The organism is Allobosea sp., assembly GCF_017308015.1.
Lineage (GTDB): Bacteria > Pseudomonadota > Alphaproteobacteria > Rhizobiales > Beijerinckiaceae > Allobosea.
In genome coordinates, this window is the sequence record NZ_JAFKFW010000005.1 from 1 (window position 1) to 227,529 (window position 227,529).

At 64.9% G+C, this 227,529-nt stretch carries 209 protein-coding genes and 3 pseudogenes (1 of these 212 only partly in view); 74 read left to right on the plus strand and 138 right to left on the minus strand.

Annotated features, from left to right (window positions below; genetic code table 11):
• The first annotated feature begins 432 nt into the window (after nucleotides 1-432).
• Together J0I42_RS05600 and J0I42_RS05605 are read left to right on the plus strand one after the other, a co-directional pair.
• On the plus strand, nucleotides 433-1,479 hold the full coding sequence (locus tag J0I42_RS05600) for a hypothetical protein (RefSeq protein WP_291653607.1): 1,047 nt from the start codon (nucleotides 433-435) through the stop codon (nucleotides 1,477-1,479).
• A gap of 89 nt (nucleotides 1,480-1,568) precedes the next feature.
• Nucleotides 1,569-1,874 (plus strand): hypothetical protein, encoded by a 306-nt coding sequence (locus J0I42_RS05605; protein WP_291653609.1) that lies wholly within the window; start codon nucleotides 1,569-1,571, stop codon nucleotides 1,872-1,874.
• 137 nt (nucleotides 1,875-2,011) lie between these two features.
• Here J0I42_RS05605 and J0I42_RS05610 read toward each other — a convergent pair whose 3' ends face one another.
• Nucleotides 2,012-4,411 (minus strand): transketolase-like TK C-terminal-containing protein, encoded by a 2,400-nt coding sequence (locus J0I42_RS05610; RefSeq protein WP_291653611.1) that lies wholly within the window; start codon nucleotides 4,409-4,411, stop codon nucleotides 2,012-2,014.
• A gap of 279 nt (nucleotides 4,412-4,690) precedes the next feature.
• On the opposite strand from J0I42_RS05610, the gene J0I42_RS05615 reads away from it, so the two are divergent.
• Nucleotides 4,691-6,112: an amidohydrolase gene (locus tag J0I42_RS05615; protein ID WP_291653613.1), complete on the plus strand. Its 1,422-nt coding sequence runs from the start codon at nucleotides 4,691-4,693 to the stop codon at nucleotides 6,110-6,112.
• Between the two features lie 76 nt (nucleotides 6,113-6,188).
• Here J0I42_RS05615 and J0I42_RS05620 read toward each other — a convergent pair whose 3' ends face one another.
• Nucleotides 6,189-6,467 carry a hypothetical protein gene (locus tag J0I42_RS05620; protein WP_291653614.1) on the minus strand — a complete coding sequence of 93 codons (279 nt, stop codon included), beginning with the start codon at nucleotides 6,465-6,467 and terminating at the stop codon, nucleotides 6,189-6,191.
• 274 nt (nucleotides 6,468-6,741) lie between these two features.
• Between J0I42_RS05620 and J0I42_RS05625 the strand changes: the two genes are divergently transcribed.
• Complete coding sequence (locus J0I42_RS05625) at nucleotides 6,742-7,851, plus strand: aminotransferase class I/II-fold pyridoxal phosphate-dependent enzyme (protein WP_291653616.1); 1,110 nt, start codon at nucleotides 6,742-6,744, stop codon at nucleotides 7,849-7,851.
• A 21-nt stretch (nucleotides 7,852-7,872) separates the two neighbouring features.
• Here J0I42_RS05625 and J0I42_RS05630 read toward each other — a convergent pair whose 3' ends face one another.
• From J0I42_RS05630 to J0I42_RS05640, 3 genes are read right to left on the minus strand one after another with little or no spacing between them, the layout of a single operon-like run.
• Nucleotides 7,873-8,838, minus strand: coding sequence for an ornithine cyclodeaminase family protein (locus J0I42_RS05630; RefSeq protein ID WP_291653619.1), 966 nt, complete (start codon nucleotides 8,836-8,838; stop codon nucleotides 7,873-7,875).
• Complete coding sequence (locus J0I42_RS05635; RefSeq protein ID WP_291653621.1) at nucleotides 8,831-9,448, minus strand: helix-turn-helix transcriptional regulator; 618 nt, start codon at nucleotides 9,446-9,448, stop codon at nucleotides 8,831-8,833. Before J0I42_RS05635 ends, J0I42_RS05630 begins: the two co-directional genes overlap by 8 nt.
• Before the next feature lie 10 nt (nucleotides 9,449-9,458).
• A complete protein-coding gene (locus J0I42_RS05640) occupies nucleotides 9,459-10,574 on the minus strand; it encodes an aminotransferase class I/II-fold pyridoxal phosphate-dependent enzyme (RefSeq protein ID WP_291653623.1) in 1,116 nt (371 codons plus the stop codon).
• A 150-nt stretch (nucleotides 10,575-10,724) separates the two neighbouring features.
• Between J0I42_RS05640 and argH the strand changes: the two genes are divergently transcribed.
• The 3 genes from argH (at nucleotide 10,725) to J0I42_RS05655 (ending at nucleotide 16,377) form a co-directional block, all read left to right on the plus strand.
• Nucleotides 10,725-12,143, plus strand: a complete 1,419-nt coding sequence (gene argH / locus J0I42_RS05645) for an argininosuccinate lyase (RefSeq protein ID WP_291653625.1) — start codon at nucleotides 10,725-10,727, stop codon at nucleotides 12,141-12,143.
• Between the two features lie 138 nt (nucleotides 12,144-12,281).
• Nucleotides 12,282-15,290 (plus strand): aminotransferase class III-fold pyridoxal phosphate-dependent enzyme, encoded by a 3,009-nt coding sequence (locus J0I42_RS05650; RefSeq protein ID WP_291653626.1) that lies wholly within the window; start codon nucleotides 12,282-12,284, stop codon nucleotides 15,288-15,290.
• A gap of 85 nt (nucleotides 15,291-15,375) precedes the next feature.
• Complete coding sequence (locus J0I42_RS05655; protein WP_291653628.1) at nucleotides 15,376-16,377, plus strand: LysR family transcriptional regulator; 1,002 nt, start codon at nucleotides 15,376-15,378, stop codon at nucleotides 16,375-16,377.
• A gap of 7 nt (nucleotides 16,378-16,384) precedes the next feature.
• On the opposite strand, the gene J0I42_RS05660 is transcribed toward J0I42_RS05655, so the two are convergent.
• The 11 genes and pseudogenes from J0I42_RS05660 to J0I42_RS05705 all read right to left on the minus strand — a co-directional run bounded on the left by J0I42_RS05660 (nucleotide 16,385) and on the right by J0I42_RS05705 (nucleotide 27,472).
• Nucleotides 16,385-17,395 carry a serine hydrolase domain-containing protein gene (locus J0I42_RS05660; RefSeq protein WP_291653630.1) on the minus strand — a complete coding sequence of 337 codons (1,011 nt, stop codon included), beginning with the start codon at nucleotides 17,393-17,395 and terminating at the stop codon, nucleotides 16,385-16,387.
• Nucleotides 17,396-17,436: 41 nt separating this feature from the next.
• Entirely contained in the window at nucleotides 17,437-18,231 is a 795-nt protein-coding gene (locus J0I42_RS05665; RefSeq protein WP_291653631.1) for an ABC transporter ATP-binding protein, read from the minus strand.
• A complete protein-coding gene (locus J0I42_RS24085) occupies nucleotides 18,228-18,413 on the minus strand; it encodes an ABC transporter ATP-binding protein (protein WP_465247647.1) in 186 nt (61 codons plus the stop codon). The genes J0I42_RS05665 and J0I42_RS24085 overlap by 4 nt, the downstream gene beginning before the upstream one ends.
• 144 nt (nucleotides 18,414-18,557) lie before the next feature.
• Nucleotides 18,558-19,016 (minus strand): annotated as a pseudogene (locus J0I42_RS24090) (ATP-binding cassette domain-containing protein); the annotation flags it as partial.
• A gap of 70 nt (nucleotides 19,017-19,086) precedes the next feature.
• Complete coding sequence (locus J0I42_RS05675; protein ID WP_291653636.1) at nucleotides 19,087-20,013, minus strand: ABC transporter permease; 927 nt, start codon at nucleotides 20,011-20,013, stop codon at nucleotides 19,087-19,089.
• A gap of 9 nt (nucleotides 20,014-20,022) precedes the next feature.
• Nucleotides 20,023-21,093 (minus strand): ABC transporter permease, encoded by a 1,071-nt coding sequence (locus J0I42_RS05680; RefSeq protein WP_291653638.1) that lies wholly within the window; start codon nucleotides 21,091-21,093, stop codon nucleotides 20,023-20,025.
• 10 nt (nucleotides 21,094-21,103) lie between these two features.
• Nucleotides 21,104-22,741, minus strand: a complete 1,638-nt coding sequence (locus J0I42_RS05685; RefSeq protein ID WP_291653640.1) for an ABC transporter substrate-binding protein — start codon at nucleotides 22,739-22,741, stop codon at nucleotides 21,104-21,106.
• Between the two features lie 89 nt (nucleotides 22,742-22,830).
• Nucleotides 22,831-24,258 (minus strand): M20 family metallopeptidase, encoded by a 1,428-nt coding sequence (locus J0I42_RS05690; protein ID WP_291653642.1) that lies wholly within the window; start codon nucleotides 24,256-24,258, stop codon nucleotides 22,831-22,833.
• 78 nt (nucleotides 24,259-24,336) lie between these two features.
• The gene (locus J0I42_RS05695; protein WP_291653644.1) at nucleotides 24,337-26,151 is read right to left on the minus strand and encodes a S9 family peptidase; all 1,815 of its coding nucleotides are present in this window, start codon (nucleotides 26,149-26,151) and stop codon (nucleotides 24,337-24,339) included.
• Nucleotides 26,152-26,161: 10 nt separating this feature from the next.
• Nucleotides 26,162-27,139: a prolyl aminopeptidase gene (pip, locus tag J0I42_RS05700; protein ID WP_291653645.1), complete on the minus strand. Its 978-nt coding sequence runs from the start codon at nucleotides 27,137-27,139 to the stop codon at nucleotides 26,162-26,164.
• Nucleotides 27,140-27,256: 117 nt separating this feature from the next.
• Nucleotides 27,257-27,472, minus strand: a complete 216-nt coding sequence (locus J0I42_RS05705) for a hypothetical protein (RefSeq protein ID WP_291653647.1) — start codon at nucleotides 27,470-27,472, stop codon at nucleotides 27,257-27,259.
• Nucleotides 27,473-27,735: 263 nt separating this feature from the next.
• On the opposite strand from J0I42_RS05705, the gene J0I42_RS05710 reads away from it, so the two are divergent.
• The gene (locus J0I42_RS05710; RefSeq protein WP_291653649.1) at nucleotides 27,736-28,287 is read left to right on the plus strand and encodes a phosphatase domain-containing protein; all 552 of its coding nucleotides are present in this window, start codon (nucleotides 27,736-27,738) and stop codon (nucleotides 28,285-28,287) included.
• 13 nt (nucleotides 28,288-28,300) lie between these two features.
• Here the strand turns inward: J0I42_RS05710 and J0I42_RS05715 are convergent, their stop codons facing one another.
• The 3 genes from J0I42_RS05715 to J0I42_RS05725 form a co-directional block, all read right to left on the minus strand.
• On the minus strand, nucleotides 28,301-28,621 hold the full coding sequence (locus J0I42_RS05715; protein WP_291653651.1) for a cupredoxin domain-containing protein: 321 nt from the start codon (nucleotides 28,619-28,621) through the stop codon (nucleotides 28,301-28,303).
• A gap of 10 nt (nucleotides 28,622-28,631) precedes the next feature.
• Nucleotides 28,632-29,156: a DUF4142 domain-containing protein gene (locus J0I42_RS05720; protein ID WP_291653653.1), complete on the minus strand. Its 525-nt coding sequence runs from the start codon at nucleotides 29,154-29,156 to the stop codon at nucleotides 28,632-28,634.
• A 94-nt stretch (nucleotides 29,157-29,250) separates the two neighbouring features.
• Nucleotides 29,251-29,949 (minus strand): RNA polymerase sigma factor, encoded by a 699-nt coding sequence (locus tag J0I42_RS05725; protein ID WP_291653656.1) that lies wholly within the window; start codon nucleotides 29,947-29,949, stop codon nucleotides 29,251-29,253.
• 253 nt (nucleotides 29,950-30,202) lie between these two features.
• On the opposite strand from J0I42_RS05725, the gene J0I42_RS05730 reads away from it, so the two are divergent.
• Nucleotides 30,203-30,607: an AtzH-like domain-containing protein gene (locus J0I42_RS05730; RefSeq protein ID WP_291653658.1), complete on the plus strand. Its 405-nt coding sequence runs from the start codon at nucleotides 30,203-30,205 to the stop codon at nucleotides 30,605-30,607.
• A 14-nt stretch (nucleotides 30,608-30,621) separates the two neighbouring features.
• Here J0I42_RS05730 and J0I42_RS05735 read toward each other — a convergent pair whose 3' ends face one another.
• The 4 genes from J0I42_RS05735 to aptA form a co-directional block, all read right to left on the minus strand.
• On the minus strand, nucleotides 30,622-30,921 hold the full coding sequence (locus J0I42_RS05735; RefSeq protein WP_291653659.1) for an alkylphosphonate utilization protein: 300 nt from the start codon (nucleotides 30,919-30,921) through the stop codon (nucleotides 30,622-30,624).
• An 86-nt stretch (nucleotides 30,922-31,007) separates the two neighbouring features.
• Nucleotides 31,008-31,553: a carboxymuconolactone decarboxylase family protein gene (locus J0I42_RS05740; RefSeq protein ID WP_291653661.1), complete on the minus strand. Its 546-nt coding sequence runs from the start codon at nucleotides 31,551-31,553 to the stop codon at nucleotides 31,008-31,010.
• A gap of 126 nt (nucleotides 31,554-31,679) precedes the next feature.
• The gene (locus J0I42_RS05745; protein WP_291653663.1) at nucleotides 31,680-33,005 is read right to left on the minus strand and encodes an aspartate aminotransferase family protein; all 1,326 of its coding nucleotides are present in this window, start codon (nucleotides 33,003-33,005) and stop codon (nucleotides 31,680-31,682) included.
• A gap of 234 nt (nucleotides 33,006-33,239) precedes the next feature.
• Nucleotides 33,240-34,589, minus strand: coding sequence for an omega-aminotransferase AptA (gene aptA, locus J0I42_RS05750; RefSeq protein ID WP_291653665.1), 1,350 nt, complete (start codon nucleotides 34,587-34,589; stop codon nucleotides 33,240-33,242).
• 140 nt (nucleotides 34,590-34,729) lie between these two features.
• Here aptA and J0I42_RS05755 point away from each other — a divergent pair, with 140 nt between their 5' ends.
• Nucleotides 34,730-35,278, plus strand: a complete 549-nt coding sequence (locus J0I42_RS05755; protein ID WP_265056348.1) for a cupin domain-containing protein — start codon at nucleotides 34,730-34,732, stop codon at nucleotides 35,276-35,278.
• 154 nt (nucleotides 35,279-35,432) lie between these two features.
• Nucleotides 35,433-36,632, plus strand: a complete 1,200-nt coding sequence (locus tag J0I42_RS05760) for an amidohydrolase family protein (protein WP_291653669.1) — start codon at nucleotides 35,433-35,435, stop codon at nucleotides 36,630-36,632.
• 68 nt (nucleotides 36,633-36,700) lie between these two features.
• Here J0I42_RS05760 and J0I42_RS05765 read toward each other — a convergent pair whose 3' ends face one another.
• Nucleotides 36,701-37,900: a tetratricopeptide repeat protein gene (locus tag J0I42_RS05765; protein ID WP_291653671.1), complete on the minus strand. Its 1,200-nt coding sequence runs from the start codon at nucleotides 37,898-37,900 to the stop codon at nucleotides 36,701-36,703.
• 396 nt (nucleotides 37,901-38,296) lie between these two features.
• On the opposite strand from J0I42_RS05765, the gene J0I42_RS05770 reads away from it, so the two are divergent.
• The gene (locus J0I42_RS05770; RefSeq protein ID WP_291653673.1) at nucleotides 38,297-38,533 is read left to right on the plus strand and encodes a helix-turn-helix domain-containing protein; all 237 of its coding nucleotides are present in this window, start codon (nucleotides 38,297-38,299) and stop codon (nucleotides 38,531-38,533) included.
• A gap of 78 nt (nucleotides 38,534-38,611) precedes the next feature.
• Nucleotides 38,612-39,079, plus strand: coding sequence for a hypothetical protein (locus J0I42_RS05775; protein ID WP_291653675.1), 468 nt, complete (start codon nucleotides 38,612-38,614; stop codon nucleotides 39,077-39,079).
• A gap of 1 nt (nucleotide 39,080) precedes the next feature.
• On the opposite strand, the gene J0I42_RS05780 is transcribed toward J0I42_RS05775, so the two are convergent.
• From J0I42_RS05780 to J0I42_RS05835, 12 genes are all read right to left on the minus strand, one after another.
• Nucleotides 39,081-40,973 carry a caspase family protein gene (locus J0I42_RS05780; protein ID WP_291653677.1) on the minus strand — a complete coding sequence of 631 codons (1,893 nt, stop codon included), beginning with the start codon at nucleotides 40,971-40,973 and terminating at the stop codon, nucleotides 39,081-39,083.
• Between the two features lie 181 nt (nucleotides 40,974-41,154).
• Nucleotides 41,155-42,129, minus strand: coding sequence for a carbohydrate kinase family protein (locus J0I42_RS05785; protein WP_291653679.1), 975 nt, complete (start codon nucleotides 42,127-42,129; stop codon nucleotides 41,155-41,157).
• Between the two features lie 105 nt (nucleotides 42,130-42,234).
• Nucleotides 42,235-42,840, minus strand: coding sequence for a histidine phosphatase family protein (locus J0I42_RS05790; protein WP_291653681.1), 606 nt, complete (start codon nucleotides 42,838-42,840; stop codon nucleotides 42,235-42,237).
• On the minus strand, nucleotides 42,837-43,940 hold the full coding sequence (locus tag J0I42_RS05795; protein ID WP_291653683.1) for an ABC transporter ATP-binding protein: 1,104 nt from the start codon (nucleotides 43,938-43,940) through the stop codon (nucleotides 42,837-42,839). The genes J0I42_RS05790 and J0I42_RS05795 overlap by 4 nt, the downstream gene beginning before the upstream one ends.
• The gene (locus J0I42_RS05800; RefSeq protein WP_291653686.1) at nucleotides 43,940-45,679 is read right to left on the minus strand and encodes an ABC transporter permease; all 1,740 of its coding nucleotides are present in this window, start codon (nucleotides 45,677-45,679) and stop codon (nucleotides 43,940-43,942) included. The genes J0I42_RS05795 and J0I42_RS05800 overlap by 1 nt, the downstream gene beginning before the upstream one ends.
• 62 nt (nucleotides 45,680-45,741) lie before the next feature.
• Entirely contained in the window at nucleotides 45,742-46,854 is a 1,113-nt protein-coding gene (locus tag J0I42_RS05805) for an ABC transporter substrate-binding protein (RefSeq protein WP_465247648.1), read from the minus strand.
• 42 nt (nucleotides 46,855-46,896) lie between these two features.
• Entirely contained in the window at nucleotides 46,897-47,733 is an 837-nt protein-coding gene (locus tag J0I42_RS05810) for a MurR/RpiR family transcriptional regulator (RefSeq protein WP_291653690.1), read from the minus strand.
• Nucleotides 47,734-48,069: 336 nt separating this feature from the next.
• A complete protein-coding gene (locus tag J0I42_RS05815; RefSeq protein ID WP_291653691.1) occupies nucleotides 48,070-49,074 on the minus strand; it encodes a dipeptide ABC transporter ATP-binding protein in 1,005 nt (334 codons plus the stop codon).
• On the minus strand, nucleotides 49,071-50,042 hold the full coding sequence (locus J0I42_RS05820; protein WP_291653693.1) for an ABC transporter ATP-binding protein: 972 nt from the start codon (nucleotides 50,040-50,042) through the stop codon (nucleotides 49,071-49,073). The genes J0I42_RS05815 and J0I42_RS05820 overlap by 4 nt, the downstream gene beginning before the upstream one ends.
• 8 nt (nucleotides 50,043-50,050) lie before the next feature.
• A complete protein-coding gene (locus tag J0I42_RS05825; protein WP_291653695.1) occupies nucleotides 50,051-50,959 on the minus strand; it encodes an ABC transporter permease subunit in 909 nt (302 codons plus the stop codon).
• A 2-nt stretch (nucleotides 50,960-50,961) separates the two neighbouring features.
• Nucleotides 50,962-51,972: an ABC transporter permease subunit gene (locus J0I42_RS05830; RefSeq protein WP_291653697.1), complete on the minus strand. Its 1,011-nt coding sequence runs from the start codon at nucleotides 51,970-51,972 to the stop codon at nucleotides 50,962-50,964.
• Between the two features lie 64 nt (nucleotides 51,973-52,036).
• Nucleotides 52,037-53,632, minus strand: a complete 1,596-nt coding sequence (locus tag J0I42_RS05835) for an ABC transporter substrate-binding protein (protein ID WP_291653699.1) — start codon at nucleotides 53,630-53,632, stop codon at nucleotides 52,037-52,039.
• 382 nt (nucleotides 53,633-54,014) lie between these two features.
• Between J0I42_RS05835 and gcvA the strand changes: the two genes are divergently transcribed.
• Entirely contained in the window at nucleotides 54,015-54,989 is a 975-nt protein-coding gene (gcvA, locus tag J0I42_RS05840; protein ID WP_291653702.1) for a transcriptional regulator GcvA, read from the plus strand.
• A gap of 29 nt (nucleotides 54,990-55,018) precedes the next feature.
• Here the strand turns inward: gcvA and J0I42_RS05845 are convergent, their stop codons facing one another.
• The 6 genes from J0I42_RS05845 to J0I42_RS05870 all read right to left on the minus strand — a co-directional run bounded on the left by J0I42_RS05845 (nucleotide 55,019) and on the right by J0I42_RS05870 (nucleotide 62,168).
• Nucleotides 55,019-55,624 carry a helix-turn-helix domain-containing protein gene (locus tag J0I42_RS05845; RefSeq protein ID WP_291653703.1) on the minus strand — a complete coding sequence of 202 codons (606 nt, stop codon included), beginning with the start codon at nucleotides 55,622-55,624 and terminating at the stop codon, nucleotides 55,019-55,021.
• 3 nt (nucleotides 55,625-55,627) lie between these two features.
• Nucleotides 55,628-57,280, minus strand: a complete 1,653-nt coding sequence (locus J0I42_RS05850; RefSeq protein WP_291654032.1) for an ABC transporter ATP-binding protein — start codon at nucleotides 57,278-57,280, stop codon at nucleotides 55,628-55,630.
• A gap of 11 nt (nucleotides 57,281-57,291) precedes the next feature.
• Nucleotides 57,292-58,131, minus strand: a complete 840-nt coding sequence (locus tag J0I42_RS05855; protein WP_465247642.1) for an ABC transporter permease — start codon at nucleotides 58,129-58,131, stop codon at nucleotides 57,292-57,294.
• Nucleotides 58,128-59,105 carry an ABC transporter permease gene (locus J0I42_RS05860; protein WP_291653705.1) on the minus strand — a complete coding sequence of 326 codons (978 nt, stop codon included), beginning with the start codon at nucleotides 59,103-59,105 and terminating at the stop codon, nucleotides 58,128-58,130. The genes J0I42_RS05855 and J0I42_RS05860 overlap by 4 nt, the downstream gene beginning before the upstream one ends.
• A gap of 65 nt (nucleotides 59,106-59,170) precedes the next feature.
• The gene (locus J0I42_RS05865) at nucleotides 59,171-60,775 is read right to left on the minus strand and encodes an ABC transporter substrate-binding protein (protein ID WP_291653708.1); all 1,605 of its coding nucleotides are present in this window, start codon (nucleotides 60,773-60,775) and stop codon (nucleotides 59,171-59,173) included.
• Between the two features lie 70 nt (nucleotides 60,776-60,845).
• Nucleotides 60,846-62,168, minus strand: a complete 1,323-nt coding sequence (locus J0I42_RS05870) for an aspartate aminotransferase family protein (protein ID WP_291653710.1) — start codon at nucleotides 62,166-62,168, stop codon at nucleotides 60,846-60,848.
• A 216-nt stretch (nucleotides 62,169-62,384) separates the two neighbouring features.
• Between J0I42_RS05870 and J0I42_RS05875 the strand changes: the two genes are divergently transcribed.
• Nucleotides 62,385-63,332, plus strand: a complete 948-nt coding sequence (locus J0I42_RS05875) for a histone deacetylase family protein (protein ID WP_291653712.1) — start codon at nucleotides 62,385-62,387, stop codon at nucleotides 63,330-63,332.
• Nucleotides 63,333-63,334: 2 nt separating this feature from the next.
• Complete coding sequence (locus tag J0I42_RS05880; RefSeq protein ID WP_291653714.1) at nucleotides 63,335-64,423, plus strand: hypothetical protein; 1,089 nt, start codon at nucleotides 63,335-63,337, stop codon at nucleotides 64,421-64,423.
• Nucleotides 64,424-64,523: 100 nt separating this feature from the next.
• Here J0I42_RS05880 and J0I42_RS05885 read toward each other — a convergent pair whose 3' ends face one another.
• The 7 genes from J0I42_RS05885 to J0I42_RS05915 form a co-directional block, all read right to left on the minus strand.
• Nucleotides 64,524-65,834: an NAD(P)/FAD-dependent oxidoreductase gene (locus J0I42_RS05885; RefSeq protein ID WP_291653715.1), complete on the minus strand. Its 1,311-nt coding sequence runs from the start codon at nucleotides 65,832-65,834 to the stop codon at nucleotides 64,524-64,526.
• Between the two features lie 224 nt (nucleotides 65,835-66,058).
• Nucleotides 66,059-66,412 (minus strand): cupin domain-containing protein, encoded by a 354-nt coding sequence (locus J0I42_RS05890; protein WP_465247643.1) that lies wholly within the window; start codon nucleotides 66,410-66,412, stop codon nucleotides 66,059-66,061.
• 63 nt (nucleotides 66,413-66,475) lie between these two features.
• Nucleotides 66,476-67,630 carry a pyridoxal-phosphate-dependent aminotransferase family protein gene (locus J0I42_RS05895; RefSeq protein ID WP_291653717.1) on the minus strand — a complete coding sequence of 385 codons (1,155 nt, stop codon included), beginning with the start codon at nucleotides 67,628-67,630 and terminating at the stop codon, nucleotides 66,476-66,478.
• A 402-nt stretch (nucleotides 67,631-68,032) separates the two neighbouring features.
• The gene (gene nagA, locus J0I42_RS05900; protein ID WP_291653719.1) at nucleotides 68,033-69,157 is read right to left on the minus strand and encodes an N-acetylglucosamine-6-phosphate deacetylase; all 1,125 of its coding nucleotides are present in this window, start codon (nucleotides 69,155-69,157) and stop codon (nucleotides 68,033-68,035) included.
• Nucleotides 69,157-70,188 (minus strand): SIS domain-containing protein, encoded by a 1,032-nt coding sequence (locus J0I42_RS05905; protein WP_366509800.1) that lies wholly within the window; start codon nucleotides 70,186-70,188, stop codon nucleotides 69,157-69,159. Before J0I42_RS05905 ends, nagA begins: the two co-directional genes overlap by 1 nt.
• The gene (locus tag J0I42_RS05910) at nucleotides 70,185-71,018 is read right to left on the minus strand and encodes a GntR family transcriptional regulator (protein ID WP_291653721.1); all 834 of its coding nucleotides are present in this window, start codon (nucleotides 71,016-71,018) and stop codon (nucleotides 70,185-70,187) included. Before J0I42_RS05910 ends, J0I42_RS05905 begins: the two co-directional genes overlap by 4 nt.
• On the minus strand, nucleotides 71,015-71,941 hold the full coding sequence (locus J0I42_RS05915; RefSeq protein WP_291653723.1) for an N-acetylmuramic acid 6-phosphate etherase: 927 nt from the start codon (nucleotides 71,939-71,941) through the stop codon (nucleotides 71,015-71,017). The genes J0I42_RS05910 and J0I42_RS05915 overlap by 4 nt, the downstream gene beginning before the upstream one ends.
• A gap of 74 nt (nucleotides 71,942-72,015) precedes the next feature.
• Between J0I42_RS05915 and J0I42_RS05920 the strand changes: the two genes are divergently transcribed.
• Nucleotides 72,016-72,915, plus strand: coding sequence for a DMT family transporter (locus J0I42_RS05920; RefSeq protein ID WP_291653724.1), 900 nt, complete (start codon nucleotides 72,016-72,018; stop codon nucleotides 72,913-72,915).
• Here the strand turns inward: J0I42_RS05920 and J0I42_RS05925 are convergent.
• Nucleotides 72,912-74,021: an anhydro-N-acetylmuramic acid kinase gene (locus J0I42_RS05925; protein ID WP_291653726.1), complete on the minus strand. Its 1,110-nt coding sequence runs from the start codon at nucleotides 74,019-74,021 to the stop codon at nucleotides 72,912-72,914. The genes J0I42_RS05920 and J0I42_RS05925 overlap by 4 nt on opposite strands.
• Before the next feature lie 158 nt (nucleotides 74,022-74,179).
• On the opposite strand from J0I42_RS05925, the gene J0I42_RS05930 reads away from it, so the two are divergent.
• From J0I42_RS05930 to J0I42_RS05955, 6 genes are read left to right on the plus strand one after another with little or no spacing between them, the layout of a single operon-like run.
• Nucleotides 74,180-75,709 (plus strand): ABC transporter substrate-binding protein, encoded by a 1,530-nt coding sequence (locus tag J0I42_RS05930; RefSeq protein ID WP_291653727.1) that lies wholly within the window; start codon nucleotides 74,180-74,182, stop codon nucleotides 75,707-75,709.
• 18 nt (nucleotides 75,710-75,727) lie between these two features.
• The gene (locus tag J0I42_RS05935; RefSeq protein ID WP_291653730.1) at nucleotides 75,728-76,681 is read left to right on the plus strand and encodes an ABC transporter permease; all 954 of its coding nucleotides are present in this window, start codon (nucleotides 75,728-75,730) and stop codon (nucleotides 76,679-76,681) included.
• Nucleotides 76,678-77,496: an ABC transporter permease gene (locus J0I42_RS05940; protein WP_291653732.1), complete on the plus strand. Its 819-nt coding sequence runs from the start codon at nucleotides 76,678-76,680 to the stop codon at nucleotides 77,494-77,496. Before J0I42_RS05935 ends, J0I42_RS05940 begins: the two co-directional genes overlap by 4 nt.
• On the plus strand, nucleotides 77,493-77,942 hold the full coding sequence (locus J0I42_RS05945; RefSeq protein ID WP_291653734.1) for a GNAT family N-acetyltransferase: 450 nt from the start codon (nucleotides 77,493-77,495) through the stop codon (nucleotides 77,940-77,942). Before J0I42_RS05940 ends, J0I42_RS05945 begins: the two co-directional genes overlap by 4 nt.
• Nucleotides 77,942-79,201, plus strand: coding sequence for a UDP-N-acetylglucosamine 1-carboxyvinyltransferase (gene murA / locus J0I42_RS05950; RefSeq protein ID WP_291653736.1), 1,260 nt, complete (start codon nucleotides 77,942-77,944; stop codon nucleotides 79,199-79,201). Before J0I42_RS05945 ends, murA begins: the two co-directional genes overlap by 1 nt.
• Entirely contained in the window at nucleotides 79,198-80,070 is an 873-nt protein-coding gene (locus tag J0I42_RS05955; RefSeq protein WP_291653738.1) for a glucosamine kinase nucleotide-binding domain-containing protein, read from the plus strand. Before murA ends, J0I42_RS05955 begins: the two co-directional genes overlap by 4 nt.
• On the opposite strand, the gene J0I42_RS05960 is transcribed toward J0I42_RS05955, so the two are convergent.
• The 7 genes from J0I42_RS05960 to J0I42_RS05990 all read right to left on the minus strand — a co-directional run bounded on the left by J0I42_RS05960 (nucleotide 80,067) and on the right by J0I42_RS05990 (nucleotide 86,404).
• On the minus strand, nucleotides 80,067-80,666 hold the full coding sequence (locus J0I42_RS05960; RefSeq protein WP_291653740.1) for a histidine phosphatase family protein: 600 nt from the start codon (nucleotides 80,664-80,666) through the stop codon (nucleotides 80,067-80,069). The two genes, J0I42_RS05955 and J0I42_RS05960, sit on opposite strands and share 4 nt — an antisense overlap.
• Before the next feature lie 7 nt (nucleotides 80,667-80,673).
• On the minus strand, nucleotides 80,674-81,612 hold the full coding sequence (locus J0I42_RS05965; protein ID WP_291653742.1) for an N-acetylglucosamine kinase: 939 nt from the start codon (nucleotides 81,610-81,612) through the stop codon (nucleotides 80,674-80,676).
• On the minus strand, nucleotides 81,599-82,282 hold the full coding sequence (locus tag J0I42_RS05970) for an N-acetylmannosamine-6-phosphate 2-epimerase (RefSeq protein ID WP_291653744.1): 684 nt from the start codon (nucleotides 82,280-82,282) through the stop codon (nucleotides 81,599-81,601). The genes J0I42_RS05965 and J0I42_RS05970 overlap by 14 nt, the downstream gene beginning before the upstream one ends.
• A complete protein-coding gene (locus tag J0I42_RS05975; protein ID WP_291653746.1) occupies nucleotides 82,279-83,136 on the minus strand; it encodes a carbohydrate ABC transporter permease in 858 nt (285 codons plus the stop codon). The genes J0I42_RS05970 and J0I42_RS05975 overlap by 4 nt, the downstream gene beginning before the upstream one ends.
• Nucleotides 83,133-84,065 (minus strand): carbohydrate ABC transporter permease, encoded by a 933-nt coding sequence (locus J0I42_RS05980; protein ID WP_291653749.1) that lies wholly within the window; start codon nucleotides 84,063-84,065, stop codon nucleotides 83,133-83,135. Before J0I42_RS05980 ends, J0I42_RS05975 begins: the two co-directional genes overlap by 4 nt.
• Before the next feature lie 114 nt (nucleotides 84,066-84,179).
• The gene (locus J0I42_RS05985; protein ID WP_291653751.1) at nucleotides 84,180-85,436 is read right to left on the minus strand and encodes an extracellular solute-binding protein; all 1,257 of its coding nucleotides are present in this window, start codon (nucleotides 85,434-85,436) and stop codon (nucleotides 84,180-84,182) included.
• Between the two features lie 44 nt (nucleotides 85,437-85,480).
• Nucleotides 85,481-86,404, minus strand: a complete 924-nt coding sequence (locus J0I42_RS05990) for a hypothetical protein (RefSeq protein ID WP_291653752.1) — start codon at nucleotides 86,402-86,404, stop codon at nucleotides 85,481-85,483.
• A 469-nt stretch (nucleotides 86,405-86,873) separates the two neighbouring features.
• On the opposite strand from J0I42_RS05990, the gene J0I42_RS05995 reads away from it, so the two are divergent.
• The 7 genes from J0I42_RS05995 (at nucleotide 86,874) to J0I42_RS06025 (ending at nucleotide 94,344) form a co-directional block, all read left to right on the plus strand.
• On the plus strand, nucleotides 86,874-87,266 hold the full coding sequence (locus J0I42_RS05995; protein ID WP_291653754.1) for a VOC family protein: 393 nt from the start codon (nucleotides 86,874-86,876) through the stop codon (nucleotides 87,264-87,266).
• A 47-nt stretch (nucleotides 87,267-87,313) separates the two neighbouring features.
• A complete protein-coding gene (locus J0I42_RS06000; RefSeq protein WP_291653756.1) occupies nucleotides 87,314-88,885 on the plus strand; it encodes an ABC transporter substrate-binding protein in 1,572 nt (523 codons plus the stop codon).
• Between the two features lie 100 nt (nucleotides 88,886-88,985).
• Nucleotides 88,986-89,951, plus strand: coding sequence for an ABC transporter permease (locus J0I42_RS06005; RefSeq protein WP_291653758.1), 966 nt, complete (start codon nucleotides 88,986-88,988; stop codon nucleotides 89,949-89,951).
• Between the two features lie 10 nt (nucleotides 89,952-89,961).
• Nucleotides 89,962-90,855 carry an ABC transporter permease gene (locus J0I42_RS06010; RefSeq protein WP_291653760.1) on the plus strand — a complete coding sequence of 298 codons (894 nt, stop codon included), beginning with the start codon at nucleotides 89,962-89,964 and terminating at the stop codon, nucleotides 90,853-90,855.
• Nucleotides 90,852-91,871 (plus strand): ABC transporter ATP-binding protein, encoded by a 1,020-nt coding sequence (locus J0I42_RS06015; RefSeq protein WP_291653761.1) that lies wholly within the window; start codon nucleotides 90,852-90,854, stop codon nucleotides 91,869-91,871. Before J0I42_RS06010 ends, J0I42_RS06015 begins: the two co-directional genes overlap by 4 nt.
• Nucleotides 91,868-92,902, plus strand: coding sequence for an ABC transporter ATP-binding protein (locus J0I42_RS06020; RefSeq protein ID WP_465247649.1), 1,035 nt, complete (start codon nucleotides 91,868-91,870; stop codon nucleotides 92,900-92,902). Before J0I42_RS06015 ends, J0I42_RS06020 begins: the two co-directional genes overlap by 4 nt.
• The gene (locus J0I42_RS06025; RefSeq protein ID WP_291653765.1) at nucleotides 92,899-94,344 is read left to right on the plus strand and encodes an ABC transporter substrate-binding protein; all 1,446 of its coding nucleotides are present in this window, start codon (nucleotides 92,899-92,901) and stop codon (nucleotides 94,342-94,344) included. The genes J0I42_RS06020 and J0I42_RS06025 overlap by 4 nt, the downstream gene beginning before the upstream one ends.
• A gap of 36 nt (nucleotides 94,345-94,380) precedes the next feature.
• Here J0I42_RS06025 and J0I42_RS06030 read toward each other — a convergent pair whose 3' ends face one another.
• Genes J0I42_RS06030 through J0I42_RS06045 form a run of 4 tightly spaced genes read right to left on the minus strand, consistent with a single transcriptional unit; the run spans nucleotide 94,381 to nucleotide 98,961 of the window.
• Nucleotides 94,381-95,310 carry a dihydrodipicolinate synthase family protein gene (locus tag J0I42_RS06030; protein ID WP_291653767.1) on the minus strand — a complete coding sequence of 310 codons (930 nt, stop codon included), beginning with the start codon at nucleotides 95,308-95,310 and terminating at the stop codon, nucleotides 94,381-94,383.
• 31 nt (nucleotides 95,311-95,341) lie between these two features.
• A complete protein-coding gene (locus J0I42_RS06035; protein WP_291653769.1) occupies nucleotides 95,342-96,004 on the minus strand; it encodes an aspartate/glutamate racemase family protein in 663 nt (220 codons plus the stop codon).
• Between the two features lie 17 nt (nucleotides 96,005-96,021).
• The gene (gene hydA / locus J0I42_RS06040) at nucleotides 96,022-97,485 is read right to left on the minus strand and encodes a dihydropyrimidinase (protein WP_291653770.1); all 1,464 of its coding nucleotides are present in this window, start codon (nucleotides 97,483-97,485) and stop codon (nucleotides 96,022-96,024) included.
• A 21-nt stretch (nucleotides 97,486-97,506) separates the two neighbouring features.
• Nucleotides 97,507-98,961 (minus strand): amidohydrolase family protein, encoded by a 1,455-nt coding sequence (locus J0I42_RS06045; protein WP_291653772.1) that lies wholly within the window; start codon nucleotides 98,959-98,961, stop codon nucleotides 97,507-97,509.
• A gap of 201 nt (nucleotides 98,962-99,162) precedes the next feature.
• Here J0I42_RS06045 and J0I42_RS06050 point away from each other — a divergent pair, with 201 nt between their 5' ends.
• The 13 genes from J0I42_RS06050 to J0I42_RS06110 all read left to right on the plus strand — a co-directional run bounded on the left by J0I42_RS06050 (nucleotide 99,163) and on the right by J0I42_RS06110 (nucleotide 112,865).
• Nucleotides 99,163-99,810: a GntR family transcriptional regulator gene (locus J0I42_RS06050; protein WP_291654040.1), complete on the plus strand. Its 648-nt coding sequence runs from the start codon at nucleotides 99,163-99,165 to the stop codon at nucleotides 99,808-99,810.
• Between the two features lie 537 nt (nucleotides 99,811-100,347).
• The gene (locus J0I42_RS06055) at nucleotides 100,348-101,064 is read left to right on the plus strand and encodes a GntR family transcriptional regulator (RefSeq protein ID WP_291653774.1); all 717 of its coding nucleotides are present in this window, start codon (nucleotides 100,348-100,350) and stop codon (nucleotides 101,062-101,064) included.
• Entirely contained in the window at nucleotides 101,061-102,143 is a 1,083-nt protein-coding gene (locus J0I42_RS06060; protein ID WP_291653777.1) for an ABC transporter ATP-binding protein, read from the plus strand. The genes J0I42_RS06055 and J0I42_RS06060 overlap by 4 nt, the downstream gene beginning before the upstream one ends.
• Nucleotides 102,143-103,015, plus strand: a complete 873-nt coding sequence (locus J0I42_RS06065) for an ABC transporter permease (RefSeq protein WP_291654041.1) — start codon at nucleotides 102,143-102,145, stop codon at nucleotides 103,013-103,015. Before J0I42_RS06060 ends, J0I42_RS06065 begins: the two co-directional genes overlap by 1 nt.
• Before the next feature lie 2 nt (nucleotides 103,016-103,017).
• Nucleotides 103,018-103,818 (plus strand): ABC transporter permease, encoded by an 801-nt coding sequence (locus tag J0I42_RS06070; protein ID WP_291653778.1) that lies wholly within the window; start codon nucleotides 103,018-103,020, stop codon nucleotides 103,816-103,818.
• A 62-nt stretch (nucleotides 103,819-103,880) separates the two neighbouring features.
• A complete protein-coding gene (locus J0I42_RS06075; protein ID WP_291653780.1) occupies nucleotides 103,881-104,936 on the plus strand; it encodes an ABC transporter substrate-binding protein in 1,056 nt (351 codons plus the stop codon).
• 113 nt (nucleotides 104,937-105,049) lie between these two features.
• Nucleotides 105,050-106,258, plus strand: a complete 1,209-nt coding sequence (locus J0I42_RS06080; protein ID WP_291653782.1) for a pyridoxal phosphate-dependent decarboxylase family protein — start codon at nucleotides 105,050-105,052, stop codon at nucleotides 106,256-106,258.
• Nucleotides 106,255-106,575 (plus strand): N,N-dimethylformamidase alpha subunit family protein, encoded by a 321-nt coding sequence (locus J0I42_RS06085; protein ID WP_291653784.1) that lies wholly within the window; start codon nucleotides 106,255-106,257, stop codon nucleotides 106,573-106,575. Before J0I42_RS06080 ends, J0I42_RS06085 begins: the two co-directional genes overlap by 4 nt.
• Entirely contained in the window at nucleotides 106,572-108,836 is a 2,265-nt protein-coding gene (locus tag J0I42_RS06090; protein ID WP_291653786.1) for a N,N-dimethylformamidase beta subunit family domain-containing protein, read from the plus strand. Before J0I42_RS06085 ends, J0I42_RS06090 begins: the two co-directional genes overlap by 4 nt.
• 24 nt (nucleotides 108,837-108,860) lie before the next feature.
• The gene (locus J0I42_RS06095) at nucleotides 108,861-109,868 is read left to right on the plus strand and encodes a dihydroxyacetone kinase subunit DhaK (protein ID WP_291653788.1); all 1,008 of its coding nucleotides are present in this window, start codon (nucleotides 108,861-108,863) and stop codon (nucleotides 109,866-109,868) included.
• Nucleotides 109,865-110,476: a dihydroxyacetone kinase subunit L gene (locus J0I42_RS06100; RefSeq protein WP_291653790.1), complete on the plus strand. Its 612-nt coding sequence runs from the start codon at nucleotides 109,865-109,867 to the stop codon at nucleotides 110,474-110,476. The genes J0I42_RS06095 and J0I42_RS06100 overlap by 4 nt, the downstream gene beginning before the upstream one ends.
• Before the next feature lie 25 nt (nucleotides 110,477-110,501).
• Nucleotides 110,502-111,524, plus strand: coding sequence for a phosphotransferase (locus J0I42_RS06105; RefSeq protein WP_291653792.1), 1,023 nt, complete (start codon nucleotides 110,502-110,504; stop codon nucleotides 111,522-111,524).
• A gap of 9 nt (nucleotides 111,525-111,533) precedes the next feature.
• Complete coding sequence (locus J0I42_RS06110; RefSeq protein ID WP_465247644.1) at nucleotides 111,534-112,865, plus strand: aspartate aminotransferase family protein; 1,332 nt, start codon at nucleotides 111,534-111,536, stop codon at nucleotides 112,863-112,865.
• A 200-nt stretch (nucleotides 112,866-113,065) separates the two neighbouring features.
• Here the strand turns inward: J0I42_RS06110 and J0I42_RS06115 are convergent, their stop codons facing one another.
• The 9 genes from J0I42_RS06115 to J0I42_RS06155 form a co-directional block, all read right to left on the minus strand.
• Nucleotides 113,066-113,509, minus strand: coding sequence for a GreA/GreB family elongation factor (locus J0I42_RS06115; RefSeq protein ID WP_291653794.1), 444 nt, complete (start codon nucleotides 113,507-113,509; stop codon nucleotides 113,066-113,068).
• A gap of 89 nt (nucleotides 113,510-113,598) precedes the next feature.
• Nucleotides 113,599-113,733, minus strand: a complete 135-nt coding sequence (locus J0I42_RS06120) for a hypothetical protein (RefSeq protein WP_291653796.1) — start codon at nucleotides 113,731-113,733, stop codon at nucleotides 113,599-113,601.
• Between the two features lie 909 nt (nucleotides 113,734-114,642).
• Nucleotides 114,643-115,941: a saccharopine dehydrogenase family protein gene (locus tag J0I42_RS06125; protein WP_291653798.1), complete on the minus strand. Its 1,299-nt coding sequence runs from the start codon at nucleotides 115,939-115,941 to the stop codon at nucleotides 114,643-114,645.
• A gap of 46 nt (nucleotides 115,942-115,987) precedes the next feature.
• The gene (gene nspC, locus J0I42_RS06130; protein ID WP_291653800.1) at nucleotides 115,988-117,085 is read right to left on the minus strand and encodes a carboxynorspermidine decarboxylase; all 1,098 of its coding nucleotides are present in this window, start codon (nucleotides 117,083-117,085) and stop codon (nucleotides 115,988-115,990) included.
• 650 nt (nucleotides 117,086-117,735) lie between these two features.
• Nucleotides 117,736-119,082 (minus strand): HlyD family type I secretion periplasmic adaptor subunit, encoded by a 1,347-nt coding sequence (locus J0I42_RS06135; protein WP_291653802.1) that lies wholly within the window; start codon nucleotides 119,080-119,082, stop codon nucleotides 117,736-117,738.
• A 43-nt stretch (nucleotides 119,083-119,125) separates the two neighbouring features.
• A complete protein-coding gene (locus tag J0I42_RS06140; protein ID WP_291653805.1) occupies nucleotides 119,126-121,249 on the minus strand; it encodes a cadherin-like domain-containing protein in 2,124 nt (707 codons plus the stop codon).
• Nucleotides 121,246-123,084 (minus strand): type I secretion system permease/ATPase, encoded by a 1,839-nt coding sequence (locus J0I42_RS06145; RefSeq protein ID WP_291653807.1) that lies wholly within the window; start codon nucleotides 123,082-123,084, stop codon nucleotides 121,246-121,248. The genes J0I42_RS06140 and J0I42_RS06145 overlap by 4 nt, the downstream gene beginning before the upstream one ends.
• A gap of 80 nt (nucleotides 123,085-123,164) precedes the next feature.
• Nucleotides 123,165-132,317 (minus strand): peroxidase family protein, encoded by a 9,153-nt coding sequence (locus J0I42_RS06150; protein WP_291653809.1) that lies wholly within the window; start codon nucleotides 132,315-132,317, stop codon nucleotides 123,165-123,167.
• A gap of 127 nt (nucleotides 132,318-132,444) precedes the next feature.
• Nucleotides 132,445-132,825 carry a hypothetical protein gene (locus tag J0I42_RS06155; protein WP_291653811.1) on the minus strand — a complete coding sequence of 127 codons (381 nt, stop codon included), beginning with the start codon at nucleotides 132,823-132,825 and terminating at the stop codon, nucleotides 132,445-132,447.
• Nucleotides 132,826-132,903: 78 nt separating this feature from the next.
• Here J0I42_RS06155 and J0I42_RS06160 point away from each other — a divergent pair, with 78 nt between their 5' ends.
• Complete coding sequence (locus J0I42_RS06160; protein WP_291653812.1) at nucleotides 132,904-133,995, plus strand: sensor histidine kinase; 1,092 nt, start codon at nucleotides 132,904-132,906, stop codon at nucleotides 133,993-133,995.
• Between the two features lie 24 nt (nucleotides 133,996-134,019).
• Here J0I42_RS06160 and J0I42_RS06165 read toward each other — a convergent pair whose 3' ends face one another.
• From J0I42_RS06165 to J0I42_RS06180, 4 genes are all read right to left on the minus strand, one after another.
• The gene (locus J0I42_RS06165; protein WP_291653814.1) at nucleotides 134,020-134,697 is read right to left on the minus strand and encodes a response regulator; all 678 of its coding nucleotides are present in this window, start codon (nucleotides 134,695-134,697) and stop codon (nucleotides 134,020-134,022) included.
• 346 nt (nucleotides 134,698-135,043) lie between these two features.
• Complete coding sequence (locus J0I42_RS06170) at nucleotides 135,044-135,823, minus strand: C40 family peptidase (protein WP_465247645.1); 780 nt, start codon at nucleotides 135,821-135,823, stop codon at nucleotides 135,044-135,046.
• 147 nt (nucleotides 135,824-135,970) lie between these two features.
• Entirely contained in the window at nucleotides 135,971-136,432 is a 462-nt protein-coding gene (locus J0I42_RS06175; protein WP_291653817.1) for a hypothetical protein, read from the minus strand.
• 58 nt (nucleotides 136,433-136,490) lie between these two features.
• Nucleotides 136,491-136,919 (minus strand): RrF2 family transcriptional regulator, encoded by a 429-nt coding sequence (locus tag J0I42_RS06180; RefSeq protein WP_291653819.1) that lies wholly within the window; start codon nucleotides 136,917-136,919, stop codon nucleotides 136,491-136,493.
• 461 nt (nucleotides 136,920-137,380) lie between these two features.
• Between J0I42_RS06180 and J0I42_RS06185 the strand changes: the two genes are divergently transcribed.
• The 4 genes from J0I42_RS06185 (at nucleotide 137,381) to J0I42_RS06200 (ending at nucleotide 140,149) form a co-directional block, all read left to right on the plus strand.
• A complete protein-coding gene (locus J0I42_RS06185; protein WP_291653820.1) occupies nucleotides 137,381-137,782 on the plus strand; it encodes a DUF6455 family protein in 402 nt (133 codons plus the stop codon).
• 112 nt (nucleotides 137,783-137,894) lie between these two features.
• On the plus strand, nucleotides 137,895-139,001 hold the full coding sequence (locus tag J0I42_RS06190; protein ID WP_291653822.1) for a PLP-dependent cysteine synthase family protein: 1,107 nt from the start codon (nucleotides 137,895-137,897) through the stop codon (nucleotides 138,999-139,001).
• 372 nt (nucleotides 139,002-139,373) lie between these two features.
• Nucleotides 139,374-139,583, plus strand: coding sequence for a hypervirulence associated TUDOR domain-containing protein (locus J0I42_RS06195; RefSeq protein WP_291653824.1), 210 nt, complete (start codon nucleotides 139,374-139,376; stop codon nucleotides 139,581-139,583).
• Nucleotides 139,583-140,149 carry a DUF488 domain-containing protein gene (locus tag J0I42_RS06200; protein WP_291653826.1) on the plus strand — a complete coding sequence of 189 codons (567 nt, stop codon included), beginning with the start codon at nucleotides 139,583-139,585 and terminating at the stop codon, nucleotides 140,147-140,149. Before J0I42_RS06195 ends, J0I42_RS06200 begins: the two co-directional genes overlap by 1 nt.
• A gap of 333 nt (nucleotides 140,150-140,482) precedes the next feature.
• Here J0I42_RS06200 and J0I42_RS06205 read toward each other — a convergent pair whose 3' ends face one another.
• Genes J0I42_RS06205 through J0I42_RS06215 form a run of 3 tightly spaced genes read right to left on the minus strand, consistent with a single transcriptional unit; the run spans nucleotide 140,483 to nucleotide 143,211 of the window.
• The gene (locus tag J0I42_RS06205; protein ID WP_291653828.1) at nucleotides 140,483-141,499 is read right to left on the minus strand and encodes an ABC transporter substrate-binding protein; all 1,017 of its coding nucleotides are present in this window, start codon (nucleotides 141,497-141,499) and stop codon (nucleotides 140,483-140,485) included.
• A 49-nt stretch (nucleotides 141,500-141,548) separates the two neighbouring features.
• Nucleotides 141,549-142,415 carry an ABC transporter permease gene (locus J0I42_RS06210; RefSeq protein WP_291653830.1) on the minus strand — a complete coding sequence of 289 codons (867 nt, stop codon included), beginning with the start codon at nucleotides 142,413-142,415 and terminating at the stop codon, nucleotides 141,549-141,551.
• Between the two features lie 16 nt (nucleotides 142,416-142,431).
• Nucleotides 142,432-143,211, minus strand: coding sequence for an ABC transporter ATP-binding protein (locus tag J0I42_RS06215; RefSeq protein WP_291653832.1), 780 nt, complete (start codon nucleotides 143,209-143,211; stop codon nucleotides 142,432-142,434).
• A gap of 105 nt (nucleotides 143,212-143,316) precedes the next feature.
• On the opposite strand from J0I42_RS06215, the gene J0I42_RS06220 reads away from it, so the two are divergent.
• Together J0I42_RS06220 and J0I42_RS06225 are read left to right on the plus strand one after the other, a co-directional pair.
• A complete protein-coding gene (locus tag J0I42_RS06220; protein WP_291653834.1) occupies nucleotides 143,317-143,982 on the plus strand; it encodes a response regulator transcription factor in 666 nt (221 codons plus the stop codon).
• Nucleotides 143,969-145,330: a sensor histidine kinase gene (locus J0I42_RS06225; protein ID WP_291653836.1), complete on the plus strand. Its 1,362-nt coding sequence runs from the start codon at nucleotides 143,969-143,971 to the stop codon at nucleotides 145,328-145,330. The genes J0I42_RS06220 and J0I42_RS06225 overlap by 14 nt, the downstream gene beginning before the upstream one ends.
• Nucleotides 145,331-145,525: 195 nt before the next feature.
• Here the strand turns inward: J0I42_RS06225 and J0I42_RS06230 are convergent.
• The 12 genes and pseudogenes from J0I42_RS06230 to J0I42_RS06285 form a co-directional block, all read right to left on the minus strand.
• Nucleotides 145,526-145,809 (minus strand): annotated as a pseudogene (locus J0I42_RS06230) (IS3 family transposase); the annotation flags it as partial.
• Between the two features lie 156 nt (nucleotides 145,810-145,965).
• Complete coding sequence (locus J0I42_RS06235) at nucleotides 145,966-146,778, minus strand: MipA/OmpV family protein (protein ID WP_291653838.1); 813 nt, start codon at nucleotides 146,776-146,778, stop codon at nucleotides 145,966-145,968.
• Nucleotides 146,779-146,871: 93 nt separating this feature from the next.
• The gene (locus J0I42_RS06240; RefSeq protein ID WP_291653840.1) at nucleotides 146,872-148,248 is read right to left on the minus strand and encodes a sigma-54-dependent transcriptional regulator; all 1,377 of its coding nucleotides are present in this window, start codon (nucleotides 148,246-148,248) and stop codon (nucleotides 146,872-146,874) included.
• Nucleotides 148,245-149,972 (minus strand): sensor histidine kinase, encoded by a 1,728-nt coding sequence (locus J0I42_RS06245; protein WP_291653842.1) that lies wholly within the window; start codon nucleotides 149,970-149,972, stop codon nucleotides 148,245-148,247. Before J0I42_RS06245 ends, J0I42_RS06240 begins: the two co-directional genes overlap by 4 nt.
• Before the next feature lie 61 nt (nucleotides 149,973-150,033).
• The gene (locus J0I42_RS06250; protein WP_291653844.1) at nucleotides 150,034-150,465 is read right to left on the minus strand and encodes a DUF2147 domain-containing protein; all 432 of its coding nucleotides are present in this window, start codon (nucleotides 150,463-150,465) and stop codon (nucleotides 150,034-150,036) included.
• Nucleotides 150,452-150,853 carry a DMT family transporter gene (locus J0I42_RS06255; RefSeq protein WP_291653845.1) on the minus strand — a complete coding sequence of 134 codons (402 nt, stop codon included), beginning with the start codon at nucleotides 150,851-150,853 and terminating at the stop codon, nucleotides 150,452-150,454. The genes J0I42_RS06250 and J0I42_RS06255 overlap by 14 nt, the downstream gene beginning before the upstream one ends.
• Nucleotides 150,850-152,010, minus strand: coding sequence for a GNAT family N-acetyltransferase (locus J0I42_RS06260; protein WP_291653846.1), 1,161 nt, complete (start codon nucleotides 152,008-152,010; stop codon nucleotides 150,850-150,852). Before J0I42_RS06260 ends, J0I42_RS06255 begins: the two co-directional genes overlap by 4 nt.
• Nucleotides 152,007-152,858 carry an alpha/beta hydrolase gene (locus J0I42_RS06265; RefSeq protein WP_291653847.1) on the minus strand — a complete coding sequence of 284 codons (852 nt, stop codon included), beginning with the start codon at nucleotides 152,856-152,858 and terminating at the stop codon, nucleotides 152,007-152,009. Before J0I42_RS06265 ends, J0I42_RS06260 begins: the two co-directional genes overlap by 4 nt.
• Before the next feature lie 15 nt (nucleotides 152,859-152,873).
• Nucleotides 152,874-153,236, minus strand: coding sequence for an EamA family transporter (locus J0I42_RS06270; RefSeq protein WP_291653849.1), 363 nt, complete (start codon nucleotides 153,234-153,236; stop codon nucleotides 152,874-152,876).
• Nucleotides 153,233-154,147 (minus strand): arginase family protein, encoded by a 915-nt coding sequence (locus J0I42_RS06275; protein WP_291653851.1) that lies wholly within the window; start codon nucleotides 154,145-154,147, stop codon nucleotides 153,233-153,235. Before J0I42_RS06275 ends, J0I42_RS06270 begins: the two co-directional genes overlap by 4 nt.
• A 20-nt stretch (nucleotides 154,148-154,167) precedes the next feature.
• On the minus strand, nucleotides 154,168-155,610 hold the full coding sequence (locus J0I42_RS06280) for an aspartate aminotransferase family protein (RefSeq protein WP_291653853.1): 1,443 nt from the start codon (nucleotides 155,608-155,610) through the stop codon (nucleotides 154,168-154,170).
• A complete protein-coding gene (locus J0I42_RS06285; protein ID WP_291653855.1) occupies nucleotides 155,603-156,295 on the minus strand; it encodes an MtnX-like HAD-IB family phosphatase in 693 nt (230 codons plus the stop codon). The genes J0I42_RS06280 and J0I42_RS06285 overlap by 8 nt, the downstream gene beginning before the upstream one ends.
• A gap of 573 nt (nucleotides 156,296-156,868) precedes the next feature.
• On the opposite strand from J0I42_RS06285, the gene J0I42_RS06290 reads away from it, so the two are divergent.
• Nucleotides 156,869-157,189, plus strand: a complete 321-nt coding sequence (locus J0I42_RS06290) for an acyl carrier protein (RefSeq protein WP_291653857.1) — start codon at nucleotides 156,869-156,871, stop codon at nucleotides 157,187-157,189.
• Nucleotides 157,186-158,415: a beta-ketoacyl-[acyl-carrier-protein] synthase family protein gene (locus J0I42_RS06295; protein ID WP_291653858.1), complete on the plus strand. Its 1,230-nt coding sequence runs from the start codon at nucleotides 157,186-157,188 to the stop codon at nucleotides 158,413-158,415. Before J0I42_RS06290 ends, J0I42_RS06295 begins: the two co-directional genes overlap by 4 nt.
• A gap of 528 nt (nucleotides 158,416-158,943) precedes the next feature.
• On the opposite strand, the gene J0I42_RS06300 is transcribed toward J0I42_RS06295, so the two are convergent.
• Genes J0I42_RS06300 through acnA form a run of 4 tightly spaced genes read right to left on the minus strand, consistent with a single transcriptional unit; the run spans nucleotide 158,944 to nucleotide 164,368 of the window.
• The gene (locus J0I42_RS06300) at nucleotides 158,944-159,624 is read right to left on the minus strand and encodes a transporter substrate-binding domain-containing protein (RefSeq protein ID WP_291653860.1); all 681 of its coding nucleotides are present in this window, start codon (nucleotides 159,622-159,624) and stop codon (nucleotides 158,944-158,946) included.
• 22 nt (nucleotides 159,625-159,646) lie between these two features.
• A complete protein-coding gene (locus J0I42_RS06305; RefSeq protein WP_291653862.1) occupies nucleotides 159,647-160,552 on the minus strand; it encodes a GntR family transcriptional regulator in 906 nt (301 codons plus the stop codon).
• A 1-nt stretch (nucleotide 160,553) separates the two neighbouring features.
• On the minus strand, nucleotides 160,554-161,702 hold the full coding sequence (locus tag J0I42_RS06310; protein ID WP_291653864.1) for a 2-methylaconitate cis-trans isomerase PrpF family protein: 1,149 nt from the start codon (nucleotides 161,700-161,702) through the stop codon (nucleotides 160,554-160,556).
• Nucleotides 161,699-164,368, minus strand: coding sequence for an aconitate hydratase AcnA (gene acnA, locus J0I42_RS06315; protein WP_291653866.1), 2,670 nt, complete (start codon nucleotides 164,366-164,368; stop codon nucleotides 161,699-161,701). Before acnA ends, J0I42_RS06310 begins: the two co-directional genes overlap by 4 nt.
• A gap of 112 nt (nucleotides 164,369-164,480) precedes the next feature.
• On the opposite strand from acnA, the gene J0I42_RS06320 reads away from it, so the two are divergent.
• Genes J0I42_RS06320 through J0I42_RS06330 form a run of 3 tightly spaced genes read left to right on the plus strand, consistent with a single transcriptional unit; the run spans nucleotide 164,481 to nucleotide 167,439 of the window.
• Complete coding sequence (locus J0I42_RS06320) at nucleotides 164,481-165,428, plus strand: Bug family tripartite tricarboxylate transporter substrate binding protein (protein WP_291653868.1); 948 nt, start codon at nucleotides 164,481-164,483, stop codon at nucleotides 165,426-165,428.
• The gene (locus J0I42_RS06325; RefSeq protein WP_291653871.1) at nucleotides 165,425-165,928 is read left to right on the plus strand and encodes a tripartite tricarboxylate transporter TctB family protein; all 504 of its coding nucleotides are present in this window, start codon (nucleotides 165,425-165,427) and stop codon (nucleotides 165,926-165,928) included. The genes J0I42_RS06320 and J0I42_RS06325 overlap by 4 nt, the downstream gene beginning before the upstream one ends.
• Nucleotides 165,928-167,439, plus strand: a complete 1,512-nt coding sequence (locus J0I42_RS06330) for a tripartite tricarboxylate transporter permease (protein ID WP_291653873.1) — start codon at nucleotides 165,928-165,930, stop codon at nucleotides 167,437-167,439. Before J0I42_RS06325 ends, J0I42_RS06330 begins: the two co-directional genes overlap by 1 nt.
• On the opposite strand, the gene J0I42_RS06335 is transcribed toward J0I42_RS06330, so the two are convergent.
• From J0I42_RS06335 to J0I42_RS06345, 3 genes are all read right to left on the minus strand, one after another.
• A complete protein-coding gene (locus J0I42_RS06335) occupies nucleotides 167,436-167,648 on the minus strand; it encodes a hypothetical protein (RefSeq protein ID WP_291653875.1) in 213 nt (70 codons plus the stop codon). The two genes, J0I42_RS06330 and J0I42_RS06335, sit on opposite strands and share 4 nt — an antisense overlap.
• Before the next feature lie 127 nt (nucleotides 167,649-167,775).
• On the minus strand, nucleotides 167,776-169,119 hold the full coding sequence (locus J0I42_RS06340) for an MFS transporter (RefSeq protein WP_291653877.1): 1,344 nt from the start codon (nucleotides 169,117-169,119) through the stop codon (nucleotides 167,776-167,778).
• A gap of 58 nt (nucleotides 169,120-169,177) precedes the next feature.
• A complete protein-coding gene (locus J0I42_RS06345; RefSeq protein WP_291653879.1) occupies nucleotides 169,178-169,837 on the minus strand; it encodes a flavin reductase family protein in 660 nt (219 codons plus the stop codon).
• Nucleotides 169,838-169,980: 143 nt separating this feature from the next.
• Here J0I42_RS06345 and J0I42_RS06350 point away from each other — a divergent pair, with 143 nt between their 5' ends.
• Entirely contained in the window at nucleotides 169,981-170,625 is a 645-nt protein-coding gene (locus J0I42_RS06350; protein WP_291653881.1) for a GntR family transcriptional regulator, read from the plus strand.
• 12 nt (nucleotides 170,626-170,637) lie between these two features.
• Here the strand turns inward: J0I42_RS06350 and J0I42_RS06355 are convergent, their stop codons facing one another.
• From J0I42_RS06355 to J0I42_RS06410, 12 genes are all read right to left on the minus strand, one after another.
• Entirely contained in the window at nucleotides 170,638-171,642 is a 1,005-nt protein-coding gene (locus tag J0I42_RS06355) for a 1-aminocyclopropane-1-carboxylate deaminase/D-cysteine desulfhydrase (protein WP_291653883.1), read from the minus strand.
• Nucleotides 171,643-171,678: 36 nt separating this feature from the next.
• Nucleotides 171,679-172,350, minus strand: a complete 672-nt coding sequence (locus tag J0I42_RS06360) for a helix-turn-helix domain-containing protein (protein ID WP_291653885.1) — start codon at nucleotides 172,348-172,350, stop codon at nucleotides 171,679-171,681.
• Nucleotides 172,347-173,051 (minus strand): amino acid ABC transporter permease, encoded by a 705-nt coding sequence (locus tag J0I42_RS06365; protein ID WP_291653887.1) that lies wholly within the window; start codon nucleotides 173,049-173,051, stop codon nucleotides 172,347-172,349. Before J0I42_RS06365 ends, J0I42_RS06360 begins: the two co-directional genes overlap by 4 nt.
• Nucleotides 173,051-173,764 carry an amino acid ABC transporter permease gene (locus J0I42_RS06370; RefSeq protein ID WP_291653890.1) on the minus strand — a complete coding sequence of 238 codons (714 nt, stop codon included), beginning with the start codon at nucleotides 173,762-173,764 and terminating at the stop codon, nucleotides 173,051-173,053. The genes J0I42_RS06365 and J0I42_RS06370 overlap by 1 nt, the downstream gene beginning before the upstream one ends.
• A 66-nt stretch (nucleotides 173,765-173,830) precedes the next feature.
• Entirely contained in the window at nucleotides 173,831-174,631 is an 801-nt protein-coding gene (locus tag J0I42_RS06375; protein WP_291653891.1) for an ABC transporter substrate-binding protein, read from the minus strand.
• A gap of 243 nt (nucleotides 174,632-174,874) precedes the next feature.
• Nucleotides 174,875-175,831, minus strand: a complete 957-nt coding sequence (locus J0I42_RS06380) for an ornithine cyclodeaminase (RefSeq protein WP_291654047.1) — start codon at nucleotides 175,829-175,831, stop codon at nucleotides 174,875-174,877.
• A 42-nt stretch (nucleotides 175,832-175,873) separates the two neighbouring features.
• Nucleotides 175,874-177,034, minus strand: coding sequence for a mandelate racemase/muconate lactonizing enzyme family protein (locus tag J0I42_RS06385; protein ID WP_291653893.1), 1,161 nt, complete (start codon nucleotides 177,032-177,034; stop codon nucleotides 175,874-175,876).
• Nucleotides 177,031-178,155, minus strand: a complete 1,125-nt coding sequence (locus J0I42_RS06390) for a M20 family metallopeptidase (RefSeq protein ID WP_465247650.1) — start codon at nucleotides 178,153-178,155, stop codon at nucleotides 177,031-177,033. Before J0I42_RS06390 ends, J0I42_RS06385 begins: the two co-directional genes overlap by 4 nt.
• Nucleotides 178,156-178,205: 50 nt before the next feature.
• Nucleotides 178,206-180,269 (minus strand): ABC transporter ATP-binding protein, encoded by a 2,064-nt coding sequence (locus J0I42_RS06395; protein WP_291653897.1) that lies wholly within the window; start codon nucleotides 180,267-180,269, stop codon nucleotides 178,206-178,208.
• Nucleotides 180,259-181,137, minus strand: coding sequence for an ABC transporter permease (locus tag J0I42_RS06400; RefSeq protein WP_291653899.1), 879 nt, complete (start codon nucleotides 181,135-181,137; stop codon nucleotides 180,259-180,261). Before J0I42_RS06400 ends, J0I42_RS06395 begins: the two co-directional genes overlap by 11 nt.
• Entirely contained in the window at nucleotides 181,134-182,147 is a 1,014-nt protein-coding gene (locus J0I42_RS06405; RefSeq protein ID WP_291653901.1) for an ABC transporter permease, read from the minus strand. The genes J0I42_RS06400 and J0I42_RS06405 overlap by 4 nt, the downstream gene beginning before the upstream one ends.
• A 119-nt stretch (nucleotides 182,148-182,266) precedes the next feature.
• Entirely contained in the window at nucleotides 182,267-183,943 is a 1,677-nt protein-coding gene (locus J0I42_RS06410) for an ABC transporter substrate-binding protein (protein ID WP_291653903.1), read from the minus strand.
• Nucleotides 183,944-184,148: 205 nt separating this feature from the next.
• Between J0I42_RS06410 and J0I42_RS06415 the strand changes: the two genes are divergently transcribed.
• On the plus strand, nucleotides 184,149-184,826 hold the full coding sequence (locus tag J0I42_RS06415) for a helix-turn-helix domain-containing protein (protein WP_291653905.1): 678 nt from the start codon (nucleotides 184,149-184,151) through the stop codon (nucleotides 184,824-184,826).
• Nucleotides 184,827-185,142: 316 nt separating this feature from the next.
• Here the strand turns inward: J0I42_RS06415 and J0I42_RS06420 are convergent, their stop codons facing one another.
• Complete coding sequence (locus tag J0I42_RS06420) at nucleotides 185,143-185,334, minus strand: hypothetical protein (protein ID WP_156407019.1); 192 nt, start codon at nucleotides 185,332-185,334, stop codon at nucleotides 185,143-185,145.
• Nucleotides 185,335-185,690: 356 nt separating this feature from the next.
• Here J0I42_RS06420 and ku (J0I42_RS06425) point away from each other — a divergent pair, with 356 nt between their 5' ends.
• Nucleotides 185,691-186,560 (plus strand): non-homologous end joining protein Ku, encoded by an 870-nt coding sequence (gene ku / locus J0I42_RS06425; RefSeq protein ID WP_291653909.1) that lies wholly within the window; start codon nucleotides 185,691-185,693, stop codon nucleotides 186,558-186,560.
• Here the strand turns inward: ku (J0I42_RS06425) and ku (J0I42_RS06430) are convergent, their stop codons facing one another.
• The 7 genes from ku (J0I42_RS06430) to J0I42_RS06460 all read right to left on the minus strand — a co-directional run bounded on the left by ku (J0I42_RS06430) (nucleotide 186,561) and on the right by J0I42_RS06460 (nucleotide 192,205).
• Nucleotides 186,561-187,346, minus strand: coding sequence for a non-homologous end joining protein Ku (gene ku, locus J0I42_RS06430; RefSeq protein WP_291653911.1), 786 nt, complete (start codon nucleotides 187,344-187,346; stop codon nucleotides 186,561-186,563).
• A gap of 66 nt (nucleotides 187,347-187,412) precedes the next feature.
• Nucleotides 187,413-190,034: a DNA ligase D gene (gene ligD, locus J0I42_RS06435; protein WP_291653913.1), complete on the minus strand. Its 2,622-nt coding sequence runs from the start codon at nucleotides 190,032-190,034 to the stop codon at nucleotides 187,413-187,415.
• Between the two features lie 27 nt (nucleotides 190,035-190,061).
• Nucleotides 190,062-190,919 carry an SDR family oxidoreductase gene (locus J0I42_RS06440; RefSeq protein ID WP_291653915.1) on the minus strand — a complete coding sequence of 286 codons (858 nt, stop codon included), beginning with the start codon at nucleotides 190,917-190,919 and terminating at the stop codon, nucleotides 190,062-190,064.
• 48 nt (nucleotides 190,920-190,967) lie between these two features.
• Nucleotides 190,968-191,156, minus strand: coding sequence for a DUF3008 family protein (locus J0I42_RS06445; RefSeq protein WP_291653917.1), 189 nt, complete (start codon nucleotides 191,154-191,156; stop codon nucleotides 190,968-190,970).
• Nucleotides 191,157-191,167: 11 nt separating this feature from the next.
• Nucleotides 191,168-191,545, minus strand: coding sequence for a VOC family protein (locus tag J0I42_RS06450; protein ID WP_291653919.1), 378 nt, complete (start codon nucleotides 191,543-191,545; stop codon nucleotides 191,168-191,170).
• On the minus strand, nucleotides 191,542-191,856 hold the full coding sequence (locus tag J0I42_RS06455) for a GNAT family N-acetyltransferase (RefSeq protein WP_291653921.1): 315 nt from the start codon (nucleotides 191,854-191,856) through the stop codon (nucleotides 191,542-191,544). Before J0I42_RS06455 ends, J0I42_RS06450 begins: the two co-directional genes overlap by 4 nt.
• A gap of 160 nt (nucleotides 191,857-192,016) precedes the next feature.
• Nucleotides 192,017-192,205: a hypothetical protein gene (locus tag J0I42_RS06460; RefSeq protein WP_291653923.1), complete on the minus strand. Its 189-nt coding sequence runs from the start codon at nucleotides 192,203-192,205 to the stop codon at nucleotides 192,017-192,019.
• A 255-nt stretch (nucleotides 192,206-192,460) separates the two neighbouring features.
• Between J0I42_RS06460 and J0I42_RS06465 the strand changes: the two genes are divergently transcribed.
• The gene (locus tag J0I42_RS06465) at nucleotides 192,461-193,324 is read left to right on the plus strand and encodes a hypothetical protein (RefSeq protein ID WP_291653925.1); all 864 of its coding nucleotides are present in this window, start codon (nucleotides 192,461-192,463) and stop codon (nucleotides 193,322-193,324) included.
• A gap of 378 nt (nucleotides 193,325-193,702) precedes the next feature.
• On the opposite strand, the gene J0I42_RS06470 is transcribed toward J0I42_RS06465, so the two are convergent.
• From J0I42_RS06470 to J0I42_RS06485, 4 genes are all read right to left on the minus strand, one after another.
• On the minus strand, nucleotides 193,703-193,933 hold the full coding sequence (locus J0I42_RS06470) for a DUF2171 domain-containing protein (protein ID WP_082617295.1): 231 nt from the start codon (nucleotides 193,931-193,933) through the stop codon (nucleotides 193,703-193,705).
• A gap of 101 nt (nucleotides 193,934-194,034) precedes the next feature.
• Nucleotides 194,035-194,697, minus strand: a complete 663-nt coding sequence (locus tag J0I42_RS06475) for a Crp/Fnr family transcriptional regulator (protein WP_082617294.1) — start codon at nucleotides 194,695-194,697, stop codon at nucleotides 194,035-194,037.
• Between the two features lie 140 nt (nucleotides 194,698-194,837).
• Complete coding sequence (locus J0I42_RS06480) at nucleotides 194,838-195,080, minus strand: DUF6894 family protein (RefSeq protein WP_061966372.1); 243 nt, start codon at nucleotides 195,078-195,080, stop codon at nucleotides 194,838-194,840.
• Nucleotides 195,081-195,108: 28 nt separating this feature from the next.
• Entirely contained in the window at nucleotides 195,109-195,786 is a 678-nt protein-coding gene (locus J0I42_RS06485) for a Crp/Fnr family transcriptional regulator (protein WP_291653933.1), read from the minus strand.
• 251 nt (nucleotides 195,787-196,037) lie between these two features.
• Between J0I42_RS06485 and J0I42_RS06490 the strand changes: the two genes are divergently transcribed.
• A complete protein-coding gene (locus J0I42_RS06490; RefSeq protein WP_291653935.1) occupies nucleotides 196,038-196,958 on the plus strand; it encodes a DUF72 domain-containing protein in 921 nt (306 codons plus the stop codon).
• Nucleotides 196,959-196,964: 6 nt separating this feature from the next.
• On the opposite strand, the gene J0I42_RS06495 is transcribed toward J0I42_RS06490, so the two are convergent.
• The 5 genes from J0I42_RS06495 to J0I42_RS06515 all read right to left on the minus strand — a co-directional run bounded on the left by J0I42_RS06495 (nucleotide 196,965) and on the right by J0I42_RS06515 (nucleotide 199,435).
• Nucleotides 196,965-197,528 (minus strand): CinA family protein, encoded by a 564-nt coding sequence (locus J0I42_RS06495; RefSeq protein ID WP_162260081.1) that lies wholly within the window; start codon nucleotides 197,526-197,528, stop codon nucleotides 196,965-196,967.
• A complete protein-coding gene (locus J0I42_RS06500; protein ID WP_061966368.1) occupies nucleotides 197,506-197,916 on the minus strand; it encodes a DUF6766 family protein in 411 nt (136 codons plus the stop codon). The genes J0I42_RS06495 and J0I42_RS06500 overlap by 23 nt, the downstream gene beginning before the upstream one ends.
• Nucleotides 197,917-198,032: 116 nt before the next feature.
• Nucleotides 198,033-198,527 (minus strand): YciE/YciF ferroxidase family protein, encoded by a 495-nt coding sequence (locus J0I42_RS06505; protein ID WP_061966400.1) that lies wholly within the window; start codon nucleotides 198,525-198,527, stop codon nucleotides 198,033-198,035.
• A gap of 66 nt (nucleotides 198,528-198,593) precedes the next feature.
• Entirely contained in the window at nucleotides 198,594-199,130 is a 537-nt protein-coding gene (locus J0I42_RS06510) for a hypothetical protein (RefSeq protein WP_291653944.1), read from the minus strand.
• 17 nt (nucleotides 199,131-199,147) lie between these two features.
• A complete protein-coding gene (locus J0I42_RS06515; RefSeq protein ID WP_306223182.1) occupies nucleotides 199,148-199,435 on the minus strand; it encodes a PepSY domain-containing protein in 288 nt (95 codons plus the stop codon).
• Between the two features lie 380 nt (nucleotides 199,436-199,815).
• Here J0I42_RS06515 and J0I42_RS06520 point away from each other — a divergent pair, with 380 nt between their 5' ends.
• Nucleotides 199,816-200,103, plus strand: a complete 288-nt coding sequence (locus J0I42_RS06520; protein WP_291653946.1) for a hypothetical protein — start codon at nucleotides 199,816-199,818, stop codon at nucleotides 200,101-200,103.
• A 121-nt stretch (nucleotides 200,104-200,224) separates the two neighbouring features.
• Nucleotides 200,225-200,638, plus strand: a complete 414-nt coding sequence (locus tag J0I42_RS06525; RefSeq protein ID WP_061966364.1) for a DUF1236 domain-containing protein — start codon at nucleotides 200,225-200,227, stop codon at nucleotides 200,636-200,638.
• A gap of 1,065 nt (nucleotides 200,639-201,703) precedes the next feature.
• Here the strand turns inward: J0I42_RS06525 and J0I42_RS24095 are convergent.
• From J0I42_RS24095 to J0I42_RS06545, 3 genes are all read right to left on the minus strand, one after another.
• On the minus strand, nucleotides 201,704-202,720 hold the full coding sequence (locus J0I42_RS24095) for a PAS domain-containing protein (RefSeq protein ID WP_465247646.1): 1,017 nt from the start codon (nucleotides 202,718-202,720) through the stop codon (nucleotides 201,704-201,706).
• Nucleotides 202,721-203,258: 538 nt separating this feature from the next.
• Nucleotides 203,259-203,471 carry a hypothetical protein gene (locus tag J0I42_RS06540; protein ID WP_291653948.1) on the minus strand — a complete coding sequence of 71 codons (213 nt, stop codon included), beginning with the start codon at nucleotides 203,469-203,471 and terminating at the stop codon, nucleotides 203,259-203,261.
• A 112-nt stretch (nucleotides 203,472-203,583) separates the two neighbouring features.
• Nucleotides 203,584-203,808 carry a hypothetical protein gene (locus tag J0I42_RS06545; protein ID WP_291653950.1) on the minus strand — a complete coding sequence of 75 codons (225 nt, stop codon included), beginning with the start codon at nucleotides 203,806-203,808 and terminating at the stop codon, nucleotides 203,584-203,586.
• Nucleotides 203,809-203,961: 153 nt separating this feature from the next.
• On the opposite strand from J0I42_RS06545, the gene J0I42_RS06550 reads away from it, so the two are divergent.
• From J0I42_RS06550 to J0I42_RS06560, 3 genes and pseudogenes are all read left to right on the plus strand, one after another.
• Entirely contained in the window at nucleotides 203,962-204,150 is a 189-nt protein-coding gene (locus J0I42_RS06550) for a hypothetical protein (protein WP_291653952.1), read from the plus strand.
• A gap of 432 nt (nucleotides 204,151-204,582) precedes the next feature.
• A pseudogene (locus J0I42_RS06555) lies at nucleotides 204,583-206,374 on the plus strand (thiamine pyrophosphate-requiring protein).
• Between the two features lie 55 nt (nucleotides 206,375-206,429).
• The gene (locus J0I42_RS06560) at nucleotides 206,430-207,029 is read left to right on the plus strand and encodes a flavodoxin family protein (protein WP_291653953.1); all 600 of its coding nucleotides are present in this window, start codon (nucleotides 206,430-206,432) and stop codon (nucleotides 207,027-207,029) included.
• Between the two features lie 17 nt (nucleotides 207,030-207,046).
• On the opposite strand, the gene J0I42_RS06565 is transcribed toward J0I42_RS06560, so the two are convergent.
• A complete protein-coding gene (locus tag J0I42_RS06565; protein ID WP_291653955.1) occupies nucleotides 207,047-207,991 on the minus strand; it encodes a cation diffusion facilitator family transporter in 945 nt (314 codons plus the stop codon).
• 64 nt (nucleotides 207,992-208,055) lie between these two features.
• On the minus strand, nucleotides 208,056-208,478 hold the full coding sequence (locus tag J0I42_RS06570; RefSeq protein ID WP_061966356.1) for a low affinity iron permease family protein: 423 nt from the start codon (nucleotides 208,476-208,478) through the stop codon (nucleotides 208,056-208,058).
• Nucleotides 208,479-208,635: 157 nt separating this feature from the next.
• Here J0I42_RS06570 and J0I42_RS06575 point away from each other — a divergent pair, with 157 nt between their 5' ends.
• Nucleotides 208,636-209,562, plus strand: a complete 927-nt coding sequence (locus tag J0I42_RS06575) for a hypothetical protein (RefSeq protein ID WP_291653958.1) — start codon at nucleotides 208,636-208,638, stop codon at nucleotides 209,560-209,562.
• Nucleotides 209,559-210,344: an exodeoxyribonuclease III gene (xth, locus tag J0I42_RS06580; protein ID WP_291653960.1), complete on the plus strand. Its 786-nt coding sequence runs from the start codon at nucleotides 209,559-209,561 to the stop codon at nucleotides 210,342-210,344. Before J0I42_RS06575 ends, xth begins: the two co-directional genes overlap by 4 nt.
• A 12-nt stretch (nucleotides 210,345-210,356) precedes the next feature.
• Here xth and J0I42_RS06585 read toward each other — a convergent pair whose 3' ends face one another.
• On the minus strand, nucleotides 210,357-211,637 hold the full coding sequence (locus J0I42_RS06585) for a DUF763 domain-containing protein (protein WP_291653962.1): 1,281 nt from the start codon (nucleotides 211,635-211,637) through the stop codon (nucleotides 210,357-210,359).
• Between the two features lie 209 nt (nucleotides 211,638-211,846).
• Here J0I42_RS06585 and J0I42_RS06590 point away from each other — a divergent pair, with 209 nt between their 5' ends.
• The 3 genes from J0I42_RS06590 to J0I42_RS06600 all read left to right on the plus strand — a co-directional run bounded on the left by J0I42_RS06590 (nucleotide 211,847) and on the right by J0I42_RS06600 (nucleotide 215,144).
• Nucleotides 211,847-212,032 carry a hypothetical protein gene (locus J0I42_RS06590; RefSeq protein WP_061966353.1) on the plus strand — a complete coding sequence of 62 codons (186 nt, stop codon included), beginning with the start codon at nucleotides 211,847-211,849 and terminating at the stop codon, nucleotides 212,030-212,032.
• 134 nt (nucleotides 212,033-212,166) lie between these two features.
• Nucleotides 212,167-214,530 carry a PAS domain S-box protein gene (locus J0I42_RS06595; protein WP_291653964.1) on the plus strand — a complete coding sequence of 788 codons (2,364 nt, stop codon included), beginning with the start codon at nucleotides 212,167-212,169 and terminating at the stop codon, nucleotides 214,528-214,530.
• A gap of 53 nt (nucleotides 214,531-214,583) precedes the next feature.
• The gene (locus J0I42_RS06600; RefSeq protein ID WP_291653966.1) at nucleotides 214,584-215,144 is read left to right on the plus strand and encodes a DNA-3-methyladenine glycosylase; all 561 of its coding nucleotides are present in this window, start codon (nucleotides 214,584-214,586) and stop codon (nucleotides 215,142-215,144) included.
• 2 nt (nucleotides 215,145-215,146) lie between these two features.
• Here the strand turns inward: J0I42_RS06600 and J0I42_RS06605 are convergent, their stop codons facing one another.
• From J0I42_RS06605 to J0I42_RS06625, 5 genes are all read right to left on the minus strand, one after another.
• Nucleotides 215,147-215,551 (minus strand): hypothetical protein, encoded by a 405-nt coding sequence (locus tag J0I42_RS06605; protein WP_291653967.1) that lies wholly within the window; start codon nucleotides 215,549-215,551, stop codon nucleotides 215,147-215,149.
• 755 nt (nucleotides 215,552-216,306) lie between these two features.
• A complete protein-coding gene (locus tag J0I42_RS06610) occupies nucleotides 216,307-216,558 on the minus strand; it encodes a hypothetical protein (RefSeq protein WP_156407016.1) in 252 nt (83 codons plus the stop codon).
• 148 nt (nucleotides 216,559-216,706) lie between these two features.
• A complete protein-coding gene (locus J0I42_RS06615; RefSeq protein WP_291653969.1) occupies nucleotides 216,707-217,021 on the minus strand; it encodes an acyl carrier protein in 315 nt (104 codons plus the stop codon).
• 11 nt (nucleotides 217,022-217,032) lie between these two features.
• On the minus strand, nucleotides 217,033-217,245 hold the full coding sequence (locus J0I42_RS06620) for a hypothetical protein (RefSeq protein WP_291653971.1): 213 nt from the start codon (nucleotides 217,243-217,245) through the stop codon (nucleotides 217,033-217,035).
• Nucleotides 217,246-217,334: 89 nt separating this feature from the next.
• Complete coding sequence (locus J0I42_RS06625) at nucleotides 217,335-217,460, minus strand: hypothetical protein (protein ID WP_291653973.1); 126 nt, start codon at nucleotides 217,458-217,460, stop codon at nucleotides 217,335-217,337.
• 221 nt (nucleotides 217,461-217,681) lie between these two features.
• Between J0I42_RS06625 and J0I42_RS06630 the strand changes: the two genes are divergently transcribed.
• Both J0I42_RS06630 and glgX (J0I42_RS06635) read left to right on the plus strand, forming a co-directional pair.
• Nucleotides 217,682-220,147: a glycogen/starch/alpha-glucan phosphorylase gene (locus J0I42_RS06630; protein ID WP_291653975.1), complete on the plus strand. Its 2,466-nt coding sequence runs from the start codon at nucleotides 217,682-217,684 to the stop codon at nucleotides 220,145-220,147.
• A gap of 25 nt (nucleotides 220,148-220,172) precedes the next feature.
• Nucleotides 220,173-222,116 carry a glycogen debranching protein GlgX gene (gene glgX / locus J0I42_RS06635; protein ID WP_465247651.1) on the plus strand — a complete coding sequence of 648 codons (1,944 nt, stop codon included), beginning with the start codon at nucleotides 220,173-220,175 and terminating at the stop codon, nucleotides 222,114-222,116.
• On the opposite strand, the gene glgX (J0I42_RS06640) is transcribed toward glgX (J0I42_RS06635), so the two are convergent.
• Nucleotides 222,117-224,189, minus strand: a complete 2,073-nt coding sequence (gene glgX, locus J0I42_RS06640; RefSeq protein ID WP_291653977.1) for a glycogen debranching protein GlgX — start codon at nucleotides 224,187-224,189, stop codon at nucleotides 222,117-222,119.
• 220 nt (nucleotides 224,190-224,409) lie between these two features.
• On the opposite strand from glgX (J0I42_RS06640), the gene glgA reads away from it, so the two are divergent.
• A complete protein-coding gene (gene glgA, locus J0I42_RS06645; RefSeq protein ID WP_291653979.1) occupies nucleotides 224,410-225,942 on the plus strand; it encodes a glycogen synthase GlgA in 1,533 nt (510 codons plus the stop codon).
• A gap of 53 nt (nucleotides 225,943-225,995) precedes the next feature.
• On the opposite strand, the gene J0I42_RS06650 is transcribed toward glgA, so the two are convergent.
• Nucleotides 225,996-226,259: a DUF2934 domain-containing protein gene (locus tag J0I42_RS06650; RefSeq protein WP_291653980.1), complete on the minus strand. Its 264-nt coding sequence runs from the start codon at nucleotides 226,257-226,259 to the stop codon at nucleotides 225,996-225,998.
• A gap of 186 nt (nucleotides 226,260-226,445) precedes the next feature.
• Between J0I42_RS06650 and glgB the strand changes: the two genes are divergently transcribed.
• Nucleotides 226,446-227,529, plus strand: the start of a protein-coding gene (glgB, locus tag J0I42_RS06655) for a 1,4-alpha-glucan branching protein GlgB (RefSeq protein ID WP_291653982.1). 1,127 nt of this gene lie beyond the right edge of the window; the window shows 1,084 of its 2,211 coding nt (coding positions 1-1,084); the start codon lies at nucleotides 226,446-226,448; the stop codon falls past the right edge of the window.

A 227,529-nucleotide genomic window follows, 5' to 3' on the forward strand; every position in this document is an offset into this window, starting at 1 on the left:
TCTCTCCCCGCCGGGGGGAGATGGACCCGGAACCGAGGCGAAGCGTCAGCGCGACAGGCCGGTTTTCCCGGTCGTCGTTTTGGTCGTGAGTTTCGTCGTCGTCAGACGGACAGTCACAGAGCCAATCCCGAAGGGCTGAAAACTTCGCTATGCGGCGCAACCTCGCGCCACGCCCTGTCAGAACACCGGGAACGGCGAAAAGTCAATCTCCTCCTCATAGCCGGGACCAGGCCGCACGTTAACCCTGCCCGTTGACCTCCCGTTCACGCTGCCAGCCGATTGGCCGGCGCCGGTAACCCGAAGGCTACCCGCGCGGTCCAGCCTGCCTTCCGGAATGAAGATGGCGCGGTCCTTATGCCGCGCGGGAGTACCGGGTTGCGTTTGCGTTCTAACGAGATGATGCAACGGCTTCAGCGCGAATTGCGGCACGGAGTGTCGTGCGCCCGCGCGCTGGGCGGCAGCGCCTGGACTCGGGCCGCAAAGATCGATCTCGTCCCGCTTCTCATCACCGGCGCCGACCGGATCGAAACGGGCTTCCAGATTGCCTGCCGCGTCGGCCGCGGCCTGATGTCGCGCGGCGGCTTAGGTCTGCCCGGCGCGCTTGCCTGGCGCATCGCCGCCGCGCTCGGCGGCGTCAGCCTGACAGCCGCCCTCGTCACCAGCCTTTCGGGAAATGGCGAAGGCCAGCCCCAGCTCGCCAGCCTTGCATCTCCGGTTGCGGCCGCCACCACCCAGACCACCGCCGTCAATCGTAAGCCGCTCCTCGCCTCCACGGAAGCCGACTGGATCGCGATCACCCGACCGATCGCGATCTTTAATCTGGAGGCGCCAGAACTCGGCCGCGAGGCTCCCGCAATCGAAGCTCGACGCAGCCGCGACGGCAGCCGGCGCGAGGACCTTCTGAGCTTTGGCACCTTTGCAGGCGGCGCTCCCCATCTCTCGCTGCGACTGCAAACGGGCGACGGCATCGCCGCCCAATCCGGCTCCTTCACGATCGCACTGGTTCATGCGGCGGCGCTCCGCACCCTCGCCGTCGAGCGTGCCAGCACGTCAGCGGTGATCGAGACGCGCTTCGGCTCGCTCGAAACCGCCGACATCGTCCTTGGTGACGGCACGGAGAGCCACGCCTGCCTCGCCTTCCGTATGGTCGGGCCCGACGCCCCCTTCGCGATGAGCGGCTGGTGGTGCGCCGGCGCCAGGCCCAGCGACCGCCGGCAACTCGCTTGTCTGATCGACAGGCTCGACCTCGCCAATGCCGGCGCCGAGCCTGAATTACGCGCGGCCTTCGCCCGCAGCGAGTTGCAGCGCCAGCCGGGTTGTGCGACGCCGCGCCTCTCGGCGGCAGGCCGCAAGCTCTCCTGGCTCGACGCGAACGGCGCAATGCCCGCCCTGCGCATGAAGACCGCAAATGCAGAGCCGGCGAAGTCGGCAGCGGAACCGCGTCAGCGCCGTACCAGGAAGCCCCGTCGCGAGCGCTAACAAAGTTGTTAACGACGCGATGCTAGTCTTTGCGCCGGTTTTTCCATGCTTACATCGAGTGGATCGGTCCGCTCCCGGAGATTGCCGTCATGATGTCGTTCAAGCGCGTTGCCGCCATCCTCGCCGTCGCTGTCACGGCCTCGACCATCATGGCCAGCATCGCCGAGGCGCAGAGCCGCCGCGGCCCGCTGCGCGTCACCGTGCAGAAGCGCAGCTATCTCGACGCCGGCAATATCGTTCCGGTGGGCTCGCTGAACCGCTATGCCAGCCAGCACATGTCGGCCTCGCCGGTCTATGCCGGCCAGGGCGATCTCTACGGCGAAGGCACCCTGCCCGGCCGCATCGGCGCGGGCACGAACCCGTTCGCGAACACGTTTGCGACACCGCGGTTCTGAGAGACGCTGTTAAGGCACCTTCTTGAAGGGCGCCATTTGAAAGGCACTTGTCATCCCGTGTCCGCGCAGCAGCACTACGTGCCGCAGCGCATGCGGGAAGACACACTTCATTGAAGCGCGCCCTTCATTGACGCTTCTTACTCCGGCAACGCCCTGAGATATCGCACCGGCCGCCCCGGCGCCGCGGCGTTGGCCGCATGCACGATCGCGTTCGCGTCGATGCCGAAGTGACGGTAGAGATCCGCGACCGTGCCGGTCTGGCCGAAATGCTCGACGCCGAGCGCTTTCTGCTTGTGGCCATGGACGCTACCGAGCCACGCTAGCGTCGCCGGATGCCCGTCCAGCACCGAGACGATGCCGCAATCGCGCGAGAGTTCGCCAAGCAAGCGCTCGACATGGCTCGTCGCCTCGTGATTGCCGCGTTGGCGCGCCCGCTCCGCCGCCTGCCAGCCGGCATTGAGTCGGTCCGCCGAGGTGATGGCGAGCAGGCCGACATCGCGCCGGTCTTCGGAGAGCAGTCCCACCGCCTCGATCGCCTCCGGCGCCACCGCGCCGGTATAGGCGATCACGACCGAGGCGTTCGGCCCCGGCTTCCGCAGCCAATAGGCGCCGTCGATGATGGCGCGCTCCAGCTCCGGGGTCATCACCCGGCTCGGCTGCTCGACCTGCCGGGTGGACAGGCGCAGATAGACCGAGCCGCCGGTCTCGTCGCGCAGCCAGGTGCGCTCGTCCGGGTCGCCCTCGCCATCGCGCTGCATGTAGTCGAACGACCAGCGCATCATCACCGCGAGCTCGTCGACGAAGGCCGGCTCGAAGGAGCAAAGCCCATCCTGGCTCATGCCGATCAATGGCGTCGCGATCGACTGGTGCGCCCCACCCTCCGGCGCCAGCGTCACGCCGGACGGCGTCGCCACGACCATGAAGCGCGCATCCTGGTAGCAGGCATAGTTCAGCGCATCGAGCCCGCGTGAGATGAAGGGGTCGTAGAGCGTGCCGATCGGGATCAATCGCTCGCCGAAGATGGAGTGCGACAGGCCCAGCGCCGACAAGTTGATGAACAGGTTCATCTCGGCGATGCCGAGCTCGACATGCTGCCCCTTCGGCGAGAATTCCCATTTCTGCATCGAGGGAATGCGCTCGTCCTTGAAGGTGTCGGCCATCGATGCCTTGGCGAAGAGCCCGCGTCGGTTCACCCAGGGCCCGAGATTGGTCGAGACGGTGACGTCCGGCGCCGTGGTGACGATGCGGTCGGCCAGCGGCCCGCCAGTCTTGGCGAGATCGTCCAGCACCTTGCCGAAGCCCATCTGGGTGGACATCGACGGCTGGATGCCGGCCTCCAGCTTCTCCGGAACCGGCAGCTTGACGGCCGAGAAGCGCCGGCGCCCTTCCGAGAAGAACGGCACCTTGTCGAGGAAGGCCCGCATCTCCCTCTCGGGAAGCCCGAGCCCCTCGAACAGGTCCCATTCATGGCCGGGGCGGACGCCGTTCGCCTTGCGGAAGCCGTCGAGCTGCTCCTTGGTCATCAGCCCGGCATGGTTATCCTTGTGCCCGGCGATCGGCAGGCCGAAGCCCTTCACCGTATAGGCGAGGAAGCAGACCGGCCGGTCATGGTCGATCGCCTCGAAGGCTTCGAGGATCGACGGCAGGTCATGGCCGCCGAGATTGCACATCAGCTTCGAGAGCTCGGCATCCGAGCGCTTCTCGATCAGCGTGGTCACCGGCCCCTGATCGCCGAGATCGTCCATCAGGCGCTTGCGCCAGGCCGCGCCGCCCTGGAAGGTCAGCGCCGAATAGAGCTGGTTCGGGCAGGAATCGATCCAGGCCTTAAGCCGTTCACCGCCCTTTTCCTTGAACGCCGCCTGCTGCAGCGAGCCGTATTTCAGCGTGACCACGTCCCAGCCGAAATTGCGGAACATCGTCTCGAAACGGTCGTAAAGCCCCTCGCGGATCACCGCGTCGAGCGACTGGCGATTATAGTCGATGATCCACCAGGTATTGCGCAGGCCGTGCTTCCAGCCCTCCATCAGGGCTTCGAAGATATTGCCCTCGTCGAGCTCGGCATCACCGATCAGCGAGACCATGCGGCCTTCCGGCCGGTCCTTGGCCCAGCCATGCGCCTTCACATAATCCTGCGTCAGCGACGAGAACAGCGTCTGCGCGACGCCGAGGCCGACCGAGCCGGTCGAGAAATCGACATCGTCGATATCCTTGGTGCGCGAGGGATAGCTCTGCGCGCCCTTGTAGCCACGGAAGTTCTCGAGCTTCTCGCGCGTCTGCAGGCCCATCAGGTAGTTGATGGCGTGGAAGATCGGCGAGGCATGCGGCTTCACCGCGACCCGGTCCTGCGGCTTGAGAGCCGCCATGTAGAGCGCGGTCATGATCGTGGCGAGCGAGGCCGAGGAGGCCTGGTGCCCGCCGACCTTCATCCCGTCCTCGTTCTGGCGGATATGGTTGGCGTGGTGGATCGTCCACGAGGCCAGCCAGAGGATCTTCTTCTCCAGCTCGGCGAGAAACGGCAGGCGCGGATCTGTTGTCATGAATGTGGCCCGAACTCCCAGTGCCGCCGATCATGCACGGAAGCACTGGCAGAACGAGCCAAATTTCCATGCATCACTGGCCGACTTTGGTGATTTCCGCCATGGCGTGCCGGCCGGACAGGCGAAATCACCAATCAGCCCTCCACATGCCTTGTTGCCGGCTCCTTGCCGGCTGGCGCGGCCCGGCTATGTCTGCGCCTCGCTTGTGAGCCGCCGTCGCACCATGCCAGAAACCCGCCACGGAATCGGGCCGAACGACCCGCGCAGGAGGAAGCTTCCATGAGCAACAGCAAGGATGTCTGGCGTCGGATCGACGACAAGGCCCCGGCCTATTTCGGGCTCTCCGACCGCATCTGGCACATGCCTGAGCTGAATTACCAGGAAGTTCGCTCCGCTGCCGAGCACCGCGCCATGCTGGAGAGCGAAGGCTTCCGTGTCACCACCGGCATCGCCGGCATTCCAACCGTCGTCATCGGCGAGGCTGGCGAAGGCGGCCCGGTCATCGCGATCATGGGCGAATTCGACGCACTTCCCGGCCTGAGCCAGGAAGCCGGCAATGCCACCGAAACGCCGATAGAGAAGGGTGGCAACGGCCATGGCTGCGGCCACAACATGCTGGGTTCGGCCTCGCTGCTCGCTGCAGCCGCGGTGAAGGACTATCTCGCGGCCAACAGGCTGAAAGGCCGCGTGCGCTACTATGGCTGCCCGGCGGAAGAAGGCGGCTCGGCCAAGGGCTTCATGGTGCGCGCCGGCGCCTTCGACGATGTCGATATCGCGCTGTGCTGGCACCCGGCCTCGTTCAACGGCGTCAACCGCGCCTTCTCGCTCGCCTGCGTCGAGATCGAGTTCACCTTTACCGGCCGCGCCTCGCATGCCGCCGCCGCGCCCCATCTCGGCCGCTCCGCGCTCGATGCGGTCGAACTGATGCATATCGGCGTGAACTACATGCGCGAGCATATGCCTTCGACGGCGCGCGTGCATTACGCGATCATCAATGCCGGCGGCATTGCCCCGAATGTCGTCCAGGCCACCGCGACGACGCGCCAGCTCATCCGCGCCGCGACTCTCGGTGAAATGTGGGAGCTCGTCGCCCGCGTGAAGAAGATCGCCGAGGGCGCCGCCCTGATGAGCGAGACCACCGTCGCGATCAGGCAGCTCTCGGGCGACGCCAATCTCGTCGGCAACCGCCCGCTGGAAGAAGCGATGCAGGCCAATCTGCAGGCACTGGGCGGCCCCGGCTTCGACGCCGCCGACCATGCCTTCGCCGCCAGGTTCCAGCAGACCCTGAGCCCGCAGGACATCGCCGCCGCCTATGGCCGCTTCGACCTGAAGCCGAAGGACGGCGAGGCGCTCAGCGACGAGATCTACCCGCTGGGCGCCGGCAACGACACCTCCGTCGGCTCGACCGATGTCGGCACGGTGAGCTGGGTCGTCCCGACCGTGCAGTGCCGCACCGCCTGCTACGCCATCGGCACACCCGGCCATTCCTGGCAGCTCGTCGCGCAGGGGCTCGCCCCGGCCGCACATAAGGGGCTGGCGCTTGCGGCCAAGGCGATGGCCGGCGTCGCCACCGACGTGCTGAACGATCCTGCCCTGCTCAAGGCGGCCAAGGACGAGTTCGCGGCCTTTCGCGCCAAAAACCCCTTCGCCAATCCGATCGCCGACGATGTCGAGCCGCCGCTCGACATGGCCGCGCACTGACCAGAACGCGGGTCATCCCGGGGCTCTCGGGTCGCCCGGAATGACCCGCATGTTTCGTTTTAGAATCGGAAAAGCGCTAGCTGCCCTGCGGCCCGGACAATTCGACACGGATCGTCGGCCGGGTTGCCTTGAACTCGGCCACGGCCGCCGAGGTGAGATCGGAAATCGAGTCGGACGCGTTCGACATCAGGCGCAGGATGATTCGCCCCAACCGGTCGCGCGCTTCGGTCTCCAGCTCGGTATCGAGCCTGTCGTCATGCCCGAGCACGGCCCAGGCTCTTGCCTGGACGGCTTCTGCGACGAGCAGTTCCTGGGAGTTCAGTACACCTGGAAAGCGAAAGTTAGAGATAGACATCGGCGATTCAAACATTGCTGGCCAACGGATATAGGGCGACCGCGGTTCCCGGCAAGGCGGAGAGAAAATTCGCAGTCGATTGGGCCGCGCTATCACCTTCGAAACTCCGTGTGACGAGCGCGCTACGAAGCCGGGCGCGGAACCCGGATAAACATAAAATCCAAATTGGACTTATTGTCCAAATTTGCCTTGACCCGCCCCTCCCGGCCTGCACAGATGGCCGCTATAGCCTTGCCGCCACGCGGCAGGTCAGACGCCCAAGGCGGAGGCTCACGTGAAATTCGACATTTTCCAGATGGAGCGGAACCAGACGCTCTTCGAGAACGACGTCGAGATCAACCTGACTGAAAGCGGCGTCCATCCCTGGTCAATCGAGGACATTCTGGGCGAACAGGCCGCCCGCGACCTGCTGAAGCAGCCGCTCGGCTATGGCTGGACCGACGGCCGGCCGGACCTGCGCGCCAACATCGCCTCCTGGTATCACGGCGCAACCGCGGCGAACGTGCTCGTGACCAACGGCTCTTCCGAGGCGACGATGATCGCGTTGATGGCGCTGTTCGAGCCCGGCGACGCGCTGGTCTTCGCCCTGCCGAATTTCATGCAGATTGATGGGCTGGGCCGTGCGCTCGGCTTCGACATCCGACGGCTCGAACTCTCCGGCAACACCGACTGGCAGATCGATCCCGCAGAACTCGACAAGGTCGTTGCCGGCGCCAAGGCGATCGCCGTGACCAACCCGGCCAATCCCACCGGCAGCGTGCTGTCGGCAGCAAGCCGCGCCGCCCTTATCGAAACTGCGAAACGCAACGACGCCTGGCTGCTGGTCGATGAGATCTATCGCGGCGGCGAGATCGACGGCGCCGAGACCGAGACGCTCTGGGGCAGCTATCCCAAGGTGGTCGTCACCTCCAGCCTGTCGAAATCCTTCGCCTGCCCCGGCCTGCGTTTAGGCTGGATCGTCGCACCGGAGGCGATCGTGGCCTCCGCCGCCGAGCGGCAGGACTACACCACGATCGGCAGCGGCATCCTCAGCCAGATCCTCGCCGAAGAGGTGATGCGCCCGGAAACACGCGGCCGCCTGCTTGCGCACGGCCGCGATTTGCTGCGCAGCAATGCCGATCTCGTGGCGCAATGGATGGCGCAACATAACGACTGGTCATGGCGGCGCCCGCAGGCCGGCGGCATGGCCTTCCTGCACTATCCGCACGACATGCCCTCCGAGATTTTCTCGCAGAAGCTGCGCGAGGAAGAGAGCGTCTTCGTCGTGGCCGGAAGCTGGTTCGGGATCGAGAACCATATCCGCATCGGCATCGGCGTACCGACCGAGGTACTGCGTGACGGACTGGCGCGGATGGATCGGTTCCTGGCGCGTCACAGAGGCTGAAGCGCGTTGGGAAGGGCGACGCTACGCGTCGCCCTGACGCCCGATTCCGTCCAGCACCACCCGCGCGATCGCGATATCCTGCACCGCGATCCCCGTGAGGTCGGCGATGGTGATATCGTCATCCGAACCGCGCGCCGGCGCGTCACCAGCCAGCACGGCCCCCAGCTCGACGCAGTCCCCAGCATCGATCAGCCCGACGGCTGCTGCTGCCGCGAACTCGCCATGGTCGAGGCTCTGCTCCAGCGAATCCGCGATCCGCGTATCGGCAAGCGCGACCAATGCCGTATCCAGCTCCTGCTTGCCCGGCGCATCGGCCCCGAGCGCAGTAATATGCGTGCCGGGCCTGATCCAGTCGCCGAGGATGATCGGCGCGGCGGCCGGCGTCACCGTGATCAGCGCATCCGACTGCGCGCAGAGTACCTCCAGCTCCGCCACCGGCTCGATGGTGATGCCCTCCCCTGCGAGATCACGCCGCAGCGCGTCCAACTTCTCCGATGAACGCGCCCATACTGCGAAGATCGGCTCGCGCTCGCGCAACAGATGCGCGGCGGCGCGGATCTGGAACCGCGCCTGCGTGCCCGCGCCGACGATCCCGACCCGGCGCGCATCGGCCCGCATCCCGGCCCGCGTCGCGATGGCACCGGCCAGCGCAGTCCTGAGATCGGTCAGCCAGCCCTCGTCGCGGAGGATGGCGACGACAGTGCCGGTCTCGGCCGAGAGCGCGATCATCATGCCGCTCGTCGTCGGCAGGCCCCTGGCGGGGTTGTCGTAGAACCCCGTCGCGATCTTCACGACGAAGATGGCATTGCCTGCGATATGGCCGAACTTGATATGGCAATCGCCGTTATGCGCGGGGAAGCCGAGATAGCCGACCGGCGGCATCTGCACCTTGCCGGCCGCAGCGGCCTTGAAGCCTTCTTCCAGCGCAATGAAGGCCCGGTCGAGATCGACGGCGGCCTCGATCTCCGCACGCGACAGGTCAAGCATCCGGGGTCTCGTTGGCTTGGTTGAGGTAGTTGTAGACGGTCGCACGGGCGAGCCCGAGAATGCGCGAGATATAGGCGGCGGCATTGCGCCCGCCGAAAGCTCCGTTGGCGGCAAGGTCCGCCACCAGCGCCCGCTTCTCGGCCCGGCTGAGGCTGGTCACGGCAAGCCCGCGGCTTTGCGTCCATTGCTGCACGAACTCGTTGATGCGCTCGTGCCAGTCTTCCTTGAACAGGGCCTGCGGCTTCTCCGTGCCAGCCGGCACCGTGGCGAAGGCCGAGAGCGTCTGCATCAGCGCATGGAACTGCGAGACATCGACATTGATGCAGAGCACACCGATGGCCTTGCTCCCGGCCGAGAGCACGATGCTGATCGATTTCAGCCGCCGCCCGTCCCAGTTCACCTTCTCATAGGGGCCGATGATCGTCTCGTTCGGATCGAAGCCGATCTCGTCGAGCAGGGAAGGTTCGCCCAGCACGCGCTGTGAGAAATTCCCGGCGATATGCACGACGCTCTGCGAGCCGAGATCGTGCAGCACGACCTCGGCATGCGGCCGGAACAGCAAAGCCACCGCATCGCAGACCGGCAGGTAGGGAGCGAGTTCCGGCGTCATGCGCGAGCCTTTAGCGCGGCTGTGACTTGAGATAATCGCTCAGGCGTTCCAGTCCCGCGGAGAGATGCTCGGCCGGCGCGCCGATGCCGATGCGGATATAGCCGTCCATCCCGTAGACATCGCCCGGCAACAGCATGATGCCACGCTCTTCGCGCAAGCGGTGCACGAGCTGCGTCGAGTTCATCGAGTGGCTGTACCTGATGAAGGCCATGCCGCCCGCCTTGGGCGGCACGAAGGAGAAGAACTCGTCGTTAGCCTCCACCCAGTTCGTCAGCAGCGCGAGGTTCTCCCGCAGGATAGTCTTGCTCCGCTGCAGGATTTCGGCGCGCTTGGCCGGCTGCACGACGATGCGGGCGATGTGCTCGCTCAGTGCGCTCGTCGTGATCGAGGTGTAGTCCTTGTTCTGCCAGGCCGTGTAGATGTCCTTGGCCGGCCCGACCAGCCAGCCGATGCGCAGCCCGGGCAGCGCCATCGCCTTGGAGAGCCCGCTGGTGATGATCGCCTTCTCGTAGAGATCAGCGAAGCTCGGAGGCTCGTCGGCCTCCAGCTCCGCGCCCTTGTAGACCTCGTCGGCATGCAGGTAGCAACCCTGTGCACGAGCGATCGCGACCAGAGCATCCATCGTCTCGCGCGAGAGCAGACTGCCGGTCGGGTTGTTCGGATTGCAGATCGTCATCAGCTTGGTGCGCGGCGTGATCGCCTGGCGGACCTCGTCGAGATCGGGCGTCCAGCCTAGTTCCTCTCGCAGCTTCACTTCCTTGACGGTGGCGCCGATGGCCCGCGCCCAGCCCCAGATCTGCAGGTAATTCGGTACGAAGACGACGATCTCGTCACCCGGCTCGATCAGCGACATGACCATCAGGAAATTGGCTTCGGCCGAGCCGTTCGTGACGATCACCTCATCCGAGGTCCGGTTGCGGTAGAGCTTGGCGATGTCCTCGCGCAACTCGACGGCGCCATTGGTCCAGCCATAGCCAAGCTCGACCCCCATCAGCTTCGCGCGCTCATCGGCGCTGAGCAGCTCGTTCAGCGAATAGGGATGGACGCCGCTATCGGAGAGATTGAACTCGACGGTGTTCTCGTAGAGCGACTGGATGCGCTCCAGTGTGAATTCTTCGATCTTCATGCTGCCCATCCCGCGGCGACCGATCCGCCGCACCTCCCGCGAGTATGATGGGCATAGATTGGACGTCAAGGTCGATTTTGGAATTTACAGTCCAAATCACGATTGCTATTCCTTGGCGACCACATCCCAGCCGCTCCCGGAGAGCCCATCATGTCCGACCAGAACCCCGGTGCCAACAAGATGTGGGGCGGCCGCTTCACCACCGCGCCGGCCGATGTGATGCGCAAGATCAATCCCTCGATCAGCTTCGACTATCGGCTCTACCGGCAGGACATCGCGGCATCCAAGACCCATGCCGCGATGCTGGCCCGCCAGGGCATCATCGCGAGCGCCGACAACGAGCGCATCCAGGCCGGGCTCGACCAGATCCGTGGCGAGATCGATCGCGGCGAACTCCAGTTCAGCATCGACCTCGAGGACATCCACATGAACGTGGAAGCGCGCCTCAAGGAGATCATCGGCGAGCCGGCCGGGCGTCTGCACACCGCCCGCAGCCGCAACGACCAGGCCGTCACCGATGTCCGCCTCTGGATGCGCGACGCCATCGATGCTCTCGACGGCACCATCCGCGACTTGCAGCAGGCCCTGATCGAGCGTGCCAGCGAGCATGCCGACACGATCATGCCGGGCTTCACCCATATGCAGGTCGCCCAGCCCGTGACCTTCGGCCACCATCTGATGGCCTATGTCGAGATGTTCGGCCGCGACCGCGAACGACTGGCCGGCGCCCGCCAGCGCACCAATGTCTCACCGCTCGGCGCCGCAGCGCTCGCCGGCACCGCCTTCCCGATCGACCGGCAGTTCACGGCAGCCAAGCTCGGCTTCGCCCGGCCGACCGAGAACTCGATGGATTCGGTCGGCGCGCGCGACCATATCTGCGAATTGCTGTTCTGCTGCTCGATGCTGGCCGTGCATCTCTCGCGCCTCAACGAAGAGATCACGCTCTGGTGCAGTGACGGCTTCCGCTTCATCGCGCTGTCCGACGCCTTCACCACCGGCTCCTCGATCATGCCGCAGAAGCGCAACCCCGACGCCGCCGAACTGGTGCGCGGCAAGACCGGCCGCGTCGTCGGCTCGCTCACCGCCATGCTGGTAATGGTCAAGGGCCTGCCCATGACCTTCATGAAGGACATGCAAGAGGACAAGGAGCCGATGTTCGACGCGCTGGAGACGGTCGAGCTCTGCGTCGCTGCCACCACGGGCATGGTCCGTGACCTGACCGTGCGCCCCGAAGGCATGCGCGCCTTCCTCGATCGCGGCTTCCCGACCGCGACCGACCTCGCCGACTGGCTGGTGCGCGAGGCCGGAATCCCCTTCCGCGACGCCCATCACATCACCGCCCGCATCGTCGCGCTGGCCGAGGCCAAGGGCTGCACCTTGCAGGCGCTCGATCTCGACGCGATGCGCTCGGTCGATGCGCGCATCAATGAAGCGGTCTTCGAGGTGCTGGCGCCGGAGCACTCCGTCCGCAGCCGCCGCAGCTATGGCGGCACAGCCCCAGACACCGTCCGCGAGGCGATCGAGCGGGCGAGGCAGCGCTGGCTGTCCGACAAGCCGATCCAGGGCTGAATTGTCATTCCGGGGCGCATCGCCAACTTTGCGGAAGCAAACTGACGGTCTTTCTGGCTATGGATGACGACGTCGCTTGATTCGAGCGAGCGTGAGGATCGAGCGCGGCGCCATGCAGCTCCGCAGCGGGGAGAGACGATGGAACACGTCTGGTTGCGCGGAGTGGCCGAGAAGTTCGGCATCGACGGCGGGCTGCGGCAGCTCGGCGGCGAATACGATCTTAACTTCCGCGGCCGGACCAGCGAAGGCGACGTCATCGTCAAGGCGATGCGCCCGCAGGGCGAGCCCGCGCTCGTCGACCAGCAATGCGCCGCGATCACCCACGCGCTCGCCGTCGATCCGACTTTGCCCTTGCCTCGCCTCCTCCCTGTCGAAGGCAATCGTTTCTGGCAGACCGTGGCCGACGCCCAGGGCCAGCAGCGCATGGTCTGGGTCCAGCGCGCCTTTACCGGCATTCCGATGGGCGAGGCCGGGCCGCAGCCACCTGTCGTCCTCGCCGAGCTCGGCGCGCTGACTGCGCGTCTCGACCTCGCGCTGCGCGATTTCAAGGTCACCGCTGCCCCGGACGCCGCGAAATGGGACCTGACCGAAGCCGGCTGGGTCAAGCCGCATCTCGACGTGCTGGAAGGCTCGCGCCGCAAGCTCGTGGCGGAGATCGTCGCTGGCTTCGAAGCGCTCAAGCCTGCGCTCGACAAGCTGCCGCGCCAGACCATCCATAACGACCTCAACGACTTCAACATCCTCGTCCAGCCCCGCCTCGGCGAGCCCGCACGGATCAGCGGCCTGATCGATTTCGGCGACATGACCCATGGCCCGCGCGTCTGCGAGATCGCCATCGCCGCTGCCTACGCCATCCTCGACCACGAGACGCCGGAAGCAGCGCTCGCCGCCTTCGTCGCCGGCTATCATGGCGTCTCGGCCCTGAGTGCCCAAGAGATCGGCCTGATCTGGCCGCTCGCCCGCATGCGTCTTGCGGTCAGCGTCGTGAACTCGACGATCGAAGCGAAGGGCCGCCCGAACGACCCCTACGTGACGATCTCGCAGGCACCCGCCTGGCGTCTCCTCGAAAACCCCGCCATCGATGGCGAACTGATGGGCGCGCGCCTGCGCAACGCCTGCGGCCTGCCCGTCACCGACGCCGCCGGCCGCATCGCGAATTGGATCGCCGGACAGCGCAGCAGCTTCGCGCCCGTGCTCGGCCGCGCGCTCGACGGCCTGCCCGTCGGCTCGCTCGGCGTGGCCGAGGCGACGATCCCTGCGAACCCGTTCGAACTGCGCGCCGACGAAGCCCGCAATCTCGGCACCGGGCTCGGCATCACATCCGAGTGGTGGCTCGGCCAGTATGGCGAGCCGCGGCTGGTCTATACCGACAAGGCTTTCCGCAAGGGCCGCTGGCTCGCCTCGAACCGCCGCACCATCCATATGGCCGTCGATATTTTTGCGCCGGCAGGGGAGCCGGTCTGCGCGCCGCTCGCCGGCAAGGTCGTGCTGGCGGAGAACCGCAAGGGCCATCTCGACTATGGCGGCGTCGTCATCCTTGAGCACCGCACGCCCGCAGGCGACGTCTTCCACACGCTCTACGGCCATCTCGCAGCGGACGGCGCAGCGAAGCTGAAACCAGGCCAGGAGATCGCGGCAGGTGAAACCTTCGCCAGGCTCGGTCCGGCCGAGGAGAATGGCGGCTGGGAGCCGCATCTGCATTTCCAGCTCGCGCTGACGCTGGACGGCATGGGCCATGACTGGCCGGGCGTCGCCGATCCCGACGACTGGGCGCTCTGGCAGGCGATCTGCCCGAACCCGGCCGCCCTGCTCAACCTGCCCGACGATGTCGTCGCCTATCGAGCAATCGACGAGGCCGCTCTGCTGGCCGAGCGCAAGGCCCGCTTCGGCGCCAACCTCAAGCTGAGCTACAGGAAGCCTGTCACCTTCCTGCGCGGCTGGCGCCACCATCTCTTCGACGCGATGGGCCGGCCCTATCTCGACGCCTATAACAACGTGCCGCATGTCGGCCACGCCCATCCTCGCATCCGCAAGGTGGCGATGGACCAATTGGCGCGGATGAACTCCAACACGCGTTATCTCCACCCGGCGCCGATGGCGCTGGCCGAGCGGCTGACCGCCAAACTTCCCAAGGAGCTGGAAGTCTGCTTCTTCGTCAATTCCGGCTCGGAGGCGAACGAGTTGGCGCTGCGCCTCGCCCGTGCGGCCAGCGGCGGCTATGACATCGTGACGCCCGATCACGGCTATCACGGCAACACCACCGGCGCGATCGACATCTCCGCCTATAAATTCAACAAGCCGAACATGGGCGGGCGCAAGCCTTGGGTGCAACTCGTCGACGTCGCCGACGATTATCGCGGCCGCTTCCGCCGCGATGACCCCGACCGGGCTCTCCACTACGCACAGCAGGTCGATGGTGCGCTGAAGGCGATCGCGGAACGCGGCGGCAAGGTCGCGGGCTTCATCGCCGAAACCTTCCCGAGTGTCGGCGGCCAGATCATCCCGCCACCGGGCTATCTCGCCGCGGTCTACGAGCGCATCCGCGCCGCCGGCGGCATCTGCATCGCCGACGAGGTGCAGACCGGCCTTGGGCGCCTCGGCGACTATTATTTCGGCTTCGAGCAGCAGAATGTGCGCCCGGATATCGTCGTGCTCGGCAAGCCTTTCGGTAACGGCCACCCGATCGGTGCTGTGATCACCACTCGCGCCATCGCCGAGCGCTTTGCTGAAGGTCCGGAATATTTCTCGACCTTCGGCGGCTCGAACCTGTCCTGCCGCATCGCTGCAGAGGTACTCGATATCGTCGAGGAGGAAGGGCTCGCGACCAATGCGAAGGTCATGGGCGAGAAGCTGCTCACGGGCATGCGAACGCTGATGGCGGATTACCCTTGTGTCGGCGACGTCCGCGGCATTGGCCTCTTCCTCGGCCTCGAACTGGTCACGGATCGCGAGACGCTGGAGCCCGCGACGGATGCGGCCTCCCATGTCATGAACCGTCTGCGCGACATGCGCATCCTCGTCGGGCGCGAGGGGCCGGCTGACAACATCCTCAAGATCCGCCCGCCTCTGACGATCGGCGCCGACGATGTCGAGATGATCCTCGACCGGCTCAGGATCTGCCTGCGCGAGGTCGAAGCGGCGCGATAGCACAGCCGGCAGCGCGTCCTCATCCGCCCGCTGCTGGTACCGCCGGCCCGGCCATGGCATCCTGTGCAGGTGCGGAGGATAGACGATGGAGTTGAAATGGCTGGAAGACGTCCTGAGCCTGTCGACCACGCTCAGCTTCTCGCGCGCGGCTCGTGAACGCAACGTCACGCAATCGGCCTTGAGCCGTCGGGTCAAGCAGCTCGAGGCTTCGCTTGGCTCACCGCTGTTCGACCGCAGCAGCTACCCGATTCGCCTGACGGAAGCGGGACGGACCTTCCTTCCGCGCGCGCAAGAGATCGTCCGGCAGATTCAGGCCGCGCGGCAGGAGCTGCGCCATCTGCACGAGGTCGCTTCCGAGACCCTGACCTTCTCCACGCTGAACACCCTGTCCCTGACCTATTTCCCCGGCCTCGTCCGCCGCATGGAAGAGAAGCTCGGCCCGCTGAAGACGCGGTTCTGCGAACAACGCTCGTCCTTCGACGGCAACGTCGGGCTTCTCGCCCATGGCGAATGCGATTTCCTGCTGACCTACGCGCATGAATGCGTGCTGCCGGATCTCGACCCAGAGCTTTTCATTTATCGCTGCCTCGGCACCGAGCGGGCGATTCCCGTCTCGATCCCCGACGGCAATGGCGAGCCGCTCCACGCCTTCCACTGCGGAGAAGCACCGGTACGCCTGCTGAGCTATGGCAGCTCGACCTTTTTCGCGCGGCGGCTTGCCCTGCTCTTCGCCGAGCGCCCGACCCCGCTCGTCACCGTCTACGAAAACCCGATGTCCGTGGGTCTCAAGGCGATGGTCCTGGCCGGGCGTGGCGTCGCCTGGGTGCCGGAGAGTCTGGTCGTGGAGGAACTGCGAAGCGGCCAGCTCGTGCCGGCCGCCGATACCTCCTGGTACATCTCTGCCGAAATCAGGCTCTATCGGGCGAGACAGCAGAGCCGCCCCCCCGTCGAGCAGTTCTGGGCCGCCACCGCGGAAGCCAGCCAGACGGCGCGCACCGAGGACCCTGGCCGCCCTGTCTTTCCCCGGCTCTGCTTTGCACGCCCAGCCTTCGACAACAGGGAGCCAGGTGTGCCGGCGGTCGTGTGATACGCGCTCAGCCCGGCTGGCGGGCTTCAAGGATCAGGCGCAGCAGGCGTCCGAAAGCGAAGCGGTTCACCTCCGTGCCCTTGATATCGGTGTTGACCCGATGGACGATCACGAGATCGAGCGACGGGATAACGAGGCAATACTGCCCGCCGACGCCCTGGGCGCTGTAGCTGCCGGCCGGCAGCACGACGCCGGGGAAGCCAGCGCCGGAGCGCTCGGTCCACCACATATAGCCGTAGCCGCCGCGCGGCCCGGCATCTGAAAGCGGCAGCACGCTGGTCGCGACCCAGTTGGCCGGCACGACCTGTTCATTCTGCCAGCGGCCCTGCCGCAGGAACAGCAGGCCGAAACGAGCGAGATCGCGCGTCGACATCCGGAACGGATAGGCGGGATGGGCAGAGCAATCATCCGGCTCCAGCCAGCCGTCACGGCGCTCGCCATCGAGGCGGAAATCCTCCAGGCCGAGCGGGCGGCCGATCCGTTCGAGGAAATCGTCATGGATTCCGGCGCCGGTGAGCGCAGTGAAGATCGTGCCCAGCGCATTGAAGTCCCAGTTGTTGTACAACCAGAAGGCGCCCGGCGGCTGCGAATGGCGCTGCGGCTTGATCGACTTCATCCAAGGCGATTCATAGCCTGCGGGATGGAAGATGCCGGAGCGCGCCGTCAGCAGATCGTAGATCGTCGCCGCCTTCTCGCGGTCGCTCAGTCCTTCCTTGTCGTCGATGCCGAGATCGGCGAGCGTACGGGACAGGTCGATCCGGCCTTCCTCCTCATGGATGCCGATCAGCGCGCTGAGGAAGCTCTTGCGGACGGAATGGCACTGGTAGCGATGGGCGAGGTCGCCGCGGCTCGCGATCACGCGTCCGCCCTGTACGATCATCACTGTCGCCGTCGAGATGGTGTCGGCATAGCGCCAGGCCCGGTCGAGCCCCTCGCGCGACCAGCCGGCCGCCTCCGGCGTCACCGCCTCCCAGCCATTTGCCGGCCAATGTTCTCCCGCCAGGGCCTTACCCGTCATGACTGCCTCTTCCATGTCCTGATCCGTCGAATCCCTGCCGCTCACGCGATCGGGCGATAGCCGACGCTCGCCTCGAGAAACTCGCGCGTATAGGGCTCGTGCGCCCGGCCGGCCCGAACATCCTCGGCGCTCATCTGTTCGAGGATGCGGCCTTCACTCATCATCGCGACGCGCTCGCACAGATGCGTCACCACCGCGAGGTCATGGCTCACCATCAGATAGGTGAGATCGCGATCGCGACGGAGCTGCTTCAGCAGGTTGAGGATCTCGGCCTGCACGGAGACGTCGAGCGCCGAAGTCGGCTCGTCCAGCAGCAGAAGCTCCGGCTCGATGATCAGCGCACGAGCGATCGCGACACGCTGGCGCTGTCCGCCCGAAAGCTCGTGCGGGAAGCGATAGCGGAAGGACGGCCCCAGACCGACGGCGGTCAGGATCTCGTCGATGCGTTCCTGCGGCCGGTCGAAGCCATGGATCTTCAGCGGCTCGGCCAGCACGTTCTGGACCATCTTGCGCGGATGCAGCGAGGCATAGGGGTCCTGGAACACCATCTGCACGCGCCGGAAGAAGGCCTTGTCGCGCTTGTGCGGCACCTCCCGGTCATGGAAGGCGATGGAGCCGCCATATTCGCTGTTGAGCCCGGCCAGCGCGCGCAGCACGGTCGACTTGCCGCAACCGGATTCGCCGATCAGGCCGAAGGCTTCGCCATGCCCGAGCGTGAAGGAGACATCGTCCACCGCCTTCAGAGCCGAGGCGCCACGGCCGAAGACGACCGAGAGATGGCTCACCGTCAGCGCGGCGGGGCGGTTCGACGCCGGGGTCTGGTTGATCGCGCTCATGCCCGGCTCCCGCTCTGCAAGGTCGGACCGTCCAGCCAGGCCGGATCGCGGCTCGGCACCTGCAGCATGTCGGCCTGCCGGTCTAGCCGCGGCAGGCTGTCGAGCAGCGCGCGCGTGTAGGGATGGCGCGCGTTGCGCAGCTCGCGCGCCGGGATGTCCTCCATGATCCGGCCGGCATACATCACCAGAACGCGATCGCAGAAATCCGCCACGAGATTGAGGTCGTGGCTGATGAAGATCAGCCCGGCGCCGCGCCGCGTCACCAGCTCGTCGAGAATGCTCAGAACCTGGCGCCGGATCGTGACGTCGAGCGCCGAAGTCGGCTCGTCCGCGATGATCAGGTCGGGCTCCGGGATCAGCATCATCGCGATCATGATGCGCTGGCCCATGCCGCCCGAGACCTCGTGCGGGAAGAGCCTGAAAACGCGGGCGGGATCGCGGATCTTTACGGCCTCCAGCATGGCGAGCGCCCGGGCTTCGGCCTCCTTGCCGCCGACCTTGTGGTGCAGCCGGTAGGCCTCTGTGATCTGCTCGCCGACCCGCATCAGAGGATTGAGCGAGAATTTCGGGTCCTGCAGGATCATCGAGATGCGGTTACCGCGGATCGTCCGCATCTGCCGTTCACCGGCGGCGAGCAGGTCGATCCCGTCGAAGGACAGCTTCTTGGCGGAGATCGTCGCCGCCTTCGGCGTCAGCTTCAGGATCGTGCGTCCGGTCAGCGACTTGCCGGAGCCGGATTCGCCGACGATGCCGACCTTCTCGCGGCCGACGCTGAACGAGATGCCGCGCACCGCCTGCACCGTGCGATGCGCGCTCTTGAAGGTGACGGAGAGGTCCTCGACCTCGAGCAGCGGCTTATCCATGGCGCGGATCCAGGATGTCGCGCAGGCCGTCGCCGAAAAGGTTGAAGGCCAGGCTGGTGACGAGGATGGCGAGGCCGGGAATCCCGGCGATCCAGCCATTGGTCAGGATGAACTCGCGACCTGAGGCCAGCATCGCCCCCCATTCCGGGCTCGGCGGTTGCGCGCCAAGGCCCAGGAAGCCAAGCCCCGCCGCGGTCAGGATGATCGACGCCATGCTGAGGGTAATGCGCACAACGACGGAGGGGATGCACATCGGCACGACATGGCCGAGGATGATCCGGAGCGGCGATGCGCCCTGCAGGCGCACCGCTGCAATGTAGTCGGACTTGCGGATCGACAGCGTCTCGGCCCGCGCCAGCCGCGCGATCGGCGGCCAGGCGGCGAGCGCGATCGCGATGATCGCATGGTCGATGCTGGGGCCCAGGGCCGCGACGAAGGCGAGCGCCAGCACCAGGCTCGGGAAGGCCAGGAAGATGTCGACGATGCGCATCAGCACGGTATCGACCCAGCCGCCGAGATAGCCGGAGGTGGTGCCGACGATCAGCCCGAGCGGCGCCGCGATCACTGCCGTCAGCATGGCTATGTAGAGCGTGATCCGCGCGCCGAAGACCAGCCGGCTGAAAATGTCGCGGCCGAGCTCGTCGGTGCCGAACCAATGCGCGGCCGAAGGCCGCTGCAACCGCTGCGTCAGGTCCTGCGCGTAGATGTCGTGGGTCGCGACCAGCGGCGCGAACAGCGCCGTCAGCGCGATCACCACGATGATGGCGAGGCCGAACATGGCGGCGGGATTGGCTCGCAGCCGCCACCATTTCAGCGACAACTGCTGCATCCGTGCCTGGAAGGGCGAGGATGGGACGGGTGCTGCGAGCCAGGCCTTGAGGCCCTGCCCGCCGGCCTGGTCGATGGGTTGTGGTGCCATGGCCATGCCTCAGCGGGTCCGCGGGTCGAAGACCCGGTAGAGCAGGTCGCACAACAGGTTGAGCGTGACGAAGATGACGCCGACCAGAAGCGTGCAGCCGACGACAGCATTCATGTCGCCTGCGAGCAGCGCATTGGTCAGGTAGCGGCCGAAGCCCGGCCAGGCGAAGACGGTCTCGGTCAGCACAGCGCCTTCGAGCAGAAAGGCATAGGACAGCGCCACCACCGTCAGCACCTGCACGGCGATGTTGCGGAAGGCATGGCCCCATACAGTGCGCGCCCACGACAGGCCCTTCACCCGCGCCGTCACCACATATTCCTGCCCGAGCTGCTCCATCATGAAGCTGCGGGTCATCCGGCTGATATAGGCAAGCGAGCTGAAGGCCAGGATCGAGGCCGGCAGAATGATATGTGACACCGCATTGCCGAACATCTCCCAGTTGCCGGCGAGCAGGCTGTCGATCAGCAGGAAGCCGGTGACGGGCTCGAGGTCGAACTCATAGGTGAAGTCGATGCGGCCCGGGCCGCCGACCCAGCCCAGCGTCGCGTAGAACAGCACGAGCCCCATCAGGCCGAGCCAGAAATTCGGCGCGGAATAGCCGATCAGCCCGATGACCCGGACGATCTGGTCGAGCCAGGAGCCGCGATACATCGCCGAGAGCACGCCGAGCGGAATACCGAGGCTGGTACCGATCACGATCGCCACGCTGGCGAGTTCGATCGTCGCCGGAAAGACGCGGGCGATATCCGCCATCACCGGCTTGCCGGTGGTCAGCGCCATCCCGAAATCGAGATGCAGCACGCCCCAGATATAGCGGCCGAACTGGACGTAGAGCGGCTGGTCGAGACCGAGCTGCTTGTACATCGCCTGATAGGCTTCCTGGGTCACGTTGTCGCCGAGCACGGCGACGACGGGATCGAGCGGCAGCAGGCGGCCGATGAAGAAGGTCAACGCCGCCAGCCCGAGCAGGGTGACGGCGAAGGAGGCTAGCGTTCGACCGGAGGCCTTGATCCAGGACGGAAGGATGGTCCGCCCTGGATCGGAGCTCTGGCCGGGTGCCGCGGTGGCGGTCCGGGACATTCAGATGACCTTACTTGGCGGTGCGCTCGTAATAGGTCCGGAAGCCGTTCCAGGTCCACGACTTCAAGTCCTTACGCACGCCGGCGACGCTGTTCATCTGGAACATGAAGGCCATCGGCCCCTTGGCCATCACTTCCTTCTGGATCGTGGCGTAGAGCGCGTCGCGCTTGGCCGCATCGGGCTCGAGCAGGGCTGCGTCGATCTGCTTGTTCAGCTCGAGGTCCTGATAGGCCGAGCGCCAGCTCGGATACTGGGTCTGCTTGGCTTCCAGCCGGTTGTCCGGGTTGAAGACGAGGCGCGAGGCATTGCCGTGAGCATCCGGCACGCCGGTCTGCCAAGCCAGCATCGCCGACTGATACTCACGCCCGCGTACCTTGCTGAAGAGCTGAGCATTGGCCATCCGCTCGAGCGAGAGCTTGACGCCGACCTTGGCCGCATTCTGCTGGACGCTTTGGGCGATCGGGTTCGCATGCGGCAGCGTTCCGAACAGCACGCTCGCCTCGAAGCCGTTGGGATAGCCGGCCTCCGTCAGAAGCTGCTTGGCCTTGTCGAGATCGAGCTTGAAAGGCTGCCCCTCCTTCTCGTCCAAGGCACCGACCGCGCCGAGCTGGGCGAAGCTGGCCCGCGGCACGCCAAGATGGGTCATCACCGTCTTGCCGAGGCCGTCATAGTCGATGAGGTAGCGCATCGCGAGGCGCACCTTCTCCTTGGAGAACGGACCGTCCGCGACGTTGAAGCCCCAGTAGAACAATTGCGGGCGCAGGACCTTCTCGATCGCGATGTCCTTCGAGCCTTCGAGGTCCCGCAGGTCCTCGGGGGTCAGGTCGCGCGCCACGTCGACATCGCCCTGGCTGAGCAGCAGGCGCTGGGTACCGGGCTCGGCGACATGGCGGATCAGCACGCGCTTCAGCGCCGGCGCCTTGCCCCAGTAGTTGTCGTTAGCTTCCAGCACGATCGACTCGCCGGCGTTCCAGCGCGTCAGCTTGTAGGGGCCGACGCAGGCCGTGCGGGTCGCGAGATACTTGTTGCCGAGATCGCTGCCCTGCTCGTTCGCCATCAAGGTCTTCTTGTCCATGACCATGGAGACCCGGTTGGCGGCGATCGCTTGCAGGACCAGCGTCGTCGGATAGGTCTTGTCGAGCTTGAGGGTGAGCGTGTCGCCGCTGCCGGCGACGATGGTCTGCTCGACATTGTCCTTGGTGAAGCCGTACTCGGTCAGCGTCGCGGCATTACCGAAGTTCAGCTTGACCACGCGGTGCAGCGACCAGGCGACGTCTTCCGCCGTGACAGGATTGCCGGACGGGAACTTCGCGCCCTTCTGCAGGTGGAAGGTGATCTCCTTGCGGTCCGGCGAGACCTCCCAGCGCGCGGCGAGGCTCGGCACGACCTTGCGCTCGTCGGCCGGATCGAAATCGACCAGCGTGTCGCAGGTATTCTGCAGGATTTCGTTGGTGACGACCTCGCCGACCTGGGCGGGATCGAAGGTGCTGATCGCGTCGATGTTCCAGGCCATCACCAGCGCGTTCTTCGGCGTGGCCGCGACGGCAGCTCCCGCCCCCGCGCAAAGGGCTGCAGCCGCAACCGCCGAAAGGAGCTTGCCACCGGCGAGGCGTCGCTTGGTTCCGGTCTCGTGGTTCTGGTTGGCCATGATCTCTGTCCCGCTCTCTGGTTTGTTGTTTGATTGAAAACGCGTCGGCCGCCGGGAGCAACCGCTAATGCTGCTCCTGGCGGAGATGTTCAGGCGGCCTGGGGCCGCGGCTTGATCGGCGGCTTCACATCGGCCGGGATCGGGCAGACATACGGCGTCTGCGTCACCCGCTCCTGATGGTCCTTCTTCGCGCGCGCCAGCAGCGTCTCGTCGCTGATCACGTCGACCGCCGTCGCAGCCATGATCTTGGCGGCATGGACCATGCCCTTGTGGGCGGCGGGAGCCTTGCCCTGCGCCGTGATCTGCCAGGAATGGCCGGGCGTGCCGATCGCATGGGTCGCGACCCTGGCCTGGATGGTCGGCACCTTCCAGCTCACGTCGGCGACATCCGTCGAGCCGATCATCGGCACGCCGCGTGTGCCCTGCGGCACGACGAAGTCGCAAAGCGGCGTATTCTCCCGCGGGGCGATGCCGGTCTTGCGATAGTCGTTGAGGATGTCGGCCGGACCGAGCGTCGCCTGGATCTTGGCCGCATAAGCCTTGTCGGCCGCATCGAAGGGCACGGGACCGAGCCGCTCGATGTTCCTGAACATCGCGTCTTCCAGCGGTGTGTTGCCGAGCATGTTGGAGACTGCACTCATGATCGAGATCGAGACCGTGGTCTCGGTCATCAACGCGGCGCCCTCGGCGATCTTCTTCACGCGCTCGTTGAGTTCCAGCATTCCGGCGAGGTCGCGCGCCCGGATGGCATAGCGCACCTTGGCGGAGGCCTGAACGACGTTCGGCGCGATGCCGCCGGCGTCGAGATAGGCATAATGGATGCGCGCGTCGGATGGCGCATGCTCGCGCATGTAGTTCACGCCGACATTCATCAGTTCGACCGCATCGAGCGCCGAGCGGCCGAGATGCGGGGCCGCCGCCGCATGCGAGGCGCGGCCGGTGAACTGGAAATCCATCCGGGTATTGGCCAGCGACATGGCGTCGTCGACCTTGGTCATCGAGGCCGGATGCCAGGATATCGCGACATCGACATCGTCGAAGGCGCCGGCCCGCACCATGAAGGCCTTGGCGGCGCCGCCCTCTTCCGCCGGACAGCCGAAATAGCGCACACGCCCCGGGCGGCCGGTCTTCGCGAGCCAATCCTTCACCGCAGTCGCCGCCAGCAGCGCGGCCGAGCCCAGCATGTTGTGGCCGCAGCCATGACCGTGGCCGCCGGCCTCGACCGGCTTCGGCTCGGCGATATTGGCCTCCTGGCTTAGGCCGGGCAGTGCGTCATATTCACCGAGGATGGCGATGACCGGACCGCCTTCGCCCGCCTCGCCCATCACCGCGGTCGGGATGCCCGCGACGTTCTCGGTGATGCGGAAGCCCTGCTCCTTGAGCATCGCGATATGCTCGCCGACCGAGCGATACTCGGTATAGGCGATCTCGGGCATGCCCCAGACGCGGTCGCTCAGCGCTTCGAAAGGCTGCCGCTTGGCATCGACCAGCTCCCAGACGATATCGGAATTCTGCATGGCTGGTTATCCCTTCCAGAGCACTTTCAAGCGAAGTGAGTACCGTTTCGCGTGAAGAAAATGCGATAAAACAAAGATCTACAGATGCTCGCGCAGGAAACGGGCCACGCCGCCGAAGACGGTGCGCCGGTTCTCGATGCGGGCGAAGCCATGGCCCTCATGCGGGATGCGCACATACTCGACCGGGCGGCCGAGTCCGCGCAACACCGAATAGACCATCTCGCTCTCGCCCGGCGGCACGCGGGGATCGTCGAAACCCTGCGCGACGAACAGCGGCACGCGGATCTGGTCGAGCTTGTGGATCGGCGAGAAGCGGATCAGGTTTTCGCGGTCCGCGACCGGATCGCCATATTCGACCGCGCGCAGATAACGCCGCCACGGCCCGGTCGTCTCCAGCAGCGTCAGGAAATTGGCAATGCCGTAGAACTCGATCCCGACCTTCCACAGCTCCGGCTGCTCGGTGAGCGCCGCCAGCACCATGAAGCCGCCATAGGAGCGCCCATAGACCGCGACGCGGTCGTCATTCACGTCGGATTGCTCGCGCAGCCAGAGCCTGACCGCCTTGAGATCGGCGACGCTGTCCATGCGCAGATGCTTGTCGTCGAGATGGTGGTAGCTGCGGCCATAGCCGGTCGAGCCGCGGACATTCGGCGCGATCACCATGATGCCCTGACTCAGGAAGAACTGCAGGTCGGCCCGGAAGATCGGGGTCCATTGCGCCTCCGGCCCGCCATGCACCACGACCACGGCCGGATAGCCGCCCTCAGGCGCCTTGCCGCGCGGACGATAGACGAAGAACGGCACCTCGAGCCCGTCGAAGCTTTTGGTGCTCGCGACCGTCGGCTCGACGAAGGTGGCCTGATCGAGCCCGGCTTTCGAGGCGTCGGTCAGGCGCTTCACCTGCTTCGAGGCGATGTCGAAGCGCCAGATATCCGGCGACGATGTCGAGCCGTCGACGGGGAAGACCAGGCCCGAACCATCCGGCAGCCAGGCGACGGAGCCGACCGAGCCGGCCGGAAAGCCTTGGACCTCGAATTCCGCTCCGTCAGCGATCTCGCGCACGAAGATGCGGTTCCAGCCGCGATCATTCGCGACATAGGCCAGGCGTTTCTGGTCCGGCGCCAGAGCTACCGCCTCGATATCCTGCCCCTCGCGCTCGACGATCCAGCTCAGCGCACCGTCCGCGGCTGAACGAAAGGCGACGCTGAGAAACTCCCGGCCCTGATCGGTGATGGTGAAGAAGCCGCTGCCGTCCTTCTTCATCCGGTTCGCGGCATAGCGGGCACGGCCCTCGTGCGGCAGCAGGGCCTCGCGCGCCCCGCTTTCGAGATCGAGCCGGAACAGGTCCTGGTCGTTCATCGCATGCGTGGCGTCGGCAACCAGCAACGAACGCCCGTCGGGGAAGAAGGCCACCGCCTCGCGATAGCCGTTGCCCTCGAAAACGCGCCGCGCCGCCCGCGTCGCCATGTCCATCACATAGATGTCCATATGCTCGCGGTCGCGCGCGTTCGAAGCGAAGGCGATGCGCTGTCCGTCCGGCGCCCAGCAGCCCCAGACATGCACGACGGTCGGATCGTCCGTCAGCGGCTGCGGCACGCCGGAGGCACCCGGCACGAGCCAGAGCTGGTGGCGTTCGTCGCCGCCGCAATCCATCGTGAACAGCAGGTCGCGGCTCTTCGGGTTGAAGGCGATCGCGCCGACAGGCTCCGGCATGTCGGTCAGGCGCCAGGGCGCCCCGCCGGCGAGCGGCCGGAGCCAGATCTGGTGCGTGCCGCTCTCGTCGCTGAGATAGGCGAGAAGTTCGCCATCCGGCGCCACCGCCGGGCTCTTGGCGCTGCGGATTTCGAGATAGGGCTCGATACCCAGACGGATCTGACTGGCGGCTTCGTACATGGTCATTCCTTCAGGCCGCGAGGGCCGGCATCGAGTCGCGCAGGCGGTCGGTAGCATCGCGCAGTGCCAGCGACAGGGCCGGCGCATTCGGCGTCGCCGCGTGATTGGCCTCGGTCACGATGGTGAAGCGCGCCTCGGGCCAGGCGGTCTTCAGGCGCCAGGCGGTGCACATCGGGGTCACGATATCGTAGCGCCCCTGCACGATCTCGGCCGGCAGGTGGCGGATACGCGAGACGTCGCGCACCAACTGGCCCGGCTGGAGGAAGGCGCCGTTGACGCAGTAATGCGTGAAGATGCGAGCCAGCGCGAGCGCGGCCTCAGGTTCGGTCAAGGCCGCGACATGCTCGGCATCGGGCAGGAAGGTCTGGGTTTTCCCCGAGAAGCTGCGCAGGGCGACAGCAGCCGCGATCTGCTGCTCGCGATCGGGCCCGGTGAGGCGACGGTAGTAAGCGCCGAGCAGGTCGCCGCGTTCCGCCTCCGGCACGAAATTGGCGAAGGTCTCCCAATGGTCCGGGAAGATCGTGCGCGAGCCGTGGAACCACCAGTCGATCTCGGCACTTTCGGCCATGAAGATGCCGTGCAGGCGGAAGCCGAGGCAGCGCTCGGGGTGGGCCTGTCCATAGGCCAGACCGAGGCAACTCCCCCAGGAGCCGCCTGTGACGAGCCAACGCTCGATGCCGAGATGCTCTCTGATGCGTTCGAGATCGGCGATCAGCGCCTGCGTGGTGTTGCCGGTGAGTTCCGCCGAGGGGGTGGAGCGCCCCGCACCGCGCTGGTCGAAAGTCACGATCCGGAAGGCGGACGGGTCGAAAGTCTTGCGCTGGGCCGGCTTGGTGCCGCCGCCGGGACCGCCATGCAGAAAGACGACGGGAATGCCGTTCGGGTTACCGCTGAGCTCGACATGGAGTTCATGGCCGTCGCCGACCGGCAGGCGCAGGGACTGATAGGGCTCAACCGCCTCGTAAAGGGCGCTGTAGTCGTCTGGCACGCCGGGCTCCGTCGAACCGGAGCGTCGTGACGCTCCCTTGATGCGGGCAGGATGGCACGCCCGAAGCACTGCTGGCCAATGCATTTGGAGCGCATTGTTATGATGATACGGAATAGATTAGTTTCCGCCGGCCTGCAGACCCTGGGCGCGACCTGAGAAGAACAGATCGGACGCCGACAGGCTTCGAATTGTCCCCGCGACCAGCAGCGCACGCATCGCCATAGACTCCTGCTTGCAACGGCAGAAGAAATCGACCTCCCTTCCGGCAGCCGCCCTGTCGGCCGCGACGTTCGGTGCGCCGGGCAGGCCGATCCCGAAGAGCACCAGACTCACAACCCGGCAGCCCGGGGCCTCCTTGCAGATGCACGCTGCGGCGACGCCCCCGGCGGCTCGAACGCGCCTGCGGCAAAGGTCTCGTCGTCCGGCGCGGAGCCGGCAGGGTCGCGTGTGGATCACATGACGGTATGGCTGTACACAGCCATACCGTCATGTCCATTGGCCGGCACCGAAGCATGGTCGAGCAACGCGGACGCTATAGCGCGCGAAGACGACGCGACAGGTGGAATACTCCACCATTCCGCCCGCTGGAGGATTGTTTGCACAAACCCGCCCCTTCCGTTTCCCGCCTCGTGCTGCCCGGCTTCGCCGGGGCACTCCTGCTCGGGCCTTGTCCCGGCCGGCGCCAGGATGCGCTCGATGAAGCTGCATCGCAGACGGCCCTGACGGAAGACCTGTCACGGCTTGCGGATATGGATGCCACCGGCCTGCTGAGTCTCGTGGAAACGAAGGAACTCCCGGGCGGTTTCGCCATGGCCGTCGACGCAGCCGGGCTGGAATGGGTCCATCTCCCGATTCCCGATTACGGCGTGCCCGATGCCGACTTCATGGCCGGCTGGCGCAAGCTCGATCTGGCGCGCCGGCTCCGCGAGGGCGAGAGCTGGGCGATCCATTGCCGCGCTGGCCTCGGCCGCACCGGAACGGTCGCCGCGTTGCTGCTGGTCGAGAACGGAGCAAAGGCAGCCGAGGCCATCGCACAGATCCGTGGCGGGCATGATGCTGCCGCTGTCGAGACCGAGGCCCAGGCCGCCTTCCTGGCCGCGCAGGAACAGAGTGCGCTTCGGCCTGCGTTCGCCCGAGGCACACCCTGAACCAGCATGGCCGTCACGGGGCAGAGACCGTGATGCGCCCCTTCATGTTCGGGTGGAAGCGACAGTAATAGTCGATCGCCTCCGCTTTCTGGAGCATCAGCCGGGCCGTCTTCTTGGCGGGAATCATCACCTCCGGACCACTCTTCACTGTGGCGGTATGGGCGAGGATGTCACGGTTGACCCATTCGATGGTGTCGCCGACCTTCGCGTTGACCTCCGCCGGCACGAAGACCAGCTTATCGACCATCACCTGAATGGTTTCCGCCCGGGCGGGAACGGCGGCCGTGGCCAACATCACGACCATGACAGCCGACAGAGCGCATGTCGCGTCCATCGTCCCGCCCTCAGTGCATCTCGGCAGCGACATGCACCGCATGCTGCTCATGCCCCTGGAAGATCTTGAGCCCGGTCTCCAGCAGCCCCTTGAGCTCGGGATTGCTGGCGGAGGGGATCAGCACGGACTGCAGTGCCCCGTTCACCTGCTGGTGGAAGGCGACCTCGTTGGCGACATAGGCCTTGTCGAAGGCCTTGCCGCGCAGCTTGGCGAGTGACGCCCTGGTCTTGCCGGCGGCATCGGTCAGGGCCCGGCTCGTCGCGTTGTCCTCCGGCTTGACCTTCAGCTTGGCGACGAGGTCGAGCGCCTGCTTGTTGACGGCCTGATGGTCGCGCAGCATGTCCTTGGCGAAGGACACGACCACCTTGTTCCGTGATTTCGCGATGGCCTGCTTCGCCGCCGCGACGTCGATCGCCCCGGCCGTATAGGCAATATGGGCGATCTGCGGGTCGGTCGGTTTGTCGGCGGCCTGCGCAACGGCCGCTGACCCCAGGAATGCCAGGACAAGCGCGAAGCTATACTTGCGAACGGACATGACGCCTCCTTGTTCCGGCCGCGGCAGCGGATCGGAACGCTTTGTTTCATCGACGCTTATTGGATGTCGGCGTGGCCGAAACGTTCCCGCAATTTCAGCCGGAAAACCCAAGTCTCTGCATCACGGCAGCGGTCAGGCGTTCGCAGCGCCGCCCCGCGAAGGGGAAAGCGTCGAGCAGCACCGGGCCGATCTGCTGCTCCAGTTCCTTGCGGATGAGGAGTCGCCCCCGATGCAGCCGGGTCTTGACCGTCTCCGGCCGGATGCCGAGGAGCTCCGCAGTTTCCTCGACGCTGCGCCCCTCGATCACCCGCGCCATGAACACACCCCGATAGACATCGGGGAGGTTGTCCGTCGCGCGCTCGACCAGTTGCAGGATCTGCCGCTGCGCCATCATTCGCTCCGGATCGTCGCCGCTGGTGCTGCCGGGAAAGGGGATGATCTGCGCGGGAACGCCCGGGTCCTCGGCGCGCAATGCCTTGTCCGCCCGCTTCTTGCGGCGCAGGCGGCCCAGCGCCTCGTTGAGGGTGATGCGCGACAGCCAGGTCGCAAGCGTCGCCTCGCCGCGAAAGCTGTCGAGATGGCTGAAGGCCCTGACATAGGCCTCCTGCACCACGTCCTCGGCCTCGCTGTCGTTGCGGATCACGGCCCGTGCGATGCGGTAGAGCGCCTGGTTATGCGTCGTCATGATCGTGCGGAAAGCCTGCGGGTCGCCTGCACTCGCACGGCGGGCGAGATCGAGATCGCCTGCCGAGGCGGAACCTGCATCGCGCACGACGGTCGGAATGGGTGGCATGATCTGTCCTCCTGCCCGCATCGGATGGCGCAGACCGTCAAAGGTTCCCGAGGATTGGCGACAGGACAAGCTATGGCAGGCTGGCGATTGCGGCGCCGGCGAACCTGCTGAAGCCGCTTCTGTCCTATCGCATTTTCTTCACGCGAACCGGTGCCCATTTCGCTCGAAAATGCTGCGGATCGCCGGCCGATCGACAGGCCGAACGCCGCCATGCCAGCATCATCTCCATCGCACGGACTATGGAGGCCGCATCATGACCGACTTGACCCCCAACATTCCGGAAGTCGTGGCCGAGATCGGCGCCCTGTTCGAGCGTTACGAGCAAGCCCTGATCGACAAGGATGTCGATGTCCTCGACGCCTCGTTCTGGAACAGCCCGCACACGATCCGCTACGCCCTGCACGAGAACGGCTACGGCTTCCACGAAATCCACGCACACCGCGTCGCGCGCCCGCCGGGCCCCGGGATCAAGGAGAAGCGGCTTCGGCTGGAGATCCTGACGCTGGGACGCGACATCGCCACCGTGAATCTCGAGTTCAAGGTACGCGGGCGCGATGTGGTCGGCCGGCAGAGCCAGAACTGGGTCCGCTTTCCCGGCCTGGGTTGGAAGGTGATCTCCGCCCATGTCTCGACGATGGAGGGGCCGCGTCTCTGGTAGGCGCGGCGCGGATCTCAGCGCTTGCGGACGAACTCCGTCCGCAGCACGAGCCCCCTGATCGTCTCGTGGCGGCAGTCGATCTCCTCGACATTCTCGGTCAGGCGGATCGAGCGGATGACGGTACCCTGCTTCAGGGTCTGGTTGGCGCCCTTCACCTTGAGGTCCTTGACCAGCACGACAGAATCGCCGTCGGCGAGCACGTTTCCGGCGGCGTCGCGCACCATCGGCACGGCGGCGGCCGCAGCCTGCTTCACTTCCGAGGCCGGGCGCCATTCCCCGGTGGCCTCGTCATAGATGTAATCGTCGTCGGACATGTCTTTCCCGTCTTGCGGCCGGGCGCTCGCCATCGGCCCGATCCGGCGGGGTTACACGATGCCCGGCAATTTCGCCAAATCGGTCGCTACACCGTACCCAACGGCCGTTCGGCCATTTCGATTGCGATGCCAGCGTCGATCGGCGTCTCGTAGGTCATCAGCATATAGCCGAGCACCGAGTAGAACCCGACCGTCGCCATCAGGTCGAACACCGCCTCGCGCCCGATCGCAGCAGCGAGCTCGGCCTCCTGCGCGGGCGACAGGCGCTTGTCGTCGAAGAGCGCATCGACGGCCCGCACGATCAGGCCGTCCTCGCCCTCCGGATCACCGCGCAGTGCGGCGATGCGGGCATCGCTCATGCCGAGCCCCCGCGCCCGGCTGACATGATGCTCCCATTCATAGGGCGAGCCCATGCGATGCGCGGCGCGCAGGATCACCACTTCCGAACGCACCGGCCCGAGCGCGCTGTCCTTGACAACATGCTGTCGCAAAGGCGCCCATGCCTTCAGCAACGCCGGGTGGTGCGCCATCGTCCGGTAGACATTGAGCGCACCGGCAAAGCCGGCCCTCATCTCGGCGATGGCCTCGGGCCAGTCGGCATCGCTGATCGGCGGGCAGGGAGAGGTCGTCATCTGGTGTCTCATGATGGTCGAAGGGGTCGATATCTGGCGCGGAGAACCATGCCGGAATGTCGGATCTTGCCAAGGCCGGCTGCAATCATGCGGTGGTTTCGAAGATGCGGATCGACATCCCTGCCGTCAGCCCCGGACCGCCGCGTCGATCGCGCCGCCGATCCGCTCCACGATCAGGTCGATCTCCTCCGGCGTGACGATATAGGGTGGCGCCAGCAGCACATGGTCGCCATGACGTCCGTCGATGGTGCCGCCCATCGGGTAGCTCAGAAGGCCCCGCGCCATCGCTTCCTTCTTGATCCGGGCATGGATCTTCAATGCGGGATCGAAGGGCGTCTTGCTCTCCTTGTCGGCCACGATCTCGATGCCGCGGAACAGGCCACGCCCACGGATATCGCCGACATGGGGGTGCTGCCCGAGCCCCGCGTCGAGCCCTGCCTGAAGGCGCTCGCCCATCGATCGCACATTCGCCAACATCTCCGGACGCGAGATCAGTTCGACGACCTTGTTCGCCGCCGCAGCAGCCACCGGATGGCAGATATAGGTATGACCATGCTGGAACAGGCCGGAGCCTTCCGCGAAGGAGCGATAGATCCTGTCGGAGAGCAGCACGGCGCCAATCGGCTGGTAGCCGCCGCCGAGCCCCTTGGCGATGGTGAGAAGATCGGGCGCAATTCCCTCCTGCTCGCAGGCGAACAGGGTGCCGGTACGACCCATGCCGCACATTACCTCGTCGAGGATCAGCAGCACGCCGTACGTGTCGCAGACACGCCGGATGCGGGCGAAATAGTCCGCGACCGGGCCGGCGGCGCCGAGCGTCGCGCCAACCACTGGCTCGGCGATGAAGGCGATGACCTCGTCCCCGCCGAGCTCCAATATCTTGGCCTCGAGCTCATCGGCGAGCCGGGCGGCATAGGCCTCAGGAGCTTCGCCGTCCGTCCGGTCGCGATAGGCGTAACAGGGCGAGACATGGTGGGTCTCGGGCAGGATCGGCTGGAACTGCGCCCGCCGCCAGGCATTCCCGCCGGCGGCCAGTGCCCCCAGCGTATTGCCGTGATAGCTCTGCCGGCGCGCGATGAAATGGCGGCGTTGCGGCTGGCCGATCTCGACGAAATATTGCCGCGCCATCTTCATGGCTGCCTCGACGGCCTCGGAACCGCCGGAGACGAGATAGACGTAGTCGAGCCCCTCCGGGGCAAGACCGACCAGCCGCTCGGCCAGTTCCTCGGCGACATCGGTGGTGAAGAAGGAGGTGTGGGCGTAGGCGATGCGGTCCATCTGCGCGCGCATCGCGGCCATCACCTCCGGGTGCCCATGACCGAGGCAGGAGACGGCGGCGCCGCCCGAACCGTCGATATAGCTGCGCCCGTCCGCATCGGTGATATAGACGCCCTGCCCTGCGACGGCTTGTGGCAAGCGGCCGCCGATCGAGCGATGGAGAATTCTGGTCATCTCGGCTTCCCGGATTGGCGCAGGCAGGCTGTCACGGCGGCCAGCCCCATCACCCGCTTCGCCGGGAACATGCCCGCCTCGACGGTCCGGGCGGCACGGTAGGCGACGAACCGATCAGGACACAAGCGACAGCGCCCTCGGCACCGCAACGGCCTGCGTCCCCGCCTCGAAGCGCTCACCCGAACATGACGGCCCTCCATCCTCGCCAGGACGGAGGGACTGCGCGCGAAACGCTCAGGCCACGCGCTTCAGCGCACCGCGCAGCGTCTCGACCATCTCGCCGATCTGGTCCTCCTCAACGATAAGCGGCGGCGACAGCGCGATGATGTCGCCGGTCACGCGGATCAGCAGCCCCTTCTCGAAGCAGTCGACGAAGACCTCATAGGCGCGGGCGCCAACCGCACCGTCGCGCGAGGCGAGCTCGATGCCGGCGACGAGGCCGAGATTGCGAATGTCGACGACATGCGGGGCATCGCGCAGCGAATGCATCGCGTTCTCCCAGGCCTGCGCCAGCGTCGCCGCCCGCGTCAGCAGCCCCTCGGACGCATAGATGTCGAGCGTGGCGAGGCCCGCCGCGCAGGCGACCGGATGGCCGGAATAGGTATAGCCGTGGAAGAGCTCGATCATGCCCTCCGGCCCGTGCATCAGACCGTCATGCACCTTGCGGCTGGCGAAGACCGCGCCCATCGGCACCGCGCCGTTGGTCAGGCCCTTGGCGGTGGTCATCAGGTCCGGCATCACCCCGAAATAATCGGCGGCGAAAGGCGTGCCGAGACGGCCGAACCCGGTGATGACCTCGTCGAAGATCAGCAGGATGCCGTGCTTCGTCGCGATCTCGCGCAGGCGCTGCAGATAGCCCTTCGGCGGCAGCAGCACGCCGGTGGAGCCGGCCATCGGTTCGACGATGACGGCCGCGATCGTCTCCGCGCCATGCAAAGCAACCAGCCGCTCGAGATCGTCGGCAAGCTCGGCGCCATGCTCGGGCAGGCCGCGGGTGAAGGCGTTGCGGGCGGGATCATGCGTGTGGCGCAGATGGTCGGCGCCCGGCAGCTGCGGGAAGACGCGGCGGTTATTGACGAGGCCACCGACCGAGATGCCGCCGAAGCCGACGCCGTGATAGCCGCGCTCGCGCCCGATCAGGCGGGTCCGCGTGCCCTGGCCGATGGCGCGCTGATAGGCGACCGCGATCTTGAGCGCGGTGTCGACCGATTCCGAACCCGAGCCGGTGAAGAACACGCGGTCGAGCTTATGCGCGCCCTCGCCCGGCGCGATGGCGGCGAGCCGCTCGGCGAAATCGAACACGATGGGGTGGCCCATCTGGAAGGCCGGCGCGAAATCGAGCTCGGCGATCTGGTGCGAGACGGCCTCGCTGATCTGCCGGCGGCCATGGCCGGCATTGCAGCACCACAGACCCGCCGTGCCGTCCATGACCTTCCGGCCATCCTCGGTGGCGTAGTGCATGCCGCTGGCGCTGGCGAGCAGGCGCGGCGCCTGCTTGAACTGCCGGTTCGCGGTGAACGGCATCCAGAAGGCATCGAGCGAACGGGCGTTCTGCAGCGTGGACGGCTTGGTGTTGACGGTCATGACGGCCTCCCTTTGTGGCCCGTCAGTGCTCATGTTTTCGTCATCGCAACAAGTCTGTTTCAAGGTAAACCTAATTCCTTGAAAAACTTGAACCGATCTGAATATCGTTGAGGATCGAGAACAGCAGGAACAGGCCCGCGATGAATATCGATGTTGGAGCCCGGCTCAGATATGTCCGGATGCAGCGCGGCCTGTCGCAGCGCGCGCTCGCCAAACAGGCCGGCGTGACCAATTCCTCGATCTCGTTGATCGAGGCGAATGAGGTGAACCCCTCGGTCGGCGTGCTCAAGCGCATCCTCGACGGCCTTCCGATCAGCCTCTCGGAATTCTTCGCCTTCGAGCCGGAGAAGCCGCGGCAGGTGTTCTATCAGGCCGAGGAACTGGTCGAGATCGGCAAGGGCGGCATCTCCTTCCGCCAGGTCGGCGAGAACCTGTTCGGCCGGGCACTCCAGATCATCAAGGAACGCTACGAGCCCGGCGCTGATACCGGCCGCGTGATGCTGACCCATGAGGGCGAGGAAGGCGGCGTCGTCATCAGCGGCCGCATGGAGCTCACCGTCGGGGAGGAGCGCCGCATCCTCGGCCCCGGCGACGCCTATTATTTCGAGAGCAACCGTCCACACCGTTTCCGCTGCGTCGGCCCGGTTCCCTGCGAGATGGTCAGCGCCTGCACGCCGCCGACATTCTAGCTTTTGACGCAGGCCAGCCACTGGGCTGGCTGGGAGCACGCCAAGGCCGAACATCGTTCAGTTTCTGCATAATGATGATCCGAGGATTTTACGGGCCAAGCCGCCCGGACGTCGGGAAGCCGGCATGTGCCGGTCTGGAAGAAGGAGATGCCTCATGTCCGATACCCTCTTGATCCGGAACGTCCGCCCGGCCGGCGGCACAGCGACAGACGTGCTGGTGCGTGACGGGCGCATCGCGGCAATCGGTCCCGGCGCCGCCGGGGCCGGAGCCGAAGTCACCTTCGATGCCGGTGGCCGATTATTGATCCCCGGTCTCGTCGAGGCCCACACCCATCTCGACAAAAGCTTCTGGGGCATGGGCTGGCAGCGCCATACTGCCGGCCCCACCCTGATCGACAAGATCGAGACCGAGCGTCGCAACCGCCGCGAGCTCGGCATCGATGCTGACCGCCAGTCGGGCCGGCTGGTCGCCCAGATGGTCAGGATGGGCACCACCCATATCCGCAGCCATGTCGATGTCGACACCGAAACCGGGCTTGCCGGCATCGAGGGCGTCATGGCCATGCGCGAGCGCCTCAAGAACGTGATCGACGTCGAGATCGTCGCCTTCGCGCAATCCGGGCTGCTGATCCGGCCGGGCACGCTCGACCTGGTCGACCGGGCGATGGCGATGGGCGCGGAGGTCGTCGGCGGCCTCGATCCCTGTGCGGTCGACCGCGACCCGAAGGGCCATCTCGATGCGATCTTCGGCCTTGCCCAGAAATACGGCCGCCCGCTCGACATCCACCTGCACGAGCGCGGCGAGATGGGCGCCTTCTCGATGGAGCTGACCCTGGAGCGCGTGCGCGCGCTCGGGATGCAGGGCAAGGTCGCGATCAGCCACGCCTTCTGTCTGGGGATGCCCGATGTCGACCATGCCCGCCGCCTCATCGATGAGTTGGCGGCGGAGCGCATTGCGCTGGTCACCACTGCGCCCGCCGCCTCGCCGGCCCCGTCGGTCACGGCCTGCCTCAAGGCGGGCGTCGTCATCGCCGGCGGCTCGGATGGCGTGCGCGACAGCTGGAACCCCTATGGCATGGGCGACATGCTGGAGCGGGCGACTCTCGTCGGCCTGCGTAATAATTTCCGTCGCGACGAAGAGATGGAGCTGGCGCTCGACGTCTGCACCTATCAGGGCGCCAAGGTGATGGGCATAGCGGATTATGGCCTCGATATCGGTTGCACGGCCGATCTCGTGATCCTGCCTGGCGAAACCCTGTGCGAGGCCATCGTCGAACGTCCGGGCGACCGCACGGTCGTCAAGCGCGGCAAGATCGTTGCCCGCCACGGCGAACTTGCCCAGCCGATCGCCTGACGAAGCCATCCGCATCACGAGCAGCGGCTCGAGATATAAAGTCTCGCGCCGCCGTTTTCGCGCGGTTCCTATGAATTGATGAGTTCGGCTTCCGCCTCGCGGCCGAGCAGTCTGAGCGACTGCGCCTTGTGCTGGCGGTAGAGCGGGTTTCCGGGATCGGATGCGATCGCGACCTCGATCGCCGCAATCGCCTCCTCATGCCGGCCGAGCGAACGCAGACTGTTGCCCTTGTGGAAGGCGAAGTCGTAGCGGCCGGGATCACGCGCTAGCAATTCATCCATCACCGCGACGGCGGCCTCATGGCGGCCGAGTTCGCGCAGATAGTTTGACTTGTGATAGCGCAGGAACTGTGCCGCCGGCTGCTTTGCGACGCCCGCATCGAAAGCCGCCAGTGCGGCTTCCGGCTGCCTCATCGCCCGATAGGCGTAGGCGACGTAGAAATGGAACTCGATGGCGTCAGGGCTCGCGGCCAGCATCGCCTCGAAAGCGTCGATCGCCCCTTCGTGGCGCCCGAGTTCGTGGAGATAATAGCCCTTGTAATAGCTGAGGTCGGCATCGCCGGGGTATCGCGCCAGCGCGGTTTCGACAGTGGCCAGCGCCTCCTCGTAGCGCTCTGCCTTCTCGGCCTGCTTCGCCTGCCGGATCACGGCTGCGCCCGGGCCGCCCGCGGCCCCCTCGCCGCGGAAGATCGCCAGCACGCGGTGCTGGCCACGCGCCTGTGCATGCTCCAGCGCGGACCTGCCATCGTGATCCCTGAGATGCTGATCGGCGCCCGCTTCGACAAGCGCCTCGACGACATCGCCATAGAGCCTTCCGCCGTCGCCCAGGATGACGGCTTCGAGCAGCGCCGACCAGCCGAGATCATTGGTGCGGTCCACCGGAATGCCTGCCGCCAGGCAGACCCGAACGGTACGCAGAAAACCCTTCTCGCTCGATGGCAGAAGCGGCGTACCGCCGAAGCGGTTGACACTGTTCGGATCGGCGCCCGAGGCGAGAGCCAGCTTCAGGATTTCGTTGAAGCCGTTCGCCCCGGCACAGAGATAGGGCGAGAGCATGGTGATGTCGCGGGCGTTGACGTCACCGCCTGCCGCGATCAGGCGCTGCACCACAGGCAGGTTGTTCTTCTGGGTCGCCACCAATAGCGCCGTCCGGCCGGCTGCGTCCTTGGCATCGACCTTGGCGCCCTCGGCGAGGAGGCGCCCGACGGCAACCATGTCCCCGTTTTCGGCGGCAGCAATCAGGGGCGGGCGGGCGAGCGGGGCGTTCATCGGGGCTTCCTGTCGACTGGCGGTGCAACGCCCGGTCCGGCGCTGCGGAGTGCTCGGGCGGCGGTCTTTACTGTACTGGCACGGCCGATCCCCCTCCGCATCACGCGGCCTTCCTCTCACGGGGCGAGGCGATGCTTGAACACCCCGGATCGTGCTCTCGCCAGATAGACAATCGATCCATCGCTCTTTCTCGAAGGCGCGCTCCGGTGGCAGGCCCCGGCATCCGAACGATCTTCTCTCGAGGGGCACCGAGCCGCCATTTTCATCGAATTCGGATAAAAGTGAACCTTCCTACCCGAATTCGCGAGCGAATTATCGCCTTTCACTCCTCCCGCGATGGCGCGCAGAAGCAGTCGGTCTTGAAGCAGGCCCGCCTGACCTAGGGGAAGGAAGACCTTGCCAATCTGTGTCGCCTGCAGCGGCGATACGCTGGAGATCTCGTGCCGCCTGGATGTCCACCGGAAGACGGTTCTCGACAGGCTCGGCGACATCCAGGCGGAAACCGGCATGGATTTCAGCGATGCAGAGCAGATGCTTTTGGTCCGGATCGGCCTCCGGATCCTGAAAATGGAGGAGGCAATCGACGCCGCCCAACGTTATTTCCCGTCACGCACGAAGGAGCCAGGACCGTAGCGCAAACATCGATTGACGCAGCGGCAGAACCCCGGAGATCATCGCACCCCGAACGCCACCAGCCCCGAAGGGAAACCGATGAGCCGCATTTCGGGATACCGTACGATCGCCCTTTCCGCCCTGGCCCTCGTCCTGAGCGGGTCTCTGGCGCTGCCTGCCGAGCCTGTCCGCCTGATCACGCCCGAGGAGGCGCGCCTGCCCTCCGTCGATCCGGGTGCGGCGCAGGAGCGCAACCTGACGCGCGGCCCCGGCATCGATGCGGTCGCGCCGCCCCCGATCGGGGTCAGCGGGACGTTCCGGCTGGCGGTGAGGTTCAAGCCGCGTAACAGTGTCGCGATCGATCCCGAGAGCGTGCGCGTCACCTATCGGCGTCAGCCCGAGATCGACCTGACCGCGCGCCTGAAGCCTTTCGTAACGGCAGGCGGCATCGAGGCGCCGGCCGTGATCGTGCCGCCCGGCAAGCATGTGATCGTCATCGAGGCGACCGACAAGGAAGGCCGGACCGGGCGTAGCCAGATGACGCTGACGGTCGCCGAAGCCAAATGAGCTAGCGAGCGGCCTTCTTCGGCAACAGCGCCACGGCCGGCGCCGCGCCGTAGGCTGCCGGCACCTGACGCCCCTCGGTCTTCTCGGAGACGAGGGCCGTTGTTTCCTGCACGACCGCATCCAGCGCCTTACCCGGCGACGAGAGCGTCTCCAGCAAGGCACGCACGAAGGGACTGTCGAGACCGTCGCCGTCGGAGGCAGTCTTGCCGGGCTGCGTCGAGTGCAAAACGACATTGTTGGGCGCGGGCTGCGGCACGGCCGCCAGCCCGCCATGGATGCGCTCCGGCAGCGCGGCGAGCGGCCGCCCGCCCGTCCCGCGCGACGCCGCCACGGCCTGCGCCTCTGCGAAGGGATCGTCCCGGCAGGCATCCACGATGACGAGCGCGCCGCGCCGGGCCCTGGCCGCAGCAGCCGTCAGATCGCGGAGCGCGAGCGCGTCGCTTTGCAGCGCCTTGTCGCTGTCGAGCGTCGCATCGGTGGGCACGAGATAGTTGACCCCGCCGGTCTCGACCCCGTGCCCGGCATAGAACACCAGCACGACATCGGCCTGCGCAGCCTGCTCGGCGACGACGGCAGGAATCCGGCGCAGATCGGCCTTCGCGACATTCTCCGCAATCTCGATCGCATCGAACCCCATATCGGCGAGCGCATTCGCCATGACGGCCGCATCGCGCCGTGCATTCGGCAGGCTCGACAACTCGGTATAGTCGCTGGAGCCGATTACGAAGGCGATGCGCTTCAGCCCGTCCGGTGAAGCCTTGGCCGGGGCGACGCCGGAATCGAAGCCGCTGCGGAACGGCCCCGTGCCGCGGAAGGCCGGCTGCGAGAGCTGCTTCAGCCGCCACGAAGCGAGGAGGCGCTCCAGCAGCTTCGGCGTGGACCGCGTTCCGGCCAGGATACGCTTGTAGATCGCCTCGGCCTTCGCCTTCTCGCCCTTGACCTCGGCGACCCGCGCCAGACCGAGCGCCACCGCCCAGTTCTTCGGCGCGAGCTTCTCCGCCTCGCGGTAGAGCTTGTCCGCCGTCTCGGGGTCCTTGAGCTTGTCGAGCGCGAGCGCGCCCGCCTGAACGAAGAGATCGGAGCTCGCCAGCGCGGCATCCGCCTTGGGCATGTCTCCGGTCTCGCGCGACGCCGCGATGAGATCGTCATAGGCGGCGCGCAAGTCGCCCGCGCGCAATTCGAGCTCCGACTTGCGCATCAGCGCCAGCCGCCGGAATGGCGGCCCCAATGCCGCCGCACCGTCCAGATCGGTCCGCGCTCGCCGCAGATAACCCAAACGTCGCAGCAGGTCGCCGCGTGCCGACAGGGCCGTTCCGGCTTTCGGATCGAGTTCGAGCGCCCGGTCGAGATCGATCATGGCGGCATTCACGTCGCCGTTGCGCTCATGTTCCAGCGCCCGCTGCACGAAAGGCGTTGCATCCTGCGGAGCGGCCTGCATCGCCTCCGCGACATCCGCCCGCGCTTCGGCGCTGCGTCCGATCGTCTGATTGATCGTAGCCCGCAGCGTCAACGCATCGCCCTTCATCGGCCCGTCCAGCCCGATCGCAGTCTCGACATCAACGAGCGCCGACCGGACCTGCGCCAGGGTAGGCGGCGCATAAGCCACCGAACCGTCCGCCTTCCCTGTCGACGCCATGCCCTTTTGCACGACTTGCAGGAAGCGCATCAGCCCACGGTAGAACGAAGCCTTCTGCTGCTCCACCGTCGGCGTACTGCCGGCGAGCACGCGGCTGCAGGCGGCCTCCGCCGCCGCCAGCTGAGCGGGCTGCAGCATCGCTGTCTTGACGCGATCGTCTGCGCAGGACGCCAGATCGGCAGGCGTCTGCGGCCACGCCGCGCAGGGCAGCGCCAGCGTCAACGCCAATGCGGCGGGCGCGAAACGAAGATGAGGCAAGGCGGATCTCCAGATTGACGCTCGGGAAGCATGCTACCGGGGAGCGTGAGCCCTGGATAGAATGCGCGTCTCATCCAACGGGAAATACCAGGATCTCCTTTCCCGGATCGGCCGGCCCGGGCCTCACGATCTCGAGCCATTGCCGCTCGTGGTCAGTTTCGACACGACGACGCCTTCCCGCTCATGCGCCGGCCGATCGGGCGGCTCTGGGGCTCCTCGCGGCAGCCTCGACCTCCACCGCCGTCGGCAGATCGGCGCCCCGGCGCGTCACCGTGATCGCCGCCGCCGCTGCGGCATAGGCGAGCAGATCGGCGAGAGCCTCGCGATCGAGCCCCGCGATCGCCTCCGGGCTGAGTCGACCGGTGAGGGCAAGCCGTGCGAGGAGCGCGGCGTGGAACGTATCACCGGCTCCGACCGTGTCCTTCACCTCGACCCTGTGGCCCGGCACGGAAACCTGGCCGGCCGCGGAAAAGCCGGTCGCACCCTGCTCGCCCAGCGTGACGACGACGAGACGGGCTCCCAGATCCAGCCAATGGAAAGCGGCTTCCGCAGGGGAGCGCCGCCCGTCCCAGGCGATCCGGATATCCTCTTCGCTGGCCTTGATGATGGTCGCGGCGCGATAGAAGCGTTCGGCCGCCCGATGCCAGACTGCCATGTCGCCGATCGCGGTCGGGCGCAGATTGGGATCGATGCTGATGACGCGCCGTCCTCGCTCCCGCTCGGCCAGCGCCGCGAAGGCCGAGCCGACCGGCTCCACCGCCATCGTATAGGAGCCAAAGGTCAGCGCCCGGATTGCGTCCGGCAGGACGGCCGGCAGATCGGCTGCGGTGAGCGAGCGATCAGCCGCACCCTCGCCGTGGAAAGCGTAACCGGGATGACCATCCCTGTCGGTCGTCACGACCGAGATCGTGCTGAGCCGCTCCGTCCGGACGAGATAGCGATCGTCCACGCCTTCGCGCGCCAGAAGTTCGGCGAGCAGGGTGCCGAAGCCGTCGCGCGAGATGCCGCCGAGGAAGGCCGACTCGATGCCGAGCCGCGCAAGGCCGATCGCAACATTGTAGGGCGAGCCGCCGGCCACGATCCGCGCGGGCATCTCTCCGCCTGTGCTGGTCTCGGCGAACAGATCGACCAACGCTTCGCCGCAGACCAGGATCATGATGACCGACCTTAGCTGTTCGCCCTCACGCGAGCATGTTTCGCGAGGCTATCGGACGAACGGGGCCGCTCCAACCCGAACTGGCGGAGCGGTGCGGGCAATTGCTCAATCCGCGACGGAGACGTCCGGCGCGACCGATCCGATATTGTAGCCTTCGAGCTGGGCTGCCGGCGCGTCGGCGGAGGCGAAGTTCAGGATCGTCGCGGTCCCCGGTGTCACGGGAATGACCCGGGACGGCGGCAGGCCGACGAACTCATGACAAGCCGCGCGGATGACGCCGCCATGGACGACCGCGAGCAGGTCGCCCTGCGCCTTATGCAGCCAGTCCCGGATTCCGGCCGCGACCCGGGCGCGAAAATCGCCCCAGCTTTCGCCTTTGTCCGGCGTGAACGTGCCGGCCCGCCAGGCGTGATAGCGCTCCGGCTGCTCGGCGATCAGGTCGCGCTTCCGGCGCCCCGTCCATTCGCCCATGTCGAGTTCGCGCAGGCGGGCGTCGGACGGCGCATCCGGGTAGCCGATCAGGCCGACCGTCTGGCGGGTGCGGCCGAGATCGGAGGAGACGACATGCGCTGGCAGCAGCGCCCTGACATAGGGCACGAACTCGCGCGCCTGCCGGATACCGCGCTCGGAGAGCTCGGAATTGTCGTGCCCCTGCAGCCGCTGCTCGACGTTCCACAGCGTCTCGCCATGGCGCATCAGGATAAGTCTCATGGATCGATCCTTTCGCCGTCCATCGTGAAGGCGGCATCGGGTGTGCTGGAGAACGACAGACCGACCTCGTCGCCCGGTGTCGCGGTGAAGAACCCCTCGGCCATGCCGGTGAGGCGCAGGTCTCCGACCATGACCGTGACCATCGACTGGCCGGCGATCGGGGCGGCCTCGGCGAAGCGCCCGACGAGCTGGTGCCCGTCATCGACCCGTCCGACGGCGACGTCCTGCGCCCGGTAGAGCAGTTGCACTCGCTCGTGCCCCGCAGCGAACGCGGCCGGAGCCAGCGCCACATCCGCGAAAGCGAACCGGTCCTGCACGCGGGTGACCGGCAGCAGATTGGCTGGCGGCGTGCCGAGGAAGGACGCGACGAAGGTCGTCGTCGGCCGGCGCAGCAGGTCGATCGGCGCGCCGAACTGCTCGACCCGGCCATGGTTGAGGACGGCGACATGGCTGGCCATCGTCATGGCCTCGACCTGATCATGCGTGACATAGACCGATGTCGCGCCCGTCGCCCGGTGGATGCGCATCAATTCGCTGCGCATCTCGATGCGCAGCTTGGCGTCGAGATTCGACAAGGGCTCGTCGAACAGCAGGATGCTCGGCTTCGGCGCGATGGTCCGTGCGATCGCGACGCGCTGCTGCTGGCCGCCCGAGATCTCGGCCGGGTAGCGATCGCGCAGCGCCGATATCCCGAGCAGGGACAGGACCTCGTCGACGCGGGCGTTGCGGTCGGCCTTGGACCAGCGCGCAACCTTGAGCGGCCAGGCGATATTGCCGGCGACCGTCATATGCGGCCACAGCGCATAGGACTGGAAGACCAGTCCCGCATCGCGCGCGCCGGCATCGGCGATGACGCCGCCTGTCCCGCTCGACACCGTGCGGCCGACGAAAGCGATCTCGCCCGCGCTCGGCGCTTCCAGCCCGGCGAGCATCCGGAGCAGCGTGGACTTGCCGCAGCCGGACGGGCCGACCAGTACCAGGAAGGCGCCTCGCGGCACCGAGATGTTCACGTCCTTGACGGCGGCGACGTCGCCGAAGCGCTTCACGAGCTGGCTGATGCGGATGGCGTCCTGCGCCGGGCCGATCGATGCGGGCGCCATCACTGCTTCCACTTCTGCACGCGGGTCTGGATGAGATGCGCCGCCAGCGAAGCCGCCAGGCAGATCACCAGGATCACCAGCGTGATCGCGTTGGCGAACTGCATGAAGCCCTCGGACGCATAGCGATAGGCGACCATGCTGAGCACCGGGGAGGTCGCGGTGAACAGCAGCACGACGAGCGACAGGTCCCTGACCATCTTGACGAAGACCAGGATCGCGCCGGCGAGCAGGCCCCGGATCGTCAGCGGGAAGATGATGAAGACGAGACGGGTGAGCAGCCCCGCACCGGTCAGGCGGGCGCTCTCCTCGATATCGTTGGAGATCTGGCCGAGGACCGAACGGCCCGACTGCACCGCATAGGGCAGGTTATGCGCGGTTGCCGCCAGCACCAGCAGCGCGAAGGTGCCGTAGAGCGACGGCAGCGGCCCGATCGGCGCGCCGAACAGCGCGATATAGGCCGCGGCGAAGGCGATGCTGGGGACCAGCAGCGGCAGGAACGCGAGCTGGCTGAGCACGGTCGCGAGCCACGTCCCCTTGTTGCGGACGATCGTATAGGCCAGCGCCAGCCCGAGCAGCATGGTCGTGAGCGCCACCGTCAGTCCGAGCTTGAGCGTGTTCCACAAGGCCTCGACGATCATCGGGTTGCGGAAGAGGCCGGCCTGCCCCTGGGCGAGGGCGCCGCCACCTTCCCCGATCCAGAAATGCAGCGTCCAGTTGGAGAACAGCACCCCGCCCTGCGGCGCGAGGCTCGACGCTGCCAATACCAGCACCGGCAGCACCGAGGTCGCGAGCCCGATGATGAGCGCGACCGCGAAGAGCGGCCAGCGCCAGGCTCCGAGCGGAAAGCGCTTGATGCGCCCGCCCTTGCCGGTGACGGTGGTGAAAGCCTTGCGGCCGGCGACGAGCCGGTCGCTGCAGAACAGCAGCGCCGCCGAGACCGCGATCAGCAGCAGCGCCAGCACGAAGCCGCGCTCGGTCTCGCCAGTCTCGATCATACCGAACAGCCGGGTCGAGAGCGTCTGCATTCGGACCGGCAGGCCGAGCAGGGCCGGCGCGGCGAAATTCGCCACCGCCCCCGCGAAGGTCAGCGAGGCCGCAGCGACCAGGGCCGGCGTAACGACCGGTAGGACGATGCCGAAGAAGATGCGTCCCCGCCGTGCGCCAGCCATCTGCCCTGCTTCGATCAGGTCGGCACCGACCGAGCTGAGCGCGGCGGCGATGATCGTGTAGGCGAGCGAGAAGTAATGCGCGATCAGGACGATCATGGTCGGTGCCAGCCCCCAGGCCAGCCAGTCCGGCACGTCGAAGCCATTCGCCTGGAACACGCCGGGCGAGCCGCCGAGCCGCTCGTTGCGGAACAGGGTGCCCCAGGCCAGCGCACCAGCGAAGCTCGGAATCATGAACGGCAGCGTCGAGAGCGTCGCTACGAGGCCGCGTCCCGGCAGGTCGGTCAGCGTCACAAGCCATGCGAGGAAGCCACCGAGCAGCAGGCAGCCGGCCGCCACGCCGAGACCGAGCAGCATCGTCGTCGAGAGCGGGCGCCACCAGAGATTGGCCGAGAGCGGGCTGGCGAGCACGGTCGTCCAGGCCTGGAGCCCGTCCGGTGTCAGCGTCGCCAGCAGGATCTTGACCAGTGGCGCCGCGACCAGAAGCGCAATTACCACGGAAAGAAAGAGCGGCAGGACACGGTTGGCGCGCAGCAGCGGCGCGCGCCCGGATACAAGCGCGAGTGAGGTCATGACAGCGTTTCCCGGAGCGAGACCGGCCTCTCCTGTGAGAGAGCCGGCTCGCGGCATCGGCGTTACTGGAGCGAGATGATGAGGTCGTTGATGCGCTTCCTTGCCGCGGCCGTCCGCGCCGGGTCGATGCGCCAGGCCTTCAGCTTGTCGAGCGGGACCGAGTCCGGATCATCCGCGATCGTCTTGCGCGTGGCGTAGTCGCCGGGAACGTTGAACGGCTCGAAGGCAGCGCCGCCGGTCGACGAATTGTCCCCGAACATGAAGTCGATCAGCAGGCGGGCGGCGGCCGGATGCGGCGCCTTGCTCGCGATCGTCAGCACGGCCGGGAACAGGATGCCGTTGGCCGGCTCGACATTATTCGCCACCTGCAGCGCCCAGCCTTCCTTCTTGTTGTCGCGCCGGTCGGAATAGGTGCTGAAGCCGACGGGCGGGTTCTTGCTGGTCTTGTCGCCGACCGCCTTGTTCACGAGGTCGCTGTTGGCGACCAGGATCAGGTCGTTCTTGAACAGGGCGCGGATGAACTGCTCGCCGGCGCCCTTCAGATCCTTGTCGATCGCGATGTCCTTGCCGAACTGGGCCTTGTAGGCCGCCGCCATCTCGTCCGGATGCAGGGCGATCTCGGTCATCAGGTCGAGCAGTTCACCGCGCTGCGCCGGGTCGACCATCAGCACCTTGCCGCGCCATTGCGGGGTGGTGAGCTGCCAGAGATTGGTGACCGGCGAGCCGTTGGGATGCGCGGCCTCGTTATACATCAGGACCTTGGTCGAGAGCCGGTGCACGAGCAGCGGCGCCTTATGCGCGGCGTCGATCTCGCCCGCGACACGCGGCGGCACATAGTTCTGGACCCGGCCGGCCTTGAGCAGCTTGTCGTAGACCACCGGAGTATCCGCCAGATACAGCACGTCCACGGCATTCACGCCCGCCTGCTGCTCAGCTTCCAGCCGCGCGATCTGCTTGACCGAGCTCATGTCGAGGCCGATCAGGTCGATGCCGGGATACGCGCTTTCGAAGGCTTTCTCGATGCGGGCGATCCGGCTCGACAGCGAGAAGATCGTCACGCTGCCTTCCTTAATCGCCTGGGCAACGAGCTGCTCGCGCGTCATCGTGTCGAGATTCTGGGCCGCCGTTCCGCCTGCCGCCAGCAGCATCGCCGGCAACAGCAGAGACCGCGCCAGTTTCGATAGGATCTGCATCCGTCCCTCCCGCTTATCGTTATGTCATTCGAATTCGGCGAACAGGTCCGCGAGCTTCTCCAGCCGGCTCATGATCGGATCCTGGTGTCGCCCCGCGATCGTCATCAGGATGGCGTTGACGATCGCGAAGGGAATGGTCGGCGTCTGGAATTCGCTGCCGGAGCGCCCGCGCGGCGCCGCCAGCAGGAGCTGCGCCTCCGGCTGCATCATCGGTCCGGCGAGGTCGGAGATCAGGAGCGTCGCGGCTCCCGCCTGCGCGGCATGCCGCATCAATGGCTCGTAGCTCGCGGGCTGCTTGCGGAACGCCAGCGTCAGGACGACATCGCCGGGCTTCAGGCTGACCACGCGCTCCGCGATGTCGCGCCCGCGCCCGGACAGGGCGATCGCCGTCATGCCGAAGCGATCCAGCCGCCGCTGCAGGAAACTCGCGACCGAGCGTGCATGGCCCTGGGCGAAGATGAAGACGCGCCCGGCCGCGAAGATCATGTCCGCCGCCTGGTCGATATCGGCCTGCGAGATGCAATGGCTGAGCTCGTTGAGCGCAGCGATCTCGGCACCGATCAGGTCGGCGAGGAAATGCCCGCCCTCGACCTTGGCCACCGAGCGGCGCATGCGGTTGGCCGCGTCCTGTCCTTCGAGAACCTCGCGCTGGAGCTGGTTGCGCAGCTCCGGATAGCCCTTGTAGCCGAGCTTCTGCGCCAGCCGTGTCGCCGTCGCCTCATGGACCTGCGCCCGTTCGGCGAGTTGCATCCCGTTCAGATAGGCCGCCTCCGCCCTGTTCTCGAGCAAGGTCGTGACGAGCCTGCGATCGGCGTCGGTCAGCTTCGCGGAATGCGACTTGATCCGCTCGATGATGCTCATGGCCTTCCCGCAATATTTTTTGCAGGATTAAGCTAGTTCACAATTTCTCCTGCCGTCAACTGGAATTGTAGATCCGAAAGCGATTGCAAAATTCCTTGCAGTGGCTTGCCGGAGCGACTTCACGGCCCGTTGAGCGACATGTTCCAATGGGAAACACTGCCGGCTCTGCGTCCGATTCGACCACGCATGGCGATGCAATGGCAGCTCGGCGCACCGGCATTCGCCTGTGTTTCGATCGAAATCCACCGGCCGAACTGTCAACCTTGCCCGGGGGCCTCGCTCTCGTCGGATGCAGCATCAAGCTCCTGCGGCATCGACCTTGGCGCAGCTTCCCGGTTAGGCCGGGCGAAGCGAAGGAGACGGGCTGTCGGCATGATGGCAGGCCACCAGCCTTTCATCGACGGTCCTGAGCGCCGGCCGCTCGCTCCGGCATCGGCCTGTCGCGGCGGGGCAGCGGCGCGCGAAGGCGCAGCCCTCGAAACGGTCGAACGGGGACGGCAATTCGCCGGCGATCTTCACATGCCGCGAGCGCGCGGCACCATCGATGGACGGCGTCGCGGCAAGCAGAGCCTGCGAATAGGGATGCAGCGGGCGGGCGAAGAAGCGCTCCTTCTCGCAATGCTCGACCACGGCGCCGAGATACATGACCATCACGCGGTCGGCGATGTGACGGACGACGCCGAGATCATGCGAGATGAACAGGTAGGAGGGCGACAGCTCCTCCTGCAGGTCCATCATCAGGTTGAGGACCTGGGCGCGGACGGAAACGTCGAGCGCGGAGACCGGTTCATCGGCGACGACGATCTTCGGGTTGAGGATGAGCGCGCGGGCGATCGCGACGCGCTGGCGTTGGCCGCCTGAGAACATATGCGGGTAGCGCACGGCATGTTCGGGCCGAAGCCCGACACGCTCCAGCATGGCGATGACCGCGTCATGCCGGGCATCCCGGTCGAGCCCGGTATTCACGGCCAGCGGTTCGTCCAGGATATCGCCGATGCGCTTGCGCGGATTGAGCGAGCCGAAAGGGTCCTGGAAGATCAGTTGAACCGAGGGGCGCATGGTCCGCAGCTCTTCCGGCGCCGCCGCCCCGACCTCGACTCCGCCGATATGCAACTGACCTGCCGTCGGCCGTTCGATCATCGTGACCAGGCGCGCCAGCGTCGATTTCCCGCAGCCGGATTCGCCGACCACCGCGAGCGTGCGCCCGGCCTCCAGCGAGAAGCTGACGCCGTTGACCGCCCGCAGCGTGCGGGGCTTCGACAGGAAGCCGGACGACACGAGGTAATCGCGCTGCAATTCGCGCGCTTCGAGCACGACCTCGGGAGCTTCCGTCATCGTCATCGCGGCTGCTCGCTGAGGGGATGATGGCACCGGACCTGGCCGGCATTCAGCCCGACCAGCGACGGCGGCACGTCGCGGCAGCGCGCATCGACGAACTGGCAGCGTGGCGAGAAGATGCAGCCGCTCGGCCTATCGGCGAGGCCGGGAACGGTGCCGGGGATGACGCTCAGGCGCCGCTTGCCGCGATTGCGCTCGGGCAGCGCCTCCAGGAGCGCCGCGGTATAGGGATGGCGCGGGCACTCGAAGAGCGCGCGCGTCGTCTGCAATTCGAATGGCTGGCTGGCATACATCACCATGACGCGGTCGACCGCCTCGGCCACCACACCCATGTCATGGGTGATCAGCACCATCGCCATCCCCTGCTCGCGCTGGAGCTCGGCGAGCAGGCCGAGGATTTCGGCCTGGATGGTGACGTCGAGCGCGGTCGTCGGCTCGTCGGCGATCAGGAGGCGCGGCCGGCAGGCGATCGCCATCGCGATCATCACCCGCTGGCACATCCCGCCCGACAACTGATGCGGGAACGCGTGGATACGGCGCTCCGGGTCAGGGACGCCGACCTTCTCCAGAAGCTCGACCGCCCGTCGGCGCAGGGCGATACGCGCCCCGCCCTCATGGGTCTTCAAGGCCTCGACCAGTTGGAAGCCGACGCTGAAGCACGGGTTCAGCGATGTCATCGGCTCCTGAAAGACCATGGCGATGTCCTTGCCCATGATCCGCTGGCGCCGCGAGGCGCGCAGGTTCCGCAGATCGATGCCGTCGAAGGACATCCGGTCGGCCCGCACCCTCGCCGGCCAGGGCAGGAGGCCCATCAGCGCGAGCATGGTCACGCTCTTGCCGGAGCCGGATTCGCCGACGATGCCCAGCACCTCGCCCCGGTCGAGATCGAGGTCGAGCCCGTCGACCGCCCGGAACGTACCGTCATCCGTGGGGAATTCGACGGTGAGATTGCGGATTTCGAGCAGGGGCATCGCGTCTCTCACCGCTTCAGTTTCGGATCCAGCGCATCGCGCAGGCCGTCGCCGAGAAGGTTGAAGGCGAGCACGGTGATCAGGATGGCGCAGCCGGGCAGCGTCACGACCCAGGGCGCGGCCTGGAGGAAGCTCAACGCCGATGCGAGCATCGTGCCCCATTCCGGCGTCGGCGGCTGGGCGCCGAGTCCGAGAAAGCCAAGCGCAGCGGCATCGAGGATCGCGGCCGAGAAGCTCAGCGTCGTCTGGACGATCAGCGGCGCCACGCAATTGGGCAGGATCGTATCGGTCATCAGGCGCCAGCGGCTGGCTCCCGCGACCCGCGAGGCGACGACATAGTCCCGCGCCGCCTCACTCAGCACCGAGGCGCGCATGAGTCGTGCGAAATGCGGCAGGAAGACCACCGCCACGGCGATCATCGCGTTGGTGAGGCCGGGTCCCAGGATCGCGACGATCACCAGCGCCAGCAGCAGGCTCGGCAGTGCCAGCAGGATATCCATCGCCCGCATGATCAGGAGATCGGCGGTTCCGCCGAAGAAGCCGGCCACCAGCCCGAGCAGACCGCCGCAGGTCAGAGAGAAGCTCACGACCAGGAAGCCGATCAGCAGCGACAGGCGCGAGCCGTGGATGAGCCGGGACAGCACGCAGCGCCCGAGATCGTCCGTCCCGAACGGGAACCGCCATGCCCCGCCCTCCGACCAGACGGGCGGCTGGAGCAGGTGGTCGCGAAACTGCTCCGCCGGGCCGTGCGGTGCGACGATGTCGGCGAAGACCGCGGTCAGCAACAGGAGCACGACGATGGCGAGCCCGCTCATCGCACCGCGGTTGCGGCGCAGCGAGCGCCAGGTCTCGGCCGTCAGGCTCTCGCGCCTGGCGCGTGATGACGGTTTCGTCGTTCCGGTTTCGAGCGCGGCCATGATCAGCGCCCGTGCCGGATTCGCGGGTTGAGCAACCCGTAGGCGACGTCGACGATCAGGTTCACCAGCATCACCAGCGAGGCGATGATGAGCACGCCGCCTTGCAGGACAGGGTAATCGCGCCGTGCGATGGCTTCGACCAGCCATTTCCCGATGCCGGGCCAGGAGAAGATCGTCTCGGTGATGATTGCCCCGCCGAGCAGCACGCCGATCTGCAGGCCGATGACGGTGACGATCGGGATCAGGGCATTGCGCAGCGCGTGGAGATTGACGACGCGCAGGGCTGACAGTCCCTTTGCGCGGGCGGTGCGGATATAATTCTCGCCGAGAACCTCGAGCATGGCCGACCGGGTCATGCGCGCGATCACCGCCAGCGGCAGCGTCGCCAGCACGATCGTCGGCAGCATGAGATGCATGATCGCCGAGCGGAAGGCGCCGCGTTCGTCCGACAGCAGGGCGTCGATGGTCATGAAGCCGGTGACGCTGTCGACGAAATAGGACAGGTCGATGCGGCCGGAGACCGGGGTCCAGTGCAGATTGACCGAGAAGGTCAGGATCAGCAGCAAACCCCACCAGAAAATCGGCATGGAATAGCCGGTGAGCGAAGCCGTCATCATCAGGTGGTCGTAGAGCGATCCGCGTTTCATTCCCGCCAGGATGCCGGCAGGGATTCCGATCAGAACGCCCAGCAGCACGGCGCAGAAGGTCAGCTCGATCGTCGCCGGGAACAGGCTCATGAATTCCCGCAGGACCGGCTGCTGCGTCGAGAACGAGACCCCGAGATCGCCGCGCAGGACGCCTGCGACATAGCCGAGGAACTGTTCCGCAAGCGGCTTGTCGAGCCCCATCTGCCTGAGCAGCGCGGCGTGCCGTTCCGGCTCGATGCCGCGTTCGCCGAGACGCACCTCCACGGGATCGCCCGGAACCAGGCGGATCAGGATGAAGGTTAGGAAGATGATGCCGAAAAACGTCGGGACGATCAGGCCGATCCGGGCCGCAAGATAACGGAGCATGAGCCTCGCCTGCATGGAAGGAGCGGCGGAAGCGCATCCGCTTCCGCCGCGGCGATGGCTGCTCTTACTCGTCGATATCGACGCCTTCGAAGATCGGCGTGCCCAGCGGATGGATCTGGTAGTTTTTCACCTTCTTGCTGGCGACGTGATAGACGATCCCGTGCGCGATCGGCAGCCACGGTGCCTCGGCATGGAAGACCTCCTGCGCCTTCCGGTAGAGTTCGGTCCGCTTCGCCGTATCGGTGATGAACTTGGCCTGCTCGACCAGATCCGAATACTCCTTGCTGCACCAGCGGGCGATGTTCTGGCCGCCCTGACGGGCGGTCGAGCACGACAGCAACACGTTCATGAAGTTGTCGGGATCGCCATTGTCGCCGATCCAGCCATATTGTCCGAGCGTATGCTCGCCGGCCTGGAGGCGCTTGCGGTACTCACCCCACTCGTAGCTCTTGATTTCGGCCTTGATGCCGACCTTGGCGAGGTCCGCCTGCATCATCTCGGCCATCTTCCGGGCGTCGGGGTTGTAAGGCCGCTGCACCGGCATGGCCCAGAGATCGACCGAGAGTTCGCCGACGCCTGCCTCCTTCAGCAGGGCCTTGGCCTTCTCGACATCGTAGGGATAGGGCTTCAGCGTCTCGTTATAGGCCCAGATCGTCGGCGGGATCGGATTGGCCGCAACGATGCCGGTGCCGCGGAAGACCGCCTTGACGATGGCATCGCGGTCGATGGCCATGCTGACAGCATGGCGGACCCGCTTGTCGTCGAACGGCTTCTTGCTGGTATTGAAGGCGAGGTAGCCGACATTGAGGCCTTCGCGCTCCATGACATTCAGCTTGGCGTCCCCTTTCAGCCGCGGCAGGTCGGCAGGGCTCGGATAGGGCGCGAGCAGGCACTCGCCTGCCTGGACCCTGGCCATGCGCACGGCGGCATCCGGCGTGATCGCGTAGACGAGCCGGTCGATCGGCTGCTTGCCGTTGAAATAATCCGGATTGACCGTGTAGCGGATCGTCGCGTCCTTCTTGTAGTCGACGAACATGAAGGGTCCGGTTCCGACCGGGACCTGGTCGACCTTCTCCGGGGTTCCCGCCTTCAGCATCGCATCCATGTATTCCTTCGAGTGGATGGAGGCGAAAGTCATCGCGAGGCTGGCGAGGAAGGTCGCATCAGGCTTGGTCAGTTCGACGCGCAAGGTGTTGTCGTCGACCTTGGTGATAGATTTCAGCAGCGTGTGAAATCCCATGTCGTTGAAGTAGTCGTAAGCTCCGCCCGAGACCTGATGGTAGGGGTGATCCTTGCGCCACATCCGGTCGAAGGTCGCGATCACGTCGTCGGCCGTGAAGCTGCGCGTCGGCTTGAAATCGTTGCGCGCATGGAACTTCGCGTTCTTGCGCAGACGGAAGGTATAGGTCAGCCCGTCGGCCGAGATCTCCCAGGATTCCGCCAGACCGGGCCTGAGCTTGGTCGAGTCGCGCTCGAACTCGACGAGCCGGTTGAAGACCGGGTGGGCTGCGCTGAGGCTCGGGCCCGTCGTGTTGATCTGAGGGTTGAAGTTCTCCGGGCTGCCCTCGGAGCAATAGGTCATCGTCTTTGCCAATGCACCGGACGTCATGGCCACTGCCAGCGCAGCCGCCGCGGCTGTCCTGAAGAATATCGCCTTCATGCTTTCCTCCCCGAGATCGTTGTTCCGCGCAGCCCGCGGCTTCTGCCGACTTGTGCTGCCGCTTCGATGTGTCGGCTGCCTGCAGCGCCGGCTTCACGAGCGCTCGGCCTTCGATGACGATCTGTGTCGCCACGATCGCGGGCCGCCGACCGGTTGCGCCTTGTCAGTCGCAGTCTGGCCGGCAGATCTCGCCGGCAATGCAGCCCTCCGTCCGTATCCTTCCGCTGCTGGCGAAAGATCCATCGAAGGTTAGGGAAGTCGATATCTGGGCGACAAATGATATGACTTCATCTCAAGCATTAGAAAAAATAACTCGTACACATCGAGATTATCCGCTCTGATCATACGATCTCGCGACCTCTCCGGCGCTCACGGCAGACCGATGCACGTCTCACTCAGTCATCTGAAAGCGCTCAAGGTTTTCGAGGCCGCGGCGCGGCTGGCCAGCTTCACCCGCGCAGCCGACGAACTCTGCGTCACGCAGGCCGCCGTCAGCCACCAGATCAAGGGATTGGAACAGAAGCTCGGCTTCTCCCTGTTCCACCGGCAGATCCGCAAGGTCGCGCTCACCACCGCTGGCGAAAACCTGTTCCGCATCCTCACCAGCGCGTTTCAGGACATCGAGGCCACCATCCGGGACCTGCGCGCCCATGCCGCCCAGAGCGCAAGCCTGAACATCTCGCTGACCCCATCCCTCAGCTCGAAATGGCTCCTCCCGCGGCTTGCCTCTTTCACCGCGGAGTTTCCCAATATCGAGCTGCACCTCTATCACTCGATTTCGAGCCGCGACCTGATCAAGACCGAAATCGATCTCGCGATCAGATGGGGCGACGGAAAATGGTCGGGCTTCTGTGCCGAACAGCTCTGCCGCAGCCATCTGATCCCCGTCTGCGCACCCGACTATCTGCGGGACGACCTGCCCCTGAACAAGCCGGACGACCTGCGGCACTACACCTTGCTGCATGAAGACAACCACGCCGAATGGGGGCAATGGCTGCGGGCGGCGGGCGCGCGCCGGGTCAACTCCAATCGCGGCCTGATCATCGACGACAGCAACACGCTGCTGCTCGCCGCGATGAATGGCCAGGGGATCGCGCTCGGTCGCACGCCGCTCATCTTCGCGGACATCAAGGCGGGTCGGCTCGTCTGCCCGTTCGATGTCTCAATTCCGTGCGAGCAGTCCTATTACGTCCTTTATGCGCCGGCCAAGGAAGGCCACCCGGCCATCCGCTCGTTTCGTGCTTTTCTCGCCAAACAGGTGATGGACGAAGCCTCGATGACGCCCGCCTCCCGGCTGCCTTCGTCCCGCGCCGGAAAGGGACGCGCGGCTCCCGCAGCGCCCTCCCCGGAAGGGTGAGCTCCCTGCCGCCCCTATGAGGAGGCGCCTCAGCCGGTCTCGCACCAGACCCAGAGCAGGGTCGCGTCGACATCGCCGATCGTATAGCAGAGATGGGTCAGCCGGCTGTCGAAATAGAGGCTGTCACCGTGCTTCAGCCTGATCTCGTCATAGGTACCGCTGACGAAGGCGACCTCCCCCGCCAGCACGTAGAGGAACTCCTCGCCCTTGTGCGAGGCCGGCTTCTCGAACTGATGCGCGGCGCGTGCCTTGACGGTGGTCACGAAGGGCACCATCCGTCGGTCCTTCAGCCCGGTGCAGAGATATTCGTGGACGTAGTTCGCTTCCTCGCTGCGCCGGCCTTCACCGGCGGGCGTCGTCGTCAGGCGGCCGGGCTGGCCCGCCCCCTGTTCCGAGAGCAGGCTGACCAGCGTGACGCCGAGGCCGGCGGCGACCAGTTCCAGGACCTCGAAGGTCGGCGATGCCCGGCCGTTCTCGATCTTCGACAGTGCCGATTTCGAGACGCCGCCGCGGCGGCTGACCTCGTCCAGCGTCAGTCCCTGTTCGGTGCGCGACGCCCGGATCCGCTCTCCGATCCTCATCTGAGGGCGCACCGAACCGGTATCCGGCACGGGAGGCGTGGCGATATCCGGCATGCGTCAACGACCTTTCACTTCATCGGCGCCCATGGCGCCTTCCCGTTGCGACGCCCCGCGAGGCGCCCCCGGCACGGCTGCGAGCAGCTCCCGTGTGTAGGCATGTTCTGGGTCAGCAAATACCGCTTCTGTCGCACCGATTTCAACGATCCTGCCGCGCTGCATGATCGCGACCCGGTCACAGATCTGGGCCGCAACCCGCAGATCATGGGTGATGAACACCAGCGACAGCGCCATCTTCTGCTTCAGCTCGGCGAGAAGCGCGAGCACCTGCGCCTGCACGGAGACATCGAGCGCCGAAACCGCCTCGTCGGCGACGATGACCTCGGGTTCGAGCGCGAGCGCCCGGGCGATGCCGATGCGCTGGCGCTGGCCGCCGGAGAATTCGTGCGGATAGCGTTTCAGGCTGTCGGCATTGAGCCCGACGAGTTCCATCAGTTCGCCGGCCCGACGCTCGGCCACTTGCCGCGCGACGCCGTGCGCGATCGGCCCGTCGGTGATGATCCGGCTAACCGTCTTGCGCGGATTGAGCGAGGCATAGGGATCCTGGAAGATCATCTGCACCTTGCGGCGGGCAGCCCGCAGGGACTCGCCGCGCAGGGCGAGGAAATCGGTATCTCCCAACCGGATCGCGCCCGCATCCGGCACCAGCAGGCGCACCAGACACTTGCCCACCGTCGACTTGCCCGAACCGGATTCGCCGATCAGGCCGAGCGTCTCGCCGCGCCGCAGATTGAAGCTGACATCGTCGGCCGCGGCGACCTTGCGCGGCGCCCTGAACAGGCTCGCCCGGCTGACATAAGTCTTGCGCAGGCGCTCGACGCTGAGCGCAATCGGCTGCCCGCCGAGCGAAGCTGCCGGCGGGGGCGTCAGAGAGGGCACCGCGGCGAGCAGCGTCTTGGTATAGGCATGTTGCGGGTGCTGAAGAACATCGGCCGCCGTACCGCTCTCGACGACGCGGCCCTGATGCATCACCACGACCCGGTCGGCAATCTCGGCGACAACGCCGAAATCATGGGTGATCAACAGCACGCTCATCCCGCGCTCGCGCTGGAGCCGGGCGATCAGCTTCAGGATCTGCCCCTGCGTGGTCACGTCGAGCGCCGTCGTCGGCTCGTCGGCGATCAGGAGATGCGGCTCCAGCGCCACCGCCATCGCGATCATCACGCGCTGGCGCTGGCCGCCGGAAAGCTGATGCGGGAAGGCACGCAGCAACGTCTCCGGCTCTGGCAGACCGACTTCGGTCAGCAGCGCCAGGGCCTTCGCACGGCGCTCGCCCGGACTCAGCGCGCCATGGGCCTTGAAGACCTCGACGATCTGATCGCCGATCCGCTGTACCGGATTGAGCGAGGTCATCGGCTCCTGGAAGATCATTCCGATGGAGCGGCCGCGAATGGCGCGCCATTCGCGATCGGAGCAAGCGGTCAGTACCTTCCCGGCCAGCTTGATCTCGCCGGCTCCCACCTTGAGGCCTTGCGGCAGAAGTCCCATCACGGCATGAGCCGTCATCGACTTGCCGGAGCCGGATTCACCGACGATGCAGAGCGTCTCGCCGCGCCGGACCTCGAAGCCGACATTGCGGATCGCGTGGGCGCGGTCGCCGCCGCCCGGCAAGGCAACGGCGAGGTCGCGGATGGACAGGACCGGCTCCATCATCGAGGCCCCGCTCATGTGCGCCTCCCGCGCAGGGTCGGGTTGAAGGCGTCGTTCAGGCCCTCGCCGATGAGGTTCAGCGCCAGCACGGTGACGAAGATCGCCGAGCCTGGAATGAAGCTGATCCACCACTGGTCGAGCACGCGGCTGCGACCCGAGCCGACCATGTAGCCCCAGCTCATCACATTGGGGTCGCCGAGCCCGAGGAAGGAGAGCGAGCTTTCCAGCAGGATCGCCGTCGCGGTCATCAGCGAGGCCAGCACGATCACCGGCGAGATCACATTGGGCAGCACCTCTCCCAGGATGATCTTGCGGACCGGCAGACCGGTGACCACCGCCGCCTGGACATAGTCGCGGGTGCGGATGCTCAAAACCTCACCGCGCACCAGCCGCGCCACCGGTGGCCAGCTCACGATCGCGATGGCGAGCACGATCGAGGCGACCGAGGGTTGCAGGATCGAGACGATGACGATGGCGAGCGCGAAGGAGGGGATGGTCTGGAAGAACTCGGTCACCCGCATCAGCGCGGCATCGACCCAACCGCCGAAATACCCGGAAACGGCGCCGAGCGGCACGCCGACCAGCAGCGCGACCAGGGTCGAGACCAGTCCGATCAGGAGTGAGACGCGCGCGCCATGGACCAGCCCGGCGAGGATGTCCCGCCCGACCGTGTCCGAGCCGAGCGGTGCCCGGTCCAGAACGAAGGGCGCGAGGAACGGCCGGTGCACCATCCGCCAGGGCGAGCCGGGGTAGAGCAGCGGGGCGAGGACCGCGACAATGATGACGACCGCGAGGATGCATAATCCGATCACCGCGCCGCGATTGCGCGCGAAGGTCCGCATGAAGGAGCTCACGAGACCGCCTCGATGCGCGGATCGACGAACCGGTACATCAGGTCCGTCAGGATGTTGAACACGATGACCATGGCCGAGCAGGTGAAGAACACCCCGAGCAGCACCTGATAGTCACGCTGCAGCAAGGCGTCGAAGAGCAGCCGGCCGATGCCCGGCCAGGCGAAGACGGTCTCGACCAGGAGCGAGCCGCCGACGAGTTGCCCGGCCTGCAGGCCCGCCAGCGTCACCACCGGCAGGATCGCGTTGGGAACCATGTGGTGGCGGACGACCGCGCCCGGCGCCAGCCCCTTGGCATAGGCCGTCTTGACGTAGTCGAAGCGCGAAACCTCCAGCATCGAGGAGCGCATCATCCGGGCGTAGACGGCGGTGAAGAACAGGCCGAGCGTCATCGCGGGCATAATGAGATGCCGGCCGATATCGAGCGCGCGCCTTGCCCCGGTGAAGCCCGACCCCATGCTTTCGTAACCGACATTCGGCAGCCATCCCAGATATTTGGAGAAGACGATCTGGGCGATGATCGCCAGCCAGAACAGCGGCATGGCGTAGAACACCAGCGAGCCCGTCATGATCGCGCTGTCGGAAGCACGCCCGACCCGTCGCGCCGCAATGACGCCGAACAGCACCCCTGCGACGAGGGAGATCAGCAGCGCGGAACCCGTCAGGAGCAGCGTCGCCGGCAGACGCTCTGTGATCAGATCGAGCACCGGACGCTGCTGGCGATAGCTGAAACCCAGATCGAGGCTGAGGATGCCTTTGAGATAGATCCAGAACTGCTCGGCCAGCGACCGGTCGAGGCCGAAGCGCTCGCGCAACTGCTGCATGAAGACGGCGTCGCCCGCGCCGGCTTCGCCGGCCATGACCTGGGCCGGGTCACCCGGCGCCAGGCGCAGCAGGAAGAAGTTCAGGGTGGCGATGGCGACCAGGATCACGGCCGCTCCCAGCGCCTTTCGAAGCAGAAACAATGCGAACGTCACGCGTTCCTCCACGCTCCCGACGGCAGCGAGGGAAAAGCGATCCCCCGCGCCATCGGCGGCCTGCCTCAGGCCTTCCAGGCGTCCTGGAAGGCGTCGTTCATGCCGGTCGCGGTCTTGATCAGGTTGCTGAAATTGCTTCGGTAGATCGTCGGGAACTCGAGCTCCAGCATCCAGGCAACCGGCAGGTCGTCAACCAGGATTTGCTGAACCTTGGTGTAGAGTTCCTGCCGCGCCGCATCACCATTCGCGACAGCAGCCTCCGCGAACAGCCGGTCGACCTCCGGGTTGGAATAGCCGGCGACATTGTTCCAGGGCGAGCCCTTGGCGATGTTGCTGGAAACATAGGTCCGCGCCACGCCCAGCGCCGGATCGCCGAACTGCGACAGCCAGGTGAAGGCGAGATCGAAATCCCAGTCCGACAGACGCTGGCCATAGCCGGCGACATCGGTGGTCACGAGCTGGACGTTCATGCCGATATCGGCAAGATTCTGCTTCACCGCTTCCGCCCAGCGCGTCCAGGCCTCGCCATAGGGCAGCGCCAGCAGGCGGATCGGCTCGCCCTTGTAGCCGGATTCCTTGAGCAGCGTCTTGGCCTTGGCAGGGTCGAAGCCGTAAGCCGTGACCTTGTCGCTGTAGAAGCGGGTCTTCGAGTTGACCGGCCCCGTGGCCAGCCGCGCCAGCCCGTTCCAGATCACGTCCTTGGCGAATTCCCGGTCCATGCCGTACATCACCGCCTGGCGGAAGGACTTCTTCGCCATCAGGCCCTGACGATGGTTGAACCAGAGCCAGGACTGGGGCGCGATCATCTCCCAGCCCTTGCCGGTGACCGCGGTGTTCGGCTGCTTCGAGAGCTTGGCGACGTCGAAATTCTCGACCGTGCCGCCGGTCAGGATGTCGACCGCGCCGGTTTCGTAGGCGACGACGCGCGCCGCGGCGTCCGGGATGATCTGCCAGTAGATTTCGTCGAGATAGGGCAGTCCCTGCACATGGTAGTCGGGATTGCGGGTCAGCTTGATATGCGAGCCGCGCGTCCATTCCGCCAGCTTGAACGGGCCGGTGCCGATCGGCGTGTTGTTATTGGGATTGGTCTTGTAGTCGGTGCCGGCATAGAGGTGCTTCGGCACGATCGGCGTGGTGCTCAGCTCGAACATCAGGATGAACGGGCCGAAGGGGTTCTTCAACTGGTAGCGCACGGTGAAGTCGTCGAGTTTCTCGATACGCTCGACATGGGTGGTGGCGACCGGGCGCCAACGCGGGTGCAATTCGCGCAGGAAGACGTCGGTCGAGAAGACCACGTCATCGGCGGTGAAGGGCTTGCCGTCATGCCATTTGACGTTGCGCTTGAGATGGAAGGTATAGGCCTTACCGTCTTCCGATATCTCCCAGCGCTCGGCGAGCGAGGGAATCGGCTTCAGATCATGGCCATATTTCAGCAGGCTCTCGTAGATGCTGCCGGCGACCATCTGCGTCGGCGTGTTCTGGACGAGGCCCAGCATCAGGCTCGACGGCTCCGGATGAACCACTGCCCGCGCGACACCCCCGCGCTTGGCCGTCTGTGCCAGCGCCGTGATCGATCCGCTGGCCAGCGGGCTCAGCCCGAAGAACACTTCACCCGCCGCAAGGCCGGCGGCGCCGGCCTTGAGCAGTTCACGTTTGTTGAAGCCCGTCATGATCGTTTCCCCTTGTTCTGATTGTGTTGAATCTGGCGAGGCCGGGCGGTCTTGGCGCCGCCCGTTCCTCTCACAACGTGGCGAGCGTGCGTGCCACCGCTTCGGCCGTCGCCTTGATCTCGACCTCGCCATGCGCGAGCGAGCTCAGACTGTGCAGGGTGTTTGCAGGTGACATGTAGACCCCCTCCTGCATCAGGGTATTGGCGAAAGCCTTGAACTTGGCGCGGTCGACATGCGTGCAGAATTCGCGATAGTCCGTGATTTCATCGCGGTCGGTGAAATAGATCTGGAAGACCGATCCGACGTTCTGGACGATCGCGCGGTGGCGTTTCTGGGCGCCGATCACCTCCCGCAGCGCGTTCGCCATTGCGGTTCCGGAGGCTTGCAATTGCGCGAAGCCGGCCGCCTTGTCCGCGGTCATCACCTCCAGCATGGTCTTGGTGGCGTAGAGCCCGAGCCGCGGCGCATTATGGCTGCCGTAATGGAGGATCTTCCCCCACTCCAGACCTTCCATGATGTGGTCGGGGCCGCAGATCGCCGCGATCGGGAAGCCCTGGCCGAGCGCCTTGCCATAGGTGACGATGTCCGGAGAAAGCCCGTAGCGCTCGACGCAGCCGCCGGCGCCCAGGCGGAAACCAGTCACCGTTTCATCCAGGTAGAATAGCGCGCCATGGGCCTTGCAGATCGACTGGATGAACTGGAGATAGCCCTCCTTCGGCGGAATCACGCCCATATTGGTCATGACGCCTTCGGTGACGACGCAGGCGATATCGCGGCCATGCGCTTCCATAACCCGGGTCAGCGCTGCCTCGTCATTCCACGGCACGACGAGCGTGTCGGCCCAGGAGCCCGCCGTCAGGCCCGAGCTGTCGGGGATGCGGATCGGGTCGTTGGGATGCCCCAGCGAGGTCGGCAATTGCGGATTGCTGTTCAGCAGCACCGCATCGTACCAACCATGGTAGTGCCCCTCGAACTTGAGGATCTTGGAGCGCCCGGTGAGGCCCCGCGCCAGGCGGAACGCGGCCATGCAGGCCTCGGTGCCGGTATTGGCGAAGCGGATCTTCTGTGCGTGCGGCAGCAGACCGACCAGCATCTCGGCGACCTCGACCTCGACCTCCAGAGCCGTGGCGAAATGGGTGCCGTGCACAACCTCGCGCTGGACCGCCTCCACGATCGCCGGATGCGCGTGGCCGAGCGGCAGAGCGCCGAAGGACATCATCCAGTCGATATATTCGTTGCCGTCGACATCACGAAGGCGAGCGCCGGAACCGCTGCGCATATAGGGCGGATAAGGGGCATAATTGGTCGGCCCGCGTGAAGCCGAGCTCACCCCCTCCACCAGCACCTTCATGCCCCGCTCGAAGAGCTGACCCGAAGCCGTATTCCGCAGCATGTCTCGCCTTCCTCACCTTGCAGCCGGCACCGCGCCATCACGCGGTTCGCCTTGACCCTTGTTCTCTACTGTGCTCATTTGTTGACTATAGGAAACAAGCTGATTTGCGTTGTCAAGGCGCCGCGTCGACCGAAAGCGAGAAACGGAATGCAGGTTGTTTGGTCGGCTCAGCAATTGGTGCATCACGGCACGCGGTTCATTCGGTCAGGCCAGATCGTGTCCAGCCCTGAGACCGCCGAACGGGCGACCTTCATCCGCGACGCCGTGGTTCGGCGAGGGCATGAGCTGATCGGGCCGCGCGATCTCGGGCTCGCTCCGATCCTGGCCGTGCATGACGCGGATTTCGTCGCGTTCCTGCAAGCGGCACGCAACGACTGGACCGCGTTCGCGGGAGCGGAGGCTGCGGCCATGCCGAATGTGCACCCGCGCGGCCCAACGGCGCGCCGCCCTTCCGGCCCTGTCGGGCAGCTCGGCTGGTACACCGGCGACATGGCCTGCGAGATTACCGACGGAACCTGGCCGGCCGCCTATGCCGCCGCCCAGGGCGCGGCGACGGCGGCGCAGCTGGTGATCGAGGGCAATGCCACCGTCTACGCCCTGTGTCGGCCACCGGGCCACCATGCCGGCGGCGATCGTGCCATGGGCTTCTGCTATCTCAACAATGCGGCGGTCGCTGCCGAGGAGCTGCGCAGGCACTTCGCGCGCGTCGCCATCCTCGATGTCGACGTTCATCATGGCAACGGCACGCAGGAGATCTTCTACGAGCGTGGCGATGTCTATTTTGCCTCGATCCACGGCGATCCCGACCAATATTATCCGTTCTACTGGGGCTATGCGGATCAGTGCGGCGAAGGCGGGGGCAAAGGCGCGACCCTCAACGTCCCCTTTCCCGTCGGATCGGGCGATGGACCCTTCCTCGAAGCTCTCGCGGCGGCGCTGGATGGCATCCAGGCTTTTGCCCCGCAGGCGCTCGTTCTCTCGCTCGGCGTCGATGCCTCGGTCCATGATCCGCATGGACGACACAAGGTCAGCGATGCCGGCTTCCGGCGCATGGCCGAGATGATCGCACGGCTGAATCTGCCGATGGCGATCGTGCAGGAAGGCGGCTACGCATCCGCCGCGCTCGGCGAGACTGTTGCCGATATTCTCGACATCCTGGGGTGACCATGTCTGCCACGCTTCTCATCGTCTCGCTCGGCGAGCTCGGCACCAATGTGCTCGAAGCGGCGGGACGCAGCGGCCTGTTCGAGCGGATCGTGGTGGCGAGCCGCTCGGTCGAGAAGGCGCGCGCCCGCATCAACAACGCCCTGCTCGGCTGCGGCATCGACGGCTTCTTCCCGCGCTTCGAGGCCGTCGGCTTCGATTTCAACGAGCCGGCCAGCGTCGCGGCCTTGCGCAGCATCGCGCCGGACATCGTCTTCTGCGCGCCGACGCTCCTGCCCTGGTGGAAAGTCGGGGGACTCGATGGCGCGGCGGAGACGCCCGCCGAGAAGGTGCCGTTCGGCGGCTATGTCAGCCTTCAGCTCGCACCGATGGCGATGTTCCGCTCCCGCCTCGCCGAAGCCGGCATCGACACGCACTGGATCGCGGCCTCCTTCCCCGATGTCGTCAATCCCAGCCTCGCACGCAGCGGCCTCGGGCCGTGTTGCGGCATCGGCAATGTCCGCGAGCCCGTCGCCAAGATCCAGGCCCTGCTCGGCGGCAGGCTCGGCGTCGCGCCGGCGCAGGTCGAGGTCCGGCTGGTCGCGCAGCACGCTTTCGAATATGCCGTGTTCCAGGCTGAGCCGGCTGCTGAGTTGCCGCCCTATCTCCTGGAGGTCGTGGTCGACGGCAAGGATTGCACCGCGATGGGCCGCGAGGCCCTGCGCACGCCGTTCCCGTTTCCCTTCGATCTGCATTTCAACCGTATCACCGCCTCCGCAGCTATTGATGCCATGCGGGCATTGCTTCACCCGGCACCGGTGCGCACGCATCTTCCCGGTGTGCTCGGGCTGGTCGGCGGCTATCCCGTGCGCGTCGCGAACGGGCAGATCGACCTCGATCTCGCCGCGCACTGGAGCAAGGCACAGGCCATCGCCATCAACGAGAGCTCGCTGCGCTGGGACGGCGTCGAGTGTATCGAAGCCGACGGGACGATCGTCTTTACCGATGAGACGACCAGGGCGCTGCATATCCTGACAGGCGCCACTATCGCGCAGGTCCACCCCGACAACGCGGCGGAACAGGCGCGGTTCATCATGCGGTTCCTTGTCTGAGCGCCGGTGCCGGATCGCCTGATCCAGCCCGACCGCAGCAGAAACGAAGAAGCGGCCCGGAGGCCGCTTCGTCATCTTTGCGAAAACGGGCAGGCCCGAGCTATGCCGCCCTGTCCGTCAGCCGATTCCAGCCGTCGCGGATCTTGTAGGCGTTGCCGACCACCGGAAGAAACCAGGGACGACCATCATAGGTCGGCAGGGTCCGGAATGGCACGCGGTCGAGCCCCTTGATCACCCCGGGCTGGCCCATAGCCCTGAGCGCTGCCGCATGGCCGAGATAGCTCAACATCATCACGCCGCTGCCGTTGCAGCCGCAGGCATAGTGCACGCCCTCGTGCACGCCGACATGTGGCAGCCAGTCGAAGGCCAGCGCGAAATTGCCGTACCAGGCATGGCTCAGCTTCGTCTTGGCCAACTCGGGAAAGACGTTCGTCATGAAGCCGTGCAGGCGCATCGCGGCCGTGCGGGCGCCATCGTCGCTGAAGCTGGCGCGGCCGCCGAACAGAATCCGCTGCCGGTCCGGCGAGGTGCGGAAGTAATATAGGATGCGCTTGGTGTCGGCGACGGGTCTCCCGCCCGGGATCAGGGCCTCGGCGAGGCCGGGCGCCAGAGGCTCGGTCGCGATCATGTAGCTGCGCGCCGGAATCAGACGGCGCCTGATCCAGGTCGCAGCCTGATCGGTATAGCCGTTGGTGGCGAGGATGACCTGCCGCGCCCTGATATCCGCCCCCGGGAACCGGACGAGGAAGCCGGCGCCGTCACGGATGATCGCCTGCACGGGCAGGCGCGAGAACAGTTTGGCCCCGGCGGAAACCGCGGCCCGGCGCAAGCCGGCATGATAGCGCGCCGGATGCAGTTGCCCGCCGTCGAAATAGAGATAGCCGCCATGGTAGAGTGAGGTCTTCACTTCGCTCGCCAGTTCCGATGGCGGAACCACGGCTCCGATCACCCGGCCGGCGGCCTTGGCCTTCTCGTGCCGGAGCTGCTGGGCCAGATGGTCGCGCCGGGTATGAGCGCCAAAGAAGAAACCAGTCCATTGATAGTCGCAATCGATCCCCAGCGCGGCGATGCGTTCCGCAAGGAAAGTCCGGCCCGCGGTAAAATCAGCGAGAACCCCGCGTGCCACGTCTTCGCCGAAGCGCCTGCTGAGCTCGCTGGTCGCGACCTTGCTTTCCGCCCGGATCTGGCCGCCATTGCGGGTGCTCGCAGCCTCGCCGATCAGGCGCGCATCGACGACGGCCACATCGCAGCCGGCACCGGCCAGCGTGATCGCGGCGTTCAACCCTGTCAGACCGGCACCGATGACTAGGAAGTCGACATCCCGCAGCTCGGAATGCGGACGCCCCTCCTCCGGCGCCGCCGCCTCCCACCAATAGGGCGTCTCGACAAATCCATCACTGAAGACCGTCATCCTTCGCCAGCCTCTCGCGAGGCCCTCCTGAAACGGCGCACCTCCGCGACGCCGCGGGAAGCGGCAACGACCGAGGCGCAAGCCGGTGGCACGTGTAAGAAGATCGGATATCCCGTCGCGGCACCCGCATGAGAAAGGCTATCGAGCGCATGCGATGAGCGGCAAATGATATTGTCTCATTCGATGGATGAGCACCCACGCCGGCATCTCGCGCAGCCCAAGACTCAGGCCCGGTGGATCACGAAGGACTTGCGGGTGGTCTCGACCACCTGCCAGAGCCCACTGAAGCCGGGGCGGATGATGAAAGCATCACCCGCCCGCACGGTACGCGCGGCACCGCCATCCTCGGTGACGACCGAGAGACCGGAGAGGATGGAGCAGAATTCCCATTTGTCGTAGGTGACGCGCCAGGTGCCCGGCGTCGCCTCCCAGACGCCGGAGGTAAGGCTGCCGCCCGCATGCCTTTCCATCATCCAGGCTCTCGCCTTCGGCGCGCCCTCGACGACGCGTTCCCTGGAGATCTCGATTGCAACCGGCTCAACGCCGGCAATGTCGATCGGCAAGAACAAGGGCATCATGTCGGTGATCTCCCGGTAAGGACGCCCCCTGCTTCGATGGCGTCTCCAGTGTTCGTCTGGCGATCAGGCCGGCACCGCCACGGGCCTGGGGGTCTTCGGCGCCCCCGGCGGGCTGCCCGACGAGGCCAGGCTTTCAATCGCGGCCGGCAGGCCGTCCCGGCCGCAGCGCAAGCCGAGATCGCGCAAGGTCAGCTCGACCGCAGCTAGGCAGCCCAGGATCATCGGCTCGTTGAGATCGCCGAGATGGCCGATACGGAATGCACGGCCGGCGAGCGCACCGAGGCCGCCACCCAACGCCACGCCGCGGCACTCCCTCGCGTGCTCGCGAATCCGTCCGCTGTCGAACCCGCTCGGCGTCAAGATCGTGGTGACTGAGGTCGAGCGCTCGTCCGGCCGGAGGGCGTTCACGCAGAGATCGCCCGCCACCCCCCAGGCCTCGACCGCGCGCCAGACGGCACGCGCGAGTCGGGCATGGCGATGCTGCACCGCGACAAGCCCCTCCTCGCGCAACATGTTCAGGGCGGCCTGCAAGGCGAACAGGCCATGCTCCGGCGCCGTACCGCAAAAGCGGCGATATCCTTCCACGCCCGCCCGATACTCCCAATCCCAATAATGACGTGGTCGAGAGACGCTCACGGCAGCCGCCCGCGCACGCGGATTGGCGGCGATGAAGGCCAGGCCTGGTGGCCCCATCAAGGCCTTCTGCGAAGCCCCGATCGCCACGTCGACGCCCCATTCGTCCATGCGGAACGGCGCAGCCCCCAGCGAAGCCACGACATCCGCCACGAGCAGGGCCGGGTGCCGCGCGGCATCGATAGCGGCCCGCAGGGCACGAATGTCGCTGGCGACGCCGGTCGCGGTGTCGGCGTGAACGACGAGAACGGCCTTGATCCGACCGGCACCGTCACCCCGCAACGTGGCTTCGAGCCGATCCGGATCGATGGCACGCCTGATATCGCCGGGCATGATCTGCGTATCGATGCCGAGCATGCGGGCGTGAGAGGCCCAGCTTTCGGAGAAATATCCCGTCTCCGGGACAAGTGCAGTCTCTCCGGGCGCGAAGATGTTGCTCAACGCGGCTTCCCAGCCGCCATGTCCGTTGGCCGCATAGATGAACACGTCGCCGGCGGTAGCGAAAGCCAGCTTGAGATCGTCGAGGCAGGACTGGACGATCTCCGCGAGTTGCGGATCGCTCAGATCGAGGGGTTGCCGGTGCATGGCATTCAGCACGCGGTCAGGAATTGCGCTCGGCCCCGGTGTATGCAGGAACTGCCGGCCTGGCTGATGCATGACAAACTCGCGATCGAATGAATGCGTTTGGCGAGTTAGAATTCATCCGGACAGCGGCAACAAATTATATTTTCTCAGGCGTTGAATGAATTTATAGAATTCATGAAATCTACGAAAGAATTCATCATAGATTCATCAATTACTTCAAAAATCATCTTCCATACGGCTTATCGTCAATGGAATTCATATCTCTTGGTGACGCGTCACTCTGCCCAGCGCGCCGGACGCGGTCAGGCCTACCGCTTGCGCCCTCGGCCAGAGGAGACCGGCCTTCGCAACATCGCGCGGCAAGCGGATGTGCGGCAGAATCGGCTATAGGGAGCTTGGCGGTTACGAGGGCAAGCGGAAGGCTGTCCGCAGCACGGAAAAGATGGCCTTCCGGCCCGGCGTGATCCGGCCATGACTGTCGGATAGGCCGAGATAAGCGGCCGGCACGGTGCTGGCCATCGCGAGCGCCTCAGCCAGGGTCGCGCCGCCATGACGATGCGCATTTAGGATCGCCGTGTTCATGTCGAGATGAGCCCCCGCGAGCCGCCCCTCGGCATTGACCAGACGCCCTTCTCTAGCGCGGATGGTCTCGCCGAACAGCACGAAGGCGTCGCGCCTCGCGCCGATCGTCGCCATCGCATCGGTGACCAGCATCATCCGCTGCGGCCCGATAGCGCGGAAAGCCGCCTGAAAGGAGGGCCAGGCGACGTGGTGGCCATCGGCGATGATACCAGCAGACAACCCTGGATCGGACATCGCGGCGCCGACCATGCCCGGCTCGCGCGAGCCGAGCTGCGACATCGCGTTGAACAGGTGAGTGACGCCCGAGAGGCCTTCGGCTCGGGCGCGCGTCATATCCTCGGCGCTCGCATTGCTGTGGCCCGCACAGACCCTGACGCCGCGCTCGACCAGCGCGCGGATGAAGCCGGGCGGAACGACTTCAGGAGCCAATGTCACCAGGGTCACGCCAGTCGGCCCGAGCGACGCCAGCAGATCGATATCCGCGGGTTCCGGACGCAGCAGATTGCCCAGCGGGTGCGCCCCGTTGCGCGCGGGATTGATGAAAGGACCTTCGATATGCACGCCGAGGACACCGGGCACGCCCTGCGCGATTGCCTCCCGCGCCGCAGCGATCGCCCGGGCGATATCGGCGCGGCTGGCACTGATCAGCGTCGGCAGCAGGAAGCGCGTGCCAAACCGGGCATGGGCAGCGCAGATCGTGGCGATGCCTTCGGCCGAGAGGCTGTCGTTCAGCATCACACCGCCACCACCATTGACCTGGATGTCGATGAAGCCGGGCGCCAGCACGGCATCGTCCGGCAGGTCCTCGACCGCGCAATCGGCTGTGGCATCGGCCGGAAGCATCGCGCTGACGACACCGTCCTCGGCGACGACGAGCCGATCGTTCAGGATTTCAGCGCCATCGAACAGGCGTTTCGCGCGCCAGGCTTGCCGGGCGGCCGCCATCAGAGCGTCTCCGTAACCTTGAGCAGCCCTGGCGGGCGATCGACGTCGCGGCCGAGCCGGGCCGCCTCCGCTTCCAGCGCGCGATAGACCGGCACCAAGAGCGCGATCGCGTCGAGCGCCGGTTCGCCCGGTCCGAGACCCCGCAGGCTCGGCTGTGGCCCGGAACCCGAGAAGACCGGGCTGCCTCCCTGGCCAAGCGTCCCCAGCGCCTCCTCGATGCTGTCGGACACCTCGCCCCCGGCATTGAGGCCGAGCACCGGGTGCTCGGCGCGGATCGCCGCCCTGGGACCATGCAGCACTTCCGCGGAGCTATAGGCCAACACCGGCACGCCCAATACTTCCGCAGCCTTGAGCGCCGCCTCCCGGGCCGGGCCAAGACTGAGCCCGCGCCCGATCACGAAGCCGGCAGGCGCGCCGGACAGGCGTCGTGCCCAGGGCGACCAGTCGAGGGTAAGCGCCTGCGCCAGTCGCTCGGGCGCAGCTTCCGCCGCGGTGACGAGCGCCTGGTCTTCAGCAAGTGCCGCGACCAGCAGCAGACCTGCGAGCATGGTGTTCACCACCGTCTTCGTCGCCGCGACCGCGAGTTCCGGCCCTGCGGCGATCGGAATGACATGGCGGCAGGCACGAGCGGCGGGCGAAGCCGCATCGTTGACGATGGCGATGGTCTGCGCTCCGGCCGCGGTCGCCTGCTCGGCCGCAGCGACAAGGTCCGGGCTGCGGCCGGATTGCGAGATCAGGATGTAGAGCGCTCCCCCGAGGCGCGGACTTGCACCGTAACGGGTCACCACCGAGGGAGCCGCGGGCGCAGCACTCAGACCGAGGCGGGTTTCGATCAGGTAACGCAGATAGGTGCCGGCATGGCCGGAGCTGCCGCGGCCGCTGACCACCGCATGGCTGACGCTCGTCAGGTCGATCGCCGCTGCGACCTGCGCGATCGCCTGCCGTCCATCTCGCGACAGACGTGCCGCGGCCTGTGGAATCTCCGCCACCTCGGCCGACATGAGTGACACGGCGCGATCGGAATGGCTCACGATTGTGGTCCCATGGCTTCGCCCTTGAGGGTCGCGACGAAATCATAGCGATCGCCGCGATAGGCGGAGACCGTGAACTCGACCGGCTTGCCATTGGCGAGGAAAGCGCGCCGCTCGATCCTGAGCAGGGCACTGCCGGCCGGGACACCGAGATGCCGGGCCTCCTCGACAGTGGCGAGGCCGGCATGGATGCGTTGGACACCGTGCGCCGGCACCGCACCACGCTGGGCGAGAGCCGCGTAGAGCGACATCTCGACCAGATCGGGAGACGGCAGGATGCTGGCGGGCACGACCGCGCATTCGATCGCGAGTGGCTCGCCATCGGCGGTCCTGACGCGGCTGAGGCGCACGACGCCATCGCCCGGGCCGAGACCGAGCGCCATCGATTCCTGCGGCTTGGGGCGAGTCAATTCGCGCGATAGCCAGATCGAACCGGGCCGGCCGCCGCGATTCTCGATATCGGTCGAGAAGCTCGCCAGAACCGAGAGCGGCTGCTCGATGCGCGAAGCGACGAAAGTGCCCGAGCCGTGGCGGCGTGACAGGGCGCCGCTGCGGATGAGCTCGTCGATGGCGTTGCGCACGGTGACCCGTGCATAGCCGGTGAGTTGCGCCAGATCGCGCTCGGAGGGCACGGCATCGCCCGGCTGGAAGACATCGCTTTCGATCAGCCGCGCCAGCGCGCCGGCAAGCCTGAGATAGCGCGGTGTCGGGTCGTCACCGGCCAGCGCCTGCAGGATCGCCTGCTGCTTGGCCGGCATTGCCTCGGTCGCAGCCCCCGCCGCGGCCTCGCGCGGAGGCCGCGAGCCACGTCCGGGAGAGGCCTCGCTCACGGCGCCGCCTTGGAAGCGGTCGTGGCCTTGCCCGTCGCCCCTGAGCCAAGCTCGACGAGGGCGTGCCGCAGATTGCCGTGATGACGGCCGAGCAGGGTTTCGGCGAGAACGGCATCGGCGCCGCTGGCCAGCAGCACCGCGCGCTTGACGTCGCCACGGGCGCGGTCGAGGTGACGAGTCGCTGCTTCCATGCCGCAGCCTGTGATCATGTCGACCATCTCGGCAGCGCGGTGCCTGAGCTTGGCATTGGTCGCGCGCATGTGGACCATCAGCCCGCGATAGACACGGCCCAACCGGATCATCAGCAGGGTTGAGAACAGGTTGAGCACGATCTTTTGCGCCGTGCCGGCCTTCATCCGCGTCGACCCGGCGACGACCTCCTCGCCGGTCTCGATGAGGATGCCGAGATCGGCGGTGCGCAGCAGCGCCGAGCCGCGGTTGTTGGCGACGCCGAGCGTCAGCGCACCGCGCGCCTTGGCCTCGCCGATCGCCGCGAGCGTATACGGCGTGCGGCCGCTGGCGGCGAGACCGATGACGACGTCATTTGCGCCGATATCGGCGCGGCGCATCGCCTCCGTGCCGTCATCGACCGAATCTTCGGCATTCTCGACCGCATGCAGGATCGCCTCGTCGCCACCGGCGATGGCGAAGCCCAGGCGCTCTTCCGGCCAGTCGAAGGTCGGGGTCAGTTCGGCGCCGTCCTGCACGCCGATGCGCCCGGAGGTGCCCGCGCCGGCATAGATCAGGCGCCCGCCGGCCTCGAGCCGCGGCACGGCTGCGGCGACGGCTTCCGCGATCGCCGGCAGCGAGGTCGCGATCGCGGCCACCGCCGCCAGCTGCCCCTCGTAGAGCGCCTTCAGAATATCGAGATCGCCCCAGGCATCGAGATCCTGAAAGCGTGCGCTGACATCTTCCGTCGCCATGAACCGCCTCTTGTGACCAGACCAAATTAAGTCCACTTTAGCCCAGTAGCAAGCCGGAAGCGGACAGGGAAGCCATGTCGCAGCCAGAACCGCAGATTTCCCTCCCGGCCCGCGCCGCTCGCCTCACGGCCGCTGCCCCGCCCTTCCTGCTCGGTCTCGCCGGCATTGCCCTGCTGACGGCCATGGACGGCGTCGTGAAGGAACTTTCGCCGCGCTACAGCGCCCCGCATCTCACCTTCCTGCGCTTCGGCGTGACGGCGGCGCTGGGCGCCCTGCTGTTCCTTGCGCTGCGCGCGCCGCTGCCGGATCGCGGTGTCATCACCGGCAACCTGCTGCGTGGCGTCATGGTCGCGCTGTCGACGCTCGGCTTCTTCTACGGGCTCGCCGTGCTGCCGCTGGCGGAGGTTTTCATCATCTCCTTCATCGCGCCGCTGCTGGTCGCACTGATCGCCATTCCGCTGCTTGGCGAACGGCCGAAGCCGATGGTCTATCTCGCCTTGGCGCTCGGCCTCGCCGGCGTGATGGTCACGGCCGGCGGCTTCAGCCTCAGGGCGATCGCACCGGAGCGCGCGCTTGGGATCGCGGCCGTGCTCGGTTGCGCCGTGGCCTATGCGCTTTCCGTCGTGCTGCTGCGCCAGCGGGCCAAGCGCGGCGATCCGCCTTTGACGATTGCGCTGTTCCAGTCGGCGATCCCGGCTGCGATCCTCGCCTTGCCGGCGGCTTTATTCTGGGCGCCGGTCGCATCGGCCGATTGGCCGGCCTTCATCCTGATTGGCGCGCTGGGCCTCGCCGGCCATGTCGCGCTGGCGCTCGCCTTCGCCCGCGGCGAGGCGAGCCGGCTGGTCGCGGTCGAATATACCGGGCTGATCTGGGCGATCCTGATTGGGCTCGTCTTCTTCGCAGAGATGCCGACGCCGCAGGCCATGCTCGGCGCCGCCTTGATCATCGGCGCCTGCTGGCTGCTCAGGCGTTAAGTCGGGAGATTGAGGCGTCCGCCGGTCAGCGGCTGCGGCACGCCGGTCGTGCCGGGCAGGCTAAGGGGCAGGCCTTTCACCGAGCGAATCGCGAGATAGCCGAAGGTCTGCGCCTCGATGACGTCGCCGGCCCAGTTCGCCGCCTCGACCGGCTCGACGGGCACGCCGAGACGCTCGCGCAGGCGGCGCATGAAATGACCGTTCAGGCGTCCGCCGCCGGTCACCAGCCAGCGCCGCGGCGCCTTCGGCACATGCCGGAGCGCATCGACCACGCTTTCCACCGTGAAGGCCGCGAGCGTCGCGGCTCCATCGGCATCGGAGAGCGCTTCGACCACCTGTGCGCGGCGGTGGAAATCGTTGCGGTCCAGCGACTTGGGCGCCGGACGGTCGAAATAGGGGTTGACCATGAAGTCGGCGACGAGATCCTCACGGACCTTGCCGCTGGCCGCAAGCGTGCCGTCGGCGTCATAGGTCTTGCCGAGGCGGCGCAGGACGAAATCGTCGAGGATGGCGCTGGCCGGGCCGGTATCGAAGGCGATCACCTCGTCGCCGTCGATATAGGTGACATTGCCGACGCCGCCGAGATTCAACACCATTACCGGCTGCTCCAGCCCCTGGGCCAGCGCGCGATGATAGAGCGGCGCGAAGGGCGCGCCTTCGCCGCCGGCCTCGACATCGGCATGGCGGAAGCGGTCGACCGTCGGGATGCCGAGCGCCTGTGCCACCGCTGGCCCGTCGATGAGCTGGCGCGTGAAGCGGATCTCGGGGCGGTGATAGACGGTCTGGCCGTGCAGGCCGACGAGATCGACGCTCTCCGGCTCGATGTTCTGCTCGGCCATGAAACGCTTGATTGCGTCGAGATGGGCGGCGGTAACGGCGGCTTCGAGTTCGACCAGCGGCTCGGTGACGGCGCGCTCGGCCTCGGCGACGAGCGCCTGCAACTGTCGGCGGGTCTCGGGCGGGTAGGGGTAGCCGGCACCGGCGCCGAAGCGGAGCTGTCCACGCCCGTCGCTTTCGACGATCGAGACGTCGATCGCGTCCATCGAGGTTCCGCTGATCACGCCGATCGCGGTCAATACGGGCTTGTCGAGGTCACGCATCGTCATTCCGCCCCTGCAAACCCCCGAAGTCGCTGCTTCGAGGCTTGCACCGGCTCTAGGCGATCGGCTAAGCCTTGTCCAGATTGGTCCCTAAGTGGTCCATATGCGATCCAATTCATGCGAGCGCCGGAACAGGCGCCGCTGTCACATCAGGAGGGGTTGTCATGCTTCGTGTCGTGAAACAGGGTTCCAGGCTCCGCCGCAGCTTGCGCTGCAGCGTCGCCGCGGCTGCCTTCGCGCTGCTCGCGGGCACGGCTTCGGCGCAGGTGCTGGAGGTTGCCGTCGAAGCGTCGCCCGCCGGCCTCGACCCGCATATCGTCACGGCCTTCGCCTCCTCCCAGATCGTGCTCGGCCCGATCTACGAGGGCCTCACCGCGCTCGACAAGGACCTCAACATCATTCCGGGGCTCGCCCAGTCCTGGACCGCCTCGGCCGACGGCAAGACGGTGACCTTCAAGCTGCGTTCCGGCGTCACCTTCCATGACGGCAAGCCGATGGAGGCGGAAGACGTCGCCTCGTCGCTGCGCCGTGTCCTGTCGAAGGATGTCGGCTCGCCGCTCGCCAGCCGCCTTTCCGCCATGGAAAGCGCGACCGCCGTCGATGCGACCACGCTGGAACTGAAGCTCAAGGAGCCCTCGGCGCCGCTGCTCGCCTCGCTCACCGGCATCGCCATCGTGCCGCGCGGCCTCGAGGGCAACAAGGACGCACTGCAGCGCGCGCCTGTCGGCACCGGCCCGTTCAAGTTCGAGGAATGGCAGCCGAACGGCTTCATCCGCCTGGCCAAGCATGCCGGCTACTGGAATGCCGCGGAGGTCAAGCTCGCGGGCGTGAAGTTCAATTTCGTGCCGGAAGCCGCAACGCGACAGGTCGGCATCGGCAACGGCCAGTTCGCGCTGCTGCCGCATATCGATGCGGCGACCGCGCTCCAGCTCAGGGGCAAGCCGAACATCGCGATGCAGGAGACGACCGAGCTCGCCTACACGCTGATCGGTATGAACACCTCGAAGCCGCCCTTCGACAATGTGAAGGTGCGCGAGGCGCTGAACTACGCGCTGAACCGCAAGGAGATCATCGACGCGGCGTTGTTCGGCAGCGGTACCCCGGCGGCGCCGCTCCCGGCCGTGCTGAAGGACTGGGCCGTCGATGTGAAGGACCTGCCCTGCTACGCTTATGATCCGGCCAAGGCGCAGGCGCTGCTGAAGGAGGCCGGCGTCGCGACCCCGGTCACGGTCAGCATGACCGTGCTGCCGCGCCAGGACATCCGCGACATCGCGCAGGTCGTGCAGCAGCAGCTCGGCAAGGCCGGCTTCAAGGTCGAGCTGAAGAATCCCGAGCTCGGCCAGTTCGTGCAGGACTGGCGCAACTCGAATTTCGACCTCTTCGCCTCGACCAATGCCGGCAGCATCGAGCCGGACGATTATTTCTACCGCGCCTTCCGCACCGGCGGCTCGACCAACGTGTTCAAGTACAGCAATCCCGAGCTCGACACGCTGCTCGACAAGGGCCGCGCGACGCTGGACAAGCCGGCGCGCCAGGCCGCCTATCGCGACGCGCAGAAGATCCTGGGCTGCACCGGGCCGGCGGCGCACATCGCCTACCCCACGCTGTTCAGCGCGGTGCGCAGCAACCTGCAAGGCTACGACATCTACGCCAACCGCTCGCTGGTCTCTCTCGGCCGCGCCAGCCTGCGCTGACCTGATAAAGGTCGAGGCATGCTCCGTCACTTGCTGCAGCGCAGCCTCGACCTCCTGATCGTGCTGTTCGGGATCTCCGTGATCGTCTTCCTGATGATCCGGCTGATCCCGGGCGACGCGGTGGCGATCATGCTCGGCGCCAATACCGAGGTGACGCCGGAGCGCATCGCAGCGATGCGCGGCGCGCTCGGGCTCGACCGGCCCTTGCTGGAGCAATACTGGGTCTGGCTCAGCCATGCCCTGCGCGGCGATTTCGGGACGTCGATCTGGACCGGCCGTCCGGTGATGCAGGAGATCGCGGCGCAGATCTGGCCGACGTTTCAGCTGACCTTGTTCTCGCTCGTGCTCGGCGCCGGGCTTGCGATCCCGGTCGGCTGCCTGATGGCGCATTGGCGCGGCGGGCGGGCCGATCTCGTGCTGCGCGTCGGCGCCATCGCCGGGCTCACCATCCCCTCCTTCTGGCTCGGCATCGTCATGCTGATCACGGTCGCGACGCTGGCGCCGAGCTTCGCCTCGCTCGGCTATGTGCCCTTCAGCGAAGATCCGCTCGGCAATCTCCAGCGGCTCCTGCTGCCGGCGATCGCGCTGGCGCTGCCCATCCTGGCGAACCTCTCACGACTGGTGCGCACCGCGATGCTCGATGCGCTCGGCCAGGACTATATCCGCACCGCCCGCGCCAAGGGGCTGGGAGAACGGGCCGTGCTCTACCGGCATGCCCTGCGCAACGCGCTGATCCCCTTCGTCACCAGCGTTGGCATAATGACCGGCTATCTGCTCGGCGGCGCAATCGTGGTCGAGCAGGTCTTCTCGATCCCCGGCCTCGGCCGCCTGATCCTTGGCGCCATCGCCGAGCGCAACTATCCGCTGGTCCAGGCCACGATCCTCGTCGTCACCGTCGGCTTCGTGCTGGTCAACGCGCTGGTCGATTTCGCCTATGCACTGATCGACCCAAGGCTCAGGACCGCGTCATGAGCCAGAGCCGCCGCATCGCCATCGTCGCCGGCATCTTCGTCGTCCTGCAGATCGCGCTCGCGCTAGGTGCGCCGCTGATCGCGCCCTATGACCCGCTGGCGCAGGACATCGTCGCCCGGATGAAGGGTCCGAGCGTCGCGCATTGGCTCGGCACCGACCATCTCGGTCGCGATATCCTCTCGCGCATCCTCTACGGCTACCGCACGGCTTTGATCGCCTGCGGCATCGCGGTCGGGCTCGCGCTCGTGATCGGGGGCAGCCTCGGCCTGCTCGCCGCCTTCTATCGGGGCTGGTGGGACCGCATCATCATGCGGGCGATGGACATCCTCTTCGCCTTTCCGGTGATGCTGCTGGCGATCGGTATCATCGCCGTGCTCGGCCCGCGCACGGAAAGCGCCGCGATCGCCATCGCCGTGGTCTATGTGCCGATCTTCGCGCGGCTGATCCGCGGACCCGCCATGGTGCTGGTCGAGAGCGATTTTGTCGCCGGCATCCGCTCGATCGGCGCGACCGATCTCAGGATCATGCTGCGCCATATCCTGCCCAATCTCGCCTCGGTCATCCTGGTGCAGAGCTCGCTCCTGCTCTCGGCCGCGATCCTGGTCGAGGCCTCGCTCTCCTTCCTCGGCCTCGGCACCCAGCCGCCGACGCCCTCGCTCGGCCTGATGCTGGCGGAAGGGCGCAATTTCGTGCTGCTCTCGCCCTGGAACGCGATTTTCGCCGGGCTCGGCATCCTCCTGCTCTCGCTCGGCTTCAACCTGCTCGGCGACGCCCTGCGCGACGAGCTCGACCCGCGGCTCCGGGGCCAGTCGTGATCATCCGCAGCGCGGTCGCGAACGATATCGCGCCGGCCGCCGCGCTGATGGCCCAGGCCTATGCCACGCATTTCCACCTGATCATCGGCGATGCCGCACTCGATTTCGACCAGGCGCATTTCGAGGCGCGCTTTGCCCACGAGCTTGCGGAGCTGATCGTCCTCGACTCAGACGGCATCCGCGGCGTGCTGCTGGTCAAGGAAGGGCATATCGCCATGCTCTTCGCCGCCGAGACCGGTCAAGGCCATGGCGCCGCGCTGCTGGCCCATGCTGAGGCGAATGGCGCCCGTTCGCTCGAAGTCTTCGCCGCGAATGAAGGCGCGCGGCGCTTCTATGAGAGGACCGGCTGGCAGGTAGCTGATGACTACGAGCGCGAGTTCGCCGGCGCGCGGCATCGCTTCCTGCGCTATGAGAAGCCGATGATTCCGGCACGGAGACAGGGCTGATGGACAAACTCCTGATCCGCGGCGGCCAGAGGCTGTCCGGCACGGTCGAGATCCGCGGTGCCAAGAATGCGGCCCTGCCGGCTTTCGCCGCGGCACTGCTCTCGGACAAGCCATTGACCCTGCGCAATCTGCCGGACGTCGTCGACGTCAGAACGATGCAGGCTTTGCTCGAAGGCTACGGCGTCGCCTTTTCTGGCCGGGGCGCCGATGCGCTGACGCTCGACGCCGCCAAGGCCGGGCCGCGCGAGACGAGCTACGACATCGTCCGCAAGATGCGCGCGACAATCCTCGTGCTCGGGCCGCTGGTGGCACGCTTCGGCGAGGCGCGCGTCTCGCTGCCGGGCGGCTGCGCGATCGGCGCCCGGCCGGTCGACCTGCATATCAAGGCGCTCGAAACGCTCGGCGCCGAGATCAACGTGGCCGGCGGCTATATCGAAGCGAAGGCGCCGCGCGGCTTGAGCGGCGCGCGGATCGTCTTCCCGTTCTCCTCGGTCGGCGCGACCGAGACGGCGCTTCTGGCGGCGAGTCTCGCCAGGGGCGAGACCGAGATCGTCAACGCCGCCAAGGAGCCGGAGGTGCTTGACCTCGCGCGCTGCCTCACGGCGATGGGCGTCAGGATCGAGGGCATCGGCAGTCACCGCCTGCTGGTCCAGGGCGCGCAGAGCCTGTCGCCTGCGACCCATGAGATCGTCGCCGACCGGATCGAAGCCGGCACCTATGCGGTCGCTGCTGCGATCACGGGCGGCGAGCTCGAGCTGGTTGGCGCAAGGCTCGAACATCTCGCAGCGGTCGGCGAGGCGCTTGAAGCAGCCGGTGTCAGGCTCTGGCCGAGCGATCGCGGTCTGATGGTGACGCGCCCAGGCCGCCTCACCGGCATCGACATCATGACCCAGGCCTATCCGGGCTTCTCGACCGACCTGCAGGCACAGTTCATGGCGCTGATGAGCGTGGCGGACGGCACCTCGCTGATCCGCGAGACGGTGTTCGAGAACCGCTTCATGCATGTGCCGGAGCTGGTCCGGCTCGGCGCCGACATCACCTTGAAAGGCACCAGCGCGACCGTGCTCCGCGTCGCCAGGCTAAAGGCGGCACCGGTGATGGCGACGGACCTGCGTGCCTCGGTCAGCCTCGTGCTGGCCGGGCTCGTCGCCGAGGGCGAGACCGTGGTCAGCCGCATCTACCATCTCGACCGAGGTTATGAGGCGCTCGACCGCAAGCTCAAGCGCTGCGGCGCCGATATCGAGCGGGTCCCGGCATGAGCGCGCCTGCCGATCTCTATCTCGGGGTCGATGGCGGCGGCACCGGCTGCCGCTGCCGCCTTGAGACGGCTGCCGGCGAGGTGCTGGGCTCCGGCATCGCCGGGCCGGCCTCGCTCCGGCTCGGGCTCGAAACCTCGCTTGCTGCCGTGATGCAGGCGGCCCGTGGCGCGATCACTGAGGCCGGCCTCACAGAGGCTGATTTCGCGCGCGTCCATGCCGGTATCTGCCTCGCCGGCATCGGGCGCAAGGGCATGCAGGAGGCGCTCGCCGCCTGGAAAACTCCCTTCGCAAAAACGGTCTTCGAGAGCGACGGCCTGGCCGCCTGTCTCGGCGCTCATGGCGGCGAGGATGGCGGCATCGTCATCATCGGCACCGGCTCGATCGGGCTCGCCCGGGTGAACGGCGAGGAACTTCGCATCGGCGGCTATGGCTTTCCGATCGGCGACGAGGGCAGCGGCGCCGATCTCGGCCTCGCCGCCATCCGCGTCTCGCTGCGCGCCTATGACGGGCGTGAGCCGGCAACGCGCTTCACCCAGGATGTGCTGGCGCGCTTCGAGGCCGATCCCTTCGAGGTCATCGCCTGGATGGACAAGGCCCATGCCACCGAATACGCGACGCTGGCACCGCTGGTGCTGCGCCATGCCGATCTCGGCGATTCCCATGCCCGCATGATCATGCAGAACGCCGCCGCGATGATCGACGCGATGGTGCGCACGCTGTTCGACCGGGCCGTGCCGCGCGTGGCCCTGATCGGCGGCCTGTCCACGGCGATGGAAGCCTGGCTTGCGCCCGATGTCCGGCGCCGACTGTCGCATGTGAAGAGCGACGCCATCACCGGGGCGCTGTCGCTGGTGCGGCCGAAGGTCTAGGGCGCAGTGCCGGCCGCTTCAGGAACGATATCGCGCCAGCCGTGATGCAGGGCGCGGCTCTCCATGTCGAAGGCAAAGTAGCAGCCTCCGCCCGCGATAGGCTGGCCGTGCCGGCGCGAGATCGCCTCGCCGCGAAGGTCACTGAGCAGCAATGTGCCGACACCGCCATGAGCGAAGATCACGAGGTCGCCCGTGCTGCGCCGTGCTGCCATGCAGGCCGCGACTCCGGCCTTGATCCGCGCCTGCGCAGCCCGCGCCGTCTCCCAGCCGAGAATACTGGTATCCGGCTGCCGGAAGAACTGGTCGACGATCTCCCAGAAGCGCGGCGGTGCGACATAGCCGGTGGCCGAACGGTCGTTCTCGCGTAGATCTTCGCGCGCCGTGAAAGGCAGACCGCGAGCGCGTTGCAAGGCTGCGGCGCAATCCTTTGCCTTGCGCTCGTCGCTGGTGAAGACGTCGGTCACGCCAGCCAGCTCCGGCCGCTGGCAGAAGGCTTCGATGCGCTCCCAGCCGATCGGCGACAGGCCCCAATCCGGCACCGGGACCTGCGGGTCGACGACGACTTCCGGGTGGGTAACGAAATAGACGATCGGCATGCTGCTCCTAAAATCGCTTCTCATTTGCGTTAGAAAGCTCGCAAGCTAGGTTTGCCGCGCAGCCGGGCACATCGACCTGCACCTCGTCCAGCGCGACCGGCGGCGTCACGAGCGCACCGAAACGCTGCGCGATCAGCGGCGAGAGCGTTGCAGCACGACCGCAGAGAGCTACCGGTTTGACCCCGACGCGCGCCCTCAAAGCCAAGGCGAGTCGTGCCAATTCCTCGCCGGCTTGCGTAAAAATCTCGGCTGCCACGACATCCCCTGCCTCCGCTGCCGCCGCAACCGATCGCGCCAGCAGGCCGAGGCTGCCGCGATCGCCGCCATAGACATGGGTGCGCACAGCATCCCATGAGGCCCCGCCCAGCGCCTGCGCGAGGGCATGACCGAGTACGCTGCCCCAACCGGAACCCGGAGCCTCGTCCTCGCGGCGCAACAAACCGCGCACGGCCCTAGCCGCGATCCAGGCGGCGGAACCGCCATCGTCGATGAGCACGCCGCGTCCGCCGGCACGGATGATCTCGCCATCGGCACCAAGGTGGTAGCCGATCGAGCCCGTGCCGGAATAGACGATGATACCTTCGCCGGGCTGGAAGCGAGCGCGATAACCCAGCCACATGTCGTCGACGACGAGGATTTTGTCCTCGGGGCTCCCGAAGGCGGTCGCCAGGATTTCGGAAAAGACAGCCCGGACGGCACTTTCCGGCCCGAGGCCCGTGACACCCGCGACGATTGCCGCCGGCCGACCCATGCCATGAAGCTCGCTGGCCAATCGCGCGAAGATGCCCGCGACCCGCTCACGCTCGGCCTGCGTGAAGACGTGGCCGGTCATCGGCTCCATCTCGCCACGCGCCAGGATCGCGCCCGAGGGGGCGGACAGGCACCAGCGCGAGCCGGTGCCCCCTGTCTCGATGCCGAGGCCGAGCCCTTCGTCAGGCGCCGGCATGGCGGGCGAAGCGGCGAGTGATCTCGCGGGGATTGGTGATCGCCGAGCCGACGACCACGGCATGCGCGCCGGCAGCGAAGGCCGTCTCCAGTTGCTCCGGCTGCTCGAAGCGTCCTTCAGCGATGATGGGCACGGAAACCGCCTTGGCGAGGGCCTCGATGAGGGCAATGTCGGGGCCGAGCGCCTTCCTTGCCTCGGTCTCGGGCGTATAGCCGGAGAGGGTCGTCGCGATGTAGTTCGCACCGAGGGCGGCGGCCCGGACGCCATCCTCCAGCGTCGCACAATCGGCGAAGACCGGCTTGCCCAGTTCGTCACGGATGCGCGCGATCAGGCGATCCAGCGGCTCGCCGTCGCGCGGCCGGTCGGTCGCGTCCAAGGCGATGATGTCGGCGCCGGCCTCGGCGATCGCTTCAGCGTTGGCGAAATCCGGCGTGATATAGACCGGGAAGCGATCGTCCCAGCGCTTGAGGATGCCGATGATCGGCAGGCGGGTGACGGCGCGGATCGCGGCGATATCGGCCGAGCCATTGGCCCGCAGCGCCAGCGCGCCGCCCTGCTCCGCCGCCCGCGCCATCGCCGCCATGAAGGCCGGTCCGTGCAGGGGGTTGTCCGCCCGCGCCTGGCAGGAGACAGCGAGGCTGCGATACGGGATCAGGGGCTCGGCTGTCACTTCACCGCTCCGGCGGTCATGCCGCGGATGAACTGTCTGGACATCAGGATGTAGACGAGTGTCAGCGGCAGCGCCGCGATGGTGAGGCCGGCGAAGAGCATGCCCCAGTCGGTGGTGTATTCGCCCATGAAGACCGAAAGACCCTGCGGCAGGGTCTTGCGGGCATCGGTCTGGATGAAGACCAGCGGGAAGAAGAAGTCGTTCCAGGTCGGCACCGCGTTCTGGATCGCGGCGATCACCATCGGTGGGATCGAGAGCGGCAGCATGATCGAAAGCATGATGCGCGGCTCCGAGGCGCCATCGATGCGGGCGGCCTCCTCCAGCTCGACCGGCAATGTGCGCAGGAAGCCGGTCATGATGAAGATCGTCGAGGGCAGGCCCATCGCGGTGTAGATCAGGATCAGGCCGAGCCGGGTGTCGAGCAAACCGAAATCGCGCATCTGCAGGAAGAGCGGGATGACCGCGAGCTTCAGCGGCAGCATCAACCCGGCGAGGAAGAACATGAAGATCGCCGAGTTCCCGGGGAATGAATAACGCGCGAGGCCATAGGCGCCCATCGTGCCCAGCATCAGCGTCAGCAGGATCGAGGTGCCGGTGATGACGACCGAGTTGACGAAATAGCCAGGCAGGCTGGTCTCGCCCCAGATCCGTGCGAAATTCTCGACATAGGTGAAGTCCGGCAAGGCGAAGGGCGCGTCGAAGATCTCCGCCGTCGTCTTGAAGGCCGAGAAGACCATGATGACGATCGGGTAGAGCATAAGCACGGAATTGCCGATCAGGAGCGCGGCGGCGATCAGACTCCCAGCGCTGCTGCGCGGGAAGAGCGGATCGGCGGTTGCAGCGTGGGAGGTCACAGCGCGATCTCCCGCTTGCGCAGATACTGGGTGATGACAGTGGCGACCGCCGCGATGAATAGGAACATCAGCACGGCCAGCGCATTGCCGTGGCCGAAATCCTGCAGGCCCGCAGTCTGGTTGCCGAAGGCGGTGCGGTAGAAATACAGCCCGAGGACGTCGGTCGAACCATAGGGCGAGCCGTCCAGCCCCGCCATGATGTAGGGCAGCTCGAACCAGTTGAAGGCCCCGATGAAGAGCAGAGTCAGCGTGATCGTGGTCGAGGGCGTGACCAGCGGCCAGACCACGCGGGTCAGCATCTGCCAGCCATTGCAGCCATCGAGCTTGGCAGCTTCGAGGATCTCGCGCGGGATGCGCTGCATGCCGGCGAGATAGACCAGCGCGGGAAAGCCGACCCAGTGCCAGGCATTGGCAAGCACGAGCGCCGGAAGCGCGGTCGTCTCCTGGCCGAGCCAGGGCTGGCGCAGTTGGCCGAGCCCGATCATCTCGAGCAGCTGGTTCACCAGCCCGAAATTCGGGTCGAGAAACAGCTTCCACAGGAAGCCGACCAGCACGGTCGAGAGGATCACCGGCATGAAGATCGCGATGCGATGGAAGCGGAAGCCGAAGGGCTCGCGATAGATGAACCAGGCAAGCAGGAAGCCGACGCTGTTCTGCACCACGAAGAGCGCGAAGAAGACGAAGAGATTGTGACGGAAGGCGCGCCATGTCAGCGCCGCGAAGTGATCGCCGAACAGCACATCGGCGAAATTCTTGAGGCCCACGAACTCGCCCTGCGCCATGCCTTCCCAACGATAGAAGGCGGCACTCAGGGCCGATAGCAGCGGCCAGACCACGAAGGTCAGCATGATTGCGAGCGGCGGCAGGATCAGGAAGGCGATCCACGCCGCGCGCCTGCGCCTCTCGCGGTTTCGATAGTCCGTCTGCATCGGCTCCGGTCCTCGGGATGCGCCGGGGCGGCGAGCAGTGGCTGCACGAAGCCAGCGCTCACGGCCGCTGGCAGACCGGCCGTGAGCGTCTGGCGAGCGCCGCCGCTGTCGCGCTTACTTCTTGAAGGGCGCGTAGTAGGTCGCGATTCCCTTGGTGATCTCGGCGCCGACCTCGGCCGGCGTCGCCTTGCCGGCGAGCATCTTCTGCACACCTGACTGCAACAGCACCGAGCCCGTCGGCTCCTGATAGCGGAAATTGACCAGCATGATGTAGGACATCGCGCTCTGGTTCAGGGTCGCGACCTCCTTGAGCAGCGGGTTTTCGAAGTTGACGCCCTTGATCGGCGAGATGTTCTGCAGATCGTTCGAGAAAGCCGTGCCGAATTCCGGCGTACCGATGAAGCGCAGGAACTTCAGGGCTGCCTCTCGCTTCTTCGACGCCGCATTGATCGCGTAGCCGCCATCGTAATAGAGCGCGACCAGCTTGGGATCACCCGCCTTGGCCACGGGCGACGGGAAGAGGCCGAGCTTCAACTTGGGATTCTGGCGCAGGAAATTGGCGATCTCGAAGGAGCCGCCGGCGAACATCGCTGCCCGGCCTGCAGCGAAGAGCTGCTGCGACGCTGCATAATCGACGCCTGAGAAATTCGGCGCGAAATAATCCTTGATCTCGTTGAGCCTGGTCAGCGCGCCGACGAAGCGGGCATCGGTGAAATCGGCTTTGCCGGCGAGCACATCCTGCTCGAACTGCGCTCCGATCTGGGAGGAGAGCAGTGCTCCCACGATGGTCTCGTTCTGCCAGGCCGTCGCCGTGCCGTTGCCGAAGGGATTGATCCCCTTCTCCTTCAGCGTCTTGGAGACGGTGACCAGTTCGTCCCAGGTGTTCGGCGGCGTCACGCCGGCTTTCTCGAACAGCTCCTTGTTGTAGATGATCAGCATGGTCTGCGAGGCCAACGGCACGGCATAGAGCTTGCCGTCGGCCCGCATCGTCTCGGCCGCAATCGCCGAATCCGGGAAATTGGCGAACTCGGGCACCATCGTCTTGTCGAGTGGCACGAGATAGTCGGGCTTGCCGACGCCGAGCGTGCCATAGGCGCGCACCTGCACGACGTCAGGACCAGTGCCGCCGGCCAGCGCCGTTGACAGAACCGTGTTGTAGTTCGCCGCCTCGAAGGCCTCGAACTTTACGTTGATGTCGGGGTGGTGCTTGCGGAAGGCGGCGATGAGCTTGGCATAGGCCGCCTTGTCCTCCTGGCGCCAGCTCCACATCGTGATGTCTTCCGCCTGCGCCGGAGCGGCAAGGGCCGTCGCGGCGACGAACATCGTCAACGCCAATTTTCCGATTGTCCGCCTCACGATGGATTTGGTCATGTTTCCCGCCAACATCTTCGTTCTCCCTGGTTGTTCTGGTCGTCTTATGAACGGTTTTCGACTTGATTGTCGCGCGGTTCCGGCGTCACCAGCAGCGCGGTGGCATCGTCATGGATCTTCACGCGCCTGAAGCGTTCGGCCAGCGGGTCCGCGCTTTCGAGCCGGCGTAGCTCGGCGATGGCACCTGCGGTACCGAGGCGCGCGACGGCATCCATCAGCCCGTCCTCGTCACAATGCGCGATCACGTCGACGAGACGCATGAAGCCGTCGGACGCGAGCAGGGCGATCGCTCCCGGCGAAACCGTGGCCGCGAACAGGCGCAGACCCGCCCGCCAGCTCAGTCCCGGATTGATTGCCCAGTAACCGCCCTGCCGGTTGAGCGAGCGCCGGTTGCGCAGGATCTGCGCCATCGCCTTGGGGGAAATCACCTCGCCAGGAAGATGACCGTCCTCCGTCGCTGCCGCGATGGTCCGAGCCTCGAAGGGGTTGCTCGACGGGTCGGTCCAGCGCTCGATCCGGTCGCCGTTCCGAATCAGGATCGAGACGTCGCCGATCACCGCGCCTTCGATGCGGCAGGCATCTCCGTCGCGCCGCAGGCGAATGAGGCCGAGCACGGCGGAAGGCCCCTCGCCCGCCTCGCGCTCAGGATGGCCCTCGCCGAGCGCCGCGTAGTCCTGCCGCAACTGCCGCTCGAGTCCTTCGGCCCAGGTCGGGAAGGCCAGATCCTCAGGCGGGTTCGCGCGCAGGATCGCGTCGATTCGCCGGACGAGCCAGGCTCCCTCCGATTCCCCGATGGTCCGGGCGGCGCCGGAGAAGAATGCCGAGCCGTCGATGATCCAGGCACAGGAGCCGGCTGTACCCGAGATGTCCTCGTTATGGGCGGCGCTCCCCTTCTCGCTGGCCTGCGAGATCACGCGCCAGCCCGGAACGGCCCCGCCGGCAGCCGGCGCGGAGCGGTCGATCGACACCGAAACGAACCCCTCGCCTTGCACTGGCCCGGACGCTCCCATCTGCCGCGCCTTACATGAGTCACGGTCGCAACATAGACCAATATAGAACCAGTTTTACCGACACAAGTCGAAATCTGGCACGCGACCCGGCCGATCTGTGTCGCTCAGGCGCTCCCCGCACCACTTGTCTGCAACGGGAGCGCCTCCGCGACGGCACCTGGATGTCAGGTCGGGGAAGATGCGGCTCTGCATCACCGGGAGGAAGGCGCAACGCCGCTCTCGATGCATCTGCGATACGCGCTCGCCTGGCCGCCTGGCTTCCGGGCAAGAGGCTCGTTCGCCAGTCGCCTGAATTCATGACGCGCGAGCCAGGAAGGATGTCTTGACACGAAATACGCCTGGTATACCGTTGGGATAACGACAGCGTTCCGGCGCGCCAACTTGCCAGGCGGCCGAGCGCGAAGAAGCGTAGCGAGGGATTCACGCGATGAGCGCACCTGTGCGGCCGGTCCATGCGGCGACTGAGAAGCTCATCACGTTCCTGTATTACCGCGACCTGCCGGCCGCGATGCGGTTCTACGAGGACGTTATCGGGCTCGCTCTGGAAATCGATCAGGGTTGGTCGAAGATCTACCGCGTCACACCCAACGGCTATGTCGGGCTGGTCGACGAGCGCCGCGGCAGCCACCGCGCCAACGACATCAAGCCGGTACAGATCTGCATGCGCGTCGCCGATGTCGATGCCTGGTACGCCTACATCCGCGAAATCGGTCCTGCCGGGCTGCGCGAGCCGCGGAGCAATGCCGAACTCAAGATCCGCGCCTTCGTCTTCAACGACCCTGAAGGCTACCAGATCGAGATTCAATCGGCGCTCGACTGAGCGCACGATCTTTGTTCACCGCCGGATCAGGCGCAGGGAGCGATCAGATGATCAAAAACGGCCTCGCAAGCTTCTCGCGCCGTGGCGCGCTGGCGCTGGCACTATTGGGCGGCGCGGCACTTTCGGGCATTGCGCACGCGCAGGAAAAGTCCCTGACGGTCGCGCTGACGGCGGATGCGGTAATCCTGGATCCGCACGCAGCCAACGAGCTGACCGGCAACATCATGTTCTATCACTTCTATGATGCGCTGGTCGCGCGCACGCCGGAACTGGGCTTCGAACCGGGTCTCGCGGAAAGTTGGCAGGTGGTCGACGACACGACCTGGATCTTCAAGCTCCGCAAAGGCGTGAAGTTCCACAACGGCGACGAACTCAAGGCTTCCGACGTCGTCTTTACCTTCGAGCGCCTGAAGAAGGCGCTGATGTCGAACCTCGTCGCCAACATCGCCTCTTCCCGCGCGATCGACGACTACACCGTCGAGATCAAAACCCCCAAGCCCTACGCCGTGCTGCATATGGCGCTGGCGGAGGTGCTGATCGTCAGCGAGAAGTACACCAAGGCCACCGGTGACGAGCAGATGGGCCTCAAGCCGATGGGCACGGGCCCTTACAAGCTCGCCGAATGGGTCAAGGAAGATCGCATCGTGATGGCGGCCCATGCCGATTACTGGCGCGGCAAGCCGAAGATCGACAAGGTCACCTTCAAGCCTATCACCAATCCGGCGACACGCACCGCGGCCCTGCTCACCGGCGGCGTCGACGTGATCCAGGATCTGTCGGTGCGGGACGTGGCCGGCGTCAAGGCGAACGCCGGCTTCGAGGTGATCACCCGGCCGAGCCTCCTGAACATGGTGATTGCGATCGACACGCGCGAAAAATCGCCGACCATCGACCTGCCGACCAATCCGATGCGCGACCGGCGCGTGCGCGAGGCGCTGGTGCGCGCCATCAATGTCGAGGCGATCAGGACCGTGGTGATGAACGGCTTCGCCACGCCGAGCGAGCAATACGTTCCGTCCTCGCATCTGGGCTACGTGCCGGGGCTCGATTTTCGCAAGACATATTCCTTCGACCTGGAGAAGGCGCGGGCTCTGATGAAGGAGGCGGGCTTCGAGAAAGGGTTCGCCATGACCCTCGACACGACAAACAACCGCTACGTCAACGATGGTGCGATCGCGCAGGCGCTGGCCGGCATGTTCGCGCGTATCAATGTCAAGCTGAACCTGAACCTGATGCCGCGTTCCAACTTCTTCGGCTACATCCGCGCGCCGTCCGACAAGTCGAGCTTCATCATGAGCGGCTGGGATACACCCTCCGGCGACGCCGGCAACATGTATTCGACGCTGCTGTACAGCCGCGGCAAGAAGCCGGGCTTCGGCCAGGCCAATCGCGGTGCGTTCAGTAACGAGGAATTCGACGGCTGGATCGACAAGGCCGACGCCACTGCGGACATCAAGCAGCGCCATGCCTTCCTGCAGGAGGCGACCAAGGTCGCGACTCGCGAGATTCCGATGATCCCGCTGCACTACGAGCAGGACATCTACGCGGCCAAGAAGGGCATCAAGGTGGTGCCGCGCATGGACAAGTTCATCTGGGCCTATGAGATGGACGTCAACTGACGTTCGCCAGCACCCGCTCCCGACATGCCGGCCGGCCCGCCACGGCCGGTCCCTCATGGCGGCCGCGCCCGTGGCTCGCCGCGCCTGAAGGTTCGCCCTCGTGCTAGGCTATCTGCTCAAGCGACTGATCCAGATGATCGTGGTCCTCTGGGCCGTGTCCGTGCTCGTGTTCGTGATGATGAGCTTCACGGGCGACCCGACCTACATGATGGTTCCGCTCGACGCGACCGAGGAGCAGATCGAGCAGGCGCGAAGGCTGCTCGGGCTCCACGACAGCCATCTCGTCCAGTACTGGCGCTTCCTGTCGAGCCTGGCGCAAGGCGATTTCGGCCGCTCCTTCGTATTTCGGCAACCTGCGATGCAGCTCATCCTCGAGCGCCTGCCGGCGACTCTCGAGATCGTCTCCCTCGCCATGGCGTTCGCTCTCGTGCTGGCGATCCCGCTCGGCGTCTACGCCGGCGCCAACCCGCAGCGCGCCGGCAGCCGCGCCGTGATGGCGGGCTCGCTCGTCGGTATCTCGCTGCCGGGCTTCTGGCTCGGGATGGTACTGATCTTCGTCTTCGCAGTGAAGCTCCAGTTCTTCCCCTCGTCCGGGCGTGGACCGACGCAGGAATGGCTCGGCCTGCGGGTCAGCTTCCTCAGCTGGGAGGGCCTGCGCCATCTCATCCTGCCCGCGCTGACGCTTTCGGTCGGCACGCTCGCCATCCTGATGCGCATTATCCGCGCGGAGATGATGGAGGTGATGAAGCAGGACTTCATCAAGTTCGCCCGCGCCAAGGGCACCGACAGGCGGGGCGTGCTCTTCAAGCACGGGCTCAAGAATGCCCTTATCCCGCTCATAACCGTATTCGGCCTGATGCTGGGCGATCTCATCGCCTTCGCGACGCTGACCGAGACGATCTTCGCCTGGCCCGGCATCGGAAAGCTCCTGGTCGACTCGATCTATCGCGGCGATCGGCCGGTGATCGTCGTCTATCTGATGTTCGTCGCCTTCATGTTCGTCGTCGTGAACTTCATCGTCGACATGCTCTATGCGCTCGTCGATCCGCGCATCAAGATCAAGTGAAGCCTCCCGGATGAACGCGGTCTCATCTTCCGTCTCACGTTTCGCTGCCTCGGAATTCTTCCACAACTTCCGGCGCAACAGCTCCGCCATCCTGGGGAGCGTGATCGTTGCAATGTTCATGGCGATGATCACGATCGGCCCCTGGCTCGTCGCCCAGGACCCCTATGACGTCGCCCAGCTCGAGCTGATGGATTCGTTCAAACCGCCCGCCTGGCTCGACGGCGGAAGCTCGCAATACGTTCTGGGCACGGACGGACAGGGGCGGGACGTTCTCGCCAGCATCGTCTACGGCAGCCGCATCTCGCTGTTCATCGGGCTCGCAGCAATGCTGGGCTCCTGCCTGCTCGGCACCACCCTCGGACTTCTCGCGGGCTTCTACGGCGGCAGGCTCGACAGCCTCATCATGCGGATCGCCGATATCCAGCTCTCGTTTCCCTCGGTGCTCACTGCTCTCTTCCTGATGTCGGCCTTCGGCACCGGCGTCGACAAGGTGCTGATCGCGCTCATCTCGGTGGGCTGGGTCGTCTACGCACGGATCGTACGCGGCTCGACGCTCCGGGAAGCGCAGAAGGAATACGTCCAGGCCGCGCGGGTGTCGGGCTTGCCGAACCGCAAGATCATCCTGCGCCATGTCCTGCCCAATGTGCTGACGCCGCTGATCGTGGTGGCGACGATCCAGGTCGGCACGTTCATCCTGATCGAGGCGTCGCTCTCCTTCCTCGGTGTGGGCGTGCCCATCACGGAGCCGTCGCTGGGGCTGCTCATCAAGAACGGGTTCGACGTGCTGTTCTCGGGACTCTGGTGGATTTCGGTATTTCCCGGGCTTTTCATCATGCTGATCGTCTTCGGTATCAATCTGCTCGGCGACTTCCTGCGCGACGAGCTCAACCCGCGCCTGAAATGACCCTGCCCCCGTCCCGCCCCGGCACCGCCCGAACCGACGCCCCCTCGCCGCTGCTTTCTGTCCGCGGGCTGAAGACGCATTTTCACACCTTCGGAGGGGTGGTGAAGGCGGTCGACGGAGTCGATTTCGACCTGGCACCGGGCGAGATCCTGGGTCTTGTCGGAGAATCCGGCGGCGGCAAGTCGATGATCGGCTTTTCGATCATGGGTCTGATCGACGCTCCGGGGCGGATCGAAGCCGGCGAAATCCGCTTCGAGGGCCAGGATCTGCTGACGCTCGACGAAGCCGGCATGCGCAAGGTGCGCGGCAAGCGTATCGGCATGATCTTCCAGGACCCGATGACGGCGCTCAACCCGCTCTACACGATCGGCAACCAGCTCGAAGAGATGCTGCGCCTCCACACCGGCCTGCCGGCCGCCGCGCGCCGGGCGCGCTGCATAGAGATGCTGCGCGACGTGGGTATCTCCCAGCCGGAGGAGCGGCTCGGCAACTACCCTCACCAGTTTTCGGGCGGGATGCGCCAGCGCGTCGTGATCGCGATCGCGATGATCGCCGGCCCCCGCCTGCTGATCGCCGACGAGCCGACGACGGCGCTCGACGTGACCATCCAGGCCCAGCTGTTGCGGCTGATGAAGCGGCAGGTCGAGCAGACCCGCGCCTCGCTGATCCTCATCACCCACGATCTCGCCGCGGTTTCGCAGATGGCCGACAGGGTGGTCGTGCTCTATTGCGGCCGTATCGTCGAGCGGGGGCCGACATCACAGCTCATCCGCGGCCCGGCCCATCACTACACGCGCGGACTGCTCGACTCGATCCCCCACGAGGATCGCTCGCAACGTCGGCTGCACCAGATTCCCGGCTCTGTGCCGAACATCCGCAAGCTGCCCCCCGGCTGCGCGTTTGCGCCGCGCTGCCGCGCGGCTCAGCCGCTGTGCCGCGAGGTGGAGCCGGTGCTGACGGAGTTCGCGCCAGGCCAGGCCGCCGCCTGCCATTTCCCGCTGGAGGCGAAGCTCTGATGGCGCCACTGCTGCAGGTTTCCGATCTCGAACAGCGCTTCGACGCGAGCGGCGGTTTCTTCGACCGCCTGCGCCTGCGCAACGGCCGGATCACGGCGCCGCGGCGCATCGTGCACGCGGTCAACGGCGTGAGTCTGACCATCGAACGCGGCGAAGTACTCGGCATCGTCGGCGAGAGCGGCTGCGGGAAGTCGACGCTCGCCAAGACGGTGATCAAGCTCCATGAGCCGACGGCGGGAGCCATCGTGCTCGACGGCGAGGACATCACCCGCCACGACTTCACCCGCATGCGGCCGATCCGCAGCAAGATGCAGATGATCTTCCAGGATCCCTATGCCTCGCTGAACCCGCGCCAGCGCGTGGCGGACATCGTGATGGAGCCCTATCTCGAGAACGCGCCGGGCAGGACGCGCGACGTCCGTGAGCGGGCCCTCGCGCTGCTGGCCAAGGTCGGCCTCGGCCCCGAGCACGCCGACCGCTATCCGCATCAGTTCTCCGGTGGTCAGCGCCAGCGCATCGGGATCGCGCGTGCGCTGTCGGTCGAGCCACAGCTCATCATCGCCGATGAACCGGTTTCGGCGCTCGATGTCTCGATCCAGGCCCAGATCCTCAACCTGATGATGGATCTCAAGGACGAGATGGGTTTCTCCTATCTCTTCATCACCCATGACCTCTCGGTCGTGCGCCATATCAGCGATCGGATCGGCGTGATGTATCTCGGCTTCATGGTCGAGACCGGCCCCACCGAGGCGATATTCGAAAACCCGAAACATCCCTATACCCGCGCACTGCTGGCCGCGGCGCCGGTTCTTGGCGAGCCGCTCGCGGCCGCTGCCGAGGAGATCAAGGGAGAGGTGCCAAGCGCGCTCAACCTGCCCACGGGCTGCTGCTTTCGCACCCGCTGCCCCCTCGCCTTCGACCGCTGCGCGCTGGAACGGCCGATCCTGCGGTCGCAGGTGGGCGGGCAGTCCGTCGCCTGCCATCTCCACGACGCCACGGCGCTCGCCGCCTCCACGGATACCCATCCATGACCACGGTCACGATCAGCCAGTCCCGGATCGCCCTCGACGATCCCCACGCCTGCACCGACGCCAACGACGTTCTGACCGTCTTCGGTGCCTTGTTCGACACGCTGGTGCGGCGCATGCCAGGGGGTGGTTACGGGCCGTCGCTGGCCACGCGCTGGTCGATGTCGGAGGATGCTCGGCGCTTCACGTTCCGCCTGCGCGAGGGCGTGACCTTCCACGATGGCGAGCCTTGCGATGCGAACGCGGTGCGTTATGCGCTGCTGAGGATGGCGCGGCCGGACATGGGCGCGACGCTCGGGGCGCCGGGCGTCTATGCGCAATATCTCGCCGGGATGACGGTCGAGGTGCTCGGGTGTCACGAGATCGCGCTGACGTTGGCTGAACCGCTCGCCGATCTGTTCGACATTCTCGCCTACGGGCACATCGTCTCTCCCGCCGCAATCGAGGCAGCCGGCGAGGATCTCGTAAAACGGGCAGTGGGAACCGGTCCCTACAGGCTCGAGCGCTACGTTCCCGGCGAGCGGATCGAAGCCGTCGCCAATCCGGATCATTTCGACGGCGCCCCCACTTTCAGGCGCATCGCCTGGGTCAAGGGCGAGACGGCACCGGCCCGCGCCGAGGCGCTGCTGGACGGCTCTGCCGATATCGCCAACGGACTGCCCCACTCTGCGCAATCGGCGCTCTCCGCGCCCGCCTTCACGATACAGGACTACCTGGCGCCGACGGCGCTGATCATGATGTTCAACGCCGCCGGGGGGCCTGCGAGCGATCCGCGCGTACGGCTGGCGCTCAATCTCGCAATCGACCGGGAGGCGCTCGTTTCCGGCGTGCTCGGGGGAGCCGGTCAGTCATTGCACGGCTTCGTCAGCCCCGTGCATTACGGGGCCGACCCCGAGGCGCAGCCCTTCGCGCGCGACGTGGCAAGGGCGAGGCGGCTCCTGCGCGAGGCCGGCCACGGCGAGGGCTTCACGCTTCAGCTCTACTGCCCGACGCGGTTGCCGGACGAGGCAGAGGCGCTTGCCGGCGCGGTCGCGACGCAGCTTGCGGAGATCGGGGTGCGCTTCGAGCGCCACACGGAGCCCGACCGCGTCCACTACGCCAATCAGGTCCGCCGGAAGGCCATCCACGACCTCTGCATCTTCGACTCGAGCCCGATGAGCGTCTTCCGCGTTCTGCACGAGAAGATCGATTCCCGTGTCCGTGGCTCATGGTGGGAAGGCTACGCCAACCCGGCCGTCGAACGCCTGATCGACCAGGCGCGCGCGACGGTGTCACCCGAAGCGCGTCAGGAGCTCTACCGGCAGTGTTACCGGCTGCTGCTGCAGGACCCGCCCTGGCTCTATCTCTACAACCATCGCCGGGTGATCGGCCTGCGCGGCGACCATCCTGGCTGGCGGATGCACACCGACGGCGTGCTCGACGTTCGCACCCTTCCGCCGCTCTGAGCCTGCGCCCGGAGCGGCGGAGCGGCACTCCCCGATCTACGCGAGAGCCGCCAGGCGCCGCTCCTGGCGCACGATCAGCCGGTCGATGTCGGCGAGGTCTCCGGGCGAAAGCCTGCCAGCCGGCGCGCGCAGCGCCGCCGAGGCGATGACCCCGCGCCGTGCCAGAATGTGCTTCCTGATCTGCAGACCGAAGCCGGGCTGGAGTTCGTAGCGGGCCAGCGGCAGATAAGCGTCGAAGAGATCGTGCGCGCGCTCGACATCGCCCGCCGCATGAGCCTTGCAGACATCGACCATCATCTCGGGATAGGCGAAGCCGGTCATGGCTCCGTCGGCCCCGCGGCTGAGTTCTTCAGGCAGGAAAACTCCGCCATTGCCGCACAGGATGGAAATACGGCGGCCTCCGTCACGATCGCTCGCCACGCGCAGGGCGCCGATCTTGTTGAGCCCCGGCCAGTCTTCGTGCTTGAGCATGACGCAGCTCGGCAAGGCTTTGACGATGCGCAGGATCAGCGAGGCCGAGATCTGCACGCCTGTCGCCAGCGGATAGTCTTGCAGCACGAAGGGAGTATCGCCGAGCATCGCGGCGGCCGTCTCGAAATAGGCGTAGATCTGGTCGTCCGTCCTGAGGGCTGACGGGGGAGCGATCATGACTCCCGAGGCGCCGGCGTCCATGACCTGGTCGCTCAGCTCCTTCATCGGCGCAAAGCCCGGGGCGGAAACGCCGACCACGACCGGCACCCGGCCAGAAACCCGCGCCAGCACCTGCTTGACGACGGCAAGCGATTCGGCGGCGGTGAGCTTGGGCGCCTCGCCCATCATGCCGAGCAGCGTAAGACCCGCCGCGCCCTTGTCGAGATAAAAATCGACCATTGAATCGAGGCTGGCGGAATCGATCGCGCCCTGGTCGGTGAACGGGGTGACCGCGATGACGTAGACGCCGGACGCGGCTTCATTGATGAGTGCCATGGAGGTGAGATCTTTCGGGTAGGGAGGAGTGTCAGAGATCGGCGAGCAGCACGCGGCCGAGCGCCATCGCGGTCGCGGCCTGGGTCGGCTCGACCACCGGGATGCCGAGTTCGCCCTGGAGGCGCCGGCGGTAGCGGGCCATGCCCGCGCAGCCCATGACGATGACGTCCGCACCATGGCCGTCCCGTAACGACCGGCCGGTCGCGAGCATTCGCTCATAGGTTCGCGCCTCGTCGGCGAGTTCGGTCACGCCGAGGCCGATCGAGAGATCGCCCGCGAAGCGCGCCATCACGCCCATCGCGCCGAAATAGCGCAGGTGGCGGGGAATCGAGGTCGGCAGGATCGCGATGACGCCGAAACGCTGGCCAAGGGTCAGCGCGGTCAGGACGCCCGCCTCCGCGATACCGAAGACCGGGCGCCGGCTCTGCTCGCGCAGGGCATGCAGGCCAGGATCACTGAAACACGCGACGACGAAGGCCGAAGCGTCTTCCTCGAGCTCCTTCGCCCGGCTCAGGAGAGGGCCGATGACCCCGTCGACATCGCGCTGGCTCTGTATGCCCGCAGGCCCCTCCGGCAGCGTCAGGCAGGCGATCTGTGGCCCCTGCGCGGTGCGCAACGGCTCGACGGCCTGATTGATGGCCTCGGTTACCGACGTCGAGGAATTGGGATTTATGACAAAGATTGTGCGGCTCATGCGGAACGCTCCCCGGCTCAGTAGAGATCCGCGCCGAAATTTCGGCTGGGATCGAACTCGGGAGAGAGCCGCCCGGTCGGCATCGTGGCTTCGCCGGCAGGGCGCAGGAGCAGCCGGCCGGTCCCCGGCCTGGCGGTGACCGCACCTTCACGGACGATGACCTCGCCGCGCCGGAGCACGGTTTCAGGCCAGCCGGTGACCGTGCGTCCCGCGAACGGATTGTAGCCGGCGTTGTCGTGGAGTTCTTCGGGCAGCTCGACGCAGCGTTCGGGATTCCAGATGGCGATGTCGGCATCCGCTCCGATCGCCAGCGACCCCTTGCCGGTCAGGTCGTAGATGCGGGCGGGGGCGGTCGCGGTGAGCTCGACGAATTTGGACAGCCCCATCCGGCCTTTAGAGACCATGGCGTCGAACAGCAGGGGAAGACGCATCTCGAGACCGGGCATGCCGTTGGCGATCAGCTTGAAACTGGGGTTGTCGCCGGCGCTCAGCTTGCCGCTGGCGTCGAACCGGTAGGGAGCATGATCGGATGACAGGATCTGAAGATCGCCGAGGGACAGCGCCCGCCAGAGAGCCTCCTGATCGGCCGGTGTCCGCTGCGGCGGCGAGCAGATCCATTTCGCGCCCTCCAGCCCCGGCCGGTCGAGGTCACCGGCCGTCATCAGCAGGTAGTGCGGACAGGTCTCGGCAAAGACCTTGACCCCGCGCCCGCGCGCTTCGCGGATCACGGCCGCGCCTTCCGCCGTCGAGACGTGGAAGATCACGATCGGCTGGTCGAGCAGCTCGGAAAACGCGATCAGGCGGTGGAAGGCCTCGACCTCGGCAGCGCGCGGATGGCTGACCGCGTGGAATTTCGGCGCGACGTAACCGCGGCCGACGAGCCTCTCGCCCATCCATTTCAGCAGCCCATGATTTTCGGCGTGGACACAGACCAGGGCGCCTTCCGCACGCGCGGCGGCCATCACGTCGAGCAGTTGCTCGTCGTTCACCTGCACGGCATCGTAGGTCATGAAGACCTTGACCGAGCGATGCCCGGCCCGGATCAGCGCCGGCAGGTCGCGCGAGATGGTCGCCTCGTCGGGATTGGCGACCATCAGGTGGAAGGCATAGTCGACCATCGCCCCTCGTCGGGCCAGTGCCGCATAGTCCTCGACCGTTGCCGCGAGATCGGCGCCGCGGTGCTGGGCAGCGAAGGAGACGACGGTGGTCGTACCGCCGAAGGCAGCCGAGCGCGTCGCGCTCTCGAAGGTGTCGGCGTTCATGAGGCCGCCGCCCGACAACTGCTCGATATGGCAATGGGTATCGACACCGCCGGGCAGCACAAGCATGCCAGAGGCGTCGATCTCGCGCCCTCCTGCCGGCAAGCTATGGCCGATCGCCGCGATCTTTTCGCCCACGATCGCCAGGTCTGCCGCGAAGACGTCGGTCGCGGTGGCGATCGTACCGTTGCGGATGACCGTGTCGTACTGGAAGGCTGCCATCGCTGTCTCCGGTAATGAGCGTCAGTTGGCGTCGTTCGCGCGGGTGTGACCGAAGAAGTCTTCCGGCATCGCGAGCAGGTGGCTCAGCCCGGTGCGCTCCAGCATCAGCTCGCATTCGTGCTGTGCCGCCTCGATCACCGCCTCCTCCGAGACGCTCAGCACATGGCGAGCCTGCATGAGCACGCGACCATCGACGATCACGGTGTCCACGTCGTTTCCGTTGGCGAAGCAGACGACGCGGAAAGCGGGCATGTTCATCGGCGCCAGATGCGGCCGGGCGAGGTCGACCAGGATGATATCGGCCCTCTTGCCGGCCTCGAGCGACCCGATCTCCGCTTCGAGCCCGAGCGCACGAGCCCCGTCGATCGTCGCCATCTCGAGTACGCGCCCCGCCGGAAGCACCGCGGGATCGCGGAAATGCGTGCGGTGATAGTGCATGCATTGTTGCATGTGGCGGAACATGTCGGCCGAGCGATCCGGGGCCGTCGCGTCCGAGCCGAGGCAGACGGTGACGCCCGCATCCAGAAGCTCCGTTGCCGGGCAGCGACCGAGGATCGAAGCAACCGCACTCGGATTATGCGCGATACGGGTATCCGTTTCCGCGCAGATCGCGATCTCGCGCTCGGTCAGGTTCGTGGCATGCGACAACAGCGCATCAGGTCCCAGCAGACCCATCGCATGGGCGTAGGCGACACTGTTTCGCGTATGGCCGTCCTGGGTGAAAAGCGTTCCGGTGTCGCGAGACAGGGCGCGGGCGGCGAGCGTCTGGCGCCTTGCTTCTTCGAGCGTCGCGGAATCGAGGCCGTCGACATGTTCGTCGCGCAGCGTCGGCGTCAACATGGCTATGCGGATGCGGTTCCCGACGGCCCCGTGCCAGCGCGCGATCACATCCCGACAGGTCCGCATCTGACGGTCGAAGTCGACCTGAAGGTCTCTGCGCCGCTCGCCGTCCCAATGTGCATAGGTCCGCGGAAACGGCGGCCGCGTCGGGCCGATCGCGACGAGCGAGCGGGTCCCCACCGCGCCGACTCCCTCACAGTGAGCCGCCGCATAGCCCGGATCATCCGTGCGCATGATGCTGTCGCCGCCACCGAGCAGGGAAACGCCGGTCGTCACTCCGAAGCGAAGCCGCTCGAGCGCGGCCAGTTGCGCCTCGGCATGCCAGAAGGCTTCGGACGAGCCCAGCGTGTAGGCCTTTTCACACGCGTCATACCAGAGGTCACCGCGGCCGCCGCCCATCGTCTTGATCAATCCGTGCCCGGCATGGGCGTGCCCGTCGACCAGGCCAGGCATGATCGCCTTTCGCCGGGCATCGATCACATGCGGGGCACCGTGACGACGGGCGATCTCCTCGCTTGGACCGACATCGACGATCCGGTTGCCTGTGACCGCGACAGCCCCGTCTTCAAGGATGCGACGCGACGCATCCATGGTGATGACGGCGCCACCAGTGACGATAAGATCGGCCAAGCTCATCTCTCCTCTGGCATCGCCGGAGCATCGCCCGGGCGCCGCGTGACCTCAACATACCAATGGTATACACATGGAATGGCAGACCGTGAACCCTCAGAATTCAACGTCCGACGCAGGTCTGCCGACGATGCGTTGGGCGGGCACCGTTGCGTCCGGAAGGGAAATGCTGCAGCTCCAAGCCGCACGAATGAAGGGACCCCTGCGTTGACCGCCGACCAAGCCTCGACACTCGGCCACTCCACTTACGAGCGGCTACGCGACATGATCCTCAATGGCGAACTCCCCGCGGGCACCTCGCTGCAGGAGAAGAAACTCGCCGAGCGCCTCGGCGTCTCGCGGACACCCGTGCGCGAAGCGACGATGCGCCTGATGATGGAAGGGCTGGTGCTTCGCACGGCGGGGCTGACCCCGGTGGTGCGCCGTCTGTCCACCGACGATTTCATCGAGATTCTGCATATCAGGCGACTGCTCGAGGTCGAGGCCGCGGGACGCGCCGCCGAAACCGGCGGGTCGGCAGAGCTCCAGGCGGTCGCGGCCCGCATCGCCGCATTTCGCGACGGGGTGGAGCCGACCGCGGAGGAGCATGTGACGGTCGACGACCGGCTCCACCAGATTATCGCCGGTCTCGCCGGATCTCGCTTGCTGGCGGAAATGATCGCCGATCTCCGGAAAAAAACGAAGATCTTCGACATGGGACGGTTGCCTGAGCGCTTCGAGCCAGGAGTGCGCGAGCACCTCGAGATCATCGAAGCAATCACCGCGCGGGACGTGACGCGCGCCCAGAATGCGATGCGCACCCATATCGACAATGTCCGATCCAGCGTCATGGATCACTTGCGACGACTGTTCTGACCCGCGCCACGAGCCGGGATTCGAAAACCACCGGACAGGGGAAATTCACCTCTCCGCGCCAGGCAGCGAGATGTATCCGACATACCTGCCCGGAAACAGGCGGCGGCGCGCATATCGTGATGCATCTGCCCCTTGTCTGCTGCCTTCAGCCTGCCTTGCACCCGCGGCATCCGAAGCGGCTCGCACCACATCGGATGCTTCCCACCCAGGCTCGGGACTCGTTGAGCCTTAGGATGAACCGGCGGCGATAGCGAAAACCGGCAAGAACATGTTGGCGCATTGCTCGTAGCATGCAGCGATGCACCGCCAATCCCTCGGGCGGGCGGGCATGATCTCGAGGCAGATCCCGCAGCGCTGGAATATGCGGCGACGCGGCCGCATCGACGGGGCACCCGAAAAGCGACGATCCTGACGCAGAAAGTACGGCGCACCGTGCTGATGTCGACACCGAGATATCACAACGAAAAATCTGTGATCACAGATATTGACATCTCAGTGACAGCGCCGCTTACTGCAGGGGTCAACGGATCGATGTGAATGTCCCTCAACGACCTTGCCTTCCTCACGCCTGTCGCGCGGCGCAATCTCAAGGAGCTGGCCTATGAGCAGCTCCGTACGGGGCTCATCCGCGGCCGGTTTTCCCCGGGATACCCGCTGACGGTCCGCGGCGTCGCTGAGGCGCTCGGTATCAGCCCGATGCCGGTGCGCGCCGCGCTGGACAGGCTGGAGGCGGAGGGCGCTCTGGTCGCTCGCGACGGCAACCGCACACTGGCGGTGCCGGAACTGACGATCGAGGCTTATCGCGAACTGCGCGAGATCCGCATCATGCTGGAAGGTCTAGCGGCCCAAAAGGCGGCCGAGGCCATCGTCCCTCATGAGCTCGAGGTGATCGAGCAGGCGGTATCAGCCATGCAGGCCGCGGTGGATGCCGGCGATGTGGACGGCTATCTCAGCACGAACTGGCAGTTCCATTTCGGCGTTTACCGCTCCTCGCGCATGCCTGCGCTCGTCAGCATGATCGAAAGCCTGTGGCTGCGGGTCGGAGCCTATGTGCGCTGGATGATGCCTGATTCCGCAGCTCTTGAGCGCTCCATGCCCAATCACTGGCTCATCGCCGACGCACTGAAGCAGCGCGACGCCGTGGCGGCACGGCGCGCAATCGAGGCCGACATCCTGGAATCGTCCGATCATCTGCTCAGCATGCTCGGTGCGAGTTCGACATCACGCGTGGCAGCGGAGGACATCCCGACATGAGCGGCGCGGTTTCCTTTGTCGGCGTCCGGAAATTCTACGGCACCGTGGAAGCGGTGAAAAACGTGGACTTGGCCATCAAGGCCGGAGAATTCGTTTCCCTGCTCGGCCCATCGGGTTCCGGAAAGTCCACGCTCCTGATGATGCTCGCGGGCCTGGAGCATCCCAGCGCCGGGGACCTGCTCGTCGATGGGCGCAGCATCGTCAAAGTGCCTGCCAACAAGCGCAATCTTGGCATGGTCTTCCAGAAATACACCTTGTTTCCGCATATGACGGTGGCGCAGAACATCGCCTTCCCGCTCACGGTCCGCGGGGTCAGTGTGCAGGAGCAGCGCCGCAAGATAGCCGATGCGCTGCGGGTGGTGCGCCTGCAGGATTTCGGGGATCGACTGCCTGGACAGCTATCCGGCGGCCAGCAGCAGCGCATCGCCCTTGCTCGCGCCCTCGTCTACGATCCGCCGGTCCTGCTCATGGACGAGCCCTTCGCCGCTCTGGATCGCAAGCTTCGTTTGGAGATGCAGGACGAAATCCGCCGCATCCAGCAAGAGCTGAATCTCACCATCGTCTTCGTCACCCACGACCAGGAAGAGGCGCTTCGCATTTCCCACCGCGTCGCGGTGCTGGCGGAAGGCAAGATGCAGCAGATCGGGACGCCGAAGGAAATCTACGAGGAGCCCGCCAACGGATTCGTCGCGCAGTTCATCGGCAACGTGAATTTCCTCTCAGCGCGTCTCGACGGATGGGACGACAAGGTCCTCGTCGCCCTTTTGCCCGACGGGCGCCGCATCCGCGTCAACCCGCAGGCGCTCCGTCCTTCTGCCGCGCCGCCGGGTACGCCCCTGCGGATCGCGATACGGCCCGAGAACCTGGCCATCTGCGAAAACAGCGACAACGCCCTTGGCTCCGGCACCGTACTCGAATGCGTATACCTCGGTGAAAAGACGACCTGCGTCCTGCGCACTGCAACAGGCGCCGACGTGACGGTCGTTATCGGGGCCCATGACCCGAAACCCCAGCCGGGCAGCCATGTCGCCTTCGATCTGAGGGTCGATACGGTCCCCGTTTTCGCCGAGGCGGCGTGATGGGCACGGTCCACCACCGGCCCGATATCGCGGCGGATTCCCCGCGTGATCTCAGCCGCCTGGTCGGGTTGCTGCTGATCCTGCCGGCGGTAGCGCTGATCGCGTCCCTATTCGTCGGGCCGGTGATCACCTTCCTCCTGCGCAGCTTCGAGGGCGACGCATCGCCTTTCGAGCAATACACCCGGCTGTTCGGCAGCGATATCTATCTGCGGGTTCTGATCCGCACGCTCGTCATTTCGTTCCTGGTCACGCTGACCTGTCTGGTGCTGGGATACCCTGTCGCCTGGCTCCTGTCGCGCCTGCGCGGCTGGAAGCTCGCGCTCCTGGCCTTGTTCGTCCTGTTGCCGCTCTGGACCTCGGTACTCGTGCGCACCTATGCATGGACCGTGCTCCTGCAGCGCAACGGTATCGTCAATAGCGTGCTGACGGGCCTCGGTCTCACCGATGCGCCATTGCGGCTTCTCTACACCGACGGCGCTGTCGTCATCGCCATGGCGCATGTGCTCCTGCCGTTCCTCATCCTGCCGCTCTGGGGCAGCCTGCGGCAGATTCCGCCGGAGTTCCGCAGTGCCGCCCTCGTGCTCGGCGCGTCGGAATTCAGCATCTTCCGCCGCATCACCGCACCGCTGAGCGCAGCCGGAGTCGGCGCAGGCTGCCTCTTCGTCTTCCTGATCAGCCTCGGCTTTTTCGTGACGCCCGCTCTCGTCGGCGGCCCGCGCTCCATGATGATCGGCACACTGGTCTCGCAACAGGCGCTGGATGCGCTCAACTGGCCTTTCGCCGCGGCGCTCTCGGCCGTGATCACCGCCGTTGTCCTGATGGCAATGCCCTTTTGCCGGCGCCTCTTCCTCGTCACGCGAGCGGAGGGCTAGAGATGGAGACGACCCCCGCTCGCATGCTGTCCGGCTTCGAATGGCTGATGCTGGCCCTTGCGATAGCCGTCGCAGCCTTCCTCATCCTGCCCACGCTGATCATCGTGCCCATGTCCTTCGGCACAGACGGCTATCTCAACTTTCCGCCGCGCGGCTTCACCTTCCGCTGGTATGGCGAGTTCTTCAACGATGGCGACTGGCTGCGCGCCGCGTGGTTCAGCCTCAAGGTCGGCGTGCTGACCACGGTGGTCTCCGTCGTGCTGGGCACCGCGGCAGCCCTCGCTCTCACCCGTTCGCGGGTGCCCTTCGGGGGCCTGATGCAGCTCGTGATCATCATGCCGATGATCCTGCCGCAGATCGTCGTCGCCATCGCGCTGCTGCTCTTTTACCAGCAACTCGGCATGGTCGGCTCCATCGCCGCCTTCGTCGCGTCGCACGCCTGTCTCGCCATCCCCTTCGTTCTGTTCAGCGTCTCCGCCATCCTCAAGCGTTATGACGTCGATCTGGATGCCGCCGCCTATGTCTGCGGCGCGGACAGGTTCACGATCTTCCGCCGCATCACCCTGCCGATCATCTGGCCGGGCATCGCGTCCGGAGCGCTGTTCTCCTTTCTGATTTCCTTCGACGAGGCCGTGATCTCGTTCTTCCTGTCGGGTGTCAGCGACAAGGCCATCGCCCGCAAGTTCTTCGAGGATGTCGAGCTCAATGTGACGCCGGTGCTCGCTGCCGTCGCCACCCTGCTGACCCTTGCGACCATCCTCGTGCTCGCCGCGACGGCGTTCCTCAAATCCGATCGCAAGTGAGCGCGAATTTTCACCGGCGAAGCCACGCCAACGTTCAACCAAGCAATAACAGAGGGAATGCCATGAAATTTGCCACTGCCTCGTCTCTGATCTTCTCCTGCGCGCTTGCGCTGGCAGCCGGCTCCGCCGCCCGCGCTGCGGATCCGGAGGTCGTCATATCCTCGACCGGCGGTGCTTTCGCGAAGGCACTGCAGGAGAATTTCTACGAACCGTTCACTGCCGCGACGAAGATCAAGGTTGTACGGGTCGATACCGAGCTTCCGGCCCAGTTCGCCAGGCTGCAGGCGGAACTGAAGACCGGCTCCTCCGCATTCGACATCATCACCGCCGGCCCCGCCGATCTCATCGAGAAGCGCGATCTGCTTCAGCCGATCGATTGCGCCAAGCTGCCAAACCTCGCCAAGGAGGGGATCGAAGGCGCCTGCACCGGCTGGGGCATCATCCGCACGCTCGGCGGCATGGTCGTGACCTTCAACAAGGAAGCCTTCCCCAAGGAGAAACCCTCCAAATGGGCTGACTTCTGGGACGTGAAGACCTTCCCGGGCCCGCGCGGCCTGCCCGATACGGGCGACCGCGAATGGTGGGTGCCCACCATGGCGCTCCTTGCGGACGGCGTCCCCGCCGACAAGCTGTTCCCGCTCGATCTCGACCGCGCCTACAAGAAGCTCGATCAGCTCAAGCCGCATGTGGCGGTCTGGTACAAGAGCAACGATCAGGCCCAGCAGGCGCTGCGCAAGGGTGATGTCGTTCTCGCCATGGTCGTGTCCGGTCGCGCCGTCGGCGTGATGAAGGAAGGCCATCCCATCGATCTGAACTGGAACCAGTCGATCCGCGACGTCGGCCTGTGGGCGGTGGCGAAAGGCACCCGGCATCCTGAAGCCGCGATGAAGTTCCTCGACTTCTTCCTCGGCGGCGCCAAGGCTCACCTCGCCTTCGCGAATGTCGTCAACTACGACACCGGCAACCGGTCCTCGCTGGAACTCGTCCCCGAGGCCGAGCGCTCCCGCCGCATCGCCTATCCCGAAAACCTGAAGTCCCAGATCGTGCCGGACTACAAGTGGGTCGCCGAGAACCGCGACAAGCTGCGCGAGCGCTGGAACGAGTGGCTGTTGAAGTAAGCCCTCACCATATCCGGCTAGGAGTTAAGACGATGACCGATTGGGCGGGGCACCATCCCCTCGACAATTCAAGGCGCCGGTTTCCGCCCGACGGGATCTCTCATCAAGAGATCATGGCAAAGCTCGACAAGGCCCAGGCTGCGGACGTGGATGTCCATGACCCCAGGAGCTTTCGCCCGAGCTATTTCGTCGGCCGCGAGGTGATCGATCTCATCTGCGAGGTGCAGACGCGGGTCGTGGAACAGAACGTGCTCTATGCCGGCTCCTCCTTTCCGAGTCTTCGAGAGATCGAGCGAGACGTCATCGACTTCTCCCTCGATCTGCTGAACGCCCCCTCCGGGGCCATCGGCACCGTCACGATCGGCGGGTCCGAAAGCAACTTCATGGCACTGAAGACGGCGCGGGATGCCGCGCGGGCGAAAGGCCGCGTCGCGGAGCCCTTCGATGTGGTGCTCGCACACACCGCCCATCCCTCGCTGGAAAAGGCGGCGCATATGCTCGGCATGCGCACCCGCCGTGCCACGAGCAGCATCGACTTCCAGGCGGACGTGTCCCAGATGGCCTCGCTCATCGGGCCGCAGACCATCATGATCGTCGGCTCCGCGCCGCCGGCCGCCTATGCCACCGTCGATCCCATTCCGGAGATCGGCGCGCTCGCCGAGAAGCATGATCTCTGGTTCCATGTGGACTGCTGCATGGGCGGCTTCTTCGTGCCTTTCGCGGAGGCGCTCGGCCAGGCCGTCCCCACCTTCGATTTCCGCGTGCCGAGCGTGCGCTCCATGTCCGCGGACCTGCACAAGTTCGGCTATGCGCCCAAGGGCGTCTCCGTCCTCCTGCTGCGCGAAGCCGCCCTGTTCGAGCATCAGGACTATCGCTTCGAGGATTGGCCGTTCGGGCACTATGCCACATCCGGGGTCGCCGGCTCGCGCCCGGCCGGTCCGCTGGTCGCTGCCTGGGCGGTGATGCAGAAACTGGGCCGGCAAGGCTATCTCGATATCGCCCGCCGCGTCATCGCCCTGCGCCAGCGGCTGGAGCACGGCATCGCCGCGATCCCTGGCCTCAAGGTCATCGGCAGGCCGGCCGCCGCCCACCTCTTCCTTGCGTCCGACGAGATCGACGTCTTTGCCGTTGACGAGATGCTCGAAGCGAAGGGCTACAGCACCGCGCGGGCCTGGCATCCGGATTCGGTCCAGCTCTGGGTGAGCCTCAACCACGACGAGGCGGCTATCGACGCCCTTCTGACCGACCTGTCCCAGGCCGCCGACGCGGCGCACCGGGACGCACTGCGCGCCCGGAACCGAGAGGCTGTGTATTCGCGATGACCATCAAATCCATCGATCCGGTCGCAGATCTTCCCTACGCCAAGGAATTCATGGAGATGCCGGTCGGCCGGCATAGCCCCAATCTGCAGCGCATCCTGCGTTTCATGCGGAGCGAGGCGGCCACGGAGAAGCCGTGCCTGCTCATCCTGGAGCCAGGCCGCAAATGGGCGCTGGTGCGCCTCGGCGGACCGGGCGAGGAGCACGTCGTCTCCATGAACAGGATCTATACCGACGAATTCGAGGCCGAGCGCGACGTCTTCGCACGCCGTTGGCTGAAGCTTACCGGCCAGGATCTGCACGAGGCGCTTTCCAAATGAACGAACTGCCCAAGCTCAACATCATCGGATATGCCGACCATCAGTCGGTGGCCCCGGGCGATGTGGTGAAGTTCATGGTGAGCGAGGAGGGCAAGGCGCCCTCCTACCGTGCCCGCCTCTTGCGCATGCACAGCATGGACAGCCATGCCGGCGGCTGCGGGCTCATCGAGGAAGCGGTGGCCGCAGATTTCGCAGGCGAATATCCCGCCCGTCACCAGAGCATCGTCACCGGCTCGTATATCCGCTTCCCTGCCGATCGGCAGCCGGAAGCGATCGGCAGCTTCACCGTACAGGCCTATATCTGGCCGACGCTTCCCGGCGAAGGCGGCCGCCAGACTCTGATGGCCTGCTGGAACGCGGCGGAGGATGCAGGCTTCCGCTTCGAGCTCGACGAGAAGGGCGCCCTTTCGCTGACCCTTGCGGGCGCGGGCGGCAAGCCCGTCACCGTTTCGACAGGCCGGCCGCTTCTGACGCGCGAATGGTACCTCGCTTCCGCAACCTTCGACCTTGAAACGGGGCAGGTGCGCGTGTCGCAGCAGCCCTTGCGGCCCTACCCCTTCATCAACGAGCCGGCGAGCGCGGACGGCTCGGTCTCCGTCCCGGGTCCCTGGACTGGCGGCACCCTGTCAATGGCCGCCCATGCGGCCGGCGGACCGGCCGAGCCCTATGCCGGCTTCTACAACGGGAAGATCGACCGGCCTCGTCTGGCGCGCCGCGCTCTCGACGATGGCGAGATCGCGGTTCTCGCGGGTGATCGCCTGCCCGCGGAACTGTCCGCCGACGTGCTCGGCTGCTGGGACTTCTCGCTCGACCAGGGTACGACGACGGTGCGCGACCTGTCCCTGTCGCTGCGCCACGGCGAGGCGGTAAACCTGCCCGCCCGCGCCATGACCGGCTTCAACTGGACGGGCGGCAACAACGACTTCAAGGTCGTGCCGCATGAATACGGCGCCATTCACTTCCATGACGACGATCTCTACGACGCCGAATGGGAAGCCGATTTCGAATGGACCGTGCCAGAGGACATGCCGAGCGGCTGCTATGCGGTGCAGCTCGATGACGGCGGCATGCCGGGCTACATCATGTTCTTCGTGCGCCCGCCCCGCCGCTTGCCGGGCCAGCCAGCTGGCAAGCGGCCGAAGATCGTGTTCATCGCGCCCACGGCCCACTATCTCGCCTATGCCAACTACCGGCTCACCGAGCGCGACCCCATGTCGGAAGCCTATCGCGGCCGGCTGTGGCAGTTCGGTCCGGAAGACGTGCTGCTCGAGCAGCGCACCGATCTCGGCAACTCGCTCTACGAGCGCCACACGGACGGCAGCGGCGTCTGCTATTCGTCCTATCTGCGCCCTGTGCTCAACATGCGGCCCAATACGCGCCTGTCGAGCCTTGCCGGCGACGGCTATGTCCTCGCCTTCCTCCGCCATCACGGCTTCGACTATGACGTGATCACCGACGAGGATCTCGATCGCGAGGGCCGCGATCTTCTCGATCCCTACAACGTCATCCTAACCGGCGGGCACCCGGAATATACCTCCGCCCGGATGTGGGACGGGCTCGTCGGCTTCCTGCAGCGTGGCGGACGGCTCATGTATCTCGGCGGCAACGGCTTCTATTGGCGCGTCGCCTTCCACGATACGCTCCCCGGCGTGCTCGAGGTGAGGCGCGGCGAAGACGGCACCCGCCCATGGGTCGCCGAGCCCGGCGAATACTACATGAGCTTCACCGGCGAATATGGCGGCCTCTGGCGTCGCAACGGCCGCGCTCCGAACACGCTCGTCGGCGTCGGCTTCACGGCACAGGGCTTCGACATAGCAACCCACTATCGCCGCAATGCCGATGCGAATGATCCACGGGCGAAGTTCATCTTCGACGGCGTCGACGACGAGATCATCGGTGATTTCGGTGTCGGCTTCGGCGGCGCCGCGGGGCAGGAGATCGACCGCTACGACCGCAATCTGGGCTCCCCGCCTCACGCGCTCGTGCTCGCCACCTCCGAGGGTCATACCGACAACATGCTTCTCGCCAACGAGGATCTCGATGCCACGCATCTGCGGGTCGGCGGCGTCGAGAACGAATTGGTTCGCGCCGACATGGTGTTCTTCGAGACGGGCCATGGCGGAGCAGTGTTCTCCTCCGGCTCCATCTCCTGGGTCGCGGCAATGCCCTGGCAGAACTTCGACAACAACGTCGCGCAGATCACGCTCAACGTCCTGAAGCGGTTCGTCGACGACGCGCCGTTCCCGAAGATCGGCGGCTAAGCCGCCAACCTTGAGACGGGTATCATGAAGAAGATCATCAATTCCTCCGTCGACTTCGTCGACGAGATGCTGGACGGTCTGTGCTCCGCCCATCCCGAATACTATGCCCAGCCGGAGCGTCGCGTGCTGGTGCGCTCGGTTCCGGCCCGGGATGGCAAGGTGGGCATCGTTACAGGCGGCGGCTCCGGCCATTTGCCGATTTTCGCCGGCTATGTCGGTCCCGGCCTGCTCGACGGCGCCGCCATCGGCGATGTCTTCGCCTCGCCCTCCTCGGACCAGATCCGCAAGGCGATCAAGCATGCGGAACGCGGCGCCGGTGTATTGTGCCTCTACGGCAATTATGGCGGCGACGTCATGAACTTCGACATGGCCTGCGAGATGCTGGAGCTCGAAGGCCTGCGCACCGAAACGGTGCTCGTCGCGGACGACGTGGCATCCGCGCCGCTGGCCGAAGCCGCCAAACGCCGCGGCGTCGCCGGCATGGTCTATGCCTTCAAGATCGCAGGAGCCGCGGCCGACGCCGGCGGCGACCTCACTGCCGTCACCGCTGCCGCCCGCAAGGCGGCAGAGTCCTGCCGCTCCATCGGCGTCGCCCTCTCGCCCTGCATCGTACCGCAGGCGGGCAAGCCGAGTTTCACCCTCGGCGAGGACGAGATCGAGATGGGCATGGGTATCCACGGCGAACGCGGCATCTGGCGCAACCGCCTGCGTTCCGCCGACGAGATCGTCGACGAAATGGTAGCGCGCCTGCGCGAGGACATGCCTCTCGCTTCCGGTCAGCGCGTGTCGGTTCTCGTCAATTCCCTTGGCGCGACTCCGCCGGAAGAGCTCTACGTGGCCTTCCGCCGCGTGCGGCAGATCCTGGAAGCCGACGGCATCAGGATCGTGATGCCCCTCGTCGGACGCTACGCCACGTCCATGGAGATGGCGGGCATGTCGCTCACCGTCATGGCCCTCGACGACGAGCTGGAAACCTGGCTGAAGGCCCCCGCAGCCTGCGCCTTCTGGCAGGTAGCAGGGGATAGGGCATGATTGCCTCGTCCTTCACGGTCGACGAACTGATCCGCGCAGTCGACCGGCTCGCCGCCGCGGCACAGACTTTCGCAGCGGAGCTCAACGAGGCCGACGGTAGGCTCGGCGACGGCGACCTCGGCATCACCCTGTCCAACGGCTGGCGCACAGCGACCCAGAAGCTCGCCGGGGCGAGGCCCGCCGACATCGCCGGCGTCTTCCTCACCTGCGCCGTGGCGTTCCAGGAAAGCTCCGCCTCCTCCTTCGGCACGCTCACCGCGACGGGCCTCATGGCTGCGGCCAAGGCGTCCTCCGGCCGGACCGAGATGAAGCCTGCGGAGATTTCGGGCCTCCTGCGCGCCGCGATGGACGCCATGGCGCGGCGCGGCAAGGCCGAGCCCGGCGACAAGACGGTGCTCGATTCGCTCGCTGCCATGGCCGCTGCCACGGCGTCTGACGGCACTGCGGACGACCTGCGCAAGGTCTGTGTCCGCGCGGCTTCCGAAGCAGCCGAGCTGTTCCGCAGCAAGGCGAACCGCATCGGCCGGGCGCGCATGTTCGGTGAGGATTCCATCGGCATCGTCGATCCCGGTATGCTCGCCGCACTGCGCATGGCTGAGAGCGTCTGACGACATGCAAGGGTCGACGCTGGCCATGATCTCGACGCTGGAATCGGCGCCCCCGCATCTGTCGGAAGCCGAGGCGCGGGATATCGCAGCCGCATATTTCGGGCTCGACGGCCAGGCCAGGCGGCTGGTGAGCGAGCGGGATGCCAATTTCCGCATCGAGCAGGCGGACGGGCAATGCTTCGTCCTCAAGGTGACCAACCCGGCCGAGCCGAGCAGCCTCACCGATCTGCAGACCAAGGCCCTGCTGCATATCGAGGCGGCCGATCCCGGCCTTCCGGTACCGCGCCTCGTGCCGACGAGGGATGGCGACCACGAACTTGCTCTCGCCCTGGATGGGGCGACCTGCATCGCGCGCGTCCTCACCTATCTGCCAGGGCAACCGCTGCACCTTCTGGACGGCACGTCGCGCCAGCGCCGCAACATCGGCGCGTGCCTTGCCCGGCTCGGCCTGGCGTTGAAGGATTTTTCGCATCCGGAAGGGGACCACGATCTTCTCTGGGATATCAGGCACGCCTCGCGCCTGCGCCAGTTCACCACCTACATCGACGACACCTGCCGCCGAGCGCTGGTGGAGAGCTTCCTTGAGCGCTTCGCCACCGAAGTCGAGCCCCATTTTCCCGCGCTGCGTGCGCAGCTTGTGCACAACGACTTCAATCCGCACAATATTCTGATCGGGCACGATGAGGCTGTATCGGGCATCATAGACTTCGGCGACATGGTCCTGACGCCCCTCGTCAACGACCTCGCCATCGCGACCGCCTATCACGTGTGCGCCGAGGGCCACCCGCTGGACGGCATCGCCGAAATGGTCGGCGCCTATAACGATGTCACGCCGCTCCTTCCGCTGGAAATCGACCTGCTGTTCGACCTCATCGCCGCGCGCTTCGCGACCACGGTGGTCATCACCCATTGGCGTGCACAGTGCCACCCGGCGAACAGCGCCTACATCCTTCGCAACAATCCGCGCGCCTGGCTGGGCCTGGAGCGCTTTGCCAGGCTGTCCCGCGGCGAAGCCCGCGCGGTCTTCGCAGCCGCCTGCGCACTCTAGGAGACGACGATGATCGTGGACCGCTCCATGGTAAACGCCTTCGTTCCCGGCGCCGCCGTCCTTAGCGAGCATGAGAACGCTCTCGTGTCGAGGCGCCAGCGTGTGCTGGGGCCCGCCTATCGCCTGTTCTACGAGCGGCCGGTGCATCTGGTGCGCGGGCAAGGCGTCTGGCTCTACGACGAAGCGGGGCAGGCCTATCTCGACGTCTACAACAACGTCGCCTCGCTCGGCCACTGCCATCCGAAGGTGGTCGAGGCGATTTCGCGCCAGGCGGGCCTCCTCGCCACCCACACCCGCTACCTGCACGAAGACATTCTCGCCTACGCGGAACGTCTCCTCGCGACCCTGCCCGACAGCATCGGGCAGATGATGTTCACCTGCACCGGCAGTGAAGCGAACGATCTCGCCCTTCGCATCGCGCGCGGCGTCACAGGCGGAGAGGGCGTCATCGTGACGGCCTGCGCCTACCACGGAGTGACGGGTACGGTAGCCGCGATCTCGCCCTCCCTGGGTGAGCATGTACCGCTCGCGCGCACGACCCGCACCGTGGCGGCGCCGGACGCCTACCGGACCGGCGAAGCGGATGTCGGCGCCGCCTTCGAGGCAGACGTGCGCCGTGCCATCGCGGACATGCGCCGGCACGGCATCCGTCCGGCCGCGCTCATTGCGGATTCCGTTTTCTCGAGCGACGGCATCTACCCCCATCCGGCTGGCGTCTTGCAGGGCGCAGCGGCCGCGATCCGCGAGGCTGGCGGCCTCTTCATCGCCGACGAGGTTCAGTCCGGCTTCGGGCGCACCGGTGAGAACATGTGGGGCTTTGCGCGCCACGGCGTGCTGCCGGATCTCGTCACTTTCGGCAAACCCATGGGCAACGGCTACCCCGTAGCAGGCCTCGCCGCAAATCCGCAGACGCTTCGGGAATTCGGCGAGCGGTCACGCTATTTCAACACCTTCGGCGGCAACGCCGTCGGCATCGCTGCGGCAACCGCAGTCCTCGACGTCATCGAGGAGGAGGGTCTCCTCGAAAACGCACACAAAACCGGAGCTTACTTCCGGGAGAGGCTGGAAGCGCTCGCCGCATCCTGCGAAGCCATCGGCGATGTGCGTCAGGTCGGGCTTTTTATCGGTGTCGAGATCGTCAAGGACCGAACCGGCAGGGAGCCGGACGCCGCTCTTACCACCACCATCGTCAATGGCCTGCGCGAGCGTGGCGTGCTCATCAGCGCGACCGGACCGCGGGCCAATGTCCTGAAAATCCGCCCACCGCTGAATTTCGAAACATCCCACGTCGACTTTTTCATGGAGCGCATGAGCGAAGTACTATCGCTCCAAAAAACTTGATCTAACACGCATTACTGAAAATTGGATTTCGCCAAATAACACGGGTATAAAATTAAATTCCACATGCAAACTACTTAGATTTAACTTAAATTATTCCGCGCTGAAATTCATCTGCGTGTGAATTTTCCCGGCTGGTAGGCACGATAGACTAGAGGCGCGAAGTCATATGTCGTGCCTCCGCTTCGATGTCTGCTGCCGGCTCAGATCCGCTGAGCTAAACCGCAGCCGTTGTCTCGCGCGGTCAGGCTGGCAGCTCGACGACTGACGTTGAGGAGGCGGATCACACGCGGCTTCCCACGCGGGTCGAGCCAGCTGATGGCCTGGCCTTCCGACAGACCGATGAGCGCGGTACCCAGTCGGCTGAGCACCGAGACCAGCCCGACGGAAGCACGTCCCCGGCCCGGGACCAGAACCACGTCGCGCACCGCGCCGCTGCGTTCTTCCAGGTAGCGCCCCTCCAGATGCAGGGTGAGACAGCCTTCAGGAGCGTGCGCTGTCGGCACGATTCGCGCCCGGTGCAGTTCGTTGCCCAAGCGGGACGCGACCGCGTAGCGGCCTTCCGCGACGGCCTCCCGCATGACACGCGTCAGGACATCGAGATCCTCATGGGTGATCGTGATCTCCGGCAGTTCCACTTTCGGCATTCCGTCCGGCTCGGGGCGCGAATAATCTTCAGGATGTCGCTGGCGGGCGCCAGCCCGCCAGCCTGTCTCAGGGGCTCCCGGGCCCGCTGCTATTTCCCGTCTTTCTTCTTCGGTGTGTTCTGCAGCTTGCTGAGTTCGGCGATGGAGGTCGCAGTCTGCATCGGGAGCTTGGGCTTCTTCGGCTTCTTCGGCTCTCGATTTCCGTTGCGGTTCTTCTTGCCCATGGTCAGGTCTTTCAGATGCGAAGCCGCTGATATGCCGCATATTTCCGCGCGCCAGGGCTCATGGCCCCAGCTTTCGAGCAGCTTCCAATCGACTTGAACGCCCCGGCTCTCCTGCGCTCGCGAAACAAGTTCGCGAGAAGCACGGTGCATCGCGTCACGAGAATGCTGGGGCAGCGAGTTTACCCTGGCTCGAACGCGTCGGATGCCTTCAGGCGGCGTCGAACCAGGGCTACTGCCGTGCGAGCTGGCAGGCGGTGCAGAGAACACCGGCCGGAAGAAGAACTCCAGTCATAACGTAGGCATCTTCGGACACAGGAAAAATAAAGTCAAATTACCGTCCGACCAAATAAAGTTATTTTTCTCCGACAGATTGAATATCCGCATGCTGGATTTATGTACGGAATATGCCCAGGCAAATTCAAAATATAGAGTCGAAAGCGACCCGGAAAGCAGATGTCTTTACCCGGAGAGGTCTCGCGGCATTCTGAAAATGCTGCCTTCGATCCTTTCCGGGCCCTGACCAAGATCAGATCGTAGGGTTCGCGCCATCCGCCGGCGCAGAGGAGTTGGAGCCGTGACTTTTCGTTCCAGATTGGTCTGTGCGAGTTGCAATCGCAGCGTTCCGCGGGCAGCCGCCCGCTGTCCGTGGTGTTCGAGTCCCGTCGATCCGTTCGGGCATGGCGGGCTCGCCGGGGGACAGCGCCCCGTCGGGGACAACGGCGACATCCAGCCATCAGCCGCCACGCCGGAGAGACGGCAGCCTGAGCGCTCATGAGGCAGCGCTGCCGGGCCGCCAACGCCGCCCGGCAGCTTCACAAGGCGACGAGCTATTCCACGCTGACCTGACACACGGGTACCGGGGCCGCCTTCTCGACGGCCCCGGGCTCGCAGTGTGTCTGCCGGTTGCGCTCAGGCGGCCGGCGCCGGAACCGGCGCCTCGGAGCGCCTCGGAGCGCGGACGGGCTCCGCGCCGAAGCTCAAGGGCCGATCACCATCGGCGTCCCTGATGCGGGCGGGCAGGCCCATGCGGTCGAGCAGCGCGAGGAAAGGCCTCGGCGCCAGCTCCTCGACATTGACCATCTTCCGCACGTCCCAATCACCCTTGGCGATGAGCAGCGCCGCCGCAGCAGCCGGAACGCCCGCCGTATAGGAGATCGCCTGGCTGCCGACTTCCGCAAAGGCTTCGGCATGGTCGGCGACGTTGTAGATGAACACCTCCCGCGGCTTGCCGTCTTTCATGCCCTTCACCACGTCGCCGATGCAGGTCTTGCCCGCATAGTCCGGTGCGAGCGAGGACGGGTCCGGCAGAACGGCCTTGACCACCTTGAGCGGAATCACCTCCTGGCCCTCCGCGGTCCTGACCGGCTGTTCGGAGAGCAGACCGAGATTCTTCAGGACGTTGAACACCGTGATGTAGCGCTCGCCGAAACCCATCCAGAACCGGACATTGGGCACGCCGAGATGCTTCGACAGCGAGTGGATCTCGTCATGTCCGGTCAGATAGGCGGTGCGCCTGCCGACGACCGGCAGATCCCATTCCTTGCTGACCTCGAACATCCTGTTCGATGTCCACCGGCCTTGCTGCCAGGACCAGACCTGCCCGGTGAATTCGCGGAAATTGATCTCGGGATCGAAATTGGTCGCGAAATAGCGCCCGTGGTCGCCGGCATTGATGTCGACGATGTCGATCGAGTCGATCCTGTCGAAATACTCGTCCTGCGCCAGCCGGGCATAGGCGTTAACGACGCCCGGGTCGAAACCGGCGCCGAGGATGGCGGTGACGCCGGCACCTGCGCATTCGGCCAGCCGCTTCCATTCATAGTTGCCGTACCACGGCGGCGTCTCGCAGACCTTGCGGGGGTCCTCGTGGATCGCCGTGTCGATATAGGCGGCGCCGGTCGCGAGGCAGGCCGAGAGCACCGCCATGTTGAGGAAGGCCGAGCCGACATTGATGACGATCGCGCTGTTGGTCTGCCTGATGAGGTTGGCCGTCTGCTCGATGTCGAGGGCGTCGAGCTCATGCGCAAGTAGCCTCCCGCCCGTCTTCAGACTGCCCTTCGCGTGAACCGACGCGATGATGGCCTCGCCTTTGGCCTTCGTCCGCGACGCGATGTGAATATCGCCCAGGACATCGTTGTTCTGAGCGCATTTGTGGGCAACGACGTGGCCTACGCCGCCGGCACCGATGATCAGGATGTTTCTCTTCATTTTGGCTGGGGCCTCCTTTCAGTTTTCGGATGCTTCGGGGAAAGTCTCAGGACAGACTCGAGCGGTAGTCCTGATATGAGAAGGCACGGACGAGACGCTGGCTGCCGTCGAGTTCGCGCAGGACGATCGAAGGCATCTGCACGCCGTTGAACCAGTTCTTCTTCACCATCGTGTAGCCCGCCGCGTCCTGTATCGAGATGCGGTCCCCGGGCGCCAGTTCGCGGTCGAAGGCGAACTCACCGAAAATATCGCCGGCGAGGCACGACTTGCCGCAGATCATGTAGTGATGTTCGCCGCTGTCGGGTGCGATCTTCGCGCTCTGCCGGTAGATCAGCAGATCCAGCATATGAGCTTCGACCGAGCTGTCGACGATGGCGAGATGCTTGCCGTTGAAGAGCGTATCGAGCACCGTGACTTCGAGCGTCGTGCTCCTTGTGATCGCGGCTTCGCCAGGCTCGAGATAGACTTGCACGCCGTGGCGCTGCGAGAATGCCTTGAGCCGCTCGCAGAACGCCTCGAGCGGATAGCCGTCTCCGGTGAAGTGGATGCCGCCGCCCAGGCTGATCCACCCGACCTTCGGGAACAGCGCTCCGAACCTCTCTTCGACCTGGTCGAGCATACGCTCGAACAGGCTGAAGTCGGCGTTCTCGCAGTTGTTGTGGATCATGAAGCCGTCGACCCGGTCGACGACATCGGCGATACGTGCTGCGTCCCACTCGCCGAGGCGGCTGAAGGGTCGGGCGGGATCCGCAAGATCGAAACTCGACGAACTGATACCGGGATTGAGGCGCAGGCCCCGGCTCAGCGACCCGGTCCGGTCGGCGAAGCGGTCGAGCTGGCGAATCGAATTGAAGATGATCTTGTCAGCATTGGCCACGACCTCGTCGATCTCATGATCTGCGAAGGCCACGCTATAGGCATGCGTCTCGCCGCCGAATTCCTCACGGCCGAGCTTGACCTCGTAGAGCGACGACGATGTCGTGCCATCGATGGAGCCGCGCATGAGATCGAAGACGGCCCAGGTCGCGAAGCACTTCAGCGCCAGCACGACCTTTGCCCCGGAATGCTTCCGGATATACTCGATCGTCTGCAGGTTGCGCAGCAGCTTGCTCTTGTCGATCAGGTAGTAGGGGGTCTCGATCATCGGAACCTTGTGCCGTACGCGGGAATGATTGCGACTGCCGTCCCAGGGGGGCGAGCGTGCCGAACGACGTTGCGGATGAGCATGCCGGGCGGTGCTTCAGCAGCCGGCGTGCCTGGACGGGAGGTATAGGGGGGCGCCGCCGGCGAGGCGGTTGGCTCAGGCTACGGGGCGAAGGATTCTTGTCGCCTCGCGGAGTGCGAGCGCTTTCGCGCTGTTTCCCCTCCGCATAATCCGCCAGCGAAACCCATTGGCGGGCGCGCACAGCAACGCGCGCCGGCTCAAGCTGTCCCTGGCGATGGCCTCCGCGCGCTGGTTCAGCGTGCGCGCAACAAAAGTTTCTTCCGTTTGGGAGGCATTCAGTAGAACTGAGCCCATCCCCAATTGGAAGAGGGCGTCGTGAGACATGCCGTCCTCCCCAACCAGCAGATGTAGCCTGCATCAGGCGATAAGGTTGTTCATAACATCAAGCGATCTGAATTTCAATCGGCGATGCCAGAACGCGAGATTATCGCAAATCTGCAACCTGATATTTCACAACAAGTTCGTGCATTTGGAATTCTACGATCGAATCCACTTCGCTCGAAAATGCTCTAGCCGTTACCGGCAACCGGATATTCGCGGGCCGTGCCTTCCCGCCAGCCCCGTTACGATTAGCGTTCGCGAAAGACGCGTTCGGCATGATCCATGAGCGGCTTGAGGAGATAGGACAGCGCGGTCCGGTCTTCGGTGGCGATGAAGACCTCGACGGGCATGCCCGGCAGCAGGCGGCGGACGCCGAGGGCGATCTCCGCATCCTCGACCTGGACTTCCCCGACATAGAAGCTCTGGCCGTTCACCGGATCCTTTGTCGTTGCCGGCGAGATATGGGCAAGCTTGCCGGAGACCTCCGGGGTGGTATTGCGATTAAAGGCGGAGAAGCGCATCCGCGCGGTCTGTCCGACATGAACCTGGTCGATATCGTTGGGCGCGATACGAACTTCCACCGTCAGTCTCGCACTCTGCGGCACGATCGTCGCCAGCCGCGCCGCCGGAGTAATCACGCCGCCGACGGTAAAGATCATCAATTCATTGATCGTGCCGGCGATCGGGGCCCGGATATCCATCCGCGCCAACCGATCCTCATTGGCGATGCGACGGTCGCTCAGCTCGGACAGCTTGGCTTCGACCTGACGCAGCTCGCGCTGCGCTTCAGTGCGGGCCGTCTCGTCGATCGCGATAATCTGGAGGCGAGCATCGCTGATGCGCAGCTTGGCACGGGCAAGCGTCGCATCGATCTCGCCCCGCTCGCCCAGGAGCCTCGCCCATTCGCGGTTGATGTTGAAGACCTTGACGCCGTCGATGAAGCCTTTCTCGAAGAGGTTGAGATACTTGCCGCGCTCCAGCTCGACGAGCCTGACTTCCTCGATCTTCGCGACCTGCCGCGCCTCGAGACCGCGGATCTCCTCGCCGGACTGAACGATCGAGATCTCCAACTGCTCCTTGCGGCTGTCGCGATTGGCCTTGTTGCCGGTGAAGAGACGGGTCTCGCCCTCACGGATATGATCGGCATCGTCTGAAAGCGCCGCAATCTCCGGCGGATAACTGACGACCGGCAGATTGTCGCGCTCGGCAACGAGCCTTGCCTTGCGGCCCAGATTCTCCGCGAGCTGGGACCGGATGATCGACAGCTCGGTTCGGGTCTGGACATCATCGAGCCGGAAGAGAACCTGATCTTGCTCGACACGGTCGCCCTGTCGAACCGCGATCGACTGGACGATGCCGCCGTCCCGGTGCTGCACTTCCTTGAGGTTCTGGTCGATCTTGACCGCGCCCTGCGTGACGACGGCGCCATTCAGCGCGGCGCTAGCGGCCCAGCCGCCGCAACCCAGAACAAGCAGCAGCGCAAGCGCCGAGCCGACGATGACATGGCCGCGCAGCCCGAAGCTCTGGCGACCGGCCCGCTGCCTCTCGCCGGTTCGCGCGGAGGCTGCGCCAAAATCATGATTAAGGGCGTTCATCGGCATTTCCCCTTGCCGGCCGTCGGGGCGGCCGGTCCTGGCCTCAGACGTAGTAGAGCTTGTGGTTGCCGTAGATCTCGATCGAGAAGTCCTTGGCGTCGCTCTCCCCGACATAGACGTCGACATAGGTGCGCTCGTTCTCGCCGATCTTCTCGATGCGGAAGCGGAAGGGGCGATCGTCCCCGCCATCGCCATAGGCCTGATCGAAGCGGTCGCCGTCTCGATCGGGCGTATCGTCTTCGTCATCGCCGCCCGAGCCGAGCTGGTACTGCTTGATCACGATGCGGTCTCCGGCCTCGAGATCGAGAATCTGGTGCACGAGGTTGTCGCTCCGGGGCGCGTCATCGCCCACCGCGAAGACGAAGCGGTCATCACCATCTCCGCCGGCAAGCGTCGTGGCCTTCTCTGCGACGATGAGGCAGTCATCGCCGCTGCCGCCGACGATGGCTTCGAAATCGATCACCGTGTCCCTACCGATCTCGACGCCGATGGCCGTGCCGCGCTTCAGGTCGACGATGACGCCCTTTCCGGTCGCCGAAAGGTCGAGCGTGTCCTTTCCTTCGCCGCCCTCGTAGCAGTCATCCGCGGCATCGCTCGTCGCCACGATCCAGTCGTTGCCGTCTCCGCCAAGGACGCGATCGCTGTCGGCACCGCCGTCGAGCACGTCGTCGCCGGCCTCGCCGTACAGATCGTCGCAGCCCGCACCGCCGAAGACACGATCGGCTCCCGCGCCGGCCTTGACTTGGTCATTGCCTTCTCCGGCGTGGACGACATCGTTGCCTGCGCCCAACCTCACATGGTCGTTGCCATAGCCAGCGAACACGATGTTGTTGCCGTCACCGGCCGTCACGACATCATTGCCGGCGCCGGAATCGATGATGTTGTCGCCGCTGCCACCATCGACGATGTCGTCGCCCGTGCTGGCGTCGATCACGTCATTGCCAGCCTCGCCCGCGATCACATCGTCCCCAGCGCCGCCATAAATAATGTCGTCGCCGTCGCCGCCATACAATCTGTCATGACCTGCGCCGCCGCGAATGACGTCGTTGTCGGCTCCGCCGAAGACGATATCGTTGCCCGCACCGGCGTCGATCTGATCGTTGCCGGCGCCGCCGACGATGTGATCCGCCCCGTCCCCCGTCACAACGATGTCGTGGCCACCGCGCGCATCGATCACATCGTCGCCGCCGAGGCCGGTGACCCGATCGGCGCATTCACTGCCGAGCAGAATATCGTCGCCGGGAGTGCCGGTCACATCGAGAAATTCCAGCACGCGCAGCGTCGCCGTCTGGCGCACGAGAGCATCGCCATCGCTAATCCAGTACGTCAGGGCCACCGTGCCGTACCAGCCGCTCGGCGGCTTGAAGACCCAACCACCCTCGGTCGCGTTGAGTTGGCCATGGGATGCGTGAATCCCGACGATGGAGAGCGGGTCGGCATCGGCATCCGTCGCTCCGGCGAGCAAGGCGAGGCTCGCGATCATCAACGTCTGGCAACCGCCGATGTCGGTGAGCTGGACCGGACCGGAGACGCGCGGGGCGCGGTTGCGCGCCTCTTGCGGCGTCTCCTCGTCGCCGGGCTCGGGATCCTCAGCGTCCCCGGGAGCGGGATTGGAGCGGGTTGGCTGGCCCCCACCCTCGCCTCCCCCGCCCTGGATCGCCGTAAACGCAAAGCCGCGGCCACCATTGTCGTTATTGGCCGAGAAGCCCGACCCGGCCTCGAAGATCGGCGACGGATAGCGCGGTAACGGCAATTGATCGTAATCGATCAGCCGCGAGTCGATGTTGAGGAAATCCGGCAGTCCCGGCACGCCGGGGCCGGCCCCTCCCGAGCCAAGCGTCTTGGCCGCCGACTCCCTGTTCACCGAACCGGTTTCGTCGACATCCTTCTCAGCCTCCGGGCGTTGCTCCTCGCCTTCGGCAAGGCTCGACTTGCGGTGTGCTTCCCCGGACCTGGCGGTTTCCTCCGCGGCGGGGGGCGCCGACGCATCGGTATTCGCCTGGCCGGGGAACAGGCTTTTGAGATAGATCACCACCGCCGTGACAACGAGTGCGAACACGCCCGGCCAACGTGGCGTCGAGGCGGGTTGGTCCTGCGCCTTCCGATAGATCTGGGTGGCATCGGGGAGCTGCGGCTCGGCAGGTTTGGCTGCCTTGATCGTGATCATGCCGGCACCCTTCCGTGAAGCGCGCTCGGAGGCTCGCCGAGCCCGATCGCCCGCGGCATGGAAACGCCGCGTTCGCCCCTGGGGGATGGCGAAGCCGCGGCCCGGGCCGCTGTATCGGGCTCAGCCGGGGTCCCGCCGCGCTGCTGGACCGGCGCAAGGATCTTGTCGCGCGGACCGAAGGCGACGAGCTTGCCGCCCTGGACCAGCCCGACATCATCGACCGCCTGCAGCGCGCTGGGGCGATGTGCGACGATGAGCACGATGCCGCCGCGTGCCTTGACCTGCTCGATCGCGGCCGTGAGCGCGGCCTCTCCCTCGCCGTCGAGATTGGAGTTCGGTTCGTCCATGACGAGGAGGAACGGATTGTCGTAGAGCGCCCGTGCCAGCCCGATCCGCTGGCGCTGGCCGGCGGAAAGGGCCGTCCCCTGCGGGCCGAGCTGGGTCTTGTAGCCCAGCGGCAGGCGCAGGATCATCTCGTGAATGCCGGCGGCGGTGGCCGCCTCGACGACCTTGGCGGGGGCAGCCGTCTCGGTCAGGCGGGAGATGTTCTCCTCGACGGTGGCGTCGAGCAGCGCGACCTCCTGTGGCAGATAGCCGAGATGGCGGCCGATCGTCTCCTCCGGCCATTGCTCCAGCTCCGCGCCATCGAGCCGCACGGCGCCCCGCAGGATCGGCCAGATGCCGGTAATAGCCCGGACGAGTGTCGTCTTGCCGCCGCCGCTCGGCCCGATGATGCCGACCGCCCTACCCGCCAGGACATCGAAACTCGCATCGCTCAGCAGCACCTGGCCGCTGCCCGGCGCGGCGACGGTGATCTTGTCGATCTTCAGCGACTGGCGCGGCGCCGGCAGTTCCATCGGCTCGACCGCCTTGCTCAGCGCCGTCATCGTCTCGCGCAGCCGCTGGAAGGCCATGCGCGCCGCGACGAAGGGCTTCCAGTTGGCAATAGCCTGATCGACCGGCGCCAGCGCACGGGAAGAGGCTACGGAAGCCGCGATGATCGCTCCGGCGGAGAGCTCGCCCTTGATGGTGAGATAGGCACCGAGCCCCAGGGTCGCCGATTGCAGGACCATGCGCAGCACGCGCGAGATCGCGCCGAAGGTGCCGCCGAGATCGCTCGACCGCGTCTGAAGGGTAAGGTGCTCGCGATTGACCTCGTCGAAGCGCGCGACGGCCCGCGGCGCGAACCCCATCGCCTTCAATACTTCGGCGTTGCGGGCGTTGCTGTCGGCGATGGCACCGCGCGCAACCGCCGCCTGCCGCGTCTCGCTGTTGATGCGGCGGGTCAGGACCTCGCTGAGCAGCGTCAGCAGGGTCAGGACGACTGCGCCGGCGAGCGTCAACCCGCCGAGCCACGGATGCAGGAAGTAGACGAAGGCGAGATAGAGCGGAATCCAGGGCAGGTCGAACAGCGCACCAGGCCCCTGGCCGCCGAGGAAGCTCCGAACTGTGTCGACGTCGCGGCCGCGTTCCATCGCCTCCGCCGTCGAAAACCCCAAGCGCGGCATGTCGATGGTGACGCGATGCGCGATCGGCGCGATCTCGTTGTCGAAGCGAGCGCCCACACGCACCAGCACCTGCGAGCGGATGACATCGAAGCAACCCTGGAAGAGATAGAGACCGATGGCGAGCGTAGAGAGCGCCGCCAGCGTCTGGATGCTGCCGCTCGTCAGCGCCCGATCATAGACCTGCATCATATAGAAGGAGCCGGTCAGGGCGAGCAGGTTGATCAGGCCGGAAACAGCGAACAGGAAGATGGCGATGCCGCGCAAGCCGCGCGTCAGCCGGGCGGCGTCGCGCTTGCGGACGGATGAGAGCGTCTTGGACGGTGCCATTCTGGCCCCCGTGAAATGCTGGTGATGAAGATGGATCGGGTGGGCGGCCCCCTCGGTCCGCCCACCCGCCGCCGGTTCGATCAGACGATGAAGCTGCTGGCCGTCAGGTTGTGACTGCCCTTCAGGTTGATCTGGAACTCGGCGTCCGTCGCAGCGTCGACGTTGCCCTTGACGATGGTGTACTCGCCATCCGCCCGGGTCTCGTAGGTGACCGTGAGCTGGCCCGCCGTGGTGAAGCTTCCGCCATTGGCCAGGGTGAAGCTCTGGTTCCCAGCCTGGCCGGCGTCCGCGTCGATGGCGCTGAGATCGAGGCGATCGCCCGGCTGGAAGTCGAGGATGGTGTCGCCATCCGCTCCAACGGCACTCAGGAAGCGGAAGGTATCGTTGCCGGTACCGCCTTCCATCACGTTCACCGCGTCGCTCGCCGTGATCACGTCGCTGCCGGAGCCGGTCGCGACATTCTCGATGCTCCACAACGTGTCGCTGCCGCTTTGGCTGCTCGCCGCGCTGCCACGCCCGCCGAGGCCGTTGCCGAGGTCGACGGTGAGGTTCGCCGTGATCGCTGAGAAATCGAGCGTATCGATGCCGTTACCGCCGTCGATCTCGTCACCGAAATAGGTGTCGTCACCGTCGCCGACCGCCGCGACGATGAGATCGTCGCCGCCACCCGCCACCACCGTGTCGTTGCCGGTGCCGGCATCGATCAGATCGTTGCCCGCCCCGCCGAATATCCGGTCGTTGCCGGCCTCGCCATAGAGCATGTCGGCACCGCCGCCGCCGAAGACCTGGTCGTCGCCCGCTCCGGCGAAGACGACGTCGCGCCCGTCGCCGGCATCGATGAAGTCTGCTCCCTCACCCGCCGAGATCGCGTCGGCACCGGCACCGCCGATCAGCGTGTCGTCGCCGGCCAGGCCGATGAGATTGTCGGCATTGGCCGTGCCGATCAGGACATCCGCCGCCGCCGTGCCGTTGCGCAGGGCACCACCGGTCGATGGGTTCGGATTGGGCGCGGGCGTGCCCGGGCCGTCATCGTCGTCGCAACCGCAGGACGGATCATCATCGTCCTCGTCCTCGTCATCATCCTCGTCTTCGTCGTCATCGCCGGGATTGGTCGGCGTGTCGTCGTCATCCTCGTCGTCCTCATCGTCATCCTCGCCGCCGTTGCCGGCGTCATCCTCGTCATCCACCTCGAAGATGTGCTCGGCCAGATCGGTCAGGCCGGTATTGCGGGCGACGATGTCGGAGAACTCCTGGCCGTCGATGAAGGCGTCGTAGAAGTCGAAGGCTTCGAGACGATCCTTGTAGTAGAAGCGATCGGCTTCCTGCAGGCGGTCGAACTGCTCGTGCAGGACGACCCAGAAAGTCTGGCCCACGATGCCGCCATTGACGTGCTTCTCGGCGAGGCCGCCCAGCCAGAAATCGACCCGGTCGATGCCCTTCACGGTGTTGCCGTTGACGAGCTGGATGTCGGGGTTCGCGGCGACGAAGGCCGCGAGCTTCGCCGGCGTGTCGAGCACGAGGTCGGGATAGGCCTGCTTGAACTGCGCGATCACCGCGTCGCTCAGGCCGTTGCGTTGCTGGAAGTCTTCCCAGGACTGATAGGCAGACATGTTGCCGGCGAACCCGACCGCTTCCCTGACATAGGAATTCGTCGAGGCCGCGAGATCGTTGCGGATCTGGTTCAGCGTTCCCAGGCCGACATCGCGGCCGCGAGCCAGGTTGAAGGAGAACAGGTCCGCCTGGATGCGGACGAGGTCGTTGCGGACCGCGTCGACGATGTTGAAATCGACATTCTCGGCCGGCTGCGCCGCGACACCCTGCAGGATCGCCCCGACACCATACTGCGCGTAGCCGGGCTGCGGGACGTAGCCGGGAGGCAGCGGGTTCGGGAAGGCCGAGGCGTCGTTGGTCGGGTTCAGGAAGACGTCGACGAGGCTGACCTGCTTGGGCTGGCCGTTCGCGTCGATCACCGTCACGGTCTGCCCGATCAGCGAGTGGCCGAAGCGGAAGGCCGCCGCCGCGAACTCGTGGCTGACGCCGGCATCGGCTGCGGCATTGTAGCCGTCATGGCCGTGGTCGCCGCCGCTGCCGTCGCGGGAGCGTAATCCGCCGAGCAGGGTGTCGGCGTATTCGTTGAACACCACGCGCTGGTACTCGGCCTCGTTGATGATCTTGGCCGCGTCGAACAGCTCCTGCTCGGTGCCGACAAAGCCCGCAGCCTCGAGCTGGTCGGCATGGAAATTGTGGTTCCGTGCCCAGATCGTATGCATCGAGGTCAGCGCGAAGTTCTCGTTGGTACGGCCGTCGCCGGCGACGTAGTGGTCGAGCAGGCTGATGAACGGATTGCTGTCGAGCAGCAGGGCCTGGCCTGAGCCCATGAAATTATTGGCAAGCTTCGAATAGACCTGCGGATCGAACCCGCCGGTCGCATCGACCAGATCGCCGGTGACGCCTTCCGAGACCGGATAGTTGCTGTAGTAGTCGCGGAATGCGATCTGGCCGCCGGGCAGCGACGGGTCGTGGAAGACCGTGTTGTTCGCCCAGTGATGCTGGATCGCCTCGCGCAGCGTCGGCAGCAGGTTGAAGGACGGGTTCGACGGATCCGACGCTCCCTTCAGCAGGTGGGAGGTCAGACCGCCAAGACCATCGCCTTCGCGCAGGAACTGCGTGACAAGGTTGTGCGAGCCATAGGCCTGATTCTGGTCGACATAGGCCGAGGTCTTGTTGAGGTGCTGCGGGATGCCATCCCGCATGGCATGCACCTCGCCGCGGGTCAGATCGGCGGGGTTGCCCTGACCGGGAGCCCCGGTGCCGGGCGCGCCGATCTGCACCGTGCCGTTGACGGCGTTCTTCGGCAGGAAATCGAGACCATGGTCGACATATTGGCCGAAGGCCATGAAGAAGATGTTCGCGTCGTTGCCGGCCTTCGGCAGCCCGGCCTCCTGGGCTCCGAGGATGTTCGAGATCGCCCGCGGGTCGAGCCCGTCATAGATCGGGTTGAGCCCGAGATTCCCGATCGCGGCATCGGCCTCGCCATAGCGCGCCTCGGTCAGGCGAATGAATGGCGTGTCGGCCTGACCGGAGGACTGATTGCCTTCGTTGTTGCCATGGCCGGAAACCTCGCGCGGTCCGAGCCCGCCCTCGGCATCGTCGTCGTCGGGGAAGGGCAACTGGCCGTTGACCAGTTTCTTGAGACCTTCAAGGTCTCGCGGGCTGATCTCGAAGGCGCCTCGTGGCGGATCGGCCTCTTCGCGGATCACCGGCGTCCCGCCCGAGGCGTAGGTGATCGAGTGCGTACCGTTGGAGAGTGTCGTGGTGCCGTTCGGGTTCACCGTCGAGACGTAATCGGCAAGGCTGGTACCGGCCGGGACCTCGATCACGTCCTGTGACCGCAGGGTGCCGACAAGCGTGTCGTTGCCTCCGTTCGAGCGGAATACGATGCGATGGGCCGAGGTCAGCGTCGAGATATCGACGGTGTCGTTGCCGTTCTCGCCGTTGATCGTGATCGTGCTGAAGTTGAGGCTGGTGCCGGTGAAATCGCCGACCACCTGGATGGTATCACCGCCGTTGCCCCCGGTGTTGAGGCCACCGCCATCATTGGCCGTGACATTCAGCGTATTGACGACGATTTCCTCGACGTTATCGAGTTCGGCGATGGCCGTTTCGATGCCGCCGACCGTGCGCGTCACGACGATCTCGGTTGCCGCGGCGAAACTCGTCCCGAGCGCCGTAGCAAGCCCGGCGTTCTGCCCGCCGGTCATCGCATAGAGGCGGAATATCTCGGCCGCCGCGGTGCCGGTCAGGGTGTAGGTGTCGGTCCCTGCCCCACCATCGATCAGGTCGCGCCCGTCGGTGCTGGTCTGCCTGATCGAGTCGTTGCCGGCCCCCCCGTTGATGGTATCGTTGCCCGCGCCACCGTCGATCGTATCGTTGCCGCCGTTGCCACGCAGGATGTCGTTGCCGCCGGCACCGTTCAGCGTGTCATTTCCGCCGCCAAGGAAGATGACGGAGTTCACGCCATCGGCGATGTCGTCCCCGGCCGTGCCATTGAAGGTGTTGTTTGTGCCCGGAACGCCATCCCAATCGACGCCAACCGGCAGGGTCGGAGCTGAGAACACCGTTTCGAGTGTCCCGCCGCCATCTGTGAAGCTGACCGCCACGCGCAGATGGCGCCCCGCCTGATCGCCGAAGATGACCAGAAGGTTGTTGTCCGGAGTGAAAGTGCCTGCCGTCGCGCCGGCAATATTTGTCCAGGTCACGCCGTCGGGCGACGACTGCCACTGGTAGCTGAACGCGCCAAGCCCGTTCGCGTCGGCGATGCCCGCCGTGTTGACGGTCAAGACCTGCCCCTCGGTCGGGGAGCCGCCATTGGCGTCGACGATGATCGGTGCACCCGTCGCCGGGGCATTGTTGTCCACGACCGGGGCCGTGGCCTGCGAGACGACCTGCTCTGCGCCGCCGAGTCCGTCGGTGAAACTCACGACAACGCGCAACTGCTGGCCGACCTGCGCCTGCTGCGCAGCGAACGTGGCGCTGGTCGCACCGGGAATGTTCGTCCAGGCCAACCCGTTCGGCGAGACCTGCCACTGGAACGCGAAGATGCCCAACCCGTTGGGATCCGCGATTTGGCTCGTATCGGCAGTCAGAATCTGCCCCTCGTCGGGCGTCGTGTCGCTGATGACCGGAACCCCGCTTGCCGGCGTCGGAACCAGAGCACCGACGTCGAAGAGGCCATCGGCAAACTGCAGCTTCTCGATGTTCCAGAGCTTGTCGCGACCGTCGGAGACGAAGTTGGTCCCCGCCGGCCGGTTTGCCGGATCGAAGCCGGTGTGCTCCACGACAAGGGCCCCATCGGCACCGCGGCTGACGGTGTAGTTCTCGGAGGCATCCCAGAAGACCGCGGTATCCACATCCACGTCGGCGGTGGCGGAATCCGTGTGATCCAGAATCTCCCGCACGATGTTGAGCTGGACCGGCTTGATCGCGCCGCTCACCATGAGTTCGCTCAGCGCCTTGCCGTGCCACTGGCTGTAGAACTGGTGCGTTGTCGGCAGGTCGAGAACCTGCTTCAGGCTGTCGACGGTGGCGAGCTCGGTCCCGGTCGTATCCCTGATGCTGATGCGGACATTGAGCCAGGCGTCACCGTCGATGACGTCGTCGCCGCCGCGGCCTTCGATCACGTCGCTGCCCTTGCCGCCGAGCAGGATGTTGCCGCGGTCGAAGGCGACGCCCCCTTCGAAAGCGGTGGCGACGGTAGGACCGGCGAAGTCGCCGATGATCGGACGCAGGTTCGTGATCCGGTCGACGCCGCCATGAGTGAGCTCATGACCGGTCATGGTGTTCTCGGCGCCGGCAAGGGCGGGAACGGCCTCGATCTCGCCCGCTGTGACGTCGCCGCGATTGTCGCCCCACAGCCGGTCGTTCTTGTCCCAGCCCGAGAGCGCCTCGACGGCATCGAAGCGATCACGCAGGATATCCTGCTGGTCGGTGGTGAAGATCGGCGTGAGCAGATCCGAATCCGCGGCCTGCGGATTGCCCTTGTGGATCGCCCAGTCGAAGCCGAGCATGCCCTCGTTGCGCATCACGCTCTCGCCCTGAACCATGATGTCGTCGCCGGATTCGGCGTCGAAATCATGCTCGTCAGTGCCCGCGAACATCACGTCGTGGCCGAGAATGGTCGAGTTGAAGAACAGTTCGGAATTGTCGCCGGCCGTCGTATCGAAGCCGCCGCCACCCTCGATCCAGTCGCTGCCTTCGTTACCGAGGAGGAAGTCGCCGCCCTCGCCGCCGAGGATGAAGTCGTCATCGAGGCCGCCGAAGGCTTCCTTGCCATCCGGCCCGGTGATCAGGACGTCCTTCCCTTCGTTGCCGAAGATCAGCGCCAGGCCGCTGCCGCCATGGATGACGTCGTTGCCCGCCTCGCCATGCAGCATGTCGACTTCACCGATGTCGGTGCCGCTATTGGTGATGATGTCGTCGCCGTCGCCGCCATGGATCTTGTCGACGCCGTAGCCGGCCTCGATCCGGTCGTCGCCTCCGCGGCCCCAGACGGAATCGTCGCCGCCGCCGGAAACGATGATGTCGTTGCCCATCGTGCCCTGGATCAGGACGTGGTCGGCGGTGTTGACGCGCACCGAGCGCGCGATCTGCCCGGTGCCGAGGCTGCCGGCGGCGAGCAGCACGTTCCCCGTCGCGGGGTCCCTGATGAAGGTGCCGTCGTTGTTGCGCTGGTATTCGATCAGGTCGCCGTTGGCATCGCGGCGCTCCACGAAGGCCGAGAGCGCCTGGAGGAACGGGTCCTCGTGGACAGCTTCCGGCACCCCGAATTTCGCCTGGTCGCGTGCGTCCATGTAGATGACGTGGTCGGGAACCGAGAAGATGTCGCCGGGCAGGGCATAGCCCGTTTCGCCGAGATCGGTGTTGTTCAGCACCATCTTGGCAAAGGAATTGTTCTCGAGTTCGTTGAGGAAGTTCAGGCCCTGGACCCGTGACAGGTAATAGAAGCGGTCGCCGTTCTGCAGGTTCTCGAGCTGCAGCTCGAACACGAATGAGAAGGTCGAGCCGAGCATCCCTCCGAAGGGCATCTTCTTCTCGGCGAGGCCACCGACCCAGAGGTCGACATTGTTGAGGCCGCCGAGATCGTCGGCGTTCGGGCCGGCACCGTCGACGGCATAGGCGCCCTTCGCGTTGAGGAAGGCCAGGCGGTCGGCGTCGAAGTCGGCAGCGGCCTGCCCCGTGAGGGCGCTGTTGCCGAAAACAAGGTTCATCGCCGCGTCGCGCTTCGCCTCGGAGGTCGTCGCGCTCGTGATCGTCTCATGCGTGCCGTAAGCCGCGATGAAGTTCACGACCGAGGCCGGATTCTTCATGTTGAGGGCGAAATCGGTCCAGCTCGTGTAGGGGTCGAGCTGACTGTCGCCGTTGGCAATCGCCTTGAACTGCGCGCGCGCCTCGTTGAGTGCGGGGATGCCGGCATCGCGGCCGCGCGCGATGTTGAGCGCGGCGAGGTCGAGGGGGATGCCGACCAACTGATTGCGCAGGACATGCGTGACGAACTCGTCGATCTCGTTGCCGACCTGGCTCGTCATGCCGCGCACGATTGCGCCGGCGGCCTGGTCGTGATCGAGCAGGATCTGCTGGCCGTCGGCGCCGAGGATGGGGGTTCCGTTCGCCGCGCGCTGCACCCCGCCGAAGGCGAGCGGATTGAGGAACGCGCTGAACAAGGCGAGGTCGCCGCCGGTGCCGTCGGCGTAGGTCTGAGCGACGTCCTCACGCAGCATGGAGTGGCCGAAGCGATAGATGACGTGGGCGAACTCGGCGAAAATCGCCGGGTTGATGTCGGTCGACGGATTGAAGACGAAGGCATCGACGTCCGGCTGAACCTTGCGCGCGAACTCTTCGAAGACAAGGTGCTGGTACTGCATCTCGGTCGTGAAGCGGGCGGCCTGGAACAGGCGTTCGCCATCCCATGCGAGGCTGGAGGGATCAAGCGCGCTGACCTGCGCGGCGCTCAGCCCGGCGGGAACGTCATCGAGGAGCCACTCGTTCAGGAAGGCGGCGTCACCTGACTCGAGCGCCCGCTGCTTGACCTGCTCGACCATGCGGTTGTGCTCCGAATGGAACACATGATGCACGGCGGAGAGGCCGATATTCTCGTTGCCGCGGCCATCGCCCGTGACGTAGTGCGCATTGAGCAACTCATCGTCATAGGTGAGGGCCACGCCGGCGGCATTGAGCGGAATTGGGTTGCCGGCGACGATGTCGTCGTCGGGTTGCTGCATCACCGAATTACTCGTACTCGGGTTGCGGTCGGGATCGACGAGCCCCTTGAACACCGCATTATGGGCAATATCGTCGATGAAGGCGTGCCCCGTGCGGACGGCGGAAACAGTTTCGCCCTCGGCGATCGTCCTGGGATTGAGCGGGTCGGAGGTAGCGACGATCGTCCCGACAGGGAGCTGAATCGCCGAGACGTCGACGCGATTGACGGTGTCGCCAGATACGAGGATCGGGGAGCCGTCGGGCCTCAGACCGGCGATCACCTGCGGCAGGCCGTTGGCCCCGCGGATGAACTCGCCGTATTCGTCCATCGCGAACATCGGGATATTGCCGACATCGGCGTCTGTGAGTTGAAAGCCGAGCTTGAGCGCCTGCGCCTTGACGTCGGCCCAGGTGGCCAGTCCGCCCTGCGCCCCGGTGAGCAATTTGCCTGTCGCGAGCGGCATGCCGGTCGAGAAATCGTACTCCCGCATGAAAAGCTGCTTCGACGCCGTCGAGCCGTAGGTCTGGTTCTGATCGACGAATGGCGTCGTGAGATTGTTCGCGTCGGGGATCGAGCGCGTCAGGACCATGAAATTCGTCTCGGGCCGAGCGGGATCGTAGAGCGGATCGTCCGGGCTCAAGGGGATGTAGACTGAGCCACCCTGCTTCGCGACCAGGTCGAGACCGTGATCGAAGAACTGCCCGAACAGCGTGAACCACGAATTGAAGGACGCCGACAGGCCCTCGTCCGGGGCGACATTCGGCAGGATGATGGTGTGGGTCGTCTGCTCCATCTCGATGCCGTAGCCCTCGGCAAGGGAGATCGTCGCAGCCAGGGCGGCCGGCGCGCCTGCCTCAAGAACCGCGGCGGCGCTGTCGAGGGCGGCCCAGCTGGGCAGCGGCTGGCCCGTGGCGTCGAAATGCTCGGGCGCATTAGCCAGGGCGCGCGCCGCGGCCGCCTCCTTGACCGGGGCATAGGCGTCATTGATGGCGTTCAGCGCGGTCCACAGCGCGGCGCCGGAGAAGCCCGCATGGCTGAGCGCCGCGTAGACGGCAGCCGGATTGCCGAGCGTCTGGTCGACGATGAGGTTCGAGATCAGGCGCGGATCCGCATCGACGACAGACCCGTTGGCGGCGTAGTTGTTGTTCGTGAAGAGCGGTCCTTCGCCGAGCGAGATGCTGTCGTCCCGCTCGTTTCGGTAGGCCAGTTCGGCCAGATGGATGAAGGGATTGTCCGCGGCGCCCCATTGGTCGCGGCCCGCCACCATGTTGTTGAAGCTGCCGTCGACGGTCCGCAGTCCGTAGGGCGCGAGCGGATGGCTGATGGCCAGCACGGCACCGGAAGAGCCCTGGGCCACGACATCGCCGGCAGCGTTGACATAGATCCGGTCGAGCGCCGTTCCACCCGAATGCGCCTCGGCGATCTTGATCTGACGCAGAATGAACTCGAGATCGTGCCTGACGATATTGACCATAGTCGTGATCCTCAAAATCGACGCACAAAAACCGGCCGCGGAAACCATTTCCCGCAGCGATGTCTTGGAGACAATCGGCAAAATACACTGTATAAATGCGTCTTAGACGCCACCTAGCCTTGCGTAATCAATGCGCAATGACGACGACGCCTCCCCGCTTTAACCATTCATTAATCATCAGAATGCCTGAGCGATGCCAAGCGCGGTAGATGGAAAGGTCGAGAAAGAAGCAGCGGCCAAAGACGGAGCCGCCCCCTCGACCTTGGGTCCATCCGGATACGGACCAAAGTCGGCATCGCTCCTCGATGGCCTGCGGCGACGCTGGGCTGCGCAGAGCCTGGAACGTCGCTTCACCATAGCCGCGGCGCTCGTCGTCGGGTTGTCGATGGTCATGCTGGGCTATTGGGTCGAACGCCGCATCCGCACGGGTTGGGAGCAGGGCATGGCGGAGATCGGTGCCCATTATCTCCAGGCTTTCCTGGCTCCTTACGTCCTCGATCTCGAGCATACCGGCACGTTGTCGGAAGGCAGCAAGGACCGGATCAAGGCACAGGTAATGGAGAGCCCCCTCGGACAGCGCGTCACGATGATCAAGATCTGGAGTCGAACGGGCAAATTGATCTACAGCACTGGCAAGGCCAAGGAGGACGCGCAGCTCCAGCCTTCACAGATCGACCGGTTGCTGAGAGGGCAGGTCGTCGTATCCCCGCATAACGGCGACAGCCATGGCGATGAAGAATCCGGTCAGCGCTCGCTGGAAACCTATGCTCCGATCTACAAGCCGGGCACGAACACGATTCTCGGCTTCGGCGAATTCTACGAGGTAAGCTTTTCGCTTGATCGTGAGATTCAGCAGTTGCGCTATGCGACCTGGTTCCTGATCCTGAATGTCGCGATCCTCATCGGCTTTCTGCTCTATCTGACGATTCGCCACGCCAGCCACATCATCAGTTCCCAGCAATCGCAATTGGAGGCCAATCTCGCGCGCGCATCGGCTCTCGCGAAACGGAACAATATGCTGCGACGCGCGGCGGACCAGGCGCGGCTCAATGCAGCCGTTTCGAACGAGAGCTATCTCGCGCGCATCGGCGCCGACCTGCATGACGGTCCGATCCAGATGCTGAGCCTGCTGATCTTGCGGCTGCCTGACGAGCCACCCGAACTCAAAGCGCAACTGGAACAGTTGCTCCAGCAGACTCTCGCCGAATTGCGCGACCTGTCGGCGGGGCTCGTTCTACCCGAAATCCGGGACCTCTCGCCCTCCGACACGATCGAAGCCGCGATCAAACGACACGAACAGCAAACCGGCACCATCGTCGCTCGCGCTCTTGTCGACTTGCCGGACCAGATGCCCGAAGCGATCCGCCTCTGCGCGTTTCGCGTCGTGCAGGAGGCGCTGATGAATGCCTACAAGCATGCTCATGGACACAACCAGCGCGTCGAAACCCGCTTTTCCGCCGAAACGCTGGATATCATGATCTCGGATAGCGGGCCGGTCGGTGATGCTCCGCAGTCCGGCGCTTCGCAGCAGCGCTCTCCGCTGGGCCTGAAAGGACTGGAGTCTCGCGTGAAAGCCTTGCGCGGCAGCCTGACCGTCATGGCACAGCCACAGGGTGGGCTTCTCCTCAAAGTGCTCCTGCCCGTGCGCCGGCGCTCCCTGAGGACGAGGGTGGAATGAGTCGCGACGGCAGCGAGCTCGAATTCAGCGGCCGGCCGAAGAGAAGTCGGCCGGCTTCAATTTCTGGGCTGCGATCACGACCTCGAGACGGTTTCGCGCGTGAAGCTTGGCCATCAGATTGGTCATATAGCTCTTGACCGTCTTCTCGCTGAGATCGAGCGAACGGGCGATCTCCCGGTTCTGCTTGCCGCAGAGCAGCAGGCGAACGATCTGCTCTTCGCGAACGCTCAGTTTCGTACTGACCTGAGCCTGCCTTTCCGCAGTCTTGTGGTTCAAGGCACCAATAACCTTCGCGGCAAAGGAAGGCGTGATGTAAACCTCGCCGCGCAACGCCGCCTCGACCGCATCGAGCAGTTCCGTGGCGCTGCTTCCCTTCAGGATATAGCCCGCCGCGCCGGCGCCCAGCGCCTTGACCGCATGCTCTGTCTCGGTGGAGGCCGTGAACACGACGACCCGGCAGGCCGGAGCATTATCGTGCAGTTCGGCGATCGCGCTGAAGACGTCGCCAGGCATATTCAAGTCGACGATCAGGATGTCGCATGGCTGCCGGCTGGGGATTCCTACGATATCCTCGGCTCTGGAGCCAATTTCAATCACAACGCATTTTTTGCTGCGCGCCAGAACCGCCGCAATCCCTTCCGCCAGAAGGGGATGATCATCGACGATCCCAACCGAAACTAGAGAACTGGACCCACCACGCATCGCTTACCATCGGTCAGATTAGATTTTCCGTAAAGAGGCAAATTGAGGCGCGGTTAATACCGGCGGCCTCTGGCAGGCCGTCGTGCGACGCTGGGCGGCGTCTTGCCGCGAGCTGTTCACTGAGCTCCCTGCGCTTGAACTCGACCCGTGGGCGCGATGGCCAATTACGGACTTTCATCCCGTGCAAGCCCGGTTTCCCGGTCCACTTGTCGTCGTCACACTGGCGGTCCTCACAGGACGCGGTTCAGAGACAGGTGATCAGACTTGGCTATTGCCTCCGAGTTTTTCGTCACTGACGGCGGCACGTCACGGTGATGTCGTACGCCTCCCACGACACCCAACTCCGTCAAAGGTCATGCTCGCCCCAAGCCAGGCTCCGGTAGTCGAAACCGCTCTCGATGGCCGGCTTGATGATCTGGAAATACGGTGAAATATCGAAGTCACGCGGGGCGTAGAGGCTATGGTGCCGGATATGCAGGATCTCGCGGCGGGCATGATCGCTGCCGGCCCGCTCATGGCTGGGCAAGTGATCGATCAGCGGCAGGATGGGGTAGTGCACGGCCTGAAAGGCCTCGGCGATCAGGGTCGAGCAGATCGCCCGGGACGGTTCGCCGCTGCCGAGCGCGATCATCCGCCGCCGCCAGCGGACAGGCAGAAACGGAATGGGATGGAGGTAGCGCGCGAGGTCTAGGACATTGCGCATGTCGTAGCGGAAGCCTAGCCGCGCGATCATGAAAGCAACGACCTTGTGCCGGTCCTCGGCAGTCAAGCCGACCGGGCGGCAAATGCGGGTGGTGTACTGCGTGTATTTGGTCAGCGGCACGGCGATGCAGCCCGCCGACAGATCGACCTCGACCAGCATGGCGTCGTCGTCCGTTTCTCCGCGCGAAGCCAGGGTATCGCCGACGAAGAGCGTGGCATGGGACCAGGTCGATTGCGTCATGTACTTGATGACGGTCGACACGCGCTGGTTTCCTTCGATCAGCAAGACGTCCGCCGGTTGCAGGTTTCGCCGCAGCGCTACGGGATCGGAGGGCGTGAACGGTTCGTAGGCTCTGGAGGGCTTGGCGATCACCTGCATGATGGCCTGGCCGGCGAGGTCGCGGATCCGTTCCCGAACGCTCATCTTCCGTCTCCAGCGCGGCTGGCGGGAGGGTCATTGAGGCCGCGCCCTGCCGAAGGTGATCATGAGCGTTGCGGGATTTCGCGACAATATGCCTCGGAACGATGAAAAGCCGCGTTTCGCTCCGGCGAAATCGTTGAGAGTGCCTGGCTACCCAAGGCACGCACCGACCCGCAGGGTTTCCTCCGCCTCGCCAATCCGCAACCGAAGAGGCAGCTCTCCTTCCTGTCCGGCCTGCGGGCACAGAGCACGCAAGGCCAGATCGCAGACGCTGTCGGCAAGGTCCGAGAGGGACGCAGCCGCATGAAGCGGCAGGACCGCCAGGGCGGACTCGACGAAGACATCGCGCGCATCGGCGACGTGCTCCGGCGCCAGTTCCGGAAACGCCTCGAACAGCGCCGCCAGGCCGCCGCCATGATCGCCGGTCCGCGCGCCGAGAGCCGTGATGAAATGCGTGAGGCCGCGCTCGAATTCGGACCAGCCGTTGCCCACGGCACGATCGAGCGGACGACGCAAGCGGGGATGCGCCCGCAGCCGCTCGCTCAACGTGACGACGACGTCATGCAGGCTGTCCTCGTCGAGACCGAAGGCTTGATCGAATACCAGCCGCATTTTCGGCTTCTCCTTCCGGTCGCCCGTTAACCCCGGCGCGCTGTCGCGATGAAGCGCGTCAAGCCGCCGGCGCGAGGCCGAAATCCGCCGGGTTCAGCAGCAGATCGGCCAGAGTGTAGCGATCGATCGTTACGAGGAAGGCGGCAAGCGCCTCGTGAAGGACACCCTGAAGCCGGCACCGCGGCGCAATCACGCAGCCATCGCCGCCGCCGAAGCACTCAACCAGTGTGAAATCCGGCTCCGTCAGACGCAGAACCTCACCGATCCCGATTTCCGACGGCGCCTTGGCCAGGACAAGACCGCCGGAGCGGCCGCGGACCGCCCGAAGGAAGCCGGCCTTGGTGAGTTGATGGCAGACTTTCATCAGATGCGTCCGCGAGATCCGGTACGTCGCCGCAGTCTCCTCAATCGTGATCAGACGCTCCCCGTGGGTTGCCGCATACATGAGAACCCTGAGCGAATAATCGGAAAATCGGGTCAGTCGCATGAGGGATTCCGTCTGTTCCAGCCCACCAAGCCGGAAGGTCGCTCCTCCCGGCGCGACACACCCGACATGGCTTAGTTGTAGCAGCCCTGCCGTGCCACGCGGCCCCGCGCTGCTTGCAGCGGCCGGCGCATTCGGCTCCGCAGGACGTCCGTCCTCGGAAGCCGTGCGGGCGCTACGCGAAAACCATCACGACCACCATCCCGACAACGACCAGGATAAGCCCCCATATCAGCATCGGCACCAACGTGCTTCCGGTGTCGGCAGCGCCCGGCGGTCGCCTCATGACAGGCCTCCATAAAGATCTATTTCATATCAATCTTTATGGCGAAAAAGATGCATTGTAAATCTATGTTACATGGAGACAGCGCTTCCCCCGACGATCTGTGCGGGAGGATTGAGCTATCGCAAAGAATGCCATGGCCGACGGGTCGATACTCGCCCTTGGGAGTATGGAGGTTGCCATGCAGATCGTCGAAGCAGTTCGCCGGTGGTGGCGGGTTCAATCCTTCCTGACCACGCTCGAGGCGCTCGGTCCGGCCGCTACGGCAGCGCTGGCCAGAGACAATGGCGTTGCCGAAGCCGATCTTCATAGGCTTGCGTCCTGCAGCGACACCGGTTCATCGCTGCTTCGCCGGCTGCTTCAGCGCCTCGACATCGACTTCGAGCAGTTGGCCCGCAGCCAAGCGGGCGTCGTCCGCGATATGGCCGTCATTTGCGCGGGATGCGCAATGACGCGGCGCTGCCGAAGTGACCTCGCCCAGCAGGACGCCCCGCTGCGTCATGGGCGATACTGCTCGAACATCGGGACCATCAGGGCGCTACGCCAGGGTTCCGCTGCGACATCGGGACCGGGCGGATGTTGACCACCGCTGAACCGGCAGTCCTCATGACCGGCCTTATGCAGGCGCAGAACGGCCGTCGTATTCCGCAACCGATCTGTCCGGGACCGAGTGGATTGCTCGAATGGAGAACGGATTGAACGGGGATAACGCGAGATCGACCCGCCTCTGGGTCGACCAGGCGATAGCGGCAATCGAGGCGGATCAGCGCCGTTCTGCCGACACGCATCTGTGGGCGCTGGACGTGCCGGGGCTCACCGGGATCGAACTTTATCTGAAGGATGAATCAACGCATCCGACCGGCAGCCTGAAGCATCGGCTGGCGCGCTCGCTCTTCCTCTATGCGCTTTGCAACGGCTTCATCCGGGAAGGCACGGCGGTGATCGAGGCCTCGTCCGGCTCGACGGCGGTGTCGGAGGCTTATTTCGCTCGCATGATCGGCGTTCCGTTCTACGCCGTCATGCCGCGCTCCACGTCCCCGGAGAAGATCGCGGCCATCGAGCATTATGGCGGACGCAGCCATTTCATCGACGACGGCGAACGGATTTATGCCGAGTCCGCCGAACTGGCGGCGCGCTTGTCCGGCCATTTCATGGATCAGTTCACCCATGCAGAGCGGGCGACGGATTGGCGCGGCAACAACAACATCGCCGAGTCGATCTTCCAGCAATTGGCAAGCGAACGCCATCCGATCCCGTCCTGGATCGTAATGAGCGCGGGGACCGGCGGCACCACCGCGACGATCGGGCGATACATCCGCTACAAGCGCCACGCGACGCGGCTGTCCGTGGCCGATGTCGAGCGCTCCGCCTTTTTCGAGGGCTTCTCCACGCGCAATCCCGGATATCGCTGCGATCGCCCTTCGCGTATCGAAGGCATCGGCAGGCCGCGGGTGGAACCCTCCTTCGTACCGGGGGTGATCGACACCATGCTGCGCGTGCCGGATGCCGTCTCGCTGGCGGCGATGCGTGTGCTATCGCGGCGGCTCGGGCGGCGCGTCGGCGGCTCGACAGGCACCAACTTAGCCGCGATGTGCTTCCATGCGGCGCGCATGGCGAGCGCAGGCGAGGCGGGATCGCTGGTGACCCTGATCTGCGATGCCGGCGACCGCTATTCCAACAGCTATTACGATGACGCCTGGCTGGAAGCGAACAGGCTCGATCCCTCGCCATTCGAGCCCGCTTTCGAGGCCTTCCTGCAAAGCGGCAGGCTCGATCTCGATCTGGACGAGTGCCACCACTGAGCCAGTGCGCCACGCGCGTCCTTTTCGTTGCAGCTTCTGCCTCGGCATCGCCCCGGCGCGATTGAGGCGAATGGTCCAGGGCATGCGAAATCGCCAGAGTGGAGATCGATCTTTCCATGCGCTGTGCCAGCGAGATTGCGCGGGCCATGCTCCGCACCTCGATCACCTGGTCGATCGCGATGACCTGATGCTGGTCCGGGGAGCCGAACTGGAATGGTGGCTCCGGTCCGGGGACGAGCAACCGCTCCCGCGCCTGTTGACTGCGCAATCCATCCCAAATCGATCGGCCCGCTCATGCAGATCCGCATTCGCCAGCAGATCGGCATCGAACAATCCCGCCGATTGTGCATTTCTCTCCGTAGGGAGATCATCATGGACAAATTCAAGATTGGCGATCACGTCCGATGGAACTCCGAGGCCGGGATGGTCAGCGGCAGGATCATCAAGGTCCATCACGCCGATTTCGACTACAAGGGCCACCGTCATCGCGCCTCGCAGGAAGAGCCGCAATATGAGATCAGGAGCGACCGGACTGAGCATGTCGCGGCCCACAAGGACGCCGCTCTGACGAAGATCGGCTGATGGTCGCCCGGTTCACCACGATCGGCCACTCCAACCGCTCCCTTACCAAATTGATCACGATGCTGCAGGAGGCCGGCATCGATCTTCTGATCGACGTCCGCGCGTTTCCACGCTCGCGAACCAAACCAGAGTTCAATATCGACAGGCTGCCCGGCGCTCTGGAACCCTTCCACATCGGCTACTGCCACCTCCCGGAGCTTGGAGGACGTCGCTCGAAGCAAAGCGGCGTGGATGAGCGGCTCAATGCAATGTGGCGGAATCGAAGCTTTCACAACTACGCCGACTACGCGCTCGGCGACGCTTTCAACGAGGCTCTCCAGAAGGTGCTACGCTTCGGAATCGATCATCGTGTGTCGCTGATGTGTTCAGAGGCCGTGTGGTGGCGATGTCATCGCCGGATCATTACCGACTACCTTGTCCTGAACGGCCATCCGGTCGATCACTTGATGAGCCCGGGACACATCGAGCATGCCGTACCGACGCCGGGAGCCCGGAGGAACGGCGCTGGCAAGGTAGTCTACTCAGAGAATTCCCTCGAAGTGCCGGGTGCCCCACCTCCATCTTGAGCCAGCCCGAGCGTCGCCATCAGATCACGGGTAAGGGCAAAGCTGGTGCGAATGGGTGCGCCGCCTCAGACGGCGTGACAGGCAGCGCCCTCTCGCTGATCATCGGCCTTCGTCGAGCGCCGCCCCCTTCGCGCACAGGGCGCAGACGGCAGGGGGACGACAGTGGCGCGATACGGAACCGCTAGCCCGCCATCACGCATAAGGTGACGCGAGAGCCCCGGATTTTTTGCATGGCTTCTTGAAATCTGCCGCAACCGATCGAAGGCGGCGGCTGGAAAGCAAGACGCCGCCACAGGTGGCGTGGCGGCGTAGGGTTTCTCGCGCTTGGACGTCTCAGCTTCCGGACCGGCCGGCCAACTGCGGCACGAACATGTCGCTCCACTTGGCGGGTTTCACCTTGATCGAGCCAGCCTTGTGCATGAACTCGGCGAACTTCATCACGCCCTCGGGCGTGGCGGTGAAGCGGGCATCCTTGTCCTCGATCATCTGCTGGACCTCGGCGGCGTCGATCTTCACCTTCGAGCCCTTGGCGAAGATCTCGGCGGCGAGCTTCTTGTCCTTCTCGATCAGGGCGTTGGCGTCATCCATCGCGTCGATGAAGGCCTGGGTCATCTTCGGATTGGCGTCGACGAACTTCTTCGGCGCGAAGGTGACGTCCAGCGTCAGGTTGCCGAGATAGTCGACCGAGTTGAGCACACGGTGGATGCCGGGGCTCTTGGCCTCGATATACTGGAAGGGCGGCGAGGTGAAATGCGCCTTGATCTCGGTCTTGCCGCCCACGAGTGCGGCGAGTGCCTCCGGATGCGGCAGGCTCACCGTCATCGGGTCCATCTTGGCGTAGTTCGCCTCACCGAACTCCTTGGCGGCGATCATCTGCAGCACGACGGCGGCGAGCGAGGTCTTGATGCCCGGCAGCGCGATCTTGTCGGTCGCGGTGAAGTCCTTCAGCGATTTCAGCTCCGGCTTGTTCGACATCATCCAGAGCGAGGTCGAGCTCATGCCGGAGACACCGACGACCTCGACGCCCGGAATGCCCTTGGCCTTGGCCCAGAGCGTGACGAAGCCCGGCGCGCCGGTGCCGGCGAAATCGAGCGTGCCGGCCATCATCGCGTCGTTGATGACGTTGCCGCCGTCGAGCATCAGCCAGGTCACCTTGATGTCGCCGAGTCCGGCGGCCTTGGCGCGCTTCTCCAGGAACTGCTGATCCTGCATCACGAAGAGCGGCAGGTAGAGGATGCCGAACCCCTTGGAAATGCGGACCTCGCTGACCTCGGCGCGGGCCGGGGCGGCGAGCGCCGCGCCGAGCGCCGCGACGGTGAAGGCTGTGCGCAGGAAAGTCTTGAATGCCATGGGTATTTCCCTCCGAGTGACGGCCGTTCGGCCTTGTGAAGTTTCGATATCAGTGCTGCATGCCCCAGCGGCGGATTGTCTTGCGCTCGATGGCAGCGAAGATGACGTTCTCGACGAAGAGGCCGATCAGGATCACGGTGAACAGGCCGGCGAAGACATTCGCCGTCTCGAGCTGGTTGCGGTTCTCGAAGATGAACCAGCCGAGGCCGCCAGAACCCGAGGAGACGCCGAAGACGAGCTCGGCCGCGATCAAGGTACGCCAGGCGAAGGCCCAGCCGACCTTGAGGCCGGTCAGGATCGCCGGGAAGGCGGCGGGGATCAGGATGAGCCGCACCAGCTTCAGGCCGCGCAAGCCGTAGTTCTGGCCGACCATGCGCAGCGTGTTCGAAACCGAGCGGAAGCCGGCATGGGTGTTGAGCGCGATCGCCCAGAGCACCGAATGCACGAGCACGAAGATCACGCTGCCAGTGCCGAGGCCGAACCAGATCAGCGCCAGCGGCAGAAGCGCGATCGCCGGCAGCGGGTTGAACATCGAAGTCAGGGTTTCCAGCAGATCGGCGCCGATGCGCGACCCAATCGCCAGCGTGGTCAGCAGGGCGGCGAGCACGATGCCGATGCTGTAGCCGATGACGAGGGTCTGGAGCGAAACCAGCATGCGCTGCGGGATGACGCCGTTGGCGATGTTTTCAACGAAGGCCTGCACCGTCTGGCCGAAGGTCGGAAACAGCAGGGGATTGCCGAGCCAGCGGCCATAGGCCTCCCAGGCGAGGGCGAGAACCGCGAGGATCAGGCCCTTGCGGACGAAGCCGAGACGATAGATCCGCTCGGCCCAGCCGATGGTCTTGGCGACGACGGGAGCGTCGCTGGAATTGACGTCGCGGATGATTTCCGGACGGAAGCTGACGAGATCGGTCATGGCGGTCACCTCCGGCTCAATGATGCGCGAACAGCATGTCGTTGATGCGGGTTTCGAGCGCGGCCTGCTTGCCGGTGCCCATCTCTTCGGGCGGCACGCTGTTGAGCTCGGCCTTGACCTCGCCCGGATGCGGTGAGAGCAGCAGGATGCGGGTGCCGATCCGGATCGCCTCCTCGATCGAGTGAGTGACGAAGAGCACGGTGAACTTGGTGTCGTCCCAGAGCCGCAGCAGCTCGTCCTGCATCTTGCGGCGCGTGAGGGCGTCGAGCGCGGCGAAAGGCTCGTCCATCAGCAGCACGTCGGGCTCCATCGCCATGCCGCGTGCGATGGCGACGCGCTGCTTCATGCCGCCGGACAGCATATGCGGGTAGCTGTCGATGAACTTGGAGAGGCCGACCTTGTCGATATAGGAGCGGGCACGCTCCTCGGCTTCAGCCTGGCTGGCGCGGCCCGAAGCCGTCAGCGCGAAGACGACGTTCTCGCGCACCGTCTTCCAGGGCAGGAGCTGGTCGAACTCCTGGAACACCATCATCCGGTCCGGCCCGGGACCGGCGACCTTGCGGCCCTTCAGACTGATCTGGCCCTCGACGGGCGTCAGGTAGCCGCCGATCGCCTTGAGCAGGGTCGACTTGCCGCAGCCGGACGGGCCGAGCAGGACGAAGCGGTCGGACGGATAGACGTCGAAGGAGACGCGCCGCGTTGCAGTGACCACGACATCGGGCGTCTTGTATTGCAGCGTCACGCCCTCCACCGAGAGAAGCGGAGTCGCAGTTGCAGCGTCGAACGGGGCCAGCATGCACCCTCCCTTGTTTCGTTTCCTTACGCACTTATGGGCGCTTGCCGAGGGTGATAATCTGCGAGACTGACTCCAGCCTGACTCGGAGCCGGGAGGGAGATCCGCTTGCGTGTGCTGGTCGTCGAAGACACCGCCGATATCGCCGAGGCCGTGGTGATGCGGCTGGAGAAGATCGGCCACGCCGTCGACTGGGAGCAGGACGGTCTCACGGCCTCCGAGCTGCTGGCCGTGCAATCCTATGACCTCGTGGTGCTCGATCTCAGCCTGCCCGGCCAGGACGGTCTGGCGGTACTTCGGCAAATGCGGGCGCGCCGGCTGAAGACGCCGGTGCTGGTGCTGACGGCGCGCTCGGCCGTGGACGAGCGCATCGGCGCGCTCGATCTCGGCGCCGACGACTACCTGATCAAGCCGTTCGACTATGGCGAACTCGAAGCTCGTGCCCGCGCGCTGCTGCGCCGTAGTGCCGGGCAATCCGACAATCTCCTGCGCTTCGGGCCGCTGGTCATCGACCGGGCCGGGCGCGTCGCGAGCATCAACGACCGGCCGCTCAACCTGACACGACGCGAGCTCACCGTCCTCGAAATCCTCGCCGCCCGCCCCGACCGGATCGTGCCGAAGGAGGAACTGGTCGAGCAGCTCTTCAATTTCGACCAGGAGGCGAGCCCCAACGCGGTCGAACAGTTCGTCGCGCGCCTGCGCCGCAAGCTCGCGGACGCCTCGGTCGAGATCAGGACCCTCCGCGGATTGGGGTATCAGCTTGCAGTTGTCTGAGTTGCGCCTGTCGCTGCGCTTCCGCATCATCGCTGTGCTGGCGGCGGTGCTGGCGGCGGGGGCGGTCGTGCTGGGCGCCGCCGCCTGGCATTCCTCCTCGCTGGCCGCCCAACATGCCTATGACCGGCTCCTGCGCGGCGGGGCGGTGCAGATCGCGGAGAATGTCTATGTCCAGGGCGGTGTGGTCACCGTCGATCCGCCGGTCTCGACCATCGCCACGCTCGCCGACTATGATCTCGTCTTCTACAAGGTGGTCGATCCCCGCGGCATCGTGGTCGCCGGCTATGAGGATCTCGCTTCGGGCGCCGACCCCGTTGACATCAAGGCGGGCGTCGTCCTCGAAGACGGAACCTATCAGGGCCAGCCGGTGCGCATCGCTACGCTGGCGCGGCAGATTGACCTCCCCGGAACCAACAACTGGGCGACGATCGTCGTCGCCCAGACGACCGAGGCGCGCAGAGCTCTGGCGCGCGACCTGACGCTCAAGGCGCTCGGCGTCATCGTCGTGATGAGCGTGCTCGCGTTGCTGGCGGCGGCCTATGCCGTGACGCTGGCGTTGAAGCCGCTGACCCGCATCGAGCGCGAGATCGCCGCGCGCCGCCCCGACGATCTCCGCCCGATCGAGGCCGAGCCGCCGCTGGAAATCCGCAATCTCGTCGAGGCTATCGACGATTTCATGCGCCGCCTCTCCGAGCGGATGGCGATCATGCAGCGTTTTATCGCCGATGCCGCGCACCAGATCCGCACGCCGCTCGCAGCGCTCGACGCCCAGGTCGAGATCCTGATCGGTACGCCGGCCTCCCGGCGCAAGGCGGACACCGTCAGGCGCATCCATGAACGCACGGCGGAACTCGGCCGTCTCACCGGGCAACTGCTCGACCATGCGATGGTGATCCATCGCCGGGACGCGGCAACGACTATACCCGTCGATCTGAACGAGATGGCGAAATCCGTCCTCGCTAAGGCGGTACCGTTTTCGCTGCCCCGCGAGATCGACATCGCCTTCATGCCTGACGAGACAACGCCGATGGTGAAAGGCGATGTCGTGAGCCTGCGCGAAGCGCTCAGCAATCTCATTGACAATGCCCTGAAGCACGGCGCGCACAGCCGCCTCCTCGTTGCGGTCGGTGCTGATGAAGCCAGCGCCTGGATCGAGGTCGAGGACGATGGCGACGGCTTTTCCTCTTCGCCGGCCGTATTGATGCAGCCTTTCGTCAAGGGCACTGCCTCTCCGGGCTCCGGTCTCGGTCTCGCGATCGTGGCAGAGGTCGCAACGGCCCACGGAGGCGAGCTTGCCATCGTGCGTGAAAGCGGCACTACCCGGGCCCGGCTCGTTCTCGCACGCTGAGCAGGCTGCTGCCGTCTCCTTGAATGGTAGCTCCCAGCAGAGATCCCAATGGCCGCTCGGGACCGATACCAGTGAAAATCCGAGGTGGATCGGGCCGGCGTCTCGTTCCGATCTGATCGATTGATCCTCGGCCTGTCAGAGCGGCACCGGCTCCGTTCGGCAGAAACTTGGCGAGCTTCCTGAAGCCTGAGGCGGTCGGTGCGGGACCCGGAAGTTTCCCCGAGCGGCTTCCGCGAGGATCGGCTTCTCGAGCGCCAGGTTCGAGACCGCCTTGCGCACCCGCTCGATCTCCTTCTCGACGTTCTTCGATCGCTTCACCTGCTCGCCTTCAAACCGCCGAACGCCTCGCGCCAACGATAACAGGTGAAGGCCGCCCCTCCGATCGGGCGGGTCGCCCCGGCAACCAGCCGGCCTTGCGACAACAACACACCGGCCTGTCGCAGCTTCGCGACGATCTCGTCAGGCTTACGACTCTTCAGCGCCTTGGCGGCCTCGCCAGGGCTCGAAAGCCAACATCACGGAGGACCATTGTCCGGTTGGCAGGCCGGCAGCTTTAGAACGGCAATCGCGAGGCTACTGGCACCTCATGGAATGCCCACCCCAGACGGGGCACCTTCCGTGGGATCGAAACCGCCCTAGTTGCCGATCTGGAACGAGTAGTTGGCGCCGACGCCGACCGAGAACTGATCGCGCTGGCCGATCGTGCGCACCAGAGGCGAGTTCGAGGCCTCCTTCGCCAGCCGGTCATAGCGCGCGAAAAGCGTCGTCGACCATCGCTCCGACCACGTATATTCGAGCGCCGAGGCAAGACCGACGCTCTTGAGGCCGCCGGAGGGGCGGTAGGTGGCGAGATAGCCGTTCACCATCGATTCCGCCGGTGTGATCCCGAAATTTCGGCGCATATATGAGGCCGTCCCGAGCGACAGGCGCGGCCCGCCCGAGACGGTGAAGCGACCGAAGCGCTCGACCCAGTCGGCCGAGAGGTCGGCGATGACGCCGTGATGCCCGTGGAAACCTTGGCGGATCTCCGCGCGCGTTCGCAGGCGCTCGAGAATCGGCCAGTATTCGGCAAAAATACCGGCCTCGATTGTCCAGGGCACGTCCCGCAGGCCGAAGAGGCGATTGTTCGAGCTGGAGTATCGGCCGCTTTTGAGGCCACCTGCCAGGCCGATGCTGAAGCGGTCTGTCTCGTAGAGCGCGAAGTCCAGGCTGTCGTCCGGCGCACTGAAGCCGGCAGGCTCGCCGACGCGCCGCCAGCTCAGCGAGGGCATGAAGGACGGGCCGGCCGAGTTGGCCCCGTCAAATTTCGGGCCGAGCTGGAGCGAGCCGCCGAGCGTGATGATCCAGCCCTTCGCGGGGGTGGGGTCGATCAGGGCCGGCGCAGCCTCCTGGGCGCTCGCCGTGGTCGCGAGGAGAAGGCCCAGGCAGGAGACACTCAAGGTACGCATAGAAATCTCCGGCAGCGCCGCAGTCGGCGCGCAGCATCTATCAGACTTCGCGCCTGCGATCACCCCGGCGCGCCGCTGAATTGCACCCGCCGGTCATTCCGTCACCGTCCGGCCGAGCTTGATGCCGAGCTTCTTGATGCGATGCCATAGGCTCCGTTCGGCGATCCCCAGAAGGCGCGCCGCCTTGACCTGCACGCCGTCGCTGCGGCGTAGGGCTTCCAGGATGAATTCGCGTTCCATTCGCTCCAGCTCGGCATCGAGGTCGCGCGGCAGTGCGTCGCGACCATTGCGACGCGGGTTGTCGAACAGGTCGCGCGGTAGGTCAGGTATGTCGATCGTCGCACTTTTGGCGACGATCACGGCGCGCTCGATGCAGTTGTGCAGTTCGCGGATGTTACCCGGCCAGTTATGTCCCACCATCGCTGCGAGCGCGGCCGGTGAGAAGCCCGTGACGTGCTTGCCGATGGCATCGGATAGCTCATCCAGGAAATGGCTCGCCAGCAGCGGTATATCCTCCGGTCGTTCGCGCAAAGCGGGCAGCTGGATCGGGAATACGTTGAGACGATAGAACAGGTCTTCACGGAAGCGCCCTTCCGCCACGGCCTGCCGCATGTCCTTGTGGGTCGCTGCAATCAGCCGGACATCGACATTCTGGCTACGGTCGGCGCCGATCGCTTCGAAGCTGCGTTCCTGGACCGCGCGCAGGAGCTTTGCCTGGATCGCGACAGGCATGTCGCCGATCTCGTCGAGGAACAAGGTGCCACCATCGGCTGCGGCAAAGCGGCCGATGCGGGCGGAGACCGCACCGGTGAAGGCTCCCTTTACATGCCCGAAGAGCTCGCTTTCGAGCAGCGCTTCGGGAATGGCGGCGCAGTTGACGGCAACAAAGGGCCTGTTGCGGCGCGGGCTGTTGAAGTGGATCGCGCGGGCGACGAGTTCCTTGCCGGTGCCGCTCTCGCCATTCAGCATCACGGTGGCGCGCGTCTCGCAGACCTCCGTCACCTGCTCGATCACGCGGCGGAAGGCTGGACTGTTACCGATCAACGTATCGAAGCTGTAGCGCCCTTCCAGTTCGCGGCGCAGGCGCTCATTGTCGCGCACCACATCGGCGAGGCGCAGCGCACGCCGGATCGTAGTCGCGACATCCTCCATCTCGAAGGGCTTGGCGATATAGTCGAAGGCGCCTTCCTTCACGAGCTCGACGGCGTCGCGGACGGTAGCGAAGGCAGTCAGCACGACGACGGGCTTCTCCGGCCAGCGACTGCGCACCTCGCGCAGCAGGGCCCGCCCGTCCATGACGGGCAAGCGCAGATCCGTCAGCACCAGATCGAAATGGGCTTGGCCGAGCTCGAGCAGAGCGGCTTGCGAGCTCGTCACCGCCGTAGCGCGATAGCCAAGATCCTCCAATGCCAGTGCCAGCACGTCGGCCAAGCGTTCCTCGTCATCGACGACCAAGATGTTCTGGGTCATGGCGCCCTACCGGGCTGCACACGGGGAAACGTCATCGTGAAGGCGGCGCCCTGTCCCTCCTGGCTGTCGCAAACAGCCCGGCCGCCATGAGCCTCGGCCACGCCCTGGACCTTGGCAAGCCCCAGACCGGTGCCCTTCGCCTTGGTGGTAAAGAACGGATTGAATATCTCCGCGCGGATGGCCTCGGGCACGCCAGCTCCCTGATCGCGAATGATCAGCGAAACGGTCGCCTCATCGCCAGTCACGGTCGCGGTGACGACGCCGCCCGCGGGCATGGCGTCCATGGCGTTCAGAACCAGATTGAGGCAGGCCTGATGGAGCTGGTCGGCGTCCCCCTCGATCATGGCGCCAGCCGTCCCGTCCTCCACCACCAGCGACAGTTTGCGCATGGCCAGCTCCGGCGCCGCGAGGGCGGCGACGCGATCAATCACGTTGCGCAGCGGGAAGACATTCATCACGGGCGCTTTCGGCTGCGCGAAGTCGAGAAAGTCGCGGATCAGCGTCTCGATGCGTCGGACCTCGTCGATGACATAGCCCAGCATCTTGCTCTCGGCGGCGCCGAGCTTGGCACGGTTGCGCACCACTTCCGTCGAGGTCTTGATGATGCCCAGCGGGTTGCGCACCTCGTGCGCGATGACCATCGCGGCCTGGCCCAGCGTCGAAAGGCGATCGCGGCGGCGTAGCTCGTGCTCCAGTTCCTGCAGCTTGCCGAGTTGCTCGGCCATGCCGTTGAACCCCGTCGCAAGTTGCGCAATCTCGCGCCCGCCACTGGCCGGAACGCGCTGGCCGAAATCGCCGGCGGCGATTGCCTGCACGCCGCGGGTCAGGGCACGCAACGGTCGTACCAGAATTGCCGACATGAAGATGCCGACGAGGATCGAAATGATGCTGCCGAGCAGGAATATCCCGAGAAACAGGCGTCCCTGACGAAGTTGCTCGAAGAAGCCGGCCTCGCTGCGCAACCCGATGAAGCTGATGGCCGCGAGCTTGCCGTCGATACCGCGGAAGCTCCCGTAGACAGCGCGATAGTTGCCGCCATCGGCCGCCGGCTCGAAAATCTGCTCTGCCCCGGACGCAAGGCGCGCGCGGATTTCATCGGGCACCGGGTTAAGCCGATCAGGATGAGTTTGCAGCACGGGCTCGAGCTGCCCGCCGAAATCGGCGAACAGGCGCACGTCGAGCGAGGTCACGACCTTGATGCCGCCGAGATAGCTCTCGTCGAGCCAGGTCCCGACCAGGATATTGGTCTGCCGGCCATTGATTTGAAAGGTCTGCACGGCGCCCGCCATGATCCAGCGCCGGCCCTCTGCCTCGATCCGGAAAAGCCCCTGGCCGGTCTCGGCCGGAAGCGGGCCGATGCTGGTGAAATCACGGGTCTTGAACAGCGTCGTTCCATCGGGCCGATAGATCGCGATCAGGTCGTAGCCGACGGAGTTCAGCACCGCGAATTCGCGCGCGGCGACATGCTGCATCTTCTGGTCGTCGGGCGCCTGCTCCAGCCGGTGGCCGATGACGCTCGCGACGCGCAGCGCCTCCTGCTGGGCCTCGGCGATCTCGAGCGAGAAGAAGCGCGAGGTCTCACCGAGCCACTGCTCGACGTTGTCCTCGAACGTATTCGAGATCAGCCGGGCGGCGATATAGGCCGAGGCCAGCATCGCCGGAACGCTGACCAGCATGAAGCCGATCACCAGCCTGAGCCTGAGCGTGGTCATCCTCAAGGACATGCCGACTTCTTGTACCCTCTCTTCCGATGGCGGGTCATTCGCCGCGCATGGCTGCCCCGTCTCAGGGTTGCCGTGACCAGGTGTCGTCGTCGCAGATCAGCCCGCCGAGGACGCAACCGCGGACGACCAGGCTTTGCGGCGACGTCAGCGCGAGCGTCGTACGATAGACCTTGCCGTCGCTCGGATTATAGCCGTCGCCGGCAAGCGCACCTCCTGCATCGGGCTTGAAGCCCATCAGGACCTGGAGACCGAGCAGAGAGCGCGTGCGCAGCTTCGCATCTGGATTGTAGATGTCGAAGCGCTCCTGCTTCAGCCAGACGATCTTACCGCACAGAGCGGCTCCGCAGCGGCTGATCGCGATCTCCGACTCGCCGTCGGAATCCCGCCAGCGACCGATGATGTCGCTCATCGTGTCGGAGCGACCGGGCAAGGGAGCGGCCAGATTTGCGACGAGCCCCAATACCAGGACAAAGCCAGTCCTACGCATCGTCATTGCCGCCTCCGAGCAGGACGACGCCTGCGATGATCAGTGCGATGCCACCTGCACGAATGGGATCGACCCGTTCGCCGAAGACGATCCAGGCCAGCAACGGCACCGTGATATAGACCAGCCCCGTCATCGGGAAGGCGCGGCTGAGCGGCATGTCGCGCAGGATCGCCATCCAGGCGACGAAGATGCCGACATAGCCGAGAATGGCGAGCCAGACGCCGGGGTGCGCGACCGCACGCGCCAGCATGGCCGGGCCGAAATCCAGATCGCCCAGACTGTCAGCGCCCCATTTGAAGGCGAGCTGCGTGCCGGTGTCGAGCGCGATGAAGGCGATCCAGATCAGGGCCTGCCGCATGCGCGAGACGGGCGTGACTGCGGGGACGTCGCTCATGCGGCATTCTTTCGGGCAAGCCCGGCGAGATCGGGGTCAAAGCGTTCGAAGCCAAGCCAGGGGCTGAGCGAGCGCAAGGCCCATTGCAGTGGCGTGAGGCGATGGCGGACATGCAGGGTCGAGGGTACGAGCCGGCTGCCGAAACGCAGCTTGGCGGCATAGGCGGTCTGGCCACTCTGGAGCTGCCCGATTCGGCGCTCCAGGCAGAAGCGGACATTCGCCATCCAGCTCACCGCATAGAGATTGTGCTGCCGCGCCAACGGATAACGCATGCCGAGGAACTTATCGATGACACGGTCGGCCTCGACGAGCAGCAGATTGAAGGCGGCGAGCTCGGTCCCCACCCAGTAGAGCGCGAACACCGCCCGCTCGCCGAGCGCCCGCGAGATTGCGGCGAAATAGCCCGGCGGCAGCAGTTCGAGGTCGCCATAGTCGAGCCCGCTCTGCGTGCGCGTCTCCTCATAGAGACCGGCAATCTCCTGCTCCAGCCCGGAGATGTCGCTGCGAAACTCGACTCGGACCTGCCCCGCCCTGGCGAGCTTTCGCCGGATGTCCTTGCGGGTTGCCGCCGAGAGCGAGGCGAGATAGGCGGCTTCATCGGCGAAGGGTAGGTCCAGAATCGCGATCGGCAGGCTGCCAAGCCGCGCGAAGCCGGCGCCGTTCAGCGCTGCGCCGAAACCGCTTTCCTCCACCGGTGCGAGATCCTTCCAGACGACGAGATGGACACCCTCTGCCACGGCCTGCCGATCGATCGTCGCCGCAAGCGCTTCGAACGCCGCGCGGCGGCCGGCCGCGTCCAGCCGGGGTGCAAAGCCGAGATGGCAGCGCTCTGCGTAGGGCGAACCGATGCAGAGCGCCTTCAACGTGACCAGGCCCGGCATGCGGCGAAACAGGGCATCTCCTATCGCACGCATGCGCCCCTGCAAGGGGGTGTCCAGTCGGTAGTTCAGCCGGAAGAAGGGCGCGACGGCCAGAACCCCGGCCGCATCGGCGACGCAAGCGGCCGCCATACGCAGGCCGACCCCGGTCTCCGCCGCCGCGGCCTCACAGGCACGATAATAGGCATGGCATTCGACCTCGGCAGGCAGGCAGGCATCCCAGGCAGTCGAATCCACCTCCGCGATGCTCGTGACGAGCCGCCCTTCGAGCTTTGTCATTCGGCCGCCACGGCGCGCAGCGTCGCCGCCTCCGCGTCGGGCGCGCCAGCCTTGGCGAGCCGCGCCGCCAGCGCCAGCGAACGCTCGATGACGATGTGGTGTTGCTGGTCGATGGTGACGAGGTGGTAGCTATCGTCGAGGATCAGGGCGTCGACGAGTCCCCCGAGCTTGCGCTGGAGATAGAAGGCATTGGACAAGCTGGCGATGTCGTCCTCGCGCGGATGAACCAGCAAGGCCGGGCATTTCACGGTGGGCAGCTCTCGGCGCGTGACGGCGATGAGATCCCACATGCGCTTCAATGAGCCCGAAGGCGTACCCAGCAGCCCGGCTTGTGAACTATCGCCGCCCATCATCGAGGCGACGACGATGGCGCGGGTACGCTCGTCCTTGATCCCGTAGGGCGAGCGTTCCATGAAGCGATAGCGGCGGCCGAAGGGGGTGTTGATCAGCCATTTCAGCAGGAAGGCGTAACGCGGAATCGACCAGCCATCATACCAGAGTGTCGGCGCATAAAGCGCGAGACCATCTACGGATTCGGGGCGTTTGGCAGCGATATGTATGGCCAACACCGCGCCTAGCGACAGGCCTCCGACGATCACGGAGTCGCAGATGGACTGCATCCGGTCGAGCTCGGCCTCGACGCTGGCAGCCCAATCCCGCCAGCCGGTCGCGAGCAGCTCGGCCTCGCCGGCGCAATGACCGGCCAATTGCGGGCAGTGAACGGTATGGCCGGCCCGATTCAATGCCCGGGCGACGAGCCGAAGCTCGACCGGCGTGCCACCGAGGCCATGAATCAGGAGGAAGCCGGTGCTGCCGCCCGCATACCGAAGGCTGAAATCACGCGACATTGTTCGTCTCATTCATCAGGTTGTGCGAGCGACGATCATCACGCCGCAAGTGATGAGGAAGGCGCCGAGCCACTGGCGATGACCGACGCGTTCGTTGAGCAACAGGGCGCTGGCGAAAGCGATCGCCAGGAAGTTGAGGCTGGCGATCGGAAAGGCGACGGAAAGCGGCACCTCGGAGAGGATGCGTAGCCAGATGAAGATCTCGGCGACGTAGATCAGGATTCCGGCCGTGACCCAGCTCGAACGCGCCAGCGACCCGGCAAGTTCGCGGATACTCCCGCCCTCGGGAAGCTGGTCGGCGCCGCGCTTCAGACAAAGCTGGCCACCGACATCGCAGGCGATGGACAGTGCGAACCAGAGGACGAGGGCGAGCGTCACGGCAGAACCCGTTGAAAGCAGTCGATGAGGCGCGAATTGACACGAGCGTTGACCGCGAGCTCGTGAAGCGCAGGCCTGCGGCGTGGCGGGTGATCGAAGAAGGCGAGCGTCGCCCTGAACGGATCGGAGAACTGGGGATTTGACCAGTCGCCGCAGACATCGACGCCGATGATCCGCCGCTCGGCGGCAAGTCTTTTCACCGCGGCAAGAAGATGGCCCAGAGGCAACTCGCCCTGGTCCCAGTTCGTGCAGGCATCGGTGTGGCCCAGGACGTCTTTGTCTATTGTGAGCCAGATGGCTGAGTTCGGAAGCTCTGCGACGAGATCGTCCAGAAAATCCGCCCAGTCTTCGTCTGCGAGGTTACGCCACCGGAGAAAGGAGCCTTCCTGCGTGAAGCTGGCAGCCTTGCCGTAGCGTCCCCACACGCGGGAGGGAGCGTGGCGCCAGGGATAGAGCACGATGCGCCCATCGACGACGGCTTTGAGATTGGCGAACTGCCATTCGGGGCGCACGAGATCGTTGCTGCACGGCCCGATGGTGACGACCTTGCGGACATGCGGCAGCTCCAGCGCCCGGTTGACCCAGGCGCCGCAATTGACCGTTGCCGGAAAGCGCACCCAGTCGGGGTGGTTGTCGAAATGGACGATGGTCAGGGGCTCGTCGACCGCCGCGACGAGGGCTGTCGTCAGGTGATGGAAATCCCCCGAACCGTAGAAGGTGACCGGCGTGCCCTCGCCGCCTGCCGCGTCTCGCAACCGCGAGGCGAGATCCTGCAAGGCCGACCGGCTCGCGACGATGCGCAGACGAGCGGCCAGGTCGGCAGCATCGATGCGGGTCGCAATCCCCGCATCGATCCGCTCCCTGAGCGGCGCCTGCGCCGTCAGGCTGCCGTCGAAATCGATCACCTGCATGCGCAACGTCGTGGACCTGCTCAGGCGGCCGAGACGCGGGCGAAGAGCTGGTCGAGCAGCGCGATCGCCAGGTCGATCTCGGCGTAGCTCATGGTCAGGGCGGGCGCGAGGGTGATGACGTTCTTGTAGTAGCCGCCGATATCGAGCACGAGCCCGTAACGCTTGCCGGCGATTTCGAGATCGGCCTTCATGCCTTCGTCGCACATCAGGTCGACGAGTCGCTTCGACGGCGTGTAGCTGTCATGCGGCTCGCAGATTTCGATGCGGAGTGCCATGCCGAGGCCATCGACCTCGCCGACGATCTTGTGGCGGCGCTTGAGTTCCTGGAGGCCGGCAAGGAAATGCTTGCCCTTGGCCATGACCATGGTCTCGTAGTCTTCCTCCTCCATCATCTTCATCGCTTCCAGCGCGACGGCGGTGCCGAGCGGGTTGGCGTTGAAGGTCGAGTGGGTGGAGCCCGGCGGGAAGACCGTCGGGTTGATCAGCTCTTCCTTGGCCCAGATGCCGGAAAGCGGGTTCAGGCCGTTGGTCACCGCCTTGCCGAAGACGATCACGTCCGGCTGCACGCCGAAATGCTCGATCGACCAGAGCTTGCCCGTCCGGTAGAAGCCCATCTGGATCTCGTCGACGACCAGCAGGATGCCGTGGTCGTCGAGGACTTTCTTCAGACCGGTGAAGAAATTCGGCGGCGGGATGACGTAGCCGCCCGTGCCCTGCAAGGGCTCGACATAGAAGGCGGCGTATTCGGCCTCGCCGACCTTGGGATCCCAGACACCGTTATATTCGCTCTCGAAGAGCCGGGCGAATTGCTGCACGCAATGCTCGCCGTACTCTTCCTTGCTCATGCCCTTGGGGCCGCGGAAGTGGTAGGGGAACGGGATGAAATGGGCGCGCTCGCCGAAATGGCCGAAGCGGCGGCGATAGCGATAGGAAGAGGTGATGGCGGAGGCGCCGAGCGTGCGCCCGTGATAGCCGCCCTCGAAGGCGAACATCAGGCTCTTGCCGCCCTTGGCGTTGCGCACGAGCTTCAGCGAATCCTCGACCGCCTGTGCGCCGCCGACATTGAAGTGAACGCGGCCCTTGGCGCCGAACTTGCGCTGCGCATCCTTGGCGATCATCGCCGCGAGCTCGATCTTCTCGCGATGGAGATACTGGCTGGCGACCTGCGGCAGCGTATCGATCTGGCGCTTCAGGGCGTTGTTGAGGCGCGGGTTGGCGTAGCCGAAATTGACCGCCGAGTACCACATCTGCAGATCGAGGAAGCGGTTGCCGGCCGCGTCGAGCATGAAAGAGCCCTCACAGCCCGAGAAGATCTTCGGGAACTGCGTGTAGTGGACAGTGTCGCCATGCGAACAATACTCGGCCTCCAGCGCGAGCAGGCGCGCCTCTTCGGCCGCAAGGCCGGCAAGGTTCACCGAGGCAGCAGCCGCCAAGCGGTCCTGCTTAAGAACGCCGTCATCCATCGATCTTGTCCTTGAGGTGGTGGCTCGTAGCGGCCGGGACGACGCCCGTCAGCATCTCCTCCAGGAGACGCGCCGCATCGGCGAGCTGGGAAAAGGCGTGATGATCCACACCCGCCTGGACGCAATGCGCGACCAGGCCGTTCTTGGCGAAGACGAGATCGGCCCGCTCCGCGATGCAGAAATCCGAGCGGCCATCACCGACCAGGATGGTCGCGGGCCGGCCGAGGCTGCGCGCCACGCCGCATTTGCAGGTGCCGCTGGCGCAACTGCCGTCACGGGCCGCATGCGGCGAGGTCAGGCGCCAGCGATCCCCGCCGATTGGCTCGATATGGTTGGCGATGACCGGAAGCTCGGTCAGGCCGGCCCGACGGAGCAGGGTCCGGATCGTACGATCGAGACCGTCGGAGACCACCGTGACCGGGACACCATGGCGCATGCAGGTGCGGACAAAGGCGACGAAGCCCCAGTCGATCTCGAAACTCTCGACGAACGTGTCGAGCACGTCGGGCGAAACATGCAGCAGCGCGATCTGGCGCTCCATGCATTCGCGCGAACCGATCCGGCCCGCGACCCAATCCGCCTCCAGCGCTTCCCAACCCGGCTCAGCAAAACGCTCGAGGATCCGATCGGTCGTGTCTTCCAGAGAGATGGTGCCGTCAAAATCGACGATGGCCTGCCACTGCATCGAACCTGGACCCCTGTCATCCGCAAGCTTCCGCAAGTGTCGTGCCAGCTCATATGCAGCTGATATTTATATCTATTTTTGTTTTTCGTCGCCGTTTTCCAAACGCACGAACTGGAGCTTGCTCCAAATTTTGATGCTTCCGACCCCCAACTCGGCTCCGGGCGGTACCTCCTTCCAGACCCTTTTTAAGTTGCGGACAGGCTTGGAGGCGGGGCTTCATCGGCGTCCTTTCCGTAAGGGGGAAGGGATACGCCCGATTCTCGGATCAGGGCCCGGCCGGTCGGGGCGTACGATCTCGGGCGTGGCCTGGCCGGTGGACCTCGGCGAGGTCGAGCTACAAATTTGGATGCTTCTGACATGAAATGTCGCCTCCTCGGCAGGTCGGAGGCTCCGCCGTAGAGGTGAAGATTTCCGCCGTTTTCGGCCCACCCGGGCGAAAACGGCAGAGGTGCGCCCGGCAGCTGCGCCTCCTGCGTCGATGTTCTCGAGAGCGGCAGATTGGCACGGAATCTGCTCGGGCCCTGCGATCAATCACGCGGCAAGGTTCCTGCTGGCCCCGGGCCTCGACAGGTGATGCAGCGTCTTGCCGGATCGATCGGAAATATCGGGGCACGCGAAAAGGGCGTGGATACGGGAATGGATATTGTTCAATCGGTCAGAGAGATCGTAGCGCAACAACTCAGTCGCGACGTGTCTGAAATCGGAGACGAAACTAATCTCGAGGAATCCGGATACGATTCTCTCGACGTCTTGGAGACAATTTTCGCAATCGAAGAGAAGTTCAATATCCGGGTTCCCGTCGATGCGAACGACCCGGCTGTCAAAAGCCTGAAGACGGTCGGAGATATCATCGGGTTGGTCGAGCAAGCCCTCCTCAAGCGCATGCCGGCATGAGACGGGTCGCCATCACCGGGCTTGGCGCGGTTTCGCCGGCTGGATTGACCGCCGCAGCGACGTGGCAACGTGTCCTCGCCGGCCAGACGGCCATCGGGCCGCTGCGGCTCCCGCGGATGGAGGATGTCACATGTCCGGTTGCGGCGCAGGCTCACGCTTTCGATCCCGATGCGCATTTCAGCGCGAAGCGTCAAACCTCCCTCGACCGCGTCTCGCAATTCGCGATCGTCGCGGCAAGGGAAGCGGTCGCCGATGCGGGCTTCCTGCCCAAAGACCCCGACCTGGCGAAGGCGGATGTCGTGATCGGCATCGGTGTCGGCGGCATGAACACGCTGGATGACAGCTTCCACCGGATCTATGGCGAGCGCGGGCGTGGGGTTCATCCGCTTACCATCCCGAAACTGATGACCAATGCTCCGGCAAGCCAGATCTCGATGGATCTCGGCCTGCACGGCAACACCTTCGCGGTGGCAAGCGCCTGTGCTTCAGGATCCCATGCGATCGGGCTGGCCTTTCGTGCCATTGCCCACGGCGATTGCGATATTGCGCTGGCGGGTGGTTCGGAAGCTTGCATCACGAACGGCACGCTGGTCGGCTGGAGCGCCCTGCGGATCCTGTCACGGGATACCTGTCGCCCCTTCGCCCGCAACCGGAACGGCCTGGTGCTCGGCGAGGGCAGCGCCATCCTCGTCCTTGAGGAATGGGAACGAGCAGTCGCCCGCAATGCCCGCATCTATGCCGAGCTCGTGGGGTTCGGTGCGAATGCCGATGCCGGCGACCTGACTTCTCCCGATCAGGCGGGCGCCGAAGCGGCCATGCGGCGCGCCATGGCGAGCGCGAGCCTCACCCCCAGCGCGATCGACTACGTCAATGCACATGGCACCGGAACGTTGATGAACGATATCGTCGAGAGCAGGGCCATTCGCGCGGTCTTCGCGGCGGATCGCCTGCCGCTGGTATCCTCGATCAAGGGGGTCCTTGGCCATTGCCTGGGCGCTGCCGGCGCGCTCGAAGCGCTGGCGACCACGCTGGCGCTGTATCATCAGCTGGTCCCTCCCACGGCCAATTGCACGGAACCGGACGAGGAGTGCGGCCTCGATGTCGTAGCTGATGGCGCGCGGACTGCGAGCTTGCGGCACGCGCTGTCGAATTCATTCGCCTTTGGCGGTCTCAACGCCGTGCTGGCCTTCAGCGCTTGGGACCCGGTTAAGAGCCATGGCGGGTAGCTGCGGGAATCCTGCGATCCATCAAACATGACGCTCGAACTTGGCTCGGCGCCGTATTGCTGCTTGTCCATCACCCAACGTGGATGTTTACCGTTGTACGATGCAGCGTCGGCCGAGGCGCTCAGTGTATAAGGGAATACACCCAAATAGTGATGGCTTCGTCATGCTTGCTCCATGGGCAATTTACCTCTCAATCCGAGGCAAGGTCGCGGCCCAACGGCTGTGTATCGGCATATGGCGCTCTAATCGTATGACTGCGCTACTGTTCTGGAAGCGATTATTTCAGTAGCTCATGGATCTGTCTGGGAATCCCCTAAGCGGATCTTTGCCCTGTCCGAGCTGGGTTGTTTGCTGACATTGAACGGCGGCCTGGAAGCGGACATCCGGAGCAAGGCGATGCTTCGCTCCAAATCGACCCCGAGCGAGGCTATCGATATCGGAGCGCCGCTGAGACGGTTCGCGAACACTCAGCGATCTTTGCTGCTTGCTACCGAGCCCTTCGCGCTTTGAAATACGCATCGGCTACGATTAAGAGATATCGTCGGATTTCGACATTTCCTCAGTTACAAATCCAGACGAAATCGCGCTCTCGATAAAGCTCTGTACGATCGGAAGAGTGCCGGCCTTGGCGATGGGAACCGCCATCGCTTGCCTGATCTCCATGAATGGTTCCTCGATCAGCCGCGCGCCGGGATTCCGTGCGACGAACACTTCAGCCGGCTGGCGGATTCCGGCCCCTGCCTCCAGGCCTTGCGAGAGAAAGTGAGGTAGGGCTTCGGCCGAGGTCGGCACGCGCACAAGCTCGGCATGCTTCAGGGTCCGCGTGAGGTGCAGATCGTAGGCAGCTCCGCGTCCGACAGAAATCCGTACGCCCGGCTGATCGACATCCTCGACGCGCGAAAGCGACGACGACGCGGCAACCACGAACTCCCCCTCGATCGTGAGATACGGTTCGGTGAAGGCAATCTCGGCGGTGCGCTTTGGATCGATGGCGAGGAATGCCACATCCCAGATGTCGCCCGCCGCCGCGTCGACAACCTTGCCCGCGCCGTCGAACGGAACGAGATCAAGCGTCAGGCCTTGTTGATCAGCCAGAGCCCGTGCAAGCGCCACTGTGACCCCGGTCAGCGTTCCGTCCGGGTTTCGCTGCGCAAGAGCCGGATTGCCCAGATTGATGGCGGCTCGCAGCCTGCCGTTTTTAGTCAGCATGTCCGTCTCCGCCCGTTCACCGTCACGAAGGCTGCAAACCGCTCATCATTGGAGCTTTCTCGAGCGCAGCATCGGTTAGATGGAGCTGCATCCGATCGGCCGCTCCCGTCCTGTCTCCGGCCATCAGCAACTCGATGATTCCAAGGTGTTCGAGACAGACGCGGCGAACACGTTCGCGATCGAGCGGGCGGCCATATTCCATGAGCCGCCGCAACTGGTTGAGGCGCGCCAGCGTCTGCACGAAGAACCGGTTTCCTGACATCGCCGCGATACCCTCGTGGAAAGACGAGTTGATCTCGAAAAGCTCGATCTGACCGAGCCGCTCGTAACCCTCCTCGAGAACGAAGGTTTGCTGGTCGCGCAGCGAGCGCAGCCGGGCGATGTCGGGCGCGAACTCGGGAGATCGCATCGCCGTCGGCTCCATCATCTGGCGAAAACGATAGTTCTCACGATAGGCGTCGAGGGTGTCGATCAGGGGCTGGAATTCCCACCCGCGTCCTTGCCGGCGCTCGACCCAGCCCTCCGACGCCATCCTCGCCAGGATGTGGCGCAGTCGTGCCCGGGAAAGGTCGTATCGCCGAATGAGCTCATTCTCGCTCACCACGTCAGGAAGCCTGTGGTTCAAGCGATCCATTGCGATCGCGAGATAGGTGGCGGCCTCGTCCTCACCCGGCTCAGCTTCTCCCTCAGGAGACTCCTTCTGGAAGGAAAGATTCCTCAGGAAAAAGCCCTTGTTCGGCCGGTGCTCCAGAACACCGGCCTCGGCCAGATGAGCCATTGCGGCGCGGATCGGCGTCCGCGAAGCCCCCAGCACAGGCTGCAACGAGTCCTCGGTGAGATGATGGCCGTTCTGCCAGCCCGACGACCGCGCATGCGACAAGATCTGGTTGGCCAGCTTGAGCTGCAGCGGAGTCGGCTGTTGTGACATTTCAGGTCCCATTCGACGCCGGAATGGCTACCTCACCTTGCATCAAACGCCTAGCTGTTCGGAACAGGACGGCGCTGTCCGCGGTCCACAGGCCCTCGGTCTGACGCACGATGGCACCAACGGAAACCAGGCCGGACGGATTCGCGACGCGCACTTCACCAGCGGCATTGGCCGGCTTCGAGAGACGATTGGGGATCGTGCCGGCGATCTGCGTCGCCACCCCGAGATTAAGGCCGCCCGTGCCGGGAATGGCCTTGTGCGCGCGTTGCATCGAAATCATGCGCGTCGCGATATCGAACTGATCGGGCGTGAAGGTTTCTCCGTCGAGGGCCTTGAACGCCGCCGGAGCGGAGACCAGCGCGATGCGCGGCGTCTGAAGGCCGATCGCCTCGGGCGTCGTGCCAAGGCCGGCGAGAACGCCGGCCCGGCGGCGAAGGGCCTCCAGCTTGTCCATGGCGCCCGGCCTCGCTTCGACCTGATCCGGAGTTTCCGCGCCGGTCAGGCCGAAGGCCGCCGCATCGACATAGGCGATCAGCGACGTCGCATCGACAATGGAAACCTCGAAGCGACCATCCGCACCGAGGTCGATGCTGTCGACGGCATGTCCGGTTGGCAGCAGTTTTCCGGTCACGGCCCCATCCGGATCGAGAAAGTCCAGGCGGATCCTCGCCCCCGGCGTCGCAACGCCCGCAATAGTGTAGTCTCCCTGGGTTTCGGCCTTGCCGTCCCTCACCTGGAAGCGGGAATGGATCAGCTTCCGGGTGTTGGTCTGGTGGATGCGGACCAGCACCTCTCCGTCCGTTGCGGGCACAAACCCTTCATCGACGGCGAAATGGCCGACCGCGGAAGACAGATTGCCGCAATTGTTGGTCCAGTCGGCGACCGCCTGATCCACTGCGATCTGGATGAAGGTGTAGTCGACATCCGCGTCCGGATGCGTCGACGGGCCGATGATCACGGCCTTCGACAGCGAGGAGATGCCGCCACCCATGCCGTCGAGCTGCCGGCCGTAGGGGTCCGGGCTGCCCAGAGCGGCGACGAGCATCCTGCTGACGGCGTCGCGATCCCGCGGCAGAACCTTAGCGTTGAAGAACACGCCCTTGCTCGTGCCGCCGCGGTAGAAGACCGCGGGAATGAATTCCTGGCTCATGCAGTCCTCGCGATCGATGCGCTTTTGCTCATATAGCCCCGCCAGACAAAGGGCAGAATGCCGCCATGGCGCCAGTAGGTGATGTCCTCCGGGGTATCGAGACGGATGATCAGGGGAATGTCGAGTGTTTCGCCACTGCTACGGGTCACCCGGCAGATCACGTTGTCGCGCACAGCGAAATCGCGATCGAGGCCGGCGATATCGTAGGTTTCGGTGCCATCGAGATCGAGTGTTTCGACGACCGTCCCATCCGCGAACTGCAGCGGCAACACGCCCATGCCGACCAGGTTGGTTCGATGGATGCGCTCGAAGCCTTCCGCGATCACGGCCTTGACGCCAAGCAGAGCCACGCCTTTGGCGGCCCAGTCGCGCGAGGACCCGCAGCCATAGTTCCTGCCGGCGATCACGACGAGCGGCGTGCCACGCTCCAGATAGGCCTGGGCTGCCTCGAATATCCGCATCTGCTCTCCATCCGGCATGACCCTGGTGAAGCCGCCTTCGACGCCGGGCACGATGCGGTTGCGCAGGCGGATATTCGCGAAGGTGGCGCGAACGGCGACCTCGTGATTGGCCCGGCGGGTGGTGTAGTTGTTGAAGTCCGCCTTCTTCACGCCATGGGATAGCAGCAGATCCGCGGATGGCGTGCCGAGGCTGATCGCACCGGATGGCGAAATGTCGTCTGTGGTGATCGAGTCGCCTAGGATAACCAGCGGCCGGGCACCGTGGATGTTGAATGCCCGAGCAGGCTCCGGCGACAGGTCGTCGAAATATGGCGGCTGGCGCACATAGGTGCTGCCCTGCTGCCACGGGAACAGTGCGGAAGGCTTGGTCGCGAGCCTGTCCCAAGGCTCGCCGCCGTCGAAAAGATCGGCGTATTTCTCGGCGAAAACCTCAGGCGTGTAGGCCGTCGCAACCAGCGCGTCGATTTCCGCGAAGGAAGGCCAGATGTCGGCGAGATGCACGTCCTTGCCGTCCGCCGCAGTTCCGATCGGCTCCCGGGTCACGTCAATCATCATCGACCCGGCAATGGCGTAGGCAACGACCAGGGCGGGCGATGCCAGGTAGGCGGCGCGGACATTCGGATGGATACGCCCCTGGAAGTTCCGGTTGCCTGAGAGGACTGCCGTTGCCAGGATTCCGTTGCCTTCGATCGCGTCGGCGATCGGTTGCAGGAGCGGCCCGGATCCCCCATTGCACGTGGTGCAGCCGAAGCCGACGACCTGGAAACCCAGTTCATCGAGATCTCGTTGCAGTCCGCAGCGCTCCAGGATTTCAGCCACAACGTGGCTCCCGGGAGCGAGCGAGGTCTTCACCCAGGGCTTCGACTTCAGCCCCAGGCGCGCAGCATTGCGGGCGACCAGTCCCGCGGCAATCATGCCGACGGGGTTCGAGGTGTTGGTGCAACTGGTGATGGCAGCGATCGCCACATCACCGTCACGGATCGAGAAATCACTTTCCGCGACCGCGTGACTTCGGCGTGATGGCTGCCGGCCAGCTATCTCCCTGCAATGTGAGGCGAATGCCGTCGCCGCGTTGGCAAGGTCGAACCGATCCTCGGGGTTCTTGGGGCCCGCCATCGACGGGCGAACATCGGCAAGGTCGATCGCGACGACGAGGTCGAAGGCCGGTGCCTGGGTATTTTCGTCCCGCCACAGCTTTTGGGCGCGGGCATAGGCCTCGATCAGCGCGATCTGCTCAGCCGGCCGGGCCGTCATTTCCAGAAAGTCGATCGAGCGCTGATCGATCGGAAAATAGACGGCGGTGGCTCCGTACTCCGGCGCCATGTTCGCGATGGTTCCGCGGTCGGCCACCGAGAGCTGCTGCAACCCGGGCCCGAAGAACTCGACGAACTCGCCAACAACGCCGACCTTGCGCAGGCGCTCGGTGATGGTCAGCACCAGGTCGGTCGGCATCACGCCTTCGCGCAGCCGGCCTTTGACCTCGACGCCGATGACGCGCGGCAGCGCCATGGCGATGCCCTTGCCGAGCATCACGGCCTCGGCCTCGATGCCGCCGACGCCCCAGCCGAGGATGCCGAGGCCATTGATCATCGGGGTATGGCTATCCGTTCCGACGCAGGTATCGGGCGACGCCACTTGCATGCCCTTCAATTCCTCACGCCAAACGACCTGCCCGATCTTCTCGATATGGATCTGGTGCATGATGCCCTTGCCCGGCGGGACCACGCGCACGCCGTCGAAGCTTTCCGAGCACCAGCGCAGGAAGGCGAACCGCTCGGCATTGCGACGGTATTCCATCTCCAGGTTGAGGCGGGGAGCGTCACGTGTGCCGAAGAAATCGACCTGAAGCGAGTGGTCGATGACGATGTCTACGGGCACCGCGGGGTTGACGACCCCCGGATCCTTACCTGCAGCCGCAAGAGCATCCCGTAGCCCGGCCATATCGACCAGCATCACTTTCGCAAGGATGTCCTGACCGTAGATGCGCGTGGGCTTGAATGTCAGCGCTGCTCCAACTTCGCGCTGCAGGACAGCCTGAATCTGCGCGTCGTTCTCCACGCCCTCGAAGAACTGTTGTCTCAGCAGGTTCTCGAGCACGATCCGCAATGAAAACGGCAACCGTTCGATGCCGGGATAGCGAACGATCGGCACATAGCGCGCCCGGCCGACCTCGGCCCCCAATGCGGCCAGCGTGGCTCTTTCCAACATGACGCTCCTCCGTAAACCTGCGCAGATATTATATCTTGCATATCCAAAAAACAATAGTTACGGATATCCAAAATACAATTACTCACCATCCGACAGGGAGGATGCGAAAATGCGTAAGACAGTGCTTTCGATCGCAATGGCGGTCGGTTTCTCGGGAATGGCATTGGCCGAGCCGGCGAAAGTGATGGTTCCGGCGGGGGCTGGCGGCGGGTACGACACGACCACGCGCCTCGCGATGACCATGCTCGACAAGAGCGGACAGTTCAAAGATGGGGCGGTGTTCACCAACAAGCCGGGTGCAGGCGGAACGCTTGGCCTTGGCGAATTCATCCGGACCAGCAAGGGGCAGGACAACGCCTTGATGGGAATGGGCGTCATCCTGCTGGGTTCGATCATGGCGACGAAAGGCTCGCCACAGATTGCCGAGACCACGCCGATCGCTCGCCTGACTTTCGAGTATAACGGCTTGGCAGTGCCCGCGAACTCGCCATTCAAGGCCGTCAAGGATCTCACGGAGGCGCTGAAGGCCAATCCGGGTGCGGTGGCATTCGGCGGCGGTTCCGCCGGCGGCGTCGATCACATCATCGCCGGCATGATCGCGAAGAATGCCGGCCTTCCCCTGCAAAGACTGAACTACATCGCCTATGGCGGCGGCGCCGAAGCGGTCACGCAACTCGCTGGCGGCAAGATCGCCGTCCTCGTCTCCGGGGCATCGGAACTCAAGGGCCTGGCCGATGCCGGGCGCGTTCGGATCATCGCCGTCACCTCGGACAAGCGCCTGCCCGACATCGACGCCCCCACCTTGAAGGAGAGTGGCGTCGACATCGTCCTCGGGAACTGGCGCGGCATCGTCGGTGCTCCGGGAATGCCGGAAGCGGCACGCAGAATCTGGGTCGAGCGCTTCGCCAAAGCGACCGAGAACCCGGAATGGAAGGCAGAACTCGGCAAGGCCGGCCTTCAGAGCGCCTATCTCGGCGGTGACAACTTCTCCGCCTTCATCGCCAGCGAGAACGCACGGATCAGGCCGATCCTCGAGGAGCTCGGGGTTGCCAAATGACTTCGGCGGTCAAATCCTCCCCGGCGCGGCGTCTGTCGCGCTGGGGCTTGCCGGTTGCTGTCCTGATCCTCGGAGCCGCCCTGCTTCATGAGGCAACGGACCTCCCGCTGACGCAGACTTATGCCGGCATTGGCCCGGGCTTTTTCGTCCTCGCGATCGGTCTCGTCCTCACGGCTCTCGGCCTCGCCCTCGGCTATCAGGTCTTGAGAGGCGCCATCTTCGAACCCGAGGAGGCCGAAGGGGCCGACATCGGCCGGCCGATGCAGTGGAAGGGTTTCCTCACCGCTGCGGCGGGCGTCTTTCTCCCGGTCGCTCTGGTCGGCCATGTCGGCTTCCCCCTTGGCGGAGCCGTCGCTTACGCCCTGGTCACACGCGCATACGGCTCCAAACGGCCACTGGCCGATGTCGCCATCGGCCTCGTCGTGACCTCGATCACCTGGTTCGCCTTCACGAAGCTTGGTGTCCAGCTCGGCGGCTTCTTCCCGCCCGGAGGCTTCTGATGTCCATTTTCGACGCGCTGATGCATGGCTTCGGGATCGCGCTGCAACCGATGAATCTCTTATGGGCACTCGTCGGCTGCGCGCTGGGCACTGCCATCGGCGTCCTGCCGGGCATCGGTCCCGCCCTCACGATCACCCTCCTCCTGCCTGTGACCGTGACAATGTCGCCGACAGCGGCCTTCATCATCTTCGCCGGCGTGTTCTACGGCGCCATGTATGGCGGCTCGACTACCTCGATCCTGATCAACACGCCGGGTGAATCCGGTTCGATGATCACAGCGCTCGAAGGAAACAAGATGGCGAAAAACGGGCGCGGAGCCGCTGCGCTCGCGACCGCAGCCATCGGCTCTTTCGTCGCCGGAACGATCGGCACCGCGCTTCTCACGGTCGCCGCTCCGACCATCTCGGAGATCGCCTTTGTCTTTGGACCCGCCGAATATTTCGCGCTCGCGGTCCTGGCCTTTACCTCCGTCTCGGTCGTGCTCGGCACTTCGATCCTGCGCGGACTGGTTTCGCTCTTCTTCGGCCTCGCGCTCGCGGTGATGGGCACCGATTATCAGGCAGGCCTGCCGCGACTGACCTTCGGCGTCCCGGAATTGTCCGACGGGATCGGCATCACCATCGTGCTGGTCGCGATGTTCGCCGTCGGCGAGATCCTTTTCGTCGCGAGCCGGCTCAGTCTGGCCCCGCAGAAGATCATCGAGGTCAATGGACCGATCGCGATGTCGCGCAAGGATTGGCAGAGATCCTGGAAACCCTGGCTGAGAGGGGCGGCACTCGGTTTTCCGATCGGGGTCATGCCCGCAGGCGGTTCGGAAATCCCGACTCTATTGTCCTACACGCTCGAAAGGCGCCTCTCGAAGAAGCCTGAGGAATTCGGCCACGGCGCGATCGAGGGCGTTGCAGGCCCCGAGGCCGCCAACAATGCGGCCGTCGCCGGTGTCATGGTGCCCCTGCTCACGCTCGGCCTGCCGACATCGGCCACTGCCGCTGTGATGCTGGCCGCCTTCCAGAATTATGGACTCCAGCCCGGGCCAACGCTGTTCACCAGCAATCCGGAGCTGGTCTGGGGCGTGATCGCGTCCCTCTATATCGGCAATCTGATGCTGCTCGTCCTCAATCTGCCGATGGCACGGGTTTGGGTGAAGCTGCTGGCGATCCCGAAGCCGCATCTCTACGCCGGTATCCTAATCTTCTCATTGGTCGGTGTCTGGGGCATTTCCCAGTCCTGGGTCGAATTGCTCGCCCTCGGCGTTCTCGGTGTGATCGGCTACGGATTTCGCTGCTGCTCGGTGCCGATTGCGCCGGCGCTGATTGGTCTCATTCTTGGTCCAATGGCCGAATTACAGCTTCGGCGCGCTCTGGCCATTGGCCAGGGCGATCCGCTGACGCTTGTGTCTTCACCGATCGCCGCAGGGCTCCTGACCATCGCAGCGTTGCTGCTGCTGATCCCGCTGATCCGTTTCGTCCAAACCCGGCGCAGCGAAACGTCGACTGTGACCGCAGCTTAGCGAAAGCGGCGGGCATTCGGCCCCATCAGATTCCCGACGATCCCACAGAACGTTTTCTTGTCGTGCGCGACCAGGCAGGCGGCAAGGTTCCCGTGTTTCGTTTCGATGCCTGGAAGGCTGCCTTTCTTCCCGACGAGCCGGCCTCGCTCATCGGACATTCGAACGTTCAGGCCGGCCACGGCCGAGCCTGCATTGGCACCGAGCGTCAACTGCCGAGGTTATCGGTTCTCCATGAAGCGGATCTTCAGTGTGGAGAAATGGCCTGGGCCAAAGCACTTGGCTTTCGGCGGCGCCCGAGCCGACTTTCAGGTCGGCTCGGGCTTGGTCGAATCTGCCTCAGCGGAATCGGGTGGCTTCCGCGGAATTCGCTAACCGCCCAGTGTCGGGCCGATCGAGATCGAGGTCACGGGTTTCCGGAATCAGCAACCCCGTCAGCAAGGTGATCCCGGCCACGAACATCAGGTAGAACAGGAACAGCCTGTGTTCACCCGTCTGCGAGAGGTAGGTGTTCACATAAGGAGCGGTGCCTCCGAAGATTGCTGTGGCGAGCGAAAGCGGACCGCTGACGCCGGTGGCCCGGACCGATGTCGGAAAGACCTCCGCCCAGACCGCCGTGTTGACCCCGAACAGGCAGGCCAGGATCAGCAGCGCGCAGATCATCGCAGTCAGCAGGCCCGAGAAACTGTTCGTGATAAGCCCGTCGAGCTGGAGTGTCGCCGCGATGAAGCCAAGGCCGAACAAGATGATGAAGATCCGCCGCCCGAACCGGTCGGCGAGCCAGCCGACGATCGGGATGGCGACGAAGAATACCGCCTGCGCGATCAGGCTCGCGGTCAGCGCCGATTTGGGGTCGAGTCCGCGGCTGATCTGCGCGAAGGTCGGGCTGTAGATCAGCCACGTATAGAACATGATCGAACCGCCGGCCGAGAGACCGAAGACGACGGCGACGCCGCGCCAGTTGCGCAGCAGCGGGCCGAGTCCGGTCGCAGTCTTCGCGCCCTGCTCCTGCACCTTCGCGAAACTGTCGGTCTCGCTCAGCCTGCGGCGCAGATAGAGCCCGTAGAAGCCGAGCAGCCCGCCGAGCACGAAGGGAATGCGCCAACCCCAGCTTTCCAGGGCCGTTCGTCCGAGCGTGGCATTGAGCAGCAGGCCGGTGAGCGTTGCGATCATCGTGCCGAGGACGACGCTCATCCATGACGTACTGCCGTAAAGCGCACGTCGATGACGTGGTGCCCGCTCGACCAGATAGGTGACCGACGTTCCCATCTCCCCGCCATGGGCGATCCCCTGAGCGAGGCGTGCGACCAGCAGGATTATGGACGCAGCGAGCCCTACCGTCGCGAAGGTCGGAGCGAATGCGATGACGAGACTGCCGCCGGCCGTGATGAACATCGCCAGCGTCAGGCTCTTCTTACGGCCGACCCGGTCGGCGTAGAGTCCGAACAGGAATCCGCCGAGCGGCCGCGTCAGGAAGCCGGCCGCGAAGACGGCGAGCGCCGCCAGCAGCGCCGCCGACTTGTCCGCGGACGGGAAGAACTGGAGCGCGAAATAGGGCGCGAAGATCGTGTAGATCGTCCAGTCGAACCATTCGAGCGTATTGCCGAAATTGACCGCGATCAGATCCTTCACGCGGCGGGAACGCGGAGCGGCGGGCGCGCCCGCTACGGCGATGTCAGACATGTGGTGAACCCCTCATTTTATTGATGTTGACGCAATCGATGGGGAGGTCGGCGCAGCCTCAGCCGGCGGCACGGCCTTCGAGGCCGAACCGGGCATCGGCATCGGCCCCCGGCACGCGCATTTCGAAGACGTCTTTCACGACCGTGTAGTCGAAGTAACCAAGGCGGGCGATCGGCTTGATCGCGGGAATGTCGAGCTTGCCTTCGCGCGTGATGAAGCGATCGTCGATATGGATCGTCTCGACCTGCGCGAAGACGATATCGATGGTGCCGACCGCTGAATTGCCCTTCAGGCGGTGCGTGCCGAGGTACCGGCATTCGAACTTGACCGGGCTTTCCTTCACCATCGGGATGCGAGCATTGTCTGCATATTCACGCGTCACGTTCAGGCGGTCGAACTCGCTTTCCTCGGGCGGCAGTGCCATCGCGCTCAGGTTGACCGCCTCGCGCAGGTCATAGGTCGCCATGTTCCAGACGAACCAACCGGTCTCCTCGGCGTTGAGCACCGTGTCCTTGCGGCGCCCGTCCGGGTACTGGTTGGCCGAGAACATCACCATCGGCGGATCGAAGGTCAGGTTCTGCCACTGGCTGTAGGGCGCGATGTTCTCGACGCCCGCCGCACTGACGCTGGACAACCAGCCGATCGGCCGCGGCACAGTGCAGCTTTTGAAGGGCGAGAAAGGCAGCGGGCTCGGCTCGATGGAGGGCGAATACTTCATGACGTCGCGTTCCGGAGTCTTGTGGATTTTGATAATATGTCACCGATATATCGGATGGACAGCGGTTTGGAAAGCCCATGGAATCAGCTATCGGATAAGAAACGGAATCGCCTCGTGGCCGGAGGCAGCTGAGCTAGAAGCGGATGAATCAATCGGAACAGGCGGTCGCCGCCTTGCAGCGCCTGATCGAGCAGGGCGAGCTCAAGCCCGGCTCGATGGTGTCCGAGCGCGGCTTGATGGAAGCGACCGGCCTCGGCCGCACCCCGGTGCGGGAAGCGATTCAGCGCCTCGCCCTCAACCATATGCTGCGCATCCACCCCAACAAGGGCATCGAAATCCCGGCTATCTCCGTCGAAGACCAGCTCAGCGGCCTTGAGGTTCGCCGGGCCGTCGAGGTGCTCGCAGTCGGGCTCGCTTGCCGCCGGGCGACCGAGAAAGACATCGAGGAGATCGCTGCGCTGAAAGCGACCCTGTCCGGCGGGTTTGATCTCCACAGCTATTCCGAGACCGTGCGCCAGACTCACGCCCTGATCATCCAGGCCGCGCACAATCCCTATCTGGAAGCGTTGATGGTGCCGTTGCAGACCTTGTCACGCCGGTTCTGGATCATGCATGTCCGCGACGAGCAGGCCGAGATCGCCCATGGCAAGCGGCTGCACCACGACATCCTGCAGGCGATCCTGGCTCGAGACGCGCCCGAGGCCGGCGCGGCCTCCCAGGCGCTCAACAGCTACCTGGTCGAGTTCGCTCTTTCGGTCGTGGCGAGGATGGCCACCTCGCCCAATTAAATGTCGAAGCTGTCACTGGCCGGCCACCGTGATGCCCTGCCGGAACAAGTGGAATTGAGAGAAAAGAGACGCCGTGCCGCCAGTATGAATGACGCAGGCCGGTTCTCCCGCCGGAAACCGGCCGCGAAGAGCCATATCGATGAACCCGGCGAACGTCTTGGCGGTATAGACATGTTCCAGGAGGATGCCTTCGGTACGCGCGAGCGTCAGAATTGCCTCCTCGGAAGCCAGTGTCGGTTCGCCGTAGCCCGGCCCCAGATAATCCATGTGATAATGGATCGGCAGGTTATTGAGATCAGCGACGAATAAGCCGGTATGAGCGGCAAGGTCGCCATAGATGCGCGCGATCCGCGCGGCAAGATCGGCTTGACCGTATTCGACGCTCACGAGATGGATTTCGAACGGATCGTCCTGTAGCGCATTGCCGAAGATGAAGCCCGCTTCAGTCGGCCCCATGGAGCCAGGCAGGACCACATGCCGAATCGGATGGTCGAGTTCTCGCGACTGACGGTGAAGCTCGCCCGCTGCCGCAACATAGCCGAGGGCGCCGATGATCGCGTCACCGACGACATAGGGTCGGCGGCCCTGTCGCCGCAGCTCCGCAGCGGCGTCCTCCACCATGATGGCGCGCCGCGTCTCGTCGACGGGTCCAAGAAAACGCACCTGCGCCCCGAATAATCCGTTCAGGAACGAGGCACGGCGGCTTTCCTCGTGTTCGCGCGCATTGTGGAACACGATGCAGTCGAGCCCCGCCACGGCAGCGGCGGCGGCGGTAAGGCGGCATTGGTTCGACATCGGCCCGCCGGCAACGAGCACGATATCCGCACTCTCGGCGATCGCGGCGCCGAGCCAGAATTCCAGGCTGCGCAGCTTGTTGCCGCCCATGCCGATCTCCATCTGGTCGTCGCGCTTCACATAGAGCAGACGGCGATCGAGACGTTCCTCGAGACGTGTCAAGCGGCGCAGCGGCGTTTCGGCTTCAAGCAGTTTGAAGCGGGGGGCTTTGATTTCGGACATGTCGCCTCTTCGATTGATCTCGACCGGTATCCGCACTTAGCGGAACGAGGGCGGGCTGCCCCTTTTCTTGATCTGATCGAGATAATTGTAGAGCGTGTACTTGGAGACGTTGAGCTTGCCGGCAACGATGTCGATCGCTCCCTTGACCAGGAAGACGCCGCGCTCGTCCAATCTTTCCACGATCTCCATGCGATGTGCCTTGCCCGCGACACTACGAGGATTGCTACGGCCGCTCAGCACCTGGGCGATGAGCGTATCGACGGTTTCTCCGATGTCGTCGATAGAGCCCGCTGGAGCTGGCCGAGCTGGACCGAAATTGCAGAATGTCTGCAGCACGTCGATGCTAGAGATCAAGTTCTCGATGCAAAGGTCGATTTTCAGACAACCGATAGGCTGGCCGGAGGCTGGATCGTCAATAACGGTGAGCGAGGTACTGAGCCGGCGCCCATCGGGTGTTGCAGAAGTGAAGAGCGACTTGCCGGAGCTTTCGCCCGTTGCAGCGTTGAGGCGAGGAACGAGGGCCGGTGCCAGGCGCGAGCCGATGGCGACGTCCATCACCGAGCCAGCGACGGCGACCAGGGTCGGGATACCCGGGCGCAGATCGTAAAGGGAGACTTGGCAATTGTTGCCGAACTGCGCGACCAGCGTATCCATCAGCCGGACATGGGAGCCGAACGGCCCCCACTTTTCGACATCTGTCCGGGTCATCTGCTAGCTCCAGCTTCTGCGTTTCCGTTGCCGGCGCCCTTTGCCCTCGACCTCCGCTCCAGCTCATCGACGACCATTAGGACCGGAAAACAGAACAGGAAGTAGAGCAGCGCGACCAGCCCGTAGATGTAGAGAACGCTGGCGGGAAACCGCAAGATCGCTATTTCCGCCTGCCGCGTCAGTTCGGCGATACCGACCACCGAGACGATCGACGTGGCCTTGATGAGGTTGACATAGACGCCGCCGAGCGACGGCAGGACGAGCGCGACGGATTGCGGCAGGATGACGAGGCGCAGCGTCTGGATCGTGGTGAGACCAACAGCAAAGGAGGCCTCCCACTGGCCACGGGGAATTGCGCGGATCGCCGAGCTGACGATCTCGGTAACGTAGCTCGACGTATAGATACCAAGGCTGACAATCGCCGCTGTTTGGGAATTCCATTTCAGCCAGGAAACGCCGGTATTCGGCAATACGAAATAGGCGATGTAGAGTTGCACCAAGAACGGCGTGCCGCGCAGCAGATGGAGATAGGCTCCGATTGCCGCGGAAAAACCGCGAAACTGCTGACCACGCACGACGCCGAGGACGGTGCCGAGAAGCGACCCCCAGACCACGCCGAGCAGCGAGAGCCATAAGGTCTCAAGGAACCCCTGCAGCAAGAACGGCGCGACGGCGGCGAAGACATCGGCATAGCGCTGCATCAGGCAGCTCTCCCGCCGGCGACACCGCCCGCAAGCCGCCGCTGCGCTGCCCGCGAGAGGACAAGAAGGACGAGATAGATGAGAAGATAGATTATCGCGACCGACAGAAAACCTTCGTTCGGCTTGATCCGCTCGCTGTTGAGCAGCATGCCTGCGCTCAGGATGTCAAATACGGTGATCAACGACAGGAGCGAGGTATCCTTTACAAGAATCGCGGCTTGACCCAGCAGCGGCGGCAAAGTCTTCGCGAACGCTTGCGGCAAGATCACGAGACGATATTGCTGGGCTGGACTGAGACCGAGAGCGATTGCGCCTTCGCGTTGACCGCGGGGCACCGAGACGATACCGGAACGAATGATCTCGGCCATATAGGGCGTCGTATGGATCGTCAGGGCGATGATGCCGAGCACGATCTCCGGCCACTTGCCGGCAGGCGGGATCAGAAGCGGCAGGCCGAAATAGACGATGTAGATCTGGATCAGTAGCGGCGTCGACCGGATGATTTGGGTATAATTCCACATGGCCGCGGTAAGAATACGGCTTCCATACAGACGCGTAAGCGCGACCAAGAAACCGAGGGCGATGGACAGGGCGAGACTTGCCGCTGCCGCCATGATCGTATTGGCTCCGCCACGCATGAACTCGTCAACGTATTGCGCGACGATCCTGTAATTATAGATCGATACGATGCCTGCCAGGATCTGATCCAGCATCCTGCACCCCGCCCGCGTAGTTTTTTGATACCGGCAACAAGTCGGGGCCGGACTTCTTTGTCGGCCTTACTTGTGATCGACCTGCCAGGCGGTGGTGTTCCACCAATATTCGAGCAGGTGGTCCAGCTTGCGGTTGGCGGAGATGAGTTCGACGTAGTTATCCATCCAGAACTTCAGATGAACGTTCTCCTTGCGGGTCGCGAAGGCTAGCGGTTCGCGGGTGATCACACCGTCGAGCAGTTTGAGATTGTCGTAATCGTTGGTGTATCCGCGTACGTTGCCGAGATCGGACAGCGCGCCATCGATGCGCCCGGCGGAGAGGGCTTGCGCCACGGTGGGGCCGCTTGCGAACTCCTTGACCGTGGCGCGGGGCAGGAAATCCTTCACCGCAGTGACATAGGTGCCGCCCTGGACGGCGCCAATATTCAGGCCTGGCTGGTTCAACTCCTCCCAGGATTTGAACGGCTTGTCTTTCGTGGTGAACGCCACCGTCTGCTGGTAGAAAAATGGCTTCGAGAACAGAAGCGCCGCAGTGCGTTCCGGAGTAGGCGTCATATCGGCAGCGATGAGGTCGAATTTTCCTGCAAGCAGAGCGGGGATGAGCCCCTTCCAGTCGTAGTCCTGCAGCACCAGTTTCACACCGAGGTCCTTCGCCATCATCTTCGCGATGTCGATCGCGAGACCTGTGCGCTCGCCCTTCTTGTTGACGAAGCTGACGGGAGCGCCTTGCGTCTGCACTCCCACGCGCAGCTCACCGCGCTGCAGGATGTTATCCATGCTCATATCGGTCGCCTGGGCACTGGCCTGCACGCAAAGCAGCCCGACAAGACCCAGCGCCAATGCCGCCGCCTTCACATATCGCTTCATTGCCCTTCCCCTTTTTGCCTGACCCGCAAGCTGCCCCCCGACGGGGCCAGCCGAGAAACCGCAGAGCTCCGAGCATTTGCTAGGTCGCCCCGGCGCGTCCGCGCTTCGAACCGGAGAGACCGCATGCCACCGCAACGGAACCCGAGCGCGTCGGATATGAATTACCAACAAATTTTTTTGAGTCTACAAAATTTTTGTATACCCATGTAGATGGGCTGAGCGGAGGGGAGGCGGGCCGCCGGCTCAGGCGCCCGACATCGTGCGCTTATGCTGCTCCATCACATACTTCGCGACAAAATAGTCGATATGACTTCCGCCGCCGTTCTTCATCATCGTGATCTCGTCCGCAGAAGTGCGGCCAGGGATCCGGCCCTGGCATAGAGCGAACAGATCGCCCCTGACATCGGAAGGGGTGATCAGGCCTGCTGCATAGGGTCGGGTGAACTCGCCGGAGCGTTCGGTCGTCTGACGATGGTCGACGAAGATGGCGCTGCGTCGGATCACGTCGTCGTCGGCCTCGCGCATCTCGGGCGTGAACGAGCCCACAAGATCCACATGGGCTCCGGGCTTCAGAAGCCGGCCCTTGATGATCGGCTCCTCAGCCATGGTCGCTGAGGATAGGATATCCGCCTGGGGAATGGCCGTGTCGAGATCCGGCGCGACCACGGCAGGAATGCCCTCATTCCGCAACTGTGCCGTCAGGCGTTCGGCCGGCAGGGGAGAGCGGTTCCAGATCAGTACGCGCTCGATGCCAGGGCGCACGCTCATATGCGCGCGCACCAGATAGGGCGCGAGGCCGCCCGCCCCCACCATCAATAACGTCTTTGCGTCCTTGCGCGCCAATATGCTGGCGCCGAGAGCGGAATCAGCGGAGGTCTTGCGAAAGATGACCGCCTCACCGTCGATGATCGCCTCGGTCACTCCCGTCTCGCCATTGATGAAGGCATAGATGGAGTTCACGGTGGATATGCCGTGTCGTTCCTTGTTGCGTGGGAAAGAGGTGACGAGCTTCACCAACATGCCCTCCTCGGGCTCCCACGCCGGCAACAGGATGAAGATGTCGGGTCGGCCGTCCGCATGCGCCTCTTCGTAGATGTGCCGGTCGGACATCTTGGGCATCTCGCCGAGATGAGCCTTTCGCAACGCCTCGACCAGCCCCTCATAACCGAGCAACTGGTGGACACGGGCGGCATCGATCATCTGCACAGGAACTCTCCTAGACTCTATCGGATGGATATGGGTTCAGACTTGGTAGTTGGCGTGGTGGTGCGGGCGGAGCGCCGCATGGTCGAGAGACACACCGAGGCCAGCGCCGGTGGGAACGGGCATCGCGCCGTTCCGGACGGTGGGTTCGAGAGGATTCTCAAGCACTTCGAGGTAGGCGGGTTCGCGGTCGTAATCGGGGAAGTATTCGAGGACCATGAAATTGGGGATGACGGCCGAGAGCTGGGCCGAAATTGCGGTAGCGAGCGTACTGCCGTAATTGTGCGGCGCGACGCGAAGGTTATTCGCCTCCGCCATCCCGGCGATCATCCGCGCCTCCATCAACCCGCCGGTGTTGCAGATGTCCGGCTGCGCGATGGCGATCGCATCGAGGCGCATGATGCGCTCGAAGGCGGCGCGGCCTTGGCAACGTTCCCCCGCTGCCATGGCGATCGAGGTGCCGGCAGCGACGCGGGCCATCGCCTCAGGGGACGAGGGGTCCACTGCCTCCTCAATGAACAGCACGTCGAGATGCTCGATCCTGCGGCAGATGCGCAGCACCTGGTCGGTGGTCAGCCCCCCGCCGAAATCGAGCATAATTTCCACGGACGGCCCCACCGCTTCACGCAGAGCCACGACGCGATCGCAGACGAGGGGAATGAAGCGGGCGTCGAGGGAGCGCCGCATAGGGTGGCGCACGACGCTGACCGGATCGGCGAGACCGAGGGGATAGAATTTCAGGCCCGAAAAGCCGCGCGCCACGGTCTCCACGCCGGCTCGGGCATAGTCATCAGGTGTATCGCAGCCGATCCACCAGCCGTTTGCATAGACCGACAGTTCCTCGCGCATGGCGCCGCCGAACAACTCATGGACCGGCAGCCCCGCTGCCTTGCCCTTGATGTCCCACAAGGCATGCTCGATGGCACTGAGCGCCGCATAGCTGATAGCTCCGCCATTTCGGGTCCAGAAGGATAGATCGTAGATGTCGTGCCAGATTGCGCCGATCTTCGCCGGATCGCGTCCGAGGACATGGCGCGTGATCATGTCGCCGAGCATGGCCGCCGCCGCCCGGTCGCCGATACCGTATGCGACGCCAGCCTCGCCGATGCCGGTGATGCCGGTATCGGTGGTGAGCTCCAACAGCACCGCGCGGCGATTGCCAGTTGGGGCGAGATAAATATCTGCTTGTTCGATCTTCATGAAACCGGCTCCGGAAGAGGTGACCGCCCGAGACGGGCGATCGTGAGCGCCAGCGCCTGCGCGCGCGGCACCAGGCTGTCGAGGTCGAGATATTCGTTGGCGGTGTGCGCTTCCCAGCCGATAGGACCTGTGCCGCAGAGCGTCGGGCAGCCCACATAGGCAGCGAAGCCGGAATCGGCGCATCCCATGGAGTAATCCCCGCCCACCGCAAGGCCGACCTGAGCCGCCGCTGCGCGATAGGTCTCGAACAGGGCGGCGGAGGCGGGGCTCGGCTCCATGGCGCAGAATTCGCCGAGGATCGTCAGCTCCGCCCGTGCGCCGGGAACCTTCGCCTCCGCCACGATGGCTTCCACCTTTCGCATCATCTCGATGCGCTGGGTCTCCTGTGTGAAGCGCAGGTCGAAGCTCGCCTCGGCGTCCGACGCGATCGTGTTGAGCGACATGCCGCCGGACACGAGGCCGACATTCAGCGTATAGCCTTCGTCCGGGTTCGACAGGGCATGGAGCGCGGTGATCTTGTGGGCGAGATCACCGATCGCCGAGATGCCCTCGCGATAGTTGCCGCCGGAATGAGCCGCCTTGCCGGTAACGCGAACGCGCATGAAGACCCCGCCGCGCCGGCCGGTGACGACATTGCCGCTGGGTCGACCGGGTTCCGCATTCAGCGCTGCTCTGGCGCCGCGTGTCATCGCCTCGATATCCTCCCGGCATTCCGGCGTGCCGATTTCCTCGTCGCTGGTGGCGAGGAGGACGAGCGGCGCGATCCCGATGCCGAGGTGCTGGAAGGCGGCCATGACGAAGGCGTTCTGAACGAGCCCGCCCTTCATGTCGCAGACCCCAGGCCCGTAGGCGCGCTTACCCTTGATGCGGAACGGGCGACGCGCCGCCTCTCCCTTGGGGAAAACGGTGTCGCGATGCCCCATCAACACGATGGGAGGCCCCTCCGGGCCGCCATTGAGATCGGCGCGCAGCACGTCGCCATGGTGCTGCTTCGGCAGGAGCCGCGTTCGTAGCCCGTGCCCATCGAGGAATCGGCGCAAGCGACTGCCGACCTCGTCGACACCCTCCTTGTCGTAGGAGCCGGAATCGATATTTACGAGCTCTTCCAGGAGCGTAATCATGGCTAGCTTCTGTTCGGCGAGCCAGGCGTGAATGGCTTGCAAGGCTTCTGTCACGACGCGTTCCTCGCAGGGACGAAGGTCCCGCCGCGCAGGTCCTCCACGGAGTGATGGCAGAGGATCTCGTGGCCGGCCGCCGGCCGGCGCAGCGGCGGCACCGTCTGCCGGCAATGCCCTTCGATGACCCGCGGGCAGCGCGGGGCGAAGGCGCAGCCCTGCCCATTGAGCGCCTGCGCACCCACTTCGCCGGCGAGCGGCGGCCTGGCCGGCGACGGATTGTCGAGGCCCGGCACCGACGACAGCAGCGCCTCGCAATAGGGATGGAAGGGCGGCGAGAAGACCTGCACGGCTTCGCCCATCTCGACGATGCGCCCGCCATACATCACCGCCACCCGGTCAGCGACATAGCGCACCACCGAGAGATCGTGGGAGATGAAGATGAGCGCGGTGTCAGAATCCTTCTGCGCGGCGAGCAGCAGCTCGAGGATGGCTGTCTTCACCGAGGTGTCGAGGGCAGACGTGGGCTCGTCGGCGACGACGAGACTCGGCCGGCCGGCGAAGGCGCGCGCTACGGCAATGCGCTGCTTCTGCCCTCCCGACAAGCGAGCGGCTGACATCTGCAGCACATCGTGAGGCAGTCGCACGAGATCGAGCAGACGCCGCACTTCGGCCTGTCGCTCCCGCGCCGTGCGGGCGCTGCCAAGCTTCTTTACCGCCCGATCCAGGATGAAGCCAACGCTGTGGGAAGGGTTGAGGGTGGTGTCCGGGTTCTGGAACACCATCTGAACGTTGCGTATCTGGTCGCGGGTGCGCCGGCTCGTGACCTGTCCAGTGACGTCGCTGCCAAGAAGGGTGATGCGTCCGCCGCTCGGCACCTCGAGCCCCATTATGATGCGCGCAAGGGTGGATTTCCCGCAGCCGGATTCCCCTACGATGCCCAGGGTCTCCCCCGCATGCAGATCGAAGCTCACCGCTTCGTTAGCGCGAATGCTAGCAATGGGCCGACCGAGGAGCCGCCCGATCGCATAGGTTTTCGAAACCTGGTCTAGGCTGAGCACGGCTGCGCCCTTTGGTGCCGGCGCGTTGAGGGCGAAAGATGCGCCTCCGCTCGTGGACTGGTACGCCGCTTCCTCGGCAGGAACCTGCGGCCAGCGGTTACAGCGGATGTCGGAACCGTCCGGGGTCCGCTCCACGGCGATCGGTCGGCCGCAGATGCTCGCCTGCGCATGGGCGCATCGGTCGATGAAGGTACAGGTCTGCGGCAGGTCGACGAGCCGGGGCACTCGGCCAGCGATGGATTTCAGGCGATAGGCGGCGCGGCCGCGATCGAGGCGCGGAATGCAGGCGAGAAGGCCACGAGTATAGGGGTGGCGGGGCGCCCCTAGGATCGCCTCGGTGAGGCCCTGCTCCACGATCTGCCCCGCATACATTACCCCCACCCGGTCACACATGCGCCGCACGAGGCCAAGATTGTGGGAAATGAACAGCATGGTCGTGCCGCGCACCGCGCGCATGTGCATGAGTAGGTCCACGATCTGCGCCTCTACAGTGACGTCGAGGGCGGTCGTCGGCTCGTCCAGGATGAGAAGGTCGGGTTCGGCCAGGAAGGCCATGGCGATGACGACGCGCTGCTGCTGGCCGCCGGACAGCTGGTGCGGGAAGCGCCGCATCGCGCCTTCGGGGTCGGGAAGTCCCACTGCGCGCAGCATCTGGACGGCGCGCTCGCGCGACGTCACCTCACCGTTTTCGCCATGTCGCACCTCGCGCATCTGCGCGCCGATGGTCATCGTTGGGTTCAATGCGGTGGAGGCGTCCTGATAGACTATGGCGATACGGCGGCCGCGGATAGCCCGCAGCTCCTGCGCCGATATGCCGGCGAGATCTTGCCCATCGAACAGGATGCGGCCGCCGGAGATGCGGCCCCGCTTGCCGAGACAACGCATGATCGCCATGGCGATGGTGGATTTGCCGCAGCCGGATTCCCCCACGAGGCCGAAACATTCGCCACGTTTCAGACTGAAGGAGGTTCCGGCGATGGCGACCACATCGCCCTTGCCTGCCGCATAGCGGATCTCGAGTTCCTCGACGCTCAGTACGGCCCGCGCTTCAGGAGGCATCGGCGACCTCCTGCAAACCATCTGCGACCAGGTTGAAGCCCATCACGAGAGTGACGATCGCCGCCGCCGGAAACAGCGCCATATGCGGATAGACCACGAGCATCGGGGTGGCTTCGCGCACCATGCCGCCCCAGTCGGGATTGGGCGGCGGCAGACCAAGGCCAAGGAAGCCAAGGACCCCGATAGCGATGATCGTGTAGCCCATTCGCATGCAGAAATCGACGATGAGCGGCCCACGCGCATTGGGCAGGATCTCCACCAGCATGATGAAGAGAGCGCTTTCGCCGCGCGTACGCGCCGCTGCCACGAAATCTCGGGTGCGCAGGTCGAGGGTAATACCCCGCACCAGCCGCGCGATGCCGGGACTGGAGATGAAGATCACCGCCAGCATGATGTTGAAGGCCGAGGGGCCGAGGGAGGCGATGAGGACGACGTAGAGGACGATCTTGGGGAAGGACAACAGGACATCGATGGCCCGGGACAGAACATCGTCTACCCAGCCGCCGAAATAGCCGGCGGTCATACCCGCCGCGACGCCGATGATATAAGACGAGATCAACGCCAGCGGCGCGATGACAAGCACCGGCCGTGCCCCCCAGACGATGCGGGCGAAAATGTCCCGCCGCAACTGGTCCGCCCCGAACCAATGAGTCTTGGAGGGCAGGGCATGGCCGACCGCCGACATGTATTGCGTATTGGGATCGGACGGCGCGATCAGAGGGGCGAGGAGCGCGACGAGCGCCCAGAACACGATGATGCCAAGGCCGATGCAGAGCGTCCGGGATTCGCGCAGCCGATGCAGGCCAAACCGGCGCGCGGCGGCGAGCGGCCCCGCGGGGACGAGCGGAGAGGTCGCTTCTGCGCTCATGACAGCCGGATCCTGGGATTGAGGAGCATGTAGCCGAGATCGCCGAGAAGCTGCGTGGTGACGGCAACGAAGACGGCGATCAGCGTCGCGGCCTCGATGACTGCGATGTCTCCGAACAGCGCAGCCTCCAGCAGGAAGCGGCCGATACCGGGATATGCGAACACGACCTCGGTGACGACGACGCCGCTGATCAGCCAGTTGATCTGGAGCAGGATCACGGTGAACGGCGTCAGCATGGCGTTGCGGAACGCATGACGCAGCACGATCGCCGGGCGCGACAACCCCTTCAGCGTTGCGGTGCGGATATAGGGGGTCGCCATGACCTCGATCATCGAGGCCCGCACGAAGCGAGAGACATAGGCTGTGACATAAAGTGTCAGCACCGCCACCGGCAGCACGTATTGGGAGGCAATGGACCAGCGCCCGCCGACTTGTAGAGGGCTGGTACCCGGAAGCCAGCCGAGCCAGACGACGAAGATGCTCATCAGGATGACGGCAGACGCAAATTCGGGAATGGAGGCGAAGACCGTCGACAGCGTCGTCAGGCCGCGATCCAGCGGTCTATGCGCATGAAGGCCGGCCACGGTCCCGAGCAGGATGGCAAGGGGCACAAAGGTAAGGAAGGCAAGTGCGGCGAGCGTCGCGGAATGAGACAGGCGCGTCCAGATGACATCGGCCACCGGCGTCTTCATCATCGTGGAGAAGCCGAAATTGCCGAAATACCGGTCGCCCCGGGGATCGGTGAAATTGAGTCCAAGCGCGGGATTCTGCAGCGGATCGCTGCGCAGGCCCATTATGACGCCAAGCCAGCGCCCGTAGCGCGCCGGCAAGGGATCGGAGAGCTGGAGCCGCTCCGCCAATATCTGCACCTGCTCGTCGGTGGCGAACTGGCCGAGCGTCTTGCGCGCGACGTTGCCCGGCGATGCCTCCACCATCACGAAGACGAGGAAGGACGCGACGAGCATGGTGAAAGCGGCGGACGCTAGACGCCGCAGCACGAATGCGATCATGATCAACTATCCAAGATCACGCGACTGGAGCCGGCGAACGAAACGCAAGGCGCGCACTCGCCGGGAACGAGCCCGGCCGCCCTTCCATAAGGCAACCGAGCAAAGCAGCGAGCGCCGGCTCAGGCGTCTTCCAGCCAATAGTCCTTGAAGTAGTTGTAATTGGTCGGATGCATCGTAAAATTCTTCAGGCGCTTGGTATAGGCGCTGAAGATCGAGCGATAGATCGGCTGCACTACTGGCCCGTCCTCGAGCAGGATCCTCTCAAGATCGGCCATGTGCTTGCGGCGCTGCTCGACGTCAAGCGTGCCCTCAGCGAGGGTGACGATCTTATCGAACTCAGGATTGGAGTAGCCGGATTCGTTCCAGGAGCCGCCGGTGCGGAAGCACAGGCCCAGCAGCATGATACCGAGCGGGCGGTGATTCCAGTCGGTGAAGGCGAGCGGCACCTTCTTCCAGATCTCCCAATATTGGGCAGCGGGCACGGGGTTCATCTGCACCCGGATGCCGGCTTCCTTCCATTGCTCGATCAGCGTCTGCACCACCTGACTTTCCCAGGCGGGCGACGACTTCAGATAGATCTTGGCGTCGATGCCGTTGGGGTGGCCGGCCTCCGTCAAGAGCTTTTTCGCGCGCGCGATATCACGCTTCAGCGGCTCGACCTTGGCATAATCGGGGTGGACCTTGGACACGAAATGGTGCTCGCCCGTGTAACCGAGGCCGGCGAGGCCGAGCTCCAGCACCTTGGTAGCATCCACCGCAAGGCGCATGGCGAGGCGCACGCGCGCATCGTCGAAGGGCTTTTCGGTGACACGCATGCGCGCCGAACCGGTATTGGCCGTCTGCGCCTCGTAGACCTCGATCTCCGGCAGGCGCTTGGCGGCATCGAGCGTGAGGTTGTCGAGCCAGGGCCACCCATCCACCTGGCCCGAGGCCAGAGCCGCCAAGTGTGCGTTGGGATCGTCGCCAAGGTCGATGAGTTCCAGCTCCTGGATATAGGGACCGTCTCCCCAATATCCGGCACGTGCCTTCATCACGCAGCGCTGGCCCTGCTGATATTCGGCGATCTCGTAGGGGCCTGTGACGGCGGAGCCCACCTTGAACTTGCCGCCGTCTTCCGGCGCCATCATGAAAAGCTGCTTGTGGAAGAGATTTTCCGGAACCGTGAGCTGCGGATTGCGGCCATTGAGGCGCACCGTGTGGGAATCGACCTTCTCGATGGCATTGGCGTCCCAGAGCCGGTGGCTCATCTTGGCCTTGCCCTGCCCATCCTTCTGGCCGGTATCGAACTGCTCCATGAGGAAACCGGAAAAGAGGCCGACCGTCGCGGAGCCGGTGGCAGGATCGAGCGCTCGCTTCAGATTCCAGATCACGTCGTCGGCCACGAAGTCGCGGCCATTCGACCATTTAACGCCCTTGCGGACATGAAGTGTCCAGGTCCTGAGATCAGGGCTCGCCTCCCAGCGCTCCAGAAGCAGGGGGCGAGTGACATTGTCGGTGCCGGTGAGAGTGAGCTGTTCGAGCGTGGAGCGCACGAACATGTCCTGGCCCCAGCTATAGGTGTGCGGATCGGAAATATCGCCGAGGCGCAAGGCCAGACGCAGCTTGCCGCCCTTGCGCGGCTTGGCTTGCGCCAAGGCCGACATCGGCTCCACGAGCCCGATCATGGCATAGGCGGCCGCCGAAGAGACCCCCAGCAAGGTGGCGCAGCGCAGAAACTCGCGGCGCGCCAGCCCCTTCGTCGCCACCTCATCCTTTAATCGCGCAATGCGGACATCAGTCTCACCGGCTTCACCCATCCCGCACTCCTGCCCTTCGCTGCCCCGGCACTCACGGCCGGTTTCTGGATAAAAAGTATCTTATAAGAGCATAAAGCTATCTTGCTATACTTTTTCCGTCAATGAGCTATTTTTGACCTTATTGGGCCCGGGTTGCTTTCAGGAGAAAAATCGGGCTTTAGGCCAAGCGGTTTCGGACGACACGACAAGGCAAGACAAGGAAGGTATGGCGACGATGGATGCGCGTATCCCGACGAACAAGGCGACGGGCGCCCTGAAGACCAGCCAGTCGCAAGCCCGCGTCGCACGACTGCCGGCGACGTCCTTCACGCCAGTGGGAACGGAAACGGCGACGCTGAACGTGGGCGCACGGATCAGAGCCCTGCGCCGTGACCGCAAATGGACACTGGAAGCCGCCGCCAAGCATTTCGACATCGGCCGCTCCACCCTGGCGAAGATCGAGACAAGCCAGATGTCCCCGACCATAGGCCTGCTGCAGAAGATCGCGCACGGGTTCGAGGTCGACCTGATCGACCTCCTTCAGACGAAGAGCGCGCCGGCGGCAACGGGGCGTTTCACCATCACTCCGGCCGGAATGGGCGAGCGCCACGAGACGCCGCAGCATTTCCATGAACTGCTCTGCTCAGGCCTCGCCAACAAGCGTATGCTGCCGTTTCGGAGCCGCATAAAAGCGCAGCGCGAGCGCAAGTTACCGCCGTTTTATCGGCACGAAGGAGAGGAGCTGATATTTGTGCTCGAAGGCAGCGTTATCTTGCACAGCGAGCATTATGCTCCCACGGAACTTGGTCCCGGCGACGCTGCATATATCGACGCGCACATGGGCCACTGCTTCGTCACCAAGGGTGACGAAGAGGCCACGGTTCTATTCGTGATTGCAGAATAATTCTTGCTACCCATCATGCGCATACCCGGTCGTAGCAGGACTGCTCCGCGCTGAGCGGCTCTGCCTCAACCTGATGCATGACCAGCTTCACGGCCATGTTGGACACAACATGATGGTTGGCCACGTTAGCGGCTTGCGTCCAGACGGGGCTACCTTCGGCAGAGTTCTGTAGGCCCTATAGGACCTGAGCCATGGCGCTCCCTAGGGGATACGCATCTATAACAACAATAAGTAAACAAAATCAAATATTTACAAGTTATCTTGATTTCAATTCATACCATCATTCCTACCATAATTCATACCATAAGGTAACTACTCATTTTTGGGGCGTTGAACGTCCTCCGATCAAAGGCCACTGCTCGTACAGCCGCAGCGAACGGGTATTGATCGAGCTTATGATCATTACCGCAGCAATAGGGTCGCGGATGCGAGCGGCGCGCTCATGGTAGAGCCCGAGGTTGCGCTGATCTTCTTGCAGGGCGTGGAAGCCCTGCTCGTATTCCAGCAAGATAGCTGGGCATGGGCCTTGATCAGCCGGATCGGACGAGGGCCGGATCCCGAGAAAAGCTTACCAAGCTCGTCCGCCGCGAGATCGAGATAGCTTGCCGGATCGATGGCGAGGTCCGCCGCCACCCAGGACGTTGAAGGCCCGCTTTCGGACGGTGCGATGACATCGGCGTCCGCCGCTGAGCTTGGCCTTAACCCGACTCGGATACCGTCGCGTTCCTGGCAATCCAATTCGCAGAGGCATAACAAGCCAAGGCTTGGATGCAAATAAGCCGTTGATCGGCTCGACACGGGAACTTTCGCTTGAGACGAACGGTTTTTCATCCGCAATCCCTGCTCTGATGCGAGGCTGACGACATGGCGCCGCGCGCAATCTGGAAAGGCGTCTTCAAGGTCGCCGAAGTCACCTGCCCGGTGGCACTCTACACTGCCGCCTCAACCGGCGAGCGCATCTCCTTCCACACTCTGAATCGCAAGACCGGCAACCGAGTGCATCGCCAGTTCATCGATGAGGTCACCGGGAAGCCGGTCGAGAAGGATGATCAGGTCAAGGGCTACGATCGCGGCGATGGCGACTACATCGTGCTCGAGCCGGAGGAGATCGCCGAGGCCACGCCAGAAAGCGACAAGGTCCTCGACGTCGCGACCTTCCTGCCCTGCGACGAGATCGACGACCTGTTCTTCGACCGACCCTATTACGTGACGCCGAGCACGCCGATCGCGACCGAGGCCTTCATCCTGATCCGCGACGTCATGGCGAGCCGCAAGACAGCAGCCCTGGCGCGGACCGTGATCTTCCGGCGGATGCGCTCGATTCTGATACGGCCGCATGAAACCGGCTTGATCGCGACGACGCTCAATTTCGACTACGAGGTCCGCCCGGCGGAAAGCGCCTTCGACGACATCCCGAAGCTAAAGATCGAAGGCGAGATGTTGGAACTCGCCGAGCACATCATCCGCACCAAAGCTGGCCGCTTCGACCCCGAGGCTTTCCACGACCGCTACGAGACTGCGCTGGCAGAACTGGTCAAGGCGAAGATCGAAGGACGCAAGATCAAGCCGGTGAAGCGGCCGGAGCCGGCGAAGGTGGTCAATCTTCTCGATGCTCTCAGACAGAGCGCCAAGAGCGGTCAAGGCGATGGCAAATCGGCTGACAAACCCGCCAAGAAGCGAAAATCCGCCCGCAAGACGGCCGCGAAGACCGAACCACAGCGCAAGGCGAGCTGATCACTTCCGCGGTTCGAGGCTGCGCTTGAGCGCATCCATGATGCTGATGACATTGCCCTCGCTGGCGGCAGGCTTGGTTTTCCGGGCCGGCTTGCGGCCTTTCTGCTTGGCCTTGATGAGATCGAGCAGTTCGTCCTGGACAGGGTCCTGCGCAAGCTCCGGCGACCAGTCCTTCGTGCGCGAGGTGATCAGCTTCTCCATGAGCGCGCGCATGTCGGGCTCGGACTTCGCCTTCCTGATATCAGCGAAATAATCCTTCTCGTCGCGGACCTCGTCGCCATAGCGCAAGGTCCATAACACAATGCCCCTGTCGCGCGGCTCCAACAGGACGGCACGCTCGCGCCGGTAGAGGACCACGCGAGAGATGCCGACCGTCCTGGTCGCCTTCATCGCCTCGCGAATAACGGAGAAGGCCTCGTCGCCGATCTTGCCGTCCGGCACGAGGTAATGCGGCGTGTCGTACCAGATCCAGCCGACGGAGGAGCGCGGCGCGAACAGCTCGATATCGATTGTGCGCGTGCTCTCCAGCGCGACGGCGTCGAGCTCGTCATCCTCGAGCATGACGTAGTCGTCATCCCCCTTGGGATAGCCCTTGACCTCGTCGGAATCGGCGACCGGCTTCCCGGTGACGGCGTCGACGAAGCGGCTTTGGATGCGGTGCCCTGTCTTGCGGTTGAGCGTGTGAAAGCGGACCTTCTCGCTTTCGGAGCGCGCCGGCGTCATCGCGACGGGGCAAGTCACGAGCGAGAGTTTGAGATAGCCTTTCCAGAATGTTCGCTGCGCCATGGAAGCCTCTCCAATCGGACGCGAAACGCATCGACGGCCGATCCGTTCCGATGCTGCGGAGGTCAATCAGGAACGGCCGAGCTTCCTGATCGCATGGGCTAGAGGCCGCTCGGCCTCGTCATAATCCGCCCAGGCCTTGCTTGCCGCCAGCAGCTTCGGAACGGTGCGGATGGTGTAGCGGGCGGGATCGAGACCTGCCTTCACCTGCGGCCAGGTCAGCGGCATCGAGGCATGCGCGCCGGGTCTCGCGCGGGGCGACACGGGTGCGACCGCCGTCGCCATACGGTCGTTGCGGAGATAATCGAGGAAGATGCGCCCTTGGCGCAGGCGCTTGGCCATGTTGACGACATAAAGCTCGGGCTCGGCGGCAGCGATCTCCGCGCAGACGCGGCGCGCGAAATCCTTGGCTGCCGGCCAGTCCGGGCCGCCCCGGCGGGGTTTTTCCAGCGGCGTCACGACATGCAGCCCCTTGCCGCCGGTGGTCTTGCAGAAACTGACGAGGCCGAGAGCATCGAGCCGCTCCTTCATCGTCCTGGCCGCCGCGATCACGGCGTCGAAAGGAACGCCCGGGCCCGGATCGAGGTCGAAGACCAACCGCCCCGGAACCTCCGGCTCACCCGGCCGGCAATTCCAGGGATGTAGCTCGATCCCGCCGATCTGTGCGGTTGCGATCAGCGCCTCGATCCGGTCGATCTGGAGATAGGATTTCCTGTCGCCGGAAATCTTCACCAGCTCGAACAGGCTGGAAGTGCCGAAGCCGGCATGGCGCTGGAAGAAGACCTCGCCCTCGATCCCGTCGGGTGCCCGCAATAGCGAACAGGGCCGGCCCTGGATATGCGGCAGCAGCCAGGGCCCGACCGCTTCGAAATAGCGGGCGAGGTCGAGCTTCGTGACAGGCTTGCCATCCTCGGCATCGGGCCAGAGCGGCTTGTCGGGCTTGGACAGCGGCACGCCGAGCACATCGACCCGACCGCCACGTCCCGGCGCGGGCTTGGGCGGTTCTGTTTTCTCCGGTGGCGCCGGCAAATCGGTCTCGACCTCCGCCGCCGGCTTGTCCTCCCGCAAGCCTTTGAAGGCGGCCTGCCGAACCATGCCGTCGCCGGTCCAGCCCGCGAATTCGATCTCGGCGACGAGGACGGGCTCGACCCAATGCACCCCCGGAGCTCGCCGGGGCGCGCCCTTGCCGGTGAAGGGGGAGGTCTTGGCCTCGCGTTCTTTCAGGTGCGGCAGCAGCTTCTCGACCGCGGCCGCGCCATAGCCCGTACCGACCCGGCCGATATAGATGAAATGCGGACCGCGATGGACGCCGACGAGCAGTGAGCGAAACTTGCCCGCCGTGGTCGCCCAGCCACCGATGACGACCTCGTGGCCCGCACGGCATTTCGCCTTGGTCCAGCTATCATTGCGGCCGGAAACATAGGGCGCATCGCCGCGCTTCGAGACGATGCCCTCCAGCGACAGGCGGCAAGCGGATTTCAGAACGGCGTCGCCGCCGGTCTCGAAATGCTCGACATAGCGCAGCGTGGCGCCATCGGCCGCGTCGTCCAGCAGCGCCTCCAGCCTTTGCTTGCGGGCCAGCAGCGGCTGCTCGCGCCAATCCTCTCCATCGAGGACCAGCAGGTCGAAGGCGAAGAAGACGAGGTTTTCGGTTTGCTCCTCGGATAAGGCCGCCTGCAGCGCGGCGAAATCGGGCGCGCCATGGTCGTCGAGCGCGACGATCTCGCCATCGATGACGCAGTCCGGCAGGCCCTTGAACGCCTTGGCCACGGCCCCGAACCTCTTCGTCCAGTCGAGCCCCTTGCGCGTCTTCAATGTGACCTTGCCGGCAGCAACACGCGCCTGGATGCGATAGCCGTCGAATTTGATCTCATGGACCCAGCCGCTGCCCGCCGGCGGCCGCTCGACGCTCCGGCAGAGCTGCGGCGGAATGAATCCGGGCAGATCGGCGGTAGCGGCGCGGCTTGCTTTCGAGGGACGGCCTGTCGCCCTGGCCGGTTTCGGTCTTTCCGCGCGTGCCTCTGCCGCCATGCCCTGCTTGCTGTCCCAGACGGCATCGGCATCGACGGCCTGCGCAGCCATCAGAAAAGGCCTGGGCGAGCGTCCTCGCCCGGCCGCGATCGCCTTCATCGTCCGGCCCGAGGCGACCGAGGCGTCGGCTTTCAGGACCGCATCGCCATCGGAATCGACCGCGTGATCGTCGCGATGCTTGATCAGGAGCCAGTTGGTGCGCTTGCCGCCGTCGCGGTCATGCTTCATGCGCACCAGTACGAAGCTACCCTGCAGCCGCTTGCCATCTAGCGTGAACTTGAGGTCGCCCTTTTCGAGCTGGCGCTGCGGGCTGAGCTTGCCCTCCGGCTCCCAGTAGCCGCGGTCCCAGAGCTGAACGGTTCCGCCGCCATATTGGCCTCTCGGGATCGTGCCCTCGAAATCGCCATAGGCGAGCGGGTGATCCTCGACCTCGACCGCGAGGCGCTTGTCGCCGGGATCTAGCGACGGCCCCTTGGTCACGGCCCAGGACTTGAAGACGCCATCCAGCTCCAGCCGAAGGTCGTAATGGAGCCGCGTCGCATCGTGCTTCTGGATGACGAAGCGCAGGCGGTTTGAAGGAGCCACCGCGATCGCGTCGCTCGGTTCCTTCGTCTTCTCGAAATCGCGTTTGGCGCGATAGGCTTGCAGCTTGCCGGCCAAGAATACGCCCTCGCCTGTCGGTTTGCCTCAGATGATCGGCCGGCCGCCGGTGACCGCGATGGTCGCGCCCGAGACATAGCTGGAGAGCGGATCGGCCAGCATGACATAGGCCGTCGCGAGTTCGGCCGGCTGGCCGGGACGCTGCATCGGCACCTGCTTGCCGAACTGGCTGACGCTTTCCGGCGGCAGGGTCGACGGGATCAGCGGTGTCCAGATCGGTCCCGGCGCAACCGCATTGGCGCGGATATCCTTGTCGGCGAGCAATTGGGCGAGCCCGCCGGTGAAATTCTGGATGGCGCCCTTGGTCGCCGCATAGGCGAGCAGGCTGGGATTGGGCTTGTCCGCGTTCACCGAGGCCGTGTTGATGATGCTGGAGCCCGGCTTCATATGGGGAACGGCGGCCTTGGTTAGGTAGAACATCGCGTGGATGTTCACCGCAAAGGTCAGTTGCCATTCCTCGTCCGAAATCTCGTCGATCGTATCGAAGCTCGCCTGATGCGCGGCATTGTTGACGAGGATGTCGATGCAGCCGAACTCCTCGAGGGCCCGCTTGACGATGGCGCGGCAATGGGCGGGATGCTGGATGTCGCCGGGCATCAGCACCGCCTTCTGCCCGGCCTTCGTGATCCAGTCGGCCGTCTCGGCCGCGTCCTCGTCCTCGTTGAGATACGAGACCAGGACATCCGCCCCCTCACGCGCGAAGGCGATGGCGACGGCCCGGCCGATGCCGCTGTCGCCGCCGGTGATGACGGCACGCCTGCCCTTGAGCCGCCCCGATCCGACATAGCTCGTCTCGCCATGGTCGGGCCGCGGCATCATCGCGTCTGTCTTGCCCGGCATCGGCTGTCGCTGTTCCGGGAACGGTGGCTCGAAACGCGCTGTCATGGCAACTCTCCTGCTTGCGGAAGCCGGTCGAGCCCCCGTCCGGTGGTATCAGTGCTTGGAGGCGTGCTCCGGTTTGCCCTTGCGCTTGGTCGAAGCCATCTTCTCAAGCTCGGTCTCGCTCATCGACTTCTCCATCGATTTCGAGGCGCTCTTGAGCTCGCTCTTCTTCATGTCGCCGCGCTTGGCCGCCAATGCGGCGCCCGCGGCCTTCTGCTGTGCAGCTGATTTCGCAGGCATGGTATCCTCCTTCACTGGGACGATCGGGTGACGGCCTCGATCTTGTTGCCGTCGGGATCGAACACGAACGCCCCGAAATAGTGGGCGTCGTATTCGGGGCGAAGACCAGGCGCACCGGCATCGTGGCCACCATGGGCGAGAGCGATGCGGTGGAACGTCTCGACGAGTTCGCGCCGACCAACCGCGAACGCGACATGCATGCCGTTGCCGCGCGTCGCCGGCCGGCCGTCGAGCGGCGTCTCCACGCTGAACAGGATGCTCGCGACGCCGTAATCCGCCGAGTGCTCGTCGCTCTTCAGCAGCCGCAGGCCGATGCAGCCGAGGACACTGTCGTAGAAGGCACGAGCCCGCGCGATATCGCTGATGCCGACGGAGACGTGGTCGATCATCGCCTCGCTCCCTCGCGGGCGGCGAGCACGTCATGGAATTCCGGGTGCCGATGCGCCCAGTCGGCGACGCAGCTGCAGGCGGGTACGAGGCGCTGCCCGCGCTCTCGCGCCAGGCGGAAGACCCCTTCGACGAGACGCTCGCCGATGCCCCGTCCGCGAAAGGTCGCGGGCACCTCGGTATGGGAGACGACGAGATAGTCGTCGAGCCTGCGATAGACGGCAAAGGCCTCGCCGCCCGGAAAGCTCATCACGAAACGATTGGCGGCCGGATGATCGGCGATCGCCCAGTCCGGTTGGTCGAGCACCTGCATGGCCGCTCCTATCTCGATGGGGCTGATAGCGAGTCGAACACGCCGGCCGGCAGCAGGTTCCCGCTCGCCGGCTCGAATTGCGCGAGGTCGAGCAGCTCGCGCAGGCGAACTCGAAACGGCGATTGTGCGCGGCCGATGCCTGTTCCAAAAGTCTCGGCTCTCATTCGCCGACACCCGCCGCAGGCTTGTCGTCCGGCTTTACCCGCGGCTTGTCGGCGTCTCCGGTATCCTTCTCGGGATCGGGATCAATTGAGACCTTCGTGGTGGCGTCCTTGCCCGGATCGCCTTGGATCGATTTGACGCGTTGCTGCTCTTCAGGGCTGAGCTTGTTGCCATCGCCGTCACGCATGGGTGCCTCGCATCTGGATGCCCCCTGGAGGTGAACGGGCTTCCGCCCCAGCGGTTCCGGTCTCACTCGCTGCTCGGCGCGATTTTCTCCGTTTGCTGCGGTTAGGAACCAATCCGCCCTGACCACGGTTTGCCTGTCACTTTCGCTCATCAACAGGAGGGGCTCGTGGACAGCATCATTTACCTCGTCGGTCTCGTGGTGGTCATCATGGCCATCCTGTCGTTCCTCGGTCTTCGATAGGAATTCGCCATGTCCATGTCTGGAACAGACGTCGTCGTCGCCCCGGTCACCGTGAACAAGGAGAACCACTCCTATGTGCAATGGGGACCGATCATCGGCGGCGCGGTGATCGCGACCGCCATCTCCACCATCATGACGGTCTTCGGCTCGGCGATCGGCCTGTCGATGGTCTCCGCCGATTTCGAGAAGAGTTCGAGCGCGACCGCCCTGGCGATTGCCGGCGCCCTCTGGGCGCTATGGGTCATGGTGTCCGCGACGGTGGCGGGAGGCTATCTCGCGGGGCGCATGCGCCAGCCGAGCTTCGACGCCAACGGAGAGGAGCGCAAGGTGCGCGACGCAACGCACGGCCTGCTCGTCTGGGCAACCGGAGCGCTCCTGATCACCATCGTCGCGACATCCTCGCTCTTCAGCGCGGCAAAGACGGCGGCCAGCGGTGTCGCCAGCGCGAGCTCTGGGGTAGCCTCGCTGGTTTCCCAGAACATCGATCCAATGGCGATGGCGCTCGACAACATCATGCGCGCCAACGGCCAGCAGCCGCCGACCACCCAGGAACGCGAGGAAGCCTCCCGGATCTTCGTCAGCGCCCTCGCGAATGGCAGGATCGAACAGGGTGATCGGGACTATCTCGCCTCGCGTCTGGCCGCCCGCTCCGGGATCAGCGAGCAGGATGCGCAGAAGCGGATCGACGACGCCTATGCGCGGATTTCGCAGGCCAAGGAGACCGCCAAGCAAGCGGCCGAGCGTGCCCGCAAGACCGCGGTACTGACGGCGTTCCTGACGGCCGCAGCACTGCTCGTTGGCGCCGCGGCGGCCTCGTGGGCCGCCACATTGGGCGGGGAACATCGGGACGAGAACCTCCGGGTCGAACCGACCCTCTGAACGGCTCCTCGATCAGGCAAGCCACCCTCGGCCCGCCGCGGCGGGCCGAGTCTTTTCATCTCACCCGAACGGATCGCAGCGCGTCGGCGTTTCTCCAGCATCACGATCGGAAAGGACATGCGATGAATGAGGAGCAACCCAAGAGAAAGGGCAGCACGAACGGCCCGACGGAACCCAATCAGCGGCCGCCCGAGCGACGCGAAGGCCCTGCGAAAGAGGCTGTGAAAGGACCGGCTGTGATTTCGGAGGGGAATGCCACACAGCGGGAGCGCGACGATCGCCGGAAACGAGAAAGGTAAGATCGAGGCCGGTCGGTAAGGCCGGCTTCGCGTAGCGGAGAGGGCCTCGACCTCCAGCGACATGATGATGGCGAGCGCGTTATTCCGCGGCTTCGGACCTGTGCTGCTTCGCTTCTGCCGCGGGAACCAGCAGCTTCGCCCGATTGCCCTCGATCGCGACGATCAGCCCGATATCGAGATAGTAGTGCGTGCCTCCGGATGACGGGTCTGACTTCTTGAGCTTGAGGAGCGTTCCGGACACCGCGTCGACCGTGCCGACATGCACGCCGTCCGAACCCACGATCTCACGACCTTCTCGAACCTGTTCGATGAATCATGGCGATCTCCTTTGCTGGAATCGCAGCCCCTCCATCGCGGCTCTCCGAGCAATGACGGTCCGCTCCCTTCGAAACCGGCCCTTTGCCGCGTAGATCAGGAGAGCTGTGGCCGTGAAAAGGCCGCGAGCCCCTTGCCGTCGATGACTTCGATCCGCGCCCGCGACGAGCGGATCAGACGCTCACCTTCGAGAACATGGAGCGCGACCGTCACGCCGGAGCGGCGCACGCCCAGCGTATGGGCGAGATCGTGATGAGTGATCGGAATGATGTCGCTCGCCAGGGTCTCGCCGCAGCGGGTGATCCAATGCGCAACGCGCCGCTCCAGCGACAGCGCCACCGTGCGAGCCGCTTCATCGAGATATCGGCCAGCAGCCCGCAGGGCATGGAACATCAGCCGCTCGCGCAATCCGCCATCCTCGCGCAGGAGACGCCGCAAGGTTTGAGGAGCGACGCAGATGAAACTGCCGGATTTCAGAACCTTCGCGGACATGTCTGCGAACTCCGGAGCGAAGAGCTTCTGGATGCCGATCGCATCGCCACGACTACCGAAGCCGATCTGGAACCTCGCCTGCCCGCGCTGGAGCACCAGGGTCGCAATACCGTCGATCGGGAAATAGATTGCGTCGGCGAGCGGAAGCTCCGCGCCGGCCTCGAAGCGGATACGCCGGGCAACCGGCCCCAGCAACTCATCCAGGCTTCGTTGCCGCGTATCGTCAATCTCGGCGTTTCGGGGGCTTTCCCGATAGCGAGCATTCATGGGCGCCTCCGTTGGGAAGCGGCAGCGTCACCTGAACCAGACCCGATGGCACTAACATGGGTTAGATGACGAGAACCGCGCGGCTGCTCATCCCGGCCGCCCTCGCGATGGCTGATCAACGCAGCGCGAAACGAATAGGTTCAGTCGTCCCGGTCGAAGCTTTCGGAAAGATCGAGACGCAACGCATAGACGGTCTTTCCGTCGCGGTTGCGGACCGATACGCTGATCGGCCGGCTGCCGCCATCATCGGTATAGTCCCGGATCATGTCGCGGACCGCCCGCCGGGCTTCGGCACAGGCGCGGTCATAGGAGGCGAACTCAGTCCCGATGCCATCCCGGACGTCGAGCATCCCGTCAAAGGTATCGATGAAATAGCGTGTCATGGTGCAGCTCCTGCACCTGTCTTGCGCCTCAGCGCGGTTCCTGGGTCAGGTTCAGATAAGTCTTGTCGAAGTCGCCCAGAGCGACCAACCGATCGAAGTCAATGATTTCGACCTGTTCGCCATTCCAGTCAACCACGCCGAGCCCGCGCAGCTCCTGGAGCGTCCGGTTCACGTGCACGGCCGACAGCCCGACGACATCCGCCAACTCGGCTTGCGTGAGGCGGAAGGGAAAGCTGTGGCCCGATACCAGGCCGACGATCTCCATCCGGGTCCAGAGCTCGCAAAAAAGATGAGCCATATGCTGCATGGCCGTGCTGCGGCCGAGACAGGCGATCCAGGCGCGCTGGATGGCGCCGTCGATTGTTGTCATCAGCCAGAACAGGCGCCCAAGATGCGGAGAGGCATCGATGATGCGCCGGATTTCGGCATGGGGCACGAAAATGGCGGTAACCTCGGTCAGGGCGACGACAGCGTGGTCCATCCGCTTGAGCACGAAGCTATGCAGATCCACGAAATCGCCGGCGACGTGCAGGGCGCTGATCTGCCGCTTGCCCTCGGCCGTGACCATCTCGCGACCGGAAATGCCCTGGACCATCAGGCGGCTTTCGCCGGGCTGCGTCTTGGCCCGCACGATCTCCTGCCCGCGCCGGAAGCCCTGGACGCGCAGTTGCGCAGATGACAGCAACGCCAGCTCGTCGGGCGACAACCGGTCGCGCCGCTCCAAGGTTCGAATAAACGGTCGCAGCCTGTTCATCGCACTTCCAATTCGGCGAATTCCGGCGGCGTGAACGACGCTGCCGTGAATCTCCGTATGGACGCAAAAAGCCGGCTGGGGATTTACCTATGTTAGTGGATGGCGCCGTCTTCACAGGTGTCGGAAGGCGCACCGGAGCGGCTGCGAACGAAACCGGCGCGGGCGCGTTGCCGGGGAACGAGCACCTGTGGGAGCGCCGTTTCATGCGAAAGGAAGATCGGCAGGACAAGAAGGTCCGGATCGGGCTGTCCGGCTGGACCTATGCGCCCTGGCGCGGGCATTTCTACCCGATAGGGCTGGTGCAGAAGCGCGAGCTTTCCTACGCAGCCGATCAGTTCCCGGCGCTGGAGGTCAACGGTACCTTCTATGGCCTGCAGAAGCCCGAGGTTTTCGGGCGCTGGAAAGAGGCTGTGCCCGACGACTTCGTCTTTGCGATCAAGGGCTCGCGCTACATCACCCATGTGCTGCGGCTCCGGGATGTCGAGACGCCGCTGAGCAATTTCCTGGCATCCGGCCTGCTCCGCCTCGGCTCCAAGCTCGGGCCGCTGCTCTGGCAGTTTCCGCCGAGCTTTCGTTTCGATGCCGCGCTCATGGAAAAGTTTCTGAAGCTGCTTCCCAAAGATACGCAGGAAGCCGCTACACGCGCCAAGCGGCACGACGAGCATCTTGATGGCCGGGCCTGGGTCGAAACCGATAAGAAGCGCCCGCTACGGCATGCGGTCGAGATTCGACATGACAGCTTTCGCGATCCCGCTTTCATCGATCTGCTGCGCCGCTATGGAATCGCGCTCGTCTGCGCCGACACAGCCGACTGGCCGTTGCTGATGGATCTGACCGCCGACTTTGTCTATTGCCGGCTACACGGCTCCAAGGAGCTCTATCGGTCTCGTTATGACGAAGCTGACCTGGAGCGCTGGGCTGCGCGCATTCGTGCCTGGCGTTCAGGGCAACCGATGCGGGACGGCGATTTCGCCGCAGATCAGAAGAGCGCCACCGATCAGCCACGCGACATCTACCTGTTCTTCGACAACACCGACAAGCGACATGCACCGCAGGACGCGGCTGTCTTGATGCGCATGCTCAGCATCGCCTGGCCCGAAGCGGCAAAGCCCAAGGCAGCATAACGGGTTTCAGTCGCCGGCTCCGTGCAGAAGCCGGTGCGCCGCCGGGTCACTAAGCTGCGCCAGGGCGAATGTCAGCGCGGCCTGCACGGCAAGATGCGCCAACGCCGCCGGCGCAAGTTGCCCGAATTCACAATGGAGGCTCGAAGCATTCCCGGCCGCGGCGAGGCCGACGAACACCCGCCCGATGGGATTGCCGTCCTCGTCGGGCTCGGCACCGGTAACCCCGGTGATCGCCAGCGCCAGATCGGCACCGCCGCGCTCAAGCGCGCCCCTGGCCATCGCCTCGGCGACATCGGCATGAACGGCCGTGCATGCGGCGAGCAGCTCCGGCGATACGCCGACCAACTGGGTTTTCGTAGACTTGGTGTAGGTGACGAAGCCGCCTGCCAGGACGGCGGCCGCTCCAACCGCTCGCGACAGGCGATGCGCGAGCATCCCGGCTGTGCAGGATTCGGCTGTGACCAGGCGAAGTCCACGGTTTGCCGCCAGCCCGATGAGCCGATCGGCCAGTGTTTCGATCTCCTCGAACCGAGCGGTCACTACCTGTTCAAGATTGATGCTCTCTGACATAGCGATGGTCCGTATGGCGGCCGGCATAGTCGCGGTCGATCTCGTCGATCAGCCGATCGCCGCCATCCCGGTCGACCTTGCGCAGGATCGCATCGAGCTTGGCCTCCATGCGGTCGTCGCCCTCCTTCGATTGTGGCGAGCCGACATGCAGGAGCATCGCGAGCCCGGCGACCTGCCAGATCAACTGCAGAAATTCGGACTGCCAGTTCTCCAGTGTGTCCCGCATCATCTCGATAAAATAGCCGTTGAACTCGGCGTTTTGGCCAAGAGCACCCTGTTCCTGCGCGTAGGCGAACCAGCCGAAAATCCAGTGGCCGACAAGGCTGATCAGGAAAAAGCCGCCCGTGACCCAGACAAAGCCGTAGCGCGACCAGATCGTGCGTCCCATCTCGCATTCCTTGCCTGCGGCAAACCGCCTGGCCGCTTGCCGTACCCTCCCTGCCGACAACGTGCCGCATCGCCGGCAGGGTGGCACCCAGCCTTAAGGCCAGATGCCGGCAATGGTTACGCCGCCTGCTTGTTGACGGAGGTCATGCCGAGCTTCGTGAGAAGCTGATCGGTCTTCTCCTCCTCAGTGAGCGTCTGATCGAGGAGCTTGACGGCATCCTTCAGCCCAAGTTGCTGCGCCCAGGCCTTGAGCGTGCCGTAGCGCGCGATCTCGTAATGCTCGACGGCCTGGGCCGCGGCGACCAGGCCGGCATCAAGGGCCGGGCTGCCTTCGAATTCCTCGATGATGCCCTTGCCTTCCTCGATGATTCCGAGAATGGCGTCGCAAGTCTTGCCACGCGGCGCCTTGCCGATGGCCTCGAAGATTTCGGTCAGGCGCTCGACATGGCCCTCGGTCTGCTCGCGATGAGTCTCGAAGGCCTGCTTGAGCTCCGGCGCGTTCGCTGCCTTCGCCATCTTCGGCAGCGCCTTCAGGATCTGCTTTTCAGCGTAATAGATGTCCTTCAGCGTATCGAGGAAGAGATCGTCGAGGGTTTTCGGTTCGCTCGGCATGATGGTCTCCTGATCCATGAATTGCGGACGAAGCCCCGCCTTGCGGCGGGGCCCGAAGCGAGGCGGCTAGACGACCGGCGGCCGATAAGGCGCCGCGGTCTCGTCGAAGCGCGACCAGCCGCCAGCGCGGTATTCGGCGAGCCTCTCGTCGCGATTGATGGGTGTCGCGCCATCGAGAATGGCCTGGACGGCGGGGACATCTTCGTCGGCGGTCCGCACCGAGACGACCGTTCCACCACGCCGCACCGTCTCCGCATAGTAATTGGCATCTTCCTCGCTATGTCCGGCACTGGTGAAGGCACCGATCAGGCCACCAACTGCCCCGCCGGCAACGGCGCCGGCCGCTGTCGCAGCGAGCCAGCCGGCTGCGACCACGGGGCCGATACCGGGAATGGCGATCATCCCGATGCCGGCGAGCAGGCCGGCTGCGCCGCCGAGAGCCGCACCGATGCCGGCGCCCTCCCCGGCATTGCTGTCGTCGACCGACGCATGGCGGCCGACCACGCTGATATCGGCGGAACTCACGCCTTCGGCTTCCAGCGCTTCCACGACGGAGCGGGCGGTTTCGTAGCTGTCATAGGAACGGGTGAGTGTCTGGGTCATCTCGCTCTTCCTTTCGATTACTGGCGGGTGATGTTGCCGCGATAGTCGACGCTGACATTGACCTGGGCGCCGCCATGCGTGGCCATCCCCCGCCAGACGCCGTTGTCATCCTTCTTCAGGCCGGTGACCTGCGAATAGCCGTTGGCTTCGAGGCGGCTTTTCGCCTGGCCTTCGGTGAAGCTGTTCGCGCCAGGCAGCGGTGCATTCTTGTCCGCTTCCGCACCGGGCGCCGGCTTCGGCGAGGTCGTGGAGGTCTGCGCGAACGCGCCGAACGAGGTCATCGCCGCCAGAAGCGACGTGAGCACGAGCTTTCTCATCATGATGTCCCTGAATGGAGAGCGGCTGGCGCCGCGGGATGCTCAATCGAACATCATCGCGAGCAATTCTGTTCCGGCCTGGCGCAGCAGGTCAGCATGGCCACGCTCCTAATGCATTGATTTGCAACGAGAACCCAGCGCTCATCCGAGCCGGCGCGCTAGATATGTTCACTGATGGTTTTGTACGCTCGCGTACATCATCCAAATCCCAGGAACGGGGGCGGAACACAATGGTTGTGGCCCTCGCCCTATGGAGGGCCATGGCAGGGTCGATCTCCGGCCCATCATATCCTTCGAAACCGGGGAGCGACGGGTTCTCTCCAATCACGCGCGCTAGCTGCGGCGCCACTAACATATGATAACGAAACTTGACTGGCGCGGACCTACAAAAATCCATGCCGTTCAGTTTCGCATCACCTGAGGATCTGGTTCGTCTTGAGCGCGCGCTTGAACGAGCCTGGGCGATCGTCGAGGCAAGACACGGCCACGATCCGCTCAAAGCCCCGGGTGAGAGGGAGCGGCTCGCCTACATCGTCGCAACGCTGTGGCGCCAGGGTGAGCAGGAAGATGTTCCAGCCAAGGCGGCGGAACAGTTCCAGACGACCGCTCCGCTTCTGCCGCCGCTCAGAACACCAAATAACGAGCCGTCTCCATAAGGAGGTCGCCTACGCCAATGTATTCCAATCCAATCGCATGGTGACCGCTGGCCCGCAGGGAACCGCATCATGCTGTCTTCTGTTGTGATGGGAGACTGGGGGTTAATCGGGAGATTGACCTATGAAGAAGACCGTACTTGCTGCTGCTGTCGTGCTAACCTCGACGATGGCATTCGCCCAGAATCCTGAAGGCGCACGTGGGGGCGCTGCGGCGGGCGCCGCGACTGGCGCGGTTGGCGGAGCGATTGTGGGTGGTCCGGTCGGAGCCGTAGTGGGCGGCGTTGGAGGCGCCGTCGTCGGGGGCATCGCCGGCGACGCCACACCTCGTTTCAAGACCTATGTCCAAGCCCACGAAGTGCCGTCGTACACCTATCGCGAGGACGTGCGCGTCGGTGCGGTGCTCCCTGAGAGCGGGGTGACGTATCGCGAAGTCCCGACCGAGTTCGGTTCGCACGGCTATCGCTATACCGTGGTGAACGATCGGACTGTCATCGTCGAGCCGAAGACGCGCAAGATCATTCAGGTCATCGAATAACGACGCCGGATTCACAGCTCAAGCTCATCATGTGAACCGCGTCGGAGATCCCGGCGGGGTTCTTCTGTGCTGGATGCGATGGAAGTCAGCGGGCAGGACGTGGAGGACGAAGCGGCGGAGGGGGCTAGTGCGCCGTCAGCGTCATGATCTTGTGCCAGATCTTTCCGGGTGAGCGAGCCTGATAATCCTTCCAGCGATCGTGATCCCCGTCCTCCCATGTCGACGAGGCGGCTGTTGGCGATGGCGACGCGCTGGGGATAGCGGTGAGGGTGAGATGTACCCGAAAGGCCTCGGCGCCATCGAGGGGCGGTGGCGTAGAGGGCCTAGTTTGCCCGCCACAACGGCACCCGCATGGCTGGGAAGGCGTCGGCTTCGGCGAGTGGAGCGAGGTCGCTATGGGAAGGCAAGCCGCTCAGACAACAGGCGCGAGAGCACGCACGAACAAGACGAAGCCGGGGCGAGGAAATTCAGCGCGCGCCGTCCGGCTACAGGCCGCCACCGGCGCGACGATCTGGAGATGGTAGGATATCGCCGATCACTAGGCGCACTAGACGCCGGTGAAGCCGATGTGCTTGCCGTCATAGGACGCGAGGTGGACGTGCCGATACGGATCGCCGTAGCATTTAACCATATGAACTCGATCTCTGTTCGACGACGACGAAATTATTCGTTCAACGGACGGATAACGGCCGACATAAAACCAATTGCAGTTCGTATTGCGTATCGAGGAACACCCAGGCCACGAAGGACGTTTCTCGGGAAAACCGGAGGGTGCGATGCGAACTCGCCTGATTATCCTGGCCACATCTATCGCCCTGATTGGCGGGGCGGCAGCTCAGTCGATCCATCCACCGACAAGAGAGGGCTTCGGCGCCAAGCCGGATTCCGCTGAATCACAACGGGAGCGCATCCCGGAGCCTCCCGGCGCAAATCGGCCTGAAGCTCAGGGCGGGGCCAATTCCGAGCAGAACCGCGAATACGGGAAAGAAACCCAGCCGCGGAAGAAGGGGCTCGAAGAAGGGCTACCTCGCGGCTCTGCTCCATAGTCCCGGCCAGGTTCCCCGGCTAAAACTGGATCTTGTTCGCGTCCATCTCGATCACGACAACCAAGCCTGGCGGTAGCCAGGCGAAATGGGTTTGCGCGCCCAGCTGAGACCTCAGTGCTCGATCGACAAGTTCGCTGCCAAAACCTCGCTTCAGCGGCTCGCCGACCACCAGCGGCCCACCAGTTTCCGCCCAGCGCAGAATGACGGTCTTGCCCGATATGCGTGCATCGATTTCGACCGACCCTGCTGGACTCGACAGGGCACCGTGCTTGACTGCATTCGTCGCCAGCTCGTGAAGAACCAGAGCGATTGCCGTTGAGGCGGAACGGCCGACCTCGATGTGATCTCCAGCGACCGTCATGCGTGGGTTTAAACCGGAGTTATATGGCGCCACCAGCCTGCCGATGAGGTCCAGCAGATTGTCCGCTGGCCTTTTGCCGCTCTGATCCAGAACGATGCCGTGGGCTCGGTTCAAGGCTCGAATTCGTCCAACGGTCTCCTCCGCAAATTTTGCGGATGCAGGCTCCGCGCGCGCCGCCATCGAGATCAGGCTGCCGATCACCGCGAAGATGTTTCCGATGCGGTGCTGCAATTCGCGGGCGATCAGCTCTCGCTGTTCTTCGGCAATACGCCGCGCTGTGATGTCGATATGCGCACCGACCAGCTTGATCGGCTTGCCCAGTTCATCGCGCTGGATTTCAGCCTTGGCAAGGATCCAACGAATTTCGCCGTCGGAAGGTCGGATGATCCGGTATTCCGCCTCGTACTCCGTGTCGGCGCCAAAGACGCTTCGATGAAACTGACTGACGACGCGATCCCGGTCTTCCGGATGGATGCGCGCAACCCAAGCCTCATGAGTTTCGTTTGCGGCTTCCGGCGGTAGCCCATGAACAGCAAGATACTCAGGCGATCGGCTGTTCCGAAATGCCCCTTCCCGCAGGTCGACTTCAAGGCCGCCGATCTGTCCAATGCGCTGGACGCGAGCGAGTTCTTCCTCGCGCGAGCGTAGCTGCTTTAGTGCCTCGTTGAGCGGCAAGTTTCGGCCCCCAGCCTGACCGCGGAACTATCAGAACAACGATACGTGCATAGGGGCATCTGGTTCCTCGCCGTCGTCATCTTTTTCACGCCCGGTGCAGCAATGTTAGCGATCCGGCGAGAAGTGGTCATTGTCGCTCCATTGTCGGCTCCGACGATGCCGTCATCCAGATTCCACCACCGAGCGAGAGAGCTGCCAAACGCCCGTATGCGAGCTTCAAAAAGGCCCCTTTGTGTCGATCGTGAATTGAAAAGGGAGATGCCGGTTCAGCCGCGGCCTCTATCACCGGGTCGTCCGAGGTACCCATACGTGTTCAAGGCCTCGACCGGGAGCAGCCGGTACATCCGCGGCTCGCTCTCCGGTCGAAGGCGAAAGAAGCGAGCCGGCAGGCTGGGGGAATGATGCGCCGGCTCGCTTCTGGTGGTCATCTTGGCAGAGGGTCCACCGCTATCGTCGATGGGTGCAACGACGTAGCAGCTCTTAAACAGGCTCGTGCATCTTGAGTTCCGGCAGATCAAAAATAGTTCGCCGCCGCGCATCACCGCTGCCAGTAGCGCTCCCATGCTCGCTCGGCCAACTCCTCCTCATCGTAGGAAGCATGAGCAAGCGATGCGATGATGAACACAAGACGGGCGTGCTCGCGTTCGCGATCCTCCTCGATGACCAGCCGCTTGATACGACTCCAGGCTATTTCGAAGGCGCCCTGAGCGCGGGCGATGTCGGCGGGGTCGCTGAAGGACGAGAAAGGCATATCGAACTCGGCTAGGCACAACATGCAACCTAGCCGGGCATCAGGGACTCTCAATATCAAATGTTAATGCCCGGCGTCGCGGAATTGCAGGTCGCACGGAAATCCGAGCAGCTTACAACAGAAGCTTTGGCAAGACGTATCCGAGGAATGCGAATGCCAAGATTCCTGCAACCAGGATGAGAACGGCTGCAAGACGATTGAGCTTGGAGCGGGATGCATCCGCCTGCACGAGCAACTTCAGCAACCCGCGCACGGGGCCGATCCGGCGAGGAGCCAGGGAGGCGCCTTCGGCGTCATCGGCGCTCGCGACCCTCTTCATCTCGTCGACGGCAGCCATGCGGACCTCGTAGCGGTTCTCGGGCGGCCGCGGAGACCGTTCCCTCCATTCAATGGAGTCGCGAACGGTCCGTAGGCGGTTTCGTTCCTGCGATCGCTGTCGTCATTCATCGCGATCCCCGGAACGAACCCCGGACTGTCCGGTTCAAGAGCCATGTCCCACCTGACAATCCGTAACGAGCAGGACCTCCAAGCGGCTCTGCGGCGCGCACAGGACCTCATCGGCTGTATGGGCAGCGACAAGGAGCACGAGCTTGCCGAGCTGGAGGAAGCTCTTGACCTTTATGCCTGCTTGCTATGGGCGGAGGCTCATATCGCAAATGACAACAAGCCGAGCGATTGATCCTGCTGGCCTCTAGCGCCCCTGCAGAGTGAAGCCTCGGAAATCGACATAAGCGACGGCTTGAATTCTGCCTGAGCCTTTTCACGAGCCGCCTCGGCACGGGCCGGATCGATCGGGTCGATTGCAAAGGGCATGGCTTCCCTCGGCGCGGCGGCGCCTTCGATCCTCAGTCGTTCATGCCGCCAGCAGGCATCGCTCTTCTGAGCTCCCCTCCCTGCGATCCGGCCCTTGGCGACGATGGGCTGATGCGGACTTTGGGCCGATACGACATCTCCGGGCGCTCGCCGCCGCCCGACGGAACAGACATCCAAAAGGAACTTCGGGCAATGCTCTCTGTTTTGCTTGGAACCGTGCCGCTGGGGGATCCATACGGCGCTACCTCCCAACGAGATCGATGTCTCGCGTGCGCTGTCCAATGCTCTGGAGCGCCTGATGCCCGACACCGTCTCCGATTTCGTTTGGACCCGACTCCACCAATGGGGTGTCAGACGCGTCTACGGTTATCCGGGCGATGGTATCGGTGGATTGATCTCCGCCCTGCAGAGGCGCGAAAAGGATATCGAGTTCATCCAGGCTCGGCATGAGGAAATGGCGAGCCTGATGGCGTCGGGCGAGACGCGCGTCACGGGAAAGGTCGCGGTCTGCATCGCGACCTCGGGCCCCGGCGCGGTACACCTTCTCAACGGTCTTTATGATGCGCGGCTCGATCACCGGCCGGTTCTCGCCCTGGTTGGACAACAGGCTCGCTCGGCGATCGGCTCGCATTATCAGCAGGACCTCGATTTGCAATCGCTCTTCAAGGATGTTGCTGGCGCCTATGTCGAGACCGCATCCGTGCCGGCGCAGATACCGCATCTGATTGATCGCGCGTTCCGGATCGCGCAGGCAGAGCGGCGCGTGACCTGCGTCATTCTGCCAAACGACCTGCAGCTCGAAACCATGGAAGAGCCGGCTCGGGAGCACGGCATGACGCATTCAGGTGTCGGCATCGACATCTCGCCGGTGGTTCCTGCCGAGCCGGCGCTGCAGCGTGCGGCCGATGTGCTCAATGCAGGCGAAAAGGTCGCAATCCTGGTCGGTGCTGGGGCACTGGGCGCGACCGATGCCGTGATCGCCACTGCCGAGAAGCTGAAAGCGGGAGTTGCTAAGGCGCTGCTGGGGAAAGCTGCAGTCCCGGACGATGTCTCGTTCTGCACGGGGTCGATCGGGCTGCTCGGCACAAAGGCCAGTTGGGACTTGATGCAGGACTGCGACACGCTGCTGATGGTCGGTTCGGGCTTTCCATACACCGAGTTCCTGCCGAAGCCGGGACAGGCCCGCGGTGTCCAGATCGACATCGACGCAGGCATGCTGGGCCTCCGGTATCCGATGGAGGTCAATCTCATCGGCGACGCGGCGGCGACGCTGAAGACTCTCCTCCCTCTGCTGAAGCCCAAGGCGGACGGCGAATGGAACGACGATCGAGGCGAATGTCAGCGAAGCCTGGCAGGAAGCCAGGGACAGCGCGCTCGTCGAAGCCTCGCCGATCAATCCGCAGCGTGTTGCATCGGAATTATCGGATCGCCTGCCGGACCACTGCATCGTCACCGCTGACAGTGGGACGACGACCGTCTGGTATGCTCGGCATCTCCGATTCCGGCGCGGGATGATGGGGTCGGTTTCCGGCACTCTCGCCACGATGGGCTGCGCCGTTCCCTATGCCATCGCCGCGAAGTTCGCGCACCCTGACCGGCCTGCCATCGCGCTGGCGGGCGACGGCGCCATGCAGATGAACGGCATGTCCGAACTGGTGACCATCGCCAAATACTGGAAGCGATGGTCCGATCCCCGATTGATCGTCATGGTGCTGAACAACCGCGAATTGGCCTATGTGACCTGGGAAGAGCGCATTCAGGCCGGCGATCCGAAATGGCCCACCAGCCAGGATCTCCCGGACATCCCTTACGCCGATATCGCGAAGCTCATGGGACTGGGCGGTCGCCGCGTTGACGATCCCGAGCAGGTCGGTCCGGCCTGGGACGAGGCGCTCTCGGCCGATCGGCCCTTCGTTCTGGACATCGTGACCGACCCGAACGTCCCGCCGCTGCCGCCCCATATCACCTTCGCTCAGGCACGAGGCTTCGCCGGCGCACTGGCTAGCGGGGACCCCGAGGCCGGCAATGTGGTGACGAGCACCGCTCGCTCCCTCCTCGCAACGCTCCTGCCATCGCGGAAAGGCCGCTGAAACATGGCTGCGAGCCGTTGTAATCACCAGCCTCAAACAAAGATTGGATCTGCAGATGTCGCTCACGGTTCTGGCTCTCAATTGCACCTTGAAGCCCGATGGCGCGTCCTCGACCCAGCGCATCCTCGAACTGGCTTTGGGAGAGTTTCCGGACGACTGCGAGCGCGAGATCGTTCGTGTCGCTGCACTCGACCTCAAGCCAGGCGTCTCTTCGGATGAAGGCGATGGCGACGACTGGCCCGCGCTCAGACGCAAGATCGACGCTTGCGATATCCTGCTGATCGGCACCCCTATCTGGCTGGGGCAGCCGTCGAGCGTGGCCAAACGCGTACTGGAACGCATGGATGCCTTTCTCGACGAGTCGGATGATCAGAACCGAACGCCTGCCTATGGCAAGGTCGCAGCCATCGCCGTCGTCGGGAACGAGGACGGAGCCCATCACGTCTCCGCCGAAATCGGCCAAGCATTGTTCGATGTCGGGTTCACGATCGCCGCGGGAGGCCCGACCTACTGGGTCGGCGAAGCGATGGGCAGCGTGAATTTCATCGACCTCGATCAGGTTCCCGAAACGACAGCGAAGACCAACCGCATGCTCGCCCGCAATGCGGCCCATCTTGCCGGGTTGCTCAAGCGGCATGCCTATCCTGGTTATTGAGCGCGACCTCGCGACCTTCACTCCACGAGCCCGGCTCGCCGCTCGCGCCATGTCGCGGAGGTCTGCGGCTTCAAGAAGACCGAGACGATGTCCGAGCGGCGTTTTCGGAGCTTTGTTTCGATGCGTTCGACGCAATCCTCGATATCGGCGGTGGAGCGATCGTCCTTGAATTCAAGGCTCAGAGCCACGACGATTTGATCCGGGCCGAGATGAACCGTGATCATGCCGTTGACCCGCTCGACATCGGGATCACCATCGACCGCCGCTCTGATCTCCTCCTGCACCTGCGGCAGCGCAGCTTCTCCGATGAGCAGGGCCTTGCTCTCCCGCGCGAGGAGTATCGCCGTGGCGGCGAGGATGATGCCGATCAGGATCGAGGCGACGCCGTCGAGCTCGGGGCGCTCGAAATAGGCTGCTGCGGTGATGCCGATGAAGGCGATGAGCAGGCCCAATAGAGCTGCCGTATCCTCGAACAGCACCGTGAAGACGCTGGGATCCTTGCTTTGCCGCACGGCCGCGAAATAGCCCAGGGTACCCTTGGCGGCCTTGAACTCTTTCAACGCGACCCGCCAGGAATAGCCCTCGAACAGAGCCGAGAGGCCGAGCACCACATAGTTCGCGGTTAGGCTCGTCGCAGGATGTGGCGAGATGGCATGGGCGATGCCTTCATAGAGCGAGACGCCTGCGCCGACAGCGAAGACCAGCAGCGCAACGATGAAGCTCCAGAAATAGAGTTCGCGGCCGTGCCCGAACGGATGCGTGAGATCGGGCGGTCGGGCCGCCCGGTGCAGCCCGTAAAGCAGAAGTGCGCCATTGCCGGTGTCGACGAGGGAATGGATTCCTTCCGACAGCATGGCCGAGCTACCCGTCCAGGCTGCAGCGATGAACTTCGTCGCTGCGATCAGGAGATTTCCAACCAGCGCCGCATAGATGACCGTTCGTGATCCCGCATGCGCCGCCATTGGTTCTCTCCGCCTGGGCGCAACGAGCAATGCCCACGGGAGTTCCGGTACGGCTATGGCGTGCTTAGTCGGTGGACTTTCCGTTGGTGCTGTCGCGAGCGGATGAGGCCCTCTTACAGAAATCCTCGCGGATGAGGGCGAGGTCCTTCTCGTCTAGCTCCTCGAGGTCGAGCAATTCTTCGCGGGCACCTTCCAATCGCAGAATAAGCTCGTCGAGCTTGATCTGCATCGCAGCCGTGTCGCGATTCTGGCTGTTCTGGATGATGAAGACCATCAGGAAGGTGATGATCGTCGTGGAGGTGTTGATGACGAGCTGCCAGGTGTCGTTGAAGCCGAAGATCGGTCCTGATGCAGCCCAGACCACGATCAGAGTCACGGCACCGAAGAAGGTGATCGGCTTGCCGGTCCAGGATGCGACCGACTGGGCCATGCGCGTGAACAAGGAAGCCTTGTTGCCCTTGTGAATGATATGATCGTAGCTCGACATGACGCACCTCGGTCCCGCATTGCCTTCGCCCCGGCAAAGCCCTGAACCGCCCGGCCATTCGCGAGTTCCACGAGAGATAAGATCGAGGAGCCTTGCAGCGATCGAACTGGTTCGGCGCGCTGGCTGCTGGCAGCGATCTCATGATCTGGATTAACGGATGGGCGGCGAACTCAGTGACGTTCGGATCATGGAGGGGGACGATGGTCGGGGTGCAATCGTATCGTTTCCCTTTGATGCCGCATTCGTCGAGCGCTTCCGCATGGCATTTCCGCGCGCTCGCTGGAGCGACCGGCATCGGGCCTGGCGACTGCCGGGCACGACGGCCGCTCGACGCGTCACGCGTTGGCTTGACCGTGAACTCCCGGGAACGTTCACCAATGCCGATGAGCGCGGGCGGAATTCCTTCTCTTTCGAGCCCATCGTCAGCCCCTATCTCAGTACCGATAGCGAAATCATCGTTAGGACGCCCTATTCGCGCACCGTGGTCGCGGAATTGCGGGCCGTGCCCTGGGCTTGGTGGCATGGTGAGGACAAGGCCTGGCACATCCCCTTCCGATCCGTCGACGCGCTGCGTGAGCGATGGGCTATTATCGAAGCGGCAGCTCAGCGCAACGAGCCAGAGGCGCGGAAGATGCGAAGCGCCGCTGCGAAATCCGCTCCCGAATATGAAGGCGCCAAAGCCAGGACGAACGAGCGGCGGCGGCAGCGTTATCCCGTTCCCGCCACCGCTTTGCCTCCGTTGGACAGGGTCCTGATGTCCCATGAGGGACCGCTCGTGGTTATGGACGTCACCGGTGAGATCGTGCCAGCCGAGATCGCCCGACAGCACTATCCTTGGAGCGAGCTCCGGCGCGACGACCTGATCTGGGCACTATGGCGCCGCCCCACGCATGATGAGCTGATCAAGGCTTGGCCAGCTCGTCACCAGCCCGCCGCCGATGATTTCGCACAAGGTTGGTGGCAGCCGACTCTTTCCGAACTGCGCGATGCCAGAAGGGCCGCCCGCTCTCTCGAACGCGCTCTGGAGACGCGCAAGCAAGGGCGTTCTACCCCGGGCAAGGGAGCTAGAGATCGGAGCCCATGAGAATAGCGACCTTCAACATCAATGGCATCAATGGTCGCCTTCCCGTCCTCCTCCGGTGGTTGAGCGAGACCCAGCCGGACATCGTCTGCCTGCAGGAGCTGAAGGCTACGCAGGACAGGTTTCCGGAATCAGCGATCCGAGACGCCGGCTACGGCTGCATCTGGGCGGGCCAGAAGAGTTGGAACGGCGTCGCCCTCCTGGCACGCGGCAGCGATCCCATCGAGACCCGCCGCAGCCTGCCCGGCCATGCGGGCGACCAACAGAGCCGTTATATCGAAGCCGCCGTGCAAGGCGTGCTGATCGGTTGTCTCTACCTTCCGAACGGAAATCCGGCGCCAGGCCCGAAACTCGCGTACAAGCTGGACTGGCTCGCACGCCTCGCAGACCACGCCGCAGAGCTACTGGCGCATCGCGTTCCGGTCGCGCTCATTGGTGACTTCAATGTCATTCCGACCGAGCGAGACGTCTACAAGCCCGAGCGCTGGCTGGGCGATGCTCTATTTCGTCCCGAGGTCCGGCGCGCCTTCGAGGCGCTTCTCGCGCAAGGCTGGACGGACGCATTGCGCAAGCTTCACCCCGAAGACCGCATCTACACATTCTGGGATTATTTCAGAAACGCATGGGGACGCGATGCCGGCCTACGCCTCGACCATCTGCTTCTGAGCCCGGATCTGGCCGCGCGTCTGGAAGCGGCGGGTGTCGATCGCCACGTGCGTGGCTGGGACAAGGCCAGCGACCATGCCCCCGCCTGGATTCGACTCGCGGCCATAGCGCTGCAGTAGACGAGGGGTATCCTACCGACGTCGGAATTTCGCCTCGTGGTCTTTTTCGCAGCCTCCATCCGGCCTCTCCCATCCGAAGACGCTTCGGCCGCCGTACTCCGGCGAGCGTCGGCGCTCCTCGGCGACATACTCGACGAGCGTCGGACCTGTCGCACTCTGTTCCAGCCGGCGACTCTCGCCGTCCAGCCGCGCGATCGCGGCAAGGCGATCCTCCTGACCGAGCTTCGCCCGGTCGACGGCCGAACGAAGGACACCGATCGTCTGATCATAGACCTTGGTCGGTACGGCGAAGGGCTGGCGATCCTTGCCGCCATGCGCGAGCGAAAAGCGCGCGGGATCACTGAAACGGCATGGCGCACCATGCAGCACTTCCGCGACCATCGCGAGAGAGCGTACGGTACGCGCACCAATGCCGGGCACGAGCAGAAGCTCGGAAAAATCGCTCGGGCCCCGGTCGGCCGCGGCGGCGAGCGCACCATGAAGGCGGCGCGCCATGACGTCTTTGGGCCTCACATCATGATGCGAAGGCATCACGAGATGCGGCAGGGTCAGTTGCGGAGCCACTTGATCGGCGCAAGCGCGCTTCGGTTGGAGCGCAGCCAGCTCTCTGACGATCGCATCAGGCCCTTCGTCGCGAAGCATCGCGACCTGCGCCGTGCGGGCACGATCCGCGCGTGCATCCGTCAGGTTGACGATATTGCCGGTGCTGCGGCCTTCGATCGCCGCATGAGGCGCCTCGACGAAGCTGCCGAGCCCCTCGGAATGCCAGTGATAGCGCCGCGCCATCCCGCCATCGCCATTCATGCCCTGCTGCACGACCGTCCAGTGCCCGTCATCCGTCACGAAGAAGCCGTGCAGGTAGAGGTCGAAGCCGTCCTGCACCGCGGCGCTGTCGACCTTCGCGACGAGCCGGCTCGCCTGAGCCAGCGCCGCTCCGTCGAACCCGACCTTCCCACCGATCTGCTCCAGCTCCGCCGGGGTGCGGCGGGACTGGTTGCCGCGTCCGCCGCAGACATGAAGCCCGAGCTCGCCGGCGAGCGGCGTCAGGCCGCGCTTCAAAGCCCCGATCACGCTGGTCGTGATGCCCGAGGAGTGCCAGTCCATTCCCATGATCGCGCCGAAGGACTGGAACCAGAAGGGATGCGCGAGCCGCCGGAGTAACTCGTCGCGACCGTAGTGCTGGATGATCGCCTCGCAGATCACACTGCCCAGCCTGGCCATGCGCTCGCCCAGCCAGGGCGGAACGCGGCCGTAATGCAGGGGAAGATCAGCGCTGCCTGATCGGCGTGTCATGAAGTTCCGGAACAAATAAAGAACGATCAGTCGGTATAGGCTCTCGCAGGCTCTCGCGCCAGCCTGAATTCAGCCCGACGGCTTCGATGGGGCAAGCAACCGGTGCCCTTGAACAATCTGCAGGTGGTGGAACAGCGAGGCCGCTCGGGCGTCCTGTCTCTGGAGCCCTGAGGGGGCGATGACGATTCATTTGAGTGGAGACCACCAGCATGGCCAATGGCAATAGCGAGGCACTCAACGACCAGATCGCTCTCCTGCGCCGGCAGGTTTCGGATTTGACCCAACTCGCGGCGGCCGCCTCCGGAGCGGCGCAGGAAGAAAACCTGCAGGAGCAGATCAACGCCAAGCAGGATCATCTCAACGAGCTCCTGAAGCTGCGTGGCGATGCGGGCTAGCGATACGATCGCGATCGACGACGGTTCCACTCCCTGCTGGCCATGCTGGCGTGCAGGGACCGATGAGCGACTGCTGATGCGAAACCCGCCGGGTTCAGGTAGGATGGCTCATCCGCAGCGGAGACATCGTCCGCATGGATAAGCCGATCGCACATCGCCAAGGTTTCCCCGACAGCTTCACGGCAAGCTTGGTCGCGCTCATGCCTGCGGCGGTCTATATTTGCGATGCTGCCGGCCGCCTCACCTTTTTCAACCGGAAAGCCGTCGAGATCTGGGGACGCGAGCCGCCGCTTGGGGACGATCAGGAACGATATTGCGGTTCGTTTCGCATGTGGACGCCGGACGGCCACCTGTTGAGGCATGAGGACTGCCCCATGGCGGATGCGCTGCGGGATGGCCGAGCGGGGCGTGATCTGGAGGTGGTGATCGAGCAGCCGGACGGCACGCGTCTGATCGCCAACGTGAATATTGACCCGATCTTTGACGATGCCGGCAACATAACGGGCGCAATCAACGTCTTCGTGGACGTCACGGATCGCAAGCGCAACGAGGCGCTGCTGGGGAGCCAGCGAGAGGCTCTCGAATGCGCCTTGAACGGAGAGCCTCTCACGGCATCATTAGGCGTTTTGGGAGGTGCGGTAACAGCTCAGTACGGTTGCGGCACCCGCTTCGCGTTTTATCTTGCCAATGACGAGAGAACGTCGCTCCGGCACGTCGTCGGCATGTCGGAGGACTATGCCGCGGCCGTGGATGGCTTCCTGATCGGGCAGGATTCGCTCGCCTGCGGCCTTGCAACCGCCACAGGCGAAGCGGTTCTGACGACCGATGTCGAGGAGGAAGTGCGCTGGAAGCCATGGCACGAGATGGCCCGTCGCTTCCAGTATCGCGGCTGCTGGAGCTTTCCGATCCATTCCCGCAAAGGGGAATTTGTCGGCACGTTCGCTCTTTACTGGCCGCAGCCGGCAAAAGCGGGCTCCTTGGATATCGAGGTTGCAAACCTCGTCACCAACACGGCCGGCATCATCATCGGTCGCGACCTCGAAGCGAGGCATCGCAGGGCTGCCGAAGCGTCGCTTCGCGAAAGCGAGGAGCGCTTCCAGCAGCTAGGCGCCTCCTCTTCGGATGCCATCTGGGTCAGAAATGCCCATAGCTGGGACTTTGAATATGTCAGCCCGGCAGTGCAGACGATCTATGGCGTCACCCCGCAGGGTGTGCTCGCCGACGCCAGGCTGCTCAACGCCCTGATTATCCCTGAAGAACGTGATGAAGCTTCGAGGAATGTCGAGCGCGTCAGCGCTGGCGAGGTCGTCGTCCAGGAATACCGTATTCAGCGGGCGGGCGACCTGGCGTTTCGCTGGATCCGAAGCACCGGATTTCCGCTTTACGGTGGCGACGGCGACATCCAGCGCATCGGCTCGATTGCGCAGGACATTACCGAAGCGAAACTTGCGGCCGGACACCAGGCCACTCTGCTCGCCGAGCTCCAGCACCGCGTGCGCAATGTCCTGGCCATCGTGCGTTCGGTCACTGTGCGAACCGGCGAACGAGCCTCAAGCGTGCAGGATTACACCGACATCCTCTCTGGCCGGCTCCTGGCTCTGGCGCGGGTCCAGGCCCTCCTCACACGCGGCGCCAATCTCAGCGTGAATATCAGAGATGTCGTTCATGACGAGGTCAGCGTGCAGGCACAGCACGAGGGGCAGTATCGGATCGAAGGGCCGGACATTTCCCTCTCTCCCAAAGCGGCGGAGATCCTGACGCTGGCGGTTCATGAGCTGGGCACCAACGCCATGAAGTACGGCGCCCTGTCCGTAGCCGACGGGAGGGTCAAGGTGGAATGGGCCACCTTCGTCAAACGCGGCATCCCCTGGCTCCGCTTCGTATGGACGGAAAGCGGATCAGCCGCAGCGCCAGTCGCCGCGGCAACAGTGCCGCGACGACGAGGATTTGGCCGCGAGCTGATCGAAGCTCGCGTACCCTACGAACTAGGCGGGCAGGGGAGCGTTGTCATCGAAGCAGGCAAAGTGCAGTGCCATCTGGAGTTTCCGCTGGCTGACGGTGCGAGCGTCTTCGAGACGGGAGCACCGCAGAGATTGACCGTATTTGGAGGAGCACTCGACATGACGGGGGCACCAGATCTCCACGGCTACCGTATTCTGATCGTGGAGGACGAGTACTACATCGCCACCGATACCGCGCGCGCACTTCAGGGGGCCGGCGCGACGGTTATCGGTCCTTGCGGAAACGAAATGGCGGCTCAGGCGGAATTGGCCATGCAAACGCCGGATGCCGTGGTCCTTGATATCAATCTCGGTCATGGTGCGTCGTTCAAGCTCGCCGAGCATCTGCAGGAAAACGGCATTCCCTTCGTTTTTGTCACCGGCTACGACGCCGATATCATTCCTCCCGACTTCACAGGCGTCGAGAGGCTGGTGAAACCGCTGCAACTTCGGCAAGTCGTGGGAGCGATTTCGCGCTTGCTGCAGGCAACAGTCTGACGCACCAACGACGATCGCCGTTGCAGGCTTCGCCCTCGGCGCAGAGAGACAGGATGCTTGGAATTTCCACGGGGCTGTCGACGCTGAATGCGCTCGAACTCGCCCCTCGCCTCATCGGTATGGAGCTTCTCGTCGAAGGCGTGGGTGGGACGATCGTCGAAACCGAGGCCTATCTCGCCGACGACCCCGCCTCGCATAGCTTCCGCGGGCCGACGAGGACCAACGCGGCAATGTTTGGCCCTGCCTGGCACGCTTACGTCTACCGGTCCTATGGCCTTCACTGGTGCTTCAACGTCGTGGCGACCGGGAATGGCGCCGTGCTGATCCGGTCGCTGGAGCCGCGACACGGCATCGAGATCATGCGGACCCGCCGCGGCGCGATGATCCAGCTTTGCAACGGCCCGGGCCGGCTGACGCAGGCGCTCGGCTTGTCCGGCATTCATGACGGCAAGAGCCTCGCCTTACCTCCGTTCACCCTCATCGAGCGTCCTTGCGAGCCCGGCATCATCTGTGGTCCGCGGATCGGGATCTCGAAGGCGGCCGATTATCCCTGGCGCTTCGGGCTTGCCGGCTCACGCTTCCTGAGCCGACCCTTCGCTCCCATGAGCGGATAATTCTATCGCTTCGGCCTGACCAGGCGTTTCAGCCGCGCGATGTTCACCTTAACCCACTCTCTCCGTGGCGCCTTGAGACGCCCGGCGGGGATTCGCCCGACGATATAGCGCCGTTCGATACTGATCTTTGCCGGCGCGATCATCCGGGACGCGTCGTCTATCGCCGCATCGAAAGCGCGGTGAGCATCTTCCAGATCGCGGAAATCGCCGATCGAGGTCGAAGCAGGGAGCTGCGCCGGTTGACCGGCGATCAGGAGCATATTCGACCAGCCGCGCGCAAAGGCAGCTTCAACGAAGCGCGCGCGAGGCTCCCCGGGCGTCGTCTCGATGTCGAAGGTCGCAATAAAATGCTTCATATCGCAGGTTTGCCTGACCGGGATACGTCTAGCGCTTTTCGCAATGTTCAAGCGTCAAGGCATTCCGCGCGGCTCTCGCAGCTTTGCTCATCTCCCGCAATTGCTGCATCAGAACGGGACCTTCGATCTGGCTAGAGTTGTATCCCTCTTCCTGAAGTCTTCGCCGAAGTTCCCGGATTTTCTGGAAGCCACCTGTTCTCGCCAGCTCGAAAGCACGCTCGAGTACCGTTTTCATCATCATTCCTGCGCCTTGATACGCAAGCTAGGCTATGCTCCAGCTCCTCCAACGCATTAACGTATGTTACCGGCTTCGGAGCCGCTCGCTTGAGGTCATATGTTCCGCAACTGGAACCGATCTCATCGATGGAACGTTGAGCAGGCGGAATTCACGGTAGTGCTCGTCGCATCGGCGAGCAAAGGGCTGGAAGCCCACAAAACCCCGCCGGCAACCCGGCGGGGTTTTGTATTTGGCGCGTGTCCCTTGCCTAATCCCCGCACCGCGACAGTATCCTCCCGTCCGGCAAGGCGAAACGGCACTGATCTTCATAGTGAACCGGAGTTCCGTCCTCGAGGGTATATGAAGTCAATGGAGAGCCCGGCCAATCGCGCCAGACGACGACATGGTACAGCATGCCGTCTTCGTCCCGGCACCGCTCGGTGTAGAGCACGCGCTTGACGGGACTCGGACTTCGCGTCGGACCAGGCTCCCTCCAGATTGCGACCATGGCGGCACCTCACGCAACGCATCGATTACGCCGTCAACCCGCCGCGCCGAAGCCGAGTTCCACTTCGTTCGAGTACTCTGCTCACGCAGCGGTCGGCAAAACGCGTCCGGTCACAGCCAAATATCGGTCGCTGGAATGCATGACCGCAACCACGAGGTCGCTACCGTCCTCGCATTCGAGATTCAGCAAACCAAGCAAGGCTGCCGGGTCGAGGTCGCCGGTGTTGCAGAGCAAATAGCCCCCACGTGTGTCGCCGAAATCGTTGCTGAACTGAAAACTGATGGGAAGCCTGCGACCATCGCGCAGGATCAAAGAGCCTTTTCCGCTATGCATGACAGGTCTCCGACTGGGCAGCGTCAATGCGCACCGCCAGCGGTCATTTCCAAGGATCGGCATGGAGACAACTGCCTGACCATTGACGCGCATTCTCAGGCGGAGCGCACTAACATACGCTAGCCGCGCCAACACTCCGGCCACAGCGCTACGCCGGAGGTTTTCCGAGGCCGCTTTCCTGCGGCAATTCCGATGCCGACTTAGCCGCGATGCGCCCCACGATCAGATCGACGAGTTGCCGGACGCTGCGGCAGGCTTTCATCTCGTCATCCGGAACCATGTCGCAATCGAACTCCCGTTCGACCGCATTCCCGATCAAGGTGAGGTCGTCCAGCGACAGCCCGAGATCGGCTTCCAGCGATGCGCCAGGATCGAGCCGCTCGGGATGAACGAGACCTTCGGTCGCAATGATCTCGACGAGGCGTTTGACGAGAACCGCTTCGTCCGCGCTGAGATCGCCCATCTCAGCCTCGGCTAGTGCAACGCGTCGGCATTGGATCGCTCCCACGCCAGGATGGCTTTGACCAAAGCGGCAAGCTCCATGGCTTCGGCGGTCCCTTCCGGGTAATCGGACAACTGGCGCGCCCGCGCTGCCGCCGCCGCGTATTGCTCACGATCTTCGATTGCGACCGGGCGCCCGCGCCGGGCGCTCCGCTTGCCCCCTGCGATAATCGGCTCGATCGTCATGACGGGACCTCCTCTGTGCACCCCGGCGCAACCGGCTTCGAGGCGGCATGGTTCCGTCATCCTCGCGGCAAGCGTCGACTTCGCAATATTCAGCCCGCTGGCGGCTTCCCGCCATTCCAGACCGCGCGCTCGGCCTCAGGCGTGAGTTGAACTCCGGTGCCCTCGCGCCGGGCGAGCCGCTGGGCCGCCTCCATCGTCTCGCCGATGTCACTCATGGGTCGGACCGGTCACGTCCGGAACGGCCCAATTCGTTCCCATCCGAAGACGGGCAGCGTTTGAGCAATTTCAGAGGTTTCCGGATCCCGACAGGTGGGAACGCCGGACTATTCCGCTTGTTCCTTGGTCCCCGTGCATCCCAGGCGTGTCAGGCCAAGCCTTGATGTGGCCACCGCATTACGAGATCGTGCCCATGCGGATTCCAGCCTGGGACTTTCCTTTGTCAGCTCTTTCTCGCGAGACCTCTGTTCATTACGAGCCCGACGAGCAGGTCGAGCGCATCAAGGCGGAGGTGGTGCGCAAGCTCACCTACTCGCTCGGTAAAAGCCCGGCGGTCGCGCAGCCCCATGACTGGCTGACAGCAGCGATCCTCGCGGCTCGCGATCACGTCATCGATGTCTGGCAGAAGTCGACCCGGGAGAGCTACGCCACCGGCAGGAAGCGCGTCTATTACCTCTCCCTGGAGTTTTTGATCGGGCGCTCACTCGCCGACGCGCTGAACAATCTCGGCCTGACCGATTCCATGGCGCAGGCACTGCGCGAACTCGGTGTCGACCTGGCCGGGATCGAGAATCTCGAACCTGACGCCGCCCTCGGCAATGGCGGCCTGGGCCGCCTCGCCGCCTGCTACATGGAAGCCATGGCGTCGACCGGCGTGCCGGCGCTCGGCTACGGCATCCGCTACGATCACGGTCTGTTCAAGCAGCGCATTGATGGCGGACGGCAGATCGAGGTTCCCGAGGACTGGCTGTCCTTCCGCAATCCCTGGGAGTTCGAACGACGCGAGAGCGCCTACAGGATCGGCTTTGGCGGTACCGTGGCTGCGGGCGGGAAGCCCGGGCAGGTGTTCTGGGCGCCGGAGGAGACCATCTTCGCCGTCGCCTATGATACGCCTGTCGTCGGCTGGCAGGGGCGCGACGCCAACACCTTGCGGCTTTGGCGCGCAAGGGCGATGCATCCCCTGTCGCTGGATGCCTTCAATCAAGGCGATCTGGTCGGGGCTGTCGCCGAGCGCAACCGCGCCGAAGCGATCTCGAAGGTGCTCTATCCCAACGACTCGACGCCGGTCGGGCAGGAATTGCGCCTGCGGCAGGAGTTCTTCTTCACCTCCGCCTCGCTTCAGGATCTGGTCCGACGCCACCATCGCCAATTCGGAACGCTAAACAACCTCGCAGAAAAGGCCGCAATCCAACTCAACGACACCCATCCCTCGCTTGCGGTCGCAGAGCTCATGCGGTTGCTGATCGATGAGCATGAGGTCGAATGGGAGCGAGCCTGGGAGATCACGACGGCGACGATCTCCTACACCAACCACACGCTGCTGCCGGAAGCGCTGGAGACCTGGCCGGTCGCCCTGATGGAGCGGCTCCTGCCGCGCCATATGCAGATCATCTTCGGCATCAATGCCCGCTTCCTCGACGGCGTCCGCCGCGACGCGCCCGATGCCGACCTCTCCGCGCTTTCTCTGATCGACGAATATCACGGGCGACGGGTCCGGATGGCGCATCTCGCCTTTGTCGGCTCGCATAAGGTCAATGGCGTCTCCGCGCTCCATTCCAACCTGATGAAGGAAACGGTGTTCGCACCACTGCATCATGTCTTCCCGGACCGGATCACGAATGTCACCAACGGCATCACGCCGCGCCGCTGGCTTCTCAACGCGAATCCGGGTCTGACGAACCTCCTCAAGGAAACTTGCGGGGAGAAGGTCACGAATGATGTCGGGCTGATCCGCCAGTTCGGCAAACACGCCGACGACACGACGGTCCACGACCGGCTGGCCGCGATCCGGCGCGAGAACAAGCTCAGGCTCGCGACAATCATCCGTCAGGACTGCGGCGTCATCGTCGATCCATCCGCTCTCTTCGACGTGCAGATCAAGCGCATCCACGAATACAAGCGCCAGTTGCTCAACATCCTCGAGACGATCGCGCTCTACGACGCCATCCGCTCCGAGCCCTATCGCGACTGGGCCCCGCGCGTGAAGATATTCGCCGGTAAGGCCGCGTCGAACTACGTGACCGCCAAATCGATCATCAACCTCATCAATGATGTCGCCGCCGTGGTGAACAACGACATCACGACGCGAGACCGGCTCAAGGTGGTGTTCCTGCCGAACTACAACGTCAGCCTCGCCGAGACGATCATCCCGGCCGCCGATCTGTCCGAACAGATATCGACGGCCGGCATGGAGGCGTCCGGCACCGGCAATATGAAATTCGCGCTGAACGGAGCCATCACCATCGGCACGCTCGACGGCGCCAATATCGAAATCGGCGAGCGTGTCGGGGCCGACAATATCGCGATCTTCGGCATGACGGCGGAAGAGGTCGAGGCGGCGCGACGCGATCCCCGCCCGAGCGCCGACATCATCCATGCCTCGGCTCATCTCGAAGGCGTGCTCGATGCGGTCGCCGGCGGCGCCTACTCCCCCCGCGATCGCGACCGCTATGCCGGGCTCGTGGAAGGCCTCCTCGCCAACGATTGGTTCATGGTGCTCAACGATTTCGAGAGCTACCGCCTCACCCAGCGCCGGATCGACAGCCTGTGGGCGGATCAGGCGCGGTGGTGGCACATGTCCGTGAACAATACGGCCCATTGCGCCTGGTTCAGCGCCGACCGCGCCATCCGCGAATATGCGCAGCGTATCTGGAATCTGCCCGCCGCGGCACCGGGAGAAGGCTGAGGCGTTGGCTCCGATGCAGCGGATCATTCCCTGCGCGCGCCCGCTAAGCATCGGTGCGTCCCTTGTGGACGACGGAGTCTGCTTCGCAGTCTTCTCGCGCCACGGCACCCGCGTCTTCGTCTGCCTTTTCGACGAGGCCGGCGAGACGGAGCTGGCATTGCTGCCGCTGCCTTGCCGTGATGGCGACATCCATTATGGCTTGCTGGAGGGTGCCGGCGCGGGGATGCGCTACGGCCTGCGCGTCGAGGGGCCATGGCAGCCCGAGCGGGGCCATCGGTTCGACCCGACGAAGCTGCTCGTCGACCCCTATGCGACGCTGATCGATCGCCCCTTCCGCTGGGATCCGGCGCTCGCCCGCCATGGCGCGGAAACAGCGGCGCTCGTGCCGCGCTGCATCGTGCAGCCTCTCCCCGTCTCCGGCGAGGTCCGGGCTTCCGAAGCGACGCCGCCGACCTTCCTCTACGAGCTCGGCGTCCGATCCTTCAGCATGCGCCACCCGGCCGTCCCGCCGCCCTTGCGGGGAACACTTGTCGCCCTGCGTGAACCATCCGTCATCGCGCATCTGCAGAGGCTCGGCGTCAGCCATGTCGAGCTGATGCCGGTCGCAGCCTGGATGGACGAGCGCCACTTGCCGCCGCTCGGGCTCGCCAATGCCTGGGGCTACAATCCCGTTAACTTCTTCGCGCTCGACCCGCGGCTCGCGCCTGGCGGGCCGGTCGATCTTGCAGCACTCTGCGCCGCCTATGCCGAGGCAGGCATCGGCGTGATCCTCGACATCGTGCTGAACCACACAGCCGAAAGCGATGAATTCGGCGGCACGGTCAGCCTGCGCGGCCTCGACAATGCCGTCTATTACCGCCATGCCGCCGACGATCCCGCCCGCCTCGTCAACGATACCGGCTGCGGCCATACGCTGGCGCTCAATCGCGCTCCGGTGCTGCGTCTGGCGATGGACGCAATGCGGCACTGGCTGCGCCTCGGCATCGCCGGCTTCCGCTTCGATCTCGGCACGGTGATGGGACGCACGGAGACCGGATTTACGCCCGATGCACCGCTTTTCGGCGCCATCCTGCAGGATCCGGAACTCGCGCACGCCATCCTGATCGCCGAGCCCTGGGATATCGGCCCTGGCGGCTATCGCCTCGGCGATTTCCCCGCTCCTTTCGCCGAATGGAACGGGCGCTATCGCGACGACATTCGCCGTTACTGGCGCGGCGATGCCGGGATGGCCGGCGCGCTGGCGACGCGGTTGGCCGGCTCGTCGGACCTCTTCGCCAACAAACATCGCGGCCCGCAAGCCAGCATCAATTTCATCGCCGCCCATGACGGCTTCACGCTGCGCGACCTCGTCTCTTACGAGCGCAAGCACAACGAGGCCAATGGCGAGGGGAACCGCGACGGCGACAATGACAGCCATAGCTGGAACTGCGGCATCGAAGGCCCGACGCGCGACGCATCGATCGAAGCCGTGCGCGGTCGCGACGTCCGAGCGCTACTCGCGACGCTCTTCCTGTCACGCGGTATTCCGATGTTGACGGCGGGCGACGAGTTCGGGCGGACCCAGCACGGCAACAACAATGCCTACGCGCAGGACAATCCGACCTCCTGGCTGGACTGGGAGCGGGCCGACGATGAACTGACCGCCCTGGTCGCCGCGCTCGCAGCACTGCGTCGTCGGCACACGCTTCTAGCCGCCGATACCTTTCTGACCGGCACGGGAGAGCCGCCGGATGCGCGCTGGCTGAAAGCCGACGCGACAGCGATCGCCGATCAGGACTGGGCCGGTCTCGATGCCTTCTGCTTGCTGCTGCACGGCGCCACAGAGAGCCTGCTGATCGCGCTCAACCGTAGTATGCATGCGGCCGCGATGACGCTTCCCGCCGGCCGATGGGAGCAGATATTCACCTCCGACGGCCGAATGGAGGGCATGCTGCCCGCCCGCAGCGTCACACTGTGGCGGAAAGTCTGATCACATCAGCACGATCAAGGACCGCGGCGAAAGTGAGATTTCCTGGTCCGCCTTCAGTCCCTTGCGGCCCTCGTCCGAATTCGGGCCGGTCTCCGTATCCAGCACGACCGACCACGAACCGGACTTCACCCGCGGCGGTATCTTGAACACGACCTCGCCGTCAAAGGCGTTGAACAGGATCAGGGCCTCGTCGCCGCCGGCCTCGACATCCGGCATATGCATCAGCAGGCCGATCGCGAGCACGCCGGGATCGTCCCAGTGCTCTTCCTGCTGGTCGCCTCCAGCCGGGTTGACCCAGCGCAGCAGGCAGCCGTCGCGGAAGGACGTCCGCCTAAAGATCGGGTGCTCGTTGCGCAAGGCGATGACGCGCCGGACGAAGCCGGCGAGTGCCTCGTCGCGCCGCGTGATCTCGTCCCAGCGCATCCAGGCAGTCTCGTTGTCCTGGGCGTAGACATTGTTGTTGCCGCGGTTGGAATGGCCGTGCTCGTCGCCGGCAAGCAGCATCGGCGTGCCATGGGACAGAAGCAGCGTCGCCAGCAGATTGCGCTTCTGCCGCTGACGCACCGCAAGGATGCCTTCGTGCTCGGTCGGTCCCTCGGCGCCGTGGTTGAAGGACAGGTTATGGCCGTGGCCGTCCTTGTTGTCCTCGCCGTTCGCCTCGTTGTGCTTATCGTTGTAGGAGACGAGGTCCGCCAGGGTGAAGCCGTCATGAGCGGTGATGAAGTTCACGCTGGCCCAGGGCCGGCGGCCGCGCTGGTCATAGACGTCGCCCGAACCGGTGATGCGGGCAGCGAGGTCGCGGATGATGCCCTCTTCGCCCTTCCAATAGGCACGGATCGTGTCGCGGTACTTGTCGTTCCACTCGGCCCAGCCCGGCGGGAAGCCGCCAACCTGATAGCCGCCTGGCCCGATATCCCAGGGCTCGCCCACAAGCTTGACCTTGCGCAGGACGGGGTCTTGCCCCATCGCGTCGAAGAAGCCGCCGCGTGGATCGAAGCCGTGCGGCTCACGCCCGAGGATGGTACCGAGGTCGAAGCGGAAGCCGTCCACCTCCATCACCTCGACCCAGTAGCGCAGCGAGTCCATCACCATCTGGAGCACGCGCGGATGGGACGTGTTGACCGTATTCCCGGTACCGGTGTCGTTGACATAGTAGCGCGGCTCGCCCGGCATTGTCCGGTAATAGGAGAAGTTGTCGATCCCCTTGAACGACAGCGTCGGGCCGAGCTCGTTCCCCTCGGCCGTGTGGTTGTAGACGACGTCCAGGACGACCTCGAGCCCCGCATCGTGGAAGCGGCGGACCATGTCGCGGAACGAGGAAAGGCCGGCCCGCCCGAGATAGCGCTGCATCGGCGCGAAAAAGCCGATCGTGTTGTAGCCCCAGTAGTTGGACAGGCCCTTGGCGACGAGGTGATGGTCGTCGAGATAGGCATGCACGGGCAGGAGCTCGACGGTGCTGACTCCAAGGCTCTTGATGTAGTCGATCACGGCCGGCTCGGCGAGGCCGTCGAAGGTGCCGCGGCGGGCTTCGGGCACAGCTGGGTGCAGTTGCGTGAAGCCGCGCACATGCGTCTCGTAGAAGATGGTCCGGTCCCAGCCGATACCGGGCGCGCCGGGACGCTGCGGATCGGCTTGCCAGTCCACAACAACGCATTTCGGCATGTAGGACGCGCTGTCGAGTTCGCTGAAGCTGAGATCGCGGTCTTCCCCGGCACCAATCTCGTAGCCGTAATGCGCATCGTTCCAGTCGACCGCTCCTGAAAACTCCCGCGCATACGGATCCAGGAGAAGCTTGTTCGGGTTGAAGCGATGCCCCTCCTCCGGGGCGAATCGGCCATGGACGCGATAGCCGTAGCGCTGCCCTGGCCCCACGCCCGGCAGGTAGCCGTGGAAGATCTCGTCCGTGTATTCCGGCAAAGTGATGCGCGCAGTCTCGGTCTCTCCGCTCTCGTCGAACAGGCACAACTCGACGCGCTCGGCATGAGCCGAGAACAGGGCGAAGTTGGTTCCCTCGCCATCGAACACAGCGCCGAGTTCGGAAGCCCGGCCGGCCTTGATCTCAAAACCCGCCATGTCTTACTCCCGCCATGTCACAGCACCTTCGTGTCCAGCGTGCAGAAAGGACTATCGTCGCTGCGAGGCTGCCTCGCTTCCGTCGCGATGGCAGCAACGTGCTGCAGCAACAGCAGTTCCGGACCGCTGGCCTCGATCTTGCCTGAAATATTTCGCTGCGAGGCAGGAACTCGGGGATCGGCGGACCTGTTGTGCTTCGCGGGATGCCAAGGGCGTGACGATGACAAATGTTTTGGAGCTGGCCGAAATTGCAGGCGCCCCCGCTACGTCAGGCCACGCTTTGCATTATGCCCCCGCCGTCAAGGACGACATCGCCGACCAGCCATCACCGATCGCCGCGACCACAAAACTGCTGTTCGTGACGTCCGAGATGGGCGACTTCATTAAGGCCGGCGGCCTTGGCGAGGTCTCGACGGCGCTGCCCCGCCAACTCCGCAAGTTTTGCGAGGTGCGCGTCCTGCTGCCCGGCTTTCGCCAGGTCCGCAAGGCCAAACCCGCCATGGACGTCGTCCGGCAGATGCCGCGCGTCGCCGGCCTGCCGCCATGGTCGCTCGGCCGTTTCACCACGAGCGACGGCCTGATCGTCTACACCGTGCTTTGCGACGAGCTCTATGATCGCGACGGCTCGCCCTATGGGCCCTTCGGCGGAGGCGATTTCGGTGACAACGATGTCCGCTTCGGGCGGCTCTCGCTCGCCGCCGCGGAGATCGCCGCCGGCGAGGCCGACCCGAACTGGAAGCCGGACGTCGTCCATGTCAACGACTGGCCGTCTGCTCTCGCGCCCGGCTACATGCGCTGGAAGGGGCTGGAGACGCCCTCGATCCTGACGATCCACAATCTCGCTTATCAGGGCCTGTATCATCCGCAGCGCATGCGGCTGCTGGGCATTCCCGATCAGGCTTTCAACATCAACGGCTCAGAATTTCACGGCAAGATCTCGTTCCTGAAGAGCGGCATCTTCTATGGCTCGCATGTCACCACCGTGAGCGAGACCTATGCCAACGAGATCACCACGGCCGAGCACGGCTGCGGCCTCGATGGTCTCCTCAAAACGCGAATGGGGGAAGGCAGGTTGACCGGCATCGTCAACGGCATCGACGACAGCTGGAATGCGCTGATCGAAGGCGGCCGCTCCGGAGACCAGATCATCCGGCAGTGGAAGCGGCGCAACGCCGCCGACATCCGCCGGACATTCGACCTGCCGGAGTCGCGGGGCCCGCTCTTCTCAATCGTATCCCGTCTGGTCCATCAGAAGGGCATAGATCTGTCGCTGGAGGCTGCCGAGACGATCGTGGCGCAGGGCGGCCAGCTCGTTGTGACGGGACGCGGCGAGCCGCGCATCGAGGAAGCCGTCGAGAAGCTGGCGCGCCGATATCCCCGCGCCGTCGCTGCGCGGATCGGCTTCGACGACGGTGAAGCCCGCCGTCTGTTCGCCGCCAGCGATTTCCTGCTGATGCCCTCGCGCTTCGAGCCATGCGGGCTCAGTCAGATGTATGCGCAGCGCTCCGGCGCGCTGCCGATCGCCTATCGGACGGGCGGCCTGGTCGATACGATCGAAGACGGATTGTCGGGCTTCCTATTCTCCAATCTGACGGGCGCCGGCTTGACAGGGGCCGTCGCCCGCGCGCTCGAAGCCTTCCGCTCCAAGCGCACGTTCCGGCAGATGCGGGACCATGCCATGGCCAAGCGCTTCGACTGGCGCCGGCCCAGCTTCCGCTATGCAGATGTCTATGCCCGCGCGCTCGCCGCCTGATCATGGTGATCAGGCCGAACACGACGCACGCAGCATCTTCGGCAGAACAGCACTCAGCCCTTGGCCTTCGGGGCGGATTTCCGCGCGCCCGCATTCCCCGTCGCCGCCTTCTTGACCGGAACCGTCGCCTTCGGCTTGTCGTCCACGGTCGCCGAAACCCTGCCCTTCAGAGGCTTCGCTGCCTTGCCGGTTTTACCGGTGCTGGCCGTGACCCGCTCCTCGGCGAGGCGCCAGTGCTCGGCATCGCGGCCCTCGGGCTTACCTTCGGCTTCCCAGATCGCATAGGCGGTATCGCGGACGATCTGTTCCCGGCTCATCATCTATCTCCTCGAAAGGCGCTGAAGCGCGCTGGATGAACTGCATGCCGAATGGTGGGTTCCGACAGATGATCTTGCATGGTCGCGATGGCGGCGAAGCGGAACGGGGACCCCTTCTGCTGCGTTGCATCATGGCCGATTCTACCGCCCGGGCGGAATACCTCTAGTCTTCGGAACAGCCCGCTTATGCGCCAGTCTGCATCTTCTCTGCCCGCCTTGGCCCAGCATGATCTGGTGTTACTGGAGGAAGGGCGCCATCCCGACCCCTTCGCCGTTCTCGGCCGGCATGGCTTCGCCGGCGGCAGCTTCGTGCGCGCCTTCCTGCCCGGCTGCAACTATGCCGAACTCGTCACCGGAGAGGATGAGGAGCGCAACGCGGTGCCGATGGTCACGAACGGCGACGGCGTCTTCCAGGCGCCTGCGCCGGCGGATATCCCCTACCGCCTCCGCATCTCCTGGCCGGATGGCATCGTCGAGGCGGCTGACCCCTATGCCTTCGGTCTGTCGCTGTCCGAGGACGATATCTATCTCTTCGCCGAGGGGCGGCATTTCGACCTCGCGACACGGCTCGGCGCGAATCCGCGCAGCTTCGACGGCATCGACGGCGTGCTTTTCGCCGTCTGGGCGCCTAATGCCTCCCAGGTGGCCGTTGTCGGCAATTTCAACGGCTGGGACGTCCGCCGCCACCCTATGCGCCGCCGGCTCGGACCGGGGATCTGGGAGCTGTTCATTCCCGGCATCGGCCCGGGCGCCGTTTACAAATACGCGATCACCGGGTCGAACGGCGAAAAGCTCCCCTGGAAGGCCGACCCGCTTGGCCGTCGGCACGAGGAACCGCCGCGCACCGGCTCGATCGTCTCCGCCGCCCCCGATTTTGAATGGGACGACGCCAGATGGCTGAAGAGACGCGAGCGGGCCAATCCGATGGCGGAGCCGCTCGCCATCTACGAGGTTCATGTCGGCTCATGGCTCAGGACGGAATGGGGCAGGATGGGCAGTTGGGAAGAGGCCTGCGACAGGCTGATCCCCTATCTCGAATACATGGGCTTCAGCCATGTCGAGCTCCTGCCGATCACCGAGCATCCCTTCGGCGGCTCATGGGGCTATCAGCCGCTCGGCCTCTTCGCTCCGACCGCGAGGCTCGGACCGCCCGAAGCCTTCGCCCGCTTCGTCGACCGCTGCCATGCCGCCGGCATCGGCGTGATCCTGGACTGGGTGCCGGCCCATTTCCCCTCGGACGAGCATGGCCTCGCCCGCTTCGACGGCACGG

Bases quoted from the DNA above. Each gene is read 5' to 3' on its own strand.
- J0I42_RS06175 (WP_291653817.1), bottom strand. From the start codon at position 136,432: ATGCGGCTGGTATTCGATCAAGCCTTCGGTCTCGACGAGGACAGCCTG.
- J0I42_RS06415 (WP_291653905.1), top strand. From the start codon at position 184,149: ATGGCGACGATGGATGCGCGTATCCCGACGAACAAGGCGACGGGCGCC.
- J0I42_RS06125 (WP_291653798.1), bottom strand. From the start codon at position 115,941: ATGAAGAGAAACATCCTGATCATCGGTGCCGGCGGCGTAGGCCACGTC.
- J0I42_RS06180 (WP_291653819.1), bottom strand. From the start codon at position 136,919: ATGCGACTGACCCGATTTTCCGATTATTCGCTCAGGGTTCTCATGTAT.
- J0I42_RS06105 (WP_291653792.1), top strand. From the start codon at position 110,502: ATGATCTCGACGCTGGAATCGGCGCCCCCGCATCTGTCGGAAGCCGAG.
- J0I42_RS05695 (WP_291653644.1), bottom strand. From the start codon at position 26,151: ATGTACGAAGCCGCCAGTCAGATCCGTCTGGGTATCGAGCCCTATCTC.
- J0I42_RS06210 (WP_291653830.1), bottom strand. From the start codon at position 142,415: ATGACCGATCTCGTCAGCTTCCGTCCGGAAATCATCCGCGACGTCAAT.
- J0I42_RS06570 (WP_061966356.1), bottom strand. From the start codon at position 208,478: ATGTCGAGCTACGATCATATCATTCACAAGGGCAACAAGGCTTCCTTG.
- J0I42_RS05985 (WP_291653751.1), bottom strand. From the start codon at position 85,436: ATGACCAAATCCATCGTGAGGCGGACAATCGGAAAATTGGCGTTGACG.
- J0I42_RS06410 (WP_291653903.1), bottom strand. From the start codon at position 183,943: ATGGGTGAAGCCGGTGAGACTGATGTCCGCATTGCGCGATTAAAGGAT.
- J0I42_RS06380 (WP_291654047.1), bottom strand. From the start codon at position 175,831: ATGATCGATGCCGCCCGTGTCCACCAGTTGCTCGGTTATGAGGGGCTG.
- J0I42_RS05795 (WP_291653683.1), bottom strand. From the start codon at position 43,940: ATGGCGCCCGCATCGATCGGCCCGGCGCAGGACGCCATCCGCATCAGC.
- hydA (WP_291653770.1), bottom strand. From the start codon at position 97,485: ATGGCAGCCTTCCAGTACGACACGGTCATCCGCAACGGTACGATCGCC.
- J0I42_RS05785 (WP_291653679.1), bottom strand. From the start codon at position 42,129: ATGATCCTGGTCTGCGGCGAAGCGTTGGTCGATCTGTTCGCCGAGACC.
- J0I42_RS06150 (WP_291653809.1), bottom strand. From the start codon at position 132,317: ATGGTCAATATCGTCAGGCACGATCTCGAGTTCATTCTGCGTCAGATC.
- J0I42_RS06110 (WP_465247644.1), top strand. From the start codon at position 111,534: ATGATCGTGGACCGCTCCATGGTAAACGCCTTCGTTCCCGGCGCCGCC.
- J0I42_RS05890 (WP_465247643.1), bottom strand. From the start codon at position 66,412: ATGATGCCCTTGTTCTTGCCGATCGACATTGCCGGCGTTGAGCCGGTT.
- J0I42_RS05665 (WP_291653631.1), bottom strand. From the start codon at position 18,231: ATGAGCGCGATCAACCAGACCCCGGCGTCGAACCGCCCCGCCGCGCTG.
- J0I42_RS06490 (WP_291653935.1), top strand. From the start codon at position 196,038: ATGCGAAAGGAAGATCGGCAGGACAAGAAGGTCCGGATCGGGCTGTCC.
- J0I42_RS06595 (WP_291653964.1), top strand. From the start codon at position 212,167: ATGGATAAGCCGATCGCACATCGCCAAGGTTTCCCCGACAGCTTCACG.
- J0I42_RS06140 (WP_291653805.1), bottom strand. From the start codon at position 121,249: ATGATCACGATCAAGGCAGCCAAACCTGCCGAGCCGCAGCTCCCCGAT.
- J0I42_RS06405 (WP_291653901.1), bottom strand. From the start codon at position 182,147: ATGATCGCATTCGTGCTGCGGCGTCTAGCGTCCGCCGCTTTCACCATG.
- J0I42_RS05895 (WP_291653717.1), bottom strand. From the start codon at position 67,630: ATGCACCGGCAACCCCTCGATCTGAGCGATCCGCAACTCGCGGAGATC.
- J0I42_RS06160 (WP_291653812.1), top strand. From the start codon at position 132,904: ATGATCAAGATCTGGAGTCGAACGGGCAAATTGATCTACAGCACTGGC.
- J0I42_RS05870 (WP_291653710.1), bottom strand. From the start codon at position 62,168: ATGCTGCGGAATACGGCTTCGGGTCAGCTCTTCGAGCGGGGCATGAAG.
- J0I42_RS05725 (WP_291653656.1), bottom strand. From the start codon at position 29,949: ATGCCACCCATTCCGACCGTCGTGCGCGATGCAGGTTCCGCCTCGGCA.
- J0I42_RS06465 (WP_291653925.1), top strand. From the start codon at position 192,461: ATGTCTGGAACAGACGTCGTCGTCGCCCCGGTCACCGTGAACAAGGAG.
- J0I42_RS05830 (WP_291653697.1), bottom strand. From the start codon at position 51,972: ATGCTCCGTTATCTTGCGGCCCGGATCGGCCTGATCGTCCCGACGTTT.
- J0I42_RS06560 (WP_291653953.1), top strand. From the start codon at position 206,430: ATGTCGCTCACGGTTCTGGCTCTCAATTGCACCTTGAAGCCCGATGGC.
- J0I42_RS05980 (WP_291653749.1), bottom strand. From the start codon at position 84,065: ATGCAGACGGACTATCGAAACCGCGAGAGGCGCAGGCGCGCGGCGTGG.
- J0I42_RS06090 (WP_291653786.1), top strand. From the start codon at position 106,572: ATGAACGAACTGCCCAAGCTCAACATCATCGGATATGCCGACCATCAG.
- J0I42_RS06500 (WP_061966368.1), bottom strand. From the start codon at position 197,916: ATGGGACGCACGATCTGGTCGCGCTACGGCTTTGTCTGGGTCACGGGC.
- J0I42_RS06185 (WP_291653820.1), top strand. From the start codon at position 137,381: ATGCAGATCGTCGAAGCAGTTCGCCGGTGGTGGCGGGTTCAATCCTTC.
- J0I42_RS06350 (WP_291653881.1), top strand. From the start codon at position 169,981: ATGAATCAATCGGAACAGGCGGTCGCCGCCTTGCAGCGCCTGATCGAG.
- J0I42_RS06395 (WP_291653897.1), bottom strand. From the start codon at position 180,269: ATGCCTCCTGAAGCGCGGGCCGTACTGAGCGTCGAGGAACTCGAGATC.
- J0I42_RS06015 (WP_291653761.1), top strand. From the start codon at position 90,852: ATGACCCTGCCCCCGTCCCGCCCCGGCACCGCCCGAACCGACGCCCCC.
- J0I42_RS06320 (WP_291653868.1), top strand. From the start codon at position 164,481: ATGCGTAAGACAGTGCTTTCGATCGCAATGGCGGTCGGTTTCTCGGGA.
- J0I42_RS06565 (WP_291653955.1), bottom strand. From the start codon at position 207,991: ATGGCGGCGCATGCGGGATCACGAACGGTCATCTATGCGGCGCTGGTT.
- J0I42_RS06255 (WP_291653845.1), bottom strand. From the start codon at position 150,853: ATGAGCGACGTCCCCGCAGTCACGCCCGTCTCGCGCATGCGGCAGGCC.
- J0I42_RS06095 (WP_291653788.1), top strand. From the start codon at position 108,861: ATGAAGAAGATCATCAATTCCTCCGTCGACTTCGTCGACGAGATGCTG.
- J0I42_RS06260 (WP_291653846.1), bottom strand. From the start codon at position 152,010: ATGACAAAGCTCGAAGGGCGGCTCGTCACGAGCATCGCGGAGGTGGAT.
- J0I42_RS06275 (WP_291653851.1), bottom strand. From the start codon at position 154,147: ATGCAGGTGATCGATTTCGACGGCAGCCTGACGGCGCAGGCGCCGCTC.
- J0I42_RS06390 (WP_465247650.1), bottom strand. From the start codon at position 178,155: ATGATTACGCTCCTGGAAGAGCTCGTAAATATCGATTCCGGCTCCTAC.
- J0I42_RS06115 (WP_291653794.1), bottom strand. From the start codon at position 113,509: ATGCCGAAAGTGGAACTGCCGGAGATCACGATCACCCATGAGGATCTC.
- J0I42_RS06385 (WP_291653893.1), bottom strand. From the start codon at position 177,034: ATGAAGATCGAACAAGCAGATATTTATCTCGCCCCAACTGGCAATCGC.
- J0I42_RS06060 (WP_291653777.1), top strand. From the start codon at position 101,061: ATGAGCGGCGCGGTTTCCTTTGTCGGCGTCCGGAAATTCTACGGCACC.
- J0I42_RS06045 (WP_291653772.1), bottom strand. From the start codon at position 98,961: ATGAGCTTGGCCGATCTTATCGTCACTGGTGGCGCCGTCATCACCATG.
- J0I42_RS05825 (WP_291653695.1), bottom strand. From the start codon at position 50,959: ATGGCCGCGCTCGAAACCGGAACGACGAAACCGTCATCACGCGCCAGG.
- J0I42_RS05605 (WP_291653609.1), top strand. From the start codon at position 1,569: ATGATGTCGTTCAAGCGCGTTGCCGCCATCCTCGCCGTCGCTGTCACG.
- J0I42_RS06455 (WP_291653921.1), bottom strand. From the start codon at position 191,856: ATGCAGGTGCTCGACCAACCGGACTGGGCGATCGCCGATCATCCGGCC.
- J0I42_RS06540 (WP_291653948.1), bottom strand. From the start codon at position 203,471: ATGCCTTTCTCGTCCTTCAGCGACCCCGCCGACATCGCCCGCGCTCAG.
- J0I42_RS06480 (WP_061966372.1), bottom strand. From the start codon at position 195,080: ATGACACGCTATTTCATCGATACCTTTGACGGGATGCTCGACGTCCGG.
- J0I42_RS06600 (WP_291653966.1), top strand. From the start codon at position 214,584: ATGCTTGGAATTTCCACGGGGCTGTCGACGCTGAATGCGCTCGAACTC.
- J0I42_RS24085 (WP_465247647.1), bottom strand. From the start codon at position 18,413: ATGTATGCCGGCCGGATCATGGAGGACATCCCGGCGCGCGAGCTGCGC.
- J0I42_RS06195 (WP_291653824.1), top strand. From the start codon at position 139,374: ATGGACAAATTCAAGATTGGCGATCACGTCCGATGGAACTCCGAGGCC.
- J0I42_RS06620 (WP_291653971.1), bottom strand. From the start codon at position 217,245: ATGACGATCGAGCCGATTATCGCAGGGGGCAAGCGGAGCGCCCGGCGC.
- J0I42_RS06240 (WP_291653840.1), bottom strand. From the start codon at position 148,248: ATGACCCAGAACATCTTGGTCGTCGATGACGAGGAACGCTTGGCCGAC.
- J0I42_RS06585 (WP_291653962.1), bottom strand. From the start codon at position 211,637: ATGACACGCCGATCAGGCAGCGCTGATCTTCCCCTGCATTACGGCCGC.
- J0I42_RS06265 (WP_291653847.1), bottom strand. From the start codon at position 152,858: ATGTCGCGTGATTTCAGCCTTCGGTATGCGGGCGGCAGCACCGGCTTC.
- J0I42_RS05755 (WP_265056348.1), top strand. From the start codon at position 34,730: ATGAATATCGATGTTGGAGCCCGGCTCAGATATGTCCGGATGCAGCGC.
- J0I42_RS05615 (WP_291653613.1), top strand. From the start codon at position 4,691: ATGAGCAACAGCAAGGATGTCTGGCGTCGGATCGACGACAAGGCCCCG.
- J0I42_RS05730 (WP_291653658.1), top strand. From the start codon at position 30,203: ATGACCGACTTGACCCCCAACATTCCGGAAGTCGTGGCCGAGATCGGC.
- nagA (WP_291653719.1), bottom strand. From the start codon at position 69,157: ATGGCGGCCGCCCGGCAAGCCTGGCGCGCGAAACGCCTGTTCGATGGC.
- J0I42_RS05620 (WP_291653614.1), bottom strand. From the start codon at position 6,467: ATGTCTATCTCTAACTTTCGCTTTCCAGGTGTACTGAACTCCCAGGAA.
- J0I42_RS05835 (WP_291653699.1), bottom strand. From the start codon at position 53,632: ATGAAGGCGATATTCTTCAGGACAGCCGCGGCGGCTGCGCTGGCAGTG.
- J0I42_RS06505 (WP_061966400.1), bottom strand. From the start codon at position 198,527: ATGCCGAGCGAACCGAAAACCCTCGACGATCTCTTCCTCGATACGCTG.
- J0I42_RS06355 (WP_291653883.1), bottom strand. From the start codon at position 171,642: ATGTCCGAAATCAAAGCCCCCCGCTTCAAACTGCTTGAAGCCGAAACG.
- ku (WP_291653909.1), top strand. From the start codon at position 185,691: ATGGCGCCGCGCGCAATCTGGAAAGGCGTCTTCAAGGTCGCCGAAGTC.
- J0I42_RS06475 (WP_082617294.1), bottom strand. From the start codon at position 194,697: ATGAATGCTCGCTATCGGGAAAGCCCCCGAAACGCCGAGATTGACGAT.
- J0I42_RS05650 (WP_291653626.1), top strand. From the start codon at position 12,282: ATGGAACACGTCTGGTTGCGCGGAGTGGCCGAGAAGTTCGGCATCGAC.
- J0I42_RS06440 (WP_291653915.1), bottom strand. From the start codon at position 190,919: ATGACAGCGCGTTTCGAGCCACCGTTCCCGGAACAGCGACAGCCGATG.
- J0I42_RS05935 (WP_291653730.1), top strand. From the start codon at position 75,728: ATGCTCCGTCACTTGCTGCAGCGCAGCCTCGACCTCCTGATCGTGCTG.
- J0I42_RS06330 (WP_291653873.1), top strand. From the start codon at position 165,928: ATGTCCATTTTCGACGCGCTGATGCATGGCTTCGGGATCGCGCTGCAA.
- J0I42_RS05815 (WP_291653691.1), bottom strand. From the start codon at position 49,074: ATGACGATGACGGAAGCTCCCGAGGTCGTGCTCGAAGCGCGCGAATTG.
- J0I42_RS05640 (WP_291653623.1), bottom strand. From the start codon at position 10,574: ATGAAGATCGAAGAATTCACACTGGAGCGCATCCAGTCGCTCTACGAG.
- J0I42_RS05660 (WP_291653630.1), bottom strand. From the start codon at position 17,395: ATGACGGGTAAGGCCCTGGCGGGAGAACATTGGCCGGCAAATGGCTGG.
- J0I42_RS06590 (WP_061966353.1), top strand. From the start codon at position 211,847: ATGGCCAATGGCAATAGCGAGGCACTCAACGACCAGATCGCTCTCCTG.
- J0I42_RS06650 (WP_291653980.1), bottom strand. From the start codon at position 226,259: ATGAGCCGGGAACAGATCGTCCGCGATACCGCCTATGCGATCTGGGAA.
- J0I42_RS06035 (WP_291653769.1), bottom strand. From the start codon at position 96,004: ATGAGCCGCACAATCTTTGTCATAAATCCCAATTCCTCGACGTCGGTA.
- glgX (WP_291653977.1), bottom strand. From the start codon at position 224,189: ATGGCGGGTTTTGAGATCAAGGCCGGCCGGGCTTCCGAACTCGGCGCT.
- J0I42_RS05800 (WP_291653686.1), bottom strand. From the start codon at position 45,679: ATGACCTCACTCGCGCTTGTATCCGGGCGCGCGCCGCTGCTGCGCGCC.
- J0I42_RS05930 (WP_291653727.1), top strand. From the start codon at position 74,180: ATGCTTCGTGTCGTGAAACAGGGTTCCAGGCTCCGCCGCAGCTTGCGC.
- J0I42_RS06080 (WP_291653782.1), top strand. From the start codon at position 105,050: ATGGCAAAGCTCGACAAGGCCCAGGCTGCGGACGTGGATGTCCATGAC.
- J0I42_RS05765 (WP_291653671.1), bottom strand. From the start codon at position 37,900: ATGAACGCCCCGCTCGCCCGCCCGCCCCTGATTGCTGCCGCCGAAAAC.
- J0I42_RS06085 (WP_291653784.1), top strand. From the start codon at position 106,255: ATGACCATCAAATCCATCGATCCGGTCGCAGATCTTCCCTACGCCAAG.
- J0I42_RS06135 (WP_291653802.1), bottom strand. From the start codon at position 119,082: ATGAACGCCCTTAATCATGATTTTGGCGCAGCCTCCGCGCGAACCGGC.
- J0I42_RS06065 (WP_291654041.1), top strand. From the start codon at position 102,143: ATGGGCACGGTCCACCACCGGCCCGATATCGCGGCGGATTCCCCGCGT.
- J0I42_RS05885 (WP_291653715.1), bottom strand. From the start codon at position 65,834: ATGACGGTCTTCAGTGATGGATTTGTCGAGACGCCCTATTGGTGGGAG.
- aptA (WP_291653665.1), bottom strand. From the start codon at position 34,589: ATGACCGTCAACACCAAGCCGTCCACGCTGCAGAACGCCCGTTCGCTC.
- J0I42_RS06550 (WP_291653952.1), top strand. From the start codon at position 203,962: ATGTCCCACCTGACAATCCGTAACGAGCAGGACCTCCAAGCGGCTCTG.
- J0I42_RS06575 (WP_291653958.1), top strand. From the start codon at position 208,636: ATGGGCGGCGAACTCAGTGACGTTCGGATCATGGAGGGGGACGATGGT.
- J0I42_RS06300 (WP_291653860.1), bottom strand. From the start codon at position 159,624: ATGCTGACTAAAAACGGCAGGCTGCGAGCCGCCATCAATCTGGGCAAT.
- J0I42_RS06280 (WP_291653853.1), bottom strand. From the start codon at position 155,610: ATGGATGACGGCGTTCTTAAGCAGGACCGCTTGGCGGCTGCTGCCTCG.
- J0I42_RS06495 (WP_162260081.1), bottom strand. From the start codon at position 197,528: ATGTCAGAGAGCATCAATCTTGAACAGGTAGTGACCGCTCGGTTCGAG.
- J0I42_RS06215 (WP_291653832.1), bottom strand. From the start codon at position 143,211: ATGCTGGCCCCGTTCGACGCTGCAACTGCGACTCCGCTTCTCTCGGTG.
- J0I42_RS06365 (WP_291653887.1), bottom strand. From the start codon at position 173,051: ATGCAGCGCTATGCCGATGTCTTCGCCGCCGTCGCGCCGTTCTTGCTG.
- J0I42_RS06145 (WP_291653807.1), bottom strand. From the start codon at position 123,084: ATGGCACCGTCCAAGACGCTCTCATCCGTCCGCAAGCGCGACGCCGCC.
- J0I42_RS06120 (WP_291653796.1), bottom strand. From the start codon at position 113,733: ATGGGCAAGAAGAACCGCAACGGAAATCGAGAGCCGAAGAAGCCGAAG.
- J0I42_RS06100 (WP_291653790.1), top strand. From the start codon at position 109,865: ATGATTGCCTCGTCCTTCACGGTCGACGAACTGATCCGCGCAGTCGAC.
- ku (WP_291653911.1), bottom strand. From the start codon at position 187,346: ATGGCGCAGCGAACATTCTGGAAAGGCTATCTCAAACTCTCGCTCGTG.
- J0I42_RS06000 (WP_291653756.1), top strand. From the start codon at position 87,314: ATGATCAAAAACGGCCTCGCAAGCTTCTCGCGCCGTGGCGCGCTGGCG.
- J0I42_RS05820 (WP_291653693.1), bottom strand. From the start codon at position 50,042: ATGCCCCTGCTCGAAATCCGCAATCTCACCGTCGAATTCCCCACGGAT.
- J0I42_RS05745 (WP_291653663.1), bottom strand. From the start codon at position 33,005: ATGACCAGAATTCTCCATCGCTCGATCGGCGGCCGCTTGCCACAAGCC.
- J0I42_RS06460 (WP_291653923.1), bottom strand. From the start codon at position 192,205: ATGCGTGACGGCGATGGCAACAAGCTCAGCCCTGAAGAGCAGCAACGC.
- J0I42_RS05915 (WP_291653723.1), bottom strand. From the start codon at position 71,941: ATGGCGACGGAAGATGTCAGCGCACGCTTTCAGGATCTCGATGCCTGG.
- J0I42_RS05965 (WP_291653742.1), bottom strand. From the start codon at position 81,612: ATGCCGGCGCCTGACGAAGGGCTCGGCCTCGGCATCGAGACAGGGGGC.
- murA (WP_291653736.1), top strand. From the start codon at position 77,942: ATGGACAAACTCCTGATCCGCGGCGGCCAGAGGCTGTCCGGCACGGTC.
- J0I42_RS05635 (WP_291653621.1), bottom strand. From the start codon at position 9,448: ATGACGCCGGAACTCGCTCCCTACCTGCCGGTCTGCGATGCGGTGGCT.
- J0I42_RS06245 (WP_291653842.1), bottom strand. From the start codon at position 149,972: ATGTCCTTGAGGATGACCACGCTCAGGCTCAGGCTGGTGATCGGCTTC.
- J0I42_RS05760 (WP_291653669.1), top strand. From the start codon at position 35,433: ATGTCCGATACCCTCTTGATCCGGAACGTCCGCCCGGCCGGCGGCACA.
- J0I42_RS06370 (WP_291653890.1), bottom strand. From the start codon at position 173,764: ATGCTGGATCAGATCCTGGCAGGCATCGTATCGATCTATAATTACAGG.
- J0I42_RS06545 (WP_291653950.1), bottom strand. From the start codon at position 203,808: ATGGCTGCCGTCGACGAGATGAAGAGGGTCGCGAGCGCCGATGACGCC.
- J0I42_RS05845 (WP_291653703.1), bottom strand. From the start codon at position 55,624: ATGCCGGATATCGCCACGCCTCCCGTGCCGGATACCGGTTCGGTGCGC.
- J0I42_RS06510 (WP_291653944.1), bottom strand. From the start codon at position 199,130: ATGACCCAGACACTCACCCGTTCCTATGACAGCTACGAAACCGCCCGC.
- J0I42_RS06305 (WP_291653862.1), bottom strand. From the start codon at position 160,552: ATGTCACAACAGCCGACTCCGCTGCAGCTCAAGCTGGCCAACCAGATC.
- J0I42_RS05960 (WP_291653740.1), bottom strand. From the start codon at position 80,666: ATGCCGATCGTCTATTTCGTTACCCACCCGGAAGTCGTCGTCGACCCG.
- J0I42_RS05715 (WP_291653651.1), bottom strand. From the start codon at position 28,621: ATGGACGCGACATGCGCTCTGTCGGCTGTCATGGTCGTGATGTTGGCC.
- J0I42_RS06285 (WP_291653855.1), bottom strand. From the start codon at position 156,295: ATGCAGTGGCAGGCCATCGTCGATTTTGACGGCACCATCTCTCTGGAA.
- J0I42_RS06375 (WP_291653891.1), bottom strand. From the start codon at position 174,631: ATGAAGCGATATGTGAAGGCGGCGGCATTGGCGCTGGGTCTTGTCGGG.
- J0I42_RS05940 (WP_291653732.1), top strand. From the start codon at position 76,678: ATGAGCCAGAGCCGCCGCATCGCCATCGTCGCCGGCATCTTCGTCGTC.
- J0I42_RS06610 (WP_156407016.1), bottom strand. From the start codon at position 216,558: ATGCATAGCGGAAAAGGCTCTTTGATCCTGCGCGATGGTCGCAGGCTT.
- J0I42_RS06290 (WP_291653857.1), top strand. From the start codon at position 156,869: ATGCAGCGTCTTGCCGGATCGATCGGAAATATCGGGGCACGCGAAAAG.
- J0I42_RS06360 (WP_291653885.1), bottom strand. From the start codon at position 172,350: ATGACCCGGACAGATGTCGAAAAGTGGGGGCCGTTCGGCTCCCATGTC.
- J0I42_RS05630 (WP_291653619.1), bottom strand. From the start codon at position 8,838: ATGCTTGACCTGTCGCGTGCGGAGATCGAGGCCGCCGTCGATCTCGAC.
- J0I42_RS06400 (WP_291653899.1), bottom strand. From the start codon at position 181,137: ATGAGCGCAGAAGCGACCTCTCCGCTCGTCCCCGCGGGGCCGCTCGCC.
- J0I42_RS06055 (WP_291653774.1), top strand. From the start codon at position 100,348: ATGTCCCTCAACGACCTTGCCTTCCTCACGCCTGTCGCGCGGCGCAAT.
- J0I42_RS06310 (WP_291653864.1), bottom strand. From the start codon at position 161,702: ATGAGCCAGGAATTCATTCCCGCGGTCTTCTACCGCGGCGGCACGAGC.
- J0I42_RS06235 (WP_291653838.1), bottom strand. From the start codon at position 146,778: ATGCGTACCTTGAGTGTCTCCTGCCTGGGCCTTCTCCTCGCGACCACG.
- J0I42_RS06295 (WP_291653858.1), top strand. From the start codon at position 157,186: ATGAGACGGGTCGCCATCACCGGGCTTGGCGCGGTTTCGCCGGCTGGA.
- J0I42_RS05995 (WP_291653754.1), top strand. From the start codon at position 86,874: ATGAGCGCACCTGTGCGGCCGGTCCATGCGGCGACTGAGAAGCTCATC.
- J0I42_RS05740 (WP_291653661.1), bottom strand. From the start codon at position 31,553: ATGACGACCTCTCCCTGCCCGCCGATCAGCGATGCCGACTGGCCCGAG.
- J0I42_RS06070 (WP_291653778.1), top strand. From the start codon at position 103,018: ATGGAGACGACCCCCGCTCGCATGCTGTCCGGCTTCGAATGGCTGATG.
- J0I42_RS06340 (WP_291653877.1), bottom strand. From the start codon at position 169,119: ATGTCTGACATCGCCGTAGCGGGCGCGCCCGCCGCTCCGCGTTCCCGC.
- J0I42_RS06170 (WP_465247645.1), bottom strand. From the start codon at position 135,823: ATGAGCGTTCGGGAACGGATCCGCGACCTCGCCGGCCAGGCCATCATG.
- J0I42_RS06010 (WP_291653760.1), top strand. From the start codon at position 89,962: ATGAACGCGGTCTCATCTTCCGTCTCACGTTTCGCTGCCTCGGAATTC.
- J0I42_RS05685 (WP_291653640.1), bottom strand. From the start codon at position 22,741: ATGGCCAACCAGAACCACGAGACCGGAACCAAGCGACGCCTCGCCGGT.
- J0I42_RS05675 (WP_291653636.1), bottom strand. From the start codon at position 20,013: ATGGCACCACAACCCATCGACCAGGCCGGCGGGCAGGGCCTCAAGGCC.
- J0I42_RS05810 (WP_291653690.1), bottom strand. From the start codon at position 47,733: ATGAGCATCATCGAGCGGATCAAGTCGCATTCCGCGAAGCTGACCGAC.
- J0I42_RS06075 (WP_291653780.1), top strand. From the start codon at position 103,881: ATGAAATTTGCCACTGCCTCGTCTCTGATCTTCTCCTGCGCGCTTGCG.
- J0I42_RS05850 (WP_291654032.1), bottom strand. From the start codon at position 57,280: ATGATGGAGCCGGTCCTGTCCATCCGCGACCTCGCCGTTGCCTTGCCG.
- J0I42_RS05610 (WP_291653611.1), bottom strand. From the start codon at position 4,411: ATGACAACAGATCCGCGCCTGCCGTTTCTCGCCGAGCTGGAGAAGAAG.
- J0I42_RS05880 (WP_291653714.1), top strand. From the start codon at position 63,335: ATGTCTGCCACGCTTCTCATCGTCTCGCTCGGCGAGCTCGGCACCAAT.
- J0I42_RS06200 (WP_291653826.1), top strand. From the start codon at position 139,583: ATGGTCGCCCGGTTCACCACGATCGGCCACTCCAACCGCTCCCTTACC.
- J0I42_RS06030 (WP_291653767.1), bottom strand. From the start codon at position 95,310: ATGGCACTCATCAATGAAGCCGCGTCCGGCGTCTACGTCATCGCGGTC.
- J0I42_RS05720 (WP_291653653.1), bottom strand. From the start codon at position 29,156: ATGTCCGTTCGCAAGTATAGCTTCGCGCTTGTCCTGGCATTCCTGGGG.
- J0I42_RS05680 (WP_291653638.1), bottom strand. From the start codon at position 21,093: ATGTCCCGGACCGCCACCGCGGCACCCGGCCAGAGCTCCGATCCAGGG.
- J0I42_RS06165 (WP_291653814.1), bottom strand. From the start codon at position 134,697: ATGCGTGGTGGGTCCAGTTCTCTAGTTTCGGTTGGGATCGTCGATGAT.
- J0I42_RS06450 (WP_291653919.1), bottom strand. From the start codon at position 191,545: ATGATCGACCACGTCTCCGTCGGCATCAGCGATATCGCGCGGGCTCGT.
- J0I42_RS05865 (WP_291653708.1), bottom strand. From the start codon at position 60,775: ATGACGGGCTTCAACAAACGTGAACTGCTCAAGGCCGGCGCCGCCGGC.
- J0I42_RS06625 (WP_291653973.1), bottom strand. From the start codon at position 217,460: ATGAGTGACATCGGCGAGACGATGGAGGCGGCCCAGCGGCTCGCCCGG.
- gcvA (WP_291653702.1), top strand. From the start codon at position 54,015: ATGCACGTCTCACTCAGTCATCTGAAAGCGCTCAAGGTTTTCGAGGCC.
- J0I42_RS05655 (WP_291653628.1), top strand. From the start codon at position 15,376: ATGGAGTTGAAATGGCTGGAAGACGTCCTGAGCCTGTCGACCACGCTC.
- J0I42_RS05955 (WP_291653738.1), top strand. From the start codon at position 79,198: ATGAGCGCGCCTGCCGATCTCTATCTCGGGGTCGATGGCGGCGGCACC.
- J0I42_RS06445 (WP_291653917.1), bottom strand. From the start codon at position 191,156: ATGCCTGCGAAATCAGCTGCACAGCAGAAGGCCGCGGGCGCCGCATTG.
- J0I42_RS05925 (WP_291653726.1), bottom strand. From the start codon at position 74,021: ATGACGATGCGTGACCTCGACAAGCCCGTATTGACCGCGATCGGCGTG.
- J0I42_RS06025 (WP_291653765.1), top strand. From the start codon at position 92,899: ATGACCACGGTCACGATCAGCCAGTCCCGGATCGCCCTCGACGATCCC.
- J0I42_RS06205 (WP_291653828.1), bottom strand. From the start codon at position 141,499: ATGGCATTCAAGACTTTCCTGCGCACAGCCTTCACCGTCGCGGCGCTC.
- glgA (WP_291653979.1), top strand. From the start codon at position 224,410: ATGACAAATGTTTTGGAGCTGGCCGAAATTGCAGGCGCCCCCGCTACG.
- J0I42_RS06250 (WP_291653844.1), bottom strand. From the start codon at position 150,465: ATGACGATGCGTAGGACTGGCTTTGTCCTGGTATTGGGGCTCGTCGCA.
- J0I42_RS05920 (WP_291653724.1), top strand. From the start codon at position 72,016: ATGTCGCAGCCAGAACCGCAGATTTCCCTCCCGGCCCGCGCCGCTCGC.
- J0I42_RS06525 (WP_061966364.1), top strand. From the start codon at position 200,225: ATGAAGAAGACCGTACTTGCTGCTGCTGTCGTGCTAACCTCGACGATG.
- J0I42_RS05735 (WP_291653659.1), bottom strand. From the start codon at position 30,921: ATGTCCGACGACGATTACATCTATGACGAGGCCACCGGGGAATGGCGC.
- argH (WP_291653625.1), top strand. From the start codon at position 10,725: ATGTCCGACCAGAACCCCGGTGCCAACAAGATGTGGGGCGGCCGCTTC.
- J0I42_RS06615 (WP_291653969.1), bottom strand. From the start codon at position 217,021: ATGGGCGATCTCAGCGCGGACGAAGCGGTTCTCGTCAAACGCCTCGTC.
- J0I42_RS05790 (WP_291653681.1), bottom strand. From the start codon at position 42,840: ATGAGACTTATCCTGATGCGCCATGGCGAGACGCTGTGGAACGTCGAG.
- xth (WP_291653960.1), top strand. From the start codon at position 209,559: ATGAGAATAGCGACCTTCAACATCAATGGCATCAATGGTCGCCTTCCC.
- J0I42_RS06155 (WP_291653811.1), bottom strand. From the start codon at position 132,825: ATGCTCGAGATCGAGGACGTAAGGAGCCAGGAAAGCCTGGAGATAATG.
- J0I42_RS05775 (WP_291653675.1), top strand. From the start codon at position 38,612: ATGAGCCGCATTTCGGGATACCGTACGATCGCCCTTTCCGCCCTGGCC.
- J0I42_RS06345 (WP_291653879.1), bottom strand. From the start codon at position 169,837: ATGAAGTATTCGCCCTCCATCGAGCCGAGCCCGCTGCCTTTCTCGCCC.
- J0I42_RS05690 (WP_291653642.1), bottom strand. From the start codon at position 24,258: ATGCAGAATTCCGATATCGTCTGGGAGCTGGTCGATGCCAAGCGGCAG.
- J0I42_RS06325 (WP_291653871.1), top strand. From the start codon at position 165,425: ATGACTTCGGCGGTCAAATCCTCCCCGGCGCGGCGTCTGTCGCGCTGG.
- nspC (WP_291653800.1), bottom strand. From the start codon at position 117,085: ATGATCGAGACCCCCTACTACCTGATCGACAAGAGCAAGCTGCTGCGC.